The sequence below is a fragment of the Pseudomonas sp. FW300-N2A2 genome, assembly GCF_017351735.1.
Classification (GTDB): Bacteria; Pseudomonadota; Gammaproteobacteria; order Pseudomonadales; family Pseudomonadaceae; genus Aquipseudomonas; species Aquipseudomonas migulae.
This window is the reverse complement of sequence record NZ_JACNDU010000005.1, coordinates 1-230,686: the sequence shown is the minus strand read 5'-3', so window position 1 is coordinate 230,686 and position 230,686 is coordinate 1. Positions and strand designations below refer to the sequence as shown.

Here is a 230,686-nt window from a genome sequence, read left to right as displayed (position 1 = left end):
GCGCCGAGGTTGACGTTGTATTCCGGCGTCGCTGGCGCACGGTTACCGTCGAAGGTGCCGTTGGCGGTGTTGGTCAACTCGCTGTCGATGTACATGACACCGCCAAGCAGGCGGAAACCCTTGAGCGGCTCACCGAACACACTCAGTTCCACACCTTCGTTTTGGCGCTTGCCGTTCGGGCCGAAGACGCGGGTCGTGGCGTTGGTTTCATAGGCCGGCTGCTTGATCCGGAACACTGCGGCGGTGACGGCAAACGCACCTGCGTCATACTTGGCGCCAACCTCGACCTGACGGCTGATAAACGGCGGGAAGATTTCGTCCTCGTTCACTGAAGTCGATGGCGCGATCTTGCCCTGGCTCAAGCCTTCCATGTAGTTGGCGTACAGCGACAGCTTGTCGGTTGCCTTGAAGAGGATGCCGCCCGACGGCGAAACCTTTTCTTCATCGTAGGCCGTGTCGCCTTTGACATTGTCAGTCCAGTCATCAACCTTCACCCGCTGCCAGCGGGCGCCGAGGGTCAGCAACAGGCGATCATCGAAGAACCCCAGCGTGTCGGACAGCGCCAGACCGCTGAAGCGGTTCTCGGTGTAGACCTTCGAATCGAGTCGAGTGGGCCTGACAGGCGTCGGCGTTACTACCGGGTTATAGAGGTTGCTGTTGGCCGTGGCATAACGGGCGCCGCCATTTTCAAAGTCCATGTAGAAATAGCTGGCCGCCAGGTTGACCTCGTGACTCACGGGCCCGGTATGGAACCAGTTGCGCACCCCGGCGGTAGCCGTCCGGACACTTTCGTCACGGGTGAAGTCACGGGGTTGAACGCTGAAGTCACCCCGGTTGTTGGTGACCGCAACGGCATGACGGAGGAAGTCATGATTGCTTTCGCGCGCGCCCACACCGCCGTACAGCATCACGTTATCGCTGACATCGAACTCACCGTTCACCGTGCCGAACGTGTCGTTGGTACTCGCCTTGCTCCAGGGCTGCGCATAGTTGTGGCGGACATCGCTGGCATGCGGAACCTGCGCGGTGGCGCCAACTTGCACGCGCTCCTGCGGGGCGTCTGTATCGCGTTCGGTGCGCCCCAGGTCGGTCGAGAGTCGCAGACGCTCACCGCGAAAATCCAGCCCCAGTACGGCCATCTCGCGGTCGACATTCTGGTGATCCCATTCGGTGTCGCCGGACTGTTTTACGCCGTTGAAACGAATGCCGAACTTGTTGTCTTCACCAAAGCGCCTGCCGATATCCACGGCACCGCCGGTCTGGCTGTCGGACGCGTAGTTGCCGGTAAACGAAGTGATCGGCTTGTCGGTCGCGCGTTTGGGCACCACGTTGATCCCGCCACCCACGGCACCTCGCGGCGAGATGCCGTTAATGAGCTGGCTCGGGCCTTTGAGAATATCGACGCGGTCGGCCATTTCCATGTCGATCGTATAGGTCGGCAAAACGCCGTAGAGGCCGTTGTAGGCGACATCACTGTTGAACAGGCTGAACCCGCGAATGGTGAACTGCTCATAGCGCCCACCGGCCGGGTTGGTGGCGCGAACGGAAGGATCGCTGGCGATCAGCTCGCCCAGGGTGCGCGCCTGCAAGTTCTTGACCGCCTCGCTGGTGTAGGTGGTCATGCTGAACGGCGTTTCCATGAAGTCTTTCGAGCCCAGCAAACCTTGCGAGCCGCGACGCGCAACCTGACCGCCCGCATACACCTCGCCATCCGCTCCGCCGGTGGCACCGAGAATCGAGGTCGGGGCCAGTTGCAGACTGCTGCCTTCTGGCGCCGGGGTCAGGATGTACGCCTGCTCGCCCACCGCTTGCAACTGCAGACCGGAACCCTGCAACAGTCGCGCAAAGCCCTCCTCGACCGCGTATTCGCCGGACAGGCCGTTGCTGTTGCGACCGCTGACCAGCGCCGGGTCAACCGAGAGATTGACCCCGGACAACCCGGCGAAACGGGTAAGCGCATCACTCAGGCTGCCGGCAGGCACCTGATAATTGCGTCGGGCACTCTCTTCGGCCCAGCTTGTGGTTACGAACAATGGACTGGCACTCAGGCCAAGCAGCAGGCTCAGGTGCAACAACGGACGCAGACGCGGATAACAAGGTGCAGGCATTGAATTTGCTCTCTTGATTCGTTCACATGCCTTGAATGACAAGCGAGTCGAAAAAAGGGGACAGGCTTTACACACTATTTTTGCGCGGCAGCAACGTGACCCAGTAGCGGGTTCGGGAATGCACCTCCAACGGCAGACTGGCTGCAAGCAGCGCGAGGACGCGATCCGTGTCGTCGAGACGGAAACTGCCGGTGACACGCAGGCTTTCCAGTTCAGGCTCCCAGCGCAGAACGCCCGGTCGGTAAGTGCCGAGTTCGCGCAGGAAATCCCCCAGCGGCTGGTTCTTCGCCATCAGCACGCCTTCACGCCAACCCGGCGCAAGCGCATCGAATGGCGTGATCGCGCCGACACCCGCCGCTTCAAGGCTGACCTGCTGCCCCTCGCGCAATGCCAGTGCCGCCCCATGCAGGGGCTGCAACTGCACGCTACCGTTGAACACCGACACCCGACAGCCCCATGCCTCCTGGCGCACGCAGACTTCGCTTTGACTGAGGATAACGTTGCCGAACTTCGTCTGGATCGTCAGCGGCGCAATGCCCGGCACCTTCAGCGACAGCTCGCCTTCTATCAGCTTCACGCGGCGGTTCTGCACATCCACATCGACGGCACTGGCGGTGTTGAGCTGCAGGGAACTGCCATCGGCGAGCTGCACCTTTTTGCGCTCGCCAGTGGCGGTGTGCAGGTCGGCACGCCAGACGTCCAGAGGCAATTGTCGACTGATCAGCCAAGCCGTCGGCACCAACGCCACGGCGCCCAATGCGCGCCTCAGCACTGCGCGTCGGCCCGGATCAGGACGGTCCAGGCTGCTCAGCGCCAGCGCCGACGGCAGATCGGCGAAACGCTGACGCAAGGCCTGGGCCTTCTGCCAGGCCTGCTCGTGACTGGCGCAGGTGTCGCGCCAACGCTGCAAGTTCGCGCGGTCCTGCTCATTGGCGCCACCAGACTCGAGCAACGCAAGCCATTGCGCGGCAGCCCGGACGGCCTGACGGGGATCGGATGAAGACTGACTGTTCACAGTTCCACCAACAGGCAATGCTCGTAGGCTTGCGCCATGTAACGTTTGATCGTGCGCTCCGACACCCGCAGGCGCTCGGCGATTTGCTGGTAGTTCAAGCCTTCGAGCTGACTCCAGAGAAACGCCCGGCGCACCGCCCTTGGCAGTCCGTCGAGCAGCTCATCCAGTGCTTGCAGGGTTTCCAGCAGAAGCCAGCGCTGTTCGGGTGATGGCGCACAGTCTTCAGGCATCGACGCCAACGCTGCCAGATAGGCTTGCTCAAGGCTGCGACGCTGGTAGAAATTGCTCAGCAGGCGTTTGCCGACGGTCAGCAGATAGGCACGGGGCTCTTGCAAGTCAGCGATGCGCTGAGAGCTGGCGAGCACACGCAGAAACGTATCCTGGCTCAAATCCGCCGCATCACAGCCGTTGCCCATGCGCCTTCTCAACCAGCCTTCCAGCCAGCCACGGTGATCGCGGTACAGGTCGTGGAGGGTTTGCTCCTTCGGCATCGCTGCATCACTCATCTCAAGAAGCCCTGTGCCAAGGAGTTATCGTAAATGAGAGTGATTCTAATTAATGTCAGAGCTACGAAGGAAGCCCTTTATGCAGCGGACGTGCAGAAAGGTCATATGGGTAAGCGTGAAGTGGCATAAAAGCCAAATTTCAGACACAAAAAACCCCGGTCTTTCGACCAGGGTCTTTGCTATCGACTCGAAGATCACCAGAGGCTTCTTCGTAGCTCCAAGGCGTTCAGTGGGCCTTGAGGCAGATATGGCGCAGCGGACGGGACTCGAACCCGCGACCCCCGGCGTGACAGGCCGGTATTCTAACCGACTGAACTACCGCTGCGTATCGCTTTGGACTTGCGTCCTAACTCGTCTGATTGAAGCTTCGAGACTTTTCAATCTCTCTTTCAATCTCAAATCAGGGATAAACCTGACTTGGAAAATATGGCGCAGCGGACGGGACTCGAACCCGCGACCCCCGGCGTGACAGGCCGGTATTCTAACCGACTGAACTACCGCTGCGCGTCGGTGGAGGCTTTTCAGCTTCCCTCCTGCTTTCGCAAGAGTCTCAAGAAGTGGTGGGTGATGACGGGATCGAACCGCCGACATTCTGCTTGTAAGGCAGACGCTCTCCCAGCTGAGCTAATCACCCTTTGCTTCTCTGAGGCCGCGAAATTTACGCACCTAACGAAGCTAAGTCAATAGCAGGATTGAAGTTTTTCTGAAAAAGACAAAATCGTGTCATCCCCGGGGATGTGCGCGGCCGTCAGACCGCTTCGCGAGCAGGCTCGCTCCCACAGTGGGCCGCGTTTTTAATGTGGGAGCGAGCCTGCTCGCGAAGAGGCCGGCACATTCGGCATCAATGCAGAAGACCGCCCCCGCACTGCTATTCGCTGTAAATCATCTTCTTGGTCATGCCGCCATCGACCACAAACTCCTGGCCCGTGACGAAACCCGCATTCTTCGACAGCAACCAGGCAACCATCGCCGCCACGTCCTCGACCGTCCCTACCCTGCCCGCCGGATGCTGCGCATGGTCAGCTTCGGTGAGGGGTTCGGCACGCCGCACCCCAGGGTCTCGCGCATCGATCCAGCCAGGGCTGACGGCGTTGACGCGAATTTCCGGCCCAAGACTGATTGCCAAGGCGTGAGTCAAGGCCAGCAGTCCGCCCTTGCTCGCCGCATAGGCCTCCGTGTCGGGTTCTGACTGCCCGGCGCGGGTCGAGGCCAGGTTGACGATCGCACCGCTGTGAGCACGCAGGTACGGCGCACAGTGCTTGGCCAACAGCATCGGCCCGCTGAGGTTTACCGCCAGCACCCGATTCCAGTAAGCCAGATCGAGGCTTTCCAGGGTGATGTTATGCGGATCGGCCACTGCCGCGTTGCACACCAGCGCATCCAGACGCCCGAACTGCCCCAGCACTTCGGCGACACCCAACGCCACCTGCCCTTCGTTCGAGACGTCCATGGCGATGAACCAGGCGTTGTCGCCCAGCACCTTCGCCACTTTCGAACCACGCACCCGATCCAGGTCCGTCAGCACCACCTGCCAGCCTTCGCTGATCAGCCAGGCCGCAATCCCCAAACCAATGCCTCGCGCAGCACCGGTGACCAGTGCAACGCGACCATTGGAAGCGGACGATGTGGACAACTCGATCACAAGGCAGCCAACCCGCGCGCCAGATCAGCCTGCAGGTCGGCCACGTCTTCCAGACCGACCGCAATGCGGATCAGGCTGTCACGAATGCCCGCTGCTTCACGCTCTTGCGGCGCCAGACGGCCGTGGGAGGTGGTGCTCGGGTGGGTGATGGTGGTCTTGCTGTCGCCAAGGTTGGCGGTGATCGAAATCAATCGGGTTGCATCGATAAAGCGCCACGCGCCCTCTTTACCGCCCTTGACCTCGAAACTCACCACGGCGCCGAAACCTTTCTGCTGACGCTGTGCCAACGCGTGTTGCGGATGGCTTTTCAGGCCGGCGTAATGGACTTTCTCGATACCGTCCTGCTGCTCCAGCCACTCGGCCAGTTGCTGGGCATTGGCGCAGTGCGCCTTCATGCGCAGGTTCAGGGTTTCCAGGCCTTTGAGGAAGATCCATGCGTTGAACGGGCTCAAGGTTGGCCCGGCGGTGCGCAGGAAGCCGACCACTTCTTTCATCTGCTCGCTGCGACCGGCCACTACGCCGCCCATGCAACGGCCCTGGCCGTCGATGAACTTGGTCGCCGAGTGCACGACGATGTCCGCGCCCATCTTCAGCGGCTGCTGCAGCGCAGGCGTGCAGAAGCAGTTGTCGACCACCAGCATCGCGCCTTTGGCGTGAGCGATTTTCGCCAGTTCGGCGATATCCACCAGCTCGGCCAGTGGATTGGACGGCGACTCGACAAACAGCAACTTGGTGTTGGCCTTGATCGCCTCGTCCCAGCCGGACAGATCCGCCAGAGGCACGTAATCGACTTCGATGCCGAAGCGCTTGAAGTACTTCTCGAACAGGCTGATGGTCGAACCGAACACGCTGCGCGAGACCAGCACATGATCGCCGGCGCTGCACAGACTCATCACCACCGCCATGATGGCGGCCATGCCAGTGGCGGTGGCCACGGCTTGCTCGGCGCTTTCCAGAGCGGCAATGCGCTCTTCGAACGCGCGCACGGTCGGGTTGGTGTAGCGCGAGTAAACGTTGCCCGGCACTTCCCCGGCAAAACGTGCGGCCGCGTCGGCGGCGGTACGGAATACATAGCTGGAAGTGAAGAACATCGGATCACCGTGTTCGCCTTCCGGCGTGCGGTGCTGACCGGCGCGTACGGCCAGGGTATCGAACGCTACGCCTTCGAGGTCGCTGTCCAGCCGACCGGCATCCCAATCCTGACTCATGCTGTCACTCCTTGCCCTACTCGCTAATAGATACAAAAACGGCCTGTAGGAGCATGGCTTGCCCGCGAAGGGGCCTTTGGGAACACCAAAAGCTTCGCGGGCAAGCCTCGCTCCTACAGGCCGCGCGTTTACTCAGTTGTTGTACAGATCAATGATCGCGCTGACTGCCTGCGTCTTGACCTTGGAGGCATCGTTGCGTGCCTGCTCGATCTTGTTCAGGTAAGCCTCGTCGACGTCGCCGGTCACGTACTGGCCGTCGAACACCGCGCAATCGAACTTGTCGATCTTGATCTTGCCGCCACCGACCGCTTCGATCAAGTCAGGCAAGTCCTGATAGATCAGCCAGTCTGCGCCGATCAGATCCGCGACGTCCTGGGTCGAACGGTTATGGGCGATCAGCTCGTGGGCGCTCGGCATGTCGATGCCGTAGACGTTCGGGTAGCGAACGGCCGGTGCCGCGGAGCAGAAGTAGACGTTTTTTGCGCCAGCTTCGCGGGCCATCTGGATGATTTGCTTGCAAGTGGTGCCGCGAACGATCGAGTCATCCACCAGCATCACGTTCTTGCCGCGGAATTCCAGTTCGATGGCGTTGAGTTTCTGGCGTACGGATTTTTTCCGTGCCGCCTGGCCCGGCATGATGAAGGTCCGGCCGATATAACGGTTCTTCACGAAGCCTTCGCGGAACTTGACGCCCAAGTGGTTCGCCAGCTCCAGCGCAGCGGTACGGCTGGTGTCCGGAATCGGGATAACCACGTCGATGTCGTGATCCGGACGCTCGCGCAGGATCTTCTCGGCGAGCTTCTCACCCATGCGCAGACGGGCTTTATAAACCGAGACACCGTCAATGATCGAGTCCGGACGCGCCAGGTAGACGTGTTCGAAGATGCACGGAGTCAGGGACGGGTTGGTCGCGCACTGACGGGTGTGCAGCTTGCCGTCTTCAGTGATGTAGACCGCTTCGCCCGGTGCCAGGTCGCGAATCAGGGTGAAACCGAGCACGTCCAGGGACACGCTTTCGGAGGCGATCATGTACTCGACGCCTTCGTCGGTGTGACGCTGACCGAAAACGATCGGACGGATGCCGTGCGGGTCGCGGAAACCGACGATGCCGTAACCGGTCACCATCGCCACGACAGCGTAACCACCGACGCAACGGTTGTGCACGTCAGTGACGGCAGCGAACACGTCTTCTTCGGTAGGCTGCAACTTGCCACGCTGGGCCAGTTCGTGCGCGAACACGTTGAGCAGCACTTCCGAATCGGAATTGGTGTTGACGTGGCGCAGGTCAGATTCGTAAATCTCCTTGGCCAGCTGTTCAACGTTGGTCAGGTTACCGTTGTGCGCCAGGGTGATGCCGTAAGGCGAGTTGACGTAGAACGGTTGAGCTTCGGCCGAGGTCGAGCTGCCCGCGGTCGGGTAACGCACATGGCCAATGCCCATGTGACCGACCAGACGCTGCATGTGACGCTGATGGAACACGTCACGCACCAGGCCATTGTCCTTGCGCAGGAATAACCGGCCGTCATGGCTGGTCACGATACCGGCAGCGTCCTGGCCGCGGTGCTGGAGGACGGTTAGCGCGTCATACAGCGCCTGATTGACGTTCGACTTACCGACGATACCGACGATGCCACACATGCGACGCAACCCCTACTTAATGGATCTGAACTGAACACAACTCACTGAGGCGTTTTGGCCGTCGGCAAGAGGTGCTCCTTGAACGGTATTTCAGCGGGTACGCTGATACCGCTGGCAAGCCACTGACTGCTCCACCCGAGAATCAGGTTTTTGGACCAGTCTGCGACCAATAGAAATTTTGGCACGAGTTGCGACTGTTGCCACCACCCGTCCTGCTGTACCGGCCCCAGGCTCAACAGCCCGACCGCCACGACCACCAGCAACACGCCACGCGCGGCGCCGAAGGCCATGCCGAGGAATCGATCGGTCCCGGACAACCCGGTGACGCGAACCAATTCGCCGATAAGATAATTGATCATTGCGCCTACGATCAGCGTGGCGACAAACATTATTGCGCAGCCCGTGATCACACGTGCCGATGGCGTTTCGATGTATCCGGCGAGGTATTCGGACAATGCACCACCGAACATCCAGGCGACGACTCCTGCGATGATCCAGGTCACCAGCGATAATGCTTCTTTGACGAAGCCGCGGCTCAGACTGATCAATGCGGAGATGGCGACGATTGCAACGATCGCCCAGTCAACCCAGGTAAATGGCACAGTGCAGCCTACAGACGGATAAGGCGGCGCATTTTAGCAGAGCCCATGCTTATCGGTAAGCTGCGATTGTCAGTGCATTTCAAATCGGGTCGATAGTTTTCAACCGCGCTCAGGCTGGAAGCGCACCACAAAACCCTTGAGGTTCTGCTGGCGGTTCAACAAGTCACGCAGACGATCGGCTTCCGCACGCTCGATCAACGGCCCTACGAACACCCGATTCTTGCCGTCAGCCGTGCGAATGTAGGCATTGTAGCCTTGGCTACGCAGGGTTTTTTGCAGGTTTTCTGCGCTGGCACGGCTCGACAGGCTGGCCAGTTGCACCGACCAGCTGACCGACAGGCCATTGGCGTCGACGCGGCTTTGAGTAGTATCCGGCTTACCCGGTGCGGCGGTAATCGGCTGGCTCGGCGCAGTCGTCGGTTTGTTGACCGGAGCCGGTGCCGGAGGCGGCGTTACCGGTTTTGCGGCAGGCGCAGGCGCGACGGGTGCAGTCGGCGCGTTCGGCATTACGGGCTCTTCCTGCTGCGCGATGTCGTCATCACTCGGCACAGGCTCCTGCGGCAAGACTTGCGGCTCAGGCACCGCCACCGGCTCAACCTGCACCTGCGGCACCGAAGGCGCTTGCGGGGCGGCTGGCGCTTCGACCGTCACCTGACGCTGCTCATCCTGACGGGAAAACAGCATCGGCAGGAAAATCACCGCCAGCGCCACCAGCACCAGGGCGCCGACCATGCGCTGTTTGTAAGCCTTATCCAGCAATGCCATTTGCCGCTTCCTCCGTGGAGCGCCGGGCCAGCCATTCAAGGGCCTCGGCAACACAATAAAATGATCCGAACAACAGAATTTCGTCGTCGCTCGTCGCCAGCGCGCACTGCCCTTCCAGGGCGGCGGCCACGCTGTCATAGGACGCGACTGAAGCACCAAGGTTGTGCAACACCCCGTGCAAATCGGCGACCGGTCGCGCCCGCGGAGAATCCAGCGGCGCAACAGCCCAGTGCTGGACACTAGCATTCAATTCGCCGACAACACCATCCAGATCCTTGTCCGCCAGCAATCCAAACACCGCCAGACGCTTGCCGGCCGGTGGTCGGCTCGCCAAACGACGGGCCAGGTACTCGGCGGCGTGAGGGTTATGCCCCACATCCAGCAACAGGTTCAGACGCTTGCCCTGCCAGTCGAACTGGCGGCGGTCGAGGCGACCGACCACCCGCGTGGCTTTCAGCGCATCAATAATCTGCGCATCGACCCAAGGCAAACCAAGCAACAGGTACGCCTGCAACGCCAGCGCGGCGTTTTCCATCGGCAGATCGAGCAACGGCAGATCATGCAACTCGACTACACGCCCTTGAGCGTCAAGACCGCGCCATTGCCAGTTGTGATCGGTGACACCAAGGTCAAAATCGCGTCCCCGCAGGAAAAACGGGCAAGCCAGCTCGCGCGCCTTGTCCAGCAGAGGTTGAGGAGGATTCAGGTCGCCACAGAGCGCAGGCGCGCCCTGGCGGAAGATGCCGGCCTTTTCATAGGCCACTGACTCACGGGTGTCGCCCAGATAATCCGCGTGATCCACGCCGATGCTGGTCACCAGCGCCATGTCGGCATCCACCACGTTGACCGTGTCCAGCCGCCCGCCCAGACCGACTTCCAGCACCACGGCATCCAGCGCTGACCGTTGAAACAGCCAGAACGCCGCCAGGGTGCCCATTTCGAAGTAAGTCAGGGAGGTTTCGCCACGCCCTGCCTCTACCGCAGCAAAGGCCTCGCACAGCTCGGCATCCGTCGCTTCGACGCCGTTGACCTGCACCCGCTCGTTGTAACGCAGCAGGTGCGGAGAATTGTAGACACCAACCTTCAGACCCTGCGCCCGCAGCAATGAAGCCACGAATGCGCAGGTGGAACCCTTGCCGTTGGTGCCGGTGACCGTGATCACCCGAGGCGCCGGCTTGCCCAGCCCCATGCGGGACGCTACCTGTTGCGAGCGCTCAAGGCCCATGTCGATGGCCGAAGGGTGCAACTGCTCAAGGTAGGCGAGCCACTCGCCAAGGGTGCGTTGGGTCATATGTTTGCAGGCACCGGCGGAACGACGATCGGCTCGATTGGCGCGGCAACGAATTTCGGCGTCGGCTTGCCGGTCAGTTGCGCCAGCAGGTTACCCAGGCGCGGACGCAGTTCCTGACGGTGAATGATCATGTCGATCGCACCGTGCTCCAGCAGGAATTCGCTGCGCTGGAAGCCTTCCGGCAGCTTTTCGCGAACGGTTTGCTCGATCACGCGTGGACCGGCGAAGCCGATCAGGGCTTTCGGCTCACCGACGATCACGTCACCAAGCATCGCCAGGCTGGCGGAGACGCCGCCGTAGACCGGATCTGTCAGCACGGAGATGAACGGGATGCCTTCTTCACGCAGACGCGCCAGTACCGCAGAGGTCTTGGCCATTTGCATCAGGGAAATCAGCGCTTCCTGCATCCGCGCACCACCGGAAGCGGCGAAGCAGATCATCGGGCATTTGTTTTCCAGGGCGTAGTTGGCGGCGCGTACGAAGCGCTCACCGACGATCGCACCCATGGAACCGCCCATGAAGGAGAATTCGAAGGCCGAAACCACCACTGGCATGCCCAGCAGGGTGCCGCTCATGGAGATCAGTGCGTCTTTCTCGCCAGTCTGCTTTTGCGCAGCGGTCAGGCGGTCCTTGTACTTCTTGCCGTCACGGAATTTCAGACGGTCGACTGGCTCCAGGTCCGCACCCAGCTCGCTGCGGCCTTCGGCGTCGAGGAAGATGTCGATACGGGCGCGGGCGCCGATACGCATGTGGTGGTTGCACTTCGGGCAAACATCCAGGGTCTTTTCCAGCTCCGGACGATACAGCACAGCCTCGCAAGACGGGCATTTGTGCCACAGACCTTCAGGCACCGAGCTCTTCTTGACCTCGGAACGCATGATCGAAGGGATCAGTTTGTCTACTAACCAGTTGCTCATGCTTTCTTTCTCCAGTACCGGCGGCCCGAACGCTCTGGTTCGCAGCCCCGCGTATGCCCTTGAGCTAAATTCATGTGTGTGGCGATGATCGGTGGGTGGCCGGGTCAGTGAAGCGTGACCTGCGTACAACCCATCAATCCTCAGCCGTGCCTGCTTTGTGCAGCGCAGTGCATTTTGGGACGGCGGCAGTCTGCCAGCCGTCACATCAACTACTTGCTGCTGCGTACTGCGTTAATGAATGCCTGAATCTTTGCGTGATCCTTGATGCCTTTGCTCGCCTCTACTCCACCACTGACGTCCACGGCGTAAGGCCGAACCCGGGCAATCGCTTCGCCGACGTTATCCGGCGTCAAACCGCCCGCCAGGATGATCGGCTTGCTCAAGCCTTGCGGTATCAGAGACCAGTCGAACGCTTCGCCGGTTCCGCCAGGGACGCCTTCAACGTAGGCGTCCAGCAGGATACCGCTGGCACTTGGAAACGCATTGCATGCCGCCGCAATGTCGTCGCCCGCCTTGACCCGCAGCGCCTTGATGTACGGCCGATGCCAGCCTTCACAGTCGGCAGCGGTTTCGTCGCCATGGAACTGCAACAGGTCCAGCGGCACGGCGTCGAGCAACTCTCCCAACTCGCAACGGCTGGCGTTGACGAACAAACCCACGGTCGTCACGAACGGCGGCAACGCCTTGATGATGTCGCGCGCTTGCTGGAACGTCACAGCCCGCGGGCTCTTGGCGTAAAACACAAACCCGATGGCATCAGCCCCGGCCTCGACCGCCGCCAACGCATCTTCTATGCGGGTAATCCCGCAAATCTTGCTGCGAACGGCTGACATGTCGATAAAACCTCAGGGTAAATCCGAGAAAGTCCCGGATGGTAACAAATGCGTTCGAGGGCGTCAGCCGTCAAGTTCGGTGAAACCGGTCAGGAAGTGTGGGCCAATGTAACGTTCAGGCAATTCGAACTCGTCGCGGTACTCGACCTGCACCAGATACAGGCCGAATGGATGCGCCGTTACCCCGCCGGAACGGCGAATGCGACTCTCCAGCACTTCCTTCATCCACTCCACCGGACGCTCACCGGCGCCGATGGTCATCAATACACCGGCAATGTTACGCACCATGTGGTGCAGGAAGGCGCTGGCGCGGATATCCAGCACGATCATCTTGCCGTGACGCGTGACGCGCAGGTGATGCAGCTCCTTGACCGGCGATTTGGCCTGGCACTGGCCAGCGCGAAAAGCGCTGAAATCGTGGGTGCCGACCAGGTATTGCGCAGCCTCAGCCATGCGCTCGACGTCGAGCGGACGGTGATTCCAGGTAATTTCTTCGTTCAGGTGCGCCGGACGGATCTGATCGTTGTAGATCACGTAGCGATAGCGCCGGGCGATGGCCTTGAACCGCGCATGGAAATGCGCCGGCATGACCTTGGCCCAACTGACGCTGACGTCGTGGGGTAAGTTGATGTTGGCGCCCATGACCCAGGCTTTCATCGACCGCTCGACCTGTGTGTCGAAATGCACCACCTGCCCGCAGGCATGCACGCCGGCGTCCGTGCGCCCGGCGCACAGCAGCGACACGGGTGAGTCGGCAACTTTGGACAAGGCGTTTTCCAGGGTTTCCTGCACCGTGAGCACGCCGGAGGCCTGACGCTGCCAGCCGCGATAGCGAGAGCCTTTGTATTCAACGCCCAACGCGATGCGGAAAAAGCCGTCGGCCGCCATTTCGGCGGCCGGGTTATCTATATTTGCCAAGGAGTGACAGCCTGCTGATCTACGCAAAGGCGGGCATTATAAGGCCGCCGGACCGGGACGCCAGAGGCGTGTGTCGTTTGTGCCGTTGCAGTGTCCATACAGACTTCGCTATATAGATAACTACACAACGAAAAAAAACAGAACACCACCGAGACCTGATGATGAATGCACCTCTCAAAGAAGCCGTCGGCCTGGCGTACAGCCTGGAAGGCATGCTGCACGCCAAACGCAAGACGTGGGAAGCCATCGACGAAATGGCCCGACGCATCAAACCCGGCATGCGTGAGTCCGAGGCGCTGGCCATGAGCCTTGAGGTATTAAACGAACTGGGAATGGACCGCATCTGGCACCCGTCAAAGATCCGCTTTGGCGAAAACACTCTGAAAACCTTCAAGCAACGCTCCGAAGGCGATCCGGTACTGGCCGAGAACGACATTTTCTTTATCGACCTCGGCGTGGTCTGGGATCGCCATGAAGGCGACTCCGGCGCAACGTTCGTCGTCGGTGACGACTCCGAGATGAAGGCGTGCGCGACGGCCGCGAAGACCTTGTTCGATCAGGTTCACGATTACTGGCGAACCCGGCAGGTGGCCGGTCCCGAGCTGTATCGCTACGCCGACGAACAGGCGACGGCGATGGGCTGGAAGCTGAACCTGGAAATCAAGGGACACCGGGTCAGTGATTTCCCCCATGCGATTTATCGTGCCGGGGATCTGGGGAATTTCGAGGAATGTCCGAATGTGGGGTTATGGATTCTGGAAATCCAGATCGCCCACCCTACCCGGCCGTTTGGTGCGTTTTATGAGGATTTGCTGGCCTGACAGTTTTAGCCATTTGTGCTGTTTGATATGGCCCCATCGCGAGCAGGCTCGCTCCCACAGGGTCCTCTGATTTCCTTGTGGGAGTGAGCCTGCTCGCGATGGCTATGCCACTGTGACTATCAATACATTGCTGAAACAAAAACGGCAGCCTCAATGGGCTGCCGTTTTGTTTATGCCTTACCGATCACTCAAGCCAGACGCGAAAGCATTTCCTTGGCTTCGCTCTTCTGACCCGCATCACCTTCGCTGACCACCTCATTGAGGATGTCCCGCGCGCCGTCGGCGTCGCCCATGTCGATGTAGGCCTGGGCCAGATCGAGCTTGGTGGCGACTTCGTCGGTGCCGGAGAGGAAATCGAATTCCGGCTCATCAGCGGCGGAAGCCAATGCGTCTTCGGCAGTGAAGGTCGGCTCGCTAATGCTCTGCGACAGACGATCCAGCTCGGCGTTGACGTCATCCAGCTCAGCGGCAAATGCATCCGGAGCGTCCATTTCATCGGCCAGCGACAGATCGAAATCCGCCGGCAGCTCCAGATCATCCAGCGCGACCTCAGGAGCGGCGGCTGGCACTTCCACGGCAGGCAAGTCCTTGACGTCGTCATCCAGGCTCAACAGGAAATCGTCTTCATCGAGGATCCCTGGCGACGGATCGGCACCGAGGTCCATGTCCAGATCGAAGTCCGACAGGTCGTCGAGGTTTTCCTTGATTTCAGTCTGTTGCTGCAACACCGACTCAAAGCTCAGGTCGTCGTCCAGCGGGAATTCATCCAGTTCGGCCAAAGCCTCTGGTTCTGGCTCAGGCGTCGGCTCAGGCGCAGCCACCACAGGAACGACGTTTTCCAGATCATCCAGACTCAAATCAAACGCGCTGTCGAAGTCGTCATCGGCCAGTGCCGGCGCCGGCTCTTCGGACTCGTCCATCAACAGCTCTTTGACGTATTCGGCGTCCAGTTCGGCAGCGACGGCCGCAGCAGCCAGACCACCCGCCACGACGACCGCCATGGCCGGGAAGCGGCTTTTCAGCTCTTCGACACGGGCGAAGTTTTCGCCGTTGGCCACGAGCTGACGCTCCTGGGCCACGAACGCGTCGCGGTCGCCCTGCTGGCCATAGACTTCCATCAGCTTCAGACGCAGGTCACTGCGCTGAGGCTCCTGCTTGATGCCATCTTCCAGCAACGCAGCCGCCTGATTCAGGCGACCGGCGGCCATGTGCGACTGCGCCTTGGTCAGCACGTCGTCATCACGATCAGCGGCAGGCGCGACCAGTGGCGCGGCAATCGGCGGCATGACCACCACTGGCTCAATGACCGGTGCCGGTGCCGGAGCGGGAGCCGGGGTTGGCGCGGGTGCAGGAGCTGGCGCGGTCGCGAGCTTCACGCTTGGCGGCGGCACTTCCAGACCTTCGAAGCTGCTTTCAGGCAAATCCAGATCAGCGGAGAAATCCTGTTCCTCGGACAAGGCACGGGCCATCCGCAGGTGTTTCTCGGCTTCCTGCTGGGCTTTGCGGCGACGGGCCAGCAACAGCAGCAACAGCAGCAGAACCACTGCCCCACCGCCGACCAGACCCAGCAGCACCGGATTGGTCAGCAGGTCGTTGAATTTCTGATCGTCAGACGCGGCTGGCGCTGGCTCGACAGGCGCTTCAGCCGGAGCTGGCGCTGCCTCAGGAGCGGCCGCCACCGGGGCTGGCGTTACAGGCGCAGGGCTCGGCGTCAATTCGGCCGAGATCGCCGGGGCCGCCGCGACAGCAGCAGCCGGCGCACCCGCAGCACCTTCGGCCTGCATCTTGGCCAGTTGATTGTTCTTCAGCTCGATCAGGCGTTGCAGCTTGTCCAGCTGACTTTGCAGATCGGTCATGCGGCTTTTCAGTTCAGCGTTGTCACGGCGGGTCGTGTCGAGGCTTTCCTGGGCCAGGGCCAGTTTGTTGCTCAAGGCCTTCGCATCACCTGCAGCACCTTTGCCACCGGTCTTGCCGGACTCGGCAGACACCAGGCTCAGTTTGTCCTTGGCAGGCTGCACAGGAGCGCCTTCAGCGCGAGGGCGCTTGGTCGCGTCGAGTTGCTGCTGCCCTGCTCCAGGCTTCGCCACATAGCGACGCCCCTGACGCCACGCAGTGTTCTGCGCAGCGACTTCGGCAATGGCTTTGGGTTGCGGCACGCTGGCGACTTGCGTCTGATCCGGCAGGCGCAGCACCTGACCGGTTTTCAACAAGTTGATGTTGCCGTTGATGAAGGCATCCGGGTTCAGCGCCTGGATGGCCAGCATGGTTTGCTGAACCGAGCCGCCATTGCGCGCCTTCGCAGCGATTTCCCAGAGGGTATCGCGCGGCGTGGTGGTGTATTGGGTCGGCTTGGTAGCGCCGGTCACCGGTGCAGCGACAGTCTGAGTCGGCGCCGGCTGCGCAGCCGCTTCAGCGGTTTGCGGCGAGAATTTGGACGGATCGAGCAGCACGCTGTAATCGCGCAGCAGGCGACCGTTGGGCCACATCACCTGAACCAGGAATTTCACCATCGGTTCGGACAGCGGCTTGCTGGAGGTCACGCGCAAGATGCTTTTGCCACTGGCGTTGAGCACCGGGGTGAAGCTCAGGTCATTGAGAAATGCCTGACGGTCGACACCGGCCTTGGCGAAATCTTCGGGCGACGCCAGGCTCGGCACCAATTCGGCAGCCGTGAGTTCCTTGACGTCGAGCAATTCGATTTCCGCCACCAGCGGCTGGTTCAGCGACGACTTCAGGGTCAATTCCCCGAGCCCGAGCGCATGCGCCATACCGGAGGACAGCGCCGAGGCGGCCGCTATTGCTAACACCAGTTTGCGAACTTGAACCATAGCCTCATCCTTTGTTTGAACATTCCTCGGCCAGCGAGAAGGTGTTGATAGTCGCTGCCGTAAGGCATTGCGCGCGGCGGCGAAGGGTCGTCGCGCGCGATCATTTCTTTCATGCCCCGGAAAGCCTCGCAGGGTGGCTTGCCTTCAGCAATCCGGTCGAGCATGACGCCCGACCAGAATCATTCTGCAAATTGTTGCCAAGTATCTTTTACAGCAGGTCTTTTATCAACAATTCAGCCACCTGCACAGCATTGAGCGCCGCGCCTTTGCGTACGTTATCTGACGTCAGCCACACATTAAGTTCCGACGGGTCGTCGATTCCAGCGCGAACCCGACCGACGTAGACCACATCCTGCCCTACCGCATCGCCGACCGGCGTCGGGTAATCGCCGGCTTCCACCAGCTCGATACCCGGAGCGTCTTCCAGCGCCGCGTTGACTTTTACCAGGTCCACAGCGCTTGCAGACTGCAGGGTCACGTTAAAGCTATCGCCAAAAAACACCGGGGCTTGAATGCAAGTGACGGAAATCTTTAATGAAGGCAAGGCCATGACCTGACGCAGCTCACGCACCAGACGCTTTTCCAGCAGCGTATGGCCGTTTTCATCCGGCTTGCCGACTTGCGCCAGCAGGTTGAAGGCCATCTGCCGATCGAAAAAACTCGGCTCCAGCGGACGCACATTGAGCAGCTCGGCGGTTTGCCGGGCCAGCTCTGTAACGGCTTCGCGGCCCTGGGCAGAAACGGCCAGGCTGGCGGTCACATTGACGCGCTGCAGATCGAGCAGACCGAGCAAGGGTGCGAGTACCACGGCCAAGGTGGTGGCCGACGGGCTTGGGCTGCTGACCTGGAATGGCTTTTTCAGACCGGCCAGAACCTGAGCATTGGCTTCCGGCACCACGTGCGGCGCCTGATCGGCGGGCAAGGCGCCGGACAGATCGATCAGCGAGCAACCGGCCGCCGTGGCGCGCGAGGCGAAACTCAAGGTCACCGCCGGACCTGCGGCGAAGAACACCAGCTGTACTTTGCTGAAGTCGAACTCATCGACCTCCCGCACCCGCACGTTCTTGCCGCGAAACGGCACCGAATGACCGGCGGACTCGCTGCTGGCCAGCAGGTGCAGGTTACCGACCGGAAAGTCGCGTTCTTCGAGAATCTGCACGAGCGTTTCGCCGACAGTACCGGTGGCGCCGATCACGGCAATATCAAAGGACTGGCTCATGGGTGTACCTCTGGCGAAACGGGGGGAGCGGCACTTTACCGGGTGGGTGGCGTGCAGGCAATTCTGCCAAGGGTTTGTGGTGGTTGTACTGGCCTCTTCGCTGGCAAGCCTCGCTCCTACAGGTGCGGCGCGACCCCATGTAGGAGCGAGGCTTGCCCGCGAAGAGGCCCTTTCTGGCGACACACCCCCCATAAAAAAACCCGCGCCCCTTTCAAGGCACGGGTTCTTTCATTGCTTCAATCGATCAACGCTCAAGCAGAATCCGCAGCATGCGACGCAGCGGCTCGGCCGCGCCCCACAGCAACTGGTCGCCAACGGTGAACGCGCCGACGAACTGCGAACCCATGTTCAGCTTGCGCAGACGGCCAACCGGAACATTCAGGGTGCCGGTAACCTTGGTCGGGCTCAGCTCCTGCATGCTGATGTCGCGGTTGTTCGGCACCAGTTTGACCCAAGGGTTGTGCTGGCTGATCAGCCCTTCGATGTCGGCGATCGGCACGTCTTTGTTCAGCTTGATGGTCAGTGCCTGGCTGTGGCAGCGCATGGCGCCGACGCGCACGCAAATGCCATCGACCGGGATCGGGCTCTTGAAGCGACCGAGGATCTTGTTGGTCTCGGCCTGGGCCTTCCACTCTTCGCGGCTCTGACCGTTCGGCAGTTCCTTGTCGATCCAAGGGATCAGGCTGCCGGCCAGCGGTACGCCGAAGTTCTCGGTCGGGTATGCGTCGCTGCGCATGGCTTCGGCCACACGGCGATCGATGTCGAGGATGGCGCTGGCCGGGTCGGCCAGTTGATCGGCGACAGCGCCGTGGGTCACGCCCATTTGCTTGATCAGTTCACGCATGTGCTGCGCGCCGCCACCGGAGGCTGCCTGATAAGTCATGGCGCTCATCCACTCGACCAGACCGGCTTCGAACAGACCGCCCAGGCCCATCAGCATCAGGCTGACGGTGCAGTTGCCGCCGATGTAGTTCTTGGTGCCCGCGTCGAGCTGCTGGTCGATGACCTTGCGGTTGACCGGGTCCAGCACGATGACAGCGTCATCCTGCATGCGCAGGCTGGAAGCGGCGTCGATCCAGTAACCCTGCCAGCCGGCTTCGCGCAGCTTCGGGAAGACTTCGCTGGTGTAGTCGCCACCCTGGCAGGTCAGAATCACGTCGAGGGTTTTCAGCTCTTCAATGCTGTAAGCGTCCTTGAGCGGAGCAATGTCCTTGCCCACGGACGGGCCTTGGCCACCGACATTGGAAGTGGTGAAAAACACCGGCTCGATAAGATCGAAATCCTGCTCTTCCAGCATCCGCTGCATGAGCACGGAACCGACCATACCGCGCCAACCGATCAGACCTACACGTTTCATCGCAACTACACCTTCTTGAAAAGTGGGCCGCTGCTTTCGAAGTGGAAAGTGGCAGCGGGCCCGAGAGATTACAGATTCCGCAGCGCGGCGACTACTGCGTCACCCATTTCCTGCGTACCGACTTTAGTGCAACCGGTCGACCAGATGTCGCCCGTCCGCAGGCCCTGATCCAGCACCAGGCTCACGGCTTTCTCGATGGCATCCGCTGCATCCGACTGGTTGAAGCTGTAACGCAACATCATCGACACCGACAAAATGGTCGCCAGCGGGTTGGCGATGCCCTTGCCCGCGATGTCCGGCGCCGAACCGTGGCAAGGCTCGTACATGCCCTTGTTGTGGGTATCCAGCGATGCCGACGGCAGCATGCCGATGGAACCGGTGAGCATCGACGCCTGGTCAGACAGGATATCGCCGAACATGTTGTCGGTGACGATCACGTCGAACTGCTTCGGTGCGCGCACCAGTTGCATGGCGGCGTTGTCGACGTACATGTGGCTCAGTTCGACTTCCGGGTAATCCTTGGCCACTTCTTCGACGATTTCACGCCACAGCTGGCTGGAAGCCAACACGTTGGCCTTGTCCACCGAGCACAGCTTCTTGCCGCGCACCATGGCCATGTCGAAACCGACACGGGCGATGCGGCGGATTTCGCTTTCGCTGTACGGCAGCGTGTCGTAGGACTGACGCTCGCCGTTTTCCAGGGTGCGGGTGCCACGCGGCGCGCCGAAGTAGATGCCGCCGGTCAGCTCGCGAACGATCAGGATGTCCAGGCCGGAAACGATTTCGGCTTTCAGGCTGGAAGCTTCGGCCAGTTGCGGGTACAGGATCGCCGGACGCAGGTTGCCGAACAGGCCCAGTTGCGCACGAATCTTCAGCAGACCACGCTCAGGGCGGATGTCACGCTCGATGGTGTCCCATTTCGGGCCGCCCACGGCGCCCAGCAAAACAGCATCGGCGGCGCGAGCACGCTCCAGGGTTTCATCGGCCAGTGGCACGCCGTGCTTGTCGATGGCTGCGCCGCCGATCACGTCGTGGCTCAGTTCGAAGCCCAGGTTGTACTTGTCATTGGCCAGTTCCAGCACCTTGACCGCTTCGGCCATGATTTCCGGGCCAATACCGTCACCTGGGAGAATCAGAATCTGCTTGCTCATGCTTTCCTCATGTCATCAGTCGGTGTGCCCTTGGGCACGCCCGGAAAAATTCTATCGCTCGGTGCTTATGTTTCCGAGCTTATCGTTCTGCCATCAGCACCAGTACATCGGTACTGAACGAACCATCGGCCTCAATCTCAAAATATTCGCGTACTTCGTTGCCCATCGACTGCTGCAATTCGAGGATCGCAGCGCGCATCACTTGTGGTGTGCGCATGCGCTCGACCCAGCTGGTGTACTCCAGACGCAGGCGCTGACGCGTGGTGCTGCGAGTGTGCAACCCCGCCTCGCTGACCTGACGCAGCCACTCGCCGGCGGAATAATCGCGCACATGGCTGGTGTCGCGCAGCACTTCGACACTTTGCAGGTAAGTGTCGAACAACGGGCTACCCGGTGACAACACGTCGATGAACGCCGCCACGCCGCCCGGCTTCAACACCCGCCGGACTTCACGCAGGGCCAGGCCGAGATCGCTCCAATGGTGCGCCGAATAACGGCTGAAGACGAAGTCGAATTCGCCATCGGCGAATGGCAACCGCTCAGCGGCACCCAGGACCGTGGACACGTTGCCCAACCCACGATCAATGGCAGCACCAGCGACCACGTCGAGCATTTGCTGCGACAGGTCGTAAGCCACCACTTCCTTGACCAGCGACGCCACGTGAAAACTCACATGACCGGCACCGCAACCGAGGTCCAGCACGCGGGCATCGCCCTGCCCGGCCAGCTCAGCCTGTAGCAGCGCAAATTCAGTGCCTTGAGCGTGGACGGCGCTGCTCAGGTAGGCCGAGGCCTGTTCACCGAATTGCTTTTGGACTACCTGGCTGTGCTGGGCGGTGCTGGTCATGTGGACTTCCTTTTTCGGGTGAGTCTTGGGGTGTTTTTTCGGGCCTCTTCGCGGGCAAGTCGGATCGCCGCACCGCTCGCTCCTACAGGTATTGCGCTGTCCTTGTAGGAGCGCGGCTTGCCCGCGAAGGCGTCATCACGCCTTACGCAAACTTACGCGTCGCGAAACAACCAAGGCTGGCTCGCACGGTGCTTGGCTTCAAACGATGCAATCGCCTCGTGATCCTGCAAAGTCAGGCCGATGTCATCGAGGCCGTTGACCAGGCAATGCTTGCGGAACTCGTCAAGCTCGAAGCTGTAGACCTTGCCGTCCGGCCGGGTCACGGTCTGGGCTTGCAGGTCGATCTTCAACTCGTAGCCAGGATTCGCCTCGACCTGCTGGAACAGTTCATCCACTTCAGCGTCGCTCAAGATGATCGGCAGCAAGCCGTTCTTGAAGCTGTTGTTGTAGAAGATGTCGGCATAGCTCGGCGCAATGATGCTGCGGAAACCGTACTCTTCCAGCGCCCACGGCGCGTGCTCGCGGCTGGAGCCGCAACCGAAGTTCTCGCGGGCCAACAAGACGCTGGCGCCCTGGTAACGCTCGGCGTTGAGGACGAAATCCTTGTTCAGCGGACGCTTGGAGTTGTCCTGGTAGGCATAACCCACGTCCAGGTAGCGCCATTCGTCAAACAGGTTCGGGCCAAAACCGGTGCGCTTGATCGACTTCAAGAACTGCTTCGGAATGATCTGGTCGGTGTCGACGTTGGCACGATCCAAAGGCGCGACCAAACCGGTGTGTTGGGTAAAAGCTCTCATGTGCGGTTCCTCAGATCAGTTCGCGAACGTCGATGAAACGACCGTTGACGGCAGCCGCCGCGGCCATGGCCGGGCTGACCAGGTGCGTACGGCCACCGGCGCCCTGACGCCCTTCGAAGTTGCGGTTGGAGGTCGATGCGCAATGCTCGCCCGACTCCAAACGGTCCGGGTTCATCGCCAGGCACATCGAGCAACCCGGTTCACGCCACTCGAAACCGGCTTCGAGGAAAATCTTGTCCAGGCCTTCGGCTTCGGCTTGCGCCTTCACCAGGCCCGAGCCCGGCACCACGATGGCTTGCTTGATGGTCGAAGCCACTTTGCGGCCCTTGGCGATCACCGCCGCAGCGCGCAGGTCTTCGATCCGCGAGTTGGTGCAGGAGCCAATGAATACGCGGTCCAGCTGAATGTCGGTGATCGCCTGATTGGCGGTCAAACCCATGTACTTCAGGGCGCGCTCGATGGAACCGCGTTTGACCAGGTCCATTTCCTTCGCCGGGTCCGGCACGTTCTGATCGACCGCCAACACCATCTCGGGCGAAGTGCCCCAGCTGACTTGAGGCTTGATCTGAGTGGCGTCCAGCTCGACAACGGTGTCGAACACCGCATCAGCGTCGGAAACCAGGTCTTTCCAGGCTTCGACAGCGAGGTCCCATTCCGCGCCTTTCGGGGCAAACGGACGGCCTTTCACGTACGCCACGGTTTTTTCATCCGCCGCCACCAGGCCTACGCGAGCGCCGGCCTCGATGGACATGTTGCAGATGGTCATGCGGCCTTCGATAGACAAGTCGCGAATGGCGCTGCCGGCGAACTCGATGGCGTGGCCATTACCGCCGGCGGTGCCGATCTTGCCGATGACCGCGAGCACGATGTCCTTGGCGGTCACGCCGAACGGCAGTTTGCCTTCGACCGACACCAGCATATTCTTCATTTTCTTGGCAACCAGGCACTGCGTGGCGAACACGTGCTCGACCTCGGAAGTGCCGATGCCATGGGCCAGGGCGCCAAACGCGCCGTGAGTCGAGGTGTGCGAGTCGCCGCAGACCACGGTCATGCCCGGCAAGGTGGCGCCCTGCTCCGGACCGATCACGTGAACGATGCCCTGGCGCACGTCATTCATTTTGAATTCGGTGATGCCATATTCATCGCAGTAGTCATCGAGGGTCTGAACCTGCAAACGCGAGACCTGGTCGGTAATCGCTTCGATGCCGCCCTTGCGATCCGGAGTGGTCGGTACGTTGTGATCCGGCGTGGCGATGATCGAGTCGACGCGCCAAGGCTTGCGCCCGGCCAGGCGCAGGCCTTCGAAAGCTTGGGGCGAAGTCACTTCATGGATGATGTGGCGGTCGATATAGATCAGCGACGACCCATCGTCGCGCCGTTTCACTTCATGGGAATCCCAAAGCTTGTCGTAAAGCGTTTTGCCGGCCATCAGACGGTCCTCATCAGCGTGTTTCTATGCCCTGGGTCTTGAGAGATTCAATAACCCTTTGGCTTGTGAGGTCGATCCTAGGGGGTTACATTAAATAACTCAAATTCATATTTTTTATGCTTTGGATAACCAACTGGAATACAACGATGGACCTGGCCAACCTTAATGCCTTTATTGCCATTGCCGAGACAGGAAGCTTCTCCGGTGCCGGCGAACGGCTGCACCTGACGCAACCGGCTATCAGCAAACGGATCGCCGGGCTGGAGCAGCAATTGAAGGTGCGACTGTTTGATCGACTGGGCCGCGAAGTCGGCCTGACCGAAGCCGGACGCGCCCTGCTGCCACGGGCTTATCAGATTCTGAACGTGCTGGACGACACCCGCCGCGCCCTGACTAACCTGACTGGCGAAGTGACCGGCCGCCTGACGCTGGCCACCAGTCACCACATTGGCCTGCACCGTTTACCGCCCTTGTTAAGGGAATTCACCCGACGCTACCCACAAGTGGCGCTGGATATTCAGTTCCTCGATTCGGAAGTGGCCTACGAAGAAATCCTCCACGGTCGTGCCGAGCTGGCCGTCATCACCCTCGCGCCCGAGCCTCATGCCCTGGTCAAGGCCACGCCGGTGTGGGACGACCCGCTGGATTTCGTGGCCGCGCCGGAGCATTCACTGATCAGCAATGGCGCGGTCAGCCTGGCGGACATCGCCCTGCATCCGGCGGTGTTCCCCGGTGGCAACACCTTTACTCACCATATCGTGCGGCGCCTGTTCGAAGCCCAAGGCTTGACGCCGAACATCGCCATGAGCACGAATTATCTGGAAACCATCAAGATGATGGTGTCGATCGGCCTGGCCTGGAGCGTTTTGCCGCGCACAATGCTTGACGATCAGGTTGCGCGAATACCTTTGCCCGGCATACAACTGACTCGCCAGCTAGGCTATATCTTGCACACCGAACGGACGCTGTCGAACGCAGCACGGGCTTTTATGGCCTTGCTGGATGCACAACTCGATCTGCCAGGGACTCAAGGCTAATTTGTGCTACTCCTATAGAGCCTCAAATACCTGCGCCTAACGCCCCATTCAGCCCAAGGCCTGCCAATGCCGAAATCTGTTGACCGTATTCCGCCGATGCCACGTATTCAGGCGCTTGACCCGAAACGATCCGAGCAGAGCTGGGAGAGTGCGCCGCAGCTGCTGGCCGCCCTGAACGGAGCACGTTTGGGCGCCTGGTATTGGGACATCGAACGCGGGCAGATCAGTTGGTCGCGGGGTACGCAGGCGCTGTTCGGCTTCGACCCCCGGCAACCGTTGCCGGCGGATCTGGAATACCTCGACCTGTTGCCCCCGGAGGATCGAGCGAAAACCCTCCGTGCCTTCCACGCGGTAATCGCCGGCGCGCCACTGGAACAGGCGATGCATCACCGCATTCGCTGGCCCGACGGCAGCCTGCACTGGCTGGAGATCAACGGCAGCCTGCTGCCGGACAAACACGGGCGACCACGCATGATCGGGGTGATCCGCGAGATTACCCACCAGCGTCAGCGCGAACAGGCGCTGAGCAGCTCGGAAAAACGCTTCGCGACGCTGTTTCACCTGTGCCCGAACATGGTGCTACTGACTCGCCAGGAAGATGGCCTGATCACCGAAGCCAACCAGTATTTCGAAAGCCTGTTCGGCTGGCCGGTGCAAAACGCGATTGGCCGCACCACGCTCGAACTGGGCCTGTGGGTGCACCCGGAGCAACGGGAGAAACTGGTCAAGGCGACCAAGGCCAAAGGTGAGCTAGTCAGCATGGAGGTGCAGTTCCGCGCCAGTAATGGCCAGGTCCACGATGGCATTCTCAGCGCGCAAAAAGTCGAGCTCGAGGGCCAGCCCTACCTGCTTAGCACCTTTCTCGACACCACCGAACGCAAGGCTGCCGAACTCGCCTTGAAAGACAGCCAGGAGCGCCTCGATCTGGCGCTGGACTCGGCGCAACTCGGCACCTGGGACTGGCACATTCCCAGCGGCATGTTGTATGGCTCGGCCCGCGCCGCGCAGTTGCACGGACTGGACCCCATACCGTTCCATGAATCCTTCGACGAGTTTTTCGAAGGCGTGCCCGGCGAGGAGCGCGACAGCATGCGCGATGCCTATCGCAGCCTGCGCGAAGGCCCGGCCGGCAACTATCAGTTGACCTACCGCGTGCAGCTGGAGGACGGCACTTCGCGTTACCTGGAAAGCCGCGCCCGCCTCTACCGCGATGAAAACGGCGCACCGCTACGCATGGCGGGGACCTTGCTGGACATTACCGATCAGGTCGAACGCGAACAGAAGCTGGTCGCCTCCGAAGAGAAATTTGCCACCCTGTTCCAGGTCAGCCCGGACCCGATCTGCGTTACTCGCCAGGACACCGGCCAGTTCATCGAGATCAACTCCAGTTTCACCCAGACCTTTGGCTGGAGCACCGCCGAGGTGATTGGTCGCAGCGCCGACGAAATCGGTCTGTGGGACGCCTCGGCGAAAAGCCTGCGCCGGATCGAACAAGTCATCCGCGAACAAGGCCTGAACAACGTCGCCATCATCGTCCAGCACAAGGACGGCCAGTCGCTGACCTGCGTGATTTCCAGCCGCCAGATCAGTGTCGGCGACCAGCCATGCATCGTTACCACTTTGCGTGATATCACCCAGCAACAACGCTCGGAAGCGGCGCTCAAGGCCAGCGAGGAGAAGTTCGCCAAGGCCTTCCACTCCAGCCCCGACGCCATCACCATCACCGAACGCGACACCGGGCGCTATCTGGAGGTCAACGACGGTTTCTGCCGCCTGACCGGCTACCGCGCCGATGAAGTCGTCGGCCGCACGGTGTACCAGGTCGGCATCTGGGCCGAAGAAAAACAACGCTCGGCGCTGCTCGCCGAGCTGCAGATCAAGGGCCGCGTGCATCACCAGGAAATGCTTGGGCGCAACAAGCATGGCGACTTGCTGACCGTCGAAGTCTCGGTAGAACCGATCACCCTCAATGAAACCGCGTGCCTGCTGCTGACCGCGCGGGACGTCAGCCTGTTGAAAAACGCCGAAGCGCAGATCCGCCACCTGGCCTACCACGACCCGCTGACTAACTTGCCCAACCGCGCACTGCTGATGGATCGCCTGAGCCAGCAGATCGCCCTGCTCAAACGCCACAACCTGCGCGGCGCCCTGATGTTTCTGGACCTCGACCACTTCAAGCACATCAACGATTCGCTCGGCCATCCGGTGGGTGACACGGTGCTGAAGATCATCACTGCGCGACTCGAGGCCAGCGTGCGCATGGAAGACACCGTGGCACGCCTGGGCGGTGACGAATTCGTGGTGCTGCTCAGCGGCCTGGAAGGTTCGCGCAATGAAGTCAGCGAGCAGGTCCGCGAACTGGCGGACACCTTGCGCGAACTGCTGTCGGAACCGATGTTCCTCGACGGCCAGCGCCTGCAAGTGACACCGAGTATCGGTATCGCGCTGATTCCCGATCATGGTTCGACCCCGACCGACCTGCTCAAACGCGCCGACATCGCGCTGTATCGGGCCAAGGATTCGGGACGCAACACCACCCAGATGTATCACAACACCATGCAGAAGGCCGCCAGTGAACGCCTGCGCATGGAAACCGACCTGCGCCTGGCCCTTTCCCGGGGCGAATTCGACGTGCATTACCAGCCGCAGGTGGACGCGCGCGACAATCGCATCGTCGGCGCCGAAGCGCTGGTGCGCTGGAACCATCCGGAATTGGGCGCGCAATCGCCGACTGAATTCATCAAGGTCCTGGAAGACAGCGGGCTGATTCTGGAAGTCGGCACCTGGATCGTCGACGAAGCCTGCGACGCCTTTAAACAGTTGATCGCCAAGGGTCTGATCGACCCGCTCGACTTCAGCCTGTGCGTGAACATCAGCCCACGACAATTCCGCCAGAACGACTTCGTCGAGCGCATCGAGCTCAGCCTCGCCACCCACGGCCTGCCCTGCTCGCTGCTGAAACTGGAGATCACCGAAGGCATCGTCATCCAGAATCTGGAAGACACCATCAGCAAAATGCGCCGCCTGAAAAAACTCGGCATCAGCTTCGCCATGGACGACTTCGGCACCGGTTATTCCTCGCTGACTTACCTCAAGCGATTGCCGGTCGACACCCTGAAAATCGACCAGTCGTTCATTCGCGATGCGACTACCGACCCGAACGACGCCGAGATCATCCGCGCCATCGTCGCCATGGCCCGCAGCCTGGAGTTGAAAGTGATTGCCGAAGGGGTGGAGACGCCGGAACAGTTGGAGTTTTTGCAAGGGCTGGGCTGCCATTTTTATCAGGGCTATCTGCACAGCCAGCCGCTGCCGGTGGAGGCGTTCCAGAAACTCCTGAAATAACCCGCACCCTGTAGGAGCGAGCCTGCTCGCGATGGACGTCAACGATGACGTGTACTGCCTGGATAAACGCGTTGCCCAGAAGTCCATCGCGAGCAAGCTTGCTCCTACAGGAGAACAGCGGGCACAAAAAAGGGCGCCATTGGCGCCCTTTTTCATTGCCCCGCCTTAGTGCTGCAGAGCGGGTTTTTGCGTCCCGTTGATTGGGATGCGTTTGGCTTTCGCCTCTTCCGGAATGACACGCAGCAGGTCGATGCTCAACAGACCGTTGCTCAGGTCGGCGGCCTTGATCTCGATGTGATCGGCCAGTCGGAACGACAGTTTGAACGCGCGCTGGGCGATGCCTTGATGCAGGAAGGTCACGCCTTCAGTTGCGTCGCGTTTGCCGCCACTGATGGTCAGCACACCTTTCTCGACTTGCAGGTCCAGGTCTTCTTCCTGGAAACCGGCGGCCGCTACAACGATGCGGTATTGATCGTCACCGTGTTTTTCCACGTTGTAAGGTGGATAGGTGCTGCCTGGCTCGTTGCGCAGGGCGGTTTCGAACAAGTCGTTGAAACGGTCGAAGCCTACCGAGGAACGGAACAGTGGGGCCAGGGAAAATGCAGTAGTCATGGTTCAAATCTCCTGAAAACAATCAGCAAGTTTTTTGTCTCCGCGACCCGAATTCGGCATCGCGTAATCCTTAGATAGGGACCGCTGATTGCATTTCAAGAGATTATTTCGAGATTTTTTTCAGGCCGCTTCGGCTACCTGCAACCCCAGCAAATGCGAAACCTGATCCAGTTCGGTTTCACGGCGAAGCAGGGTGAACAGCTCAACCGCCTCGGGATAATTGCGGGTCAGCATCGCCAGCCACTGCTTCAGGCGACCGGGCGATTGGCGTGGCGTCATCTGGGCTTTGGCTTGCAGCCAGAAGTCCTGAATCAGCGGCAGCAGCTCGGCCCAGGTCATCTCGACCACCTCTTCACCGGCACGGGCGGCGGCGATCTGCCGGGCCAGGTCCGGACGCGACACCAGCCCGCGACCGAGCATGATGTCTTCCACGCCGCTGATTTCGCGGCAGCGGCGCCAGTCTTCGACGCTCCAGATATCACCGTTGGCGAATACCGGCACCTTGACCACTTCCTGCACGCGAGGGATCCACTCCCAATGCGCCGGCGGCTTGTAGCCGTCCATCTTGGTCCGCGCATGCACCACGATGTGCTCCGCGCCGCCTTCGGCCAGGGCCGTGGCGCAGACCAGCGAACCGTCAGGGCTGTCGAAGCCGAGACGCATTTTCGCGGTGACCGGAATGTGCGCCGGGACGGCGCGACGGACATGCTCGACGATCTGGTTCAGCAGCTCGGGCTCTTTGAGCAGTACCGCGCCGCCACGGGATTTATTGACGGTCTTGGCCGGGCAGCCGAAGTTCAGGTCGATGACTTCGGAACCCAGCTCGCAGGCCAGCGCGGCGTTTTCCGCCAGGCACACCGGGTCGGAACCCAACAGCTGCACGCGCAATGGCACGCCGGACGCGGTGCGCGCATCCGTCAGCAGTTCAGGACCGAACTTGTGGAAATAGGCAGGGGTGAGCAGTTGGTCGTTGATCCGGATGAACTCGGTCACGCACCAATCGATACCGCCCACACGGGTCAGCACGTCCCGCAGGATGTTGTCGACCAACCCCTCCATGGGTGCCAAAGCAATTTGCATGAAAAACACACTCGACGAAAAACGTGCGGCAGTTTACTGGTTTCGGCGGTTAGAAGGTATTTCGTCAGACCGGACGCTTTCGCGGGCAAGCCTCGCTCCTACAGGTTTTGTATCGTTCGCATGATGGGCGAATGACGCAAAACCCTGTAGGAGCGAGGCTTGCCCGCGAAGAGGCCCGCAAAAACACTCAAATCGCGACTTGCAACGCCTGGCCGTAACCTTCGATGAACTCCGCCGGCATGCGCTTGGGCTTGCCCGTGGACAGCTCAATGCAGACAAACGTGGTTTGCGCGCGCAGTAACGTGGTGTTGTCGCTCGGGCGCTTGAGCTGGAAGTGTCGAGTCATTTTCAGGCGCTGGTCCCAATCGACGATCCAGGTCGCCAATTGCAACTCATCGCCTTCATAGGCCGCCGCCAGGTAATCGATCTCGTGCCGCACCACCGCCATCGCCCGATCCAGCCGCCGGTACTCGACCAGATCGAGGCCGAGCCGCTGCGAGTGGCGCCAGGCGCAGCGTTCGAGCCAGGTCACGTACACCGCGTTATTCGCGTGCCCCAACCCGTCGATGTCCTCGGCGTCCACCGCAAGATCAATGATAAATGGCGTTGCCCGATCCCAGCCCATGCCCCACTCCCGGTCAAATGATGTCGACCGGGGCAGTGTAACGGATGCTCAGGCCGATTGGCGCGATTGCAGGCTGCGACCGGCCAGCAGTGATAACACGCCATCAATCACCCGCGGGTCGGCAAGCACCCGTTGATGACCGCCCTCCTCCAGCCGCAGCAAGCGACTGTCGAACCAGGCCTCGTGGATCAGTTGGGATTCCTTGACCGGGACGAAGTTGTCGTCTTCGGCATGAACGATCAGGCCAGGCATGTCGAGCTGATAGCGCGAGACATCCAATGCAGCCGCGCGCATGCCGACGTCTTTTTCGACTTGGCGAATGAACGCCGAACGGGCTTTGGGCGGTAGCCGCACGTAGCGGGCGAAACCGCGCAGAACCCCGAGAATCCGCGCCGGAGCGCCAATGGTCACCAGGGTTTCGGTGCGCAGGCCCAACTGAACGGCGAGCATGGCGCTGGCACCGCCCATCGAGTGACCGATGACCGCTTGCAGCGGCGGCAACTCGGCAGCGGCCTCAAGCATGGCCCGGGCGAACAGCACGACGTTGGCTTCGTTGCCCGGCGAGCGACCGTGAGCCGGACCGTCCAGGGCGACTACGGTATAGCCGGCGTCAACCAGCGCGGTGATCAGGCTGGCAAACTGCGTTGGCCGACCTTCCCAACCGTGCATCAGCAATACCGCCGGGCCTTGCCCCCAGCGCAACGCCGAGAGGCCGAAACGAAGTGTGATGCGCTCGGATTTCGCCAATAACGGCAATTCCCAATCACGCGGCGGCAGATCCCGCGGCGTCATGAACGCCAGTCGCATTTTGCTCGCGACCAGTTTCGGTGCAAACCAGCCCAAGGTGCCATTAACGCCACGAACCCACTTTAACGTGCTCATCGCTCTCACTCCTCAGGCCATTGCCTTCAGGTCATTGCACCGCCGACTTGGCGGCACGCAGCAATCGATCAGACAACTCTCCCGGCCCCAGCGCCCGCGCCAGAGCCAATCCACCGACCATCAAGGCCATGTCGGCCAGGGCTTTGTCGGTGTCTTCCGGGCTGGCCGCCAACTGCGCGACCATCATTTCCACGTGTTCATTCAACGCCACCCGAAATGCGTCCGGCAGGCGTCCCAGCTCGCCGACGGAGGCCGGGATCGGGCACGCGGATTCAGAGGAATCCCGGTGTTTGCGTGACAGGTAAAACGCCGCCACCAACGCGCGACGCTCTTCGCCGGTCAATTCGGCGTCCATGTCAGCGATCAAGCTACGGCGGTGACCGAGCAGTTGCTTGAACGCTTCCAGCATCATCGCGTCCTTGCTTTCGAAGTGCGCATAGAAGCCGCCAACCGTCAGGCCGGCTGCGCCCATCACTTCGCCCACGCTCGGTTCGGCCGGGCCACGCTGAATCAGCGCTGCGCTGGCGGCCTTGAGAATGCGTTCGCGGGTTTGAGCTTTTTTATCGTTCATCGTTGCCTCCGAATATTACGACTAGAATATTATTCTCATAATAATTTTCCGCAAGTCGTAGATGTGACCGCTGGTCTGAAGAACAGTTTGAGAGAAATGGGGGATTTGGCCAAACGCCAGACAAACAAAAGGGCCATTCAATAATTGAATGACCCTTATAAAATCCCGCAGAGCGGGTAATCGTGGCGTCCCCTAGGGGACTCGAACCCCTGTTACCGCCGTGAAAGGGCGGTGTCCTAGGCCACTAGACGAAGGGGACGCAAAACCTTCTATACAACTGATCAGTGCTGAGAGCTGATCGATTCAAGGCCGGTGTGGCCAGACCTTGAACTGTAAAATTGGTGGAGCTAGACGGGATCGAACCGTCGACCTCTTGCATGCCATGCAAGCGCTCTCCCAGCTGAGCTATAGCCCCGGATTTTTCGCCTCGCGGCGGAGCGGCATCTTGCGACATCGCTTCTGTAAAACTGGCGTCCCCTAGGGGACTCGAACCCCTGTTACCGCCGTGAAAGGGCGGTGTCCTAGGCCACTAGACGAAGGGGACGCAAACCCTTCTATACAACAGATCAACGCTGAGTGTTGATCGCTTCAAGGCCGGTGTGGCCAGACCTTGAAGTGTAAATTGGTGGAGCTAGACGGGATCGAACCGTCGACCTCTTGCATGCCATGCAAGCGCTCTCCCAGCTGAGCTATAGCCCCTCATCGCTGAGGACGGGGCGAATCTTAATGGCGCTTCGGAAACGTGTCAAATTTATTTTTAACAATTTCCAAAGTTTTTTGCCGACATAACAATCACTTACCGCCCTCCCCCCGTAAATCCGGGGTATACATCGATCTGTAGGAGCCAGGCTTGCCGGCGAACGGGACGCCTCGGTGTGTCTGGCACACCGCGTCATCGTTCTTCGCGAGCAAGCAACGCTCCTACAGGACCGTGGGAATCAGGCGATGTTGCCCAGGAGTTTTTCCCACTCCTTGTTTTCCTTCTTCGACACGCCACCGAGCAGGTCGATGGCCTGGCGCAGACGGAAACGCGTCAGGTCCGGGCCGAGGATTTCCATCGCATCGAGCACCGACACCGAACTCGCCTGACCAGTGATCGCTGCGAACATCAGCGGCATGGCGTCACGCAGCTTCAATTCCAGGGACTCGACCACCGCTTGAATGGTCGCGGTGATGCTGTCCTTCTCCCACTGACGCAGGCTTTCCAGCTTCCACAGAATCAACTGCATCAACTGACGAACCTGATCACCCGACAGCTTTTTCGATTCAAACAGCTTGGCATCCGGGTTCACGCCACCGGCGAAGAAGAACCCGGCCAGCGGTGCGACCTGGCTGAAGGTTTCAACGCGGCCCTGCACGTGCGGCGCGATCTTCATCATGTACTCGGGGTTCAGCGCCCAGGTCTGCAACCGGCTGGCGAACTCTTCCACCGGCAGGTCACGCAGCCACTGGCCGTTGAGCCACGACAGTTTCTCGATGTCGAAAATCGGCCCGCCGAGGGAGACGCGGCTCAGGTCGAAGTTGTCGACCATTTCCTGCAGCGAGAACTTCTCGCGCTCATCCGGCATCGACCAGCCCATGCGCCCCAGATAGTTGAGCATCGCTTCCGGCATGAAGCCCATGCGCTCGTAGAACGTCACCGAGGTCGGGTTCTTGCGCTTGGACAGCTTGCTCTTGTCCGGGTTACGCAGCAGCGGCATGTAGCACAGCTCCGGTTGTTCCCAGCCGAAGTATTCGTACAGAAGAATCAGTTTTGGCGCCGAAGGCAGCCATTCTTCGCCACGCAGCACGTGGGTGATGCCCATCAGGTGGTCATCGACCACGTTGGCCAGGAAGTACGTCGGCAGGCCGTCGGTCTTCATCAGGACTTGCATGTCCATGCGATCCCACGGGATCTCGACGTCGCCACGCAGCATGTCCGGTACCACGCACACGCCTTCGCTCGGCACTTTCATGCGGATCACGTGCGGCTCGCCAGCGGCCAGGCGACGTGCAACTTCGTCCTTGGACAGCAGCAGTGCACGACCGTCGTAGCGCGGGGTTTCGCCGCGAGCCATTTGCTCGGCGCGCATCTGGTCCAGCTCTTCAGCGGTGCAGAAGCACGGGAAGGCATGGCCCATCTCGACCAATTGCTGGCAATACTTCTGATAGATATCGCCGCGCTCGCTTTGACGGTAAGGACCGTGCGGGCCGCCGACGTCCGGGCCTTCGCTCCAGTCGATGCCCAACCAGCGCAGGGCGTCGAAAATCTGCTGTTCGGACTCACGGGTCGAACGCAATTGATCGGTGTCTTCGATCCGCAGGATGAACTCACCGCCGTGCTGCTTGGCAAAGCAGTAGTTGAACAAAGCGATGTAAGCGGTACCTACGTGGGGGTCCCCGGTAGGCGATGGCGCGATGCGCGTGCGGACGGTGGTCATGGCAAGTCTCGAAATGAAGATAAAACAAAGGGCGAATGGTAACAGGCGTTGCCCGCCCGGCTCCAGTGAGCAGGGCATTTAAGCCAAGTTTGCGTCTACAACGGGCCTGGGCCGGGATGAATGGTGGATTATCAGCCGATGGCATTTACCCACTATCGACTGTATGCCAAATTCGCCTGCTGATAACTTTCCTTACAATTTCTCGACTACAGTTTGCCCCATGCCTGCCCAACTCAAGCGTCGCCTGTCTATTTTCCTGCTGATCGTCCTGCTGATTGCCGGGGCCTTGTTTGCCCAGTGGTTCTTCAAAGGACGGTTTTATGAAAGCACCGATAACGCCTATGTCCAGGGCGAGATCACCCGTGTGTCGAGCCAGTTGGGCGCACGCATCGATCAGGTGCTGGTGCAGGACAACCAGCACGTCGAAAAGGGCCAGTTGCTGATCAAGCTCGAAGGCGATGACTTCCACCTCGCTGTCGACCGCGCCAACGCCGCCCTCGCCACCCGCCAGGCCGAACGCCTGCAAGCCCAGAGCAAACTGACGCAGCAAGCCAGCCTGATCGCCTCCAGCGAAGCGCAAGTCGCATCCAGCCAGGCCAGCCTCGGTCGCTCGCAGATCGACCTGTCCCGCGCGCAAACCCTGCGCAAACCCGGCTACGTGTCGGAAGAGCGCGTGACCACCCTTTCCGCCGATACCCACATCGCCCGCTCGCAGGTGACCAAGGCCCAGGCAGACGCACAAAGTCAGCGCCAGCAAGTCAACTCCCTCAGCGCCGAGATCAAGCGCCTCGACGCGATGATCGCCAACGCCAAGACCGATCTGGCCCAGGCTGAACTGAACCTGACCCGCAGTGAAATCCACGCGCCCATCAGCGGCATGATCGGCCAGCGCGCCGCCCGCGAAGGCCAATACGTGCAGGCCGGCGCTTATTTGCTGTCGATCGTCCCGGATCAGGACATCTGGATTCAGGCCAACTTCAAGGAAACCCAGATCGGCCACATGCAGCCTGGCCAGAAAGCCGAACTGACCTTCGACGCCTACGGCGACACGCCAATCGAAGCGCGGGTCGACAGCCTGTTCGCCGCCTCGGGCGCACAGTTCAGCCTGCTGCCGCCGGACAATGCCACGGGCAACTTCACCAAAGTCGTACAACGGATTCCGGTAAAACTGACCTTCGCCGCGGACAACCCGCTGCACGGCAAGATTCGTCCGGGCATGTCGGTCACCGCCAAAGTGAACATCAAAGACACCCCTGACGATGGCCGGTGATCAACTGATCCGCCCGGCCGGCGAACCGACCCGGCGGGACTGGATCGCCGTGATGAGCGTGATGCTCGGCGCCTTCATGGCGGTGCTCGATATCCAGATCACCAACTCGTCGCTCAAGGACATTCAGGGCGCGCTGTCGGCGACGCTGGAAGAAGGCTCATGGATTTCCACGTCGTACCTGGTCGCGGAAATCATCATGATTCCGCTCACGGCGTGGCTGGTGCAGCTGCTGTCCGCACGCCGTCTGGCGGTGTGGGTTTCGCTTGGATTTCTTGCCTCGTCCCTGCTCTGCTCGATGGCGTGGAGCCTGGAAAGCATGATCATTTTCCGCGCACTGCAAGGCTTCACCGGCGGCGCGCTGATCCCGCTGGCGTTCACCCTGACGCTGATCAAGCTTCCCGAACACCATCGCGCCAAAGGCATGGCCATGTTCGCCATGACCGCAACGTTCGCGCCCTCCATCGGCCCGACGCTCGGCGGCTGGCTGACGGAAAACTGGGGCTGGGAATACATCTTCTACATCAACATTCCGCCGGGCCTGATCATGATCGCCGGCCTGATCTATGGCCTGGAGAAAAAAGAAGCGCACTGGGAACTGCTGAAAAGCACCGACTACATGGGGATTCTTACGCTCGGTATCGGCCTCGGTTGTTTGCAGGTTTTTCTGGAGGAAGGCCATCGCAAGGACTGGCTGGAATCAAACCTGATCGTGACCCTGGGCAGCATCGCGCTGATCAGCCTGATCACCTTTGTGATCGTGCAGTTTTCCAAACCCAATCCGCTGATCAACCTCGGGATCCTGGGCAATCGCAACTTCGGCTTATCGAGTATTTCCAGCCTGGGAATGGGGGTCGGGTTGTACGGTTCGATCTTTCTGTTGCCGCTGTACCTGGCGCAGATCCAGAACTACAACGCCCTGCAGATCGGCGAAGTGATCATGTGGATGGGCGTGCCGCAGCTGTTCCTGATTCCGCTGGTGCCGAAGTTGATGAAGGTCATCTCGCCGAAATGGCTGTGCACCCTGGGCTTCGGCTTGTTCGGCCTGGCGAGTTTTTCCTCGGGGGTGCTGAACCCGGATTTCGCCGGACCGCAGTTCAACCAGATCCAGATCATCCGCGCACTCGGCCAGCCCCTGATCATGGTGACCATCTCGCTGATCGCCACCGCGTATATCCTGCCGCAGGACGCGGGCTCGGCGTCGAGCCTGTTCAACATCCTGCGCAACCTCGGCGGCGCCATTGGCATCGCCCTCCTCGCCACGTTGCTGGATGCGCGAACCAAGACCTACTTTGATTATTTGCGTGAATCGATTGTGCCGAGCAACCCGCAGGTCGCCGAGCGCATGGCGTCGCTGACGGACCGGTTAGGCAGTGAAGCGGCGGCGCTGGGCAAGCTCAGTGAGATTGCGCATCAGCAGGCGTCGATCATGGCTTACAACGATGCGTTTCATTTTGTCGGGATTGCGCTGGGGATCAGCATGATTGCGGTGTTGTTGACCAAGCAGTTGCCGGTGGGGTTGAAGGCAGGGGAAGCACATTGAGATTGAGGTGCCGCCATCGCGAGCAGGCTCGCTCCCACAGGGTTTGTGGGCGGACACAAATTATGTGAACACCCTCAAATAACTGTGGGAGCGAGACCGGCTTGCCGGCGATGAGGCCAGTAAGGGCACTGCAAAACTCAGACAGTAATCAACCGCTCCCGCAGCTTGGCAATCTCGTCGCGCATCTGCGCCGCCGCTTCGAATTCCAGGTCGCGAGCCAGCTGGTACATCTTCTCTTCCAGCGCCTTGATCCGCTTGGCGACTTCTCCCGGCGAACGCAATTCCGCTTCGTACCTGGCGTTTTCCTCGGCAGCCTTGGCCATGCCTTTGCGCTTCTTGCTGCGCGAACCCGGCACGGTGGCGCCTTCCATGATGTCGGCAACGTCCTTGAACACACCCTTCGGCGTAATGCCGTTGGCCAGGTTGAAGGCGATCTGCTTGTCGCGACGACGCTCGGTTTCACCGATCGCCCGCTCCATGGAACCGGTGATGCGATCCGCATACAGAATCGCCCGACCATTGAGGTTACGTGCCGCGCGACCGATGGTCTGGATCAGCGAGCGCTCGGAACGCAGGAAGCCTTCCTTGTCCGCATCGAGAATCGCCACCAAGGACACTTCCGGCATGTCCAGGCCTTCACGCAACAGGTTGATCCCCACCAGCACATCAAACGTGCCAAGGCGCAAATCGCGGATGATTTCCACGCGCTCCACGGTGTCGATGTCCGAGTGCAGATAACGTACGCGCACGCCATGGTCGGCCAGGTAATCGGTCAAGTCTTCGGCCATGCGCTTGGTCAGCGTCGTGACCAATACCCGCTCATCCACTGCAGCGCGCTTGGTGATTTCCGAAAGCAGATCGTCGACCTGAGTCAACGCCGGGCGGATTTCAATTTGCGGGTCCACCAGGCCGGTCGGACGCACCACCATATCAATGACACGACCGGCGTGTTCCGCCTCGTAGTTGCCCGGCGTGGCCGAGACAAAAATCGTTTGCGGGCTGATGCCTTCGAACTCGTCGAAGCGCATTGGCCGGTTGTCCAGCGCTGACGGCAGACGGAAACCGTATTCCACCAGCGTTTCCTTGCGTGAGCGGTCGCCCTTATACATGGCGCCGACTTGCGGCACGCTGACGTGGGATTCGTCGATCACCAGCAAGGCGTCGGCCGGCAAGTAATCGAACAAGGTCGGCGGCGCTTGACCTGGATCGCGCCCCGACAGGTAGCGGGAATAGTTTTCGATGCCGTTGCAGTAGCCCAGTTCGAGAATCATCTCCAGGTCGAAACGGGTACGTTGTTCGAGGCGCTGCGCCTCCACCAGTTTGTTGTTGGAGCGCAGGTATTCCAGGCGCTCCTGCAATTCGACCTTGATCCCCTCGATGGCATCGAGCAGGGTTTCTCGCGGCGTCACGTAGTGGCTTTTCGGGTAGAAGGTGAAACGCGGCAGTTTGCGGATCACCTCCCCCGTCAACGGATCGAAGGCCGACAGGCTCTCGACCTCGTCGTCGAACAGCTCGATGCGGATCGCTTCAAAATCGGATTCTGCCGGATGGATATCGATCACATCACCGCGCACGCGGAAGGTCGCACGGGCGAAATCCATGTCGTTGCGGGTGTACTGCAAATCGGCGAGACGGCGCAGCAAGGCGCGCTGATCGAGCTTGTCGCCACGATCCACGTGCAACACCATTTTCAAATAGGTTTCCGGACTGCCCAGACCGTAGATGCACGACACCGTGGTGACGATGATCGCGTCCTTGCGCTCCAGCAGAGCTTTGGTCGCCGAGAGTCGCATCTGTTCGATGTGGTCGTTGATCGAGGCGTCTTTCTCGATGAAGGTGTCCGAGGACGGCACATACGCTTCAGGTTGGTAGTAGTCGTAGTAGGAAACGAAATACTCGACAGCGTTGTTAGGGAAAAACGCCTTGAATTCGCCGTACAACTGCGCGGCCAGGGTCTTGTTTGGCGCCAGTACCAGCGTCGGGCGCTGAACCTGGGCGATGACATTGGCGATGCTGAACGTTTTGCCCGAACCGGTCACACCGAGCAACGTCTGGTGCGCCAGCCCGGCCTCGATGCCCTCGACCATCAGGCGGATGGCTTCCGGCTGGTCGCCGGCGGGCTCGAAGCGGGTGACTAGCTGGAATTCAGACATGAAATACCTCTGGGTTCACCCGTACGCGGTCAAACCGGACAGGAACGAGAAAGACCGCAAACGACCGACGTCGCCCGAGGAAAAAACTGGATTGTGCTCAATGTGGAGTCGATTGCCCTCTCTTTCAAGGCAAACGTCCTACATCCCTTGAAGCCTCTGACGCGGTCAATCGACTAACGGTCGAAAAATAATCGGAAAAACTTACGGTAAAAGCCGAATCGACTGTCGCCATCAATCGCGGATGACCTCTATACTAGCTCCCCGTTTGTGCACCGCTCTAGTGCATTCGGCTGGAGCGCGACACGTCCCTCCACACTCCATTCAGAGCCGCCGCAAAAATGAGCCTGTTCTCCGCTGTCGAAATGGCACCACGCGATCCAATCCTGGGCCTCAACGAAGCATTCAACGCCGATACCCGTACCAACAAGGTCAACCTGGGGGTCGGTGTTTACTGCAACGAGGAGGGGCGAATTCCACTCCTGCGCGCCGTTGTCGAAGCCGAGACGATTCGCGTCGCTCAACACGCTTCCCGTGGCTACTTGCCGATCGACGGCATCGCTGCCTACGACCAGGCCGTGCAAAAACTGCTGTTTGGCAATGACTCGCCGCTGATCGCTGCTGGCCGCGTCATCACCACTCAGGCCGTTGGCGGTACTGGCGCGCTGAAAATCGGTGCCGACTTCCTCAAGCAACTGCTGCCGAACGCCGTCGTGGCGATCAGCGACCCGAGCTGGGAAAACCACCGCGCGCTGTTCGAAACCGCTGGTTTCCCGGTGCAGAACTATCGTTACTACGACGCCGCGACCCACGACGTTAACCGTACCGGCCTGCTGGAAGACCTGAACGCCCTGCCGTCCGGCTCGATCGTTGTGCTGCACGCCTGCTGCCACAACCCGACCGGTGTTGACCTGAGCCCGGCGGACTGGAAAAACGTTCTGGAGGTGGTGAAAGCCAAAGGTCACGTGCCGTTCCTCGACATGGCCTACCAGGGCTTTGGCGATGGCATCGACGAAGACGCCGCAGCCGTGCGTCTGTTCGCTGAGTCGGGCCTGACTTTCTTCGTCTCCAGCTCGTTCTCCAAATCGTTCTCGCTGTACGGCGAGCGCGTTGGCGCCCTGTCGATCGTCAGCGAATCGAAAGAAGAAAGCGCGCGCGTGCTGTCGCAGGTCAAGCGCGTGATCCGCACCAACTACTCCAACCCGCCGACCCACGGTGCAAGCATCGTTGCCGCTGTATTGAACAGCCCGGAACTGCGCGCCCAGTGGGAAGAAGAACTGGCCGAAATGCGCCTGCGGATTCGCGGCATGCGCACCCAGATGGTTGACCTGCTGGCGAAACAGGCTCCTCAGCGCGATTTCAGCTTTGTCGGTCGTCAGCGCGGCATGTTCTCCTACTCCGGCCTGACGGTTGAGCAAGTGACCCGCCTGCGCAGCGAGTTCGGCATCTACGCCCTGGACACCGGCCGCATCTGCGTGGCGGCGTTGAACCAGAGCAACATCGACGTGGTGACCAAGGCCATCGTTGCGGTGATCTGAGTCGTGCGGTGATACAAAAAACGGGAAGCCCTTGGGCTTCCCGTTTTTTATTGACCGCAGATTATTCTCAACCCGACAACCAAGCCCTCTAGACTGCACACATCTACTTTGTAGGAGCCAGCTTGCTGGCGATGGCGTCCGTCCCGTCAATAAACAGGCTGGCTGACCCACCGCTATCGCCGGCAAGCCAGCTCCTACAGTGTTTGTGTACACCACCGGATTCGATGTGAGCCAATATGAAAAACGATGACCTGCGCGCTGAGCGCGATGACCTGGATGACCTGAATGACTTCATCCCCCGCACCCCGGCCAAACGCGGCAACAATCTGGTGCTGCAAGTGGCTGCGGGGGTCTTTCTTGGCGGCCTGGCGCTGTGGCTGGTTCAACTGGGCGCGACACTGCTGTACGCCAAACTGATGCTCGCCACCATTACGTTCGGCGGTTAAGCCAGTTCGGTCGCGCGTTGGCTGGCTGCATCGTCATAAGCGACGTACAGCGACTCGGCGACCTGGCTTTTGATGGCCTTGGTACTTTCCAGGCCCAGGACAAAACCTTCGGCCTTGCCGCCAGCGCGATTCAATTCGTCAGCGGTGCTGGCCTGAGTGATTGCGTCGAACAATTTTTCGGCGTGCGGACCGACGCCTTTGGGCAGGCTGATCTGAGCGATGCTCATGCGAACACCTCGTTGTGGCGAAGTGTGAGGGTTGGGTGATTCATGGCGCGTACCTTTTCGGCGAATGGCCGGCAGCGCGTGTCACCACTTCCGGGCGGCCATGGTAGACCTCTGGTGCGATTCTGGTAACCGCCAATCGCCGATAAACCGCCGTCCGTCCCGACGAATCGCTCAAATTGCCAACAGGTGCTTGACTTCTCTTTTTGAATCAGTAACATACACGCCATTCCGCGATAGCTCAGTTGGTAGAGCAAGTGACTGTTAATCACTGGGTCCCTGGTTCGAGTCCAGGTCGTGGAGCCAGACAAAACAAAGGCTTACGTCATCAGACGTAGGCCTTTTTTGTTGGGCGCGATTTTTCGTGTCTACATGAAGTCTATAAGGCCAGGCGGCCACCTGTCGGGGCGCAGATTCCGCCTATGCCGGGTCTACCACACTGACATATCGGGTCACGCTCAGGAGGTCGAAGCCGTGGACACCGTCAGATGGCAAACCATAAACACCAGCATCGCAATTCTTGAAATCAACTACGGCCAGAAGTTCGCACATATCAGGCTTGAAAATCTGGCGATACCCGACGATGCGGAGTCAGACGCGAGGACCTTTTATTTGGAGCGCTTGGCAGAGCTATTCACCGCGATCAATGCTAAGGGCACGTACTGGACAGATCGCCCTAGCGAATGAACAGCCCCCTGTGCGAAACAGGTACAGAGGGCTTTTCAAATTTCCTTCTCACGAATTCATTCGATCAGTTGTGAAAGAAACAACCTTTCGAATTGAAAAATGCTTAGTAACCGGCGGTTCCATCCAACTCAAGAGGGAAATCTGGGTCAATCCGCTCATGAAGGATCACTTTTTGGCCGTCGTTCTGACGGTAGACGCGGGTAGCGGCAGCCCATTTGTTAGGAGTCGTCCGCTTAAGCCTAAGCTCTTGAGTGAACGTCCCGTTACTTGCCGTGTAGAAGATGTTGAAACGGCGGTGCTGCCCGGTCAGAGGCTGAATCTCGCATTGACTGCACATCCCCTTGAACAAGGTGCCAATAGATAGATTGGTGTTTGCGGTCTGCATCCAATTGGGCGTATCCAGAGGAAGGTCAATGTCACACACGCGAATGCCTAAGTTCTGAAGATGGTATTCGCCCCTGTGGATGGCAATCCAGTTGACGTTATCGGCCATGACGGCCATGTAACAGAAACTGTCCCCACCAGTCATATGGTTCACCAGTTCCTGTGTCTTCACTTCAAGCTTGTCCACCAACCCGGTGACCCGCACTTCCAGCGTCTGTAGGCTGCTTTCCACACCGGCTTGCTTTCGCACCCGGAATATCTGCCCGGTCAACCAGCTTACGAGAAAGAACGAAGGGACCAATTCAGCCAGTACCGTCTCCACCGTAATGTTGCCGCCCCACAATACATAGGTCGTCCAGCCGCCAGCGATGAGCCCAGGAATCCAGAACTCTTTTAACAGCTGCTTAAACGTCCTCTTCCACATTCCCCATTCTCCCTAGCGCCCCAGCGGCAACCCAAGATGATGCAGTAGTGCAAGATGTAATTCACTCCCTATCTGTGAGTACGCCCGGTCGCCGATCCTGATTCCCTTCGGCTCAACAGCACATGCGCTACACTCTAAGGTGCGCCGATTTCCCATTTGCAGGGGCGCTCGCCAAATTCCTGCTAAGTGCGGAGTACACCGCCATGCCTTCCCTTCTGCTCGACCACGAAGCCCGTCTCGCCATCGTCAGTATCATCACCGATAGCCCTGAAACCGTCAGCGTCATCACCCTACCGTCCGGGCATCAGCTTCGGCTGTTTTGCCACTGCGGGCATGTCGCGATTGAGCTGGTCAGCAATGACCTGCTTGATGAAGCGGTCGACGTTTCCATGCAAGTGCTGGAGAACCTGCAAAGGAATCGTGATTGGAAGTGACAGAAAAGCCCGGTTAATGCCGGGCTTTTTTATTCCCGCTAGCGGGCCGGGGATTACCTCCCCGTTTCAGAGGACACACCCCCATAAACGGGCCGGACTCGACCATAAAATTGGTTACACCGGCCGGATTTATAGGCTCTTAAATTTTGGCATAGCGATTGCTCAGCGTTCACTAGAGAGAATAAAGCTGGGGCTACCGTCATGCGCTTTGAGCCCATAATTCTTACGTTGGCACTCATCCTGTTTATTTTCGCGATTGGGGGTGCTTGGAGTGTTATCAGTATGTTTAGTGGATAAGAGCAGGCGAACGCGATACGCGACGTCACCCTGCAAGTCCTGCGGGAGGTGCAGTGTTGGAAACCGTCAAAGACGTGCTGCTGCTGGCGCTCGACGCCACCATTGGCTTTCGCATGGCGAGCAGACACAACGGGGTCGCCGTCACCGCGCTGACATGGGCGGCTGAGGTCGTTTCCTTGCTGCCCGAGGATCATCCATTGTTTGAGAAGCTGGCACAGGTGGACGGTGAGCGCTGGCGCGATGTCGAGTGGCGGTTTCTTTCGCGTTGGGGCAGCGACAGCGAGGTGGTCGACTCCGGGTTAATGTTCGTCGTGGAACTGGGGGCTTTGGCGGACAGGTTCAGGGAAGAGGTATAGGAAATTGGCTCGCTTCGGCGGGCCTTTTTTATAGCTGCGGCTAAGCTTTGCGCATCACTCATCAAGGACGACCACCATGCCCTCTGACAACATCGCCACAGCGGATGCGCTCACGCTGCTCCTACACAATCAGCACGCCATTTGCGCGGCCATTGAAGAAATCACCGTGTGGCTTTCGGAGAATGGAGCAGGGGTTGTTGCCGATAACGCAGTGGCGGCCATGGAAACGCTCGACGTTAATGCACAAGCCATCACCGACGCCATTCTGCGGATACGCCAGTCTTAGGCGGGCTTTTTTATAGCAGGTCCCTGCCACGTCTACTCAGCCTTCTAGCGAGCTCACCCGCCGACAGTTTGGTCTGCACCTCGGGGGGCTGGTAGTAACCACCCTGTTCGCCGGGGCTGCCGCCGCGATAATTGCTGATGTTCACTTCTTGGGTTTCACGGACCAAGGCGGCATTGCGCCGTTCCTCGGGTGTCATGGGCAATTCTTCAGCCCAACGCTGGCGGTCGAGGTCTTCGGCGGGCTCCGGTTGTGGCGGTGAAGGTTGCCAATCGTTCAAGGCTTCCTGTGGCGTACGGGCTTGCTGTGGTTCTGAACCTGGGACACGCTCGGCGACCGGCGCCAGCTCTCGCTCCTGCGCGTAGTGGATGCCGAGATTCAAGGCAAATGCTACGCGCTGCGCTGCGGCAATCGGGTCACTGTTAAAGTTGATCTGCTGATTAAAAGTATTGCCTTCGCCGTCGTTATCCTTCTGCGGCGCTGGCATCAGTCTCGATAGAATCTGAGTGTAAAAAACTGTCTGGTTCCGTGGCTGTGACGCCCACTCGACCATCGCGGCAGTACCACCTAATTTTTGGAATACCGTGAGAATTGAGTGAGCAAGCTCGTTCGACACCAAAACTCTAGCGCCTCTGTCGATGCTGCCACGGCGGCGTCCCCCGGTCTTTCCACCGATCCGCGCTGTCATTTTGGTTCATCCAGCACAGCACGAATCGAATCTAGGGTGCCGTCAGGGCGGTAGGTGAAGTGCACTTTACCGGGCCTAGGCACCTGTTCGGATTGATCCGCCAGCCACTCGCTCAGCGCGTTAACCAGTAGAATCGCTTGCGCCTGTGAATCTTCGTTGGCGTCGAAATCGACTTTCATGGTCAGCCCCCCATCGGCGGCAGGTCGCCTTGTCGGTACATCTTCATCGCCATGATCCGGCCGTAACCGTCACGCTGAACAACCTCGCAGATGGTCAGCCGATCACTGCCTTCGGTGGCCATTTCCAGCGTTTGGATACCACCCAGTTCGTCGCGCCGTGTCACGGTCATGTTGACGGGCTTGAAGGGTTTTTGCACTGGTAGGGGCGCCGGGATCTGTCTGTAATCGGTGTAGGGATCTGGCTTATGGAACAATCGATCCAGCCGCTTGTTGGTCTGTTTTTCCGTTGCATCGGTTACACGGGAGGCCACTTCATCCGCGATCAATTGTTCAATCGCCGCGCCAATGCCACCAGATGTCTCGGGCGGTACGGGGATACGCTCTTGCCGACGTACCATTTGCCGTTCAAGTAGTTTTAACTTGGCAGACATGATTTAGCCGCCTCTATGTGATTGCCCAACGTAATCGCCTGCCCGCCGTGAAGTGCGATCACTACGGGAGGCAGCAAGTTGGATAACTTGGCGACTAAATCATCGTGCCCCCCAAGTAATAGCAGAGCGTCACGGACGGTTAGCCCTTCCAGAATCAAAGGATGGGGGTGTCGGATATCGGTCATTTTAAACCTCTACATGTAAGCTGGTGATAAACCCAGCACTAACGAGCGCGCAGCGTTTTGCGCCACACCCACGCCTGCCGTAGTGCAGGATACGAGCACTATCTTGCCTAAGCCTGCGAACAGAGCCGGATCAAGTGCGAGCACTTGCGCCGCCGAACAACTGTAGGTCAGGAAGCTACCCAAACTATCTTTCACCGGGTAGAAGTTCGTGCTGCCATCACAGTTTGACTTAAAGCCCATCGAAGCCGTGGTCCAGTTACTGCTGATCTGAATCGCAGACAGGCATAACCCGGTAAGTGACACGGGCTCACTTTCCCCGGTACTGGTAGTGCTCATTGTGATAGATGCGTACGATCTACCTGATGGTTTTGGAGCTACGACGTTTGCCATTTCAATTTACCTCTTTAGTTTGTTGGCGCTTCTGGCGCTTTTCCCATCTTTTGCGTTCCTTGGCGAGTTGAGCGTCAGCCTTTCGCATACATCACCGCCCGTCACGTCTGCGGAGAAGTTCGCGATAACGATTTTGAAGTTGTGGATCTTTGAAGTATTTGGCTCGATCAGGTCCGGCCAACATAGCTTCAAAGGCGCGGATTTCATTAGCGATATCAGCACCACTCCCTATTGAGTTGATCCCAATGGCCATGCCGTACAAACCGTCGATCCCCTCGAATGAGTTCATGAAATGAGTCCACGGCCAACTGCCAGTCCATTTATCAAAATGTTGACGCTCAATCGCGGGAAGACTCTCAAGGTATTGTTGCGCCTGTTGGACCACCTGCTGGTAGCCGTACTCGCCGTACTTGGCTGCGAGCCGTTGTAAGGTTTGTGCTTTAACCTGTTCGTTATGGGCCAAAAGCTGATTAAATTGTTGATCCGTCAAACTAGCAGTCGGATCAACATTGGAAGGTGACATCCTTGTCGACAATGCCCCCTGACCCGCGTCAGGAGTTTTTGAAACATGTTTTGCCAGCTTCGCCAGCCAAGTAATAGCCGCTGTCAGAAACTGTTGTTTTTGCCTTTTTGTTCCTGGCCGAATATTTTCAAGGCAATTGCAAAAGTCGTTTGCCATCCAATCGCTGGCCAGTTCACTTGGTAGCTCAAAGTTGTGAATGGCGCGAACTGGTCGAGGCGGCTTCAACGCACTGTCCATAAAATATTTTGCAGCGAACCCGATCAAGTTTGCGGGATATTTCAGGGCGCCCATATCGTTTAAAAAAAGCGTACTCAGCTCGTTCAAGGTGGCCTGCACATGAGCTTCTGTTACACCAGTGGCGAGCGGCGTGCCGAAAAACGTCAGGGTGCGCGGCGCGTGCTGGCGTTCATGCAAAAGGTCAACGTCGGTGTTTTGGGTCCAGCTATCCACCGGCGCCAAGGATTCGCCGGGGCTATACGGCTGTAATTCGCCACCGCTCAGAGATTCGACTAGATCGTTACTCATGACGCACCCCCGGTCCCCAGACCGTGAAGTAATCACCACGCTGGGTGATTTCAACTCCGATGGCTTTCAGCACCGCAGTCATGCCGTGGGCAAACAAGCGTGATTGCACTTCGGCGTAAGACTCACCATTAAAAGGCATTTCCGTGACTTCGATAATCTTTTCTACCAGTACGCACTCTTCCGCCACGTAAAAGCCGTGCTCTTCTTTATCGGTAATTGAAAACAGTGCGGCGGTGATTTTCTGGGTCATGTTCAACATGGTTTGGCCTTTTATGATTTGCATGATGTAGTGACGTGCTGGCATCACCGAAACAGCTTTAATCAAAACGTCCCTTAAATTATTCACAGCAGCGACTCCCGTCTCGGCGGAGCACTGTCGGCGATAAGTTTTAGTCTGGTCCAATATAAAGAGCAGCGCGGATGTACACGTTCACCCTGTATTGACCGACCGATGGGATCAACTGCGACCACCAGTTCCACCGGGGCAAAAGAGTTTTCTACCAACCCACATAAAGAGCAGGCTTCACGGGCGTTAATCAGGCGCCGGTGGGTAAGTTGAGTAGCATCCTTCGCATTGTCCGGTAGAGCTACACAGATGAGGCAGAATTGGCCCGTGATATGCCGGTAAAGTAACGTCTCATGTTCCAGTTCGAGTGTCCTCTGAGCCGCTTGCGTGCGTAGTACATGAGCAATCGCTGCTTTATCCGGGCTTGTGCCACGGTAAGCCAATTCAATGATCCGGTTCAGTGGCATTCGCACGGCCTGAACTTCCCGCGCCAGCCGTTGGATCTTAATAAAAATATCATTCATCTTAGTCAGCCTTGAAAGCCGGGTGGCTTTTCAATTCTTCGATGCACTTCTCTTTGCTGGTGGCGTTCTGCACTATAAGTACAGAGTCGCTTAAGCGTCGCGCACAATAGCCGTCAATTTGCGAATAAAAAATCTCGAAGTTAACCAGTGCGTCCGAACCATCGCCAATCACCATGCCCGGCAACTTTTTATAATTTAAAACCACGGTCGAGGTGAAGCTTTGGGAGGCCTCCAGTACCATCACATCGGCCATGGCTGAGCGGTCCTCCCATATCACCGTAAGTCGATCTAACGCATGAAGACGGTGGGCAATCGAGAGGTACACCCCGGATTCCGTCAGCAGTTGCGGATCGAAGTCTCGCGGCACAATCAAACAATGACGGACGAACCTGTAATCCTCGAATGACAGGCAGTGCGCTCCCAATGGACTCACTTTCTTCTTGGTTTCGATAGTGTCAGCGGATACGTCGGCGGTCATTTGTCTTACTCCGAAAAGGATGTAAAACATGAGTCTGCGCTTATTAGGGTGAAGGGCAATGACGGCGAGGGATCATGGATGCGACTTGAAGTCAGAAGTAATAACCATGTTTTATCAGTATGGCTTTGATTGTCTTCCTGCACGGTGCTTTCTCAATGTCGTAGCGTTTCTTGACGGTGCCGTGGTCCTCCTTGTAGTAATTCAAGTGATCTATCACCAAGGTGATGCGGAAAGCTTTGTTCGCCTGCATTACAGCGCGGCGCAAGGTGTCGTTATCCAAAGCTAACAACACCAAGGCTTCCAGATTGTTTGACCGGCATTGGCGAGCGTGGGCGCTGTCTGGTTGCTTGGCTTCCAATGCTTGAAGTCGATCAAAGTAGGCCAGTGCACGCGCAGCCTCATCAACGGGCATGTAGAGCTTTACCGCGACGTTGGTGGCGTGCGTAGAGCCAGCGGTCAGATCGAGAAAGTTGTTCATGTTCTGAATCCCTTTGGTTGATCGAGTCGAAAGCCGTTCATGCACCTGGCACCGCGTGGTCGCCATTCGTGATCGCGAGACTCGAATGGCGGGATGTCGAGCAGTGTCTGGCGGACTGGCTGAGGATGGATCGACCGATCTATCCACTTTTGATCCGTGGTCGCTGTAAGTTTCACCTGTTCAGTCCTCCAAATACTCAATCTGGCTGCGCGTGGGCTCGCTAGGGACGTGCTGGATGCTTTGCCCTCATCCTAGGCTTCCCCGACGCTTCAACGCTTCCTGACACCTGCTCAATCTGCCGATGAACTCACTGTAGGAGCCGTGCGGGTGGCCGTGATCGGTAGCCCAGTGCCGCCACTTCGCGAAGTCGAGGCCGGTCTGCGTTTCGATGAATTCCTGCATCAATGGATCTTTCATTTCCAGGCCCTCGACAGACCTAAACAGGTACGTTGTAGACACGAAAAGCTTCTTTTCACATACAAATAACCCTGAAATCCGCATTCCTGCGTATTGATCCAAGGGATTACATATCCTCTGATCAGCGCTTTTCACCTCGACGATCCGACTTTCTCAATCGGCCGGACGCCCCTCCAGTTTCTACTCTGTGCATGGGCGACATGGACGTGCATCACAGCAAACTCCGTTCAGTGGCCAAGCGCACCAATAGCGCGGCATAGCTCTCACCTGGGCGCCTGATGGCCGTTACAGCCGCCACGTCTTCCGGTGGCAACCACAAGTACAGTGAGAGCCAGCCTTCGTCCCTTCGGCGAGCACGGAGACTGCGCATCCGCTTCGCCGTCGCCGTCTTCGGTTTCGGAGCGGCCAACACCCAGCCTTGGCTAAGCAACCGTTCGATTTCCACCGGGTTGGCGATGGTCCTGGCTTGGGATGGATGCACCAACAGTTTTGGCCGCATGTTCGTTAACTCCTAAAGTGCCGTTCGCGCCCGAACACAGCATGTTCCCCCGAACACCGAAACCCGCGTACTACAAGGGCTGCAAGGGTATTTTCGGCCTGTGTTCGGGTGTTCCCCGCACAACACACAAACAGAGAGGACAAATACACCGGTAGTAATTTTCACCGGGGGTACATTTAGGGTGAGAGGTATATAGAAGGAACACATATATAAATACACCTCTAGCCCTTGTGTGCTGCGGGTTTCGGTGTTCCCCGAACACGCCCGAACACCCCGAACACACCCCCCGGTGAAAGCCCCCTAGTCATCGCCTTTCAACCCTATAACCTGCAAATCTTTGTTGCCGAATGAGCCTGCTGCGATTTCATCCCGCGCCAGCAGGTAGGCAATCGCAGCGTCAAAGTCTTTTTTACATAGATCGGACCTACGCATCAGGGCCGACCGGGGCACCCACCCCGCCTCACTGGCAGCGATTTCCCCTTTTCGATCAGGCTTCGGTTTGGTCTTCCCGTCCAGCAGCATCCCCATGAGCAAAGCGGCGCTCTTCTGTTCGCCTCCGCTGTGCATGAACTCTTCGACGAAACTCAACACGGCCGCATTGGAAGCGCGCACGAACTGCGCCGCCCATTCGATATGCTCGAGGGTAATCACCGGCTTGGCCGGGTTGTCCCACACGGCCAGGACGCCAGCAATGCGCTCTACCTTTTCCAGACTGCGCACGCACAACGCGCTTTCCCAAGGTGAATCGATAGCCCTCCCGCGCTGATCGAATTCCGCAAGTAGCACGTCGAGCATTCGTTCAGCATCGTCGGCAATGTTGATGACGATCCCACCCATGCTGTGCAAGTAAACCAATCCGTTCTCGACTTGCATGGCGGTCCGCTGGACTGAGACGGGTAGCTCTATAGGCTTGCGTACCCGCCGCGCAGGCGGGTTGTTGTTGGTAAATACGAACAAAATCCGCCCAGCCAGTCCATCCGCGAAATCGTCTGGATTAAAGGCAGTCCCCAGCTTCTCCGGTGTGGTGAAGCCGATCAAATTGAACGCCGGGTTCTGGATGATGCGTGCTTCCTTGCCGGCCAAGGCGCGGGTTTCGTATTCGTCGCCGGAGGCGCTGAACAACTCCAGCAGTTTGCGGCCGTTGGCCCGTTCGTAATTTGAAGCTCTGGCATCGTTCATCGCGGAGAAGAAGTGTGCAATTTCGTCTACTGCGCAGTAGGTCGCGATATTGCTGACCAGTGCGTCTTCCAATCCCTGACCGGAACCAGGCGCGCCGATCAGCTTTGCATTGCCGAGGCGGCCTATCTGTTTGGCGAGCCTCAGCGGCACGTCCTTCCCTGTGCCGGTTTTGGCAATCCCCAGGAAGTACAGGTTCAACCGGCTACCGTCCTGTTGCCTGTAAAAACTACCGCATGCAGCCGCCATCGACGACAGCACTGCCATGGTAGTCAGCTCTGGTTGGGGCTTGTGCGCCGCTTCCAGGCCAGCAGCAACCGCGTCCGCCATCGGGCCAGCGTAGGGTGTCGGAAAGGCGATGATTTCTTTCGGCTCGACCGGTTTCCAAGCAGGGTTGAATCCCACCAGTTTAGCTTTCATGCCGGTCTGGCTTTTGCTGTAGGCCCGGCTGATTTCTTCACGAGCAAAGATCAAAGCCTTGGCTTCGTCGTTGTTACGATGATCCATCAGGTACTGCCACAGCGCTGGCGTCTGCACCAGCGTAGCCAAGATGTCCTCTTGCGAAGCCTTGTCAGACAGGTTGATGATGAAACCCATCATGATGTTGGAGCGATCAATCTTGCCGGTGCCGTTCACCAGATGATTTTGCTCTGGTGTCAGGTGGAAGGCATTTAGATCGAGCGGTGAACCAGCGTCGAGTTTGGGTGGGATAGCCTTGGGTTGTTCGGTTTCAAATGGGTTGAGCCTCCACGACTCCAAGATCAGTAGTTCACAGGGCGTCAGCCGATTGATGGGCATGTCGTTGATCCGGTCGCCGCTCGCGGTCAGGAAGCGTGACGCCAGATAGACTTCTGCGTGGTGGCAGCCGTCGAGCTGAACATTCGTGGTGTAGCGGTATCGAGCAGCCCAGAGCGTCGGCACCCATGCCAACTGGTGAATGCCCTTGCCCGAAGGCGAGCGCTCGGCATACGACGCCACAGGCAGTTGGAAGCGGTCAAAATCAACGCCGTCATAATCCAGACCTACCAACTGATAGCCGTCATGGACAATTCCACCTTCGAAGACAATGCCGACACCGTGCAAGCCACGCCACTCGCTGACCAGGGCCAAGGCCGCGATCAAGGGCATCAGATGGCCAGCCTCGGTGTAGCACAGGTTGTATTGGCCGTTGCTGGGCACCTTATCCGTTTTGCCGTTTTCCTTGGGCACCAGCTTGTATGGTACGAAGATTGGTCGTTCGGCAACTTCATACAGATCGGCCAGCCCCTGCGTTTGCGATGACTCGGCTACAGCAGTATTCTTAGAATCGTTTGAAATGCAGTCCACAGCCCCCTTTGCCGCATCACCGGCTGGGGGCTTTTTCATGCTGGTCATAGACCATCCCCCTAGATCAGTTCGGCGCGACGAGCGTCTTTGCGCGGGATGCCTTCGACGGCCAAGCGTTGCACTTCGGCAAACGGAATCCTGCGATCCGCACCAAACTGGACCCACGGCAAAACACCGTCACGCATCCAGGCGTAGGCAGTTGAACGTGAGATACCAAGGGCCTTGGCAGCCGCGTTGGGTGCCAGTAGAAGCGGAGTGATTTCAGATGATGAGGTCATGGCTTTAACTCCAAAAAAGGAAAGTTAAAGCCCCTCGAATATTGCGGCTTGCCGATACGCTTTGAAGGGCTGCCGTTGCCGACAGTGCGCTACCCGTGATTCACACAATACGCCGCCCTATGGGGCTGTCAATAACCGTCTGTGGCGGGCTATGTGCTCAAGCGTGCAGTTGTATAACCTCCGCCAAAGGCTCCGCTTTTTCATTCAGCAGCCGCCACAGTTTTTCCAGGGCTTCCAGCATTTCTTCGTGCATCGGGTCGTGCATGTAGGACCGCGCCTGCACACCGCCCAATCCGTGAGAAAGCAGGCGAGCGAGAACATCGCTCGATACTCGGTAGGGTTTTTTCATCAGACGCGTTTCGATGGTGGCGCGAATGGTTTTTCCTGTGAAGGGTTCTCCTTGCAGCTCACCAGCTTCGGCCATCTGGCTGCACACGTCCGAGGCGATGTCGCTGATGTAGCTGACGTGCATCGGACTCAAGCCGCCGTTGCAGGAAAAAACGTACTGCCCAACGAGGGTGATGCGGTCGATGCACGCCAAAGCCTCGGGCAATAACGGCACCCAATACACCCTTGGCTTCTCGCGCTTGCCCTTGCCGTCTTGCATGCGCATCAGCATGGCGTCGCGGTCGATATCGGCCAACATCACACGGGCCAGTTGCTGCATGCGCTGGCCACCCGTCAGGACGTGCAGCATGGTCACGCTCCGGCACGGTTCCTCCAGTGCCTGGATACGCTTCCAATACGCTCGGAACTCGGCCAGGGACAGAGCACGTTCGCTGGCCTCAGATGAGCCTTTGACCTTGTTGATTTCGTTTGCCGGATTGCTGGTGATGCCCAGCTCGCGCATCACCTTGGGTGCCTTCACATTGCCACGGGCGTTGATCGCGGCGCGGTAGGCACTCTTGAGATAGGAGCGCATCTTGTCGGCCTGTCGCGGTTTTTTCTCATCGTTCAGCTTGCCGATGATTTCCACGCAATCATCAAGGGTGATGTCCACAGCCGGCTTTTTCCACAGAGCTGGGAAAGCCGTCTCGACATCCTTCTTCACCTGACTACGGACCTCTCCAGCACTGGCCTTGCCGGCGGCTTTCAGCATGTCGGCATAGGCGGTCAGCAGATCGCCAAGGGTGCCTTGCTGGGCCTTCGCTTCGGCCTCCAGGGCGAGCGCATCGAGCTGAGCCACCTCCGCCGCCAGCCGGGCTTGCGAGGTCCTCGATTCCATCGCGGCATACTGGTGCAGGTCGTGGATGCCAGAACGATATAGAAGGGATAAACGATCCGCTTCGTCGCTTGCTCGGGCCAGCGTTTCTTCATTGATACGCAGTTGGTGTTGCTTGCCGTCGTGACTGTAGCGAAAAAAGAACGCGATGCTGCCATGCGGTGAAGCGCGCACGCGCAGCCTGCCCTCGCCCCGGTTGCCCTCCTTGGTGACCCAAACATCGGAGCCTAGCAGCTTGGCTTTCCTGCTCGCCGCCTCGACGGTTTTGGTGGTGAAAATGCTCATGGCCTTTTCTCCCGTGTCTGTAAAAGTCTATAGCGAGCCCGGTCACAGGCGCACATCAGCGAACAGGTACACACAAAGGATAGAACCGGCCATTTGATTTACAAGGGTATTTACTAGACCTAATAACACTAGCGCACATAGCCGGACGGACTATTTAGGGACTGTTAATCACTGGGTCCCTGGTTCGAGTCCAGGTCGTGGAGCCAGACAGCAAGATCGAAAAGCCCCTGAATCGAAAGGTTCAGGGGCTTTTTTGTGGGCGGTGGAAAAAATGACTTAAGACCTGTAGGAGCCGGCTTGCCGGCGATGAGGGCCTTGAAGAATGCATCGTTCTCAAGGCCGCCATCGCCGGCAAGCCGGCTCCTACAGTACGGGGGTCATGTCATGTAAAAAGGCGCCCCTGGGGGCGCCTTTTTTATTCAGACATGTTCACTGCTTTTGACATGCACCGCCTTCGGCTCGCCATGCCCATGATCCGTCTCTATCACCGGAATTTCCTTCCCGTCGCAGTCATGCAACTTGCCTTCGCTGAAGTAATCCCCTTCGCGCAACGCTGCCAGATCCTGATAGCGCAGGACTCGCTCAGTACCGGCAGCAAACACCGACTGCTGATCCGAGTTGCCGGCAGTGAGGTGGTTGAAGGCCAGGTTCAGCACGATGGCCATGATTGCCGAGGAGCTGATGCCCGAGTGGAAGATCGTCGCGAACCAGCTTGGGAAGTGGTCGTAAAAGTTCGGCGCGGCAATGGGGATCATGCCGAAACCGATGGACGTGGCGACGATGATCAGATTGACGTTGTTGCGGTAGTCGACCTTGGACAGCGTACGAATTCCGCTGGCCGCCACGGTGCCGAACAGCACGATCCCGGCGCCGCCGAGCACGGAGGTCGGTACCGCGGCGATAACCCGCCCCATGAAGGGCAGCAGGCCGAGGATCACCAGAAACAAGCCGCCGGTAGCCACCACGTAACGGCTCTTGATCCCGGTCACCGCCACCAGCCCGACGTTCTGGGCGAACGCACTCTGGGTGAAAGAACCGAAGATCGGCGCGATCATGCTCGACAGCATGTCGGCGCGCAGACCGTTGCCCAGACGCTTGGAGTCGACTTTGGTGTCGATGATTTCACCGACCGCGAGGATGTCCGCCGAGGTTTCGACCAGCGTCACCATGACCACGATGCACATCGACAGGATCGCAGCGAAGTGGAAGGTCGGCATGCCGAAGTGGAATGGCGTGGGGAAGCCGAACATCGGGCCCTGGGTGACGGACGAGAAGTCCGCCATACCGAGGAATACCGCGATGAGCGTGCCGATGACCATGGCCAGCAGAATCGACAAACGGGAGATGGTCGCGCTGCCGATCTTGCTCAGCAACAACACCAGCACCAGCGTTACCGCCGCCAGGCCGATGTTCGCCATGCTGCCGAAATCCGGCGCATGGCTGTTGCCACCCATGGCCCAGCGCGCGGCCACCGGCATCAGCGTCAGGCCGATGGTGGTGATCACGATGCCCGTCACCAGCGGCGGGAAAAACTTGGTGATTCGCGAGAACACCGGCGTGATCAGCAAACCGATCAACGACGCGGCAATCACCGCCCCCAGAATCGACTGAAATCCGCCCTCCCCGCCACTGCTGACAATCGCCACCATCGTCGCGACGCCCGAGAAGGACACGCCCTGCACCAGCGGCAACTGACAACCGAAAAACGGTAAACCGAGGGTCTGCAGCAATGTTGCCAAGCCCCCCGCAAACAATGAAGCAGCAATCAACAAACCGATGTCCGCCGGCGAGAGCCCGGCCGCCTGACCGATGATCAAAGGCACCGCGACGATGCCGCCGTACATGGTCAGAACGTGTTGCAGGCCGTAAGCCATATTCGCGCCGACACCGAGGTTTTCGTCCTCAGGCCGTTGGTGTGAAACATGGGGCGTTTTCATGGTTGGGGGGTTCCCTGGTTTTTGTTATGCGCACACTGTATGCAAGACTCAGGACAAATGTCTATAGAGTTGTATACAACTCATCAGTCAGATTATGGACATGTGTCCATGCAGTCCTTTCCCTGCGCTATTTCCCCCTCCAAAAAAACATTTGAAATACATCCTTCCTGCGCCTTCTCCCCCGCCCGCTAGTCTTTGGCATTCCAAGCGACCGCCGGCACGGACGCCTCTCGCTTATACATATAAAGTATGCATAATGAAGTCATTCGAGATTCAGTTTCACAAGGCAAAGAACGCAGCTAACAAATTAAAGCACCAAGGGATCAGCCTCGCGGAGACCGAGGCCGTGTTTTATGACGAGAGAGCCCTCTCGCTGGAGGACAACCATCACGATGAACAGCGGTGGATCATCATGGGGCTGGATGCCAAAGGTCGATTGTTGGTCGTTGCGTACACCTGGCGCGAGCCGAATTTCGTTCGAATCATTTCCGCGCGCGTCGCTACCAAAAATGAGCGGCGCCGATATCTGGAGGCTTGAGCCATGAAAGACGAATACGATTTCAGTAACGCCAAACGCGGAGCGGTTGCCTCGAGCAAAGGCAAAACCCGCATCACCATCATGCTCGACGATGTCGTGTTAGACGCGGCGCGCCTCGCCGCCGAGAGCGAAGGTTTCGGTTATCAGACGGTGATCAACAACACCTTGCGCAAGGCCTTGCTCGACGATGGAAGCAAGAGCGCAGCGGCCATCCCGAACACCGCTGTTGTAAATGCCGGACATTTCAAAGAAGGGATAACGGCCGCCGAGCTAAAAAGCCTGGAGAAAAAACTATCGGAGGTGCTCAGTGAAATTCATCGCGTGATGAAGCCTTGAGCTACGCCGCCACGATCAACCGCGCAAGCACTTGTTTGAGCGTTGCGTGCTCCGGCACCCGAATCCCGAACTCGCGCCCCAGCAACCCGACCAGCTCATCCACATCCGTCACCTGCAGGCGTTCGCTCTCGCCGCCCATCCGGTGAATCGCAAAACTGCCGTTGTTGAGCGTGCGCCGCCAGCCTTCTCCCGTTCGCGCCACCATCAACTGCCTGGCAAAAGACGATTCGGGGTGGGTCGAGACGTACCAGTTGCCGACGGCGAAATCGATGTCTTCCTGCCGTTGCAGGTCGAAGATGTACATCGCCCGCCACTCACCCGCAACGTTGGCGCGCAAGGTGTAGCCATCAGCATGTTGCTCGATGCGATAGGGTTCGTGGGGCGTGCGCTGTTCGGCCGGGGTATCGAGCAGCAGCGGTGCCGTAGGCACCATGCCACCGAAGCCGACATCGGTGATGTAGCGCACGTCATCCAGGATGACCAGGCTCAAGCGGTGTGTCCTCGCCGTCCACGCACCCTCGGGTTGGCCCATGACCACTCGGCCGGAGATTCCACGGGCATTGAAGCCCAGCGCCTGAAGCAGCGCCAGAAACAGATTGTTGAGTTCGTAGCAGTAACCTCCACGATCATCGTGCAGGACTTTTTGCTCGATGGACGGCAGATCGATGAGCACAGGCTCGCCTGACAGCGTGGTGAGGTTTTCAAACGGGAATGCGCCGGTGTGACGCAGTTGCAGTTGACGCAGGGTGTCCAGGGTCGGCGCCGGTGGCGCATCGAAGCCCAGGCGTTGCAGGTACAACGCAAGATTGCTCAGGCGTGGCTCGCTCATTGCTCGGTCCTTATGCAGTGGCCGCAGATCTCTGCGCCGATGGCCGCCATGTATAAGGGATAAAACGGTACGACCGACAATTGATTTCACCAATCGCCACACGACCGAAAAATCAACCGAGAAAACCGACGCCATGGAAACACCGCTGGAAGGCAACAGAATCTGCCTGCGCCCACTGCAATACGCCGATGCCGATGCGCTGGTACACGCCGCCGAAGATGGCGAACTGTGGAACCTGACTGTCACCGTCGTGCCCTCCCCGACCACGGTGCACAGCTACCTGAAAAAAGCCCTCGACGGCCGGGATGCAGGCACTGTTCTGCCCTACGTCATCGTGCTCAAGGACACCGGCGAGGTCATCGGTTCGACGCGCTTCTGGAAAATCGACCGACTCAATCGCAAGCTCGAAATCGGCAGCAGCTGGATCTCGGCCCGCTGGCAAAAAACCTTCGTCAACACCGAAGCCAAATACCTGATGCTGCGCCACGCCTTTGACGTGCTGGACTGCGTGCGGGTGCAGTTCACCACCGACGAGAACAATCAGAAGTCGCGCAACGCAATCCTCAGGCTCGGCGCGCAACAGGAAGGTATCGTGCGTCACGAACGGATCATGCCGGACGGACGCAAGCGCAACTCGGTGCGGTTCAGCATCATCGATGATGAATGGCCGATGGTACGTCAGCGGCTCGAACAAAAACTTGCCGACTACAGCCTTCGCTAATCCGCACAGACCGCTCGCGCCTGAGTCGTCTTAACGATCCGAGCGCATCAACTCCTCGATCCCGCCGTCGATGGACAGCACCGCCGAACGGTTTCGCCCTGAATGCTTGGCCTGATACAAGGCGGCGTCCGCACGCCCGATGAACACTTCGGTGCTGTCCAGCCGCGTGGGCACAAACGAATAGCAGCCAAGGCTGACCGTGACGAAACCGTTGGGCGAACCGCTGTGGCTGATGTTTTTGGCCATGACGGCGCGACGGATATGCTCGGCAATGACCATCGCACCGTGAATATCGGTATCCGGCAGCAACACTGCGAACTCCTCACCACCGTACCGCACCGCCAGATCGGCTTTACGATGGCAGCAACTCTTCACCGCCCGTGCCACTTGCGCCAGGCAATGGTCCCCCGCCACGTGGCCATAAGCGTCGTTGTAGCGCTTGAAGTAATCGATATCGAGCATGATCAGGCTCAATGAACTCGACTGACGGATGCCACGGCCGAACTCGATGTCCAGCGCCTGCTCGAACAGTCGGCGATTGGCCAGGCCGGTCAGGCTGTCGTGGGTCGCGATGAGCTTCAGCGCCTCCTTGGCCTTGCGCAGATCCGCCTCGACCTGCTCGCCGAGGCGAACCTGGCGCACGAACACCCAGCCGAACAACCCAATGCCCAGCACGACAAGGGCAACAATGACGCTGGATCGAAACGCGGTGTCGTACCAACCCTTGAGAATCGAATCCCTGGACGATGCCGCCGACACCACCAGCGGATAGGCGTCGAGCTGTCGGTAGCCATACAACCGCACGGTGCCGTCGACCACCGAACGGAACGTTGCATTACCGGAGGGCGCGTTGGGCAGCAACGTCTGAAAGATCTCGCCATTGGCCAACGACGAGCCAATCTTCGCTTCGACAAACGGCCGGCGCGCCAGCAACGTCCCGTCGGTCAGCCCCAAAAACATCGAGCCATTGTCATCCAGGCTGAAGCTTTTGAAGAACTGGTCGAAGTAGGACATCTTGATGCCGGCCAGCAACACGCCCTGGAAATGGCCGTTTTTGTCGTTGATGCGCTTGGAGACCGGAATGATCCACTCGCCATTCTCACGACTGCGAATGGCCGGCCCGATGTGCGCCACGGACGATACGTTCTGCTGGTGATACATAAAGTATTCGCGGTCCGCCACGCCTCGACCACGCGGCAGATCCGCAAAAGAGGTCACGATCCACTGGCCCTTCTGGTCAAACAGCAAGATCCCGTGCAATTGATTCAGCGCCTGCACCCGCTGGGCGAACGTTTTCTGAAGACGTGGGCGCTGCGGCGGACCGTAGCCGTCGGCCTGAATCCAGTCAACCAGACTGGTCAACACCAGGTCGGCTTTCATGAAGGTGTCTTCGGCCTGCTGCGCCATGGCTCGCGTAAGGTTCGATGACGCCACTTCGGCCACGGCCAGATCGTGCCGGCGCGATTGCTCCAGTTGCAGGTAAAGCAAACCGCACAGGCACAGGCACACCACAGCAATGAACAGCATCGCTGCCTTGCGCAGCGGTAAACGTTTCAAAGCAACGCCAGTGGCGATGTGCGGGTCGTTTTGGAGATTAGGCAAAGCTCATCCTGCAAGGGTAAGGCATGGGCGAAGGCCCAAAACCCTTATATTTTGCGAGCTTAGTCTACGCCGTAGTGAGGGGCAATCGTCCTTTGGACAGTCTGCGCATCGCACTGTGCAAATGCGCCCGCGCGCTTTCGGCATCCCCCAGGCGCATTTGTTCGTAGGCGCGCCGGGCAATCGGCTCGGGCACAGGCTTGAGATCGCGCTGGGTCGCCATCGCCATCAGTTGCACCTGGGCGGCACGTTCGAGGTAATACAGATCGTCCCACGCCTCGGCAATGGTCGGTCCGGCGACAATCACACCGTGGTTTTTCAGAAACAGAATGTCGGCATTGCCCATGACACTGGCGATCCGGTCGCCTTCGGATTCATCGAGGGCCAGGCCGTTGTAGTCCTCGTCCACCGCCGTGCGGCCGTAAAATTTCAATGCCGTCTGCCCCAGCCACAACAGCGGTGGGCCTTGCAGCAAACATAACGCCGTGGCGTGAGGCATGTGCGTATGGAACGCCACTTTCAGCCTTGGCAGCTGTTGGTGCAGGCGGGCGTGAATGTAAAACGCGGTCGCTTCAGGCTGCCCTTCGCCGGCCACGACATTGCCGTGAAAGTCGCAAACCAGAAGATTTTCAGCGCTGACTTCTTCGAAGGCATAACCGTAGGGGTTCACAAAAAACAGATCATCCCGGCCCGGCACCATCGCGGAAAAGTGGTTGCAGATCCCCTCCTCCAGACCGTGCAGCGCCGCGAGCTGGAAGCACGCTGCCAGCTCCGTGCGCGCGGTGATGGCCGCCTGCGAATCCAGATTCAGCTCGGTGTAACGGGTGGGACGGGAACCGCCTGCAAGGGTGTGTGCCATGGCAATGACTCCGGGTTTACCAGCCAAGGGATTTGAACAACGGCACGACTTGATCCAGCGTGTTTACTGTCGCATCGGGCTGGTAGTCCGGCAGCAATTGCCGACCGGTGCCGCGATCGACCCACACGCAGCGAAAGTGCATGTCCCGCGCGGCGGTGTGGTCCAGCGTCGGGCTGGCGCAGATGTGCACCACTTGATCACGTGTCACGCCCAGTTGCTCGTGAGCGTAGTCGAACAGTCGCGGATTCGGCTTGTAAGCACCGGCCTGCTGCGCCGTGATCACCCGATCGATGTGCCCGCCCAGTTGCGCAACGTTGCCGGCGATGATGTCGTCATCGGTATTGGACACAATGCACAACTTGAAGCCCATCGCCTTGAGCCGGGCGAGCGTCTCGATCACTTCCGGAAACGGCGGCATCCGCGGGATCGCCGCGGCCAGGCGCAGACTGTCTTCGGGGGCACTCGCCAACGCCAGTTCTTCCAGGGCGAGATGCAATCCGCTAGTGCTCAACTCACGGAACGAGCGATGCGGCGGCATCTGTTCCAGCCGGTGCTCATGCCGGTCGTACACCTCGATCAGGCGATCGACATCAACGCTGTGATCCCCCTTGCCGCGCAAGATGTCCGCCACCACGGCTTTCAAGCCCTCATCCCACTGAATCAACGTGCCATAGCAATCGAAGGTCAGCCACTCGGGGCGCGGGGTGATTGTGAGTGTCATGTTCGTTTCCTCTGAAGGGTGATCTTCAGGTTAAGAGCGATCAGTGATAGTGTGAAATTAAATTAATAACGACATGTCAGTGATAAATCGAATATCAAGAGGCCGCCATGCTCGATCTCGAATTGCTCAAGACCTTCGTTTGCGTGGCGGACGAAGGCAGCTTCACCCGCGCCGCCGAACGCGTGCACCGGACCCAATCCACCGTAAGCCAACAGGTGCGCAAACTCGAAGAACTGGTCGGGCATGCGCTGCTGTTGCGTGACCGAACCGGGCAGAACATCAGCGTGACCGAGCATGGCGAGATGCTGATTCACTACGCACGGCGCTTGCTGGCCCTGTCCTCGGAGGCGGTGGAAGCCTTGGCCAGCGACCTCGACCTGGAGATCCTGCGCATCGGCGTACCGGAAGATTTCGATGCCCGACGCATGGCCGTGATCCTTGCCGGATTCAACCGGGCCAGGCCCGAAGCGCGCCTGGAAACCGTCAGCGGCATGAGCACCGATCTCAAGCAAAAACTCGCGGCGGGCACCCTCGATATTGCCCTGGTCAAACGCGAACCGGACAGCGGCCCCTGCTGGGCGGCGTGGCCGGAAACGCTGGTGTGGGTCAAGGGTGCGGGGGTTGACTCAGCCAATGGGGTATTGCCCTTGGCGCTGTTCCCACAGGGCTGCATTTATCGGCAACGGGCGATCCGTCTGCTGGATGTGGCGCAGCGGCCCTGGCGCGTTGCGTTCGGCAGTCACAGCCTGACGGGCATTCAGGCGGCGGTGGCCTCCGGGTTGGGCGTGTCGGTGCTGCCCGCTTCGGCGGTGTTGCCTGAGCATCGCGTATGCAACGATCTGCCCGAACTGCCGCCGACCGAGTTGGCGCTGATCAGCCGGGAAGGCGCGTTGACTGGATTGCAACGTGCCTTGGTGGCGTTTTTGCAGGAGGAGCTGGGCAAGGCATGAGCAAGAAGACTGCGTGCAGGTACCGAACGGTTGACACCGGTTGAAGCTCGCGCAAAAAAACGGGTGCCTCAAGAGCACCCACATTCATGAAGCACAGGTAATCCTTAGAGCATCCTGTCGACTTCATCCAACGTCACCCGGGGAATAAGTTCGCCAGGAATCCTTGAAGAGCCGGACAAGTTGTAAACCTGAAAATCATCATTCACGACGTACTTCGACAGGATTTTGAACGAGGGCAGAATTCTCGTAAAAAAATGCTGATCGAGCATGCACGGTGATGCGTCGGCATCATCTTCTTCATAAAAACGCCGCACTGATTGATTCAAGTCGACACCCACCAGAAACACCTTGTTAAAACCTGCGTGGTAGGCAATTTGCAGCGCCAGATAGGCCACCGTGCGCGCATCAAAAAAGCCGCGCTTGAGGTTCTTGCTGAAACCCAGGGTTCTGTTGCGACCGTTTCCAAGCCTGCGACTTCTGATGAGTTCCTTATCACCCCTGAAGACCAGGTCACTCCAGGAAAGCTTGGGCGCCTTGGTCAGCAGGTACAGGTCCCCTTCGGGCATCACGGCCGAACGGCGGATGTGCTCTTCCCACACGGCAACCCGCTCACTGAGGTGCATCCCCGCCGCCAGCAATTCGGGCTGCTCCCGGTAAAAGGCAATGTCGGTGCAGGCATAAAAGAACGGCTTGATATCGGTACCGATGAACTTCGAGATAGCCCCATTCATGGTGATCATCGGAATGTCTGCGTAGTTCTCCAGCGGAAAATCCTTGGCGGTTGCCCCCGAGGCAATGATGAACACCGGCCCTTTTTGAATGTTGCGGCACTCATCGAGGTCATGCACATGAGGCAAACCTGCAATGGGTACCGAGTTTTCTGGCACAACATCCATCTTCACTGTCCCTGTTCCTTTGGGTCTTTTTCATTGTGGTAGTTTTCAACCATGGCGCAAACCGCGTCGCTGCAGCCGCTGCGGACTGGCTTCGCCGAATGAACAGGAACCGCCCTCAACAACTGTGGCACCCTGCTACTCGCCAGTGCTTTTTTGCCCGGCCGCCAGCGCAGGCGGTCCTGCCTGCTGCCATTGCGGAGCAGGCAGTTCCGAACGCAGATTTAATCCCCGCAGAACCGCAGAGTCGTACCCGTAGACATCGGGCTTGAACATCACGCGACCATCATTACTCAGGTCCACCGTCCAGTAAGCCAACAGCACCGGCACCTTGACGGGAAGCCGGATGTTTTCAGTCTTGCCGTTGGCCAACTGCGCCTGGATCCCGGCGCTGTTCCAATGCACCGGATCGTTGAACAACAGCTCCACCAACTGCAGCGGGTTCTCGACCCGGATGCAGCCTGAACTGGTAGCGCGGCGAGATTGAGCAAACAACTCGCGATGCGGCGTGTCGTGCAGATAAATCGCGTATTCATTGGGAAACCGGATCACAACCTGGCCCAGCGAGTTGTCCGGTCCGGCATCCTGTCGCAGCGTAACGCCGCGCGGGTTGGACCAATCGACCGTCGATGGGTCGAGCAAGTTCCCTTCACGGTCAATGGGCTTGATTCGGTTGGCGGCAAGGTAGCCGGGATTTTTCTGAATCTTGGGCAGCATGTCCTTGACCAGAATGGTCGGGGGCACGGTCCAGGTAGGGTTGAACGTGACGTAAGTAATCTCTGACTGGAACACCGGCGTACTGCGAAACGGTTTGCCGACTTGCACCCGAGAACGCCAGATCGGCTTGCCGTCGCGGTAGAGCGCAACTTTGTAACCAGCTATGTCAACGATGACAAAAGTGCCCTGAAGTTTGTACAGCAACCAACGCGCACGCTCCATGTTCACCCGAACCTGGTCGATCCGCGCATCAACCGACACATTCAACGCCGCGAGCGTCGCCGCCCCGGCGACACCGTCCGCGCCCAGGTATTGTTCGGCTTGATACTTTTTGACCGCCGCGGTGACGACAGCGTCGTAGTCGCTACGTGGTTTCAGCTGCGGGGCCAGATAACCACCGGCCGCCAAACGGGCTCGCAGCTGCGCGACCGCAGGTTCGTCCATACCGGGCTTGAGCGACTTGTCTTCGGCAACCTTCGGCCAGCCACCCGCATCCCGAACCTTGCGCAGTTGCGCCAAACCCATGCGCAAGCTGCCATAAACCGCTTCTTGCGGTGGCGCTTGAGCGAATGCCCGGGCGACGTCATGGCTGTCGAGGGCGGCGAAGAAGGTGTTCACGTCTTCACGCGGATCGACGCCGACCGGGTCGAAATTCCAATGAATGTCCAGGCGCGAAGGGTCGACCTTGCCGCGCCGCAATTGCAGCAGCGCGGCGATGAACGTCCGGGTAGCGACGACATCGAAACTCGCCCGCTGCGCCGGGGTTTGCATCGACGCTCGTGCCTTGGCCAGTTCATCAATATGAAAATCTGCCGGCTCCAGACCATCCGCTTGCGTGTTGCCCAGGCTTTTCAGCAGTTGGGTGACATCACTGTCTTGTGTCCACGCTGCGCGATAACCGCGATGCATATAGAAATCCATGACCACACGGTTGACGTCTACCCGTTGATGCCTGGGGGATGTGAGCAGCGGTGGAAACGCCGAGGCCAACGGCGCCAGCATGCTTTGAATCGTCTGACCGACGATGTCATCCGCTGCAGCCTCACTGGCGTTGATAGGTGGAGATGACTGCTCGATCGGCGAAGTTTGCGCAATCGCTGCACCGCTGATCAGAAAGCCCATAAAAAATACACGGCTTATGACGAATAACCTTGTTAACTGCCCCATGGATAATCCTTAATCTCCCGCATTCACCGGCTAGCCGCGCTCTCGCTGCTAGACTCGAAACAATCATGATGAGACACGCATATGGCGCTAGACCGCTTCGGCTTCCTAATTACGGCCCTGCTGCTGAGTTCAACGTCAGTCACGGCAGCCTACGCCGACTCACTTGAAGCCGCTTTGGTCAAAGCCGCTCCAAACGCTAACGCCAAGGTGATTGCACTGGCCGTCCGTGCCTCTCAATGCAGCTTGGCCCAAGGTGCCGCACCTGTCCAAAGACTTGCCGTCATCGATTACTCCCTGCCCTCCACCGAACAACGCCTTTGGGTGTTTGACCTTAAACAGCGCAAATTACTGTTTCACGAATTGGTTGCCCACGGTCGCAACAGCGGCGAGAACATGGCGGTCAAGTTTTCCAATCAAAACGAAAGCTTCGCCACCAGCCTGGGCTTGTATCGCACGCAGTCAAGTTACGTCGGGCAGAACGGTTATTCGTTGCGCATGGAAGGACTCGAACCGGGCTTCAACGACAACGCCTTCGACCGGGCGATCGTCATTCATGGCGCGCCTTATGTCAGCCCGGTGCTTGCACGGGCAAACGGGCGGATTGGCCGCAGCCTCGGTTGCCCGGCGGTACGGCCGGCGATTGCGCACAAGCTGATTGACTCGATGAAAGACGGGCAACTGTTGTTTTCGTACTACCCGGATCAGCGCTGGCTGAAAAAGTCTTCGTATATCAATTGCGGTAGCAGGACGGTGGCGTCGACTGCCAAGCCTTCCACCAACCGTTGAACACCACGTTGAAACTGTCAAAACTGTAATCCCCGCTTCAGTCTGCTGAAAGGCATCGCCCGTTAGCCTCGTCGTCAAGTTGTCTCCCAACTGACGGACCGGGAATAAAAACGGCATGCACTCCAACACTTCAAGACGCACCTTCGTAAAGGGGCTGGCCGCGGGCGGATTGCTCGGCGGCCTCGGGTTATGGCGCACGCCTGTGTGGGCGCTCACCCGCCCTGGCGAACCGCAGATGCTCACGGGCAGCGATTTCGAGCTGTTCATCGGCGAAACCCCGGTCAACATCACCGGTAATCCGCGCACCGCGATGACCATCAACGGCGGCATTCCCGGCCCGCTGCTGCGCTGGCGTGAAGGCGACACGGTCACGCTGCGGGTGAAGAACCGGCTCAAGGAAACCACCTCCATTCACTGGCACGGCATTTTGCTGCCGGCCAACATGGACGGCGTGCCGGGGCTGAGTTTTCACGGCATCGAACCGGGCGGCGTGTACGTCTATCAATTTCAGGTCCGGCAGAACGGCACTTACTGGTATCACAGCCATTCGGGCCTTCAGGAGCAGTCCGGCGTTTACGGCCCGCTGGTGATCGACGCCAAGGAGCCGGAGCCCTTTGAGTACGACCGCGATCACGTGGTGATGCTGACCGACTGGACCGACGAAGATGCGGCCAGCCTGATGAACACCCTGAAAAAGCAATCCGATTACTACAACTACAACAAGCGCACCGTGGGCGATTTCATCGACGACGTCAGCAAAAACGGTTGGGCCGCCACGGTCGCCGATCGAAAGATGTGGGCCGAAATGAAGATGAATCCCACAGACCTCGCCGACGTCAGCGGCGCCACTTACACCTATTTAATGAACGGCCAGGCGCCGGACTCGAACTGGACGGGCGTGTTCCGGCCAGGTGAAAAACTGCGACTGCGGTTTATCAACGGTTCGGCCATGACCTACTTCGACGTGCGTATTCCCGGCCTGAAAATGACGGTGGTCGCGGCGGACGGGCTGCATGTCAAACCGGTGAGCGTCGACGAATTCCGTATTGCCGTGGCCGAGACGTTTGATGTGATTGTCGAGCCGACGCAGGACGCTTACACCGTGTTCGCCCAGTCGATGGATCGCACCGGTTATGCGCGCGGCACGCTGGCGATGAAGGCGGGTTTGTCCGCGCCTGTGCCTGCACTCGATCCACGACCGTTGGTGACCATGGATGACATGGGCATGGGCGGGATGGATCACGGCAGCATGGCCGGCATGGACCACAGCGCTATGGCCGGCATGCAAGCGCATCCCGCGACGGAAAACGACAACCCGCTGGTGGACATGCAAGCCATGAGCACCTCGCCGAAACTCGACGATCCCGGCCTTGGCTTGCGCAACAACGGCCGCCGCGTCCTGACCTATTCCGACCTGCGCAGCACCTTCGAAGACCCGGACGGCCGCGACCCGGGCCGCACCCTCGAACTGCACCTCACCGGCCACATGGAAAAGTTCGCGTGGTCGTTCAACGGCGTGAAATTCTCCGATGCCGAACCGCTGCGCCTCAAGTACGGCGAGCGCGTGCGCATCGTGCTGGTCAACGACACGATGATGACCCACCCCATCCACCTGCACGGCATGTGGAGCGACCTCGAAGACGAAAACGGCGAGTTCATGGTGCGCAAACACACCATCGACATGCCCCCCGGCTCCCGACGCAGTTACCGGGTGACCGCCGACGCACTCGGCCGCTGGGCCTATCACTGCCACCTCCTGTACCACATGGAAATGGGCATGTTCCGTGAAGTTCGCGTGGAAGAATGAGGCGCTACCCATGACCAGACTTACATCGATTTTTCTCGCCGTTTGCACAACGGGCCTGACGCTTTCTTCGGCGAGCGCCGCCACCGGCGACATGCAGAACATGGATCACAGCCAGATGCCGGGTATGGACCATGGCCAGATGCAGGGCATGGACCATAGCCAGATGCAAAGCATGGACGACGGCCAGATGCAGCCCGCCGCGCCCACTGAAAGCCGCACGCCGATCCCGCCGCTGACCGATGCCGACCGCGCCGCCGTGTTTGTCAGCCCCGGCGGCCATAACGTGCATGACTCTGCACTCAATCACTACTTCCTCGCCGACAAACTCGAATGGCAGGACGCCGACGACGGCAGCGCGCTGGCCTGGGATTTATCGGGATGGATCGGCGGTGATATCGATCGCCTGTGGCTGCGATCCGAAGGCGAGCGCAACAACGGCAAAACCGAAGACGCTGAAGTCCAGGCGTTATGGGGCCACGCAATCTCGCCGTGGTGGGATGTGGTGAGCGGCGTGCGCCAGGACTTCAAACCCGGCGCCCCACAAACCTGGGCCGCGTTCGGCGTGCAAGGCATGGCGCTGTACAACTTCGAAGCCGAAGCCACGGCGTTCATCGGCGAAGGCGGCCAGAGCGCGGTGCGGCTGGAAGGTGACTACGACATCCTGCTGACCAACCGGCTCATTGTGCAGCCGACCGCCGAGCTGAATGTCTACGGCAAAAACGATCCGCAGCGGGGCATTGGTTCCGGGCTCTCCAACACCGAAGCCGGGCTGCGGTTGCGCTATGAAATTCGCAGGGAAATCGCCCCCTACATCGGCGTGACCTGGAACCGCACCTACGGCAAAACCGCCGATTTCGCCAAAGACGATGGCGAGGATCGCAGTGAAACACGCGTCGTTCTCGGCGTTCGGCTGTGGTTCTGATCGCACTCACATCACCATCAAAAAAAACCGCTTCGAGCGGTAAAGAGGCCTTGCATGCGCACAATGAAAACCACCGCTGTTGTCATCGGCTTGCTCATGAGCACACTGGCTCAGGCGCACCCGAAACTGCTCTCCTCCACCCCGGCCGAAGGTGCGGATGGCGCGGCACCGAGCACGATCGAACTGCACTTTTCCGAAAGCCTCATGACCCAGTTTTCCGGCGCGAAACTGGTCATGACCGAAATGCCCGGCATGGCCCACTCCCCGATGCCGATGAAAGCCAAAGTCACCGGCGGCAGCGACCCGAAAACCATGCTCATCACCCCGCTCTCGCCGTTGCCCGCCGGCAGCTACAAAGTCGAATGGCGCGCGGTGTCTTCGGACACTCACCCGATCACCGGCAACGTTACGTTCAAAGTGAAGTGATTGATGAGCGACTGGGTCAGCATTGCACTGCGGTTTGGGTTGTATGTGGATTTGATGGTGCTGTTTGGGCTGGGTTTGTTCGGGCTCTACAGCCTTACGGGCCGGGAGCGGGTGTCCGGGGCGGTGCTGCCGTTTCGGCCGATCCTTCAGGTGACGGCCGCGTTCGGCGTGCTGTTGTCCGTGGCGGGCATGCTGACGATGGTGAGTGCGATGAGCGGAGAGTCGGACTTCACCGAGCTGCGTCCGCATGTCCAGATGATGGTGTTCGAGACGGATTTCGGGTTGGCCTGGGCAGCGCGCATCACCGTGCTGGTTATCGCCGGTTTGGCGGTTACGCTCAATGACCGTGCGCCGGGATTCAGCCTGCTGATTGCGTCTTTTGCCGGCGCTATCGCCTTGGCCAGCCTGGCCTGGAGCGGTCATGGGGCGATGGACGAAGGCAGCCGTCGTTATTGGCATTTTGCGATGGATATTCTGCATCTGCTGGCGGCAGGCGCGTGGCTGGGTGCGCTGGTAGCGTTTGTGCTGATGGCGAAAATCAACGCGCTGAAAACCGCAGAGCGCATCAGGTTACTGGCTCGGGCCGTCGCTCGATTTGAATCGGTGGGCGCGGTGATCGTGGTCGTCATCACGGTCACAGGCGTGGTGAATTACCTGTTCATCGTCGGGCCGAAGCTTGATGACTTGTTGCTAAGTACCTATGGGATTTTGCTGTTTATCAAAGTGGGGGTGTTTGCCGGGATGCTGGTGCTCGCCGCGTTGAACCGCTTTCACCTTGGGCCGTTCCTGGAGCGGTCGTTGCGGGAGGGGAAATACATAGTCGCCGCCAAGACGTTGCGGCGTAGTGTTGTGGTGGAGTGGGTGGCCGCTGTGGTCATTATCGGGCTTGTGGCTTGGCTAGGAACGCTGAGCCCGGAAATGGGCGCCCTGTAGGGAATGAAAGCATCCGATGACCGGCCAAGGCAGTCAGTGGACAGGGTGAGCGTCCTTTACTAGCGTGTAACCACCAGATTTCAAGCCATAGGGTTCAACACCCAAGCGCCAAGGTGAAAAAGCGGCGCAATTATCGAAAGGAGATCGAAAATGGCTGACGTATTGAAAGTAGAGGATGTCCAGTTAACGTTACTTAAATCATTCCCACCGCAGTTACACATCCAGGCATTTGGCTTGGTGGGTTCTGCTGGCTGGACAAACCCAAAACTGTTGCCGCGTTTTTATATTCAGTTCCCGCCAGACGGCATTCAAGACTTCGACTTTGTCGCTGATCCGCCCCAAGGGATTGTTATACAGCCCATCCGTCCCATCAACGCATCAGAGACGTGGGAAAACCCGCCACTCGATAAACTCAAGGGCGTAAGAATCCACTCTGCTACCAACTCGATTGAAGCGTATGTCGAGAGTTCGAGGTCCTTGGCTGTTGGATAAACAACTAGTGTGGAGGGATACGTGTCGGGCCTTGCCTGGCACGTATCACGCACTGGAATGAACGGGATATTGGGCCATGGATGACAGTCGAGAAGCGCTTTCACTACACTGATTCCCGCTTGCTCCCCTCCATCACAAAAGCCCGATAACAATGAAAACCATAAAAAGCACCATGATGCTCTGTGGCCTGCTGGCGCTATCCTCCGGCGCTCAAGCACAGGAACCCCCTTCGCACCTGGACACCGTCCTGCAACAGGGCCAACTGCGCGTTTGCACGACGGGCGATTACAAGCCCTACACGTTCAAAGCCGAGAACGGCGAATACTCGGGCATCGACATCGCCATGGCCCGCTCGCTGGCCAACAGCCTTGGCGTCAAGGTCGAGTGGGTACCGACCACCTGGAAAACCCTGATGCCCGACATGCTGGCGGGCAAATGCGACATCGGCATGGGCGGGATCTCCGTCACCCTCGAACGGCAGAAAAAAGCCTTCTTCAGCACCACGCTGGACGTCGACGGCAAAATCCCGTTGGTGCGCTGCGAAGATCAGGCGAAGTATCAGACCGTCGAGCAAATCAACCAGCCTTCGGTTCGCTTGGTCGAACCGGCCGGCGGCACCAACGAAGCGTTCGTTCACGCCTTCCTGCCCAAGGCGCAATTGAGCCTTCACGACAACGTGACCATCTTCCAGGAGCTGCTGGACAAGAAGGCGGACGTGATGATCACCGATGCGTCGGAGGCGTTGTATCAGCAAAAACTCAAACCCGGTTTGTGCGCGGTGAATCCAGGCCAGTACATGCAGTACGGTGAGAAAGCTTATTTATTGCCGCGAGACGACATGACGTGGAAGTTGTACGTCGATCAATGGCTGCACCTGGCCAAAGTGACGGGCAACTACCAGAAAGTTTTAGGCCAGTGGATCGCCACGCCCGAGACTAAATAGGCTTATTTCAGGTAAAAGCTGGGCGAACAGGCAACGGCAGGATTACCGCGCCGTTGCCGGTCAGTCGTCGTGCAACAGTCCCGAACCGTATTCACCGAAGCTGCTGCCCAATGCACTGCCATGGAAGTTCAGCTGACTGTGGCTATTGGTCGGGCCAGGACCGAAGCCGGCGGACGGCTCGAGGTCTTCTGAATAGTCGTTATGGGTGCTGACGCCCGAACAGGCGCTCAACAGCAGCGCACCACCGATCAGCAAGACTTTGAAGAAGTTCGAGATCATTTTTCAGGTTCCCTGTGGCCGGAGGTGGGGTGATGCAATCTTCAGTGTCCATCCTAGGCTGCGAACCCGGCAGCATCGTGAAACTTCACGCAGCGACAGCATTTGTTCAGGTATTCCGATTTCCCGAGCCCTCCAAAAAGGCTGTGGACGGTGGTGTTCGCAAGTTCGACAGGCTGCTGCAGCTGCTAAGCTCTGCGTTCAGTGCCCGCACAAAAAACAACATCCGCCGCGAGAGAAAGGAAGCATTGAATGAGTGGAATCACCGTTGATGACAAACATCGTCTTGCCCTGGTTGACGCATTGCGCTGTTTTGCATGCTTCTGGGTGGTTCTGTTTCATTTATCCGAAGGAAATCACATCCCAACCCTGCTGGCAGCCATTCCAGGCTGGTTGAAATACATGGTCTTTGACGCAGGCCATTTGGGAGTGCCTATATTTTTCGTACTAAGCGGCATTGTCATGGCGACCACGACATCCCGGGTGCCAATGAATAACGTGAACGCCACAAACTTTGTGGCACGTCGCCTGGTACGCCTCGCCCCTCCCTACTACGCCGCCATTGCACTGGGCGTGGCCGTGATCGCCGTAAAACACATGCTTGGGCAACCCGGAATCGAAATCCCCGGCGTGACGGCCATACTCGCCCACGTGCTGTTTCTCCAAGATTTCCTTGGCATCAGAAACATCATCACGGTGTTCTGGACCCTGTGTATCGAGGTGCAGTTCTACATCTTTTTTGCGGTGCTGCTGTGGTTAGCCGATCGTGCTGGAGAGGGTGTAACACCCAAGCGTCGCAACCTCTGGATTTGGGGCAGCGCATTGCTGGCGCTGCTGTGGCCCGCCGGGATAATTCATGCGATAGGCTGGAAAGGCGGATTTATTGCGTTCTGGTTCAGCTTCATGGCCGGGGTGCTGTGCGCTCAAACCCTGAGCGGCACTAAACAAAGCCATTACATCGCCATTGGTTACTGTGCATTGGCGCTTGTTATCGGTCTTGCAACTAAAAACTCATTCACCATTGCTGCCGGGTTGACGGGCTTACTGTTCTGCTTCCTGGTTAATCGCTCCACCACGCTGGGTTTTATATCCAGCTACCCCGTGCAGAAAATTGCCCTGATTTCCTACAGCCTGTACTTGTTCCATTCTCCTGTGACCGGTTTCTTCATGCGCGTTTACCGGGCTTTCATGCCAACCGGCCTTTTCTCGGATGCACTGGCCGCCGTCCTGATCATTGCAACGTGCATCGCATTCTCGGCCATGGCCTATCTATTGTTCGAACGTCCCGCCATCGCGTGGAGCAGACGCATCAAGTTCAAGCGGCCTGATGCCGTCGTTCTGAATCGTACGTAAAGTCAGGCCAACCTGAGTCGCCCGCTCGCGGTCACAGACAGGGCTTGTCGGTGGTAGTGAACTCCAGAAATGAAAAAACCTCGCTTTGGCGAGGTTTTTTACATAACAAGGATCGACGTCAGAAAGCCTCGACAGGCTTCTTGGCCTGCTGAGCCATTTTGTGCTCATCGAGTTTCGGGAAAGAAAATTTGATGATGATCATGGACTCATCGCCCTCACCAGAAACAATCAAATCAGCCCCTCGAATGTTGTCAGGCGCTGATGCCACCACGCTATGAGCGCTAGAAGCACCACTGGCCGAGGTAATTCCTTCAAAAAAGGTGTAGGTCAAATCGTTGGCGGCCAAAGCAACACTCTCGTAATTTGAGAGCTTGGCGGCGTATTCATCTTTGTTTTTTACTTTGCCTGCGAGATCAACAAGGTCCAACACCGATTTCCCATCAGTCAGTGCAAGCAGACCAAACGTCTTGGAAAGAGCGCCAATTGACCGTGCGAACACATCGCGATCGTAGGGCGTAAACAGCGAAACAATAACCAGTTTGTCACCACTGAAAACTAGACTCGCTGTGAATTTATGATCGATAAAACCCACATCGTCGAGACACCTTGCAGTAGCTCCCACATCTGCTGAGCAGTCATAGAAGCCCGCGGCCTCGGTGTAATTCGCGAGAGGACTGTCATAGGCGTAACTTTTAAACAGGTTGTCACTGGCAAGAGCACTCTGCATTCCAGTGATAGCTCCCATAGCGCCTAGCGCTATGGCAAAAATTCTTTTTGGCATGGACTCCCTTCCTAAACGCACATCGAAATTGATAGCCAGATGCTATCAGGTGCGTATCAGATCTGTCTTCCTCAATCCCGGAGCGTCACGCCTCCAGCCTGCTTGCGGTCGAAAGTCTGGCTTTCCTGATAAACTGTGCGCCCGTCCCTATTGATCCGTATCTGCGCCGTGTAGGCCGTCGAGTTGTCCTTGCGCTTGCGTGATGTGATCGTGCCCATTTCCAGTTGCTACCTGCGGAATTCGCTTGCTACTTCATGGCAATCGACGTTCAACAACAAGGAAAATGGGTAAAAACCGCCGTATAAAAGATCAGTACCAATGACCGTCGAAAAACCTGAAGCACCCGTAACGACTAGCCTTTCGCGCTCTGAGCCTTCCCGCCGCTTCAGTGTGGCGCCGATGATGGACTGGACTGACAGGCATTGCCGGTTTTTCCTGCGCCTGCTCTCCAAGAACGCCCTGCTCTACACCGAAATGGTCACCACCGGCGCGCTGCTCAACGGTGATCACGAGCGTTTTCTGCGTCACAACGAAGCCGAGCACCCTCTCGCCCTGCAACTCGGTGGCAGCGTTCCGCTGGACCTGGCCGCCTGCGCGCGCATGGCGCAGGAGCACGGTTACGACGAGGTGAACCTGAACGTCGGCTGCCCGAGTGATCGGGTGCAGAACAACATGATCGGCGCGGTGCTGATGGGGCATCCGCAGTTGGTGGCTGATTGTGTGAAGGCGATGCGTGATGCGGTGTCGATTCCGGTGACGGTGAAGCACCGGATCGGGATTAACGGGCGGGACAGTTACGAAGAGTTGTGTGATTTCGTCGGCACGGTGCGCGACGCCGGGTGCACGAGTTTTACGGTGCATGCGCGGATTGCGATTCTGGAGGGCTTGTCGCCGAAGGAGAACCGCGATATTCCGCCCCTGCGTTATGACGTGGCGGCGCAGTTGAAGAAGGATTTTCCGGAGCTGGAGATTATTCTCAACGGCGGGATCAAGACGCTGGAGGCCTGTCACGAGCATTTGCAGACCTTCGACGGTGTGATGCTCGGTCGTGAGGCATATCACAATCCTTATGTGATGGCTGAGGTGGATCAGCAACTATTCGGCAGCACGGCGCCGGTGATCACTCGGGCGCAAGCGCTGGCGCAGTTGCGGCCTTATATCGCGGCGCATATTGATGCAGGCGGTTCGATGCACCACATCACCCGTCATGTGCTGGGGCTGGGCACCGGGTTTCCGGGGGCGCGCAAGTTTCGGCAGTTGTTGTCGGTGGATATTCATAAGGCCAAGGAGCCTCTGGCGTTGCTGGATCAGGCGGCGGAGCTGCTTGAAGGGCGTTAGGTGGCTAGTAACAAGGCTTCTAGCGCCCTCACCGTTCTGGCGTCGACAACCAGTGGCTCCTGTTCGAGCCATTGCTTACTCTCTATAAGTTCCACCAGCAAGGCTGGAGCGCCATCAAGCGAAAGTTCATCAGGCCAAGGCTCACCAAGGGATCGAGGTTGTGCGCATTCGCCCCAAAATGGCGGGACGAACCAAAGTAAATCGGGCCGTTTGTCCCGCAGATGTAGATAAATTCGAACTCCATTCGGATCCAAGTCACCGAAGTGAATCACAGGCACACTTTGATCAATGCCGTTCAGCAGGAGGAGCGCCGTTGCTGTATCCCAACCGGGGATATGGACCAGCAACCAGCCGTCCATTTCTGGAAAATCCCTCCAAGCGCCCAGGTTCTCCACTAGCAATACAGCACGTATGGCGCCTTGAATTACTAGGCCGTCCAGTAGCGCTCGCTCAGGTATAGGTACTTCACCCAAGACGCCTGCCAGAACCTCAAGATCCAGATTTCCCTTGGGACTTACTGCCACCAGTCCCTTAGCAGGTCGGATTCTGGCCAATCCATCGTGAGTGGCTTCAGTAACGCCTAGAGCTGCGTGCCTGCTCGCAGTAAGTATCGCTTTGGAATGCGGCGCAACCAACGACGCCGCGGTGCGCCGGTTAAGGCGTAATGGAAGTAAAGGCAAGTTGTTGGCGCGCTGGATGTCTTGCAGTTTTGCCCAGCCTGCGGGTGTAGGTGGCAGATCGTAAGCTGTCAACTGCGCCAGCGCTTCATGCCACTGTGGCCAGACACGTTCAATCAGCTCAACGAGTTCCGCACGATGCTCTGCCACGAGACCAATTTCGTCTCGGCGGCCAGTTGCGCGAGTCCAGGGAAGCTCTATCAAAATATCAAAAACGGTGTTTTGCAAACTACGCCGCTTCAGTGTCGAGCGCACCAGCAACTCAAGCAGTGCCAGGCATTGTTGCGGTGTCTGCCACATCACGAATCGCTCCGTGTACGTCGCCCGGCAACTCGCACCTCCTCTCGCCCATCAGGGGTGATGTCACGGACCAAGCGATAGGTCGTATTACCTTCGACGCGAGCAACCTCAGGGGCGGCGATCAGCAGTTGCAGATCCAGTGTCTGGCATAAATCAAACAGCACACCAAGATTATCCGGATCAAGACGATTGGCTTCATCCAGAAATAAAAACCGTAACGATCCGTGAGATCTTCTGCCCCGTAGCAAGTTGGCATCACGCTCCCATTCGCTGAGGATAACAATCATCAATGCCGCCCCCACGCCAATGGCCTCACCAGTCGATAACCGCGTCGGATTAGCAACTTCCCAGCCAGCCCCCGCCATACGATGGATTTCCACTTGTAGATGCACGTACTCTCGGTAATCAAGCAAGCGCTGTCCGCCACTTTTGCTTCCACCGTAGCGCTGAAAAATTTCGACCAGCGCTTCTTCAATCGGCATGTTTTCCTGGAACAACAATTGCTGAGCAGCACCATCGCGCAGTGCACGCAATACATTTTCCATCCGCTCAACGGGACTCTGGCGCACCCGGATACGTTGGATGCTGCCGAAACTGACCCCCACCAAGCGCTCATTGAGACGATTGACCTGACCACGAGCTTTGCGTACCTGCACATCAATGCCACGGGCAACGTCTTCGCTCGCCCCGCGAAGATCGTTTTCCTGGCGCATCAATCGCTCTTCCAAACCCGACAGTTGGTCTCGAAGACGACGGAGGGATTCTCGAGGGTCATCAACTTCAGCAATTTGTGCAGGCAAGCGGTGACGCAACCAATCCCTGACCGTGAGCCAAAGGTCCAGATAAACATCATCAGTGGTAGCGTCCGCGTTTTCCTGCTGTACAAATTGATTCACCAGCACATCACCGCCCTGCGCACGGCCCAGGCGCTCCAGTAACAATGTGCGCGACGTCTGAGCACGCTGACGCAAATTGGGCGATCCCCGCGCCTCGCTAAATTGCTCTCGTGATGACTGGATACCTGCCATCAAGCCGTTGGCAACGACAATGTCTTGCAGATGCTTCCATCGCGCGATTGCGGGATCAGCTTCGCGTCGTTCACTGGTTAGCTTTTCGCTCGTTGAAATTAACTCTTGCTGAGTGTTTTCGACGATATTTCTCCGCTTTCCAATCAACTCTACCAATTGGTCACGTCGTTCGTTCTGCCCCTTCAACGCCCCGTGGATGAGTTCAACTTCTTGCTCGGCGTTCCGCAATGCCGCTTCGCTGGGAGAAGGAATTGCCAAGGCATCAAAACGGCTGATAGCAGTAACGTGGTCCCGCGTAGCAGCCTGTCGATCAGTATTAGCTGATTGCCAGTACTCGATTGCAGTCTGCTGTTTCCGTTGGGCCTCTTCTTCATCCAACTCAGCCTTTTCCTGAGCCGACCTTGCCTCATCAAGTTGTGCCTGGAGTGCCGGTAACAGTGCTTGTTGAACCTGCAATCGTTGCTGCGCCTCAGACCAGTCGAGTGCCTGACTATTAGCCACCAGGTACTCAAGCGACTCGAGGACTGAAACAAGACGATCTCGTCGAGACTGGAGATCGGTAACACGCAGACGTAGGCGTTCGACTTCATCAGCCTCTAGCGGCGGCTGACGCAATACGGACATGTCCCTCTCGATGATGTCCACGAAAGGCTTATTTCGTGCCCGCTCCTGCATAGCATTCAAGGCCGCACGCTGCTCATTTTCCAGCTGAGCCAAGCGTTCGGCGGGATTTGGCACCTCCAACACAAAGGCTTCAGACAACAGCGTACGCAAGCCATCGATACGGGGATGAAGTACCTGCGCCGCTTGGTCATTGCTAGAGATCTCCTCACGCAAGGACTCGCTCAAAACTTGCGTTGCAACAATCCGTTCCTGCAAAGCAACTCGGGCTAACGCGGGGCTCTCAGAAAGCCAAAGTCCATGATCGGCCAGCAAATCATTTCCATCAGCAACCAATTTTTCCTGCAAACTTCGTCTGCTGTGCAAAGCGTCCAGTTCCAACGCAAGGAGTTCGGCCTCGGCGCGTAACTCTTCGGCCCGAACTTCCCGAGCTCGCCTGCCAAGTCGAGGGCGCTCCGGAATTCGCGAAACGCGTAAAGCCCTCCCCTCCGATACGATCACATCATTGTTGTCTACGCCCAACTCAGGCGTGAGGAGCCATGGCTCCAAGTTGGCATCTCGGGAAATTAACAATACATCTGGCAACGAATCAGCACGTTGATGCACATGCTTGGCGACTTCCTCGGGGTTATCGACGATCAGAGCCTGAGTCAACGGGCCAAGTCGCGCCTCTAAAATTGCCGCCTCATGAAGTCCCACATCATCGAAACTGGCTGCGAGCAAATCAGCACCCACCTGATCACGTAAACGCAGAAGGCCATCAGGAAATGGCCCGCCAGAAGTGAGCAGCGCTCGGGACTCGCTAAGCAAACGTTCATGAAATGCTCTGGTAAACACTTCACTATCGCGTATCTCGGAAAACTTCTTTTCCAGCATGCCGCGCGCCAAGTCCAAATCGGCCCGACTAAGGAGCTGAACACCTAAATGCTCGCTGATCCTTTGCGCTCTCGTTGAGAGCTCGCGCCAAGATGGCTCCAGCACAGCGAGCTCATTGCAACGAAAATCCATGTCTTGTACATCGGATTGAGCAAACGCAAATCTTTGCCCTGCGTCGCGACTCTTTTGCTCATGAACCTCCCGCTCAGATTCTGCAATGCCCAGAAGCGTTTTAATCGTTTCGACTGCTGACTCCATTGACCAGGAGACAGCTAATCGATCAGCCTGCGCGCGAACTTTCGCATAACGCTCGACGAGAAGATGCTGCGATTCGACAGCCTGCTTGATTGATGGCAAGCGATCTGCCAGGGCCACCTCATCACGGTAATGGCGCAAAGCATCACCAGCGACCCGGTACGCTTCACTCGCCGGCGTCGGTACATCTCCAACCACGGCAATAAGAGCCGCAATTGTTACTTCATGGCGTTTCCGATGTTCTTCTGCATCGGCCAATTGGGTCATCAGCTTTCGGCGCTCATGATCAACCGATTCGAGCTCTTCGCGGGAATGAACTTGCCACCCGTCGAACTCGGTAACGACGAGCGTCGGAACCTCCAACAGATCCTGTACCGCTTTAAGATGCTTCGTTGCCTGTCTATAGGCGCCCGCATGAAGGTAAAGTTGCTCAATGCCGACCTCTAGATCAAGCTGCCCCTGTACGGCTTTTTCATAGTCATTCTGCATTCGACGGCGTTCTGTGCGCCGACGTTCAAACATAGCCTCGGCGAGTTGACGCTGCTCAAGCGCCCGTTCAGCCTCAAGCTCCGCTTCTTTCAAAACCTCTTGGCAGTGAATCAATGTTTGTAACGCATCAACTGCACCACACATGCGCTCCAGCCAATCCTTCGCCTGCGTGAGCGAACGATTGCTGTCGCTAAGCTGTACTTCGATTACCTCCAGTTCCATTTCAGTGCTGACTAAAGTTTCTCTGGCATTGGCGTCGGCTTGCATTGCTTCAGTGTAGAGTTTTTCAGCATCGTCCACGCGACGTTCAAGCTCGGTAGCCCGCTCGCCAACGGCCAGAAAAGCGGCTGTGAACATCGCCTGACCGGAATGAAATACGTCGCCGATTTCCTGTTCAAGGCGTCGCGACTCTTGGACTTCTGTACGGGTACGTCGGCACGCATCCAAGTTGGCTTTCATGCGCTGAAGGGTGTCAGCCAGACCGGTTTCCTCTTTGAGCAGAAAACCGCGCAGCTCTGATGTCAGCGCACGGGAAATGCCGCCCGTCATACTGGTACGTAGCATTTCATTGAATTTATTGCGCTCTTCGTCGACACCCATCCGCATCGGCAAAACGCCTTGTTCAAACAATGTTGCGAAATACTCTTTAGCAGAAGGAAACACCTGCAGTCGCCCGCCCAACCGGGCGCTAGTCTCGCGCAACTCCTGCAATTCAGGCACCACCTCGTTGTCACCTTGGGCTAATAGCAACAAGTCCTGCAAGCGAACGCTGTCTTCCAAGCCTGAAATAATAAATGGCGTGAGGTCTACAGAAGGTTCGCTCTTGCGCTCCAGTTGTATGCCGGCAATCAGCCGACGCTGCCCTTCCAACGCGAATTCAAGAACGACGTATGAGGGCCGCCCAAGTTCGCCCAGACGCCCCCAGATCCCTTTGTCGCCACCTGTGGCGCCAGTTTCACCGAGGTTGGTGAAACGCAGCCGGGACATGTCAGGCAACAACACGACGTAGGCCGCAATCATCACCGTGGTCTTGCCAGAACCGTTGGCGCCTTCCAACGCCGTCACATGCCGATCGAGTAGGTATCGTTCGTAGAAAACGCCCTTCCAATTCACTAGCGCCAGAGCAACCGCGCGCATTCGGCTCATAATTCGCTACCTTCTTCACCTTTTGCGTTTTCCTCACCGTCATTTCCGTCATTTCCGTCATTTCCAACCGCCAACTCGCCACGATCGATAAGTTGCTCAAGCGCTAACTGGGGATCCTGAAGGCCACGTATCGGGTCCGCAAAACGCATCAAGGCCGGGCGCAATCGAATACGGCTTTCCTCGAACAGGTCGATAAAGCCCAACTCAGCCAAGCGACGCAGTACCTCCGAAAATTGAGAACGTATGGCTTCTCCCGCTGTGTGTTCGATATATTTTTGCTTACGCGGATGTAGCGCGAAGAACAGTCGTTCGGCGCCAAGGAGCCCGGAAAGGCGCTGCAATACGTCTTCGCGACTCACCACGCCAGCATGCTGAAGGGTCGAGGGATCCAGATAAAGTAAAGCGAGTGTTTGCCCGACCAACATCTCACCTGCGGAAAGCTGCCGGCGACCTAGCCGATCCCCTATGGGCAGTAGGTAAAAAAAGCCGTCGCTACGTTGAACGAGTTCACAACTAAACCTATGGTAAAAAAACTCGAGCAACGGCTGGGCATCTACTAAAAACTCGTAAAGCAAACCATCATCGCGGCCAATATGACGACCACGTCGTAACATGAGGTCCACCTCAGGAAAGCTTTCATCACCGATAACCTCTTCGAGTGTTTGAAATCCAGACTCCATCAAAACTTCTCCTTGTTCGTGCCTATGTCCCATTCCTCAACTTCCAGTTCACCAAGGACTTTTTCCCACAAGCGTTCTCTCGCACTGGAAACGTGGGTAATTTTGACCAGAAAGCTCACGACTCTCCCAACAGCCAGGTAATGCTCGGACACAGGGAGCCCAGCAAGCACCTGTCTAAGCACTGCAGAAAGAGTTCGAGTGCCGCCTTCAACAGCTGCTTTGGTCAGGGCCTCCAAGTCTGCAATCCTGTCCTCGGGCTCGACCCATTGCGGATTCGCCTCCCGATCAATGCGAACACGAGCCACCAATGGCCGCTCGACTTTCAGCTCCACTGAACGCAGAAGGCGAATCGACGGCACTTGCGTCACCAACATGTAAAAAGGCCTTGATGGCCAGGCAGTCAATTGATCAAGCAAGCGTTGACTCAATGCTCGATCAGGATCCAGTCGAACCACATCACGCAGATAACGGTGTACCCGCCGGTAGTATTCAGACCAAGCGCGTTGTCGAGCACCTCCCCAATCCGCTATACGGTCCACGTGCTCAATCACGCGTTGAGCAACCTCTTCAGCTTCGAAATATTGGGCGATGTTGGCAAGCGACTGGATGTACTGCAGAGATTCGACCAAGTGATGAGTGTCGCGGAGCAAGACCTCATTCAACTCACGCAGCGTGACTGTCGTGGTGTCTAGCAGCTCCTGGCAGCGATTCACCGCGTGAAACCAATCCTCCACCAACAGCTGAGCGATCTCGGATTGCACCTCTTCTTGTTGGGCATCGAGGCCCCGTTGCCGACGTTCAATACCTGCGACAAGATCGCCCACCGTCACGCGAAGCGGCCCTATAACTCCCTCGCGCCATGCGCGCGCATCCGTCGCCTTTTTTGCTATATCCAATATTGCAACCAACTGTGCGCGAAGAGTTCCAGTCAGCAACGTCAGGCTCTCTCGAGTAAGCGCCTCATCCGCTAAAAAATACTCAACTACCGCAGCGGCCAGTCGAGTCAGGGCGTACTCGCCGGCATGAATCACACCCGCCCCATCTACGCGAGCAAGCATGCGTTGTTCTCGGAGCCTTTGAATGGCATGGGTGGCGCGTTTACGGGGATTTTCTGCGGTCGGTTCAACGATATCGCAGACCTGTCCGAAGAGATCCACGAGTACTTCCTCTTCGAACGAAGCCAGAGCCGCCTTGTCTGCACGCAGATAGAGCCCGGCCAGAAAACAAAGATCAATAGTTTTCAATTCTAGGCTGATCGCGTCGCGAGACAGCGATGCTATGACACGACTCGGGTCCACCGGAGAGAATATGCCATTAGCTCCCTTAGGCGGTTCATTGAGCTCTTCCATTCGACTCAGCCCTCTACAATTAGTACAAGTTGCAGCACGGCGGACATAAAAGCGGTGCATATAGTCGACGCCTTCAAGACCCGAAATACGTTCGACCAAGAACAAAACGCACAACCTTGTCACGATGTTAGTCACGTTTTGCTTCCGTGTAAGTCAGATCGCATAGATAGGCGTCGTGGGAATCAGCCTACGCCTGCCCGCTCGTTCCGACAGCATCGATATTTGGTGCCTCCCCTGTCCTAGAGCCTTTGCTGAAGGGTGTTTGAAGTGATCCGACAGGAGGGTCTGCCGTTAATGCGCGCTTGCCTTCCCTGCTCGAAGATAAGAAGCCAATGCTGAGATTTAAAATTGGCAGGTACCCGTCACCTCCGTTGAACCTGCGCCCGGATTTGGCATCGTATTTACGGACACCGCGCCCCGCCTTTCAAACATCCGTTTTCCAGATGTTGCCGCCGGGGCCTTCGATACGTACATGTGCCCTTGAGTGGCTGTCAGCGCTCGGGTAATGTCATTAGACCCATAGGACAGAGCACGCCCATGACTTCCAAGCTGGAACAACTCAAACAGATGACCACCGTGGTTGCCGACACCGGCGACTTCGAAGCGATCGCTCGCGTTAAACCGGTGGACGCTACCACCAACCCTTCCCTGTTGCTCAAAGCCGCGGCCATTCCAGGCTATGCCGAGTTGTTGAACGCTTGCGTCAGCGACTGCAAGGGCGATGTGGGCCTGGCCAGCGACCGTTTTGGCGTCGCGGTAGGGCAAGAGATCCTGAAAGTGATTCCGGGCCGTATTTCCACTGAAGTGGACGCGCGCCTCTCGTTCGACACTGACGCCGTATTGAAGCGTGCGCACCGTCTGATCGAGCTGTATGAAAAGGCCGGCATCGGCCGCGACCGCGTGCTGATCAAGATCGCTTCCACCTGGGAAGGTATCCGCGCTGCCGAAATCCTGGAAAAAGAAGGCATCCAGACCAACCTGACATTGCTGTTCTCGTTCGCCCAGGCGGCGGCGTGTGCCGATGCGGGTGTGTTCCTGATTTCGCCGTTCGTGGGCCGTATCTATGACTGGTACAAGAAGGCCAACGGCAACGACTACACCGGCGCGGATGATCCGGGCGTGCAGTCGGTGACGCGTATCTACAACTACTACAAGGCCAATGACTACAAGACCGTGGTCATGGGCGCGAGCTTCCGTAACCTGAATCAGATCGAGCAACTGGCCGGTTGCGACCGCCTGACCATCAGCCCGGACTTGATCGATAAACTGGCGGCGGACACTGGCAAGCTGGAGCGTAAATTGGCGCCGGGTCATACCGGTGAAGCGCGCTTGAGCCTGAATGAAGCGCAGTTCCGTTGGTTGTCCAACGAAGATGCGATGGCGACCGAGAAACTGGCGGAAGGGATTCGTCAGTTTGCCCGGGACCAGGAGAAGCTTGAGGCGCTGTTGCAGGCCAAGCTGTGATCTAGTTCAGCGCAATGCAAAAAGGGCGAACCTTGATGGGTTCGCCCTTTTTTGTGTGCGTTTGTTTGGTGCGGGTTTCGTGCTTGGGAATTTGGGGGATTTCAGGCCGCCATCGCCAGCAAGCTGGCTCCTACACGTGATCATTCAACTGTAGGAGCCGGCTTGCCGGCGATGGGGTTCAAAGGATCAATGACGCTCCAACGCATTCACCAGATCATGAAACGCTTCACGATTCGAATCATTCAGCCCCATGAGGATCTTGTGCGCTTCCAGCACTTTGATCCGCACCACTTCTTCCGATTGGTCCTGGTCAGGCAAGTCAGTCAGGCATTCAGGACAAGGGATCGGGCGGTCAACGATGTTGAACACCTGCTCGAAGCCCATGGACTGCAACAGACGTGTGATGTCTTCGTGGGTGGTGACGACGGTCGGCAGCAGGCCGACTTTCTGCCGCGACAGGATCGACAGTTTGGCCAACAGGCCAAGGGTGGTGCTGTCGATGCTGCGGGTTTCGGTCAGGTCGATCACGATCGCGTTGAAGTTCAACGCCGTGAAGATCCGCTCAATAGTCGCATCCAACGCCGAACACAGGGTCAGGCGAACTTCACCGACGAACTTCAAGACGAAGGTGCCGTCCTGCTCGGCGAACTGGATTCTACCGGTACTCATTAAAGATTCCTGCTCAACACCAACAGGGCGATATCATCCGGCATCTCCCCTAGCGTGGCCAATCCAAAAACCTGCCGCAGCCCATCCAGGGTGCCGCCCGCTGCTTTGACCCGCTGGGGCAAAGCCGCTTCTTTTTCTTTGAGTGTAGGTTCTGGCAAAAGGTCCAGAATGCCATCGGACATCAGCGTCAGGCTGAACGTCGGCGGCAGCTCCAGCACGTGATCTTCATAGGTGGCTTCATTGAAGAGGCCCACCGGCAGACCACGCCCTTCCAGATATCGAACACTGTCTGGCGTGTACAACACAGGCAACGGCAAATGACCACCGATGCTATAGGTCAACAAACCTGTCTCCTCGTCGATGACTCCACCGACCATTGTGACGTGTTTACCCAGCTTACAACTGATCAGGCCCCGGTTGATATGACCAAGGACCTCTGAAGGCTTGAATTCCGGCAATGTGCCGTTGCGCTTGGATTCGAACAGCAAGCGCGTGGTCATGAATTTCAGCAGCACCGTAACGAAGGCTGAAGAAGCGCCATGACCGGAAACGTCCGCCAGGTAGAACGCTACCCGACGCTCGTCGACCCGAAAGTAGTCGACGAAATCACCCGACAGGTACAGCGACGGGATGATCTGGTGTGCAAACTTGAATTCGTCAATGGTCCAGGGGCTGACCGGCAGCATGTTCATCTGCACCTGGCGACCGGCATTCTGGTCTTCCTGGAGCAGGTTCAGGCTGGCTTCGAGCTCGCGATTGGCCTTTTCCAGCTTCTCACGGTAGCGCTGGTTTTCCAGCAGCAGACGCGCGCGATCCAGGGCCCGGCGCACAGAGTGCTCGAGCACGGCCAGATCTTCGAGAGGCTTGATCAGGTAATCCGCCGCGCCCAGGCGCAAGGCCTCGACCGCGTCGTTCATCACGCCGGCACCCGAAACCACAATCACTGGGGTTTGCGGTGACCGCTCGGTGACCTGGCGAATGAGTTCGAGTCCGCCCATCTGCGGCATGCGCAGATCGCAGATGACCAAGCCGGGCTTGTCTTGCTCGAATACCTGAAGACCCTGCTGGCCATTGCTGGCCTGCAAGACGCTGAAACCACTGTCTTCCAAATAGGCGGCGAGGCTCGCGCGCACTACTTCGTCATCATCGATTATCAGCAGCGTGGCACTGGTTTTTGGCATGTGGGCAAACGGCGCCAGAATTAGGTTGGCGTAGCAGGCTGGGCAATTGACCCCGCACACACTACTGGATTCGCTTTCTAGCCTCTCTGTTGCACCGCTTTCGGGCATCGACCCTACTGACAGGCACACCAGAGGTGCCCTTCTAAGGCGCAGACGGTACTCCCATCCGCGGGGCGTTTCAAGCTCACGCCGATGGTCGCTTGACGTCTTTACTTGTCAAATCACCGAGAGTTATAAGAACTGATAAAACCGTAACCCAATGGAAGGATGAAGCCCATGAGCCAAACCGAACGGGACTACAGCGAAAAGCGTGATTTCATCCGCATGCGAGTCGATGCCGATGTCGCGCTGATTCATGAAGGGGACGAAGTTGCAGCCGTCTGCATCGACCTTTCCAGCAGTGGCATGCAGGTTGAGGCACCGCGTCGGTTCAAGGTCGGTGACCGGCTCAGCGTGCGGATCGACTCCGATCATGCGGCACTCAAAGGGCTCGAAGCCGACACTGAAGTGGTCCGGGTTAAAGAACAGGACGGCGCCAGCCAGAAACTCGGCCTTACAATCTTGAAAATGAAATAACCCGGATCCAAAACCAAAAAAGGCGGCCATCAGGCCGCCTTCTTCGTTTTTTACCGGTCGAGATCAAAAATCGTCTTCGACCTGACCGTCTTTGACTTTGAACTCGCGGTTCTGCAAGTACGCATTGCGGATGAAGGTGTACTTGTCGCCGCTGATCAGTTTCTCGGCCGACAGCAGGCTGGCGCGGGTGTCGACAACGTTCAGGGCGAAGATCGAGTTACGCACCGGTACGTCGTGGATGTACGGGTATGGGCCGGTGTAGCCGTCGACAAACTTGGCGGGCGCATCACGCAGAGTGCTTGGGCCCAGCAACGGCAGCATCACGTACGGGCCGCTTCCTACACCCCAATAGCCCAACGTCTGACCGAAGTCTTCGTCGCTGCGATTGAGGCCCATCTTGGTGCCCACATCGAAGAAGCCCAGCAGGCCGAAGGTGGTGTTGAAGATCAGGCGTGCGGTGTCGACGCCGGCAGAAGCCGGTTTGGCCTGCAAGATGTTGTTGGCAAGGTTGGTGACATCACCGACGTTGCGGAACATGTTGTGGATGCCGTCTTCGAGAAATTGCGGGGTCACGAACTGGTAGCCCTGCGCCAGAGGCTTCAGCGCATAGGTGTCGAGCACATCGTTGAACTTGTAGATCGGACGGTTGATGCTTTCCCAAGGGTCCTCTTCCGTGGCTGCCTGGGCAGCGAACGGAGCCAGCAACACACTGGCGCACACACAAAACTGAGCTAGATGATTGCTCCAGCGCATAGAAAAACTCCTTGGATTGTACTGGCGCGGGCGTCTTGGCCCGAACATTAAGCTGGTGAGTATAAGACGGAAAAGCCGCTTTAGGCAGCATCGTGCGTGACGGCCTACGGATGATTCGCCATGACTGTGAGCGATTCACATCCATGTCACTCAACTGTCACCGGCGGCGCATAGCCTTGACGCTATTTCAGGGATGTTGACATGCCGCACGCCGAAACCTTGCCCCTCGCCGCCCCCAGCCTGACCGCCGTCCTGTTTGGCCTCAGCGGTTGCCTGGTGGACTTCGGCGCCCGCACGCGCCAGCACGGCGACCATTGCGCCGAACATGCCGAAGTCACACCTGGCGCTCTGGACAGCCTGCACAGTTTGCAGCGCCAGCAGATTCCCTGTGCCTGGCTCGACGAACTTCCCCCCGCATTGAGCCTTTCGCTGGCCGCCGCCCTGCCCGACTGGGTCAAGCCGTCGCAACACCCCGCAACAATCAATCCGTGGCCCGCGCCGAATGCATGCTGGCAAGCCTTGATGGCGTTGAATGTCGGGCAACTGGATGGTTGCGTACTGGTCAGCGGCGAACCGCGATTGCTGCAATCGGGCCTGAATGCCGGGTTGTGGACCATCGGCCTGGCCTCCTGCGGCTCGCTCTGCGGGCTGGCGCCCAGCGAATGGCAGGCCTTGAGCCAAAAGGAACGCGAACACCTGCGCGGCAAGGCCACCGTGCAATTGTTCGGCCTGGGCGTGCATTCGGTGATCGATCACCTCGGCGAACTCGACACCTGCCTGGCCGACATCAGCCTGCGTCGGCTCAAGGGTGAAAAGCCCTGATCGAGATCATGCAGGTTGCGCGCGAGTGGATTAATCTAAAGGTCAGCCATAGACCTTTGGCGCGCTGCCACGGTCTATGCCAGTGCCTATCGATAAAAGGAAGAACGCCATGCCTGCCCGCGAACTGCAACAACAGCTCAATGCCCTGCGCGAGCAATTGGAACAGAATCCTCCGCTGACCGAAGCAGAGCGCGCCGACCTGCATGCGCTGATGCAACAGATCGAACTTGAGCTTGAGCTCGAAACCAAAACCCAGGACTCCAGCCTCGCCGATGGCGTAAACCTGGCCGTCGAACGCTTTGAACTTGAACACCCCGCCATTGCCGGCACCTTGCGCAACATTGTGCAATCTCTGGTCAGCATGGGGATCTGAACCCGCCAGATACAAAAAAGCCCCGCTAGTGATAGCGGGGCTTTTTATTGCGTAGTCACTCGCTGTGCTTTTGTAGGAGCCCGGCTTGCCGGCGATAGCGGTCTCAAAAACGCCATCGCCAGCAAGCCGGGCTCCTACAGATGTTACTGGCGGACCAGGCGATGGTTCGGCAGTTGCACGTCTTCAGTGCTGCGATACGGGTTGATGTCCAACCCGCCGCGACGCACATACCGCGCGTACACCGTCAATTTCTCCGGTTTCAGCAAGCGTTGCAGGTCGAGGAAAATCCGCTCCACACACTGCTCATGGAAGTCCGAGTGCTGACGGAAGCTCACGATGTACTCCAGCAGACTCGCGTGATCCAGCGCCGCGCCACGGTATTCCACCACCACGCTGCCCCAGTCCGGCTGACTGGTCACCGGGCAGTTGGATTTGAGCAAATGACTGTGCACGCTCTCCTCGACGATGCGCGAATCATCACAACGCAGCAGCTCCGGACGCGGATGCTCATAGTTGCTGACGCTGATATCCAGGTCATCGATGCACACACCCGGCAGCGCCACGACGCCTTCGGCTTCAACGTCTTTCAGGCGGCGAACCCGCACGCCGACCGGCTTGCCTGCCGCAGCGGACAGGTCGTTCACCAGCGTCGCTTCAAGGCTTGCGATATCGGCAAACGGAGTCTGATTCAACGAGTTCAGATACAGCTTGAACGACTTGGATTCGATGATGTTCGGCGAATCCGCCGGGATGCAGAATTCGCCGATCGCCACCACGGGTTTACCGGACGGCAACAGCCACGACAGCTCGAAGCAGTTCCAGAAATCCACGCCTTTATACGGCAGGGTTTCAGCCGTCAGCCCCAACTCGGCCCATTTCGCGGTGCGCGGGATCGGAAACAGCAAGGACGGCGTGTAAGTGGCGATGTATTCGCTGGATTTACCCAGCGGCGAGTGTTCGGCTGCGGGATGCATGGCGGAAACCTGACTGAAGAATCAGCGGATTCTACCAGCCTTTGCTCGCGCCTTAGAGTGCTTACTGACTGACTGTCAGTTTACCGACCATGCCAGCCTGATAGTGACCTGGAATATTGCAGGCAAATTCCAGGTTGGTGGCCTTGGTGAAGGTCCAGGTCAGTTCGGCGGTTTTACCCGGCTCGACCAGCACGCTATTGGGGTCATCGTGTTTCATACCATGATCCATTCCCGCCATCGCGCCGTGGTCCATTTCCTTCATCCCTGTAGGCGTAAGCATGCCGCTCTGCTGCATCTTCATCATTTCCTGCTGATGTTTTGCATGCATCGCCGCGTCACCGAGGTTGAATTCGTGCAGCAACTGGCCTTTATTCACCAGCACAAAGCGAACTGTCTCACCGGCCTTGATATCGATGGCCTTGGGGGTGAACGACATGTCGCCCATCACCACTTCAACGCTGCGGGTCGCCTTGGCAGCCGGGGCCGGTTGCCCGAAGTTGTAGGTGTGCGCCGGCGATGCCCACACCGGCGAACTCAGCACCAGCAGGCACCCAGCCAGCACCAGGGGTTTGCGCAAAAACATAGTCATACTCCAACAAGATAAAGTTCAGCCTGTGGAAAACACTAAACTGCGGCCACTGCCCGTAACCTGACAGCCAGATTACAACTTTGTCAGGTTGACCTGCACAACCGCTGCCCACGGTATAAAGCGTTCGTTCCATTTGCCTCGAGTCGCCCATGAAACTGCTGATCGTCGAAGACCAACCGAAAACCGGCCATTACCTGCGTCAGGGCCTGACCGAAGCCGGGTTCAACACCGAACTGGTGGCCGACGGCGACACTGGCCAGCAATTGGCATTGAGCGGTGACTACGCGCTGTTGATCCTCGATGTGATGTTGCCCGGTCGCGACGGCTGGCAAATCCTCCAGGCAGTGCGCAGCGCAGGCCTCGACACGCCAGTCCTGTTTCTGACCGCGCGAGACGCAGTGGAAGACCGGGTTCACGGCCTCGAACTGGGCGCCGACGATTATCTGGTCAAGCCGTTCGCCTTCTCCGAACTGCTGGCCCGGGTTCGCAGCCTGTTGCGTCGCGGCAGCACCACGCCGCAGGAAACCAGCCTGCAACTGGCCGATTTGCGCCTGGACCTGATCCGCCGTCGCGTCGAACGCAGTGGCCAACGCATCGACCTGACCGCCAAGGAGTTCGCCCTGCTGGAAATGCTCCTGCGCCGTCAGGGCGAAGTGCTGCCCAAATCGCTGATCGCTTCCCAGGTCTGGGACATGAATTTCGACAGCGACACCAATGTCATCGAAGTCGCCATCCGCCGCTTGCGCCTGAAAATCGACGACGAGTTTCCGAACAAATTGATCCATACCGTGCGCGGCATGGGCTATGTCCTCGAAGAGCGCCCGGCCTGATGCGCCGACTTTCATTGAGCAGCCGTCTGGCGCTGCTGTTTGCAGCTTGCACCGCCGTGGTTTCGTTGTTCGCGGGCGTGTTGTTCAGTCGAGCCAGCGAGGCGCATTTCGTTGAACTGGACCAGCAATTGCTGGACGGCAAGCTCATTGGTTTGCGTCGAGCGCTTCACGATCTCCAGTCCAGTGAAAGCGAAGTCAGACTGGCGGATGAATTGAACCGCCAGGCTGATTTGTCCCTGCGCATTTCCGGCAGCGACGGCAAGCGCTGGTACGACAGCACCCCGAGCCTGCCCGATAAACTTCCGCAGAGGCCGGGTTTGTCGACCATGAACGACGACGGCACCGACTACCGCGTCCTCAATGCGCCGTTGTTTGTCGACAAGCCTGACTCACCGCAATTGACCCTGCTGTTGGACATCACCCACCACCAGCACTTTCTGCAGCGCATGCAGCACTTGATCTGGCTGACCGTCGGTTTGTCGGCCCTGGCGACTGCGCTGCTCGGTGCCTGGGCGGCGCGTAGCGGGCTGCGTCCGTTACGGCGCATGAGTGCAATCGCCAGTGGCGTTTCCGCGCAGTCGCTGAACGCCCGACTGCCCGAAGAGAACATGCCGCCCGAACTTGCGGAAATGGCCCACAACTTCAACGCCATGCTCGGACGCCTCGACGACTCATTTCAGCGACTCTCGGCGTTTTCTGCCGACATTGCCCATGAACTGCGCACCCCCCTGTCAAATTTGCTGACCCACACCCAGGTCACCCTCACCCGCCCACGCCCCCTTGAGGATTACCGCGAAGCACTGCACAGCAACCTCGAAGAACTGCAATGGATGGCGCAACTGGTCAACGACATGTTGTACCTGGCCAAGGCTGATCACGGGTTGCTGATGCCCAAACGTGAACCCCTGGAATTGGCGGAAGAAGCAGATGTGTTGCTGGAGTTTTTTGCGCCATTGGCCGAAGACGCCCAGGTGACGTTGAGCCGTGAAGGCAACGCGCGCCTGGAGGGAGACCGGAGCATGTTGCGTCGGGCACTTTCGAATTTGCTGGATAACGCGCTGCGATTCACGCCGGCCGAAGGTGAGGTTCGGGTACAGATTGTCGAGCGGCCTGAAGGTTTGAGTCTGACAGTCGAGAACAGCGGCGACGGCATTGACGGGGCATTACTGCCGCGTTTGTTTGATCGCTTCTACCGCGCAGATCCGGCGCGTCAGGAAGGCAGCAGTGAACATGCGGGGTTGGGGTTGGCGATTACCCAGTCGATCATTCGGGCCCATGGCGGGCAGATTCGTTGCGAATCGGAGAATGGGTGGACGCGGTTTGTGATTGAGTTGCCGAAGGGGGATTGAGGCCAGCAGGTCCGGCCCCTTCGCGGGCAAGTCGGGTCGCCGCACCGCTCGCTCCTACAGGTTTTGTATCGACGCAATAAAACCTGTAGGAGCGAGGCTTGCCCGCGAAAGCGATATTACGCCTTACGAATACCGCAACGCATGAGCCGGCTCGATCTTCGCCGCCCGCCACGCCGGGTAAACCGTCGCAAGGAAGCTCAACACAAACCCGGCCGAGCAAATCAACAGCACATCCCCACCCTGCAATTCCGAAGGCAGGTTGCTGACGAAATACACGTCAGAACTGAAGATGTGCTGCCCACTGACCCGCTCCACCCAGCCCACCAGCTCACTGACGTTCAGCGCGGCAATCACGCCGAGCACGCCACCGATCAAGGTGCCGACCACGCCAATCACCGTGCCCTGAACCATGAAGATCGCCATGATCTGCCGTGGCGTGGCACCGATGGTACGCAGGATCGCGATGTCCGCGCCCTTGTCGTTCACCACCATGATCAAGGTCGCGATGATGTTGAACGCTGCCACCGCAACGATCATCAGCAACAGCAGGCCGATCATGGTTTTTTCCATCTTCATCGCGCTGAACAGGCTGCCCTGGGTGTGAGTCCAGTCGTCAGCCTTGTACGCCGTGCCCAAGCCGCCAGCGATATCACTGGAGACCTTCGGCGCCGCGTACAAATCCTTCACCGCCAGACGCACGCTCTGCACCTGATTCGGTTCCCAATGCTGCATCTGCGCGGCATCTGCAACGTGGATCAGCGCCATGGAGCCGTCCAGCTCTGCGCCGACCTTGAACACGCCCACCACGTTAAGCCGCTGCATCCGCGGGGTGATCCCGCCCGGTGCGGTGCTGACTTCCGGCACGATCAGGGTGATCTTGTCGCCGACATTCAAGCGGAAACGTCGTGCGGTGATCTCACCGATCACCACACCGAACTCGCCCGGTTTCAAGGCATCGAGACGCCCCTGGACGATGTGCTGGGCAACGATCGAGACCTTGCCTTCCAGCGCCGGATCGACACCACTGACCTGAATCGGCTGCATCGTGCCTTTATAGGAAAGCATGCCTTCCATCTCGGTGAACGGCACGGCGGCGGTCACTTCCGGGTTTTTCATCGCGGCGTCGGCCACCGGCTGCCAATCGTCGATCGGGTTCACGCCGACGATGGTCGCGTGAGGCACCATGCCGAGGATGCGCGAGCTCATTTCGCGCTGGAAGCCGTTCATGACCGACAACACCACGATCATCGCCAGCACACCGAGGGCGAGGCCGATCATCGAGGTCATCGAGATGAACGAAACAAAGCGATTGCGGCGCTTGGCGCGGGTATAGCGCGTGCCGATAAAGATCGATAACGGTCTGAACATTCGCTGGGGCACCGTATAAAAACAAAAAGACCCGACGTCTTTTCAGACATCGGGTTTCGGCCAATCAGATAGGCGTCAGGCAACCTTCCTGCAAATGCAGGACGCGATCCATCTGGCGAGCCAGGTTCATGTCGTGAGTCACCACCAGGAACGCCGTGCGCATCGAAGTGCTGAGTTCCAGCATCAAATCCTGAATACCCTGGGCGGTGTGGGAGTCGAGGTTACCGGTCGGCTCGTCGAGCATCACCAGCCCTGGCTTGTTCACCAGCGCGCGGGCGATGGCCACGCGTTGACGTTCGCCACCGGACAATTCCGCCGGTTTGTGCTCCAGGCGATGGCCCAGCCCTACCCGCTCCAGCAACGCCGTCGCACGCTGACGCGCTTCCGGGATCGCGGTCTTGCCGATCAGCAGCGGCATGCAGACGTTTTCCAGCGCGGTGAATTCCGGCAGCAAATGGTGGAACTGGTAAACGAAACCCAGCGACCGATTGCGCAACAGGCCGCGATTCTTCTCGCTGAGTGCCGACAGCTCTTCGCCGTCGAGCCAGACGCTGCCCTTGGTCGGCGTATCGAGACCGCCCAGCAGGTTGAGCAAAGTACTTTTGCCCGAACCCGAGGTGCCGACAATCGCCACGCGCTCACCCGGATGCAGCTCCAGTTGCAGACCGGCCAACACTTCTACCGATTCCGGGCCTTCCTCGTAGGATTTGCCCAGGTTGCGGCAGCTCAAGATTGCTTTATCACTCATGCCCGACTCACTCATAACGTAGCGCCTCCGCAGGCTGGGTGCGCGCGGCACGCCAGGCTGGATACAGGGTGGCGAGGAAACTCAGGACCAACGCGGCGGCGCAGACCATCAACACATCCTGGCTCTGCACTTGCGACGGCAGGTAATCGATGAAGTACACGTCGGCGTTGAGGAACTTGTGTCCGATCAGGCCTTCGAGCACCGAGATCGCGGCGCTGACGTTCAGCGCGGCGAAGATCCCGACCACGGCGCCGATCAGCGTACCGACCACACCGATGACCGTGCCCTGCACCATGAAGATCGCCATGATCGAACCCGGCGTGGCGCCGAGGGTACGCAGAATGGCGATGTCGCCCTTCTTGTCGTTCACCACCATCACCAGCGTGGAAATGATGTTGAACGCGGCCACGGCAACGATCAGCAGCAACAGCAGACCGATCATGGCTTTTTCCATGCGGATCGCCTGATACAGATTGCCGTGGGTGCGGGTCCAGTCGCGGGCGTAGAAATGGTCTTCACCGAACTGCTGGGCGATGTTCCACGCGGTGCGTGGCGCCTGGAACAGGTCGTCGAACTTCAGGCGGATGCCCTGCACCTGATCCGGTTTCCAGCGGTGCAGCTTCGCCAGATCCTGCAGATTGGTGACGCCCAGGTAACCGTCGATTTCACCGGCGCCAACATGGAAGATGCCGACCACGGTAAAGCGTTTCATGCGCGGGAACATGCCGGCCGGGGTCACGGTGACTTCCGGCGCCACAAAGGTCAGCTTGTCGCCGATGGCCGCGCCAAGCTTGGCGGCCGCCTTGTCGCCGATGACGATGCCGAAACTGCCGGGTGCAAGGTCATCGAGTTTGCCCTGCAGCATGAACTTGTCAATGATCGACACCTGGCGTTCCAGCGCCGGGTCGATGGCATTGAGCAGCACCTTGGAGACCTTGCCGTTATTGGTCAGCAATCCCTGCATCTGGGTAAACGGCGCCACGGCCGTCACTTGCGGGTTCTGTTTGACCTTGGCGGCGAGGCCTTGCCAGTCGCTGATCGGCTCACCGGACTCGATGGTCGCGTGGGGCACCATGCCCAACACGCGCGTGCGCATCTCATGATCGAAGCCGTTCATGACCGACAGTACGACGATCATCACGATCACGCCGAGGGCAAGACCGATGATCGAAGTCAGGGAAATGAACGACACAAAATGATTGCGACGCTTTGCACGGGTATAACGCGTGCCAATAAATACGAAGAGAGGTCTGAACATGTCGGGGCTTGTTCGGAGGGAAAAGGAACGTCCTTGTGGCGGGGGTCGATAACCAGCTTTACACTCAGACCACCGCCGCTACCATGGGTTCGCCATGTCGACATTAGATGAAGAAGATCGCCGCGAATACTACCGTATCGAGGACACGATCGCACTGGAAATTCGGCCCCTGTCCGCTCTCGAAGCCGCAGGCCAGGAAGTGTTGCAGGATGCTTCCCCACTCTTCAACCTGCTCAGCGAATTGCACCTGAGCGAATTCGAGTCGCAACACCTGCTGCGCCAGATCAGTGAACGCGACCGCACCCTCGCGGCGTTCCTGAAATCCCAGAACAAACGCATCGATCTGCTCAGCCAGGTGATCGCCATCACCGTGCTTGGGCAGATCGGCGAGCCGCAGCCAGTGATCATCTCGGAAGGCGGTATCGATTTCCAGAATCCGACCGCTATCGCTGAAGGCACTCACTTGTCGGTGAAACTGGTGTTGATGCCACAAGCCCTCGGCCTGTTGCTTCGGGCGCGCGTCACCCATTGCGACCGCAAGGGCGACGGCTTTGACATCGGCACCGAGTTCGAACGCCCGACCGATGCCCAGCGCCAACTGCTGGCCCGCTACATTCTGCAAAAGCAGGCCCAGGAACGACGCCTGGCCCGCGAAAACGAATCAGGCAATTAATTTAAGGAAGAACCGTGACCCTCATCTACGGCCATCGCGGCGCCAAGGGCGAAGCACCGGAAAACACGCTGAACAGCTTTCAGCAATGCCTCAAGCACGGCGTGCGCCGTTGCGAACTGGACCTGCACCTGTCCATGGACGGCGAGCTGATGGTCATCCACGACCCGACGCTCAAGCGCACTACCGACCGACGCGGCAAGGTGGTCGAGCACACGGCCGCCGAGCTGGTGACCTACGACGCGCGCAAGGGTGGACCGGGCTGGATCAAGCCGTGCCCTATTCCTACGCTGGAAGAGCTGTTCGAGAAATGCGATTTCGAACACTGGCAGCTGGAAGTCAAAAGCGCTTCACGCACCCGCGCCGCGACCACCGTCCTGGCGATTCGTGAAATGGCTGTACGTCATGGCCTGCTCGACAAGGTGACCATCACCTCAAGCTCGCGCGAAGTACTGAAAGCCGCGCTGGACCTGGTGCCGGACGTGTCCCGCGGATTGGTGGCCGAGTACGCCTGGCTCGACCCGTTGAAGGTCGCGGCAAGCTATGGCTGTGAGATTCTGGCGCTGAACTGGACCCTGTGCACGCCGGAGCGCCTGGAGAAGGCACAGCGACAGGGGTTGCATGTGTCGGTGTGGACAGTCAACGAGCCCGCGCTGATGCGCAGACTCGCCGACTTCGGCGTTGACAGCCTGATTACAGACTTTCCCGGTTTGGCCACCGCCACGCTCGAGAATTGCTGAAATCGGTCTCCCCGGCCGGCTCAGGCCACCGGCCGGAGCCGCTCAAAAAAGCCGGTTGAGGCCATCGTACGCCGCTACCCGATAGGCTTCGGCCATGGTCGGGTAGTTGAACGTGGTGTTGACGAAGTACTTCAGCGTATTCAGCTCGCCCGGCTGGTTCATGATCGCCTGACCGATGTGCACGATCTCCGACGCCTGATAACCGAAGCAGTGCACGCCCAGCACTTCCAGCGTTTCGCGGTGGAACAGGATCTTCAGCATGCCCTGAGGCTCGCCGGCGATCTGCGCACGCGCCATGCCCTTGAAGAACGCCTTGCCCACTTCGTACGGCACTTTGGCCTGAGTCAGCTCCTGCTCGTTCTTGCCGATCGAGCTGATCTCCGGAATGGTGTAGATGCCGGTCGGTACGTCGTTGACGAAGCGCCAGCTGCCGTTGTCGACGATGCTGCCAGCGGCCGAACGGCCCTGGTCGTGCGCGGCACTGGCCAGGCTCGGCCAGCCGATCACGTCACCGGCGCCGTAAATGTTCGGCACGCAGGTGCGGTAGGCTTCGTCGACTTCGATCTGGCCACGGCTGTTGACCTTGACGCCGATGTTTTCCAGACCCAGCTGATCGGTGTTGCCGGTACGACCGTTGCACCAGAGCAAGGCGTCGGCCTTGATCTTCTTGCCGGACTTGAGGTGCAGGATCACGCCGTTGTCCACGCCTTCGACGCGGTCGTAGTCTTCGTTGTGGCGAACCGTGATGTTGTTGTTGCTGAAGTGGTAGCTCAACGCCTGGGAGATTTCCGAGTCGAGGAAGCTCAACAACTGACCGCGGTTGTCTACCAGCTCAACCAGTACGCCCAGACCACTGAAGATCGACGCGTATTCGCAACCGATCACGCCGGCGCCGTAAACGATGAGTTTGCGCGGGGTGTGGCCGAGGCTGAGGATGGTGTCGCTATCGTAGATACGCGGGTGATGGAAATCGATGTCCGCCGGGCGATAAGGACGCGAGCCGGTGGCGATGATGATGTGCTTGGCCACCAGTTTTTCAACTACACCGTTGGCGCAGACCACTTCGATGGTTTGCTCGTCGGCGAAGCTGCCGGTGCCGAAGAACACGTCGACGCGGTTACGGGCGTAGTAGCCGGTGCGCGAAGCGACTTGTTTGGAAATAACTTTCTCGGCGCTTTTCAGCACGTCCGGGAACGAGAACCAGCGCGGCTCACCAATGGCCCGGAACATCGGGTTGGTGTTGAACTGCATGATCTGCCGGACGGAGTGACGCAGTGCCTTGGACGGGATGGTGCCCAGGTGGGTGCAGTTGCCGCCAACCTGGCGACGACTATCGACCATCGCCACCTTGCGCCCTGCTTTGGCGGCGTTCATTGCCGCGCCTTCTCCCGCCGGGCCGGAACCCAGCACCACCACGTCGTAGTTGTAGACAGCCATGCATACTCCTCAGAACAGGCCGCGGCGCTCTCGGCACCTGCGGCTAAATCACGCCGATCTGCGGCGTGAAGGAACAATTTGGGGCCAGTGCAGAACCCGGACACAGTCTATAGAAGCGTCAACGCCGCGCACATTAACCCTTGGTCGCGTCGTAGGCTACTTTTGCCTGCACTACAACGCCAGTTTTCAATGCGTGCATTACCGTAATCATTCGGTTTTACCGCCACTGAGACGCTCAAAAGCCTGATTGGTACGTATGACGAAACCTGTATCGGCACGAATCACAAAGAATGCACCTATGTTGTGGGTTTCGGCATAGTCCCACCCCCGTTCAGGACCGAGAATCAGCAACAGCGTCGATAGTCCATCGGCCATCAACGCTGAAGGATGAATGACCGTGACTGACGCCAGCGTGTGTGAGACCGGCGTACCGGTGTGAGCATCGAAGGTGTGGGAATAACGCCGACCGTCCTGCAGAAAATAGTTGCGATAGTCGCCGGAAGTGGACACGCCGTAGCCGTCGACCGCGATGATGCGTTCTGCAACTTGCTGATCGTCTCGGGGTTGTTCAAGCGCGATGCGCCACGGCGAGCCATCAAGTTTCTTGCCGGCAGCCTTGAGCTCTCCGGTGGCTTCGGCGAGGTAGTTGTGAATGCCCATCGCGTCGAGTTTTGCGGCAATCGTATCGACCGCGTAGCCGGCGGCGATGCTATTGAAGTCGACTTCGACGGCGGCGTCCTTGCACAACTGTTCGCCTTCGATGCGCAGATGCTGATAACCGACTCGCTGCCGCACCTCGGCAAGCGCTTGGGCATTGGGCACTTTTTCTTCACGCGCCCGGGGGCCGAATCCCCAGAGATTGAGCAGTGGCTCCACGGTCAGGTCGTAGGATCCTTCGCTTTGCTCTGACAGTTGCTCACCAACGCGGATCAATTTGAGGATGGACGCGGGCATTTTCTGACAGCGATTGGCGGGCAGATCGTTGAAGCGTTCGATGTCCGAATCGCTGCGATAGGTAGACATTTGCTTGTCGACCTCGGCGAGGATCTTCTCCACCTCGCTGCGCACCTGTGCGGGCGCGGGGAGATTGGCGTGGCGCACGTATTTGATTGAATAAGTGCTTCCCATAGTCGGGCCGCCGACGCTTTCCATGGAATCGCCATTGCCGCAGCCAGCCAAAACACCAGCCAGCATCACAACCACCTTCCAACGTCCAGTTAACAAATCTTCATCTCCCAGTAAAAGCACGCCAGCCATTATGGGACACACGCGAAACGCTTTCTTACAAGATTTAAAAAGTGAGTATCCAGACATGTCCTCCACGACCGGCAAAGGCAAAGCGATTTTTCGCGTTGTCAGCGGCAACTTTCTCGAGATGTTCGATTTCATGGTCTACGGCTTTTACGCCACAGCCATCGCCAAAACCTTCTTCCCCGCCGACAGCGCTTTCGCTTCCCTGATGCTGTCGCTGGCCACCTTCGGTGCCGGCTTCCTGATGCGACCGTTGGGGGCGATTTTCCTCGGTGCCTACATCGACCGTCATGGCCGCCGCAAAGGCTTGATCATCACCCTCGCGATGATGGCGGCCGGCACGGTGCTGATTGCCTGCGTGCCGGGTTACGCCACGCTGGGCGTGGCCGCGCCGCTGATCGTGCTGTTCGGCCGACTGCTGCAAGGCTTCTCTGCCGGCGTGGAACTGGGCGGTGTGTCGGTCTATCTCGCGGAGATTTCCACACCGGGGCGCAAAGGGTTCTTCGTCAGTTGGCAGTCTGCCAGTCAGCAAGCGGCGGTGGTGTTTGCCGGCCTGCTGGGGGTGGGTTTGAACCACTGGCTCAGCCCGGAAGAAATGGGTGAATGGGGGTGGCGCGTGCCGTTCCTGATCGGCTGCATGATCGTGCCGGTGATCTTCGTGATTCGCCGTTCGCTGGAAGAAACGCCTGAGTTCCAGGCACGAAAACACCGCCCTACCCTGCGGGAAATCGTCCACTCGATCGGTCAGAACTTTGGCATTGTCATCGCCGGCATGGCGTTGGTGGTGATGACCACGGTGTCGTTCTACCTGATCACCGCCTACACCCCGACCTTCGGCAAGGCCGAACTGCACCTGTCGGATCTGGATGCGTTGCTGGTGACGGTCTGTATCGGCCTGTCGAACTTTTTCTGGCTGCCGGTGATGGGTGCTGTGTCCGACAGGATCGGGCGAAAACCCCTGCTTCTCGCGGCGACCATTCTGGCGATTCTCACCGCCTACCCTGCCCTGTCGTGGCTGGTGGCGAACCCGAGCTTCAGCCATTTGCTGATCGTCGAGTTGTGGTTGTCGTTCCTGTATGGCTCGTACAACGGCGCCATGGTCGTGGCGCTGACCGAGATCATGCCAGTGGAAGTTCGTACGACCGGCTTCTCGTTGGCCTACAGCCTGGCGACGGCAACCTTCGGCGGGTTTACGCCGGCAGCCTGTACGTACCTGATTCATGTGCTGGATAACAAGGCTGCGCCGGGGATCTGGCTCAGCGGCGCGGCAGTGCTGGGGTTGATTGCGACGCTGGTGTTGTTCAAAGGCAATCGGCATGAACTGCGGACCGCACAGGCTGCCGTGGTCGGTGGCGCCTGATCGATCGCCTTCGCGGGCAAGCCTCGCTCCTACATTGGATCTGTGTCGTTCACAAGTCCCCTGTGGGAGCTAGCCTGCTAGCGATGAGGCCCGACCTGGCGACACGGCTCAAAAGCCTGCACAAACAAAAACGCCCCGACCAAAGTCGGGGCGTTTTCATGTGCAGCTAAGGCTTAGCGCGGGAATGCTGGCGGGTTTACACCGGCCATGTCTTCCATCACGCGAACCACCTGGCAGCTGTAACCGAATTCGTTGTCGTACCAAACGTACAGAACAACGCGGTTGTCTTGGGTGATGGTTGCTTCAGCGTCCACAACGCCAGCGTGGCGCGAGCCAACGAAGTCGGTGGAGACCACTTCCTGCGAATTGACGAAGTCGATTTGCTTGTGCAGATCGGAGTGCAGCGCCATGTAGCGCAGGTACTCGTTCATCTCTTCGCGGGTAGCGGCTTTCTCAAGGTTCAGGTTGAGAATGGCCATCGACACGTTTGGCGTCGGAACACGGATCGCGTTACCGGTCAGCTTGCCGGCCAGCTCAGGCAAAGCCTTGGCAGCAGCGGTGGCAGCACCGGTCTCGGTGATCACCATGTTCAACGCGGCGCTACGGCCACGGCGATCGCCCTTGTGGAAGTTGTCGATCAGGTTCTGGTCGTTGGTGTACGAGTGAACCGTTTCAACGTGACCGTTGACGATGCCGAACTTGTCGTTGACAGCCTTCAGCACCGGCACGATGGCGTTGGTGGTGCAGGAAGCAGCCGAAACGATCTTGTCGTCAGCGGTGATTTCGCCGTGGTTGATGCCGTGAACGATGTTCTTCAGCTTGCCTTTGCCAGGCGCGGTCAGAACAACGCGGTCGATACCCGGGCACGCCAGGTGCTGGCCCAGGCCATCGGCGTCACGCCATACACCGGTGTTGTCCACCAGCAGCGCGTCTTTGATGCCGTACTGGGTGTAATCCACTTCAGTCGGGTTCTTCGCGTAGATAACCTGGATCAGGTTGCCGTTGGCGGTGATGGTGTTGTTTTCTTCATCGATGGTGATGGTGCCGTTGAACGAACCATGTACCGAATCGCGGCGCAGCAGGCTGGCGCGCTTGGTCAGGTCGTTCTCGGCGCCCTTGCGCACCACGATGGCGCGAAGACGCAGGCCGTCGCCGCCACCGGTTTTTTCGATCAGGATGCGCGCCAGCAGACGGCCGATACGACCGAAGCCGTACAGCACAACGTCGGTGCCTTTGCGAGCGGAGGCGTTTTGCTGGCCAACCACTTCAGCCATTTCTTCACGGACGAACTGCTCGGCAGTACGGCCATTGCCTTCGACGCGGAATTTGTACGCCAACTTGCCCAAATCTACCGAAGCCGCGCCGAGCTTGAGCTCGCTCATGGCTTTCAGCAGAGGGAATGTTTCGTGGACGGAGAGTTCGCTATCGTCGGAAGAACGATGGCGAGCAAAGCGGTGAGCTTTGAGAATCGCGATGACAGACTGGTTGATCAGGCTGCGGCCATAGATCGAGCTCACCACGTTGTTATTGCGGTAGAGCTGACCGATAAGCGGAATCATCGCTTCTGCGAGTGCTTCACGGTCGATCCATTCACCAAGACACTGGTCGGGCTTCTGAGTCACGGGAACCTTCCACATGTAGGGGCAGAAAAAAGGGGCTACATTATGCCGCCGAGTGTCTCTCGTAGCAATGCGCGCCTGTCGTGCGATCCGTAACAATTTCTTCTTCAAAAAAATTACGCACCGCCGAAGCCCAGTAAAACCGCGGCTTTCAGCGAAGTCAATTTTTTGGAGACATCGCCGTCTTATCCGTAACCCTCCGTAACACTCAGTCGTTTTGCCACTACATAATCAGTAATTTTCAGCAAAAAACCGGCGTTTTTTGTCTTTACCACTACATTTCGCCAAACCTGCGTAATAGACACAGTCAGCAACTGACAGGCGGCACCCGGGGCCGCTACAATTACCGACTTTGTCGCAACGCTTGGAGCTCAACCTTCCGTGCCCGTTCTGCGTCTACCGCTTCTCCCTGCCGCGGCAGGTAAACAGCACTGGGGCAACCTGCCCGGTGCCGCCCTGAGCCTGGCCATTGCCGAGGCTGCCAGCGCTGCCAAGCGCTTTACCCTGCTACTGACCGCCGACAGCCAAAGTGCCGAGCGGCTGGAGCAGGAGCTGGGTTTCTTCGCCCCGGATTTGCCGGTGCTGCATTTCCCGGACTGGGAAACCCTGCCCTACGATCTGTTTTCGCCACACCAGGACATCATTTCCCAGCGCATCGCTGCTCTATATAGATTGCCGGAGTTGAGTCATGGCGTGCTGGTGGTGCCGATCACCACGGCCCTGCACCGCCTGGCACCGACCAAATTCCTGCTCGGCAGCAGCCTGGTGCTGGACGTTGGCCAGAAGCTCGACGTCGAACAAATGCGCACCCGGCTTGAAGCCAGCGGTTATCGCTACGTCGACACGGTGTACGAGCACGGCGAATTCACCGTCCGCGGCTCGCTGATCGATCTGTTCCCGATGGGCAGCAAACTGCCCTTCCGGATTGACCTGTTCGATGACGAAATCGAGACGCTGCGTACCTTCGATCCGGAAAACCAGCGCTCCATCGATAAAGTCGACACCGTCCGCTTGTTGCCTGCACGGGAATTCCCGCTGCAGAAAGATGCGGTCACCCGTTTCAAGGCACGCTTCCGTGAGCGCTTCGATGTCGATTTCCGCCGTTGCCCGATCTTTCAGGACTTAAGCAGCGGGATTACACCGGCGGGTATCGAGTACTACTTGCCGCTGTTCTTCGACGAAACCTCGACCCTGTTCGATTACCTGCCCCAGGACACCCAGGTGTTTTCCCTGCCGGGCATCGAGCAGGCGGCGGAAAATTTCTGGAACGACGTGCGTAATCGTTATGAAGAGCGCCGTGTCGATCCGTCCCGTCCTTTATTACCGCCAGCCGAATTGTTCCTGCCGGTGGAGGACTGCTTTGCACGCCTGAAGAACTGGCCGCGCGTCGTCGCCAGTCAACAGGACGTTGAAACCGGTGTCGGCCGCGAGCGCTTCCCGGCGCGTGAACTGCCGAACCTGGCCATCGAAGCCAAAGCCACTCAACCGCTGGCCGCGCTGGCCGGCTTCCTCGACGAGTTCCCTGGTCGCGTGCTGTTCACCGCCGAATCTGCGGGCCGTCGTGAAGTGCTGCTGGAACTGCTGGAACGCCTGAAGCTGCGACCGAAAACCGTCGACAGCTGGCCCGACTTTGTCGCGAGCAAGGAGCGCCTGGCGATCACCATCGCACCGCTCGATGAAGGCCTGGTGCTCGACGATCCGGCCCTGGCGCTGGTCGCCGAAAGTCCGTTGTTCGGTCAGCGTGTTATGCAGCGTCGTCGCCGTGAAAAACGCGCCGACGCCAACAACGACGCCGTGATCAAAAACCTCACCGAACTGCGCGAAGGCGCCCCGGTGGTGCACATCGATCACGGCGTTGGCCGCTATCTGGGCCTGGCGACGCTGGAAATCGACGATCAAGCCGCCGAGTTCCTGACCCTGCAATACGCAGAAGGCGCCAAACTGTACGTGCCGGTGGCCAACCTGCACCTGATCGCCCGCTACACCGGCAGCGACGATGCCCTGGCCCCATTGCACCGTCTCGGCTCGGAAACCTGGCAGAAAGCCAAACGCAAAGCCGCCGAACAGGTGCGCGATGTGGCGGCGGAATTGCTCGACATCTATGCCCGCCGCGCTGCTCGCGAAGGTTATGCCTTCGAAGATCCGAAAGCCGATTACGCCACTTTCAGCGCCGGGTTCCCGTTCGAAGAAACCCCGGACCAGCAAACCACCATCGAAGCCGTGCGCGCCGACATGCTCGCACCGAAGCCGATGGACCGGCTGGTCTGCGGCGATGTCGGTTTCGGCAAGACTGAAGTGGCGATGCGCGCTGCGTTCATTGCGGTGCACGGCGGCCGCCAGGTGGCGATCCTGGTGCCGACCACCCTGCTCGCCCAACAGCACTACAACAGCTTCCGCGACCGCTTTGCCGACTGGCCGGTGACTGTGGAAGTGATGAGCCGCTTCAAGTCGACCAAGGAAGTGAATGCCGCCGTCGCCGACCTGGCCGAAGGCAAGATCGACATCGTCATCGGCACACACAAGCTGCTGCAAGACGACGTAAAAATCAAAAACCTCGGGCTGGTGATCATCGACGAAGAACACCGTTTCGGTGTGCGTCAGAAGGAACAGCTCAAGGCCCTGCGCAGTGAAGTCGACATCCTCACGCTGACCGCCACGCCGATTCCGCGCACGCTGAACATGGCAGTGTCCGGTATGCGTGACCTGTCGATCATCGCGACACCTCCGGCCCGTCGCCTGTCGGTGCGGACGTTCGTCATGGAGCAGAACAAGAGCACGGTCAAAGAGGCGCTGCTGCGGGAGCTGCTGCGTGGCGGCCAGGTCTACTACCTGCACAACGACGTGAAGACCATCGAGAAATGCGCCGCCGACCTCGCCGAACTGGTGCCGGAAGCGCGGATCGGCATCGGTCACGGGCAGATGCGCGAGCGCGAACTCGAACAGGTGATGAGCGACTTCTACCACAAGCGCTTCAACGTGCTGATCGCCTCGACCATCATCGAGACAGGCATCGACGTGCCGAGCGCCAACACCATCATCATCGAGCGCGCCGACAAATTCGGCCTGGCGCAGTTGCACCAGTTGCGTGGCCGCGTCGGTCGCAGTCACCACCAGGCCTATGCTTATCTGCTGACACCGCCGCGCCAGCAAATCACCCCGGACGCAGAAAAGCGTCTGGAAGCGATCGCCAATACCCAGGACCTCGGTGCGGGCTTCGTGCTCGCCACCAACGACCTGGAAATCCGTGGCGCCGGTGAACTGCTGGGCGACGGCCAGAGCGGGCAGATCCAGGCGGTCGGCTTCACCCTGTACATGGAGATGCTCGAGCGTGCGGTGAAGTCGATCCGCAAGGGCGAACAACCGAATCTCGATCAGCCTTTGGGCGGTGGCCCGGAAGTCAATTTGCGTGTTCCGGCGCTGATTCCCGAAGACTATCTGCCGGATGTCCACGCGCGGCTGATTCTCTACAAACGCATTGCCTCGGCCACCGACGAGGATGGTCTCAAGGACCTGCAAGTGGAGATGATCGACCGTTTCGGCCTGCTGCCGGAGCCGACCAAGAACCTGATGCGCATCACGGGGCTGAAGTTGCAAGCCGAAGTGCTGGGCATCAAGAAAGTCGACGGCGGCCCGCAAGGCGGCCGGATCGAGTTCGCGGCGCAGACACCGGTCGATCCGCTGACCCTGATCAAACTGATTCAGGGCCAGCCTAAACGCTACAAATTCGAAGGGGCCACGATGTTTAAATTCATGGTCCCGATGGAGCGCCCGGAAGAGCGCTTTAATACTGTAGAGGCATTGCTTGAATGCCTCATTCCGAAAACTGCTTGAAGGACGCCGCATGCGCCTGTTTCGTTTACTGACTTTGCTGACCACCCTGGTCGCCCCAACGGCGTTTGCCGATGACCTGTATCAGATCGAAATGATTCTGGTCCGGCAAAACGCCGTGCCCGCCATCGTCAGCCGCGCCGCGCCGGAAGACTGGGCCGCCGGCGCCCAGCAAATCCGCCCCGAGAGCCTGCGCACGCCGAGCCTGAATGGCGAAGTGGAAAAACTCACCGCCAGCAATGAATACACGGTGTTGCTGCACAAGGCCTGGCAGCAAAACCTCGGCGAAGAAGCCAGCAAAGTTGCGGTCAGCGACGGCAAGGAACAGTTCGGCCAATTCCCGATCGAGGGCACGCTGAACCTGAAACTGGGGCGTTTCACTGACGTGGACGCCGACTTCTGGGTCAACCAGATCGACGCCAACGGCATGGTGACCGCCAGCGAACGCCTCAAACAAGAAAGCCACACCAAGAACGGCCAGTTGAACTTCCTCGACAACGGTCACCTCGGCCTGCTGATCAAGATCACCTCGCTCACCGCCCCTGCGCCTCGGCCAGTCCCCGAACAAATTCCGGACTGATTGAAGTCCCTATGCCCGCGACCCTGAGCAAACCCCTGGCACCTTCATGGGTCAGTCGATTCAAGGAACAAAGCCTGGAGCGCGGCCGCCGCTATGCGCTGGAGAACCGCGTCAGGATCGTGGAAGTCGGCGACGCAACCATTACGGCCGCGTGCGAAGGTTCTGGCGGTAACGTTTACCGTCAGACCATTCGCCTGCGCGAGTCAGCCAAAAGCACGCTGCTGATGGTCGATGCCACGTGTACATGCCCGGTCCGCAGCAACTGCAAACATTGCGCAGCCGTGCTGTTGAAGGTGCAGGAAACCCTCGCCTACCCCGCCGCCGCTCAAGACGCCGAACTGCTGGAAAAGCTCCAGGCTGTACTGGAAAACCGCAGCCCGAAAGCACCGCCGCAAGTGCTGGTGGACAACGTGCAACCGGTGCCGCGCCTGTGGCTGGCAAGCATTGAGTTCAGCGCCTTCGAGCCGCGCAACGGCAAGATGCAGCGTTACATCCAGCATCGCGCTGCGTTGTCCTTCAGCTATCTGGATGAATACGTTTGCGGGCAGAAAAACGCCGACATCCTGATACGTCAGGAGGCGCAGACATTACGGATAAAACGCCACCCGGAAGTCGAACAGGCCTACAGGGAACAGTTACGAATCCTTGGTTTCAAGATCGCCACCCGGCAAAGTAAAGCGCTGCCGGAAAGTGCCGGTGAACTCTATGAAATGGTCAATGACAGTGCCTGGCTGACCTTCACGCTCAATGAGTTGCCGAAGCTGCGCACCCAAGGCTGGGAGTTGCAGATCGACGAGGATTTCGGTTTCGACCTGACCGCCGTGGACGACTGGTACGCCACCGTCGAACAGGCGCCGGAGCGCGACTGGTTTGATCTGGAACTGGGGATCATCGTCAATGGTGAGCGGCTGAGTCTGCTGCCCATCCTGTTGAACCTGATGCGCTCCCACACCGAGATCCTCAACCCGGAACGCCTCGCACGACGTCGCGACGATGAATTGATTTTGGTGAACATCCCTCATCGCCCGAACTCCGAGCATGGACCGTTGCAAGTCGCCCTGCCCTTTGGCCGATTGAAACCAGTGCTGGCGACCCTCGGCGAGTTCTATCTGCAAGAGCCCGGCGAAACCACGCTGCGCCTGAGCAAGGCCGACGCGACGCGCCTGAATCCGCTGGAAGACCTGCCGCTGCTCTGGGAAGGTGGCGAACAGATGCGCAGCTTTGCCCAGCGTCTGCGGGACATCAAGGACTACACCGCGACAGCACCGGAAGGCTTGAACGCAACCTTGCGCCCCTATCAGCTGGAAGGCTTGAGCTGGATGCAGTCGCTGCGGCAACTGGAAGTTGGTGGGATTCTCGCGGATGACATGGGCCTGGGCAAAACCCTACAAACCCTGGCGCATGTTCTCAGTGAGAAAAACGCCGGGCGCCTCGATCGTCCGTGCATGGTGGTGATGCCCACCAGCCTGATTCCCAACTGGCTCGACGAAGCGGCGCATTTCACGCCGCAACTGAAAGTGCTGGCACTGTACGGCGCCAGTCGTAAAAAGCATTTTGACAGTCTGGCCGATTACGACCTGATCCTGACCACCTATGCGCTGCTGCCCAAGGACGTCGAACGCCTGGCCGCACAGCCACTGCACGTGTTGGTGCTGGACGAAGCGCAATACATCAAGAACCCCAACAGCAAAGCCGCCCACGCCGCACGCGAGCTGAATGCACGCCAGCGTTTGTGTCTGAGCGGTACGCCTCTGGAAAACCACCTGGGTGAGCTGTGGTCGCTGTTTCACTTCCTGCTGCCCGGCTGGCTCGGCGACGTGAAAAGTTTCAACCGTGATTACCGCGTGCCGATTGAAAAGCGCGCCAGCGAAGTACGACTTCAACACCTCAACGGCAGGATCAAACCGTTCCTGCTGCGCAGGACAAAAGAGCAGGTAGCGACGGAGTTGCCTCCGAAAACTGAAATCATCCATTGGGTCGAGCTCAACGAAGCCCAACGTGATGTGTACGAAACCATGCGTTTGGCGATGGACAAAAAAGTCCGCGACGAAATCACCCGCAAAGGTGTGGCACGCAGCCAGATCATCATCCTTGAGGCGTTGCTGAAGCTGCGTCAGGTCTGCTGCGACTTGCGCCTGGTCAACGACGCAGCCCTGCCGACGCGCGGAAGCACCTCGGGCAAGCTCGACAGCCTGATGGAAATGCTTGAGGAGTTGTTCGAGGAAGGCCGACGGATTCTGCTGTTTTCGCAGTTCACTTCGATGCTGGCGTTAATCGAGGTCGAACTGAAGATGCGCGGCGTGGAGTATGCGTTGCTGACCGGGCAGACTCGCGACCGACGCTCCCCGGTGAAAGACTTCCAGAGCGGCAAGCGTCAGATCTTTCTGATCAGCTTGAAGGCAGGCGGTGTCGGCTTGAACCTGACGGAAGCGGATACGGTGATTCACTACGACCCGTGGTGGAACCCGGCGACGGAAAACCAGGCAACCGACCGCGCGTATCGCATCGGCCAGGAGAAACCGGTGTTCGTTTACAAGATGATTGCCCGGGGCACGGTGGAAGAGAAAATTCAGCACCTGCAGAAGGAAAAATCCGATTTGGCAGCAGGCGTGCTGGATGGGCGCAAGGCTGGGGACTGGAAGCTGCAGAGTGATGATATTGAGGCGTTGTTTGCGCCGCTGCCGGAGAAGATCGATAAGTAGCGGTGGCAGTTAGATTGCCATCGCGAGCAGGCTCGCTCCCACAAGGGTTCTGGCCTACCCAAATCCCCCTGTGGGAGCGAGCCTGCTCGCGATAGCGTCGACTCGGTCTATCGACAGACTAACCTTTAAGCACCCGCGCCAACGTCGACTTCACCTTACCCATTCCGTCATGCAACGCCTGCTCGATCTCGGCCATGGTAATCACAGCCGTCGACTTGCCCGCCGCCGGGTTCACCACCAACGCCAGGCACGCGTAATCCAGCTCCAGCTCACGCGCCAATGCCGCTTCCGGCATGCCGGTCATGCCGACGATGTCGCAACCGTCACGCTCCAGTCGCGCAATTTCCGCCACCGTTTCCAGGCGCGGCCCCTGCGTGCAGGCATACACGCCATGACTGCTGTAGCCAACGCCTTCAGCCGCCAATGCCGCGATCAATTGCTCGCGCAGCGGTTCGCTGTAGGGATAGCTGAAGTCGATGTGGGTGACCTGTTCCAGGTCATCGGCAAAATAGGTGTGTTCGCGACCGCTGGTGTAATCGATCAGTTGATGCGGCACGCAGAAATGCCCGGTGCCCATCGCGGCATGAATCCCACCGACTGCGTTGACCGCAAGAATCGCTTCGGCGCCGGCCTGCTTAAGTGCCCAGAGGTTGGCGCGGTAGTTCACCTGATGCGGCGGGAAACGGTGCGGGTGACCGTGACGCGCGAGGAACAGCACTTCCTTGCCGGCGTACTCACCGATCTGCACCTCGGCCGAAGGCGTGCCGTAAGGGGTGTCCACCGCCAGTGACTGACGAATGCTCAGGCCTTCCAGTTGAGTCAGGCCGGTACCACCGATAATCGCGTAAACCGTCATAACGTAAAGCCCTTATTCAATCAGTTGAGCGTCTTTGAGCGCACCAATGGCCGTCAGCCAGCGCGGGTCTTGACGGTATTCAGTGCTGGCGTACGACTGGCCGCGCATCCGCGCAATGCGCTCGGACGGCTTGACCTTCAGACGCTGGGCGGCACTCAGCGCGAGCTCCGCAGCGGCGCGGTCATTGCACACCAGGCCCATGTCGCAACCAGCGCTCAGCGCGGCTTCGATACGGCTGGCAGCATCGCCGACCACGTGAGCGCCGGCCATCGACAGGTCATCGCTGAAGATCACGCCGTCGAACTGCAACTCGCCGCGCAGGATGTCCTGCAACCAGCGGCGGGAGAAGCCGGCCGGCTGGGAATCGACTTGTGGATAAATGACATGGGCCGGCATCACGGCGGCCAGTTGCTTGCTCAATTTGGCAAACGGCACCAGGTCGTTGGTGCGGATTTCATCGAGGCTGCGCTCGTCATTCGGGATCGCGACGTGGGAATCGGCCTCCGCCCAGCCGTGGCCGGGGAAGTGTTTACCGGTGGCGGCCATGCCGGCGCTGTTCATGCCACGGATAAATGCACCTGCCAGCAGCGCGGCGCGTTCCGGGTCACCTTCGAACGAACGGGTACCGACCACGGCGCTGCGCTGGTAATCCAGGTCCAGAACCGGGGCAAAGCTCAGGTCGAGGCCGACGGCCAACACTTCGGTCGCCATGATCCAGCCGCACTGCTCGGCCAGGTATTCGGCGTTCGGGTTGTCGGCAATGGCGCGCATGGCCGGCAGTCGCACGAAGCCCTGGCGCAGGCGCTGCACCCGCCCGCCCTCCTGATCCACTGCCAGCAGCAGATCAGGTCGAACGGCGCGGATGGCGGCGCTCAGTTCACGCACCTGGCGCGGGTGTTCGATGTTGCGGGCAAAAATGATCAGGCCGCCCACTTCCGGTTGGCGTAACAATTGGCGATCTTCAGCCGTCAGCCAGGTACCGGCGACGTCCACCATCAACGAGCCTTGCAGGCCAGCAGTCATAGAGATTCCTTGATAACGATAAACCCGGCTCGCACGCGCTCACCGCCGCGGGCTTTGCCCGGCAGGTCGGCGACATCAATGGGGAGCGGGTTCAGAACGAGAGTCGGCATGGGCGGCTAGCTTAGCGGATGTCAGCTGCCGCGCCCACCCGTGCGCGGTTAAACCTTGGCGGCAACCTGTGTCGATTTGCTGCGCGGACGCAATTGCGCAGTGGCCATGGCCGAGTCGGTCACGCCGGTTTCGGCGCGCATGCCTGCAGCCAGGAACGGCACCATCAGGCGCATCACTTGCTCAATGGAGGTGTTGACGCCGAAATCGGTCTCGGCAATCGCACGCAAGGCCTTGATACCGGACATGCTGAATGCTGCCGCACCCAACATGAAGTGCACACGCCAGAACAGCTCGATCGGCGGAATGCGTGGCGCGGCTTCGTTGACCAGCATCATGTAGCGACGGAATACCTTGCCGTACATGTCTTCCAGATAACGACGCAGGTGACCCTGGCTCTGACTGAACGCCAGCCCCAGCAAACGCATGAAAATAGAGAGATCGTTGCCGCTGCGTGGCTGTACCACCAGGGCTTGCTCGACGAGAATTTCCAGCAGCTCTTCAAGTGTCGGCTTGTTCTCGGGCTTGGCCTGACGCCGCTCCAGCTCTTTATCAAGGCTTAGACAGAAAGGCCCGAGAAAGCGCGAGAAGACGGCTTGAATCAGCGCCTTCTTCGACCCGAAGTGATAGTTCACCGCCGCCAGATTGACACCGGCCTTGCTGGTGATCAGACGCAACGAGGTTTCTGCGAAACCTTTTTCCGCGAACAACTGCTCGGCAGCATCAAGAATGCGTTCAACGGTTTCCGACTGGGCCATGGCTACTCCGCCTGACAAACACTTGTTTGAAACATACGTTTCAGTCCAGGCCTTGTCAAGTCTGGCGGTTCGTTTTGGGAATGGCCGGTCAGCTATTTAACCATACAACGACGACGCTTTAATCAGCCGGCTGATCGACCGTCTGGCGGCCGGTAAAAAAAGGGGCATTGCCAAGTCGCTTTCACTGTATATAATCCCAGTCACTGTATAAAAAGACAGAGCGATCAATATGCTAAAGCTGACGCCACGCCAAGCCGAGATTCTGGCCTTCATCAAACGCTGCCTGGAAGACAACGGCTACCCGCCGACCCGCGCGGAAATCGCTCAGGAACTGGGTTTCAAGTCGCCCAACGCAGCGGAAGAACACCTCAAGGCGCTGGCTCGCAAGGGTGCGATCGAGATGACGCCGGGCGCATCCCGCGGCATTCGCATCCCTGGTTTCGAAGCCAAGGCCGACGAATCCACCCTGCCCATCATTGGCCGAGTGGCTGCCGGTGCACCGATCCTTGCCCAGCAGCACATCGAAGAATCCTGCAACATCAACCCTGCCTTTTTCCATCCTCGCGCTGACTATTTACTGCGCGTTCACGGCATGAGCATGAAGGACGTGGGCATTTTCGACGGCGACCTTCTCGCTGTCCATACCACCCGTGAGGCCCGCAACGGCCAGATCGTGGTGGCGCGGATCGGCGACGAAGTAACGGTCAAACGCTTCAAGCGTGACGGCAGCAAAGTCTGGTTGATTGCAGAAAACCCTGAATTCGCCCCTATCGAAGTGAACCTGAAAGATCAGGAACTGGTGATCGAAGGCTTGAGTGTCGGCGTCATTCGCCGCTAAAGGAGGCTTTATGCAGTTCCCACACACATCACAGCAAGCCCAACTGCCGTTGTTCGAGGCGTTCATGGTGCAGCCGATGGCACCGATTCTGAAGGATGTGGTCGAGTCGCCCTGGAGCGCCGAACCTGAAGTTTTCAGTGAGCTGTCATTGCGTGGTGCGGCCGGGAACTGCCTGAGCCTTCTGGCACCGATCCTCAGGGAACTGAGCGAGGATCAGGACGCGCGCTGGCTGACATTGATCGCCCCGCCGGCCAGCCTGACACAAACCTGGCTTCGAGACGCCGGCTTGAATCGTGAACGCATTCTGTTGCTGCAACCGCGCGGCACCCAGAGTGCACAACAGCTGACCTGCGAAGCGTTGCGTCTGGGTCGCAGCCACACGGTCGTCAGCTGGCTCAATCCACTGAGCACCACTTCACGGCAACAGTTGATCAGCGCCGCCCGGACCGGGGACGCACAAAGCCTGAACATTCGACTGGGTTAAACGAAGCACGCACTGAACTGCGCGGGGCTTCTCCAAGGATAGAGAAGCCGGTCTGTAGCGGTATCAGGAAAAAGCGACGAGCGGGATCAATGAAGGACCCGTGAGCTCTCATCCGTATTGAAATCACCTTCAACCAAGCGGCCAGCCATCTGAACGCCGACGCTCAACATCGCCTTGGCGACTTCCACGTGTTGGCCCTGCAGGAACGCTTTGGCATCCTCAGAGAAATCCAAAGTAACCAGAGAACCCTCGTCCTCGGCCCTGCGCAGCTCGATTCGGCCGTCTGGTAACTCGACAATTTCTAGAAAGGACGTTGGCATAAAGGTCTGTTCTCCACGAAAGGCGGCGATTATATAGGCATCGGACAGGCTTCGCTCGGGATCTTGACCAGATGCCATTACGAAGAGACATTTCTCACAGCACTCATCCCTGAAACGGACAGCCCGTCGGACCCTCCGTTAAACACTCAATCCTTCAGCACTCGTTCAACCCTTCGCGAAAACGAATCGCCAGGCCTTTCAGGTTCTGACGCCAGCTCTCCAACTCCTCCCGGCTCAGCTCCTCCGGCGAATCTTCTTCATCCAGATTAACGGCCAGGATCAGCGGCTGTGTCACGTCGCCCTTGGGTTTGTGCGGTGCACGCGGCGGCTGGAACAACGCAGCATGAGCCGACAGCAGCTTGGCCAGCCAGGTTTCCGGGTTTTGCGCCAACTCGACCATCTCGGCCATTTCGGGAATGGCAATGGCTTCCAGCACTTCCCGAGTCAGCAACATCTCCGCCCGAGGCGCATTGGCCTGAGGCAAGCGATAGAAACCGGCAATTTCATGGCACAGCCCCAGCAACGCACCGTACAAGTGAAACAACGCCGATTCGCGCCCGGCCTGAATCAGCGCCAGGGAGTTCATCGCCCGCCCCTCTTCAGCCTTGGCAAGCGCTTCCAGCGACAGGCCGGCGAAATAAATCTTCTGATTGGTACGGGTATAGAGTTCGTGGGCCATGACGGCAGCCTCCACAACGAAATAATTGCTTCACGCAGGTCAGACAGTGTCGTGGATCACCCAAGCACACCGCAAGCCCCAAACAAAAAGGCCGCATGAAAACCCGAGGGTTGTCATGCGGCCTTTCAAGTACAGCGCTGTTTAAGCTTTGGCTGCTGGACGCTTGTCTTCAACCGTCCACTTGCCGCCGTCGTAATACGCTTTCCAGCCAGTCGGCTTACCGTCGACTTCCGTCTGCACGTACTGCTCTTTGGTCTTGCGGCTGTAACGGATCACGGCAGGGAGACCGTCCGGGTCCTTTTTCGGCGCTTCACAGAGGAAGTGGTACTTCGGATCGATCTCATCCTTGTGCGGGATGATTTCCATGACCAGCGGCGCACGGGTCTCGCGGTTTTTCGGGAACTGGCTGGCGGCCAGGAACAGGCCGGAAGCCCCGTCGCGCAGGATATAAGTGTCGTTGACCTTTTCGCATTTCAGCTCAGGCATCTTCACCGGATCCATCTTCGGCGGTGCAGCATCGCCGCTTTTCAGCAGTTTGCGGGTGTTCTTGCACGTTGCGTTGGTGCAACCGAAGAACTTGCCGAAACGGCCCGTCTTGAGCTGCATCTCGCTGCCACACTTGTCGCATTCCAGGCTCGGACCTTCGTAGCCCTTGATGCGATATGTGCCCTCTTCGATTTCGTAGCCGTCGCAATCCGGGTTGTTGCCGCAGATGTGCAGCTTGCGCTTCTCGTCGAGCAGGTAAGCGTCCATCGCCGTGCTGCAGATCGGGCAACGATGCTTGCCACGCAGCACCAGCGATTCCGACTCACCCTCGTCGTCCGCGGCGATTTCATCACCCGGCACCAGGTTGACGGTGGCCTTGCAGCGCTCTTTCGGCGGCAGGCTGTAACCCGAGCAACCGAGGAACACGCCGGTCGATGCGGTACGGATCTGCATCGGACGGCCACAGGTCAGGCACGGAATGTCGGTCATTACCGGCTGGTTGGCACGCATGCCGCTTTCCGGGCTTTCGGCCACTTCAAGCTTCTTCTTGAAGTCGCCGTAGAACTCGTCCAGCACGTTTTTCCAGTCGCGCTCGCCCTGGGCCACGTCATCGAGATTCTCTTCCATGCCGGCGGTGAAGCCGTAATCCATGAGATTGGAGAAGCTCTCGGACAGACGCTCGGTGACGATGTCACCCATCTTTTCCGAGTAGAAACGACGGTTGTGCAGCGCTACATAACCACGGTCCTGGATGGTCGAAATGATCGCCGCGTAGGTCGAAGGACGACCGATACCGCGTTTTTCCATTTCTTTCACCAGGCTCGCTTCCGAGTAACGCGCCGGCGGCTTGGTGAAGTGCTGGGTCGGATCAAGCTTGATCAGCTTCATCGCGTCGCCCTGGGCCATGTCCGGCAGCACGTCGTCATCGCCAGGCTTGGCGATTTGCGGCATGACGCGGGTGTAACCGTCGAACTTGAGGATACGGCCCTTGGCGCGCAGCTCGAAATCGCCGGCACCGACAGTGACCGTGGTCGACAGGTATTGCGCCGGCAGCATCTGGCAGGCGAGGAACTGGCGCCAGATCAGCTCGTAAAGCCGCTCTGCATCACGCTCCATGCCCGACAGCTTGCTTGGCTCGGTGTTGGCGTCAGACGGACGAATCGCTTCGTGAGCCTCTTGTGCGCCTTCCTTGCTGCTGTAGACGTTCGGGGTTTCCGGCAGGTACTTCTTGCCGAATTCACCTTCAATATACGTACGCGCCATCGTCACGGCATCGGCCGAGAGGTTGGTGGAGTCGGTACGCATATAAGTGATGTAGCCGGCTTCGTACAAGCGCTGGGCCATCATCATGGTTTTCTTCACGCCGAAGCCCAGGCGGTTGCTCGCGGCCTGCTGCAGGGTGGACGTGATGAACGGTGCCGACGGCTTGCTGCTGGTCGGTTTGTCTTCGCGCTTGACGATGCTGTAGCTGGAAGCCTTGAGCTTTTCCAGCGCGGCCATGGCCTGGGCTTCGTTCAGCGGCTTGAACGCTTCGCCCTTCTCGCGAGCGACGTCGAAACGCACGGTAGCGCCCTTGGCGGTGCCGAGGTCAGCGTGGACTTCCCAGTACTCTTCCGGGATGAACGCGCGGATTTCACGCTCACGCTCGACCACCAGCTTCACGGCAACCGATTGCACGCGACCGGCGGACAGGCCACGGGCGATCTTGGCCCACAGCAGCGGCGAAACCATGTAACCCACCACGCGGTCGAGGAAACGACGCGCCTGCTGGGCGTTGACACGGTCGATGTCCAGCTCGCCTGGTTTGGAGAAGGCTTCCTGAATCGCTTTCTTGGTGATTTCGTTGAACACCACGCGCTTGTAGCGGCTGTCGTCACCACCGATGGCTTCGCGCAGGTGCCAGGCAATGGCTTCCCCCTCGCGATCCAAGTCGGTTGCGAGATAGATGGTGTCAGCATCCTTGGCGAGCCGGCGCAGCTCTTCGATAACCTTTTCCTTGCCCGGGAGGATCTCGTACTTGGCTTTCCAGCCATGATCGGGATCGACACCCATGCGCGAGACCAGCTGCTTGCGCGCTTTCTCTTTAGGCGAGAGCACCGGACCTTCACCCGCAGCGGCTTTGCCGCGCTTGGCGGCTGGCTCTTTGCTGGCGCTAGCCGAACCGCTGGTGGGCAGGTCTCGGATATGGCCGATACTCGACTTCACCACGTATTGGTTACCCAGATACTTGTTGATGGTCTTGGCCTTAGCCGGGGATTCCACAATGACCAGCGATTTGCCCATGGATCAGAAAATTCCTGAATTCTAGAAGTGAAAGGCGGTTGGCGCCTGACGCGGCACCGCTATATATAGTGGCTACAAGGTGAGGTCAAGCGCAGGGTTCTGCGCGCTCTCAGCTTATGGCTTGGTAAAAAGGCTCGGTTCGGCTTGCACCAAAGCAAAGCGTGGCACCTGTTCACCGTCAACCTCGACCGACTCCAGGAACATGCTCAAGGGGCGCACCCAAAAGCCGTAATCGCCATACAGGGCTTGGTAGAAGACCACTTCTTCTTCCGTTTCCGAATGCCGCGCAATACTGAATACGCGGTACTGCGGACCTTTGTAATGTTGGTAGAGCCCAGGTTGTATCGGCATGGTTTGGCCCTCACTCAAATTTTTTCAAAATAAAAACAAAATAAATCCGGAAAAACAAAAACCGGGGCACTTGGCCCCGGCTTCCGTCAACGGAACGCTTAAACGCGTTCGAAGACGGTGGAGATGCCTTGGCCGAGACCAATGCACATGGTGGCTACCCCGAAGGTGCCGCCATTTTGCTTCATCACGTTCAGCAAAGTGCCGGAGATACGCGCACCGGAGCAACCGAACGGGTGACCCAGGGCGATCGCGCCGCCGTGCAGGTTAACCTTCTCGTTCATCTTGTCGAGCACTTTCAGATCTTTCAGCACTGGCAGGGCCTGTGCGGCGAAAGCTTCGTTGAGCTCGAAGAAGTCGATATCGTTGATGCCAAGGCCCGCGCGCTTCAGTGCTTTCTGTGTTGCCGGTACTGGACCATAGCCCATGATTGCCGGATCCACACCTGCCACTGCCATCGAACGAATCACCGCCAGAGGCTGGATACCCAGGTCCTGTGCACGCTGCGCCGACATCACGATCATGCACGAAGCACCATCGGTGATTTGCGACGAAGTACCGGCTGTCACGGTGCCACCCTTCGGGTTAAACGCTGGCTTCAACGCCGCCAGGCTTTCCAGGGTAGTTTCCGGACGAATGGTTTCGTCGTAGTCGAACAGTTTCAGGAAACCGTTCTCGTCGTAGCCCTGCATCGGGATGATTTCGTCTTTGAACTTGCCTTCCACAGTCGCCTTGTGGGCGAGCTGGTGGGAGCGCACGCCAAAAGCGTCCTGCTGTTCGCGAGTGATGCCGTGCATTTTGCCGAGCATTTCAGCGGTCAGGCCCATCATGCCCGAGGCTTTCGCCGCGTACAGCGACATGTGCGGGTTCGGATCGACACCGTGCATCATGCTCACGTGGCCCATATGCTCGACGCCGCCGACGACGAATACGTCACCGTTGCCGGTCATGATCGCTTGCGCAGCAGTGTGCAGAGCGCTCATCGACGAGCCGCACAGGCGGCTGACGGTCTGGCCGGCAGCGGTGTGCGGGATCTGAGTCATCAGCGACGCCATGCGAGCGATGTTCCAGCCCTGCTCCAGGGTCTGGTTCACACAGCCCCAGATCACGTCTTCGACTTCGTTCGGGTCGACCTTGACGTTGCGTTCCAGCAATTTGCTGATCAGGTGTGCCGACATATCTTCAGCACGGGTGTTGCGGTGCATGCCGCCCTTGGAGCGGCCCATCGGAGTACGACCGAAGTCGACAATCACGACGTCTCTTGGATTCAAGCTCATAAAATTTCACTCTCGCTCAAAAGTTGGGACGCTTAACCGAAGAACCGTTGGCCGGTTTTGGCCATTTCACGCAGTTTTGCGGTCGGGTGGTACAGCGCGCCCAAATCAGCGTACTGGTCAGCCAGGGCAACGAACTCGGCAACACCGATCGAATCGATGTAGCGCAGCGCACCGCCACGGAATGGAGGGAAACCAATACCGTAGACCAGACCCATGTCGGCTTCGGCAGCGGTTTCGACGATGCCGTCTTCCAGGCAGCGCACGGTTTCCAGGCACAGCGGGATCATCATCCAGTTGATGATGTCTTCGTCAGTCACTTCGCGCTGTTCAAAGACGATTGGCTTGAGCACTTCCAGTACCGACGGGTCGGCAACTTTCTTCTGCTTGCCCTTCTTGTCGGTCTCGTAGGCGTAGAAGCCCTTGCCATTCTTCTGGCCCAGGCGCTTGGCTTCGTAGAGCACGTCGACAGCCGAACGGCGGTCGTCTTTCATGCGGTCCGGGAAGCCTTCAGCCATAACGTCGCGACCGTGGTGGCCGGTGTCGATGCCGACCACGTCCATCAGGTACGCCGGGCCCATCGGCCAGCCGAATTTTTCCATGACCTTGTCGATACGGACGAAGTCCACACCGGCGCTGACCAGTTTGGCGAAGCCGCCGAAGTACGGGAACAGGACGCGGTTGACCAGGAAGCCCGGGCAGTCGTTGACGACGATCGGGTTCTTGCCCATTTTCTTGGCGTAGGCAACGGTAGTGGCAACGGCCAGCTCGCTGGACTTCTCGCCACGAATCACTTCAACCAGCGGCATCATGTGCACCGGGTTGAAGAAGTGCATGCCGACGAAGTTTTCCGGACGCTTGAGGGCTTTGGCCAGCAAAGTGATGGAAATGGTCGAGGTATTGGACGCGAGGATGGTGTCCTCTTTGACCTTGTCTTCCACTTCAGCCAGCACAGCCTGCTTGACCTTAGGGTTCTCGACGACCGCTTCAACCACCAGATCCACGTGACCGAAGTCGCCGTAGGACAGGGTCGGACGAATGCCGTTGAGCACTTCGGCCATTTTCGCCGCGGTCATGCGACCTTTATCAACGCGACCGACCAGCAGCTTGGCGGCTTCAGCCAGGCCTTGCTCGATGCCGTGCTCGTTGATGTCTTTCATCAGGATCGGCGTGCCTTTGGAGGCCGACTGATAAGCGATACCGCCACCCATGATGCCGGCGCCCAATACGGCAGCCTGCTTCACGTCTTTGGCGATTTCGTCGTAGGCCTTGGCCTTTTTCTTCAGTTCCTGGTCGTTCAGGAACAGACCGATCAAGCTCTGCGCGGCAGAGGTCTTGGCCAGTTTGACGAAACCGGCGGCTTCGACTTCCAGCGCTTTGTCGCGACCGAAGTTCGCAGCTTTCTGGATGGTCTTGATCGCTTCGACCGGTGCCGGGTAGTTCGGGCCTGCCTGGCCTGCCACGAAACCTTTGGCGGTTTCGAAAGCCATCATTTGTTCGATGGCGTTCAGTTTCAGCTTTTCCAGCTTCGGCTGACGCTTGGCTTTGTAGTCGAACTCGCCGGAAATGGCGCGCTTGATCAGTTCCAGAGCGGCTTCCTGCAACTTCTCAGGGGCAACCACTGCATCGACTGCGCCGACTTTCAGCGCGTCTTCAGCACGATTTTCCTTACCGGCGGCAATCCACTCGATGGCGTTGTCGGCACCGATCAGGCGCGGCAGGCGTACAGTGCCGCCAAAACCCGGGTAGATGCCCAGCTTGACTTCCGGCAGACCGATCTTGGCCGTGACGGACATGACGCGGTAGTCCGCCGCCAGGCACATTTCCAGACCGCCACCCAGGGCGATGCCGTTGATCGCGGCGACAGTCGGGACGTTGAGGTCTTCGAAATCGCTGAAAATCTTGTTGGCTTCGAGGTTGCCAGCGACAAGCTCTGCATCCGGCAGCTTGAAGTTCTCGACAAATTCGGTGATGTCGGCGCCGACGATGAACACGTCCTTGCCGCTGCTGACGATCACACCCTTGATCGAAGCATCTGCCTTGATGGTGTCTACGGCCTGACGCAGTTCGTTCAGGGTTAGACGGTTGAACTTGTTGACGGACTCACCCTTGAGGTCGAATTTCAATTCGACGATGCCACTTTCAAGAGCCTTAACCGTGATGGCTTTACCTTCGTAAATCATCAACTGATCTCCACGATATGGAAGCTGAACAGTACACGTCGGAAGCAGGCGAATGGCTTGGCAGTGACGTTTATCGTCGATGCTACGCCAATCCACCCGGCACACCCGCCAACGCGATAGTCGGGATTCTGTAGGAGCGATCTGAAATACAAACGCTCAATTCATACGCCCGTTTGATTTGGGTACGTCACCTTCACGGAATTTCCGACAATTGTCAATCGCCCAAAACACGGGTTGAAACGCGACTTTCCGGTCATTTCCGTAACACGAAGACCTGCAACACCCGGCTGCATGTGAGGCCATTCATAGAATCAATAGTTAGAAAAGTCGCCCTAATTCACGGCAGCCTTTGTTTAACGGGCTACGCTGGGCGGGAGGTTGAGGAAAAAATATGAACGCGTCGGCGAATGCCCGGCGTAAGATCAGCGCACAGCGAATTACCGGCCTGCCTGGCCAACTCCAGCCCGATGTTGAATGTCGGGCTTTTTATTGCCTGGACAATCGTAGGAGCGAGGCTTGCCCGCGAAAGCGGTGTGTCAGGTTGGACGCCTTCGCGGGCAAGTCGGATCGCCGCACCGCTCGCTCCTACAGGGGATCGGGGGTCAGGCGAGAGCCTTGAGGGTCGCATCGATTTGTTGCAAAACTGTCGCTTCGCCCTTCTCGCCCCAGTACAACGTGATCATCTGCTTGTCCGCTTCGACCTTGTAGACGTTGGCCGGCAACTTTTCGAAATGAATCAGCAATGCCGGATCCTCGCAGACCTCCTGCCACTGATTCACCCAAACACCCGGCGACTTTTGCCAGTAACTCCAGCACGCAGGCTGATTGCCGCGACGCGGTCGATGGTACTGCGCGCAAGGGCTCGGCGGTTCCTGGCTCAGCCAGTGCGGCCACTCCTGAGGCGCCAGCTGCATGGCCAGCCCGATGCGTCGCGCCTCCATGCGCAGGGCCATGCGGCCGCTCTGCCCACGGGACGGACGCAACCACGCCAGCGGACTGAGAACCACCAACAGGATTGACACCACTATCCAGACCGTCATATCTGTACTCCCGATTCTTGATGAGCGCTTTGAGTCACTTTGAAAACACTGCGCTTGAAACCAGCCATACTTACCAATATTGCAATCCTCAGGAGGAGCACCTCATGCCCTACAACCACATTCTGGTCGCTGTAGACCTGACCGAAGAGTGCGACCCTGTCATCCACCGAGCTCGCGAACTGTCGGTGAGCAACGGCGCGAAACTGTCCCTGGTGCACATTGTCGAGCCGATGGCCATGGCCTTTGGCGGCGACGTGCCGATGGACCTTTCCCAGTTGCAGCAGCAACAGTTCGATCAGGCCAAGGAACGTCTTGACCGGCTGATCGTGAAGTACCCGGAACTCTCCAAAGAGTACAGCCACCTGACCTACGGCCAGCCACGCCAGGAGATTCATCACCTGGCCAAAGAGCAGACCTGCGACCTGATCGTGGTGGGCAGCCATGGCCGGCATGGCCTGGCATTGCTGCTGGGCTCCACCGCCAATGACGTACTGCACGGCGCACCTTGCGACGTACTTGCCGTGCGCCTGCAAAACAAAAGCTGATAACACCTTCCCAATGTGGGAGTGAGCCTGCTCGCGATTACGGTGCAACAGTCGACGATTCGTTGAATGTCCAACTGCAATCGCGAGCAGGCTCGCTCCCACAGGGGCCTTGCGATAACTCCAGATTGTGTTGCATACGAAAAGCCCGGCGTTCATCACTGAGCGCCGGGCTTTTTTATTGCAGGATCAATCAGGCATCCAGCTCGGCCCAACGCTCGACCATCACGTCGAGCTCAGCCTGCAACTGCTCCAACTGAGCGATCACAGCGGCCGTCTCGGCAGCAGGACGCTGATAGAAGCCAGCATCGGCCATCTGGGCCTCAACGACGGCGATCTGCTGCTCCATGGCTTCGATCTGGCTCGGCAACATTTCCAGCTCACGCTGCAACTTGTAGCTGAGTTTCTTCTTCGCCACCGGCGCTTCGACCGCCGCCGCAATCGGTGCAGGCTCAGCCGTCACGACCGCCGACGTCAGGTCGGCCTTGCCAGACTTGCTCTCGGTCACGCCCAGCAGGCGCGGCGAACCGCCCTGACGCAGCCAGTCCTGATAACCACCGACGTATTCGCGAACCTTGCCTTCACCTTCGAAGACCAGCGTGCTGGTGACCACGTTGTCGAGGAATGCCCGGTCGTGACTGACCATCAGCACGGTGCCGTTGAAGGTCAGCAGAACCTCTTCCAGCAGTTCAAGCGTTTCCACGTCGAGGTCGTTGGTCGGTTCGTCGAGGACCAGCAGGTTGGCCGGTTTGCTGAACAGTTTCGCCAGCAACAGACGCGCACGCTCACCACCTGACAGCGCCTTGACCGGCGTGCGGGCACGCTGCGGGCTGAACAGGAAGTCGCCGAGGTAACTCAGCACGTGACGGCTCTGACCATCGATGTCGATGAAGTCGCGACCTTCGGCCACGTTGTCGATCACGGTCTTTTCCAGGTCCAGCTGATGGCGCAACTGGTCGAAGTACGCCACGTCGATGCGCGTGCCCTCTTCCACTTTGCCGCTGGTCGGTTGCAGACCGCTGAGCATCAGCTTCAGCAGCGTGGTCTTGCCGGTACCGTTGGCGCCAAGCAGACCGATACGGTCGCCGCGCGTCAGGACCATCGAGAAATCCTTGATCAGGAACGGACCGCCCGGGTGAGCGAAACTCACGTTCTCGAGGACCATCACCTGCTTGCCGGACTTGTCAGCGGTATCCAGCTGAATGTTGGCCTTGCCGGTGCGCTCACGACGCTCGCTACGTTCGACGCGCAATGCTTTCAGTGCACGGACGCGGCCTTCGTTACGGGTGCGACGGGCCTTGATGCCCTGGCGGATCCAGACTTCTTCCTGGGCCAGTTTCTTGTCGAACAACGCGTTGGCGGTGGCCTCGGCGGCCAGTTCGGCTTCTTTGTGCACCAGGAAACTGGCGTAGTCGCCATTCCAGTCGATCAGGCCACCGCGATCCAGTTCAAGAATGCGGGTCGCGAGGTTTTGCAGGAAGGAACGGTCGTGCGTGATGAACAGCACGGCACCCTGAAAATCCTTCAGCGCTTCTTCGAGCCAGGCAATCGCACCGATGTCCAGGTGGTTGGTTGGTTCGTCGAGCAGCAGCAGATCGGGCTCGGACACCAGCGCCTGCGCCAACAGGACGCGACGACGCCAGCCGCCGGACAATTCGGCGAGGGTCTTGTCGGCCGGCAGTTGCAGGCGGCTGAGGGTGCTGTCGACCAGGGTTTGCAAACGCCAGCCGTCGCGGGCTTCGAGGTCGTGCTGGACGTGCATCAGCTTGTCCAGGTCGGCGTCGGTGACGATGTTCTGGCTCAGGTGGTGATATTCGGCAAGCAGCGCACCGACACCGTCCAGGCCTTCAGCCACTACGTCGAACACGGTCCGCTCGTCGGCTACCGGCAATTCTTGCGGCAATTCGCCAATCTTGAGGCCGGGTGCGCGCCACACGGAGCCGTCGTCAGGCTTCTGGTCGCCCTTGACGAGCTTCATCATGCTGGACTTGCCAGTGCCATTGCGGCCGATGATGCACACCCGCTCACCACGGGCGATCTGCCAGGACACCTTGTCCAACAACGGCATAGCGCCGAAAGCAAGGGACACATCGCTGAATTTGAGCAGGGTCATGAGCTTCTCCAAAAACCGGGCGCGCATTCTACCTGACTTGAGGCTTCAGAAGGCCGGCAATTTCACCTTCGGGGCACTCTGCATGACAAATGTTGCGAACTGATGCTGACAGGCCCGCAAAGCTTTCGCCGGTTGCTGGCAAAAGGCTAAGCTACAGATTATTCAGTGCGGGCATGCCTCGCACTTGTCATGATTTCTCTGCCCGGACGTCTCATGCGCAGTCGCCTTTTCAGTCTTTTATCCTGCTTTCTTCTCTCTGCCGCTGCCGTTCAAACTGCCCAGGCGGTGGACCTGTCCACCCAACGCCAGTATTACGATGAAGCCAAGCGCGCCCTGGCCAAGGGGGATACCGGCCCGTACTTCCGTTATAGCAAGGCGCTCAGCGACTACCCGTTGGAGCCGTACCTGGCCTATGACGAACTGACCGCACGCCTGAAAACGGCGAGCAACGCCGAGATCGAAAAATTCCTCGCCGAACACGGTGACTTGCCGCAAGCCAACTGGATGAAATTGCGCTGGTTGCGCTGGCTGGCCGATCGCGGCGAATGGGCGACTTTCGTCAAGTACTACGATCCCAAGCTGAATTTCACCGAGCTGGACTGCCTGAACGCGCAGTACCAGATCGGGCACAACCTGAAATCCGAAGGCTACGCCAACGCCAATAAGCTCTGGCTGACTGGCAAATCCCTGCCTGCGGCGTGCGACGGCTTGTTCGGGGTCTGGGCTGCCGAAGGCCAACTGACCGAACAGAAACGTTGGGAACGCACCAAGCTTGCCGCCCAGGCGCGCAACTATCCGCTGGCCAACAGCCTGGTCAACGGCCTGACCACCCTCGCCCCTCGCGGCCGTTTACTGGTGGACGTGGCGCAGAAACCCGAATTGCTCAACCAGCCGTCGCGTTTCACACCGGCCGACGAACCGATGTCCGACATTGTCAGCCTCGGCCTGCGCCGCCTGGCCAAGCAAGACCCGGACAAGGCCATGGCGTTGCTCGACGGTTACGCCAGCAGCATGCATTTCTCCCGTGACGAAAAAGTCGCGATCGCCCGGGAAATCGGCCTGACCCTCGCTCGCCGTTTCGACAGTCGCGCGCTGGACGTGATGACCAAGTACGACCCGGAATTGCGTGACAACACCGTGTCCGAGTGGCGCTTGCGCCTGCTGCTGCGCCTGGCCCGCTGGGACGATGCCTATCAGTTGACCCGTCGTTTGCCCCAGGACCTGGCGACCACCAACCGCTGGCGTTACTGGCAGGCCCGTAGCCTGGAACTGGCGCAACCGCAGAACCCGGAGGCGCAGACACTTTATAAAGGCCTCGCTCGTGAACGTGACTTCTACGGTTTCCTCGCTGCCGACCGTTCGCAGTTGCCTTACTCGCTGAACAACAAGCCGCTGGTATTGAGCCAGGCGCTGATCAACAAGGTTCGCAACACGCCGGGCGTGCGTCGCGCCCTGGAATTCCATGCGCGCGGGCAGATCGTCGATGGGCGTCGCGAGTGGTATCACGTCAGCCGCCACTTCAACCGTGACGAAATGGTCGCCCAGGCCAAACTGGCCTACGACCTGAAATGGTATTTCCCGGCGATCCGCACCATCAGTCAGGCGCAGTATTGGGACGATCTGGACATCCGCTTCCCGATGGCCCACCGCGAAACCCTCGTGCGCGAAGCCAAGGTTCGCGGCCTGCATTCGAGCTGGGTATTCGCCATTACTCGCCAGGAAAGCGCGTTCATGGCCGACGCCCGCTCAGGCGTAGGCGCCAGCGGCCTGATGCAACTGATGCCGGGCACCGCCAAGGAAACCGCACGCAAGTTCAGCATCCCATTGGCCTCGCCACAGCAGGTGTTCGATCCGGACAAGAACATCCAGCTCGGCGCCGCGTACCTCAGCCAGGTGCACAGCCAGTTCAACGGCAACCGCGTCCTCGCCTCCGCCGCCTACAACGCCGGCCCGGGGCGCGTGCGTCAGTGGCTGCGCGGTGCGGATCACCTGAGCTTCGACGTCTGGGTGGAAAGCATTCCGTTCGACGAAACCCGCCAGTACGTGCAAAACGTGCTGTCGTACTCGGTGATCTACGGCCAGAAGCTCAACTCGCCACAGCCGTTGGTGGATTGGCATGAGCGGTATTTTGATGATCAATAAGCCTGTCTGAGGCGAAAACGAAAATGCCCGCATTGAGAAATGCGGGCATTTTTTATGGCGCATCTACCTGGATCTGCACCGTGCTGCAACAAGCTCGCCCTGCGCGGTCAAGCGGTAGCGTTGCACCGGGCTACGGGGGGAATCAGGATCAGTCATCTCAATCAAGCCTTCTACCAATGCAGGCTTGAGGTAGTTGGCCCGAAATGTCGCCTTGTGAGCCAATCCGAGCTCGGCCATCAGATCGTTAACCTTCACAGGAGCGCTTCCGCAAAGAGCACGAAGCAGTTTCGCTACTTGGTCGGTTACTTGGTCGGCTACTTGGTCGGTTACCGGCTCGGTTCTAACCGCCTCATCAAGCGCAAGGCTCAACGCTTGCAGCATGAACTCGACAAAAGGCGTCGACTCGGCCATTTGGTCGGCTGCCGATAACGCCGCGTAATAAGCATCCTGCTGCTCTCGAATCACGGCTTCGACCGGCAAATAAGCCAACACCGGGCGCCACCGACTGAGAATCAATGTCTGCCAAAGACCCCCCATACGTCCATTGCCGTCGGCGAAGGGATGGATGAACTCGAATTCATAGTGGAAGACACAACTGATAATCAACGGATGCCAATCAGAATCGCCGAGCCACGCCAGCAAATCATCCATCAAATGCGTAATGCGGCTCGGTGGCGGTGCCATATGAACCAATTTCTCGCCACGGTAAATGCCCACACCGGCTCGGCGAAACTGCCCACAGTCGTCAATCAAGCCGCCCATCAGTAACTCATGCGCCCGAAGCAGATCAACACGACTACTCGGCTGCCAATCCGGCATGGCTTCGTAAGCCGTGAAGGCATTACGCACCTCCTGGATTTCCCGAGGCAATCCCAGCACTCGCTGCCCTGCCAAAACAGCAGTCACCTGCTCGATGCTCAGGGTATTGTTCTCGATCGCCAATGAAGCCTGAATCGTGCGAATCCGATTACCCCGCCGCAGTTGAGGCGTCTGCCGTCGATCATCCACAGCCGAAAGTTGACCGATCCGCTCACTGATTTCGGCAATCAACGTGAGCATCTTGGTGGTCAGGGTCAACGGTGGTTGATAACGGCTCATATCCTCATCCATGCTCGCACTGAGCTCGACATAATGCCCGAACCCGGCAGTATTCAGCAGCGTTCATTCATGCCGCTTCATGCCCGTCGTTGAACTGCAACGCCGCCAACCGCGCGTACAGCGCATTGCTCGCAATCAGCTCCTGATGCGTGCCCACCGCCACCAGTTTCCCTTGATCCATCACTGCAATCCGGTCGGCGTTTTTAACCGTGGCCAGACGATGAGCGATGACCAGGGTGGTGCGATTTTTCATCAGGCTGGGCAGGGCTTGCTGGATCAGGTGTTCGCTCTGGGCGTCGAGGGCGCTGGTGGCTTCGTCGAGCAGCAGGATGGGCGCATCCACCAGCAGCGCTCGGGCGATGGCCAGGCGTTGGCGCTGACCGCCGGACAAACCGAGGCCTGCGTCGCCCAAATGAGTCTGATAACCGTGGGGCATGGCCTCGATAAAGTCATGGGCGTAGGCGATTTTCGCCGCTTCCTGAACCTGTTCCAGCGTCGCTGTCGGGTTACCGTAGCGGATGTTCTCTTCGATGCTGCCGAAGAACAGCGCCGGGGATTGGGAAACCAGCGCGAAACAACGGCGCAAGTCCAATGGATCGAGTTGGGTCAGTGGCACGCCGTCGAGCAGGATGCGCCCTTCGGCAGGATCGTAAAAACGCAACAGCAGGTCGTACACCGTCGATTTGCCAGCACCGGACGGCCCGACCAGCGCGAGGGTTTCGCCCGCCTTGATGGTCAGATTCAAGCCATCGACGGCGTAGCTTTCCGGGCGCGACGGGTAGGAAAAACGCACGTCCTGCAGAACGAGATTGCCCGTCACCCGCTCGGGCAACGTCACCAGGCCGGCCGCCGGTGGCTGGATGATGTTTTCCGAGCGCAGCAATTCGGCAATCCGCTCGGCAGCGCCGGCGGCGCGCTGCAACTCACCAATGACTTCACTCAACGTGCCGAATGCGCTGCCGACAATCAGGCTGTAAAAGACGAACGCCGCCAGTTCCCCCGCCGAAATTCGCCCGGCCATCACGTCCATGCCGCCCACCCAGAGCATCACGCCGACTGCCCCCAGCACCAGCACGATCACCAGGGTGATCAGCCAGGCCCGCTGGAAAATCCGTTTGCATGCCGTGTTGAACGCCTCTTCCACGGTCACGGCAAAACGTTGTTCGTCCTGGGTCTGGTGGTTGTAGGCCTGCACGGTTTTGATCTGGCCCAGGGTTTCGGAAACATAACTGCCGATATCGGCAATCCGGTCCTGACTCAGGCGTGACAGGCTGCGTACCCGGCGACCGAAAATCAGGATCGGCGCAATCACCAGCGGCAAAGCCACAACGACGATGCTGGTGAGTTTCGGATTGGTGATAAACAGCAACACAATCCCGCCGATCACCATCAGCAGATTGCGCAGGAACAGGGACAGCGATGAGCCGATCACTGATTGCAGCAGCGTGGTATCGGCGGTCAACCGCGACTGGATTTCGGAGCTGCGGTTGTCTTCATAAAACCCGGGATGCAGATAAACCAGATGATTGAACACCTGACGGCGGATGTCGGCGACCACACGCTCACCGATCCACGACACCAGGTAGAAACGCGCGAAGGTGCCAATCGCCAGGCCTATCACCAGCAACATGAACAAGCCGATCGTCTGGTTGAGCAGGTGCGGGGACTGGGTCATGAACCCCTGGTCCACCAGCAGGCGAATCCCCTGCCCCATGGACAAGGTAATGCCGGCCGTGACGACCAGCGCGAGCAAGGCGCCGAAGGCCTGCCAACGATAGGGCGCGAGAAAAAGGCTGGTCAGGCGAATCGCGCGGCGGTGACGGGCAGAGAGCATCGGGTTCATCCAGTTACACAATTGATAGGGCCAGCCTGACGGTTCAATGGGGTTGAACGCTGTAAATCACAATGAGTCAGGTTAATTATGACCGCGATGACTAGGTCCTAGACGCTATTGGTCTAAAGTCCGGGTGGCAACGTCTGGGTATTTCTGGTGGACTGGTGCTGCCGCTCTGGAAAGATCGCAGGGAGTTGTCATAGCCCGGTCACCTGACGGTTCTACAGTAAGCACACACCTGAAGAGGAGACAGGCCATGTCCTTGCAAAATAGCAGCGATGACAAGATTCAAGTGATCCGCACACAGCCAGATCAGTCTCTGGGTTGCTCAATCATTGACGAAAAAGGCCGCGAAGTACCGATCACTGAGGGCATGATCCAGGACGCTTGCCGCGAACTGGAAAAGCGATTGGTCAAGCCTGCCAAACAAGATTGATATAGCCCCGTCTTCTTGACCCGGCCCTGATGGCCGGGTTTTTTGTGGGTGTTGATCCGGAATTGTGGTGTGACCATTCGCGGGCAAGTCGGGATGCCGCACCACTCGCTCCTACAGCGATCGGCGCCATTTTCAACATTACGCCTAACCTGTAGGAGCGAGGCTTGCCCGCGAAGGCGGCCAACTCGGTTTTCAGACCGCCGATGCCCCCAAAGCCGCCACAATCTTCAGCAACTCAGGCGAATCCCCCTCAATCCGCACCTGCAACCCGTCAATCTCGCGCCGCGATGGATAATTCTTGCGCAGCGCATCAAACGCCGCGCGCTGCTCACTCACACTGCCCACAAGACTACGGCGGAAATCCGCGTCGTCGCGGCGCGGGTCGTACACGCCACGACACAACATCGCCAGCGCCCAGGCAGGATCGCTCTCAGCGTTCAAGGTCACCTGCGACAACCACGGTGCCGGCAGCAAATCGCTCAAGCGGACCTGCGCCGGTTGCCCGAGAAAATCGCAGTACGCCTGGTAGATCTGCGCCGTCCCGCGTTGCTTGCCGTCGAGGCTGTAACCGGCAATGTGCGGCGTGGCCAGCACGCAGAGCTCGGCCAGTGCCACATCGACCTCAGGCTCGCCCTCCCAGACATCCAGCACCGCTTGCAGGTCTTCGCGTTGCAGCAGCACCTCGCACAGGGCGGCGTTGTCCACCACCGGGCCACGGCTGGCATTGATCAGCCAGGCACCGGGCTTGAGCTGGTTCAAACGGTTTTGGTCGAACAAATGCCAGGTCGATCCGGCACCGTGTTTTTTCAGCGGTGTGTGCAGGCTGATGACATCGCACTGTTCGATGATCTGCTCAAGGCTGACGAAATCGCCCCCTTCAGCAGCTTGCCGTGGCGGATCGCAGACCAGCACGTTCCAGCCCAGCCCTTGCAGCACCTTGACCAACCGCCCGCCCACTTCGCCGGCACCGACCACGCCGTACGTGCGCCGGGTGAGATCGGCGCCTTCGATTTCGGCGAGGGTCAGCAAACTGCCCAGCACGTAGTCGACCACGCCACGGGCATTGCAGCCGGGAGCGCTGGACCAGGTGATGCCGGCCTGTTGAAAGTAATCGAGGTCGAGGTGATCGGTGCCGATGGTGCAGGTGCCGACGAAGCGCACCTTGCTGCCTTCGAGCAACCCACGATTGACGTTGGTCACCGAGCGCACCAGTAGCACATCGGCCTGCTCGACGGTGGCGCGGTCGATTGAACGTCCCGGCACCCGGCGGATTTCGCCGAAACCTTCGAAGAAGGCATCGAGCAGCGGAATATTTTCGTCGGCAACAATCAGCATGGCAGGCTCCTTTGGCGGATCGGCAGTGTAGGCGCAGATGACACTTCACGCCTAGCACACACAATTTGTAGGAGCGGGCCTGCTCGCGAAAAACGCACGAGCACTGCGGTGATTCAGGCAGCCCTCGTCATCGTTGACGTCCATCGCGAGCAGGCTCGCTCCTACAGGTTTTTGTGTGATTACAAATGGGTAACACAGGACTTTTCCTGACCGTTGCGTCAACGCGTAGAATGCGCCGCCTCGCGCATCAAAACCTTTTGGACGTTTTGCCTTTGAATTCCGTGACTGACCGCCCCGCCGCCATTTCCCTCAATCGCCCCGCCCGGGTTCGCCTCGAGCTGAAGAACCTGCTCGGCCTGGCGTTGCCGATCATGATCGCGCAACTGGCCACCACGGCGATGGGCTTCGTCGATGCGGTAATGGCCGGTCGCGTCGGGCCACGGGATCTGGCGGCGGTGGCGTTGGGCAACTCGATCTGGGTCCCGGTGTTTCTGTTGATGACCGGTACGCTGCTGGCCACCACGCCGAAAGTCGCCCAGCGCTTTGGTGCCGGCACCCACAGCGAGATCGGCCCGATCGTGCGCCAGGCGTTGTGGCTGGCGCTGGTGGTGGGCGTGATGGCGACTGGCATGCTGTTCAGCGCCGAACCGATTTTGCACCTGATGAAGGTCGATCCCGAGCTGATCGGCCCGTGCATGCAATACCTGCACGGTATCGCCAGCGGACTGCCCGCCGTCGCGCTCTACCATGTGTTGCGCTGTTTCAGTGACGGCCTGGGACGCACGCGCCCGGCGATGGTCCTGGGGTTGTGCGGGCTCGCGCTGAACATTCCGCTGAACTATGTCTTCATTTATGGCCACTTCGGTGTGCCGGCCATGGGCGGCGTCGGTTGTGGCTGGGCCACGGCGATTGTGATGTGGGTGATGGCGCTGGGCATGGCCGGCTGGGAACGCTGGGCGCCGGCGTATCAGTCGAGCCAGTTGTTCAGCCGTTTCGACTGGCCACAATGGGCGGTGATCAAACGCCTGCTGAGCATCGGCTTGCCGATCGGCATCGCGGTGTTTGCCGAATCGAGCATCTTCGCGGTGATTGCCCTGCTGATCGGCAGCCTCGGCGCCACGGTGGTGGCCGGGCATCAGATTGCCCTGAATGTCAGCTCGCTGGTGTTCATGATCCCTTACTCCCTGGGCATGGCTGTGACCGTACGCGTCGGTCAGGCACTGGGACGTGAAGAGCCGCGCGAAGCGCGTTTTGCGGCGGGTGTCGGCATGGGCACCGCGCTGGCCTACGCCTGCCTGTCGGCAAGCATGATGTTGCTGATGCGCGAGCACATCGCAGCGATCTACACCGCAGACCCGACGGTGATCCATATCGCGGCGATGCTGATTGTGTACTCGGCGCTGTTCCAGTTTTCCGACGCCATCCAGGTGACTGCGGCCGGCGCCCTGCGCGGGTTCCAGGACACTCGGGTGACGATGATCCTCACCCTGTTCGCCTATTGGGGCATCGGCTTGCCGGTGGGTTACGCCCTCGGCCTGACCGACTGGTTCGGCGAACCCCGTGGCCCGAGCGGGCTGTGGCAGGGTTTGATCGTCGGCCTGAGCTGCGCCGCCCTGATGCTGTCGATTCGCCTGACGCGCAGTGCACGCAAGCGGATCCGCATGAGCCATTCGATGGGTTGACCGCACAAAAAAGGCCTGCAAATGCAGGCCTTTTTTTCGAATCGATTAATCCGATTTCTTGCGAATCCAGTACAGGTAAGTGCCGGCCTCTTCGTGCTGCGCGATCAGCTCGTGGTCGAGGAACACGCAGAACTTGGGAATGTCCCGACGGGTCGACGGGTCGGTGGCGATCACCTTGAGCAGGCCGCCGGGCGCCAGGTCACGGATGTGCTGGTGCAGCATCATCACCGGTTCCGGGCAGTTGAGGCCGGTGGCGTCGAGGGTGCCGTCTACCGGCGTATCAAGCATTTCACTCATGATTCACTCCTGAAACTGGCCGGCATTGTCGCGCATTGCCGGGTGTTCGGTCATCTGTGGCATGACGCCATCCCTGTAGGAGCCGGCTTGCTGGCGATCGCCGTTACCCGGTGTTTCTGAATCACCGCGGCGCCTGTATCGCCAGCAAGCTGGCTCCTACAAGGTTGCGTGGTGTCAGCGGGATTTTGGTTTTTTCACGTCCAGGCGGCGCAGGTGGCACGTCACTTCTTCGCGGTCGTGATACAGCTGCTTGCAGCCGATCTCGACGCGAATCCCGCGCTCCTTGAAACCGTCGGCAATGCGCTCCAGCAAGCGTTTCACCTCGGCGTAACGCTGCTTCATCGGCAGCTTGAGGTTGACCACCGCTTCGCGGCAATGCCCTTCGCCAATCCACTCTTCCAGCATCGCCGCGTTGCGTGCCGGTTTCTCGACGATGTCGCAGACCATCCAGTCCACCGGTTGCCGTGGCTTGAAGGTGAAACCGTCGGCCATCAAATGCTGCACCAGACCAGTGTCCATCAGGCTTTCAGCCATCGGGCCATTATCGATGGCGGTCACCAGCATGCCACGATTGACCAGTTGCCAGGTCCAGCCACCCGGCGCCGCACCGAGGTCAACGCCGGTCATGTCGCTGTGCAGACGCTCGTCCCACTGATCGCGCGGGATGAAATGGTGCCACGCCTCTTCCAGCTTCAACGTCGAACGGCTCGGCGCCTCGCGCGGAAACTTCAGGCGTGGAATGCCCATCGGCCACATGGCCGAGTTGTTCGACTCGGCCAGGCCCATGAACACTTCGCGACCACTCTTGAACGTCAGCAGCAAACGCGGCTTGTTCGCGTCTTCCACCAGTTTGCCGGCCGCCATCAGCGCCTTGCGCAGGTGCACTTCGAATTTCTTGCAGAAGTTCGACAGCTCTTTGCCGTCGTTGGTGTCGACCATTTCCAGCCACAGGCTGCCGCACAGCGGGAAGTCGGCCATGTGCGCGAGGATCACGCTGATACGGTCGGTTTCCGGCAGGTCGATGAAAATCCCCCGCGCCCATTGGCGCGGGAAGATCAGATCGGCGAAACGCTGACCGCGCATCAGGCGCTCGGCGCCGTCTTCTTCGGTGCAGATGAATTCGGCGCAGGCGCTGGCGGTTTTTGCCTTGGCATAACCGGCCACGTTCAGCCGTGCGGCGTGTTCGGAAATCTCGGAACAGACTTCGCCTTCGAAGCCCGGCCGGCAATGCATAAAGAGGGTGTTCATTCTTACTCCTGGGCAGTTGGCGAAGAATTCAGCCACTGCGCGATGCCCAGACTTGCGTTGAAGCAAAGCCTGTCACGAAAACCGGCGCATGATAGCCGAGTTCGGAACCTCGGACTTGCCCATAGAGTCCGGTTATTAGCTTTAACGTTCAAACGGGGCTAGGTTGAAAGCTCTGTCCGTCCCCTCAGTCCGTAGCCGTGCGGACTTTAAGGAGTGATCGTAATGCCGTCCCTCGATAGCCTGAAAACCCTTAAAACCCTGCAAGTCGACGACAAGACCTACCATTACTTCAGTCTGCCCGATGCCGCGAAGAGCCTCGGTGATCTCGACAAGCTACCGATGTCGTTGAAAGTGCTGCTGGAAAACCTGCTGCGCTGGGAAGACGAAAAAACCGTCACCGGCGCCGACCTGCGAGCGATTGCCGCCTGGCTCAAGGAGCGTCGCTCCGACCGCGAGATCCAGTACCGCCCCGCCCGCGTCTTGATGCAAGACTTTACCGGCGTTCCCGCCGTGGTTGACCTGGCCGCCATGCGCGCCGCCATGGCCAAGGCCGGCGGCGACCCGCAGCGGATCAATCCACTGTCGCCGGTGGACCTGGTGATCGACCACTCGGTGATGGTCGACAAGTTCGGCAGCGCCAGCGCCTTCGAACAGAACGTCGACATTGAGATGCAGCGCAACGGCGAGCGTTACGCCTTTCTGCGCTGGGGCCAGAGCGCTTTCGACAACTTCAGCGTGGTGCCGCCGGGCACCGGGATTTGCCATCAGGTGAACCTCGAATACCTCGGCCGCACGGTCTGGACCAAGGATGAAGACGGCCGCACCTATGCGTTCCCCGACACGCTGGTCGGCACCGATTCCCACACCACCATGATCAACGGCCTCGGCGTACTTGGCTGGGGCGTCGGCGGGATCGAGGCGGAAGCGGCGATGCTCGGCCAACCGGTGTCGATGCTGATTCCGGAAGTGATCGGCTTCAAACTCACCGGCAAATTGAAGGAAGGCATCACGGCCACCGACCTGGTGCTGACCGTCACCCAGATGCTGCGCAAGAAAGGCGTGGTCGGCAAATTCGTCGAGTTCTACGGCGACGGCCTTGCCGACCTGCCGCTGGCCGACCGCGCGACCATCGCCAACATGGCCCCGGAATATGGCGCTACGTGCGGCTTTTTCCCGGTGGATGACATCACTCTGGATTATCTGCGCCTGTCCGGTCGTCCACTTGAAACGGTGAAACTGGTCGAGGCCTACAGCAAGGCGCAAGGCCTGTGGCGCCAGTCGGGCAAGGAACCGGTGTTCACCGACAGCCTGGCGCTGGACATGCGCAGTGTCGAAGCCAGCCTCGCCGGGCCGAAACGCCCACAGGACAGGGTGTCGTTGCCGAATGTTGCGCAAGCATTCAGTGACTTCACCGACCTGCAATTCAAACCTGCCAGCAAGGAAGAAGGTCGCCTCGAAAGTGAAGGCGGCGGTGGCGTTGCGGTGGGCAATGCCGACTTGGCCGGTGAAGCCGACTACGATTTTGAAGGTCAAACCTATCGCTTGAAAAACGGCGCGGTGGTCATCGCCGCAATCACCTCCTGCACCAACACCTCCAATCCGAGCGTGATGATGGCCGCCGGCCTGGTGGCGAAGAAAGCCGTGGAAAAAGGCCTCAAACGCAAACCGTGGGTGAAAAGCTCGCTCGCTCCCGGTTCCAAAGTGGTGACCGACTACTACAAGGCGGCCGGGCTGACGCAATACCTGGATCAACTCGGTTTTGATCTGGTCGGTTATGGCTGCACCACCTGCATCGGCAACTCCGGGCCGTTGCCGGAGCCGATCGAAAAAGCCATCCAGAAAGCCGACCTGACCGTCGCCTCGGTGCTGTCGGGCAACCGCAACTTCGAAGGCCGCGTGCATCCGCTGGTGAAAACCAACTGGCTGGCCTCACCGCCGCTGGTCGTCGCGTTTGCGCTGGCCGGCACGGTGCGCATTGATATCAGCAGTGAGCCATTGGGTGACGACAAGGACGGCAACCCGGTTTACTTGCGGGACATCTGGCCAAGCACCCAAGAAATCGCCGACGCGGTGAATCAGGTCAACACCGCAATGTTCCACAAGGAATACGCCGAAGTGTTTGCCGGCGACGAGCAATGGCAGGCGATTGAAGTGCCTCAAGCGGCGACCTACGTCTGGCAGGACGATTCGACTTACATCCAGCACCCACCGTTTTTCGACGACATCGGCGGACCGCCGCCCGTGGTCAAGGACGTCGCGGGCGCCCGGGTCCTTGCGCTGCTCGGCGACTCGGTGACCACCGACCACATCTCCCCCGCCGGCAACATCAAGACCGAGAGCCCCGCCGGCCATTACCTGCGCGATAAAGGTGTGGAGCCACGGGACTTCAACTCCTACGGCTCCCGTCGCGGCAACCATGAAGTGATGATGCGCGGCACCTTTGCCAACATCCGCATTCGCAACGAGATGCTCGGCGGCGAGGAAGGCGGCAATACGATTTACATTCCTACCGGGGAAAAACTGGCGATCTACGACGCGGCCATGCGTTACCAAGCCTCGGGCACGCCGCTGGTGGTGATTGCCGGGCAAGAATACGGCACCGGTTCGAGCCGCGACTGGGCGGCCAAGGGCACCAATCTGTTGGGCGTGAAAGCGGTCATCGCCGAAAGCTTCGAGCGGATTCACCGCTCCAATCTGGTCGGCATGGGCGTGTTGCCCTTGCAGTTCAAGCTGGATCAGAACCGCAAGAGCCTCAATCTGACTGGCAAGGAGACCCTGGACATTCAGGGCCTGAGCGGCGTCGAGCTGACGCCGCGAATGAACCTGACGCTGATCATCACTCGCGAAAACGGCAGCCGCGAGAAGATCGAGGTGTTGTGCCGGATCGATACGCTGAATGAAGTCGAGTACTTCAAGTCAGGGGGGATTTTGCATTACGTGTTGCGGCAGTTGATTGCGTCGTAGGTGTTTGCAGAAAAAGACACCGCCTTCGGGCGGTGTTTTTGTTTGCGGACACACCTCTATAATCGCCGCGCTTTTATAGCCCCACACAAGACCACTGTGGGAGCGAGCCTGCTCGCGATGGGGCCGTAACATCCAATATCAGTGCCGCCTGATACTCCGCCATCGCGAGCAAGCTTGCTCCTACAGTGGACCGAGGCGACCCGCAGAATTTCGAACACAAGGACTTCAGATGTTTGCTTTGCCATGGACCTTCCTGGCCCTGCTCTCCCTCGGTTATGCCATGGCGCTGTCCTACGGCCATCTCGGCTGGCTGGCGCTTATCTCGGTCGCATTGCTACTGATCGCCGGTCTCGCCGTGCGCCAGCAACAGGTCCGGGTCGGTCATTACCTCGGTCACGGCCTGTTCATTTTCATGGCGCTGGCATTGGCGATGCACTGGCTCCCCGGCTTCTACAACGGTCGCGGTATCAATCCGCATCGTATTACCGACGATGCCGTACCGTTTGCGCTGTACCTGAATCTGGACAAACCGCTGATTGGTTTCTGGCTGTTGCTGGTCTGCCCGTGGATTGTCGGCCGGCATTCGCTGCGGCTTTCCATTCCCGCCGCGCTGCTGGGGCTGACACTGAGCAGCGTGCTGGCATTGGGTGGCGCGCTGTTGTTGGGTGTGATCAGTTGGGCCCCCAAATGGCCTGATCAGGCCTGGCTGTGGCTGTTCAATAACCTGTTGCTGGTGACGCTGGTGGAAGAAGCGCTGTTTCGCGGCTACCTTCAGGGCGGCCTCAGCCGGTACTTTAAACACCTGCCTTATGGTGAAAACCTGGCGCTGCTGCTCGCCTCGCTGTTGTTTGGCCTGGTGCATGCGGGCGCTGGCTGGCAATGGGTGTTGCTGGCGAGTCTGGCAGGTGTCGGCTATGGTCTGGCCTACCGTTTCGGCGGGTTAGGTGCGGCCATTGCCACGCATTTCGGTTTGAACCTGCTGCATTTCAGCCTGTTCACCTATCCGATGCTGGCGGGCTGACGCAACGGTCGTTTTGCGACGCGCCGCTGATTATTGAAAAATATTCTTCAATAAATCCCTGACGGTGCCGACAACCTCTCAAAGCCTTGCGGATTGAAAAAAGCCATGCGTAACAACCAGCCCATTACACAACGCGAACGGACCTTCCCGGCTCAGCAACGGTTGATCTCCACCACCGATGCCAAGGGCGTGATCACCTACTGCAACGACGCTTTCGTCGAAATCAGTGGGTATTCCCGCGAGGAACTGATCCGTGCACCGCATAACCTGGTTCGTCACCCCGACGTACCGGCCGCGGTGTTCGCGCACATGTGGGGCACATTGAAACAAGGCTTGCCATGGATGGGCATTGTCAAGAATCGCTGCAAGACCGGTGACCACTACTGGGTTAACGCCTACGTCACACCGGTGTTCGATGGCAACCAGGTGATCGGTTACGAGTCGGTGCGGGTCAAACCCACCGCCGAGCAGATCCAGCGTGCCGAAGCGCTCTACCAACGCATCAACCAGGGCAAGTCAGCGATTCCTTCCACCGATAAATGGCTGCCGGTCCTGCAGGACTGGTTGCCGTTCATTCTGGTCAGCCAGCTGAGCTTCATGATCGGTGCCACGCTCAACTCCCAATGGGGTTTCGCCTTGGCCGCCGGTCTTTCGGTGCCATTGGGCCTGCTGGGGTTGAGCTGGCAACAGCGCGGCCTCAAGCGCTTGCTGCGCCTGGCCGAGCAGACCACCTCCGACCCGCTGATCGCGCAGATGTACACCGACAGCCGTGGTGCCCAGGCGCGTCTGGAGATGTCGATCCTCAGCCAGGAAGCCCGCCTGAAAACCTGCCTGACCCGTCTGCAGGACACCGCCGAGCACCTGAGCGACCAGGCGAAACAGTCCGACACACTGGCTCACAGCAGCTCCACCGGCCTGGAACGTCAGCGCGTCGAAACCGAGCAGGTGGCCACCGCCGTCAATCAGATGGCCGCCACCACCCAGGAAGTCGCCAGCCACGTGCAACGCACGGCGGACGCGACTCAAGAAGCCAATCGCCTGACCGGGCGCGGCCGTGACATCGCCGGGGAAACCCGCGAAGCCATTCAGCGCCTGTCGGAGGTGGTCGGCGAAACCGGCCTGACCGTGACGCAACTGGCCAAGGACAGCGATGAAATCGGCGGCGTGGTCGACGTAATCAAAGGCATCGCCGACCAGACCAACCTGCTGGCGTTGAACGCCGCCATCGAAGCGGCGCGTGCCGGCGAGATGGGTCGCGGCTTTGCGGTGGTTGCCGACGAAGTTCGCCAATTGGCGCAACGCACCAGCGAATCCACCGGGCAGATTCACGCCCTGATCGCCAAGCTCCAGCAAACCGCCAGCACCGCCGTGCAAACCATGGAATCCGGGCATCGCCAGGCGGAAGAAGGTGTGGCGCGGGTACTCGAAGCGGATCAGGCACTGGTCGGGATCAGCGAAGCGGTGGCACACATCACCGACATGACCACCCAGATCGCGGCCGCGACCGAAGAGCAAAGCTCGGTGGCCGAAGAAATCAGCCGCAACATCAGCAACATCTCGCAACTGGCCGACCAGACGTCGGAACAGGCGCAGCACTCGGCGTTGTTGAGTGAAGAGCTGACCAAGACCGCGAATACCCAGTATTCGTTGGTGGAGCGGTTTAACCGCTGATTGATGCTGGAAAAACAAAACCCGGACGGTGAAAGCCTCCGGGTTTTTTATTGCCTGATGAAAGTCAAAAATCGACAGCGCGCATTTGGCCGCCACTGCGCGAAACTCAGCTGAAAGTACGCACCCAACTGTCAGTTATGACAGTAGACACGCCAGTACGGTGGGGTAGCATTTAAATGCCGTTACACCCGGCATTTACTTCCTTCGACTTTAAACAGAAAAGGATTTTTTCGATGAGTGCTTTTCCTATTTTTTTCCCGGACGACCATAAAAGTCAGGCAGCTGGTAACGATTTTCACTGGAGATTCACAGGGGAACCGATCTACGCTGAATCTACTTTATTTACGGCGTTTCGTGGCGGACCTGGTATCGACAATTGGGTTTTCCAAGGTTCTACCGGCAAGACTGAAGACGGTACGTTCTTCGCGCTTCAATTCTCAGTGCCTTATGAGGGTGAAGACCTGCTAGAGAAAACCTACAAGATTGGGGATGGGCAGTGGTTTTACGTATTCCATATCCATTCAGTTCCCCCCGCACCTAACTTCACATCCACCCTGGCAGACAAGGCGGAACTTACTATCAGGCTCGATCCAGCCAAGGGGACAGTGCATGGCGATTTCAATGCAATTTTTTATAGCGGGGGCTATCGAATGAATCCGATAGGCACATTCGATTTGAAAAGAGCCGACCAATAACACATGAAGCAGGAAGGCAAAAGTGCCGATCCAAGAACGATGGCTCTCATGACCTCTTCGTGATCAGGCTCCTCGCACGTTTTTGTTGAGCGCACATGTGTGTGCGTGGCAAAACTTCAGAGCACCTGCTCGCGATGAGGTCATTTCTGTAAGGAATGACCTCGCTGAAGAAACTCAGCCACCCTCCCCACCGCAGCCGCCAAATGCTGCTCATGCGTAAACCCCGAAACCTTCAACGGCTTCAAATCATGATCCCCCGCCGGCAGCCACATCACCTCGATAGCCGGCGATAACACATATCCCTCGATAGCTTCCCGATTGCCCAGCGTATCTCGCTCGCCCTGCACGATCAGCGACGACGATAGTTGCGGCGGCACCCGACTCCAGCTTGATGGCTGGCGCTGCGATACTGCCTACATTAAGCCGATTGTCTGTGGATACTCAAAGCCGCAGCATCCTGCGCCTGTAACGAACCGCCGACGAGTGCCAGGCTCCGACCACTAAGTTGCGCACCCACCGCACTGGCGCCGCAGGTTTGAACATGAGAGTTATTGAATTCGACCTGACCACCGCGCTCGACCAAGACACCATGCGAACCTTCGCCGAAGGTTTCAACCAAGCACTAATGTCGGTCTATTTGAAGAATAGTCGAACTCAAAATGCTCTGGACGCGGAGTACAGCGAGGAGCTAGACGTTGGTGTGGAAGCAATGGCTTGCCAAGCTCATGAATACGGAATACCTGTCCTGATCGAATGTGCCAAACGGCTAAAAACTACTAGCACAAATAAAAGCCACCGCATAGCTGACAACTATGACAGTAGCTAAAAAAATACTATTCATTAAACTCTGGATCGCGTTATCACGATTGGCACCATGAACAAAAATCTTAATCACTAAAGAGGCTACTCATGAACAATCCTGACATACTCATGCTGAGTAACGATCATAATTCCATGCCAGATGACGAATTCAAATGGAAAGATCGGAACATAGAAACAAAAGCCCAAGCAGCAAAATTTTATCAAACCGAGCTCAATAGTGGCCTTGTCTGGGTTTTTAAGGGGGCTACAGGAAGTCCCGACAACGAGGACTACTTTGATTACGACATGTGGATTCCTCATTTCGATAAGGAACCACTGAAGCGCACTTATAATTTGAACGATGGGTTAATTATCAGACACACACATTCATTACCTGGGACTCCAGACCACATTAAATACAAATCTGTACACGCAGACGAAGGCACTTTGGAAATCGAAATCGATGTGGAAAAAGGACACGTCGTAGGATGTTTTAGCGCTAAATTCAAGACCAACTATGACCTGGAACCAAAAGGCAGTTTCGAAATGACTGAATGGCGTCCTGTGAAAGAATGATCTGTTTCACGATTAACGGATTTAGCCCTCTATCAAGATCAGTACGGCACAGAGCCCAGTTGAATACATCATGGGCTTTGTGCAATACGTCCCGACCTACTGAAACCAAAACTTCAACGGATAAGCTCGGATGCCTTTTGCGCCGCAGCCGCCAAATGCTGCTCATGCGTAAACCCCGAAGCCTTCAACGGCTTCAAATCATGATCCCCCGCCACCAGCCAGAACACCTCGATACTCGGCGCCAACGCATAGGCCTCTACCGCTTCACGATTCCCCAACGCATCGCGCTCGCCCTGGACAATCAGCGTCCGGGTCTTCAGCGCAGCCAGATGCTCGACCCGTGGCTTCTCCGGTTTGCCCACGGCATAAAACGGATAGCCGAGGCACACCAACGCATCGGCTTTGAGCTCATCGGCCAATAGACTGGCCATCCGCCCGCCCATGGACTTGCCGCCAATGGCCAGGCGGCCAGTGACATGGCGTCGCACCACGGCGTACACCTCACGCCAGCATTCCAGCAGTTTCGGCGCAGGGTTCGGGGGACGCTTGCCGCCATCGACACGCCGTTGCGCCATGTAGGGGAACTCGAAGCGCAGCACGTTGACGCCCTGCACAGCAAGGCGCGCGGCCATGTCGTTCATCCAGGCGCTGTCCATCGGCGCCCCGGCGCCATGCGCAAGAATCAGCGTCACAGGTTCACCCGAAACCGTTGAAGCGGCCTCATTCCACAGCCATCCATGCTCCCGCACACACTGCGCCCATTGATCCCCGTCAATACTGGCCTTGTGCTCTTTGTCCATGCTTGCCTCGCTTTTAGTCTGCCTATAACTCCAGGCGAAGGGAGCGTCTGCCTTGCGCGAACGCCCTTTCGGCTGAACCGTGGATGGGGAACCATGAACACTTCTATCAGTACCGCCTACAACTACAAGGTGGTCCGCCAATTCGCCATTATGACGGTGGTGTGGGGCATCGTCGGCATGGGGCTCGGGGTTTTTCTCGCGGCTCAATTGGTCTGGCCCGAACTCAACTTCAATTTGCCGTGGACCAGTTTCGGCCGCTTGCGCCCGCTGCACACCAACGCGGTGATCTTCGCGTTCGGCGGTTGCGCCCTGTTCGCCAGTTCGTTCTATTCGGTGCAACGCACCTGCCAGACGCAACTGTTTGCGCCGAAAATCGCCGCGTTCTGCTTCTGGGGCTGGCAACTGGTGATTCTGCTGGCGGCGATCAGCCTGCCGCTGGGTTACACCAGTTCCAAGGAATACGCCGAGCTGGAATGGCCGATCGACATCCTGATCACCATCGTCTGGGTCGCCTACGCCATCGTGTTTTTCGGCACGCTGGCCAAGCGCAAGACCAAGCACATCTATGTGGGCAACTGGTTCTTCGGTGGTTTCATCATCACCGTGGCGATTTTGCACATCGTCAACAACCTTGAGCTGCCGGTGAGTTTCACCAAGTCCTACTCGCTGTACGCCGGTGCGACCGATGCCATGGTGCAGTGGTGGTACGGCCACAACGCCGTAGGCTTTTTCCTCACCGCCGGTTTCCTCGGGATGATGTATTACTTCGTGCCGAAACAGGCCGAGCGTCCGGTGTATTCCTATCGCCTGTCGATCGTGCACTTCTGGGCGCTGATCACCCTGTATATCTGGGCCGGTCCGCACCACCTGCACTACACCGCGCTGCCGGACTGGGCGCAGTCGCTGGGCATGGTGATGTCGCTGATCCTGCTGGCGCCAAGCTGGGGCGGCATGATCAACGGCATGATGACGCTCTCCGGTGCCTGGCATAAGTTGCGCAGCGACCCGATCCTGCGCTTCCTCGTGGTCTCCCTGGCGTTCTACGGCATGTCGACCTTCGAAGGGCCGATGATGGCGATCAAGACCGTGAACGCCCTCTCCCACTACACCGACTGGACCATCGGCCACGTACACGCCGGCGCACTCGGCTGGGTGGCGATGATTTCCATCGGCGCGCTGTACCACATGATCCCGAAAATCTTCGGTCGCCCGCAGATGCACAGCATCGGCCTGATCAACGCGCACTTCTGGCTGGCCACTATCGGCACCGTGCTGTACATCGCCTCGATGTGGGTCAACGGCATCGCCCAGGGCCTGATGTGGCGCGCAGTCAACGAAGACGGCACGCTGACCTACTCCTTCGTCGAAACCCTGGTGGCCAGCCACCCAGGCTTCATCGTGCGACTGGTGGGCGGTGCGATCTTCCTCAGCGGCATGTTCCTGATGGCTTACAACACCTGGCGCACCGTGCGGGCCTCGCAGCCTGCCGAAGTCGCCGCTGCCGCGCAGATGGCCTGAGGAGTCCGAGATGAAACACGAAACAATCGAAAAAAACGTCGGCCTGCTGATGCTGCTGATGGTCCTGGCCGTGAGCATCGGCGGTCTGACGCAGATCGTCCCGCTGTTCTTCCAGGACGTGACCAATAAACCGGTGGAAGGCATGAAGCCCTACACCGCGCTGCAACTGGAAGGTCGCGACATTTACATCCGCGAAGGCTGCGTCGGTTGCCACTCGCAGATGATCCGGCCGTTCCGTGCCGAGACCGAGCGCTACGGTCACTACTCGGTGGCCGGGGAAAGCGTCTGGGATCACCCGTTCCTGTGGGGTTCCAAGCGTACCGGTCCGGACCTGGCCCGTGTCGGCGGCCGCTACTCCGAAGACTGGCACCGCGCGCACTTGTACAACCCGCGCAACGTGGTGCCGGAATCGAAGATGCCTGCCTATCCATGGCTGGTGGCCAATCAGCTCGACAGCAGCCACACCGAAACCAAGATCAAGGCGATGCGCACCCTCGGCGTGCCGTACACCGATGCCGACATCGCAGGCTCGGTCGAATCGCTCAAGGGCAAGACCGAAATGGACGCGCTGGTCGCCTACCTGCAAGTGCTCGGCACTGCCATCAAGAGCAAGAGGTGAGCCATGCCCTTTGAAATAATGAGCGTAATGAGCAGTGGATTGATTCGCGGCCTGGGCACGGTCGTGGTGTTCGTGGCCTTCGTCGGCCTGACGTTGTGGGTGTTCAACAGCAAGCGCAATCCGGAGTTCGCCGAAGCACGTTTGCTGCCGTTCGCCGATGAGCCACAAGCCGATAGCACCCAAGAACCTGAAGCAAGGAGTACCCGGTCATGACCACTTTCTGGAGTACGTGGATCTGCGTACTGACCATCGGCAGCCTGATCGGCCTGACCTGGCTGCTGATCGGCACCCGCAAGGGCGAAACCAAGGGCAGCGTCGACCAGACCATGGGCCACAGCTTCGACGGCATCGAGGAGTACGACAATCCGCTGCCGCAGTGGTGGTTCATGCTGTTCGCCGGCACGCTGGTGTTCGCCGTGGGCTACCTGATTCTTTACCCGGGCCTGGGCAACTGGAAAGGCATCCTGCCGGGTTACGAGAACGGCTGGACCGGCGTTCACGAATGGGAAAAGGAGATGAACAAGGCCGACGCGAAGTTCGGACCGATCTTCGCCAAATTCGCCGCCATGCCGGTGGAAGAAGTGGCCAAGGACCCGCAAGCGCTGAAAATGGGCGGTCGCCTGTTCGCCTCGAACTGCTCGGTGTGTCACGGCTCGGATGCCAAGGGCGCTTTCGGCTTCCCGAACCTGGCCGACAGCAACTGGCGCTGGGGCGGTGACGCCGAGATGATCAAGACCACGATCATGGGTGGACGCATGGCGGCGATGCCGGCCTGGGGTGAAATCCTCGGTGAAGCCGGCGTGAAAAACGTTGCCGCGTATGTGCGTCATGAACTGGCCGGCCTGCCATTGCCGGCTGGCGACACCGCCGACCTGCAAGCCGGACAGCAAGCATTCAGCACCACCTGCGTAGCCTGTCATGGGGCAAACGGCAAGGGCACTGAAGCCATGGGTGCGCCGAACCTGACGCAACCGGCCGGTTTTATCTACGGTACAAGCCTGGCGCAACTGCAACAAACGATCCGCCATGGCCGCCAGGGCCATATGCCGGCGCAGAACGAACTGCTCGGCAACGACAAAGTGCAACTGCTGGCCGCTTATGTGTACAGCCTGTCCCACGGTCTGAATACAGAGCGTTTGCAGGCCGAAGGCAAAAGCGAATAATTCTTGACCGCTCTGCTGCCGCATTCTTCTCGGATGCGGCAGTTCCCTGCCCCTTTGCGACCCATTGTCGCACCCCTCCGTTAGTCCGCCTTTCGGTTCACCAGATTCGGGTCTAAGCTTGCCCCGATGCGGACTGGCTTGAGCCGGTTCCAGGTCGACCCGACCCGATGTGTTCGACGAATCAGCTCGATGACAAGCCGCAAAGGCTGGTAGATACCGGCTGTCGTGCCAATTGCCATCGGTCACCCGATCGTTGCGTTTGAACACACCCCGTTACAACTGACCTGACCCTCTCATCATTTTCGTTCGCTGCGACATTTTGTCCGAGGGCGATTTTGTCCTTACGCGGCGCATGGAAAGGCCGCAGAATCAGCTTTTGAAAGCATTGACCCAGGTCATGGCGCGTTGCAATGACCCCCTGCTTTCTCCATACTTGCGGCCGATTTTTACTCCTAATAAAACACCCAAACCGTGGAACCTTAGAATGAGCACAGCAATCAGTCCGACTGCTTATAACTATAAGGTAGTCCGCCAGTTCGCCATCATGACGGTGGTCTGGGGGATCCTTGGCATGGGGCTCGGTGTCTTCATCGCCTCGCAACTGGTCTGGCCGGAGTTGAACTTCGGTCTGCCGTGGACGAGCTTTGGACGCCTGCGCCCGTTGCACACTAACCTGGTGATTTTCGCCTTTGGTGGTTGTGCACTGTTTGCCACTTCTTATTACGTCGTGCAGCGAACCTGCCAAACGCGACTGATTTCCGACAGCCTCGCGGCCTTCACCTTCTGGGGTTGGCAAGCGGTGATCGTCGGCGCCATCGTTACCTTGCCGTTGGGTTACACCACCACCAAGGAATACGCTGAGCTGGAATGGCCCCTGGCTATTCTGCTGGCCATCGTCTGGGTCACCTACGGTCTGGTGTTCTTCGGCACCATCACCAAGCGCAAGACCAAGCACATCTATGTGGGCAACTGGTTCTACGGTGCCTTCATCGTCGTGACGGCGATGCTGCACATCGTCAACCACGCCTCGCTGCCGGTCAGTTTCTTCAAGTCCTACTCGGCCTACGCCGGTGCGACGGATGCGATGATCCAGTGGTGGTACGGCCACAACGCCGTAGGTTTCTTCCTGACCACCGGCTTCCTCGGGATGATGTACTACTTCGTTCCGAAGCAGGCCGAGCGTCCGATCTACTCCTATCGCCTGTCCATCGTGCACTTCTGGGCGCTGATCACCCTGTACATCTGGGCCGGTCCGCACCACCTGCACTACACCGCGCTGCCGGACTGGGCGCAGTCGCTGGGCATGGCCATGTCGATCATCCTGCTGGCACCAAGCTGGGGCGGCATGATCAACGGCATGATGACCCTGTCGGGCGCCTGGCATAAGCTGCGCACCGACCCGATCCTGCGCTTCCTCGTGGTATCGCTGGCGTTCTACGGCATGTCGACCTTCGAAGGTCCGATGATGGCGATCAAGACCGTCAACTCGCTGTCGCACTACACCGACTGGACCATCGGCCACGTACACGCCGGCGCTCTTGGCTGGGTAGCGATGATCTCGATCGGCGCGATCTACCACATGATCCCGAAACTGTTCGGTCGCGCGCAGATGCACAGCATCGGCCTGATCAACGCACACTTCTGGCTCGCGACCATCGGTACCGTGCTGTACATCGCTTCGATGTGGGTCAACGGCATCACCCAGGGTCTGATGTGGCGTGCAATCAACGACGACGGCACCCTCACCTACTCGTTCGTCGAAGCGCTGCAAGCCAGCCACCCGGGCTTCATCGTTCGCGCATTGGGCGGCGCATTCTTCGCCACCGGCATGCTGCTCATGGCCTACAACGTATGGCGTACCGTACGTGCCTCGAACCCGGCCGAAGCTGAAGCCGCCGAACAGATTGCTGTAGTTGGAGCTCACTGATGAAGCATGAAGCAGTCGAGAAGAATATTGGCCTGCTGGCCTTCTTCATGGTCATCGCCGTCAGCATCGGCGGCCTGACCCAGATCGTTCCGCTGTTTTTCCAGGACGTCACCAACAAGCCGGTCGAAGGCATGAAGCCTCGTACCGCCCTTGAACTGGAAGGCCGCGACATCTACATCGCCAACGGTTGTGTCAGCTGCCACTCGCAGATGATCCGCCCGTTCCGTGCTGAAACCGAACGCTACGGCCACTACTCGGTAGCCGGTGAAAGCGTCTGGGACCACCCGTTCCTGTGGGGTTCCAAGCGTACCGGTCCAGACCTGGCCCGTGTCGGCGGTCGTTACTCCGATGACTGGCAGCGTGCGCATTTGTACAACCCGCGCAACGTAGTGCCCGAGTCGAAAATGCCGGCCTACCCGTTCCTCGTGGAAAACAAGCTCGACGGCAAAGACACCGCCAAGAAAATGGAAGTCTTGCGCACGCTCGGCGTCCCTTACACCGACGAAGACATCGCCGGTGCCAAGGATGCTGTGAAGGGCAAAACCGAAATGGACGCGCTGGTGGCCTATCTGCAAGGCCTGGGCACCATCATCAAAAGCAAACGGTGATTTAGATGGATATCGGGATGATTCGTGGCCTGGGCACCGTTGTTGTGATGGTGGCCTTCATCGGTCTGGCGTTGTGGGTGTTCAGCCCCAAGCGCAAGTCGGAGTTTGAAGACGCGACCTTGCTGCCTTTCGCGGATGATCCCGAAGCCATCAAGCACGTCGAGCAAGCTTCTAGGAGTAACAAAGAATGACTACGTTCTGGAGTCTGTACGTCACAGTCCTCAGTCTCGGCACCATCTTCGCCCTGACCTGGCTGTTGCTGTCCACCCGCAAGGGCCAGCGCAGCGAAGCCACCGAAGAAACGGTTGGCCACTCCTTCGACGGGATCGAGGAGTACGACAACCCGCTGCCAAAATGGTGGTTCATGCTGTTCGTGGGCACCATCATTTTCGCCCTGGGTTACCTGGTGCTGTACCCGGGCCTGGGCAACTGGAAAGGCCTGCTGCCGGGTTACAACTACCTGGATAACGAAAAGCAGACCGCGTTCGCCAACGGCCAGAGCGGCTGGACCGGCGTTCACGAGTGGGAAAAGGAAATGGCCAAGTCGGACGCCAAGTTCGGCCCGATCTTCGCCAAATTCGCTTCCATGCCGATCGAAGAAGTCGCCAAGGACCCGCAAGCCCTGAAGATGGGTGGCCGTTTGTTCGCCTCCAACTGCTCGGTTTGCCACGGCTCCGACGCCAAAGGCGCTTATGGCTTTCCGAATCTGACCGACGCCGACTGGCGCTGGGGTGGCGAAGCACAAACCATCAAGGCCACCATCATGGGCGGCCGCCACGCGGTCATGCCGGCGTGGGCTGAAGTGATCGGCGAGCAAGGTGTTGCGGACGTTGCTGCGTTCGTCCTGACCAGCCTCGATGGCCGCAAGCTGCCGGAAGGCACCAAGGCTGACCCGGCTGCCGGGCAGAAACTGTTCGCCGCCAACTGCGTGGCGTGCCACGGTCCGGCCGGCAAAGGGACGCCAGCGATGGGCGCACCTGACCTGACCCACCCGGGTGCGTTCATCTACGGTTCGAGCTTCGCTCAACTGCAGCAGACCATCCGTTACGGCCGTCAGGGCCAGATGCCTGCGCAAGAACAGCTGCAAGGCAACGACAAGGTTCACCTGCTGGCCGCTTACGTCTACAGCTTGTCTCACGGCGAGAAAGCTCCGGCGGCGGATGCCCAGTAAGGCAAACGCTTGATGCAAAAAAAGGCCCCGCCAGTGATCTGGCGGGGCCTTTTTTATGGGCTATTGGCCAGAATTCATGACACCGGCACTGTCGCTATCAGCTCACGTTTTTGCCACTGGTTGTTATCGACCGCATAGACGTGCAGGTTTTTGCGATCCTCGGAAAAACTGGCGATCAGATAGGTCTGCTGGGATGCACTGCCGCTGATGAAACCGGGCACACCGTTCGTGTACCAGATGGTGCCGCCATGCCCATGAAGATGACCGGCGAATATTGCAGTCACTTCATACTTTTCGATCATATCCCTGAACCGTTTTTCCTGACTCCAGTCACCCATAAAATCATTGGGTTTATGCATGTTCAGTAGAATGATTTTCCCCTGCGCGCGTGCCTGCCGAAGGTCACGCTCAAGCCAATCGAGTGCAGGGGTAATTTCAAAAACCGTCGGACTGAAAAAAGTCCCCGAAGAGAAGGTCACCGAGTAAGTTGGCTCGTTATGTAACTGCACCAAGTGCACATCGCCATAATCCCTGGAGTACGCGAGACTGCCGTAATAAGTGGTGCTCGGCCATGAAGCCCGCGCCGCCAGATCCATACTGCCGACTTTCCCCCAATAGCGCTCCTTCAAATTTTCAATGCTTCCAGCGGCGCAATTATTCAGAAAACAATCATCCACGTTATTTTGATAGTCATGATTACCCAACCCGTAGTCATAATCCCCTTGAAGTTTCGCATCCAGCGTCTGCTGGACATAGGAACGCTCATCCGCATGACCGAAGGCAGTCATATCGCCATTGATCATCACGGGAACCGCCGCGCTCCCACCCTGTTGCCGCCTGAAGTCGGCAATACTGTCGTACTGCGTTTCGATCAGCCAACGGGAGCGCTCCCGCTTCTGAGAATCGGACTCCGGCAACCGGGCGTCAGTGTTATCGGTCCAGGGAAACTGCGGGTCCGAAGCGAACACGATATGCCGTGGCGTTTGCGCCGACGACACAACAGGAACTACCCACACACCTACCAGCAACACCAACAACGGCCATCCTTTGCTTAATTCCATCTTGTCCTTTTCCCTAATATTTAATAGTGAGCGCACTCACACAAAATCCATTTAAAACACATCTGCGAAGAGCAAACTACAACAACACTCACCAGAACAACAATAAACAACATATATATAATTGTGAACACCAACTATAAAACCAACTCGACCAACTTACCCACATACTCCGCCAAACTTTCAATGCAATCGCCACATCAATAAAAACTGATATCTATCAATATCTACGCATTACCAGCCACATTGAGAACAAAGTGAGTGACCTCGGCACTGGCAGCCAACCTTCGTCACTGAAACGACGAACGGTACGACCTTCTCCATGGATTCAGGTTGCCGAAGCAGAGGATCAAGTAGTAACGTTTCTACATTACCGCTTTCAGGAGGCCAACCATGATGGCCATCACCACTATCTCGAGCCGCGAATTCAATCAGGACACAAGTAGTGCCAAAAAAGCCACGCGCCAGGGACCGGTTATCATCACCGACCGTGGCAAGCCGGCCCATGTACTGCTAAGCATTGAGGACTACCAAAATCTCACCGGCAGCAACGCCAGCATTGTCGATCTATTGGTGATGCCGGAAGCGGCAGACATCGAGTTCGAAACCGAGCGCGCCGTGATCATTCATCGACCCGTGGACCTGTCCTGATGTTTCTGCTCGACACCAATGTAATTTCTGAATTGCGCAAACCCCGGGCGGATGCAAACGTCGTCGCCTGGGCCAAAAGCGTCATCGCCCCACGAATGTTTATTTCGGCCATTACCCTAAAGGAGCTGGAGACCGGGGTTCTGCGAATGGAGCGTCGTGACCCCGCGCAGGGGAAGGTATTGCGTACCTGGCTTAAGCGACATGTCATGCCAGCCTTTGATGCCAGAATCTTGCCCGTCGACGCCGCCGTGGCCCTACGCTGTGCCGGCTTGCATGTTCCAGACAGCACTAACGAAAGCGACGCGCTGATTGCAGCGACTGCCCTGGTGCATGGTCTGACGGTGGTCACTCGCAATATCGGCGACTTTCAATCCAGCGGCGTTGCACTGATCAATCCATGGGCCGATTGAACGTCGGCACCCGCAAAACCGTCCATAATTTCACCAGTCAATTGATTCAAGTCATTACACCGTCAGTTGGTTTCCACCAACGTGACCAAAGGTCGCACCCTTGATCTAGAGCTACAGGCGTATCATTGCGCCACTGCAACACCCCTTTTTGACCGCGGTCGGCATGTACTGACCGAGGCATTTTTCCACTGCCGTGGGATGCAACTGATGAGCAACCAGATTCCGGTACACGACGTTACCCCGCCTGCCAAGAACGCGAACAACAGCGTCGACCTCTACGCCTCTCGAGAAAAGATCTACACCCGCGCCTTCACCGGCCTGTTCCGTAACCTGCGGATGATGGGCGGCGCGTTTTTGTTTCTGTTGTATTTCGGCACGGTCTGGCTGAACTGGGGCGGTCATCAAGCCGTCTGGTGGAACCTGCCGGAGCGTAAGTTCTTTATTTTTGGCGCAACGTTCTGGCCGCAGGATTTCATCCTGCTCTCGGGCATTCTGATTGTCAGCGCGTTCGGCCTGTTCTTCATTACCGTGTACGCCGGTCGTGTCTGGTGCGGTTATACCTGCCCGCAGAGCGTCTGGACGTGGATTTTCATGTGGTGCGAGAAGGTCACCGAAGGCGATCGCAATCAGCGCATCAAGCTCGACAAGGCGCCGATGAGTGCCAACAAGTTCCTGCGTAAATTCAGCAAGCACTCGATGTGGCTGCTGATCGGCTTCGCAACCGGCATGACCTTCGTCGGTTACTTCTCGCCGATCCGCGAGCTGACCATCGAATTCTTCACTGGCGAAGCGGATGGCTGGTCGTATTTCTGGGTCGGTTTCTTCACCCTCGCCACTTACGGCAACGCCGGCTGGCTGCGCGAGCAGGTGTGCATTTACATGTGTCCGTATGCACGCTTCCAGAGCGTGATGTTCGACAAGGACACGCTGATCGTTTCCTACGATCCGCGTCGCGGTGAAAGCCGCGGCCCGCGCAAGAAAGGCATCGACTACAAGGCCCAGGGCCTGGGCGATTGCATCGACTGCACCATGTGTGTTCAGGTCTGCCCGACCGGCATCGACATCCGTGACGGCCTGCAAATCGAATGCATCGGTTGCGCTGCGTGCATCGATGCCTGCGACAGCATCATGGACAAGATGGATTACCCCCGCGGCCTGATCAGCTACACGACCGAGCACAACCTGTCCGGGCAAAAAACCCATAAACTGCGCCCGCGCCTGATCGGCTACGCCGCTGTATTGCTGGCGATGATGGCGTTGCTGGCGACGGCGTTCTTCATGCGTTCGCTGGTCGGTTTCGACGTCAGCAAAGACCGCGTGCTGTACCGCGAGAACGCCGAAGGCCGGATTGAAAACGTCTACAGCCTGAAGATCATGAACAAGGATCAGCGCGACCACACCTACGTGCTGGAAGCCGCCGGCCTGCCGGATCTCAAGCTGCAAGGCAAACGCGAGATCAAGGTCGCCGCCGGCGAAATTTTCAGCCAGCCGGTGGAACTGTCCATCGCGCCGGAAAAACTGCCATCGAGCACCAACGAGGTGAAATTCATCCTCAAGGATGCCGATGACGAGAGCATCCACGTTGAAGCCAAGAGCCGGTTCATCGGCCCACAAATTCGTTAAGAGAAGTGATCATGCCCGCAGCAAACGCCGCAAGTCCCTGGTACAAGCATCTTTGGCCGTGGATCATCATTGCCATCCTCGCCTGTTCGGTGACCTTGACCTTGTCCATGGTGACCATCGCGGTGAACAACCCGGACAACCTGGTCAACGACAACTACTACGAGGCCGGCAAAGGCATCAACCGCTCCCTCGACCGTGAACTGCTGGCGCAAACCCTGCTCCTGCGCGCCAGCGTGCACCTGGATGACGTGACCGGCGAAGTCGACCTGCGCCTGAGCGGCAACAGCCAACCGAAAACCCTCGAACTGAACCTGATCTCGCCGACCCAGCCGGAGAAGGATCGCAAGATCACCCTCGCCCAAAGCGAAACCGAACAGGGCCGCTACATCGGCCAGTTGAGCGACAAGGTGGAAGGTCGTCGTTTTGTCGAATTGCTGGGTACTCAGGACGACCACATCTGGCGTATGTTCGAAGAAGAGCTGGTCAGCCATGACAAGGATCTGCTGCTGGGTGACGAACCGCTGCAGGGCGCCGAAGACCTGAAAAAGTAACAACCAGCGCTTCGCGCATCGCGAGCAGGCTCGCTCCCACATTAGATTTGTGGCGTTCACAAAACCCTGTGGGAGCTGGCTTGCCAGCGATGAGGCCCTTTCAGACGACATAGATCCAACATCATGACCACCCCAACCCCCTGCTACCACTGCGCCCTGCCCGTCCCGGCCGGCAGCCGCTTCACCGCGGCCGTCCTCGGTGAAACCCGCGAGTTCTGCTGCCCGGGTTGTCAGGCGGTGGCCGAAGCGATTGTCGCCGGTGGGCTGGAAAGCTATTACCAGCACCGCAGCGAAGCCTCGGCCAACCCCGAAGCGTTGCCGGTGCAGTTGGTGGATGAACTGGCGCTGTACGATCGCGCCGACGTGCAAAAACCCTTCGTGCGCCACGAAGGCGAACTCGCCGAGACCACGCTGCTGATGGAAGGCATCAGTTGCGCGGCCTGTGGCTGGCTGATCGAGAAACACCTGCGCGGCTTGCCGGCGGTGGCCGAAGCGCGCCTCAACCTGTCCAACCATCGCCTGCACGTACGCTGGGCCGATGCGCAATTGCCGCTGAGCCAGGTGCTCAGCGAGTTACGCCACATCGGTTACGCCGCCCATCCCTATCAAGCCGACCGCGCCAGCGAACAACTGGCCAGCGAAAACCGCCTGGCCCTGCGCCAACTCGGGGTTGCCGGGCTGCTGTGGTTCCAGGCGATGATGGCGACCATGGCCACCTGGCCGGAATTCAACATCGACCTCAGCCCCGAGCTGCACACCATCCTGCGCTGGGTCGCGCTGTTCCTCACCACGCCGATCGTGTTCTACAGCTGCGCGCCGTTCTTCAAAGGGGCGATGCGCGATTTGCGTACCCGCCACCTGACCATGGACGTCTCGGTGTCGCTGGCGATTGGCAGTGCCTACATCGCCGGGATCTGGACTTCGATCACCGGGGTCGGCGAATTGTATTTCGATGCCGTCGGCATGTTTGCGCTGTTCCTGCTGGCCGGGCGTTATCTGGAACGTCGCGCCCGCGAACGCACCGCCGCCGCCACCGCACAGCTGGTTAACCTGCTGCCCGCCTCGTGTTTGCGCCTGAGCGCCGATGGTCAGAGCGAGCGGATCCTGCTCAGCGAACTGCGTGTCGGCGATCAGGTTCTGGTGCATCCCGGCGCGATCCTGCCGGCCGACGGCAAGATCCTCGACGGTCAGTCGAGCATCGACGAATCCCTGCTGACTGGCGAATACCTGCCACAGCCGCGCACGCTTGGTGACGCCGTCACCGCCGGCACCCTGAACGTCGAGGGCGCGCTGACCGTGGAAGTCCTCGCCCTCGGCCAGGACACCCGACTGTCTGCCATCGTCCGCCTGCTCGACCGCGCCCAGGCCGAGAAGCCACGACTGGCGGAGATCGCCGACCGCGCCGCGCAATGGTTCCTGCTGCTGACGCTGATCGCATCCGCTTGCATTGGTCTGCTGTGGTGGGAGCTGGACTCATCGCGCGCCTTCTGGATTGTCCTGGCGATGCTCGTCGCGACCTGCCCGTGCGCCCTGTCCCTCGCCACACCGACCGCGCTCACTGCCGCCACCGGCACGCTGCACAAACTGGGTTTGTTGTTGACCCGCGGCCATGTGCTGGAAGGCCTGAACCAGATCGACACGGTGATTTTCGACAAGACCGGCACCCTCACCGAAGGGCGCCTGGCGCTGCGCTCGATCCGCCCGCTCGGCGCGCTCGACAGCGATCAATGCCTGGGCCTCGCCGCCGCCCTCGAAAACCGTTCCGAACACCCCATCGCCCGTGCGTTTGGCCGCGCGCCACTGGCCGCCGAAGAAGTCCACAGCACGCCGGGGCTGGGCCTGGAAGGCGTGGTCGGTAAGCAACGCCTGCGCATCGGCCAACCGGGTTTTGTCTGCGAACTCAGTGGCGCTGCCATCCCGTTGATGCCGGATGAAGCCGGCCAATGGCTGCTGCTCGGCGACAATGCCGGACCGCTGGCATGGTTCGTCCTCGACGACCGTTTGCGCGCCGATGCACCCGCGTTGCTGGAAGCCTGCCGGGCGCGCGGCTGGCGCACGTTGCTGCTGTCGGGTGACAGCTCGCCGATGGTCGCCAGCGTCGCCGCCGAGCTGGGCATCGACGAGGCCCGTGGCGGTTTGCGTCCGGACGACAAATTGCAGGTCCTGCAACAGCTGCACAAGGAAGGACGCAAGGTGTTGATGCTCGGTGACGGCGTGAATGACGTGCCGGTGCTGGCCGCCGCCGACATCAGCGTCGCCATGGGTTCGGCCACCGATCTGGCGAAAACCAGTGCGGATGCGGTGTTGTTGTCCAACCGCCTGGACGCGTTGGTGCAAGCCTTCAGCCTCGCTCGGCGCACCCGTCGGGTCATCATCGAGAACCTGCTGTGGGCCGGGCTGTACAATGGCCTCATGTTGCCGTTCGCCGCCCTCGGCTGGATTACGCCGGTGTGGGCGGCGGTCGGCATGTCCATCAGTTCGTTGACCGTGGTGCTGAACGCCCTGCGCCTGACTCGCCTGCCGAGCACGCCGGCCGCCAGCGCCACGCCAGAAACCCGCCCGCTGCCGGCCTGAGCCGCGCGGGCATGGAGCCTCACCATGCCAGCTCTCTACGTGATGATCCCGGCCGCACTGCTGATCGTCGCCATCGCGGTCTACATCTTCTTCTGGGCGGTCGACAGCGGTCAGTACGACGACCTCGACGGCCCGGCCCACAGCATCCTGTTCGACGACCAGGACCCGAACCACACCGCAGCGGTCGACGAGGCCAGCGGCCATCCGGCCAAACCGGACGACAAGGCGCCCCCGCATGTTTGAGCTGGCGCCCCTGCTGGTGTCGGCGGTCATCCTGGGCCTGCTCGGCGGCGGGCATTGCCTGGGCATGTGCGGCGGTTTGATGGGCGCGCTGACCCTGGCAATTCCCAAGGAACAGCGCAGCCGCCGGTTTCGATTGCTGCTGGCCTACAACCTCGGGCGGATTCTCAGTTACGCAGCGGCCGGCTTGCTGATCGGCCTGGCGGGTTGGGCGGTGGCGAACAGCCCGGCGGCGATGTTCATGCGTATCCTCGCCGGATTGCTGCTGATCGCCATGGGGCTTTATCTCGCTGGCTGGTGGAGCGGCCTGACCCGCATCGAAAGCCTCGGTCGCGGTCTGTGGCGGCATATTCAGCCCGTCGCGAACAAGCTGTTGCCAGTGTCGAGCCTGCCGCGAGCCTTGTTGCTCGGCGCGCTCTGGGGCTGGCTGCCGTGCGGGCTGGTTTACAGCACGTTGCTGTGGTCGGCGAGCCAGGGCAATGCGCTGGACAGTGCATTGCTGATGCTCGCGTTCGGGCTGGGCACCTGGCCGGTGTTGCTTGCCACGGGGCTGGCGGCCGAGCGGGTCACGGCGCTGTTGCGCAAACGGTACGTACGCATGACGGGCGGCTTGCTGGTGATGCTGTTTGGCATCTGGACCTTGCCGGGGCCGCATCAGCATTGGCTTATGGGGCATTGATCGGCGGCGCGGCCTTCGCGGGCAAGCCTCGCTCCTACAGTTGTGCGCGATCCACTGTAGGAGCGAGGCTTGCCCGCGAAGAGGCCCGCACCGAAAACACAAATCCTGACCGTTGATGCAAATCAAGATGCCCCAACGCCGCACCCCATAGACTTGCCGACACTGCCAGCCTATCCGGGGGAATGCCCGCATGATGCTCGACGCCATTCGTTGGGATACCGATCTGATCCGCCGTTATGACCTGGCGGGACCGCGTTACACCTCCTACCCGACCGCCGTGCAGTTCGATGGTCATGTCGGCACCTTCGACCTGTTCCATGCGCTGCGCGAAAGCCGCAAGGCCCTGCGGCCTTTGTCGCTGTATGTGCACGTGCCGTTCTGCGCGAACATCTGCTACTACTGCGCCTGCAACAAAGTCATCACCAAGGATCGCGGCCGCGCCCTGCCCTACTTGCAGCGCCTGGAGCAGGAAATCCAGCTGATCGCCTGCCATCTCGACCCGGCGCAGAAGGTCGAGCAATTGCATTTCGGTGGCGGCACACCGACCTTTCTCAGCCATGACGAACTGCGTCAACTGATGGCCCAGTTGCGTAAAAGCTTCAATTTGCTGGAGGACGATTCCGGCGACTACGGCATCGAGATCGACCCTCGCGAAGCCGATTGGTCGACCATGGGCCTGCTGCGCGAGCTGGGTTTCAACCGGGTCAGCATCGGCCTGCAAGACCTCGACCCGGCCGTGCAACGCGCGGTGAATCGCCTGCAAAGTCTGGAAGAAACCCGGGCGGTGATCGACGCCGCACGGACGCTGCAATTTCGCTCGATCAACATCGACCTGATCTACGGTTTGCCAAGGCAGACACCGGAGAACTTCGCCCGCACGGTCGACGAAGTGATCAACCTGCAACCGGACCGCCTGTCGGTGTTCAACTACGCGCACTTGCCGGAACGCTTCATGCCGCAACGGCGAATCAACAGCGACGAATTGCCGACACCGGCACAGAAGCTGGAAATGCTCCAGCGCACCATCGAACAACTGACCGCCGCCGGCTACCGTTACATCGGCATGGATCACTTCGCCCTGCCCGACGATGAGCTGGCAATTGCTCAAGAAGAATCAACCCTGCAACGCAACTTCCAGGGCTACACCACTCACGGCCATTGCGACCTGATCGGCCTCGGCGTCTCGGCCATCAGCCAGATTGGCGACTTGTACTGCCAGAACAGCAGCGACCTGAATCAGTACCAGAACGCCTTGGCCTCAGCACAACTGGCCACCAATCGCGGCCTGCTGTGCAATGCCGATGACCGCCTGCGGCGGGCGGTGATTCAACAATTGATTTGCAGTTTCAACCTGGAGTTCGCTGAGATCGAGAAGGCTTTCAACATCGATTTTCGCGGTTACTTCGGCGAATTGTGGCCGCAACTGCAACGCATGGCCGAAGACGGACTGATCGAACTGAACAATGAACGGATCACCGTATTGCCGGCCGGACGGTTGCTGGTGCGTTCGGTGTGCATGGTGTTCGACGCGTACCTGGAGCAACAGAATCGCCAGCGGTTTTCGCGGGTCATCTAACGCTCCAACAGCAGGGAAGTCGTCTTCAGCACTTGCTCAGGGGTCAGGCTCGCCTGCGAGATGGCTTTGGACAGCACCATATTGGCCGTGATCAGCCCGCCATTGAGGGTGGTGATGGTCGCTTGCAGCGCGCCGAGCTTGGCCCTGCGTTCTTCAGCTGAAAGTCGCTTGTCTGCCATTACCGCTTGCATGCTCGCGACTTTCTCGGCGATCTGCTTCTGTATTCGGCGAATCATTTTCAGGATCTGTTGAATGTTTTCCGGCAACCCGCTTTCTTCAATGTCCTTGTTGTCATCGTGGGAACTGGCAGCCTTGGTCAAACCGGCGCCAGACAACGTGACTTTGATGCCTTCAGCCATGGGCGAAGTGGCCGGGCCAATGGCGATTGCCGAGTCTTCGCCGGCCAGGCCGTTTGCGGGCTCATGCAGTGTTTGCACACCACTGTTGCCGGGGTTGAGCACGCCGATGGTGGCCATGAAACGAGTACCTGCGCATAGGTTGATGCCAGTTTATCGGCCACCGACAGCGGCGCTTTACCATGGCGTGACAAATCGGCACAGCGCTGGCCTGAACGTCTTCCGGTGAGGTACCCTTACGTCTTATGTGTGCTTTCCCACAAGGATTTAAGAAATGTCCGAGCCAGTAAAACTGCGCGCTCATAACCAGGCCCATTGCAAGGACTGCAGCCTGGCTCCCCTCTGCTTGCCACTTTCTCTGAATCTGGAAGACATGGATGCGCTGGACGAAATCGTTAAACGTGGCCGCCCACTGAAGAAGGGCGAGTTCCTGTTCCGTCAGGGCGACGTTTTCGACTCCGTTTATGCAGTACGTTCTGGCGCCCTGAAAACCTTCAGTCTCAGCGATGGCGGTGAAGAACAACTCACCGGTTTCCATCTGCCGAGCGAGCTGGTTGGCCTGTCGGGCATGGACACCGAAAAGCATCCGGTCTCGGCGCAGGCGCTGGAAACCACCTCGGTTTGCGAAATTCCGTTCGAACGCCTCGACGAACTGGCGCTGCAACTGCCACAACTGCGCCGTCAGTTGATGCGCGTGATGAGCCGTGAAATCCGCGACGATCAACAGATGATGTTGCTGCTGTCGAAAAAAACCGCTGACGAGCGCATCGCCACCTTCCTGGTCAACCTGTCGGCACGCTTCCGCGCTCGCGGCTTCTCGGCCAATCAGTTTCGCCTGAGCATGTCGCGCAATGAAATCGGCAACTACCTGGGCCTGGCGGTGGAAACCGTGTCGCGGGTGTTTACGCGCTTCCAGCAGAACGAGCTGATCGCCGCCGAAGGCAAGGAAATCCACATCCTCGACCCGATCCAGCTCTGCGCCCTCGCCGGCGGTTCGATCGAAGGCTGATTACGACCACGGCGGCTGAGCGAAACGGTTCAGCCGCCGTTATACTGCGACGTTTGCAGCCTGCCAGGACACCTAGACAATGGTCTTCGACTCCTTCGACATCAAATCCCTGATCCGCCCGGTGATCGACTTCCCGAAACCGGGCGTCATTTTTCGCGACATCACCCCGCTGTTCCAGTCGCCCACGGCTCTGCGCCTGGTGATGGACAGCTTTGCCCACCGTTATGTCGAGGCTGATTTCACCCACATCGGCGCCATGGATGCCCGTGGTTTCCTGATCGGTTCGGTGCTGGCCTATCAGTTGAACAAGCCGCTGGTGCTGTTCCGCAAGCAAGGCAAACTGCCGGCGGATGTGCTGGCCGAAGGTTATGCGACCGAGTACGGCGAAGCCTTCCTCGAAGTCCACGCCGACAGCTTGTGTGAAGGCGACTCGGTGGTGATGTTCGATGATTTGATCGCCACCGGCGGCACGCTGATTGCGGCGGCGAACCTGATTCGACGCATGGGCGCGCGGGTGCATGAAGCGGCGGCGATTATTGATCTGCCGGAGTTGGGTGGGTCACAACGCCTGGAAGACATGGGGATTCCGACGTTTTGCCTGACGCAGTTTGCCCTGAGCGATAAATAAGCGGCGCCTGTACCGGCCTATTCGCGGGCAAGCCTCGCTCCTACAGGATAATGCGACCCCTTGTAGGAGCGAGGCTTGCCCGCGAAGGCGTCAGCAGCAACACCACAACACTCAAAGCCCCATCTGCTTACTGATGATCTCGTTCATCACTTCCCGTGTCCCGCCACCAATCGACAAGATGCGATTGTCCCGGTACAGCCGCTCCACCAGGCTTTCACGCATATAACCCAAGCCCCCCAGAATCTGCACCGCATCCGTGGTAATCCGATCCGCCGTGTCCGTTGCGAAATTCTTCGCCATGGAAATCTCCTTGATCACACTCTGTCCCGCCGCCATTTTCGCCGCCTGGCGATAGGTGAACTCCCGTGACACTTCCAGCGCCGTGGCCATTTCGGCGAGGCGATGCTTGAGCACCTGAAACTTGCCGATGGGCTTGCCGAACGCTTCGCGCTGACGGGCCCATTTCAAGCTTTCCTCCAGCGCCAGTTGCGCGGTCATGTTGGCCATCAGCGCCAACGCCAGGCGTTCGCTCTGGAAGTTGCCCATGATGCAAGCGAAGCCCATGTTCTCCGCGCCGATCAGATGACCTACAGGTACGCGGCAATCGTCGAAGAACAACTCGGCGGTGTCCGACGCCCACCAGCCCATTTTCTTCAACTGACGGCCTACGGTGAACCCTGGCGTGCCCTTCTCGATCAGCAACAGGCTGATGCCACCGAAACCGGGCGCACCGGTGCGCACCGCGACGGTGTAGTAATCCGCACGCACGCCACTGGTGATAAAGGTTTTGCTGCCGCTGACCCGGTAGACGTCGCCGTCACGCACGGCGCGGGTTTGCAGGTTGGCCACGTCGGAGCCACCGCTAGGCTCGGTGACGGCCAGGGCGCTGATCTTCTCGCCAGCCAGTACGGCCGGCACGACGCGATCGCGAACGTCCGGCCTGGCCCATTTGAGAATGGGCGGCAGGCCGATGTCCAGCGAACCCAACCCGGCGACCAGACCGCCAGAACCGCAGCGCATCAACTCTTCGCTGGCGGCGATCTTGGCGAACAGATCACCTTCATGGCTGCCGCCCAGGGCTTCGGGGTAACCGATGCCCAGGATCCCCGCTGCACCGGCCTTGAGGTAGAGTTCGCGGGGAAAGCTTTCGGCTTCTTCCCACTGGTCGATGTCCGGAAGAATCTCGCGCTCGACGAAACGTCTGACGCTGTCGCGGACCAATTGGTGGCTGGGGTCGAAGTATTCCTGGAAGGCAGGCATCGGCGAACTCCATGGAAGGGTTCAGCGACGTTAACCGAGCGCTTGCTTGGTTTTCAACAGGATTGTGTGAATCAGATGGACCGAGGAGCCTGGATCGCCGGCAAGCCGGCTCCTACAGAGATATCACGCACCCTTGTAGGAGCCAGCTTGCTGGCGATAGCGTCGGTAAAACACTACAAAGCAATCGGCTTACGCCCCGCAAACGAATGCGCCAACGTCCCGCCATCCACCAGCTCCAGCTCGCCACCCAACGGCACGCCGTGGGCAATGCGCGAGGCGATCAGGCCTTTGTTGCTGAGCAACTGGGCGATGTAGTGCGCCGTGGCTTCACCCTCGACCGTCGGGTTGGTCGCAAGGATGACTTCGGTAAAAGTACCCGCCTCTTCGATCCGCGCCATCAATTGCGGAATCCCGATAGCTTCCGGCCCCAGCCCGTCGAGCGGCGACAGGTGGCCCTTGAGCACGAAGTATCGACCGCGGAAACCGGTCTGCTCCACCGCGTAGACGTCCATCGGCCCTTCCACCACGCACAGCAAGGTGTCGTCGCGGCGGTTATCGGCGCATTGCGGGCACAGGTCGTCTTCGGTCAGCGTGCGGCACAACCGGCAATGCCCCACCCCTTCCATCGCCTGGCTGAGTGCCAGGGCCAGTCGCGAGCCACCGCTGCGATCACGCTCGAGCAGCTGCAACGCCATGCGTTGGGCAGTTTTCTGACCCACACCTGGCAAAATTCGCAGGGCATCGATCAGTTGGCGAATCAAAGGGCTGAAGCTCATGGGGAAACGTCCGACAAAACAACGAGACGCGGTTTATACCCGCGCCTCTCTTTAGCGTCAAATACTCAGTCCTGCGCGACGCGCACCACCAGTTTGCCGAAGTTGCGTCCCTCCAGCAGACCGATGAACGCCTCGGGCGCATTCTCAAGACCCTCGACCACATCTTCGCGGAATTTCACCTTGCCGTCGCGCACCCACGGCGCCATGGCGCTGACGAATTCCGGCTGACGATCACCGTAGTCGTCGAACACGATGAAGCCCTGAATCCGCACACGCTTGGTCAGCAAGGTGCGCTGCAACTGCGGCAGGCGATCCGGACCGGTCGGCGCCTCGCTGGCGTTGTAGGAAGCGATCAGGCCGCACAGTGGAATCCGCGCCTTGGGGTTGAGCAACGGCACCACCGCGTCGAATACCTTGCCACCGACGTTCTCGTAATAAATGTCGATGCCCTGGGGACACGCCTGAGCCAGCTCATCGGCGAAGTCGGGACTCTTGTGGTCGATGCAGGCATCGAAACCCAACTCGTCCACCACATAGCGGCACTTGTCCGCGCCACCGGCCACACCGACCACACGCAGGCCTTTGATCTTCGCCACTTGCCCGACCACTGAGCCCACCGCGCCGGACGCCGCCGCGACCACAAGGGTTTCTCCAGAGGCTGGCTGGCCGATGTCCATCAAGCCCATGTAGGCGGTCATGCCCGGCATGCCGAGCACACCCAGCGCCATCGACGGGCTCGGCAGCCCGGACGGCACCGGAATGATATTGCGACCGTCGCTGATGCTGTGGCTCTGCCACCCGGTAGCGCCGACGACCAGGTCACCTTGCTGAAACTTCGGATTCAGCGAGCGCTCGACACGGCTGACGGCGCCACCGGTCATCACTTCGTCGATTGCCACCGGCGCCGCGTAGGACGGTGCGTCACTCATGCGGCCGCGCATGTAGGGATCCAGCGACAGGTACAGGGTTTTGAGCAATATCTGGCCATCCGCCAGGTCCGGCAGCGCTTCCCGTTCCAGGCGAAAATTCTCCGGCGTCGGTGCGCCCACCGGGCGAGACGCCAGGACGATACGTTGGTTGAGGGTCAATGCTTGTGGCATGTGAGCGTCTCCTTTGATCGATGAATTTGGCGGTATAGGGAAGCAGACCTTTGTGGCGGTCGGGTGTTCGATGTTTCTGTCGGGGACCGCGTCGCTTTCTTCGCGGGCAAGCCTCGCTCCTACAGGTATTGCATAGCACTTGTAGGAGCGAGGCTTGCCCGCGAAGGCGTCCCCACAGACACTACATCTCCAACAGACAGAAACAAAAATGCCAGGCGCAATGCCTGGCATTTTTTTGTAGCTCATCCGACGCGCTTTGGCGAATCAGAACGGCAGCTTCATCCCCGGTGGCAGTTGCATGCCAGCGGTCATGCCGGACATTTTGTCCTGGCTGTTGGCTTCGATCTTGCGCACGGCGTCGTTGACGGCGGCGGCGAATACGGCCTCCAGCATCTCTTTGTCGTCTTCACTCAGGCCTTCGACCAGGCTTGGATCGATGGTCACGCGCTTGACGTCGTGACGACCGGTCATCACCACGGTGACCATATCGCCACCGGCCTTGCCGGTGACTTCGGCGTTGGCCAGCTCTTCCTGCATCTTGGCCATTTTTTCCTGCATCTGCTGCGCCTGCTTCATCAGGCCGGCCATGCCACCTTTCATCATGGGAATCACCTCAAAGTACTTGGATAAAAACAGCGCCCGGCCCTTTCGGCCAAACGCCTTCAGTTATTAGCCCTGACTGACCAGGGCTTCGACAGGTTCAATAGTATCGTTACGGACCACCGCACCGAACTGCTGCATCATTTGCTGGATGAACGGATCACCGTGGATCGACTCTTCCGCCTCGCGCTGACGGTTGGCACGACGCCGGGATGCAGCCTGGGCCGGGGTCTCCTGCTCGGGCTTGATCAGCTCCATGCTCAGGGTCAGCGTGCGCCCGTGAAACTGGTTCAGCGCATCGTTGAGACGACGTTGCTGGGTCGCGTTGAACAAGGCGCTATGGGCCGGGTCCAGGTGCATCAGCCAATGGTCACCTTCCACGGAGATCAGCGTGCAGTTGGCGGCGATGCTGCCGGTCATGCCGGAAATCGGCAGTTTCGGGAACAGTTCCAGCCATTGCAGGGCCAGACCGGTGGCGGGCATCGCGGCCGGCTCAGGTTCAGGTTCCGGCGCGGGTTCGGCGGCGTGCTCACTGGCCAGTTCGTCGAGGTAGCTGTACGCCGAATCCATGTCCGGTTCGATGTAGTCCTCGTCCAGCGGCGGCTCGTCGTCGGAGTCGATGCCCCGTGTCGCGGCGTCGACGTCGGCCACGGAAGGTTCCGGGATCGGCGCAGCGGCCCATTCCGGCGCGTCTGGCACAACGCTGTCAGGCGTCGGCAACGGCATCGGGGGCAATTCGGGTTGTTCAGCGGCGGTTTCCAGCACCGGCTCGACGGCTGGCTGCTGGACGACTTCGGGTTCGACCGGATCATTCCACGGCAGGTCGACGACGGCTTCGACCGCTACCGGCGCAACAACGGGCTCCGGCACGATGACCGGTTCCGGCACGACAACGGCTGCAACCGGCTCAGGCTCGGGAGCAACCACCGGCGCGATCGGCGCGGCAACAACCGGTGCAACTGCCGCAGCGACTACCGGCGCAACAACCGGCGCGGCAGCCACTGAGTTTGCGGAATCAACTGTGGCCTGGCTGATCCCCACTGGCTTTAGCGGTTGCCTCGGCGCATCCGCGGTGTCTGCCGGGCGGAACGCGAGCATCCGCAGCAAGACCATTTCGAAGCCGCCGCGCGGGTCCGGCGCCAGCGGTAAATCGCGGCGGCCGATCAGGCCCATCTGGTAATAAAACTGCACGTCTTCGGCCGGCAAGGCCTGGGCCAGCGCCAGCACCCGATCACGGTCGCCGTGACCGTTGTCGACGCCTTCAGGCAAGGCCTGGGCGATGGCGACACGGTGCAGCACGTTGAGAATTTCCGAGAGCACGCCGTTCCAGTCCGGGCCCTGTTCCGCCAAATGGCGGACGGCCTCGAGCAACGCCTTGGCGTCGCCCTCGATCAGCGAGTGCAGAACGTCGTAAACCTGACCGTGATCGAGCGTGCCGAGCATCGCCCGCACATCGGCGGCCATGACCCGACCTTCACCGAAAGCAATCGCCTGGTCGGTCAGGCTCATGGCATCGCGCATCGAACCATCGGCGGCGCGGCCCAGCAGCCACAGCGCGTCGTCTTCGAACGGTACGTTTTCGACGCCCAGCACGTGGGTCAAATGCTCGACCACCCGTTCAGGGGTCATGTTCTTCAGCGAGAACTGCAGGCACCGCGAAAGAATCGTTGCAGGAAGTTTCTGCGGGTCGGTGGTCGCCAGGATGAACTTGACGTAGGGCGGCGGCTCTTCGAGGGTTTTCAACAGCGCATTAAAGGAATGGCTGGAGAGCATGTGCACTTCGTCGATCAGGTAGACCTTGAAGCGCCCGCGGCTCGGGGCGTACTGCACGTTGTCGAGCAGCTCGCGGGTGTCCTCGACCTTGGTCCGGCTCGCGGCGTCGATCTCGATCAGGTCGACGAAACGGCCTTCATCGATCTCGCGGCACACCGAACACTCGCCACACGGCGTCGAAGTGATACCCGTTTCACAGTTCAGGCATTTGGCGATGATCCGCGCGATGGTGGTCTTGCCGACCCCGCGCGTGCCCGTAAAGAGGTAAGCGTGGTGCAGCCGCTGGCTGTCCAAGGCATTGATCAGAGCCTTGAGCACATGGGTCTGGCCGACCATTTCGCGGAACGAGCGCGGACGCCATTTACGTGCAAGAACCTGATAACTCATCGAAAACCATCGCCACTGGGAAGCAGAAGCGGCTAATGCTAGCGGAGCAAGGCCAAAATTGCATCCGGCGCGCTCGTCTAATCTGGCTAAGCTGCACTTGCGGTGATTTTTATCGGCTCGATTTTCATCGATAGCGGAGCGTTTATGCGGCTGGCCTTGGGGGCACTGCTGTTGATGAGTCTGAACGTCATGGCTGCCAGCGCGCCGCTGCGCTTCGTGGTGCCCGACAGTTGGGCGATGCCGATGGTGCAGCTTTATCAAGGCCAGCCGACCCAGGGCATCCTGCATGACGTGATGGTCAGCCTCGCGACCCAGGTTGGCGTTCCGGCCGAGTTTCACGTACTGCCGCGGGCCCGAGTGCAAAATGCCATGGAGCACGGCGAGATCGATGTCCGCTGCTACGCCGCGCAAACGTGGTCGCCAAACCAGTCCGGGGACTACATCTGGAGCATTCCGCTCTGGACCCAGCCGGACGTGCTGATCAGCCGGCACGAGTTGCAGACCTCAATCGATCCAGCGAATTTGCCGCAACAATCCATCGGCACAGTGCTCGGCTACAGTTACCCCACCCTGCAACCGCTGTTCGACGCCGGGCGCCTGCTTCGCGAGGACGCGCGCAATCAGGAACAGGTCCTGGAAAAACTCATGGCCGGACGCTATCGCTACGCCGTGAGCAATCAATGGACACTGGACTGGTTCAATCAGCGTCTGCTACCTGAGCAGCAACTGCAAGGCGTTGCGGTGCTGCAAGTGCAGAGTGTCGGTTGTTACGTGCGCAATGACCCGAAAGTGCCCGTGCAACGCATCCTGCGCACGTTGCTGAGGATGAAAATGTCCGGGGAAATCGATGACATTATCCGCCTCTATGTCGGCAAACCCTGAACCTGTGGGAGTGAGCCTGCTCGCGATTGCGTACTTTCAGCCAGCACTTGCGTGATAGACACACCGTCATCGCGAGCAGGCTCGCTCCCACATTTGATCTTCATAGGTCTGATAGCCTCAGGCTGTTTGATCGAGCGCTCGCCACTGCGCCGGCGCGACAAAACCTTCGACCCAACCCGGCACATCAACCGCCGGCATCGGCCGGGCAATGAAATAGCCCTGGGCAACGTCGCACCCCAACTGCATCAACAGCTCGCCATGCTCGATACTTTCCAGCCCTTCGGCGATCACTTGTCGGCCAAACGCGCGGGCCAGGCCAATCACTGCGGTGGTGAGGGCCAAGTCGTCGCGGTCATGCAGAATGTCGCGGATAAACGACTTGTCGATCTTGATGGTCTGGGTGCGCAAGCGCTTGAGGTAGTTCAAGGACGAATAACCGGTGCCGAAGTCGCCCAGTGAAAACTGCACGCCGAGCGCCTGACAGGCCTGCAGACAGGCGCTGACATGCTGGATGTTTTCTATCGCCACCGACTCGACGATTTCCAGATCGAGCATCTGCGGCGCGACCCGGGCATGCCGGGCGAGCACCTGCCTGAGCCGGTCGACGAAATCCGCTCGCTGAAAATGCCGGGCGGCGATGTTGACGCTGATCGGCCAGCCCTGCCCCGCTTGCTGCCAACGGTCCAACTGCATCAACACCTGATCCATCACCCATTCACCGATATCGATGATCAGGTCCGTCTCCTCCACCATCGGCAAAAACTCTCGGGCCGGCACCATGCCATTTTGCGGATGCTCCCAACGCAAGAGCGCCTCGAAGCCGACGACGATACCGCGACGCATGTTCACTTTTGGCTGGAAATGCACACGCAGCTCGCCGGCGGCCAACGCCTGCCGAACCCGTTCGACGGTCTGGTGAGTGGCCTTGACCTCTCGATCCCGGAACACGTCGAATAAATGAAAGCGATTGCGCCCGCTCTGCTTGGCCACGTACATCGCCTGATCGGCGTGACGCAGCAAAGTTTCGGCATCTTGATTGTCATCGGGGAACAGGGTGACGCCGATGCTGGCAAATACATTCAGGGTCTTGCCCCGCAGCTGGTACGGCGCCGAAATCGCACCCAGCACACGGTTCAGTGCCGCGCGCAGCTCCGGCACATCACGCACGTAGCGCAACACCAGCACGAACTCGTCACCGGCCAGCCGCGCCACCACATCCTCGCCGCGAACAATGTCGCGCAAACGCTTGGCCACCTCCACCAGCAACAGATCGCCACTGGCATGCCCGTAGCCGTCGTTGACCGCCTTGAAGCCGTCGAGGTCGAGCATGCACACCGCCAGCGGGATGTTTTCCTCACGCGAGAACGCCAGCGCCTGATCCAGCAGGTCCGAGAGAAACGCGCGATTGGGCAGCCCGGTCAGCACGTCATGGCCGACCCGCCATTGCAGGGAATGCAGCAGTTGGCGTTTTTCGCTGATGTCGAAACGGATCGCCAGGTAACGATGAATCCGCCCGGTGGCGTCATCCAGCAGCGGCACCAACGTACTTTCGACCCAATACAGGCTGCCATTCTTGGCGCGATTGCAGATCTCGCCCTTCCAGACATTGCCCAGCGCAATGGTGCGCCACATGCCGGCGAAGAAATCAGCGGAGTGCAGGCCGGAATTGAGCAGGCGATGGTTCTGCCCGAGCAGTTCTTCGCGGCTGTAACCGGAGACGGCGCAGAACTGATCGTTGACGTAGGTAATCCGGCCGGTCAGATCGGTCTCGGAAAAAATTGCGGCGGCGTCCACGGCCCTGCGGTATTTCTCATCCATGAGTCAGGCTCACTGTCGCTAGCGGTGGTACCGCTCGACCAGCGCAAAATGCCCGGAAGAGATGTTTTGATTCGTACTGCGCAGAGCCACGTGATCACTCCAGGAACAGCGATTGATGGCCCTTTGGCCGCCGAAGATCAACTAGGCTCAAAGACCCGGACAAAGGGCAGCAACAACGATTTCGATAACATTTTGCAAGGCTTCAGGGAGGCTTCGGCACTCCACATATTGTTCAAGGGAGCACCGTACTGGCTCTTTCGCATCAGCCAAACTTACGCAAACAGGTCACAAAATACCCTTTGGAGGAGGCAATTCTACGAAATGCATCACATTTTGCAAAGCAAGGTGATGGATCATGCAGTTGTCTAATGCAAAAATCTATCGTTAAGTTCTTGATTCTAAATGGGAATTGAGCGATGCAAATTTCAAGTTTGGGTTCAGCCATTCGGCGTTACCGCAAGGTCGCGGGGCTTACTCAGGCTGAACTCGGCGAAAAAACCGGTTTTGACCCGAAAACCATCAGCCGTTTTGAAACCGGCACCTACACCCCCAGCGTGGAAGCCCTGTTCCTGCTTGCCGGCGTGCTGGGGGTGAAACTGAAAGCCTTCTTCGCAGATTTGGGCGATGAGGATGAACAGCGGGCGTACCTGTTCGGAGTCATCCACAAAGCCACCCCGAAGGATCTGGGAAAGCTGATTGCAGCGGTTGACCAGGCCATGTCCAAGCCTTAGTGGCAGAAATGAAAAAAGGAGGCCGACTTGTCGTGATTCGACAGGTCGGCCTCCTTTTTTGCGCCTGTTTTCAAAACGGAAACGACGAAAAATCCGCCCTGGACGAAATCCATGGCAGAGCAACAAGACGGTATTTTTTGATGAAAAACGCGAGAGAAGGCTCGCGGTGCGTTATGGAGGCAACCCCACCAGCCACACCCCGGCACACAATGTTCCCGCTGTGGCTGCTTCCTTCCGGATCTGACCAGGTTCACGGGTAATCGTTGCGGGGGGACCGATGGGGTCACCATAACGACGCTCACCTGACGGCGAGCCGCGCCATTGTACCTATCTGAGGCGAAGTTACAACCGTTCGGACGGATTAAAAAATATGAGCGGCTTCAAGGACATGCGCAGTCCTGAAAAGAGCGCAGGCGCCTACAGGTCCTGCACCACTTCATCCGCCCTGCCGCCCTCCTGCTGGATCACCAGATGAATGAAGTGCAACTTGGCAATCACCGCCGGCGGCAATACGAACGGGTAGAAATCCGGCTGGCCCATGCTGCGCGACAGTTCGTTGAGCATGCCGGCGAGTTCGATCCACGCATTGACGAATGACAGGAACGCCGCGCCGCCGGGATGCTGCGGATCATAGAGGGTGCTGGACGGGAATGGCTGGTAGTCGAAATCCATTTCCCGCGCACTCATGCCGAAGCCGAGGGCGGTGTCCACCGCGTCCATCATGTGCAGGTAATGCGCCCAGGTTTCGGCCCAGTCTTCCCAGGGATGCATCGTGGCGTAGGCGCTGACGAAATGTTGCTGCCAGTCGAGCGGCGCGCCTTGCTGGTAACGCCGGTCGAGCGCCTCGGCGTAACTCGCGCGCTCGTCGCCGAACACGTCGCGAAACGGTTCCAGCCACTGGCTGTTGGCGATCAGCCGGTCCCAATAATAATGCCCGACCTCATGACGGAAGTGGCCGAGCAACGTGCGATACGGTTCGTGCATCTGCACCCGCACCTGCTCGCGGTGCGCGTCGTCGGCTTCTTTGATATCGAGGGTGATCAGGCCGTTGGCATGGCCCGTGGTCGGTGGCTTGCCTTCGAGGTCGACGCCGATGAAATCGAAGGCCAGCCCGCTCTCTTCGTCCACGGTTTTGGGGATGACCTGCAAACCCAGGCTGACCAGTTGCGCAACCAACCGACGCTTGGCGATTTCGACCTTGCGCCAGCGATCGTGATTCTCGGGAAGCGATAAATCAGGAATGGTGTGATTCAGGCTACAGGCGATGCACAAGGTTTCGTGATCGTTGGCCGGCAACAGCCAGTTGCAGGCGGCCGGGGTGTCGAGATTGGCGCAGCGCCGGAAGATACCCGCGCCGGGTTCGGCATCGAGAATCCAGGTATCGGCCTGCGAAGCGGGCTGTAACGACGATAAGCGACTCTGTTCAGGCTGATAACCCAAGGCCGCCGAACAGGCCAGGCACTGGCTGTTGCGAAAGAACAGCGACTGCCCGCAGCGACAATGCCAGACCTTGCTGTTGCGCGAGCTTTCGCCAATGAAAGGCGCGGCGATGCGTGAACTGAGCTGTTCGAAGAAGCGGTGCATGGCGATCTCTCCCTGGGCTTGCCAAGACTAGATCATGATTGGTTACCGATCGTTCCCGGATTTTGCGTGATGGCGAATATCGCCTTCGCGAGCAGGCTCGCTCCTACAGGTAACCGCGTTCTTCCAGTAGGAATGCGGTCAAATGTGGGAGCGAGCCTGCTCGCGATTGGCATCACACAGAAATACCGTGCTTGCTCAAAAACCCGACAAACGCCTCTTCATCCAGCACCTTCAACCCCAGCTCATTGGCCTTGGCCAACTTCGAACCGGCGCCCGGCCCGGCCACCACGCAATGGGTCTTGGCCGACACCGAACCGGCCACTTTGGCGCCGAGGCTTTCGAGCTTGTCCTTGGCAACATCGCGGCTCATCAATTCCAGCGAGCCGGTCAGCACCCAGGTCTGCCCTGCCAGCGGCAAGCCTTCGACGACCTTCTTCTCGCTCTGCCAATGCATGCCGAAATCGCGCAGCTGCTTTTCAGCGGCCTCAGCGATCTGACGATTTTCGGCGACGGCAAAGAACTCGCGAACCGAATTGGCCTGTTTCTCTGGCAAGGCCTGGCGCATGTCCAGCCAATCAGCGCCGAACACACCTTCCAGCGAACCGAATTTTTCCGCCAGCTTCTGCGCCCCGCCCGGCCCGACCGAAGGAATGTGCAGCTTGTCGAGGAAACCGCCCAGCGTGGTGCTCGCCGCAAACTCGGCGCCCAACTCGCCCTGATCCTGAATCTGCAGGCCATGCTTGAGCAGATCGGCGATCACCTGCTGGTTATGCGCATCCTCGAAGAAGCTGTGAATCTCGTGAGCCACTTCCAGGCCGACATCCGGCAAGTACGTGAGCACTTGCGGCAATGCCTGCTGAACCCGCTCCAGCGAGCCGAGGGAGCGTGCCAGCACCTTGGCGGTCTCTTCGCCGACATCGGGAATGCCGAGGGCGTAGATGAAGCGCGCCAGGCCCGGCTTTTTGCTGTCTTCGATGGCGCTTAGCAGGTTCTTGCTCGACAGCTCGGCAAAGCCTTCGAGATCGACGACTTGCTCGAACGTCAGGGCGTACAGATCGGCCGGCGAACTCACCAGACCTTCGTCCACCAACTGCTCGACGCTCTTCTCGCCCAAACCTTCGATGTCCATGGCTCGACGGGAAACGAAGTGAATGATCGCCTGCTTGAGTTGCGCACCGCAGGCCAGGCGACCGACACAGCGATACACCGCGCCCTCGCTGATGGTCTCGCGACCCTTGCTGCGCTTGACCAATTGTGTGCGTTCGACATGCGAACCGCAGACCGGGCACTGTTCAGGGATCTGCACTGGCCGTGCGTTTTCCGGGCGGCGCTCCATGACCACTTGCACCACCTGCGGAATCACGTCACCCGCGCGGCGGATGATCACGGTGTCGCCGATCATCAGCCCCAGACGCGCCACTTCGTCCATGTTGTGCAGCGTCGCGTTGGCCACGGTGACGCCCGCCACCTTGACCGGTTTCAAGCGCGCCACCGGCGTTACGGCACCGGTTCGCCCGACCTGGAATTCCACGTCGAGCAATTCGGTGAGTTCTTCCATCGCCGGGAATTTATGGGCAATCGCCCAGCGCGGTTCGCGGGCGCGGAAGCCCAATTCACGTTGGGAGGCGATGCTGTTGACCTTGAACACCACGCCGTCGATTTCATAGGCCAGACTGTTGCGACGCTCACCGATGTCGCGGTAGTAATCCAGGCATTCATCGATGCCGTGCGCCAGTTTCAGCTCGCGACTGATCGGCATGCCCCATGCCTGAAGCTGCTTCAGATTGCCGATGTGAGTGTCGGCAATCTCCGCCGAAACCTGGCCGATGCCGTAGCAGCAGAATTCCAGCGGACGGTTGGCAGTGATCTTCGAATCCAGCTGCCGCAAGCTGCCAGCCGCCGCGTTGCGCGGGTTGGCGAAGGTCTTGCCGCCGACTTCCAGTTGCGTGGCGTTGAGCCGCTCGAAACCGGCCTTGGACATGAACACTTCGCCGCGCACTTCCAGGGTCGCCGGCCAGCCGGTGCCTTGCAGTTTGAGCGGAATATTACGCACGGTGCGCACGTTGACACTGATGTCTTCACCGGTGGTGCCGTCACCACGCGTTGCACCGCGCACCAACACACCGTCCTGATAAAGCAGGCTGACCGCCAGGCCATCGAGCTTCGGTTCGCAGCTGTACTCCACCGCCGCCCCGCCGCCAAACAAGTCGCCGGCTGGCAGGTCGAGGCCTTCAGTCACCCGACGATCGAACTCGCGCATGTCGGTTTCTTCGAAGGCGTTGCCGAGGCTGAGCATCGGCACTTCGTGACGCACCTGGGTGAACGCCGACAGCGCCGCGCTGCCGACGCGCTGGGTTGGCGAGTCGCTGGTGATAAGGTCAGGGTTGGCCGCTTCGAGGGCCTTGAGCTCATGGAACAACCGGTCGTACTCGGCGTCCGGAATGCTCGGCTCGTCCATCACGTGGTAGCGATAGTTGTGCTGATCCAGCTCAGCGCGCAGCTCTAGAATGCGGGTTTTGGCGGCGGTCATGGGTGTTCTCTCATAAAGCAAAAGAGCAGCCGAGGCTGCTCAATCTGTAAATACGGCGGTGATTTAGTTGTAGGAGCCAGGCTTGCCGGCGAAGGCGTATTTGAAATCGCCTTCGCCGGCAAGCCTGGCTCCTACAAAGTGCGGGAGTCGCGTCATAAACGTCCGCACATTGCCAATATCAGCGCTTCTGGGTCAGGGCGCGGCGTTCGAATTCGACGATGCGCTGACGGTAATGCTCGATCGTCTGGGCGGTCAGTACGCTGCGCTGGTCGTCTTTCAGTTCGCCGTTCAGCTCCTGGGACAGTTTGCGCGCCGCAGCCACCATCACGTCGAAGGCCTGCTTCGGATGACGCGGGCCTGGCAGGCCGAGGAAGAAGCTCACGGCCGGTGTGCTGAAGTGGTCGATGTCGTCCAGGTCGAAAACGCCCGGCTTGACCGCATTGGCCATCGAGAACAGGACTTCGCCGTTGCCAGCCATGCTTTCGTGGCGGTGGAAAATGTCCATCTCGCCGAAGCGCAAGCCGCTTTCCAGAATGTTCTGCAACAGCGCCGGGCCTTTGAAGCCAGCGGCGTCGCGGCAGATCACGCTGATCACCAGCACTTCTTCGGCTTGCGGTTGTTCTTTGTCGCTGACCGAAGGCGAAGACTTGGCGTCAACCGGGAAATCGTCGTCACGGCTGCTGAAGCTCGGGCCGCCGTCCAGGTCCAGGCTGAGGTTCATGTCGCCTTGCGACGGCTCGCCATGGCCACGCTTGCCGCGCTTGGAACCCGACTCACGGGGCTCACGGGCAGGCATGCTCACCGACGGCAGATCGTGCTCGTCCAGTTGCGGTTCTTTGTGGGTATCCAGAACGCGCGGCGGGCCCAACAGCTCGGCGCTGGTGTCCTCGTCCGGCAAATTGGACAGACTTCGATCAAGACGGAACTTCAGTTTTCCCTTGCCGCCGCGCATACGGCGCCAGCCATCGAAAAGAATACCGGCAATGACAATAATGCCGATGACGATCAGCCACTCGCGCAGACCGATTTCCATGTAATCCCGTGCCTCTATAAAAAATGCTGAAAAATAAGGGGTTTACAACTCGTAAACCGCTTTAAAACGTGGCGCCAACTCTATGTTCTGACAGGCGTTTTGCCCACGTATACGAAAAATTGACATTAAACTAGCACGACCAAAGGCAACTTTACACCGTCTGTCACAATGGCTTGCGCGAATATGTCGATTGGCCAGCAAGTCAAGGAAGGTAAATAAGTCCTACGGACAAAAAATACTCAACCTACAGACGCCGACTCAGGCATCCACCATCGCCATCGCCTCCTCGACATCCACTGCCACCAGACGCGAGCAACCCGGTTCGTGCATCGTCACCCCCATCAATTGATCGGCCATTTCCATGGCGATCTTGTTGTGGGTGATATAGATGAACTGCACCGTCTGCGACATCTCTTTCACCAGCCGGGCGTAGCGTCCAACGTTAGCGTCATCCAGCGGCGCGTCAACTTCATCGAGCATGCAGAACGGCGCCGGATTCAACTTGAAGATCGCAAAAACCAGAGCCAGTGCGGTCAGGGCTTTTTCGCCACCGGAGAGCAAATGGATGGTGCTGTTCTTCTTTCCGGGCGGCTGCGCCATGATCGTCACCCCTGTATCGAGTAGATCTTCGCCCGTCAGTTCCAAATACGCGCGTCCTCCACCGAAAACTTTTGGGAAAAGCGCCTGTAAACCGCCATTGATCTGATCAAAGGTATCCTTGAAGCGGTTGCGTGTTTCCTTGTCGATCTTGCGGATCACGTTCTCGAGGGTGTCCAGCGCTTCGACCAGATCGTCGTTCTGCGCATCCAGATAACGTTTACGCTCGGATTGTTGCTGATATTCGTCGATGGCCGCGAGATTGATCGCGCCGAGGCGCTGAATGCGTGCGGCAATGCGTTCGAGTTCCTCTTCGGCGTCCTTCTCGCTGGCTTCGGTCGTCAGCGTGGCGAGTACGCCGTGCAGGTCGTAACCGTCTTCCAGCAACTGATCTTCCAGGGTCTTGCGGCGCACGGTCAGGGCTTGCCATTCCATGCGCTGGGTTTCCATCTGGCCACGAATCAACTGCGATTGCTGCTCGGCCTGGTGGCGGCGTTTTTCGGCGTCACGCAATTCGCGGTCGGCGTCTTCGAGGGCAATCTGTGCGGTCTTGAGTTCTTCGTCGACGGTCATGCGCTTGTCGAGCAACTCTTCAAGCTTCAGACGCAGCTCTTCCAGCGGCGCCTCGCCCTCCTCCAGATTGAGGCTGAGCTGTTCGCGTTTTTCGGTAAGGCGCTCGGACTGCATTTCCAGCCGCTCCAGCGCCTGACGCGTCGAGTCGTGTTGCGCCTTGAGCGAACCCAGGCGCACCGCCAATTGATGCGCGTGATCCTTGTGCTGCCGGGCTTCCTGACGCACGCGATCAAGGCGCTCGCGCAAGCTGTCGCGCTGGGCCAGCAGCAGCTCACGCTGCTCGGTGTCCAGCGCCATAGCGTCGAGGGCTTCCTGCAATTGCAGGCGCGCTTCGCCGATGTTTTCGTGTTCCAGCGCGCGCTGCTCGGCCAGTTCGGTGAGCTCTTCATCGAGCCGCGTACGGCGCAAGGTCAGTTGCTCGACCTTGGCTTTGCCGGCGGACAACTGGGCTTTCAATTCACCTTGCTGACGCGCTTCGTCCTGCAGCAAACGGCGCAAATGTTCGCGACCGTTTTCCTGCTGACGCTGCTGCGCCCGCAGATTCTGAAGTTGGGTTTCGAGGGTTTCGACCGTGGCCTCGCGCTCTTCGCGCTCGCTGCTCAGACGCTGGATTTCCTGACCGCGAGCCAGCACGCCACTTTCCGCCTCGCTGGCGCGGCGCACCCGTAAAAAGTGCCGGCCGACCCAGTAACCATCACGGCTGATCAGGCTCTGACCGGCGCTCAACTGACTGCGCATTGCCAAGGCCTGTTCGAGGTTTTCAACCGGCTTGACTTGCCCCAGCCACGGCGACAGATCGATCTGCGCCTCGACCTTGTCGAGCAAGCTGCCGGGCACGCGCACGCCATCGCTGGCGGGGCTGAGCAATCGCAAATCACCCTGGGCAAAACCGGCCAGGTCGAAACCGCCGAAATCGTCCACCAGCACCGCTTGCAGATCGGCACCGAGCACGGTTTCCACCGCCAGCTCCCAACCGGCTTCAACCTTGAGGCCTTCGGCCAGGCGTGGACGGTCCGCCAAGTGTTGCTCGCGCAACCATTCAGCGGTGCCGGTGCCCGGATCGAGCGCGGCTTGCTGCAAGGCTTCAAGCGAGGCGAGACGCCCGTTGAGACGCTGCAAATCACCCTGCGCCTGTTGCTGCGCCGACAACGCTTGCTGCAATTCCTGACGCAGTTGCTCGAGTCGCTCGACCTGCGCTTCTTCGCTGGCCTGCAAGTCTTCGAGCGTGGCCTCGGAAGCGGCCAACTGCTCGCTGAGCTCCATGATCGCCGCGTCTTCCGGGTCCGCCGAAAGCAAGGCGCGTTCTTCGCCGAGACGCTTCTGGCGATCAGCCAAACGCTCCATGCTGGTTTCCAGCTGCTGGATGCGCGACTGCTGGACTTCGGACTGGCGACGCGGTTCGGCGGCGGTCAGGTTGAACGTGTCCCACTGCTCCTGCCAGCCGTGCATGGTGGTTTCGGATTCTTCCAGCGCGGCGGCAGCTTCTTCGGCGGCGGCGCTGGTGACTTCCTGCTCCGGCGTGAGCATGTCCAGCTCTTCGCCGAGGGTCAGCAGCAACGTGCGGTCGTGACCCAGGTGAGATTCGGTTTCCAAGCGTGCGCGCTCGGCTTCTTTCAGATCGTCCTGCAGCTGACGCAAGCGCTGCTGCCCGTGCTGGATGCTCTGCTCGACCCGGGCGATGTCGCCACCGACCGAATAGAAACGCCCCTGCACCAGATTGAAGCGCTCCGACAGGTCATGGTGCCCGTCGCGAAAGCGTTCGATGCTTGCGTCGGCGTTGCGCTGCTCGGCCACCAACGCTTCGAACGTGACTTCCTGGGTGCCAATGATCGCTTCGCGCTGACCGACCTGTTCGTTCAAGGCCTGCCAGCGCAGGGCCGACAGTTGCGCCTTGAGTTGACGCTCCTCGCCCTTGTATTCCTGATACTTCTTGGCCGCTTCCGCCTGGCGGTGCAGGCGTTCAAGCTGACGCGTCAGCTCTTCGCGCAGGTCCGTCAGGCGCTCCAGGTTTTCGTGGGTGCGACGAATGCGGTTTTCGGTCTCGCGCCGGCGCTCCTTGTACTTGGAGATGCCCGCCGCTTCTTCAATGAAGTTGCGCAAGTCTTCGGGCTTGGACTCGATCAGCTTGGAGATCATCCCCTGCTCGATGATCGAGTAGCTGCGCGGGCCCAGGCCGGTACCGAGGAAGATGTCGGTGATATCGCGGCGACGGCACTTGGTGCCGTTGAGGTAATAGGTGGTCTGGCTGTCGCGGGTCACTTTGCGGCGAATGGAAATTTCCGCATAGGCGGCGTATTCGCCGAGCAGGGTGCCGTCGGTGTTGTCGAACACCAGCTCGATGCTGGCCTGGCTCACCGGTTTGCGGCTGGTCGAACCGTTGAAGATGACGTCGGTCATCGACTCGCCGCGCAAGTTCTTGGCCGAGCTCTCGCCCATCACCCAGCGCACGGCGTCGATGATGTTCGATTTGCCGCAGCCATTGGGCCCGACCACCGCCGCCATGTTACTGGGGAAGTTCACCGTGGTCGGATCGACGAAGGATTTGAACCCCGCCAGCTTGATGCACTTGAGCCGCACGCTTAAGCGTCCGTCAGGGCAGAAATCACCAGATCGCAACTGCGCTGGCAATACGCGGTCAGCACGGTGCGAATCAGCGCATGGTCACGGGCGATCACGGCCGCGAGCAAGCGTTCGAACAGCTCCAGATACTCGCTCATCGAGGCCTTGCGCTGCTCCAGGGCAAGGAAATACGCACGGCTCATGGCCGGTTGCAGATTCTCGACGGTTTCCTGCAAGTACGGGTTGTTGGCAAACCCGTACGTGGCGCGCATCACATTGAAACTGTCGTCGACGAAGGCGTGGATGTCCTGGCGCTCGTAGCTCGCGGTCAGGCGCTGCTGGATCTGCACGAACGGCGCCAGGTCGGCCTGGACTTGCCAGCCAGTGGCCACGGCATTGGCGAGCAGGATGTACATCTCGCCCATCAGCGTGCACAGGCTCTGCACCTTGTGCACGGTGAGTTCGGTCACATGGGCGCCGCGTCGCGGCAGGATCGCGATCAGGTGGCGACGCTCAAGGATCAGCAAGGCTTCGCGGACCGAGCCGCGGCTGACATTGAGGGCCAGCGTGACCTTCTGTTCCTGGATGCGCTCCCCGGGCTTCATTTCGCCACGAATGATGCGTTCGGCGAGGTGGTGAGCAATTTGCTCGGCGAGGCTGTCCGGCGCCTTGAACGTCATGGGTTTCCTTCAAATTCTTCGATCTGTACAAGCGGCGCAGTGTAGCGCACATGAGGGGTCATGGCGGAGTGCCCACTCGGCGGTTTTTGGCACGAATCCCGCAAAAAGCAGGCTAACCCGCAAGGGTCAATAATGAAGGAACGAGTCGTTGATCGACAAAATGCTATTTCCTGACCTTTAAGTCAGAAAATCATTGACCGCAAAGTCAGACCTGATAAATTCGGTCCAAGTCGGTTAACAACAATAATGAGTCTGCGAGGCCTTCCGTGATCCAGTTTTTACTTAACCAGGAACTCCGTAGCGAGCACGCCCTGGACCCAAACCTGACCGTGCTCAATTATCTGCGCGACCATGTGGGCAAACCCGGCACCAAAGAAGGCTGCGCCAGCGGTGACTGCGGCGCCTGCACCGTGGTGGTCGGCGAGTTGCAAACGGATGACGATGGCCGCGAACACATTCGCTATCGCAGCCTCAACTCGTGCCTGACGTTCGTTTCGTCGCTGCATGGCAAACAACTGATCAGCGTCGAAGACCTCAAGCACCAAGGCGAACTGCACAGCGTGCAGAAAGCCATGGTCGAGTGCCACGGCTCGCAATGCGGCTTCTGCACCCCCGGTTTCGTGATGTCGCTGTTCGCGCTGCAAAAGAACAGCGAACAACCGGACTCGCATAAAGCGCACGAAGCACTGGCCGGCAACCTCTGCCGCTGCACCGGCTATCGGCCGATTCTGCAAGCTGCCGAGCAATCCTGCTGCGGCAAGCAACCCGATCAATTCGACGCTCGCGAAGCCGAGACCATTGCACGTCTGAAGGCCATCGCGCCGACCGATATCGGCGAACTCAACAGCGGCGACAAGCGCTGCCTGGTGCCGCTGACCGTCGCCGACCTGGCCGACCTCTACGACGCTTATCCACAGGCCCGGCTGCTGGCTGGCGGTACGGACCTGGCGCTGGAAGTCACGCAGTTCCACCGCACGCTGCCGGTGATGATTTACGTCGGCAACGTCGCCGAGATGAAGCGCATCGAACGCTTTGACGATCGCCTGGAAATCGGCGCCGCCACTGCCCTCTCCGATTGCTATGAAGCCTTGAACGCCGAGTACCCGGACTTCGGCGAATTGCTGCATCGCTTCGCTTCGTTGCAGATCCGCAACCAGGGCACCCTCGGCGGCAACATTGGCAACGCCTCGCCGATCGGTGACTCGCCACCGCTGCTGATCGCCTTGGGCGCGCAAATTGTGCTGTGCAAGGGCGAAACCCGCCGCACCCTGGCCCTGGAAGATTACTTCATCGATTACCGCGTCACCGCGCGTCAGGAAAGCGAGTTCATCGAGAAGATCATCGTGCCCCGTGCCAGCGCCGAACAACTGTTCCGTGCGTACAAGGTTTCCAAGCGTCTGGACGATGACATTTCCGCCGTTTGCGCCGCCTTCAACATCCGCCTGGAAAACGGTGTGATCGCCGACGCACGCGTTGCCTTCGGCGGTATGGCTGCCATCCCGAAACGCGCCGCCAACTGCGAAGCCGTGTTACTCGGTTCACCGTTCAACAACGCCACCGTCGAACGCGCCTGCGCCGCACTGGCCGAAGATTTCACGCCGCTCTCGGACTTCCGCGCCAGCAAGGAATACCGCCTGCTCAGTGCACAAAACCTGCTGCGCAAATACTTCATTGAACTGCAAACGCCGCACATCGAGACTCGGGTGACCGCTTATGTCTAATCATCACGCTGTAGAGAAGACCCAAGCCGAATTGGCTGAACTGTTCGCCAAGGACCTGACCACCGGCGTCGGCCGCAGCGTCAAGCACGACAGCGCCGCCAAGCATGTGTCCGGTGAGGCGCAGTACATCGACGACCGTCTGGAATTTCCGAACCAGCTGCACGTTTACGCACGGCTGTCGGACCGCGCCCACGCGAAAATCATCAGCATCGACACCAAGCCTTGCTACGCCTTCGAAGGCGTGCGCATCGCCATCACCCACGAAGACGTGCCGGGGCTGAAAGACATCGGCCCGCTGATGCCCGGTGACCCGTTGCTGGCCATCGACACCGTGCAGTTCGTCGGTCAGGTGGTACTGGCCGTTGCCGCTCGTGACCTGGAGACCGCACGCAAAGCCGCCATGGCCGCAGTGATCGAATACGAAGACCTGGAACCGGTGCTGGACGTGGTCGAGGCCTTTCGCAAGAAGCATTTCGTGCTGGACAGTCACACCCATGAACGTGGTGATTCAGCGGGCGCGTTGACGACAGCGAAAAATCGTATCCAGGGCACGCTGCACATTGGCGGCCAGGAGCACTTCTACCTCGAAACGCAGATCTCGTCGGTGATGCCCACTGAAGACGGCGGGATGATCGTCTACTGCTCCACGCAAAACCCCACCGAAGTACAGAAACTGGTGGCGGAAGTGCTGGACGTGTCGATGAACAAAATCGTCGTCGACATGCGCCGCATGGGCGGTGGTTTCGGCGGCAAGGAAACCCAGGCGGCGAGCCCGGCATGTTTGTGCGCCGTCATCGCGCACCTCACCGGCCAGCCAACCAAAATGCGCCTGCCGCGCGTTGAAGACATGCTGATGACCGGCAAGCGTCACCCGTTCTATGTCGAGTACGACGTGGGCTTTGACGACAGCGGGCGCCTGCACGGCATCCAGCTGGAACTGGCGGGTAACTGCGGCTGCTCGCCGGACCTGTCGAACTCGATTGTCGACCGTGCGATGTTCCACGCCGACAACTCGTACTACCTCGGCGATGCAACCATCAACGGTCACCGCTGCAAGACCAACACCGCATCGAACACCGCTTACCGTGGCTTCGGCGGCCCGCAAGGCATGGTCGCCATCGAAGAAGTGATGGACGCGATTGCCCGGCATCTGGCCCTCGACCCGCTGGCGGTGCGCAAGGCCAACTACTACGGCAAGACCGAGCGCAACGTCACCCATTACTACCAGACCGTCGAGCACAACATGCTCGAGGAAATGACCGCCGAACTGGAAGAAAGCAGCCAGTACGCCGAGCGCCGCGAAGCGATCCGCCGCTACAACGCCAACAGCCCGATCCTGAAAAAAGGCCTGGCGCTGACCCCGGTGAAATTCGGTATTTCCTTCACCGCCAGTTTCCTCAACCAGGCCGGTGCGCTGGTGCACGTCTACACCGACGGCAGCATCCACCTGAACCATGGCGGCACGGAAATGGGCCAGGGCTTGAACACCAAAGTCGCGCAGGTCGTGGCCGAAGTGTTCCAGGTGGAAATGGACCGCGTGCAGATCACCGCGACCAACACCGACAAGGTGCCGAACACCTCGCCGACCGCCGCCTCCAGCGGTGCTGACTTGAACGGCAAAGCTGCGCAAAACGCGGCGGAAATCATCAAGAAACGCTTGGTGGAATTCGCCGCACGGCAATACAAGGTCAGCGAAGAAGACGTGGAATTCCACAACGGTCACGTACGGGTTCGCGATCACATCCTGACGTTCGAAGCGCTGATTCAGCAGGCGTATTTCGCTCAGGTGTCGCTGTCGAGCACCGGTTTCTACAAGACCCCGAAAATCTTCTACGACCGCAGCCAGGCACGTGGTCGGCCGTTCTACTACTACGCGTTCGGCGCGGCGTGCTGCGAAGTGATCGTCGATACGCTGACCGGCGAGTACAAAATGCTGCGCACCGACATCCTCCACGACGTCGGCGCCTCGCTGAACCCGGCCATCGACATCGGTCAGGTCGAGGGCGGTTTCATCCAGGGCATGGGCTGGCTGACCATGGAAGAACTGGTCTGGAATGCCAAGGGCAAACTGATGACCAACGGCCCGGCGAGCTACAAGATTCCGGCGGTGGCCGACATGCCGCTGGACCTGCGGGTGAAGCTGGTGGAAAACCGCAAGAACCCGGAAGACACGGTGTTCCATTCCAAGGCTGTGGGCGAGCCGCCGTTCATGCTCGGCATCGCGTCGTGGTGTGCGATCAAGGACGCCGTGGCGAGTCTGGGTGATTACAAACATCAACCGAAAATCGATGCGCCGGCGACGCCGGAGCGGGTGTTGTGGGGCTGTGAGCAGATGCGGCAGTTGAAGGCGGCGAAGGCCGTTGAAACCGAAACCGAGTTGGCTTCGCTCTAAGACCGAGGCGCGGCCAATCGCTAGCAGGCTAGCTCCCACAGGGGAATGCGATCAACTGTGGGAGCTAGCCTGCTAGCGATTAGGCCCGGATAGACAACAGAAATGTTGAGGTGAATATGTACAACTGGATCGACGCCCTCGCCGACCTGCAAAACCGCGGTGAACCCTGCGTGTTGGTGACCATCATCGAAGAGCTCGGCTCGACGCCGCGCAATGCCGGTTCGAAAATGGTCATCAGCGCCAGCCAGACCTTCGACACCATCGGTGGCGGGCATCTGGAATACAAGGCCATGCAGATCGGCCGCGAAATGCTCGCCAGCGGCAAACAGGACACGCACCTGGAGCGCTTCAGCCTCGGCGCCAGCCTCGGCCAGTGCTGCGGCGGCGTGACCGTATTGCTGTTCGAACCGATGGGCCAGGTCCAGGCGCAGATCGCCGTGTTCGGCGCCGGCCATGTCGGTCGCGCACTGGTGCCGCTGCTCGCCAGCCTGCCCTGCCGGGTGCGCTGGATCGACTCGCGGGAAGATGAATTCCCTGAACAGATCCCCCACGGCGTGCGCAAAATCGTCGCCGAAGAGCCGGTGGATGAAATCGACGACCTGCCCGCCGGCAGCTACTGCATCGTCATGACCCACAATCATCAGCTCGACCTTGAACTCACCGCTGCGATCCTCAAGCGCAACGACTTCGCCTACTTCGGCCTGATCGGTTCGAAAACCAAACGGGTGAAGTTCGAACACCGCCTGCGCGACCGTGGTTTTGACAGCAGCGTGCTGCAACGCATGCGCTGCCCGATGGGCATCGGCGAAGTCAAAGGCAAATTGCCTGTGGAAATCGCCATCTCCATCGCCGGCGAAATCATCGCCACCTATAACGCGAATTTCGGCCAGCACACCGCCAGCGCCGGATCGTCGATTGCCAAATTGCTGCCTGCTTCACGCCGCAGCCAAGCCTCTAATTGAGAACGCCCATGCCTCTGACTCGCAAAGCCTACCGCGCCGCCATCCTGCACAGCATCGCCGACCCCGCTGAAGTGGGGATCGAAGCCTCGTACGAGTATTTCGAAGACGGTTTGCTGGTGGTCGATAACGGCCAGATCAGCGCGCTCGGTCACGCCAGCGAATTGCTGCCAACCCTGCCCGCCGATATCGAGATCACTCATTATCAGGACGCGCTGATCACCCCCGGTTTCATCGACACCCACATCCACTTGCCGCAAACCGGCATGGTCGGTGCCTACGGCGAGCAATTGCTGGACTGGCTCAACACTTACACCTTCCCGTGTGAAAGCCAGTTCGCCGACAAGACTCACGCCGACGAAGTCGCAGACATTTTCATCAAGGAACTGCTGCGCAACGGCACCACCACTGCGCTGGTGTTCGGCAGCGTGCACCCGCAATCGGTGAACTCGTTCTTCGAAGCGGCTGAACAGCTGGACCTGCGGATGATCGCCGGCAAGGTGATGATGGACCGCAACGCGCCGGACTACCTGACCGACACCGCCGAATCCAGTTTCGTCGAAAGCAAGGCGCTGATCGAGCGCTGGCACGGCAAGGGTCGCTTGCACTACGCCGTCACGCCGCGTTTCGCCCCGACCAGCACCCCGGAACAACTGACCCTCGCCGGCCAGTTGCTGAGTGAATATCCGGACCTGTACATGCAGACCCACATCAGCGAAAACCTCAAGGAAATCGAGTGGGTCAAGGAACTGTTCCCGGAGCGCAAAGGCTACCTGGACGTCTACGATCACTACCAGTTGCTCGGCGAGCGCTCGGTCTTCGCCCACGGCGTGCACCTGTGCGATGACGAATGCGCGCGATTGGCAGAAACCGGCTCGGCCATCTCGTTCTGCCCGACCTCGAACTTCTTCCTCGGCAGTGGCCTGTTCAACCTGCCGATGGCCGAGAAGCACAAACTCAATGTCGGCATCGGCACCGATGTGGGTGGCGGCACCAGTTTCTCGCTGCTGCAAACGTTGAACGAGGCGTACAAGGTCATGCAACTGCAAGGGGCGCGACTGAGCCCGTTCAAATCGTTGTACCTGGCGACGCTGGGCGGCGCACGGGCACTGAGGCTTGAGGACAAGATCGGCACACTGCAACCGGGCACCGACGCCGACTTCCTGGTGCTGGATTACAACGCCACGCCGTTGCTGAGCTACCGCTTGAAGCAGGCGAACAACATTGCCGAGACGTTGTTTGTGTTGATGACGCTGGGGGATGACCGGACGGTGTTGCAGACGTATGCGGCGGGGAATCAGGTGCATCAGCGCTAAGGATTTTCGGGCATAAAAAAATCCCCCATCGCCGTAGAGCCTGGGGGATTTTTATTGCCTGTCAGATTGCTATCGCGAGCAGGCTCGCTCCCACAGGGAAATGCATTCCAATGTGGGAGCGAGCCTGCTCGCGATGGGCGCGACGCGGTCTATCAGATTTTCGCCGGCGAACGCCCTGGCTTCTTGGTCTGCAACAAATGCGAGAACACCGCGTGCAAATCATCCGACGCGCTTTCTTCGTCGAGGTTGAGCTTGCTGTCGATGTGGTCCATGTGATGCATCATCAGGTTCACCGCCAGCTCACCGTTGCGCGCTTCGATCGCGTCGATCAGTTGGGTGTGTTCGTCATAGGAACAGTGCGAACGGTTGCCGCTTTCGTATTGCGCGATGATCAACGAAGTCTGGGACACCAGGCTGCGCTGGAAGCTGATCAGCGGTGCATTCTTCGCTGCTTCGGCCAGTTTCAGGTGGAATTCGCCCGACAGACGAATGCCGGCACCGCGATCGCCACGGGAAAAGCTGTCACGCTCGTCGTTGACCATCTGCCGCAATTCGGCGATCTGCTCGGCGGTGGCGTGCTGCACGGCCAGTTCAGTGATCGCACGCTCGACCAGACGGCGGGCGAGGAACACCTGGCGCGCTTCTTCGACACTCGGGCTGGCAACCACGGCGCCGCGATTCGGCCGCAACAGCACGACGCCTTCATGGGCCAGGCGCGACAGCGCGCGGCGAATGATGGTGCGACTGACCCCGAAAATTTCCCCCAGCGCTTCTTCGCTCAACTTGGTGCCGGGCGCCAGGCGCTGTTCGAGGATGGCCTCGAAGATATGCGCGTAGACAATATCGTCCTGGGTACCGCTGCGGCCGGCTTTGCCTGCTCGCGGTTGTTTCTTGAGGGGTTGCAACTGTTCGTTCATGGGCACTCGAGTCGGGAGAACTGCGGCGAATTGACCGTGACTGTAATACGGCACAGTGGGTCGCTGGCAAGTATCGCGTAAAAAACACCGCGATTGTACACAATGGATGGTGGCAACACGACTGTACGGCTGTTTGTCGCCTTTGCTGTATCGCAACGATTGCTTACGTTTGAGTTTAGGCTTATCCGCAGAATCCGCAGCGAATACGATCCCCTTGTAGGAGCGAGGCTTGCCCGCGAAGGCGTCGTGTCAGTTGACATCAATGTTGAATGATATGACGCCTTCGCGGGCAAGTCGGAACGCCGCACCGCTCGCTCCTACAAGGGGTTTGTGTTGCTTTGGGTATTTTCGTACGTATTAAGGAACACCGTTGTCATGAACGACGCCACGCACACGCAGCTCCGCCCATTGGCGGACACGTCCCCTTCCGCCATCGTCGCCGGGTTCATCGCGATGATGACCGGCTACACCAGCTCCCTGGTGCTGATGTTCCAGGCCGGGCAAGCGGCAGGCCTGACCAGCGGGCAGATTTCGTCGTGGATCTGGGCGATTTCCATTGGCATGGCGGTGTGTTCGATTGGCCTGTCACTGCGTTATCGCACGCCGATCACCATCGCGTGGTCGACACCCGGCGCGGCGTTGCTGATCACCAGCCTGGGCGGTGTGAGTTACGGCGAAGCCATTGGCGCCTACATGACCTGTGCGGTGCTGGTCACCGTGTGTGGCTTGACCGGCAGCTTCGAACGCCTGGTGAAGAAGATTCCTGCCTCATTGGCTGCCGCGTTGCTGGCCGGGATTCTGTTCAAGATCGGCAGCGAAATCTTCGTCGCCGCCCAACATCGCACCGCGCTGGTGCTGGGGATGTTTTTCACCTACCTGGTGGTCAAGCGCCTGACGCCGCGCTACGCGGTACTCGCTGCGCTGCTGATCGGTACGGCGCTGTCAGGGTTCATGGGGCTGCTGGATTTCAGCGCGTTTCACCTGGAAGTGGCGACGCCGGTCTGGACCACGCCGCACTTCTCCCTGGCCGCGACCATCAGCATCGGCATTCCATTGTTCGTGGTGGCGATGACCTCGCAGAACATGCCAGGCATTGCGGTGCTGCGCGCCGACGGCTACACCGTGCCGGCCTCGCCGCTGATTACTACGACGGGCATCGCCTCGCTGCTGCTGGCGCCGTTCGGTTCCCACGGGATCAACCTGGCCGCCATCAGCGCGGCGATCTGCACCGGGCCGCATGCCCACGAAGACCGCAACAAGCGTTACACGGCCGCCGTGTGGTGCGGGGTTTTCTACGGGATTGCCGGGGTATTCGGCGCAACGCTGGCGGCGCTGTTTGCCGCGCTGCCCAAAGAACTGGTGCTGTCGATTGCGGCACTGGCGTTGTTCGGCTCGATCATCAATGGCTTGAGCATTTCGATGGCCGAAGTGAAGGAACGCGAAGCGGCGCTGATCACCTTTATGGTCACGGCGTCGGGGTTGACGCTGTTTTCCGTGGGTTCGGCGTTCTGGGGGATTGTGGCGGGGGTGTTGACGCTGGTGATCCTGAATTGGCGCAAGGCTGCTTGATACACACCGTCCCCTGTAGGAGCGAGCCTGCTCGCGATGGACGTTAACGATTACGCGGGGAATCTGATACCCCGCGGTGCTCTGAAGTCCATCGCGAGCAGGCTCGCTCCCACAGGGGAGCGGGCGGTGGTTTCTGACAGGCATAAAAAAACGGCGACCCTTGGGTCGCCGTTTTTTATGACATCAAGCTACCGGATTGATCGGCTTTTCCGGGTACCAGACGTCGATCAGCGGGCTGACGGTGACTTCAGTCAGTTCGCTGCGGCCTTTGAGCCAGGCTTCAACAGCTGCACGCTGCTCTTCGGACACCGAGCCACGTTTCTGCAGGCAAACCAGACCGAAGTCGTCGCCGCCAACATAGCCCAGACCGTTGGCTTCCATGGCTTCTTTCAGGAACGCGTCGAGGAAAGCATCAATGGCTTCATCAGCCAAATCTTCTTTGAAATCCAGGTTCAGTTCGAAACCCAGCTCTTGAAATTCATCGACGCACAGTTTTTTGCGCAGACGCTGGGAACGGTTAGTCGCCATTGGAACAATCCTCATAAGTAATAACGGGCGGCACTTTAGCAGTTTAAGCCGCCAATTGCCCGACTCTCTGGGCGCAACGCGTTACCGCCGGTAAAAAAATAGCGGATTAGAAGGCGCGGGCACGGCACAAGCCGCTACACCTTGGGGCATAATGCCGACACTTTCATGACCACTGAGGGAAATTATCTTCATGCCCTCGTCTTTTTTCCCCTCGGCTGTAGGGTTTTATTTCAGATGATCAAATCTTTGCGTCCACTGCTGCTGGCCAGTCTTCTTCTCCCGCTGGCCCTCCCCGTTTCCGCCGCCACCATCAACACCGCGCTGTCGCCCAACGTCGAAAAAGCCCTCAAGGCCAGCAAGCTGCAGGACAACGCCCTGTCGCTGGTGATGATCCCGCTCAACGGTCCTGGCACCCCGACCATTTTCAACGCTGACGTCTCGGTCAACCCGGCGTCCACCATGAAACTGGTGACCACCTATGCAGCGCTGGAAATGCTCGGCCCGAACCACCAATGGAAAACCGAGTTCTACACCGACGGCACCCTCAGCGGCGGCATTCTCAACGGCAACCTCTACCTCAAGGGTGGCGGCGATCCGAAGCTGAACATGGAAAAACTCTGGCTGCTGATGCGCGATCTGCGGGCCAACGGCGTGACGCAAGTCACCGGCGACCTGGTGCTGGATCGTGGCTTCTTCGTGCAACCGCAACTGCCGGAGTTCAACGATGACGGCAATGACGAGAACAAACCGTTCCTGGTCAAACCCGATTCGCTGCTGGTCAACCTCAAGGCCCTGCGCTTCGTCGCGCGCAACGACAACGGCCGAGTGCTGATCTCGGTAGAGCCGCCGATTGCCAGCATCCGCATCGAAAACCAGGTCAAGGCCGTCAACGGCAAGCAATGCACCGGTGGCGTGCGTTACAACCCGGTGACCCAGGCCGACGGCAGCGTCACCGTGACCGTTGGCGGGCAGTTGGGCGAAGGCTGCAGCTCGCAGACTTACCTGTCGCTGCTCGACCACGCGACGTACACCGCCGGTGCCGTCCGGGCGATCTGGAAGGAACTGGGCGGCAGCATTCAGGGCAGGGACGTTCTGGCGCCTACGCCGAAAGACGCCAAGGTCCTGGCTCGCGCCTTCTCGCCGGACCTGGCGGAAGTCATCCGCGACATCAATAAATACAGTAACAACACCATGGCGCAGCAGCTGTTCCTGAGCCTGGGCCAGAAATTCCGCACCGACGCCGACGCCGATGACGCCAAAGCGGCCCAGCGCGTGGTGCGTCAGTGGCTGGCGAAGAAAGGCATTACCGCGCCGCACCTGGTGATGGAAAACGGTTCCGGCCTGTCCCGCGCAGAACGCGTGAGCGCCCGTGAAATGGCGGCGATGCTGCAAGCCGCGTGGCATAGCCCGTACGCTGCCGAGTTCATCAGTTCGATGCCGATTGCCGGCACCGACGGCACCATGCGCAAACGCCTGAAGACCACCGCGATGCGCGGCGAAGCCCACGTCAAGACCGGCACCCTGAACACCGTGCGCGCGATCTCCGGCTTCAGCCGCGACGTCAATGGCAACACCTGGGCGGTGGTGGCGATCCTCAACGACAAGGCCCCGTTTGGAGCATCGTCGGTGCTGGATCAGGTGCTGCTGGACCTGTATCGCCAGCCGAAACTGCCGGATACCGCTTCAGTGTTGTAAGCACACCTCAAATCCAATGTGGGAGCTAGCCTGCTAGCGATAGCGGTGTGTCAGTCGGCACATGTATTGACTGACACACCGCTATCGCTAGCAGGCTAGCTCCCACAGGGGGTTGTGTGTAGCCCCGACTTAACCCAACTCGCCCTGAACCCGATCCCGCCCCGCCTGTTTCGCCGCATACACCCCCGAGTCCGCCCGCAGCAGCAGCGCATCCGCGCCCTCGTCGACACGCCAACTGGCAATGCCGAAACTCGCTGTGACGACCCCGACATCGTCGATCGGTGAACTGCGCAAGCCCTGCCACAACTCCAGCGCCAGCCCATAGGCTTGTTCGCCATCGATGTCCGGGCAGAGCACCATGAACTCTTCACCGCCCAGGCGACAGAACACATCGGTGCGACGCAGGCGATTGCCGATGCGCTCGCACACCGCCTGCAACACCCGATCACCCACGGCGTGGCCATGCTGGTCATTGATGCGTTTGAAATGGTCGATGTCGAGCATGATCACCGACAACTCGCCGCCACCGCGCTCCACACGAACCATCTCGGTGGTCAGGCGCTCCTGGAAGTAGCGACGGTTGTGGATCCCGGTCAGCGAGTCGGTGATCGACAGCGCCCGCAGCTCTTCTTCGACGCGCTTGAGGTCGGAGATGTCCGAGATATAGCCATGCCAGAGCACGCCGCCGCCGGGCAGTTCCTCCGGGGTCGCTTCGCCACGGACCCAGCGCACCCCCCGCACCGGCAACTGCACGCGGTACTCTTCGCGCCACGGGCTGAGCGTGTCCGCCGACGCCCGGATCGAAGCGCGGACCCGGGTGGTGTCCTGGGGGTGAATCCGGGTGAAAATCGCTTCGGCGTTGAGCAACAAGACATCCGGCTCAAGCTCGTAGATATCGCGGATGCCGTCGCTGGCGTAGATCACACTGAAGCGCCCGTCGAATTCCATCTTGAACTGGTAAATCCCGCCGGGCACATGGGCGCTGAGTTTCTTCAAGAGCAAATCCCGTGCGGCGAGCGCTTCGTACACCCGTTTGCGCTCGGTGACGTCGATGCAGATCGCCAGGTGCCCGACCCACAAACCTTGCTCGTCGAGCACCGGGGTCGCCAGCATGTTCACCGTCAAATGGCTGCCATCGCCACGCACCAGCGTCCACTCCCGCGCCTCGTGACCGCCCTCCTCGCCGCCCTCGACCAACATCGCCTGGCAGGTCGGAATCGGTTTGCCATAACGTGCACTCAACTCGGCCGAACGCGCGGCAAGCTCCCGGGGCAGGTGCAGGTTTTCCAGGGTCATGTGCCCCACCACTTCCACGCTTGAATAGCCGAGCATCTGCTCCGCCCCGGCGTTGAACGTGCTGATGACGCCGCGCAGGTCGGTGGCGATGATCGCCACCTGGGTCGCGGCATTCAATACGCCACGCAGTTGACCATGGGTACCGCGCAGCTCCTGCTCTCGGGCGCGCAACTCCTGGGTCCGCTGCTCGACCATTTTCAGCGCACGTTGCCGCTGACTGACCAACACATAAAGCAGTGAGCTGAGCAACAGACTGAGCAACCCACCCAGCACCACCAGGCTGCTGACCGAAGAGTGGTTGGCTTGCAGGAAAGCCTCGCTGGGCTGGATGTCGACCTGATAGTCATGGTCGGCCAGCCGCAGCAGCCGGGTCGCGGACAACTCACTGACGGCAGGGCCGTTGGGCGATTCGTAAAGCACTTCGTGCTGATCGTCGATGGACAGGTCGAGGATTCGCACTGACAGATAATCACGGCCCGCTTCCGGCAAGCCATCGGCCAGCAACTGCCGCATGCTGATCACCGCCATCACATAACCGTAAGGTTTCGTGTCTGGACTTTTGCGTGGCATGACCGGCGCCACCAGCAACACGCCCCGTGCATAAGCCGGCTCGATAGCGACAAGATGCATCGGCTGCGACACCGCCATCTGGCCATGCTGGTCCGCCCGGTCCAGGGTGGCACGGCGCAGGGGCTGCGCGGCCAGATCGTAGCCCAACGGTGAGCCGAGCTTGCTCTGGGTCTGGCTGTACAGCACCGCGACATACTCATCGCGCTCCGCCGCCAATTGCAGCTGACCGTCGGCATTGAGCTCACGAATGTTGAAATCGGGTACCCCCTCTTTCCGCACCCGACGCTCAAACTCCGCCCGCTCGGCACGGCTGACCCGCAGGGCGAACGAATAGGCCTGAGTCCGGTGCAGCAAAGGTTGGGTGTAACCGTCGAATTCCTCGCGGGCAACCGAATCGGAATTGACAAAGAACCGGCGCAGGCCATCGAGGCGCTGCTCCTGATCTTCGAAGCGTTCTTCGATACGGCTGTAACGTTCACTGGCCAGCAGTTGGAAACGTTGCCGTAATTGTTGGTGAAACAGATTCAGGGTCGACCAGGCGAGCAACCCGGTGAGTACCCCGCCGACGACCAATACAAACAGCGCGACCAGCCAGGCCGAGACGTCTTCACTGATAAAACCCAGGATCTTTGGGCGCACGGCGTGCAACGACATAGAGGCAACTCAAAACGCCAGGTGCCGGAAAAGCCCATTGGCCATGCGATGAGTTATAGCTATTAGCCATCAATTTGACCAGCACTGAAAGAAGCCAAGAGCCTTTAAAAATCAAGGCTCTGTGGATCCAATGCAAAAAACTGTCAACGCGCAGTGATTTTCCAGGCCCGGTGGATCTTGCCGTTGCGGGCGAAGTCCGGATCGATGGTCTGGGTCGTGATCTCCTCGACCGCGTAACGCTCGGTGAGGTTTTCCTCGAGCGCGAACTTGCGGAAGTTGTTGGAGAAGTACAACACGCCACCCGGCGCCAGTCGCGCCATGGCCAGGTCGATCAACTGCACCTGATCGCGCTGCACGTCGAAGATCCCTTCCATGCGCTTGGAGTTGGAGAAGGTCGGCGGGTCGATGAAGATCAGGTCGAACTCGTCACGGCAGGCATCCAGCCAGACCATCACGTCGCTCTGCTCCAGACGGTTCTTGTCGGAGAAACCGTTCAGCGACAGGTTGCGACGCGCCCAGTCGAGGTAGGTTTTCGACAAGTCGACGCTGGTCGTACTACGCGCGCCGCCCTTGGCTGCGTGGACGCTGGCCGTCGCGGTGTAGCAATACAGATTGAGGAAGCGCTTGCCGGCCGCCTCTTTCTGGATGCGCATGCGCATTGGCCGGTGGTCGAGGAACAGCCCGGTGTCGAGGTAGTCGGTGAGGTTGACCAGCAGCTTCACGCCACCTTCGTTGACCTCGACGAATTTGCCTTGCGCCGCCTGGCGCTCGTACTGCTTGGTGCCGCTCTGACGCTCGCGACGCTTGACCACTACGCGGTTCTTGTCGATGTTCAATGCCTGCGGAATGGCTGCCAGTGCATCGAACATGCGCGCCGAGGCTTTTTCCGGGTCGATGGATTTCGGCGCGGCGTATTCCTGGACGTGGACCCAATCCTGATACAGGTCGATGGCCATCGAGTATTCCGGCATGTCGGCATCGTAGACGCGATAGCAGTCGATGCCTTCACGCTTGACCCACTTGCCCAGCGCCTTGAGGTTCTTTTGCAGGCGGTTGGCAAACATTTGCCCGCCTTCGCTCAAACGCGGTTGCTCGATCACCGGAGCGGGTGCCGCGGCCGGTTTGATCGGGTTACCGTTTTTGTTGTACTGGCGTTCCTGCGGCTCGTTCGGCGCCTGATCGTATTCCGCCTGTTCGCGCTCGACTTGACGCTGTTCCGGGGTGCGACGCTCGCCGGTGACGAACTGATCCGGTGTGACCTTGATCAGCAGCAGCTTGCACGGCAACGCGCCGTTCCAGAACGAATACTGTTTGTGGCTGCGGATGCCCATGCGCTTGCCCAGGTCCGGCGCGCCGGTGAACACCGCCGCTTCCCAGTTCAGGCAGGCCTGACGCAGACGCTCGCCGAGGTTCTGGTAGAGGTAGAGCAAGCTCGCCTCGTCGCCCAGACGCTCGCCGTACGGTGGGTTGCAGATCACCAGGCCTTTCTGGTTCTGGTCCGGACGCGGCTCGAAGGTGCCGACTTCGCCCTGGTAGATCTTGATCCACTCGCTCAGGCCGGCACGCTCGACGTTGTTGCGGCCCGGTTGAATCAGGCGCGGGTCGGCTTCGTAGCCACGAATCCACAGCGGTGGCTTGGCCAGACCGGCCGCAGCGCGCTCGGTGGCTTCTTCGTGAAGCTTTTTCCACAGCGCCGGCACGTGGCCAAGCCACGCGGTGAAACCCCACTGCTCGCGACGCAGGTTCGGTGCCATATCGGTGGCGATCATCGCCGCTTCGACGAGGAACGTACCAACACCGCACATCGGGTCAGCCAGCGCGCCGCCGTCGGCAGCAATGCGCGGCCAGCCGGAACGGATCAGGATGGCGGCCGCGAGGTTTTCCTTCAGCGGCGCCGCGCCTTGCTGCAGGCGATAGCCACGCTGGTGCAGGCTGTGGCCGGAGAGGTCGAGGGACAGGATCGCTTCGCCACGGTCCAGGCGCAGGTGAATGCGCAGGTCCGGGTTGAGTTTGTCGATGGACGGACGGTCGCCCTGCGGAGTGCGCAGTTTGTCGACGATGGCGTCTTTGACTTTCAGGGCGCCGAAGTGCGTGTTATCGATGCCCGAACCGTGACCGCTGAACTCGACGGCCAGGGTGCCGTCGTTGAGCATGTGGTCTTGCCACTCTATATCGAGCACGCCGTGATACAGGTCTTCGGCGTCCTTCATCGGGAAACGCTTGAGCACCAGCAGCACCCGGTTCGCCAGACGCGACCACAGGCACAGGCGATAAGCGGTTTCCATGGTCGCCATGCCGCGCACGGCAGAGGTGTGCTCACGCGCTTCTTCAAGGCCAAGCCCGACGGCTTCCTCGATGAGCAGGCCTTCGAGGCCTTTGGGGCAAGTGAGGAAGATTTCGAATTGATCGGACATTGGAATTTCAGAGCCTTTGGCTAAGTGAACCGACAACGCATTGCCGGCCCGGTTTTCAATCAGGCGCTTTTCTAAAAGAGCGCCCGCGTGGCACGAAGGTGTGCCGTCCCACCCGTGCTGCTCAGGTTAGAAGAGCTTAGATGCACGGGCAGATAAAAAAGTTGATGCAACAAAATGTCATAACTCGACCCTTCGTCGAATAATGCCCGAGACCAACGCGAGGCATTCTCACTAAAGGATTAACCCCATCATCCTGCGGGGGGCCGATCATACAGGGCTTTGGCTAATAAACACGGGACAAACATCGTGTTACTTATGGCCATAGCATCTTTATGGTTACGTCCTTATGACAAAACGATCATTCCCTCGATGTGACGCATTGGTTAGAACTCAATACAGGTTGGCGCCACAACGGACGTCAACACCTTGGCTCGCCACGCCGGCAGCGAGCCCCCCAACGGCAGACATTTCTGCCAGACCTCGATTGAGGTCAACGCGATACATACAGTCAACAAGTGAGGGCAACACCCTATGAGAAGACTTAAGCGTGATCCGTTGGAAAGAGCATTTTTGCGCGGATATCAATATGGCGTTGGTGGCAAATCCCGTGAGCTTTGCCCATTTACTCTACCGTCAGTACGCCAAGCCTGGATTAACGGCTGGCGAGAAGGACGCGGCGACAACTGGGACGGTATGACCGGCACTGCGGGAATCCATAGACTCAACGAACTTCACGCCGTCGGCTAACACAGGGCACACACTCCGACACGACAACCTGATTACGTAACGACTTACCACGCACGCCCCATCCGGGCGGCGGGCTTCGGCCCAGGGGCTCCTTCAAGGGGCCCTTTTTTATGCCTGCTCTTCGGCCAGACACAACCCCTGTAGGAGCCGGCTTGCCGGCGATGGCGTCCTATCAGGCGATACATGTGTCGCTGACCCACCGCCATCGCCGGCAAGCCGGCTCCTACAAGGGTTATGCAATGCTGCGAAAGCGATCTCGAGGACGCCAAAGTCACTGTAGGAGCCGGCTTGCCGGCGATGGCGATCTTGAGGACGCTATCGCCGGCAAACGGAACGCCGCCCGGCCGCTCCTACAGATACGGGGTTTAGCGCAGGGCGGCGATGGCGTCCACGGACTCGCGAATCAGCGCCGGGCCTTTGTAGATGAAGCCGGAATAGAGCTGCACAAGGCTCGCACCCGCCGCGATTTTCTCGGCGGCATGCTTGCCTTCGGTGATGCCGCCCACGGCGATGATCGGCAAACGACCCGCCAACTCGGCCGCCAGCACCTTCACGGTGTGGGTGCTCTTGTCACGAACCGGCGCCCCGGACAGACCGCCCGCCTCGTCACCGTATTCCATGCCTTCGACGCCAACGCGGCTCAGGGTGGTGTTGGTGGCGATCACCGCGTCCATCCCGGTTTCGATCAGCGCTTGAGCGACTTGTGCGGTTTCTTCGTCGGTCATGTCCGGTGCGATCTTGATCGCCAACGGAACATGTTTACCGTGACGCAACGCCAGCTCGGCACGACGAGTCGCCAGGTCAGCCAGCAATTGCTTGAGCGAATCACCGAACTGCAGGCTGCGCAGGCCCGGGGTGTTCGGCGAGCTGACGTTGACCGTCACATAGCTGGCGTGGGCGTAGACCTTGTCCAGGCAGATCAGGTAATCGTCGACCGCACGCTCGACCGGGGTATCGAAGTTCTTGCCGATGTTGATGCCCAGCACGCCCTTGTACTTGGCCGCAGCCACGCGGGCCAGCAGGTGATCGACGCCGAGGTTGTTGAAGCCCATGCGGTTGATGATCGCTTCAGCTTCCGGCAAACGGAAAATCCGTGGTTTCGGATTGCCCGGCTGTGGACGCGGCGTGATGGTGCCGATTTCGACAAAACCAAAACCCAACTGGGCAAAACCGTCGATGGCCGCGCCGTTCTTGTCCAGACCGGCGGCCAGACCCACGGGGTTCGGGAAGTCCAGGCCCATGACGCTTACCGGCATTTTTGCCGGCGCCTTGCACAGCAAGCCGTTGAGGCCCAAACGCCCGCCCGCGCCGATCAGGTCCAGGGACAGATCGTGGGAGGTTTCCGGGGAAAGTTTGAACAACAGCTGACGGGCCAGGGTGTACATGGGCGGCGTTGACTCGAATGGCGGCGAAATGAGGCGGCGATTATAGCCGGGCATCGGGGTCGCAAGCGAGGCGCGCGACAAAATCAGCAAGCGATGGCATATGCCTTGCACCAACACAGGCATCAGCACTCATGCCAACGACGGGATGAGTGGAAGGACAATGGCGTCGTCACCCGGCTTTGCTTGCGCGAAGGCCTGGGACGACGTTTTTTTTGGAAGGTGTTTTGCGATGAATGAAACCACAGCGGGCCCTCTGGCCTGGGTCAACGGCAGCGATGCCCCGGAAAAGACCGACATCAACCTCGGTTTCATGGCCTTGAGCGATTGCGCCTCGGTGGTGGTCGCCGCCACTCAGGGCTTCGCCCAGCCCTACGGCCTGACCTTGAATCTCAAGCGCCAGTCTTCCTGGGCCAACCTGCGGGACAAACTGGTCAGCGGCGAACTCGATGCCGCCCACAGCCTGTACGGTTTGATCTACGCCGTGCACCTGGGCATCGGCGGCGTGGCGCCGACCGAGATGGCGGTGCTCATGGGCCTGAACCAGAACGGCCAGAGCATCAACCTTTCCCACGGCTTGCAGGCGTTGGGCGTGACCGGTCCTGAAGCACTGGACCGCCACGTGCACCAAACTCGCCCAAAACTCACCTTCGCCCAGACTTTTCCGACCGGCACCCACGCCATGTGGCTGTATTACTGGCTGGCGAGCCAGGGCATTCATCCGTTGCACGACGTCGACAGTGTGGTGGTGCCGCCGCCGCAAATGGTCGCGCACCTGCAAGCCGGGCGAATCGACGGTTTCTGCGTCGGTGAACCCTGGTCCGCCAGCGCCGTGAAACACAATCTCGGCTTCACCATGGCAACGACCCAGACCATCTGGCCCGATCATCCGGAAAAAGTCCTCGGCTGCACCCGCGCCTTCGTCGAGCAATACCCCAACACCGCCCGGGCGCTGGTGAAGGCGATTCTGGAGGCCAGCCGCTTCATTGAAGAAAGCGTCGAGAATCGCCGCAGCACCGCGCAGTTGCTGAGCGCCCCCCAATACCTGGACGCGCCGCTCGACTGCATCGAACCGCGCCTGCTCGGCGACTACGCCGACGGCCTCGGCAACCGCTGGCAAGACCTGCACGCGCTGCGCTTCCATGGCGCTGGCGAGGTCAATCAGCCTTACCTGTCCGACGGCATGTGGTTCATGACCCAGTTCCGTCGCTGGGGTTTGCTGCGCGACGACCCGGACTACCTCGCCGTGGCCCGTCAGGTCCAGCAACTAGACTTGTATCGAGAGGCAGCCAGCGCGGTCGATGTCGATTCTTCGGCCAGGGAAATGCGCAGCAGCCAGTTGATCGACGGCAAAATCTGGGACGGCTCGGACCCGGCCGGATATGCCCGCAGCTTCAAACTGCACGCCATGAGCGACAGCTCGCCCCTACTCGCCAGCCGCTGACAGGAGACTACGAACATGCTGCGTATCCTGCTGATCAACGACACCGCGAAGAAAGTCGGCCGCTTGAAGGCCGCCCTGACCGAAGCCGGATTCGAGGTCATCGACGAGTCCGGCCTGACCATCGACCTGCCCGCGCGCGTCGAAACGGTGCGTCCGGATGTGATTTTGATCGATACCGAGTCACCGAGCCGCGATGTGATGGAGCAAGTGGTGCTGGTGAGTCGAGACCAGCCACGGCCGATTGTGATGTTTACCGACGAACATGACCCCGACGTGATGCGTCAGGCGATCAAGTCCGGGGTCAGCGCCTACATCGTCGAAGGCATCCACGCACAACGCTTGCAGCCGATTCTCGACGTAGCCATGGCACGCTTCGAAAGCGACCAGGCCCTGCGTGCGCAACTGCACGCCCGCGACCAGCAACTGGCCGAGCGCAAGCGCATCGAGCTGGCCAAGGGGCTGCTGATGAAGATGAAGGACTGCAACGAAGAAGAGGCCTACACGCTGATGCGCCGCCAGGCCATGAGCCGGCAGCAGAAGCTGATTCAGGTGGCGGAGCAGATCATTGCGATGAGTGAGCTGCTCGGCTGAAGGCCCCTTCGCGGGCAAGCCTCGCTCCTACAGAGGAATTGCGTTCGAACTGTAGGAGCGAGGCTTGCCCGCGAAAGGGTCGACCCGGTCTCGGACTGTTGGCACAAATCTCGCTAAGCAATCACTACAGGTAACCAACGGCGGTTGCCCCACCTACGACAAAGACGTCGCTCACCTCATTTGCCCATGGCGAATCGGGTGGCGGCGTTTTTTTGTTTTGGCCCCACAGACCGGGGCCGGTGGTGCGGCCGTTGCGGCCCCCCACCTGCAAGCTCATGACTCCTTCTCGAGACGACTCACAGCTGAGGTGCGCGATGAATTCAAGCTTCTGGAAATCCGGCCATACCCCGACCCTGTTCGCGGCCTTCCTCTATTTCGACCTGAGTTTCATGGTCTGGTACCTGCTCGGCCCTCTGGCGGTGCAGATCGCCGCCGACCTGCACCTGACCACCCAACAACGCGGGCTGGTGGTGGCCACGCCGATTCTGGCCGGGGCCGTACTGCGCTTTATCATGGGCATGCTGGCGGATCGCCTGTCGCCAAAAACCGCCGGGCTGATCGGCCAGGTGATCGTCATCTGCGCCCTGTTCGTCGCCTGGAAGCACGGCATCCAAAGTTACGAACAAGCGCTGCTGCTGGGCCTGTTCCTCGGCATGGCGGGCGCGTCGTTCGCCGTGGCCCTGCCGCTGGCGTCGCAGTGGTATCCGCCGCAGCATCAAGGCAAGGCCATGGGCATCGCCGGGGCCGGTAACTCGGGCACCGTGCTGGCCGCGCTGATCGCTCCGGTGCTGGCCGCCGCGTTCGGCTGGAGCAACGTGTTCGGCTTCGCGCTGATCCCGCTGATCCTGACCATCATCGTCTTCGCCTGGCTGGCCAAAAACGCGCCTGAACGGCCGAAAGCCAAGTCGGTGTCCGACTATTTCAAAGCCCTGGGCGACCGCGACAGCTGGTGGTTCATGTTTTTCTACAGCGTGACCTTTGGCGGCTTCATCGGCCTGGCCAGCGCCCTGCCCGGCTACTTCAACGACCAATACGGCCTGAGCCCGGTGACTGCCGGTTACTACACGGCGGCCTGCGTGTTTGGCGGCAGTTTGATGCGGCCTCTGGGCGGTGCACTGGCCGACCGCTTCGGCGGGATCCGCACATTGCTGGCGATGTACACGGTGGCGGCGATCTGCATTGCGGCGGTGGGTTTCAACTTGCCGAGTTCCTACGCGGCGCTGGCACTTTTCGTCTGCACGATGCTCGGCCTGGGTGCCGGTAACGGCGCGGTTTTCCAATTGGTCCCGCAACGTTTTCGTCGCGAGATCGGTGTGATGACCGGCTTGATCGGCATGGCCGGTGGCATCGGCGGCTTCGCCCTCGCGGCAGGCATGGGCGCGATCAAGCAAAGCACCGGCAGTTATCAACTGGCGCTGTGGTTGTTCGCCAGCCTCGGCGTCCTCGCCTGGTTCGGTCTGCACGGTGTGAAGCGTCGCTGGAGAACCACTTGGGGTTCCGCGGCCGTCACTGCTGCGCGGGTGTGAGGGCTGAATGAGCCTGCAACTGAGTTTTGCCGAAGCCAGCGCCATCGGTCCGCGCGAGGAGAACCAGGACGCCCTGCGCCTGGTGACGCCGGCCCCGGCACTGGCGGCGAGCAAGGGTTACCTGTTCGCCATCGCCGACGGCGTCAGCCAGTGCGCCGATGGCGGCCTCGCGGCACGTTCGACCTTGCAGGCGCTGGCGCTGGACTACTACGCCACCCCGGAAACCTGGGGTGTCGCCCAGGCACTGGATCGTTTGCTGCTGGCACAAAATCGCTGGTTGCAGGCCAATGGCGGTGGGCAACCGCTGCTGACCACGGTCAGTGCCCTGGTCGTGCGCGGCAGGCGTTTTACCTTGGCGCATGTCGGTGACTGCAGGGTTTATCGCTGGCACGCCGATCAATTGCAGCGGGTCACGGAGGACCACGTCTGGGATCAACCGGGCATGCAGCATGTGCTCAAACGGGCGCTCGGCCTCGATCAGCATCTGGTGCTGGATTTTCTCGATGGCGAACTGCGGCTGAATGAGCATTTCGTGCTGCTCAGCGACGGCATCTGGGCTGTGCTGGGCGACACCGCGATTGCGGCGATTCTGCGCGATCAACCGGATCTGCACAGCGCCGCGCAAACCCTGGTGAATGCGGCGCATCTGGCGGGCAGTCAGGACAACGCCAGCGCGTTATTGGTGCGGGTCGATGCCCTCGGTGAAACGAGCATCGGCGATGCGTTGATTCATGTGCAGCAATGGCCACTGCCGCCAGCGCTGAAACCGGGCCAGACGTTTGAGGGCTGGCACGTCGAAGGAATACTCGGCCAAAGCCAGCAGTCGCTGCTCTATCGGGTGCGCGACGCTCAGCAACAACCCTGGCTGCTGAAAACCCTGCCCGGCGCGTTGCGCGACGATCACCTGGCCGGGCAAGCCTTGCTGTCGGAGGAATGGTTTCTCAAGCGCGTGGCCGGTCGGCATTTCCCTGAAGTCCATGCCGCCAGTCAGCGTCAGCATTTGTACTACGTGATGCGTGAATATTCCGGCTCGACGTTGGCGCAACTGGCCGAGCGAACCACAACGCTGCCGCTGGCCCAATGGCAGGATCTGGCGGAACGTTTGCTGCGTGCGGTCGGTATGTTGCATCGACGGCAGATTCTGCATCGCGACATCAAACCGGAGAATCTGCTGCTGGGGGATGACGGCGAGCTGCGGTTGCTGGATTTCGGCCTGGCCTACTGCCCTGGCCTGTCTGAAGATCAGGCATCGACCCTGCCCGGAACACCCAGCTACATTGCGCCGGAAGCTTTTCGCGGTGACGCGCCGAGCCCGCAACAGGATCTGTATGCGACCGGCGTGACCTTGTATTTCCTGCTCACCGGGCATTATCCCTACGGCGAAATCGAAGCGTTCCAGCGTCCACGGTTTGGTGTACCGGTCAGCGCCAGTCGCTACCGCCCGGACCTGCCCGAGTGGATCGCACAAAGCCTGGAGCGCGCGGTGGCAGCGGACCCGGCGGAGCGATTCGAAACCGCGGAAGAATGGTTATTGGTGCTGGAACAGGGTGAACGACGCAGCTTGAGCGTACGGCCCCGGCCACTGCTGGAGCGCGAGCCGGTGAAGGTCTGGCGGACGTTGGCGTTGGTGGCGCTGCTGGTGAATATGGTGCTGCTGGTTTTGCTGTTTCGCGGCTAGACCGAGTCGCGCCTTTCGCGAGCAAGCTTCGCTCCTACAGGTTGCGGGTTGATCGACCTGTAGGAGCTGAGCTTGCTCGCGAAGGCGGACTGACAGCCAACACAAATCCATCAGCAACCCGCTCCATTAGCGGGCACCACGCTTCGATTCGGTGCAGAAGCCCCCTTTGATTAAGCACTCCGAGCCAACAAAACCGGGTGTAGGTCAACTTGGCACAACCACTGCATTACCTCTCTCAACAGACATAAAGCCCAGCCTTCAACGACGAAGGATGCGCTTCCCGAGAGAACGGGACCAGGACAAAGGCGTCCTCGCTAGGCAACTAGCGGGACGCCTTTTTTTGTTTGCGCAAAATTTGTCGAGCACGACCTGAACGCCCTGTCGAGGCGGGGCCGAGCTCCCCGGAGAACCTGATGAAAAAACTAAAACTGGTGATGATCGGCAACGGCATGGCCGGGGTTCGTACCCTGGAAGAGCTGCTCAAGCTGAGCAACGAGCTGTACGACATCACGGTCTTCGGTGCCGAACCCCATACCAACTACAACCGCATCCTGCTGTCGCCGGTACTGGCCGGCGAGCAAACCTTCGAAGAGATCGCGCTCAACGACCTGGACTGGTACCTGGACAACAACATCAAGTTGCTGCTCAACCGCAGAGTCGTAGAAATCGACCGGATCAAACGTCGGGTCATCGCCGACGACGGCACCGAGGCCGAATACGACCGCCTGCTGATCGCCACCGGCTCGACCCCGTTCATCCTGCCGATCCCGGGCAACACGTTGCACGGCGTGATCGGCTACCGCGACATCGCCGACACCCAAGCCATGATCAACACCGCCAAAACCCACAAGCACGCGGTGGTCATCGGTGGCGGCCTGCTCGGCCTGGAAGCGGCCAATGGCCTGATGCTGCGCGGCATGCACGTCACCGTGGTGCACAACGGTGAATGGTTGCTGGAACGGCAACTGGACAGCGTCAGCGGCCGCCTGCTGCAAACCGCGCTTGAGGACCGTGGCCTGCACTTTCGCCTGCGCGAGCAAACCCAAGCCCTGCACGATGCCGGCAATGGCCGGGTCGGCTCGGTCGAGTTCAAGAACGGCGACCGCATCCCCGCCGACCTGGTGGTGATGGCCGCCGGCATCCGCCCCGCGACCGAACTCGCGGAACGCTCCGGGCTCCCGTGCAACCGCGGGATTCTGGTCAACGACACCCTGCAAACCTACGACCCACGGGTTTACGCCATCGGCGAATGCGCCAGCCATCGCGGCATCGCCTATGGTCTGGTGGCGCCGCTGTTCGAACAGGCCAAGGTCTGCGCCAACCATCTCGCACAGCTTGGCTTCGCCAGCTACAAAGGCTCGGTGACCTCGACCAAATTGAAAGTCACCGGCATTGACCTGTTCTCCGCCGGCGATTTCATGGGCGGCGAAGGCACCGAAACCATCACCCTTTCCGACCCGATCGGCGGGATCTACAAAAAACTGGTGATCAAGGACGACGTGCTGGTCGGGGCCTGCCTGTACGGCGACACGGCCGATGGCGGTTGGTATTTCCGGCAGATTCGCGAGAACCGGAATATCGACGAAATCCGCAATCACCTGATGTTTGGTGAAACCATGCGGGAAGCCAGCTGATGAACCGCCAGATCACCGCCTCCACCTGTTGCTATTGCGGGGTCGGCTGCGGCGTGCTGATCGAGCATGACGGCGAGCGCATCCTCGGCGTCAGCGGCGATCCGGCCCACCCGGCCAACTTCGGCAAGCTGTGCAGCAAGGGCTCGACCCTGCACTTGACCGGCGACCTCGCAGCCCGAGCGCTGTACCCGGAACTGCGCCTGGGCAAAGGCCTGGCCCGCAGCCGCACCGACTGGGACACCGCCCTCGATCACGCCGCCAGCGTGTTCGCCGAAACCATCGCCGAACATGGTCCGGACAGCGTGGCGTTTTACATCTCCGGGCAGTTGCTGACCGAGGATTACTACAGCTTCAACAAACTGGCGCGAGCGTTGGTCGGCACCAACAACATCGACAGCAATTCGCGCCTGTGCATGTCATCGGCGGTGGTCGGCTACAAGCGCAGCCTCGGTGCCGACGCACCGCCATGCAGTTACGAAGACCTTGAGACAAGCGACTGCGTGATGATCGTCGGCAGTAACATGGCCTACGCCCACCCGGTCCTGTTTCGCCGCCTGGAAGAGGCCAAATCCCGCCGACCACAGATGAAAGTCATCGTCATCGACCCGCGTCGTACGGATACCTGCGACTTGGCTGACCTGCATCTGGCAATTCTTCCGGGCACCGATGTCGCCTTGTTCCATGGGATTTTGTACCTGCTGCTGTGGGAAGGCTGGATCGACCGCGACTTCATCGAGGCCCACACCGAAGGCCTGGCTGAACTGAAAAACCTGGTGCGCGATTACACGCCGCCAATGGTCTCGCAGCTGTGCGGGATCAGCGTTGAGCAACTGCAGCAATGCGCCGAGTGGGTCGGCACCTCGCCAAGCTTTCTGTCGCTGTGGTGCATGGGACTGAACCAGTCCACCGCCGGCAGTGCGAAAAACAGTGCGCTGATCAACCTGCACCTGGCCACCGGGCAGATCGGCCGTCCCGGCGCAGGACCTTTCTCCCTGACCGGTCAGCCGAATGCCATGGGTGGCCGCGAAACCGGCAGCCTGTCGAACCTGCTGCCAGGCCATCGCGAAGCGGCCAATGCCGAGCATCGCGCAGAAGTCGCAGCCTACTGGGGCGTGGATCAACTGCCGGCAAACACCGGGCTCACTGCGATCGAATTGTTTGAGCAGGTTCGTAACGGAACCATCAAAGCCCTGTGGATCGCCTGCACCAACCCCGCGCAATCGATGCCGGACCAGAGCGCCGTGCGCGAGGCGCTGCAAGCCTGCCCGTTCGTGGTGTTGCAGGAAGCCTTTCGCACCACTGAAACCGCCGCGTTCGCCGACTTGCTGCTGCCTGCCGCCAGTTGGGGCGAAAAAGACGGCACGGTGACCAACTCCGAACGGCGGATTTCCCACGTTCGCCGGGCGATTGTCGCTCCCGGAGAAACGCGTTCCGACTGGGCAATTACAGTGGATTTCGCACAGCGCCTGGAAAAATACCTGCGTCCCGGACAACCCAGTCTGTTTGCATTCGACACCCCGGCGCAGGTCTTCGATGAGTACAAACTCCTGACGCGCGACCGGGATCTGGATTTGTCCGGTATCAGTCATGAGCTGATTGATCGTCTCGGTCCACAGCAATGGCCGTTTCCCGCCGGCGCCCGTGAAGGTACGGCCCGACTGTATCGGGACGGAATTTTCCCGACCGCCAACGGGCGTGCCCGGTTCGTGGCCGATCCGTACCTTGCCGCCAAGGAACAACGCGATGGGCAATTCCCGCTGACCCTGATCACCGGCCGCCTGCGCGATCAATGGCACGGCATGAGCCGCACCGGCACTGCCGCGCAGTTGTTCGGTCATGTCAGCGAGGCCGTGCTGAGCCTGCACCCGGATGAATTGCATCGCCATGGGCTGCAACCGGGAGAACTGGTCAGTTTGAAAAGCCGTCGCGGCGCGGTGATTGTCGCCGTCGGCAGCGATGACAGCGTGCGTCCGGGCCAGGCGTTTCTGCCGATGCACTGGGGCGACCGGTTCCTGAAGGGCGGGGTCAATGCGCTCACCCAACCGGCATTCGATCCGTTGTCGAAACAACCGGAACTCAAACACAGCGGCGTACGAATCGACCCCGTGCATTTGCCCTGGAACCTTTTCGTACTGATTGAGGGCGATGTTCAACAGCATTTTGAGACGCTACGACCACTCTGTGAGGCGTTTTCCTACGTCAGCCTCAGCCTCACTGGTCGTGAGCGCCCTGCGCTGCTCATACGCGCTGCCAGCGCCACAGCGCCAGATCCGCAATTGTTATGCGAAATCGACCGCTGCCTTGGGCTCAATGAAGGGCCGGTCCTGGCGTACGACGACCCACGGCGCGCCATCGGCAAACGGGTGCGGATCGAGCATGGCCGGATCACCGCGATTCGCCTGGCCGGTGAAACCCTCGCACAGCACTGGCTGCAGGACCTTTGGCAAGAAGGTCGCGCCGATGAACAACTGCGGCGCTGGCTGCTTGCACCGCTGAGCGCACCACCAGGCAACTCCGCCACATCGGTTGCCGGCACTAAAACCTTGTGCAACTGCAAAAACGTCAGCCAAGGCGCGGTCTGTGCCGGTATCCGTCGAGGCCTGGATTTGCAGGGGTTGAAACAGGAATTGGGCTGCGGCACGCAATGCGGCTCGTGCGTCCCGGAAATCAAGCGTTTGCTGGCCGCCACGGCGCAGCCGATCGCCGTCATCTCGTGAGGAAAACACTATGAACGCAAAAGTCTGGCTGGTGGGTGCGGGTCCTGGTGATCCGGAATTGCTGACCCTCAAAGCCGTCAGGGCGCTGAGCGAAGCGGATGTGGTGCTGATCGACGACCTGGTGAATGGCGCCGTGCTGGAACATTGCCCGCAGGCGCGGATCATTCCGGTGGGCAAGCGCGGAGGTTGTCGCTCGACGCCTCAGGCGTTCATTCATCGATTGATGCTGCGTTATGCCCGCCACGGTAAATGCGTGGTGCGGCTCAAGGGTGGCGATCCGTGCATTTTTGGGCGGGGCGGTGAAGAAGCGCAGTGGCTGCGCGAACGCGGGGTCGATGTGGAGCTGGTCAATGGCATCACCGCCGGGCTGGCCGGTGCGACGCAATGCGATATTCCATTGACCCTGCGGGGCGTTGCGCGTGGCGTGACACTGGTCACCGCCCACACTCAGGATGGCAGCAGCCTGAATTGGCAAGCCCTGGCGCAAAGTGGCACAACGCTGGTGGTGTACATGGGCGTGGCGAAGCTCAGTGAAATTCGCGAGCAACTGCTGGCCGGAGGGATGGCGGCGGATACGCCAGTGGCGATGATTGAAAACGCTTCCCTGCCGCATCAACGGGAATGTCGGAGCGATCTGACAGCGATGGAGGAAGATGCCTGCGCCTTTGAGTTGAAAAGCCCGGCGATTCTGGTGATCGGTGTTGTAGCGGCACACCCCGAAACCTGTAGGAGCCAGCTCGCTGGCGAAGAATTTGAGATCACCGCAGCGTGTCAGGCTTAAAGCGTCATCGTTGACGACCATCGCCGGCAAGCCGGCTCCTACAGGGGGCCGGTGATTCGAAAACCCAAATCGCAGACAAAGAAAAGCCCGGCCTAAGCCGGGCTTTTCTCAGAGCTGCGGGCTAATTACTTAGCTTGAGCTTCAACCTGCGCTTCTACGCGACGGTTTACAGCGCGGCCAGCGTCAGTTTTGTTGTCAGCAACTGGGCGGGATTCGCCGTAGCCAACAGACTGAACGCGGGACGATTCAACACCGTACTGGTTGGTCAGAACTTGCTTAACGGCGTTTGCACGACGCTCAGACAGTTTCTGGTTGTAAGCGTCAGGACCGACGTTGTCAGTGTGACCTTCAACAGTTGTGGTGGTGGATGGGTACTGCTTCATGAAGTCAGCCAGGTTCTTGATGTCGCCGTAGCTGTTGGTTTTAACAACAGATTTGTCGAAATCGAACTTAACGTCCAGCTCAACACGAACGACTTCGGCAACTGCTGGGCAGCCATCAGCGTCAACAGTTACGTTGGCTGGGGTGTCCGGGCACTTGTCAACGTTGTCGCAAACGCCATCGTTGTCGCTGTCGGAGCAGACTTCAGCTGGTGCTGGAACTGGAGCAGCTGCAGGCTTGGAGCCGCCACCGAAGTTCACACCGATACCGACGCTTGGAGCCCACTCGGTGTCACCTTGGTCGATGTTGTACTGAGCTTCAACGCCGGCACGGGCGTAGAAATTGTCAGTGAAGTACAGCTTGGCACCGCCGCCAACGTTGGCGAAGGTGGAACCGTTACGACCACCGCGATCGTTCTGACCGATGCTCTGATCGGAGAAGCCGGCCGAAACGTACGGACGCAGCATGTCGCCTGGGTTGTTGAAGTGGTACAGAGCGTCCAGGGCAGTGTTGGAGCCCTTGATGTTCTTGCCCGACTCGCTACGAACGTTGTGCACTTCGTCGTAGCCCAGACGCAGTTCAACGTCGTCGGTCAGGAAGTAACCAACCGAACCACCGAACAGGTTGCCGTCGTTTTTGAAATCGCGCTGGCTATCGTAATACTCTTTCTTTGCAAAGCCTTCGATTTCAACTGCGCCTTGGCCTTGTGCCAATGCGCCGAACGAAGTGGCCGCAATAAGAGAACCAATGGCCAAGCCCAAGGTGTTTTTCAGTTTCATCCGTTAAATCCCCATCTGGTGATTGTGAAGCAGTCCCGCAAACCGGGGGACAACTCGGCGGCAAGTCTATCAGAACTTGCCTACACGTAAGAGATATTTGCGCCGAACTAAGTTTCAGCAATGCCTGCAAATTTCTCACGCAATTTGTCTAGAGCGCGTTTGTAACGCATTTTTGTCGCACTCAAACCCATGTGCATGATGTCTGCGATCTCCTGAAACTCTAGCTCTGCGACAAATCGTAGCACCAGAATTTCACGGTCAATCGGGTTCACATACACTAGCCAGCGATCAAGCCCGCCCTTCTCCTCGGGTTTCGGCGCCTTTTCTTCAGACGCTTCCTCGAGGGGGTCCAGACTCAATGCGTCCATCAAGCGACGCTTTCGCCGTTCTTTCCGATACTGTGTGATGCACTCGTTGTACGTGATGCTATATAGCCATGTCTTGAACTTCGATTTACCTTCGAAGTTCTTCAAGCCATACAACACCTTCAACATCACTTCCTGACAGACATCGTCTGCATCGCGATCGTTCCCAAGATATCGTGCACAAACGTTAAATAATGTTCGTTGGTAACGGCGCATCAATTCTTCATAGGCGCGCGTTACGTGAAACAGCTCGGTATGCGAGCGCGCGACCAACTCCTCATCAGAGAGCTCGCGGGGGTCGTAGCGCGTGGAGAGCGATTGAGCTTTATTCAAAACAAGTCTGGCCGACAGTCAGGTCAATGTCCGCCGCAGCCCTTCAGGGCATTTTGCGGCGGCATACATTAGCAGGGTTTGCCGGGTTAGCGGCTACTCACATGCTGCTCCAGGAGAATCCGATTAGAGAGAGAGACTAGCTCACCCTCATCGGTCAGCAATGTGGTCTTAACCGTGCCGATCTCTTCGATCTGACCTTCGACCTCGCCAACACGCACTTGTTGCCCAACCTGATACAACTCACGCACATAGATTCCCGCAAGAATCTGACCGGCAATTTCCCGGCTTCCCAACCCCATGGCCAGCGCTACCGCCAGACCAACGGTAATCAAAACAATCACAATCACATGGTTGAGCAGGTCAGTCTTGACCTCCAACTGGCTGATTGCGACCGAAATACTGATGATAATCACCAGGCCCTGGGCAATTCGCCCCAGCCCGGCGGCGTAATCCAGCCCTACGCCCTCTGCCGCACCTCGCACCAGCCCATTGGCCAGTTGTGCCAGCAAAACACCTACCAGCAGCACCAGCGCGGCGCCAAACACTTTCGGCAAATACAGCGCAAGCATGTCCAGCGTAGCCGAAACTCGTTCAAGTCCAAGCGATTCTGCTGCAGAAACCAGAAAAATCAGCAAAACGAACCAATAGACAATTTTGCCTATCAGCGTCGAAATCGGCACTTGAAGGCCGGCCCGGGACAGCAATTTTGTCAGACCGGTGCCGCCCATCAAGCGGTCGAGACCGAGCTTGGCGAGCAACTTGGACAGCAAAGTATCCAAAAGTTTCGCCACGACGAAACCCAACAGCAGCACGACCAGTGCGCCGAACAGGTTCGGAATGAAATTCGCAACCTTGGTCCATAACGCAGTCATTGCAGTGACGAGGCTCTGAGTCCAGAGATCAAGTTCCATATTCAATCAGCCTTATCAGCAGTGCGAACGGTAGGTTTACGGTGACGGGAAACCGGCGAGACGTGAGCCGATCCGTTGTTCAAGGCAATCATCAGCGCGGGCAACCAGCGGCCCAGCAGGCTGAACAGATCGCCCGCGCCGACCTGGCGGTTGGCGGTTTTCAGGACGCGCCCAAGACACGCATCGTCGTCGCGGGTAGACGGCGAAGCGTTCAGCATGTCACGCAAAGACTGTTCAAACGGATCGTGCATACGCACCTCTCGTGATGTCTGTGAAAGACGCGGTCAAATTTACCCGGGTCACATGGCGCATCGTCATACCCAGCGCAAACGTCGGAATAACCACCACTGCCCCAGTGCCACCGAGATCATCATCAGGCAGGCAATCAGGAAGCCATACGGGCTGGCAGAGAACGGAATACCGCCGACGTTGATACCCAAAAGACCGGTCAGAAAACTCATCGGCAAAAAGATTCCGGTGATGATCCCGAAGCGGTACATCGTGCGATTCATACGCACGCTCAAACGTCTGTCCTCGGCCTCGAGGACCAGCCCCACCCGCTCCCGGGTCAATTCCAGCTCTTCGAGATAGCGGGTCAGGCTGTTGTTCAATTCGTTCCAGTAGTCGCCGTCATCTTCGACAAACCAGGGTAGTTTTATCCGGGTCAGTTGTCCGAAAATATCCCGCTGCGGTGCCAGGAAACGTTTCAGCGCAGCAGCCCTGCGACGGATCTGCAAAATGGAGTCATGCTCGGGTGAATACCGTTCGTCGGCATCCAGTTTTTCTTCTTCCTCATCGACCACTTCCGAGAGGCAACTGACCAGATCCTGCACTTTGTTGGTGAGGTACTGGGCCATATAAAGAATCAGTTCGGAGGCAGTCTTCGGCCCCTTGCCTTCCGCGAGCTGCACCAGCAACTCGTCGGTGGCGCGCAATGGACGCAGGCGCAGGGAAATAACCCGCTGTGCCGAGGCGAAGATCCGCACCGAGACCATGTCTTCCGGCTCGGCCCCGGGGTTGAGGTTGACCCCACGCAAAAATAGCAGCAGTTCGCTGTCGGAAAGCTGTAGAAGACGCGGACGGGTGTTCTCTTCAAGCAGCAGATCACAGCTGAATTCGCTCAGACCGCTGGATTTGCGCAGCCAGGTCTGGGTTTGCGGGTGACTGCGATCCCAGTGCAGCCACAGGCTTTCATGGGCCTGAAGCTGCAAGTCATCGAGTTCAGTCCGGGCTATCGAACGCGCGCCGCCTTTACCATCCAGCACCAGGGCATGCACCAGCCCCCACTGCGCGTTTTCTTCCTCGAACATCCTCACCCCTTCGGTTGGCGCAACGCTTATTCAGGCATCTTCAGCGGGCTTGGCGAGATGATCACGCCATTATTGTCCGCATAAATGTATTCGCCTGGACGGAACGTCACACCGGCAAACGTCACCACAACGTTGAGATCGCCAATGCCACGCTTGTCGGTTTTCATCGGGTGACTGGCCAGGGCCTGAACGCCCAGATCAGTCTGCGCGATGACATCGACGTCGCGGATGCACCCGTAGATCACCATCCCTTCCCAACCGTTTTTAGCGGCTTTCTCGGCGATCATGTCGCCCAGCAGCGCGCGACGCAGGGAACCGCCACCATCGACCACCAACACCTTGCCATTACCCTTGAGTTCGGCTTGCTCCTTGACCAGCGAGTTGTCTTCGAAGCACTTGATGGTCACGATTTCGCCGCCGAAGGAATCACGGCCGCCGAAATTGCTGAACATCGGTTCCAGCACCTGTACCAGTTCCGGATAGGCGTCGCACAGGTCAGGCGTGAGGTAATGGTTCATCGAGAAACTCCTGTAAAGAGGAAGACAATCGAGGATGTCGCAAAGTGACCAGAAAAGCTCAATGCGTCATATCTTAGCCGCAAGCCGATCAGAGCGGAATGCCCTTGATAGAGCATCGGGCTCAGACTGCCGAGGCCAAATCCGCTTTTTCACCGAGCAAAGGCGTGTGCTGGTCCGACAGCCAACGCGCCACCAACGGCCAGACTTCGGCTTGAGCGGCTTTGCTGACCAACATTTCCACGTGACCGAAATTGTCGCCAAAGCCCTGCTCACGGCCAAGGTTGATGAATTGCTTGTGCTCTGAACCGATCTGATCAAACAACTTGCGGCACGCCCACGCTGGATCCTGATGATCGCTGACGGCACTCACGGCCAACACAGGGCTCTGAACGTCAGCCAGCCCGGCCCACCAATCCTTGTCGGCATCACCAAAACGCCCGAACAGGCCATACCAACGCATGCTTTCCAGGGCCAGGCCAATCGGCTCGTCCTCCGGGCCGCGCTTGAGCCGTGAACCGGACAGCTGCGCAAAACGCTTGAGAATGAAGCGCCCGCTCCACTCCACCGGCGGAATTTTCAACGGCCAATAGGTGCGGCTGACTTGCGTACCGAAGAATGCCGCAGACGCGACGACCGGTTCACCGATGTACCCGCCACCCAAGGCTGCCGCCAGGGTAATGCCACCCAGCGAGTGACCGATCCAGTGCGGAACCTGGCCGCTCTGCTCGCGCACGAACGCGCCAATGGCCGGCAGATCGTAACGAGCGTAGTCGGCGACGCGGTTCTTGCGATAGTTCTGATTGCGCTGGGACAGGCCATGACCGCGCATTTCCGCGATCCACACATCAAATCCCAGACGCGCCAGATAGGCGCCCAGCCCCAGACCTTTAGGGGAGAACCAGAAGCGCCGATTGGAAAAACTGCCGTGCAACAGAATCACCGGCACACCACCGTGCGCGGGCGCGTCCGCCATGCCCAGACGGGTCACGGCCAGTTCCACGGTGCCGTCAGGGCTGTTGCCGGGTTTCAAACGATAGACGTCTTCGCTCAGATCGCCGCGCCGCTCGGCGCTGATCAGGGCGACAGGAAATAGGTTGCTGCTGCTTTGCATAGTCTCTTGCACAAAAAAGGGCGGCATCCAGAGGAGCCCGCCCTACTTCAATCTCTTAAAACGGCCACCCCCTGTAGGAGCACAGCTTGCTGGCGATAGCGATTTTGAAGACGCCATCGCGGGCAAGCCTTGCTCCTACAGTGAGCGAGCCGTTCCCACACCATCAAGCCGAAGCTTGACCTTCAGCCAGGAAGAACCAGGTTTCCAGTACGGAGTCGGGGTTCAACGAAACGCTTTCGATGCCCTGCTCCATCAGCCACTTGGCCAGATCAGGGTGGTCCGAAGGACCCTGACCGCAGATACCGATGTACTTGCCCGCCTTGTTGCACGCGGCAATGGCGTTCGCCAGCAGCTTCTTGACCGCAGGGTTACGCTCGTCGAACAGGTGAGCGATGATCCCGGAGTCACGGTCCAGGCCCAGCGTCAGCTGAGTCAGGTCGTTGGAGCCGATGGAGAAACCGTCGAAGAACTCAAGGAATTCTTCCGCCAGAATCGCGTTGGACGGCAGTTCGCACATCATGATCACGCGCAGACCGTTGTCGCCACGGGCCAGACCGTTTTCGGCCAGCAGGTCGACGACCTGGCTCGCTTCGCCCAGGGTACGGACGAACGGCACCATGATTTCAACGTTGGTCAGGCCCATCTCGTTGCGCACACGCTTGAGGGCGCGGCACTCGAGTTCGAAGCAGTCACGGAACGATTCGCTGATGTAACGCGAGGCGCCACGGAAGCCCAGCATCGGGTTTTCTTCTTCCGGCTCGTAAAGCTTGCCGCCGATCAGGTTCGCGTATTCGTTGGACTTGAAGTCCGACAGACGCACGATGACCTTTTTCGGATAAAACGCAGCCGCCAGCGTGCTGATGCCTTCGACCAGTTTCTCGACGTAGAAGCCGACTGGATCGTTGTAACCGGCGATGCGCTTGTCGACGCTGTCCTTGATTTCCTGCGGCAGGCCGTCGTAGTTCAACAGCGCTTTAGGGTGCACACCGATCATGCGGTTGATGATGAATTCCAGACGGGCCAGGCCCACACCGGCGTTCGGCAGTTGCGCGAAATCGAAGGCGCGGTCCGGGTTGCCGACGTTCATCATGATCTTGAACGGCAGATCCGGCATGGCATCCACGGAGTTTTTCTTGATGTCGAAGCCCAGCTCACCTTCGAAGATGTAACCGGTGTCGCCTTCCGCGCAGGAAACGGTCACGCCCTGGCCGTCTTTCAGCAGTTGGGTGGCGTTGCCGCAACCGACTACGGCCGGAATGCCCAGTTCGCGAGCGATGATCGCCGCGTGGCAGGTACGACCGCCACGGTTGGTGACGATGGCGCTGGCGCGCTTCATGACCGGTTCCCAGTCCGGGTCAGTCATGTCGGAAACCAGCACGTCGCCCGGCTGGACTTTGTCCATCTCGGACACGTCCTTGATGATACGGACTTTGCCGGCGCCGATGCGCTGGCCGATGGCGCGACCTTCAACCAGCACGGTGCCGGTTTCTTTCAACAGGTAACGTTCCATGACGTTGGCCTGGGTGCGGCTCTTCACGGTTTCAGGACGGGCCTGAACGATGTAGAGCTTGCCGTCGTCGCCGTCTTTGGCCCATTCGATGTCCATCGGGCACTGGTAGTGCTTCTCGATGATCATCGCTTGTTTGGCCAGTTCGCTGACTTCGGCGTCGCTCAGGCAGAAACGTGCGCGATCGGCCTTGTCGACGTCGATGGTCTTGACCGACTTGCCGGCCGTGGCGACTTCGCCGTAGATCATCTTGATGGCTTTGCTGCCCAGGTTGCGACGCAGGATCGCCGGACGACCGGCGGCCAGCGTGCCTTTGTGGACGTAGAACTCATCCGGGTTCACCGCGCCTTGTACGACGGTTTCACCCAGGCCGTAGGCGCCGGTGATGAACACCACGTCACGGAAGCCCGATTCGGTATCGAGGGTGAACATCACGCCGGCGGTGCCGGTTTCAGAGCGGACCATGCGCTGCACGCCAGCCGACAGGGCGACCAGCTTGTGGTCGAAGCCCTGGTGCACGCGGTAGGAAATCGCACGGTCGTTGAACAGCGAAGCGAACACCTCTTTGGCGGCGCGAATGACGTTTTCGACACCACGGATGTTCAGGAAGGTTTCCTGCTGACCGGCGAAGGAAGCGTCCGGCAGGTCTTCGGCAGTAGCGGAAGAGCGCACGGCCACGGCCATGTCAGGGTTACCGGCCGACAGCGTGGCGAACGCGGTGCGGATCTCGGTGTTGAGCTTCTCGGGGAACTCGGCTTCCATGATCCATTGACGGATCTGGGCGCCGGTCTTGGCCAGGGCGTTGACATCATCGACGTCCAGGGCGTCGAGGGCGGCGTGGATCTGATCGTTCAGGCCGCTCAGTTCCAGAAAATCACGATAAGCCTGAGCTGTCGTGGCGAAGCCACCGGGCACCGATACACCGGCACCTGCAAGGTTACTGATCATCTCGCCCAGGGATGCGTTCTTGCCCCCCACATGCTCAACATCGTGTTTGCCGAGCTTATCGAGGGAAACTACGTACTCTACCAAGGTGATCTCTCCACTAACTGTGTTGGAAAAGCTCAGAAGCCGGCGCTCGAAAGGAGCATTTGCCGGCTATATGGCCTGGACCTGGAAAATAAGTGAGAATGCGGGCCACTCGAGGCCGGCAAACCGCGCCTATCATATCCAAGATTCGTCACTAGCTTAAGGCCCAAGGTGCAAATGAAACGATCTGCTTTCTTTATCTCCGATGGCACCGGCATTACCGCCGAAACCCTGGGTCAAAGCCTCCTGGCGCAGTTCGAAAACATTACCTTCAGCAAATTCACGCGGCCGTACATCGACAACGTGGATAAAGCGCGGGCCATGGTACAACAAATCAACAAGGCCGCCGAAACCGACGGCTTCCGGCCGATCATATTCGACACCATCGTCAACCAGGACATTCGTGAGATCCTCGCGACGTCCAATGGTTTCATGATCGACATTTTCTCGACTTTCCTGGCACCGCTTGAACAGGAACTGACCGAGCATTCTTCCTACACTGTCGGCAAGTCTCACTCTATCGGTGGCAACTCCAATTACATGGAACGCATCGAGGCGGTGAACTTTGCCCTCGACAACGACGACGGTGCGCGCACGCATTATTACGACAAGGCCGACCTGATCCTAGTGGGGGTGTCGCGTTGTGGTAAGACGCCGACGTGCCTGTACATGGCGATGCAATTCGGCATCCGCGCGGCCAACTATCCGTTGACCGAAGACGACATGGAGCGCCTGACGCTGCCAAACGCCCTGCGCGCCCACCAGCACAAGTTGTTCGGACTGACCATCGACCCGGACCGCCTGACCGCGATCCGCAACGAGCGCAAGCCCAACAGCCGCTATTCGAGCTACGCGCAGTGCGAGTTTGAAGTGCGCGAGGTGGAGAACCTGTTCCGCCGCGAGAATATTGCGCACATCAACTCCACGCATTTTTCGGTGGAAGAGATTTCGGCGAAGATTCTGGTGGAGAAAGGTGTGGAGCGGCGGTTCAAGTAGTTATTCAGCGTCTGCCAGGCCGCCATCGCGAGCAGGCTCGCTCCCACAGGGGTTTTGTGAACGCCGCAAATCCACTGTGGGAGCGAGCCTGCTCGCGATGAACGATTACACGGTCTCTGTTAATGCTCCGACCAACACTTCAAACCCTCGAATCAACAACCGATCATCCCCCGCCGAATTACACACACTCGCCCGAATGAACTGCGGCACCGCCCCATGCCCGACCGCAAACGCCTCGGCGGTGGCGACCAGGTAATTGTTTTCCTTGAGTTCTGCCGCAATCTGCGACGCCCGCCACGGCTCGGGCACTTCGATCCAGAAGTGCGGGCTGTCGGGATGGGTTTTGTACACCACGCCCTCCAACACCCCACTGACCAACGCCTTGCGCCGACCGATCTCGATAATCTGTTGAGCCAGCAACTGCGCCGCACTACCGTTTCCGATCCAAAGGCTCGCCACCTCCAGCGCCAACGGACTGGCCATCCAGCACGTTCCGCGTACCGCCGCGCTCAAGCGTCCGATCAACGGTTGCGGCGCATGCAGATAACCGACGCGCAACCCCGCCGAAACCGCTTTGCTCAGGCTGCCGATCAACACCGAGCGCTCCGGGGCGAAATAACTCAAGGGCAACGGTCGCTGCCGAGCCAACACCGCGTGGGCTTCATCCTCAAAGATCAGCAGATTGTGCTGCCGACAGACCTCGGCAATCGCCTCACGCCGTGAGACAGACATCACCGCCGCCGTAGGATTCTGGATCGTCGGCGTGCAGTACAGCGCCGACACACGATGGTTGCGGCAAACGTCTTCCAGCGCATCGGGCATCAGCCCTTCGTCATCCATCGCGACGCCGATCAGTTTGATCCCAAGCATGCGTGCAACGCTGATCAACCCCGGGTAAGTCAGGTGTTCCGTGACCACGGTATCGCCCGCCTTGAGCAACCCCATCAAGGCACATAACAGACCGTGCTGGCCGCCGTTCACGCATACGACCTGCTCGGCATCCGGCACAAATTGCAGGTGCCGCAACCAGTGCGCACCCGCTGCACGATGGCGTAGCGATCCGGCATCGGCGGTGTAGCCGCTGATGCTCTGCAAGGCATCGGGATCGAGTGCCAACGCCTGCAAGCTCTGGCTTAAAAACAGTGCTTCCTGCCCCGGAATCGGTTGATTACGGCTCATGTCGAAACATGCCTGCGGCTCGTCGCTGACGTTGCGAAAACCAGCATCGCGCTGACGTTCCATCCCGTGCTGACGCACGTAAGTGCCATCTCCTACGCGAGCGACCACCCGTCCTACGCGTTCGAGTTCGCCGTAAGCACGGCTGACGGTGCCAATGGTCACGCCGAGGCTGTCGGCCAACAGCCGATGCGGCGGCAGTTTGCAGCCGGGCTCGATCACGCCTTCAACGATCGCTTTTTCCACGGCGTCCGCCAGGCGCTTGTACTTCACGCCCAGTCCGTTGACGAGCCCGTCGCGCAGGATTGACACCATGGCAATACTTACTTTGACACCCATTTAAGTCCCGAATAGCGTGCTTTGAGCAGGTTCAATCAGGGATAGACCTTTTGCAGATGCAGGTCAATTCCGACAACAAAAAAGGAACTCGATCATGTCCATCGCTCTCAGCGCGAATTCAAGCACTGGAAAACCCTGGTTAGCCGCGCTGATCACCAGCGTCCTGTTTCTGATCGTGTGCCTGAGCTGGGGAACGACATGGCTCGGGATCAAGATTGCGGTTGAAACGGTGCCACCGCTGACGGCCGCCGGGCTGCGGTTCCTGATCGCCTTTCCGTTGTTCCTTGTTTTCGCCCTCATCCGTCGTGAACCGTTGGTGTTCCCCAGGGAAAGCCGCTGGTTTTTCCTGTTCGTGACGCTGTCGTATTTCAGCCTGCCGTATTACTTGCTCAATTACGGCGAGATGCATGTTTCGTCCGGGCTCACGGCCCTGTTGTTCAGTTGCATGCCGGTGTTCATCCTGGTGTTTTCCGCGCTGTTTCTGCGAGAAAAAATCTACCCGTCACAAGTGCTCGGCATTGCCATCGGCTTCGGCAGTCTGTTCATGATTATTCGCAGCCAGGGATTGCATCTGGACCACGCTGAACTGTTCGGCGTGCTGGCGATTCTCTGTGCGGCGGTGATGCATGCGTTGTGTTACGTGGTGACCAAGAAACACGGCTCGGCGATCAGCGTCATTACCTACAACACGCTGCCGATCGGCATTGCGGGCTTGATGCTGTTTGTCGCGGGGCTGAATGTCGAAGCGCCGGTGTTCGATGGGATCAGCCTGCGTTCCTGGGGCGCCCTGCTCTATCTTGGGCTGGTGGCGTCGGTGGGTGGGTTTATCGTTTATTTTTTGCTGCTCAAGCGCTTGAGCCCGATCATTTTGTCGTTTGTGTTCATCATTTTTCCGGTGTTCGCGGTGGTGATCGGCGCTTGGTATGAGGGGCAAAGCCTTTCGCGAGAGTTGATGATCTATTCGGCGATTTTGTTGACCGGGTTTGCGATCACCAAACTGCCGCTGGAAAAATGGCTAACACGGAACCTGTAGGAGCCAGGCTTGCCGGCGAAGGCGTATTCAAGGACGCCTTCGCCGGCAAGCCTGGCTCCTACAGGTCTGTGCATGCAATCAGATGACGAACAGGTCCATGAAGCGGTTCACCGGTGTGGCTTCAAGCGCTGCCTGGTCCTTGCACAAGGCAAAAATCTCGGCACTGCGCTGGCCGGTGAAGCGTGTCGCCAGGTTGGCTTTGAACTTGTCTTCCAGCAACGGAATGCCGTCGGTGCGGCGCCGGCGATGGCCGATCGGGTATTCCACCACCACGTTCTCGGTGCTGGAGCCGTCCTTGAAAAACACCTGAATCGCGTTGGCGATCGAGCGTTTGTCAGCCTCCAGGTATTCGCGGGTGAAGCGCGGGTCTTCGACGATGACCATTTTCTCGCGCAGCACATCGATGATCGGGTGCGCCGCGTGGAATTCGTCTTCGTATTGCTCGGCCACCAGATTGCCGAACGCCAGCGGCACCGCGGCCATGTATTGCAGACAATGATCGCGGTCCGCCGCATTGGCCAGCGGGCCGACCTTGGAAATGATGCGGATCGCCGACTCATGGGTGGTGATGACGATTTTGTCGATTTCGTGCAGGCGATTCCGGACTTTCGGATGCAAGGTGACGGCGGCTTCGCAGGCGGTTTGTGCGTGGAATTCGGCCGGGAAGCTGATCTTGAACAGCACATTTTCCATCACGTAACTGCCGTACGGGCGGGAGAAACTGAACACACGTTTGCCTTCAGGCTTGAGCGCCAGGTCGTTGTTGCTGTGGCTGAACAATACGTCGTAGAAGCCCCACTGTTTGGCGGTCAATACGCCGGGGATGCCCATCTCGCCACGCATCGCGATGTCGGCCAGACGCACGCCCCGGCTGGTGGCATCGCCCGCCGCCCAGGATTTGCGCGACCCGGCATTCGGTGCATGCCGATACGTGCGCAACGCCTGACCATCAGCGAAAGCATGGGACAACGCCGACAGCATCTGCTCGCGATTGGCGCCCATGAGTTTGGCGGTGACGGCGGTCGAGGCGACTTTCACCAGGATGACGTGATCGAGGCCAACACGGTTGAAGGAGTTTTCCAGCGCAATCACGCCTTGAATCTCATGAGCCATGATCATCGCTTCGAGTACGGCGCGAACGGTCAGCGGCGCATCGCCATTGGCCAGGCGCTTCTGCGACAGGTGATCGGCCACCGCAAGAATGCCCCCGAGGTTATCGGAGGGATGTCCCCATTCGGCGGCGAGCCAGGTGTCGTTGTAGTCGAGCCAGCGCACGATGCAGCCGATGTCCCAGGCTGCCTTGACCGGATCGAGACGGTAGTTGGTGCCCGGCACGCGAGCGCCGAACGGGACGACGGTGCCTTCGACAATCGGGCCAAGGTGCTTGGTGCACTCGGGGAAGCGCAGGGCCAGGAGGCCGCAGCCCAAAGTATCCATCAGACAATTGCGGGCAGTGTCGAGGGCTTCTCTGGATTCGATTTTGAAGTTGAGGACGTAGTCGGCAATGTCCTGCAGGACCGTGTCGTAGTCGGGGCGGTTGTTCAGGTCGACGTTGGTGCTCATGTTCGATTCACTCGTAAAGTGGTTCGTTGATGGGACCTCGGTTCAGGTAAATCACATTCTTATAATTGAAATGCGGTCCCCTGTAGGAGCCGGCTTGCCGGCGATAGCGGTGGGTCAGCGATACATGTATCGCCTGAAAGGACGCCATCGCCGGCAAGCCGGCTCCTACAGGGGTTGTGTCGGGTTAGAAGGCGTCGCCAGGTATGCGCACGAAGCCTTCCATCAGCACCCGCGCACTGCGGCTCATGATGGCTTTGTTGACTGTCCACTCGCCGTTCACCTGGCTGGCTTCAGCGCCTACGCGCAACGTGCCGGACGGATGACCGAAGCGCACGGCGTTGCGTTCGATACCGCCCGCTGCGAGGTTTACCAACGTGCCGGAAATGGCGGCAGCAGTGCCGATAGCCACCGCAGCAGTCCCCATCATCGCGTGGTGCAACTTGCCCATCGACAACGCACGCACCAGCAAGTCGACGTCACCCGCAGCAATCGCTTTACCGCTGGAGGCAACGTAATCCGCCGGTTTGGCCACGAAGGCAACCTTGGGCGTGTGCTGACGCTTGACCGCTTCGTCCAGCGACTTGATCAGCCCCATGCGCAACGCGCCATACGCACGAATGGTCTCGAACATCGCCAGCGCTTTCGGATCACCGTTGATGGCGCCCTGCAACTCGGTGCCGGTGTAACCGATGTCTTCGGCATTGACGAAGATGGTCGGAATGCCCGCATTGATCATGGTCGCCTTGAAGGTCCCGACGCCGGGCACTTCGAGGTCATCCACCAGGTTGCCGGTCGGAAACATCGAACCACCGCCGCCCTCTTCTTCTGCCGCCGGGTCCATGAATTCGACTTGTACTTCGGCCGCCGGAAAGGTCACGCCGTCGAGTTCGAAATCACCGGTTTCCTGCACTTCACCGTTGGTGATCGGCACGTGGGCGATGATGGTCTTGCCGATATTGGCCTGCCACACGCGCACCACCGCCACACCGTTGTGCGGAATGCGGCTGGCATCGACCAGACCGTTGCTGATGGCGAACGAACCGACCGCTGCGGACAGGTTGCCGCAGTTGCCGCTCCAGTCGACGAAAGGTTTGTCGATGGAGACTTGGCCGAACAGGTAATCGACATCGTGATCAGCCTTGATGCTTTTCGACAGGATCACGGTTTTGCTGGTGCTGGAGGTCGCGCCGCCCATGCCGTCGATTTGCTTGTCGTACGGGTCGGGACTGCCGATCACCCGCAACAACAAGGCATCGCGTGCCGGGCCTGGAACCTGTGCGGCTTCGGGCAAGTCTTTCAGGCTGAAAAACACGCCTTTGCTGGTGCCGCCACGCATGTAGGTGGCGGGGATTTTGATTTGAGGTGCGTGAGCCATTGGTGCTCCTTCAAAGCGGACACGGAATTTGAAACTCCGTGCCCGCACAGCATGTTTTAGACGGCGACGGCCGATTCTTCGAGGAAGTCCTGGGCGAAGCGTTGCAGCACGCCACCGGCCTCGTAGATCGACACCTCTTCGGCGGTGTCGAGACGGCAGGTGACCGGCACCTCGACGCGTTCACCGTTCTTGCGATGGATCACCAGCGTCAGCTCGGCACGCGGCGTACGCTCACCGATCACGTCGTAGGTTTCGCTGCCGTCGATGGCCAGGGTGTGACGGTTGGTGCCCGGTTTGAACTCCAGCGGCAACACGCCCATGCCCACCAGGTTGGTGCGGTGGATGCGCTCGAAACCTTCGGCGGCAATCGCTTCCACACCGGCCAGACGCACGCCTTTGGCCGCCCAGTCGCGGGACGAACCCTGACCGTAGTCGGCGCCGGCAATGATGATCAGCGGCTGCTTGCGCTCCATGTAGGTTTCGATGGCTTCCCACATGCGCATGACCTTGCCTTCCGGCTCGACGCGGGCCAGCGAACCCTGCTTGACCTTGCCGTTTTCCTGGACCATTTCATTGAACAGTTTCGGGTTGGCAAAGGTGGCGCGTTGCGCGGTCAGGTGGTCACCGCGGTGCGTGGCGTAGGAGTTGAAGTCCTCTTCCGGCAGGCCCATTTTCGCCAGGTATTCGCCGGCGGCGCTGTCGAGCATGATCGCGTTCGACGGCGACAGGTGATCGGTGGTGATGTTGTCCGGCAGCACCGCCAGCGGGCGCATGCCCTTGAGCGGACGCGCGCCGGCCAGCGCACCTTCCCAGTACGGCGGACGGCGGATGTAGGTGCTCATCTCGCGCCAGTCGTACAGCGGCGCGACTTTCGGGCCGGTGTCTTCGTGGATGGCGAACATCGGAATGTAGACCTGACGGAACTGCTCCGGCTTCACCGAGGCTTTCACCACCGCATCGATTTCTTCATCGCTCGGCCAGATGTCTTTCAGGCGGATTTCCTTGCCGTTCGCATCCAGGCCCAACACATCTTTTTCGATGTCGAAACGGATGGTGCCGGCGATGGCGTACGCGACCACCAACGGCGGCGACGCGAGGAACGCTTGCTTGGCGTACGGGTGAATCCGGCCATCGAAGTTACGGTTGCCGGAGAGTACGGCCGTGGCGTACAGGTCGCGGTCGATGATCTCTTGCTGGATCACCGGATCGAGCGCGCCGGACATGCCGTTGCAGGTGGTGCAAGCGAAAGCCACGACGCCGAAACCGAGCTGTTCCAGTTCGTCAGTCAGGCCCGCTTCATCGAGGTACAAGGCCACGGTTTTCGAGCCCGGTGCCAGGGACGATTTGACCCATGGCTTGCGGGTCAACCCGAGCTTGTTGGCGTTGCGCGCCAACAGGCCGGCAGCGATCACGTTGCGCGGGTTGCTGGTGTTGGTGCAGCTGGTGATGGCGGCGATGATCACCGCGCCGTCCGGCATCTGGCCGGGCACGTCGTCCCACTGGCCGGAAATGCCTTTGGCCGCCAGATCCGACACCGCTACACGGGCGTGCGGGTTGCTCGGGCCGGCCATGTTGCGCACCACCGAGGACAGGTTGAAGGTCAAGCCGCGCTCATATTGCGCGCCCTTCAGGCTGTCGGCCCACAGGCCCGTGGTCTTGGCGTAGTTCTCGACCAACTGCACCTGCTCGTCTTCGCGGCCGGTGAGTTTCAGGTAGTCGATGGTCTGCTGGTCGATGTAGAACATCGCCGCCGTGGCGCCGTATTCCGGGGCCATGTTGGAGATGGTTGCGCGGTCGCCGAGGGTCAGCGCGGAAGCGCCTTCGCCGAAGAATTCCAGCCATGCGCCGACGACTTTTTGCTTGCGCAGGAACTCGGTCAGCGCCAGCACCATGTCGGTGGCGGTGATGCCCGGTTGCAGCTTGCCGGTCAGTTCAACGCCGACGCTTTCCGGCAGGCGCATCCACGATGCGCGGCCGAGCATTACGCTTTCCGCTTCGAGGCCACCGACGCCGATGGCGATCACGCCCAGCGCATCGACGTGCGGGGTGTGGCTGTCGGTGCCGACGCAGGTGTCGGGGAACGCCACGCCGTCGCGCACCTGAATCACCGGCGACATTTTCTCCAGGTTGATCTGGTGCATGATCCCGTTGCCCGGCGGGATCACGTCAACGTTCTTGAAGGCTTTTTTGGTCCAGTTGATGAAGTGGAAACGGTCTTCGTTGCGACGGTCCTCGATGGCGCGGTTCTTCTCGAACGCCTGTGGATCGAAGCCACCGCGCTCAACGGCCAGCGAGTGATCGACGATCAATTGCGTCGGCACCACCGGGTTCACTTGCGCCGGGTCGCCACCTTGCAAAGCGATGGCGTCACGCAGGCCGGCGAGGTCGACCAATGCGGTCTGGCCAAGGATGTCGTGGCACACCACACGGGCCGGGAACCATGGGAAATCGAGGTCGCGTTTGCGCTCGATGAATTGCTTCAGGGATTCGGTGAGCGTGGCCGGGTCGCAGCGACGCACCAGGTTTTCCGCCAGCACGCGGGAGGTGTACGGCAGAGTGTCGTAGGCGCCGGGCTGGATGGCTTCGACTGCCGCACGGACGTCGAAATAATCCAGATGGCTGCCGGGCAGCGGTTTACGGAATTCAGTGTTCATCGTCAGGACTCGGTCACGGTAATAACAAAAGGCGGGGCGGCACCAGAATTTGATTGGAAAACCGCCCCCCTGTAGGAGCGAAGCTTGCTCGCGAAAGCGGTGTACCAGTCGACATTGATTTGGAATGTCAGACCGCCTTCGCGAGCAAGCTTCGCTCCTACAAGGTTCACGGCTCGGTGCCCGCCCCCACCATTCAGCGTTGTTCGATTGGCACGAACTTGCGCTGTTCGACGCCGGTGTATTCGGCGCTCGGGCGGATGATGCGGTTGTTGGCACGTTGTTCGAACACATGCGCCGCCCAGCCGGTCAGGCGCGAGCAGACGAAAATCGGTGTGAACAACTTGGTCGGGATACCCATGAAGTGGTACGTCGACGCATGGTAGAAGTCGGCGTTGGGGAACAGTTTTTTCTGCTCCCACATGGTCTTGTCGATGGCTTCGGAAACCGGGAACAAGACAGTGTCACCCACCTCTTCAGCGAGCTTTTTCGACCAACCCTTGATCACCTCGTTGCGCGGATCGTTGTCCTTATAGATCGCGTGGCCGAAGCCCATGATCTTGTCCTTGCGCTCAAGCATGCCGAGGGTGCCTTTGATCGCCTCTTCCGGCGATTTGAAGCGCTCGATCATTTCCATCGCCGCTTCGTTGGCGCCGCCGTGCAGCGGACCGCGCAGGGAACCGATGGCGGCGGTGATGCAGGAGAACAGGTCGGACAAAGTCGATGCACACACCCGTGCGGTGAAGGTCGAGGCGTTGAATTCGTGTTCCGCGTAGAGGATCAGCGAAACGTTCATCACTTTGACGTGCAGCTCGCTCGGTTTCTTGTCGTGCAGCAGGTGCAGGAAGTGGCCGCCGATGGAGGGCTCGTCGCTCACGCAGCTGATGCGTTTGCCGTCGTGGCTGAAGCGATACCAGTAGCACATGATCGCCGGAAACGCGGCCAGCAGGCGGTCGGTTTTGTCATGCTGCTCGGAGAAATCCTTCTCCGGCTCGATGTTGCCCAGGAACGAGCAACCGGTGCGCATCACGTCCATCGGGTGGGCGTCGGCGGGGATGCGTTCCAGCACTTCTTTCAGCGCTTGCGGCAGGTCGCGCAGCTTGCCGAGTTTGCTCACGTAAGCGGCGAGTTGCGCCAGGGTCGGCAGTTCGCCGTACAGCAGCAGGTAAGCCACTTCTTCAAATTGGGCGTCAGCCGCCAGTTCGCGAACGTCGTAGCCGCGATAGGTCAGGCCTGCGCCCGACTGGCCCACGGTGGACAGTGCGGTTTGCCCGGCAACCTGGCCACGGAGCCCGGCGCCACTGAGTACTTTTGCTTCGGCCATTGCTGTCTCCAGTTTTTGAATTTGTTAGGGAAACTTGTGGGAGCGAAGCTTGCTCGCGAAAGCGGTGTCTCAGACGACATTGATTTTGAATGTCAGTCCGTCTTCGCGAGCAAGCTTCGCTCCTACAGGGCTTTCATTACTTTTTAGCAGCGAACAACGCATCGAGCTTCTGCTCGAACGTGTGGTAGTCGATGCGATCGTAAAGCTCCATGCGCGTCTGCATGGTGTCGATCACGTTCTGTTGCGTACCGTCGCGGCGGATCGCGGTGTAGACGTTTTCTGCGGCCTTGTTCATGGCGCGGAACGCGGACAATGGGTATAGCACCAGCGACACATCGGCACCGGCCAACTGCTCGGTGGTGTACAGCGGCGTCGCGCCGAATTCGGTGATGTTGGCCAGGATCGGCGCTTTCACACGGCTGGCGAACAGCTTGTACATCTCCAGTTCGGTGATGGCTTCCGGGAAGATCATGTCGGCGCCGGCCTCGATGCACGCCGCAGCGCGATCCAGTGCGGATTCCAGGCCTTCAACAGCCAGGGCGTCGGTGCGAGCCATGATCACGAAGCTGTCATCGGTGCGCGCATCAACAGCGGCCTTGATGCGGTCGACCATTTCCTGCTGCGAGACGATTTCTTTATTAGGGCGGTGACCGCAGCGCTTGGCGCCAACCTGGTCTTCGATGTGAATCGCTGCCGCGCCGAACTTGATCATCGACTTCACGGTACGGGCGACATTGAACGCCGAGGAACCGAAACCGGTGTCCACGTCCACCAGCAACGGCAGGTCGCAGACGTCGGTGATGCGACGTACGTCGGTCAGCACGTCGTCCAGGCCGGTGATGCCCAGGTCCGGCACGCCGAGGGAGCCGGCAGCAACGCCGCCGCCCGACAGGTAAATAGCCTTGAAACCGGCGCGCTTGGCCAGCAACGCGTGGTTGGCGTTGATCGCGCCGACCACTTGCAGCGGATGTTCGCTGGCGACCGCATCGCGGAAACGCTGGCCTGGAGTGCTCTTGTTGGAACTCATGACTCACCTCGTTCAGTGGCTGTCGGGTTAGCGCCGTCCTGGTAGTGACGGGCGATATTGCGTTTGGAGGCGCCGATGTGACGGCGCATCAACAACTCGGCCAGTTCACCGTCACGGTCGGCGATGGCATCGAGAATCCGGTGGTGCTCGGCAAAGGCCTGGCGCGGGCGATTGGGCGTGGTGGAAAACTGGATGCGGTACATGCGCACCAGTTGATAAAGCTCGCCGCAAAGCATCTGCGTCAGGGTGCGGTTGCCGCTGCCCTGGATGATTCGGTAGTGGAAGTCGAAATCGCCTTCCTGCTGGTAGTAGCCGACACCGGCTTGAAACGCGGCATCACGCTCGTGGGTTTCGAGGACCCGGCGCAGTTCGTCGATTTCTTCGACCGTCATGCGTTCGGCGGCCAGGCGACAGGCCATGCCTTCGAGGGATTCGCGGATTTCGTAGAGTTCCAGCAGCTCGGCATGGCTCAGGGAAACCACTCGTGCGCCGACGTGCGGCACGCGAACCAGCAGGCGCTGGCCCTCCAGACGGTGGATCGCTTCGCGCAGCGGGCCGCGGCTGATGCCGTAGGTGCGCGCCAGTTCCGGTTCGGAGATTTTGCTGCCCGGGGCGATCTCGCCTTTGACGATGGCCGCCTGAATGCGCCGGAAGACGTTCTCGGAAAGTGTTTCCGAATCGTCCTGGGCAATGACTGGGGGATCGAGTTGATCCAGCATATTGTCGACACCTTGAAAGCTAATGCGGCAAAAACTAGCGAATAGCGGGGTAATAGTCAAAGGATAAATAGGTATTGTCGACAATCGTCTAATAACCTATCTGCTTTTTGTAGGAGCGAAGCTTGCTCGCGAAGGCTTTGTGTCAGGCGGTCGGTTTTTTGAGGGTGTACATATCCGTTACTGCGGTCACGGCTGCTTATGGTTTCGCTTTTACAGCGAGTCACTTTCGAAAAGCGCGAAAGTAACCAAAGCGCTT

198 protein-coding genes, 8 tRNA genes, 1 other RNA gene and 3 pseudogenes (1 of these 210 cut by a window edge) are annotated in these 230,686 nt (G+C 59.4%); 86 read left to right on the top strand and 124 right to left on the bottom strand.

What is annotated here, in order from left to right; translation table 11 throughout:
- The 15 genes from J4E42_RS10230 to truA all read right to left on the bottom strand — a co-directional run.
- Positions 1–2,108 carry the 5' portion of a TonB-dependent receptor gene (locus tag J4E42_RS10230; protein WP_207285158.1) on the bottom strand. 295 nt of this gene lie to the left of the window's left edge, so 2,108 of the gene's 2,403 nt are visible here — the first part of the coding sequence; the start codon lies at positions 2,106–2,108; its stop codon lies beyond the left edge, outside the window.
- Between the two features lie 67 nt (positions 2,109–2,175).
- Complete coding sequence (locus J4E42_RS10225; RefSeq protein ID WP_207285157.1) at positions 2,176–3,123, bottom strand: FecR domain-containing protein; 948 nt, start codon at positions 3,121–3,123, stop codon at positions 2,176–2,178.
- On the bottom strand, positions 3,120–3,629 hold the full coding sequence (locus tag J4E42_RS10220) for a sigma-70 family RNA polymerase sigma factor (RefSeq protein ID WP_008037616.1): 510 nt from the start codon (positions 3,627–3,629) through the stop codon (positions 3,120–3,122). The genes J4E42_RS10225 and J4E42_RS10220 overlap by 4 nt, the downstream gene beginning before the upstream one ends.
- Positions 3,630–3,877: 248 nt before the next feature.
- Positions 3,878–3,954 (bottom strand) — tRNA-Asp (locus J4E42_RS10215).
- Positions 3,955–4,056: 102 nt separating this feature from the next.
- Positions 4,057–4,133: transfer RNA gene (locus J4E42_RS10210), tRNA-Asp, on the bottom strand.
- Positions 4,134–4,187: 54 nt separating this feature from the next.
- Positions 4,188–4,263 (bottom strand) — tRNA-Val (locus J4E42_RS10205).
- A 234-nt stretch (positions 4,264–4,497) separates the two neighbouring features.
- Positions 4,498–5,271 (bottom strand): SDR family oxidoreductase, encoded by a 774-nt coding sequence (locus J4E42_RS10200; protein ID WP_008028269.1) that lies wholly within the window; start codon positions 5,269–5,271, stop codon positions 4,498–4,500.
- Positions 5,268–6,479: an O-succinylhomoserine sulfhydrylase gene (locus J4E42_RS10195; protein ID WP_192416852.1), complete on the bottom strand. Its 1,212-nt coding sequence runs from the start codon at positions 6,477–6,479 to the stop codon at positions 5,268–5,270. Before J4E42_RS10195 ends, J4E42_RS10200 begins: the two co-directional genes overlap by 4 nt.
- A 132-nt stretch (positions 6,480–6,611) precedes the next feature.
- Positions 6,612–8,117 (bottom strand): amidophosphoribosyltransferase, encoded by a 1,506-nt coding sequence (purF, locus tag J4E42_RS10190; RefSeq protein WP_007935163.1) that lies wholly within the window; start codon positions 8,115–8,117, stop codon positions 6,612–6,614.
- Between the two features lie 41 nt (positions 8,118–8,158).
- The gene (locus J4E42_RS10185) at positions 8,159–8,719 is read right to left on the bottom strand and encodes a CvpA family protein (protein ID WP_008028275.1); all 561 of its coding nucleotides are present in this window, start codon (positions 8,717–8,719) and stop codon (positions 8,159–8,161) included.
- Between the two features lie 99 nt (positions 8,720–8,818).
- A complete protein-coding gene (locus tag J4E42_RS10180) occupies positions 8,819–9,484 on the bottom strand; it encodes an SPOR domain-containing protein (protein ID WP_207285156.1) in 666 nt (221 codons plus the stop codon).
- Positions 9,468–10,775 (bottom strand): bifunctional tetrahydrofolate synthase/dihydrofolate synthase, encoded by a 1,308-nt coding sequence (folC, locus tag J4E42_RS10175; RefSeq protein ID WP_008037626.1) that lies wholly within the window; start codon positions 10,773–10,775, stop codon positions 9,468–9,470. Before folC ends, J4E42_RS10180 begins: the two co-directional genes overlap by 17 nt.
- Entirely contained in the window at positions 10,772–11,692 is a 921-nt protein-coding gene (gene accD, locus J4E42_RS10170) for an acetyl-CoA carboxylase, carboxyltransferase subunit beta (RefSeq protein ID WP_008028281.1), read from the bottom strand. The genes folC and accD overlap by 4 nt, the downstream gene beginning before the upstream one ends.
- 209 nt (positions 11,693–11,901) lie before the next feature.
- Positions 11,902–12,525 (bottom strand): phosphoribosylanthranilate isomerase, encoded by a 624-nt coding sequence (locus J4E42_RS10165; protein ID WP_008037628.1) that lies wholly within the window; start codon positions 12,523–12,525, stop codon positions 11,902–11,904.
- Positions 12,526–12,588: 63 nt separating this feature from the next.
- Positions 12,589–13,413, bottom strand: a complete 825-nt coding sequence (truA, locus tag J4E42_RS10160; protein ID WP_032828713.1) for a tRNA pseudouridine(38-40) synthase TruA — start codon at positions 13,411–13,413, stop codon at positions 12,589–12,591.
- A gap of 191 nt (positions 13,414–13,604) precedes the next feature.
- Between truA and J4E42_RS10155 the strand changes: the two genes are divergently transcribed.
- Positions 13,605–14,264, top strand: a complete 660-nt coding sequence (locus tag J4E42_RS10155) for a M24 family metallopeptidase (protein WP_207285155.1) — start codon at positions 13,605–13,607, stop codon at positions 14,262–14,264.
- A gap of 188 nt (positions 14,265–14,452) precedes the next feature.
- On the opposite strand, the gene J4E42_RS10150 is transcribed toward J4E42_RS10155, so the two are convergent.
- From J4E42_RS10150 to leuC, 7 genes are all read right to left on the bottom strand, one after another.
- A complete protein-coding gene (locus J4E42_RS10150; RefSeq protein WP_207285154.1) occupies positions 14,453–17,092 on the bottom strand; it encodes a FimV/HubP family polar landmark protein in 2,640 nt (879 codons plus the stop codon).
- 208 nt (positions 17,093–17,300) lie between these two features.
- Entirely contained in the window at positions 17,301–18,311 is a 1,011-nt protein-coding gene (locus tag J4E42_RS10145; protein WP_207285153.1) for an aspartate-semialdehyde dehydrogenase, read from the bottom strand.
- Positions 18,312–18,555: 244 nt separating this feature from the next.
- On the bottom strand, positions 18,556–19,668 hold the full coding sequence (gene asd, locus J4E42_RS10140; RefSeq protein WP_008037636.1) for an aspartate-semialdehyde dehydrogenase: 1,113 nt from the start codon (positions 19,666–19,668) through the stop codon (positions 18,556–18,558).
- 68 nt (positions 19,669–19,736) lie between these two features.
- Positions 19,737–20,819: a 3-isopropylmalate dehydrogenase gene (gene leuB / locus J4E42_RS10135; RefSeq protein ID WP_008037639.1), complete on the bottom strand. Its 1,083-nt coding sequence runs from the start codon at positions 20,817–20,819 to the stop codon at positions 19,737–19,739.
- Between the two features lie 79 nt (positions 20,820–20,898).
- The gene (locus J4E42_RS10130; RefSeq protein ID WP_207285152.1) at positions 20,899–21,666 is read right to left on the bottom strand and encodes a class I SAM-dependent methyltransferase; all 768 of its coding nucleotides are present in this window, start codon (positions 21,664–21,666) and stop codon (positions 20,899–20,901) included.
- A gap of 152 nt (positions 21,667–21,818) precedes the next feature.
- Complete coding sequence (leuD, locus tag J4E42_RS10125) at positions 21,819–22,463, bottom strand: 3-isopropylmalate dehydratase small subunit (RefSeq protein ID WP_008028298.1); 645 nt, start codon at positions 22,461–22,463, stop codon at positions 21,819–21,821.
- A 10-nt stretch (positions 22,464–22,473) separates the two neighbouring features.
- Positions 22,474–23,892 (bottom strand): 3-isopropylmalate dehydratase large subunit, encoded by a 1,419-nt coding sequence (gene leuC / locus J4E42_RS10120; RefSeq protein WP_008028300.1) that lies wholly within the window; start codon positions 23,890–23,892, stop codon positions 22,474–22,476.
- A gap of 146 nt (positions 23,893–24,038) precedes the next feature.
- Here leuC and J4E42_RS10115 point away from each other — a divergent pair, with 146 nt between their 5' ends.
- Complete coding sequence (locus tag J4E42_RS10115; protein WP_008028303.1) at positions 24,039–24,929, top strand: LysR family transcriptional regulator; 891 nt, start codon at positions 24,039–24,041, stop codon at positions 24,927–24,929.
- A 66-nt stretch (positions 24,930–24,995) separates the two neighbouring features.
- On the top strand, positions 24,996–28,274 hold the full coding sequence (locus J4E42_RS10110) for a PAS domain S-box protein (protein ID WP_008028304.1): 3,279 nt from the start codon (positions 24,996–24,998) through the stop codon (positions 28,272–28,274).
- A gap of 165 nt (positions 28,275–28,439) precedes the next feature.
- On the opposite strand, the gene J4E42_RS10105 is transcribed toward J4E42_RS10110, so the two are convergent.
- The 10 genes from J4E42_RS10105 to gltX form a co-directional block, all read right to left on the bottom strand.
- Positions 28,440–28,886 (bottom strand): Hsp20 family protein, encoded by a 447-nt coding sequence (locus tag J4E42_RS10105; RefSeq protein WP_008028306.1) that lies wholly within the window; start codon positions 28,884–28,886, stop codon positions 28,440–28,442.
- Positions 28,887–29,006: 120 nt separating this feature from the next.
- Positions 29,007–29,966 carry a tRNA-dihydrouridine synthase gene (locus J4E42_RS10100; protein ID WP_207285151.1) on the bottom strand — a complete coding sequence of 320 codons (960 nt, stop codon included), beginning with the start codon at positions 29,964–29,966 and terminating at the stop codon, positions 29,007–29,009.
- 187 nt (positions 29,967–30,153) lie between these two features.
- Positions 30,154–30,591, bottom strand: a complete 438-nt coding sequence (locus tag J4E42_RS10095; protein WP_207285150.1) for a thioesterase family protein — start codon at positions 30,589–30,591, stop codon at positions 30,154–30,156.
- 48 nt (positions 30,592–30,639) lie between these two features.
- On the bottom strand, positions 30,640–31,473 hold the full coding sequence (locus J4E42_RS10090; protein WP_008037646.1) for an alpha/beta fold hydrolase: 834 nt from the start codon (positions 31,471–31,473) through the stop codon (positions 30,640–30,642).
- A 31-nt stretch (positions 31,474–31,504) separates the two neighbouring features.
- A complete protein-coding gene (locus J4E42_RS10085) occupies positions 31,505–32,044 on the bottom strand; it encodes a TetR/AcrR family transcriptional regulator (protein ID WP_008037648.1) in 540 nt (179 codons plus the stop codon).
- Positions 32,045–32,227: 183 nt separating this feature from the next.
- Positions 32,228–32,303 (bottom strand) — tRNA-Glu (locus J4E42_RS10080).
- 80 nt (positions 32,304–32,383) lie between these two features.
- Positions 32,384–32,459 (bottom strand) — tRNA-Ala (locus J4E42_RS10075).
- Positions 32,460–32,512: 53 nt separating this feature from the next.
- Positions 32,513–32,588: transfer RNA gene (locus J4E42_RS10070), tRNA-Glu, on the bottom strand.
- 79 nt (positions 32,589–32,667) lie between these two features.
- Positions 32,668–32,743, bottom strand: a tRNA-Ala gene (locus J4E42_RS10065).
- A gap of 239 nt (positions 32,744–32,982) precedes the next feature.
- Positions 32,983–34,464 (bottom strand): glutamate--tRNA ligase, encoded by a 1,482-nt coding sequence (gene gltX, locus J4E42_RS10060; RefSeq protein WP_207285149.1) that lies wholly within the window; start codon positions 34,462–34,464, stop codon positions 32,983–32,985.
- Positions 34,465–34,684: 220 nt separating this feature from the next.
- Here gltX and J4E42_RS10055 point away from each other — a divergent pair, with 220 nt between their 5' ends.
- The gene (locus J4E42_RS10055; protein WP_008028317.1) at positions 34,685–35,734 is read left to right on the top strand and encodes an HlyD family secretion protein; all 1,050 of its coding nucleotides are present in this window, start codon (positions 34,685–34,687) and stop codon (positions 35,732–35,734) included.
- Between the two features lie 49 nt (positions 35,735–35,783).
- A complete protein-coding gene (locus tag J4E42_RS10050; RefSeq protein ID WP_207285233.1) occupies positions 35,784–37,274 on the top strand; it encodes an MDR family MFS transporter in 1,491 nt (496 codons plus the stop codon).
- A gap of 137 nt (positions 37,275–37,411) precedes the next feature.
- Here the strand turns inward: J4E42_RS10050 and uvrB are convergent, their stop codons facing one another.
- Entirely contained in the window at positions 37,412–39,427 is a 2,016-nt protein-coding gene (uvrB, locus tag J4E42_RS10045; protein WP_207285148.1) for an excinuclease ABC subunit UvrB, read from the bottom strand.
- Positions 39,428–39,765: 338 nt separating this feature from the next.
- Between uvrB and J4E42_RS10040 the strand changes: the two genes are divergently transcribed.
- On the top strand, positions 39,766–40,962 hold the full coding sequence (locus J4E42_RS10040; RefSeq protein WP_008028323.1) for an amino acid aminotransferase: 1,197 nt from the start codon (positions 39,766–39,768) through the stop codon (positions 40,960–40,962).
- Positions 40,963–41,198: 236 nt separating this feature from the next.
- Entirely contained in the window at positions 41,199–41,408 is a 210-nt protein-coding gene (locus J4E42_RS10035; RefSeq protein ID WP_008028325.1) for a hypothetical protein, read from the top strand.
- On the opposite strand, the gene J4E42_RS10030 is transcribed toward J4E42_RS10035, so the two are convergent.
- A complete protein-coding gene (locus J4E42_RS10030; RefSeq protein WP_008007186.1) occupies positions 41,405–41,635 on the bottom strand; it encodes a hypothetical protein in 231 nt (76 codons plus the stop codon). The genes J4E42_RS10035 and J4E42_RS10030 overlap by 4 nt on opposite strands.
- A 227-nt stretch (positions 41,636–41,862) precedes the next feature.
- Here J4E42_RS10030 and J4E42_RS10025 point away from each other — a divergent pair.
- Both J4E42_RS10025 and J4E42_RS10020 read left to right on the top strand, forming a co-directional pair.
- Positions 41,863–41,938: transfer RNA gene (locus J4E42_RS10025), tRNA-Asn, on the top strand.
- Positions 41,939–42,106: 168 nt separating this feature from the next.
- A complete protein-coding gene (locus J4E42_RS10020) occupies positions 42,107–42,319 on the top strand; it encodes a hypothetical protein (RefSeq protein ID WP_207285147.1) in 213 nt (70 codons plus the stop codon).
- A gap of 103 nt (positions 42,320–42,422) precedes the next feature.
- Here the strand turns inward: J4E42_RS10020 and J4E42_RS10015 are convergent, their stop codons facing one another.
- Complete coding sequence (locus J4E42_RS10015) at positions 42,423–43,127, bottom strand: hypothetical protein (RefSeq protein WP_207285146.1); 705 nt, start codon at positions 43,125–43,127, stop codon at positions 42,423–42,425.
- Between the two features lie 203 nt (positions 43,128–43,330).
- On the opposite strand from J4E42_RS10015, the gene J4E42_RS10010 reads away from it, so the two are divergent.
- The 3 genes from J4E42_RS10010 (at position 43,331) to J4E42_RS10000 (ending at position 44,500) form a co-directional block, all read left to right on the top strand.
- The gene (locus J4E42_RS10010; RefSeq protein ID WP_207285145.1) at positions 43,331–43,561 is read left to right on the top strand and encodes a hypothetical protein; all 231 of its coding nucleotides are present in this window, start codon (positions 43,331–43,333) and stop codon (positions 43,559–43,561) included.
- A 353-nt stretch (positions 43,562–43,914) separates the two neighbouring features.
- Positions 43,915–44,214 carry a hypothetical protein gene (locus J4E42_RS10005; RefSeq protein WP_207285144.1) on the top strand — a complete coding sequence of 100 codons (300 nt, stop codon included), beginning with the start codon at positions 43,915–43,917 and terminating at the stop codon, positions 44,212–44,214.
- Between the two features lie 76 nt (positions 44,215–44,290).
- Positions 44,291–44,500, top strand: a complete 210-nt coding sequence (locus J4E42_RS10000) for a hypothetical protein (RefSeq protein ID WP_207285143.1) — start codon at positions 44,291–44,293, stop codon at positions 44,498–44,500.
- A 10-nt stretch (positions 44,501–44,510) separates the two neighbouring features.
- Here the strand turns inward: J4E42_RS10000 and J4E42_RS09995 are convergent, their stop codons facing one another.
- From J4E42_RS09995 to J4E42_RS09940, 12 genes are all read right to left on the bottom strand, one after another.
- On the bottom strand, positions 44,511–45,185 hold the full coding sequence (locus tag J4E42_RS09995) for a hypothetical protein (RefSeq protein ID WP_207285142.1): 675 nt from the start codon (positions 45,183–45,185) through the stop codon (positions 44,511–44,513).
- Positions 45,182–45,364 carry a hypothetical protein gene (locus tag J4E42_RS09990; protein ID WP_207285140.1) on the bottom strand — a complete coding sequence of 61 codons (183 nt, stop codon included), beginning with the start codon at positions 45,362–45,364 and terminating at the stop codon, positions 45,182–45,184. The genes J4E42_RS09995 and J4E42_RS09990 overlap by 4 nt, the downstream gene beginning before the upstream one ends.
- Before the next feature lie 2 nt (positions 45,365–45,366).
- On the bottom strand, positions 45,367–45,795 hold the full coding sequence (locus tag J4E42_RS09985) for a hypothetical protein (protein WP_207285138.1): 429 nt from the start codon (positions 45,793–45,795) through the stop codon (positions 45,367–45,369).
- A 666-nt stretch (positions 45,796–46,461) separates the two neighbouring features.
- On the bottom strand, positions 46,462–47,418 hold the full coding sequence (locus J4E42_RS09980) for a hypothetical protein (RefSeq protein WP_207285136.1): 957 nt from the start codon (positions 47,416–47,418) through the stop codon (positions 46,462–46,464).
- Positions 47,411–47,764 carry a hypothetical protein gene (locus tag J4E42_RS09975; protein WP_207285134.1) on the bottom strand — a complete coding sequence of 118 codons (354 nt, stop codon included), beginning with the start codon at positions 47,762–47,764 and terminating at the stop codon, positions 47,411–47,413. The genes J4E42_RS09980 and J4E42_RS09975 overlap by 8 nt, the downstream gene beginning before the upstream one ends.
- Positions 47,761–48,228 carry a hypothetical protein gene (locus J4E42_RS09970; protein WP_207285132.1) on the bottom strand — a complete coding sequence of 156 codons (468 nt, stop codon included), beginning with the start codon at positions 48,226–48,228 and terminating at the stop codon, positions 47,761–47,763. The genes J4E42_RS09975 and J4E42_RS09970 overlap by 4 nt, the downstream gene beginning before the upstream one ends.
- A 1-nt stretch (position 48,229) precedes the next feature.
- Entirely contained in the window at positions 48,230–48,706 is a 477-nt protein-coding gene (locus J4E42_RS09965; RefSeq protein ID WP_207285131.1) for a hypothetical protein, read from the bottom strand.
- Between the two features lie 91 nt (positions 48,707–48,797).
- Complete coding sequence (locus J4E42_RS09960) at positions 48,798–49,184, bottom strand: hypothetical protein (RefSeq protein ID WP_207285129.1); 387 nt, start codon at positions 49,182–49,184, stop codon at positions 48,798–48,800.
- 1,216 nt (positions 49,185–50,400) lie between these two features.
- Entirely contained in the window at positions 50,401–52,650 is a 2,250-nt protein-coding gene (locus tag J4E42_RS09955; RefSeq protein WP_207285127.1) for a DUF3987 domain-containing protein, read from the bottom strand.
- 11 nt (positions 52,651–52,661) lie between these two features.
- Complete coding sequence (locus tag J4E42_RS09950) at positions 52,662–52,880, bottom strand: helix-turn-helix domain-containing protein (protein WP_207285125.1); 219 nt, start codon at positions 52,878–52,880, stop codon at positions 52,662–52,664.
- A 157-nt stretch (positions 52,881–53,037) separates the two neighbouring features.
- Positions 53,038–54,387 (bottom strand): integrase family protein, encoded by a 1,350-nt coding sequence (locus J4E42_RS09945; RefSeq protein WP_207285123.1) that lies wholly within the window; start codon positions 54,385–54,387, stop codon positions 53,038–53,040.
- A 419-nt stretch (positions 54,388–54,806) separates the two neighbouring features.
- The gene (locus J4E42_RS09940; RefSeq protein ID WP_008028327.1) at positions 54,807–56,324 is read right to left on the bottom strand and encodes a nucleobase:cation symporter-2 family protein; all 1,518 of its coding nucleotides are present in this window, start codon (positions 56,322–56,324) and stop codon (positions 54,807–54,809) included.
- 256 nt (positions 56,325–56,580) lie between these two features.
- Here J4E42_RS09940 and J4E42_RS09935 point away from each other — a divergent pair, with 256 nt between their 5' ends.
- A complete protein-coding gene (locus tag J4E42_RS09935) occupies positions 56,581–56,862 on the top strand; it encodes a BrnT family toxin (RefSeq protein ID WP_008037659.1) in 282 nt (93 codons plus the stop codon).
- 3 nt (positions 56,863–56,865) lie between these two features.
- The gene (locus J4E42_RS09930) at positions 56,866–57,198 is read left to right on the top strand and encodes a BrnA antitoxin family protein (RefSeq protein WP_192416865.1); all 333 of its coding nucleotides are present in this window, start codon (positions 56,866–56,868) and stop codon (positions 57,196–57,198) included.
- 1 nt (position 57,199) lies between these two features.
- Here the strand turns inward: J4E42_RS09930 and J4E42_RS09925 are convergent, their stop codons facing one another.
- Entirely contained in the window at positions 57,200–58,027 is an 828-nt protein-coding gene (locus J4E42_RS09925; RefSeq protein ID WP_207285121.1) for an arylamine N-acetyltransferase, read from the bottom strand.
- Positions 58,028–58,160: 133 nt separating this feature from the next.
- Here J4E42_RS09925 and J4E42_RS09920 point away from each other — a divergent pair, with 133 nt between their 5' ends.
- Positions 58,161–58,748, top strand: coding sequence for a GNAT family N-acetyltransferase (locus J4E42_RS09920; protein ID WP_192416868.1), 588 nt, complete (start codon positions 58,161–58,163; stop codon positions 58,746–58,748).
- Between the two features lie 30 nt (positions 58,749–58,778).
- On the opposite strand, the gene J4E42_RS09915 is transcribed toward J4E42_RS09920, so the two are convergent.
- From J4E42_RS09915 to J4E42_RS09905, 3 genes are all read right to left on the bottom strand, one after another.
- Positions 58,779–60,350 carry a GGDEF domain-containing protein gene (locus J4E42_RS09915; RefSeq protein ID WP_207285119.1) on the bottom strand — a complete coding sequence of 524 codons (1,572 nt, stop codon included), beginning with the start codon at positions 60,348–60,350 and terminating at the stop codon, positions 58,779–58,781.
- A 64-nt stretch (positions 60,351–60,414) separates the two neighbouring features.
- Positions 60,415–61,206, bottom strand: coding sequence for an aldolase (locus tag J4E42_RS09910; protein ID WP_207285117.1), 792 nt, complete (start codon positions 61,204–61,206; stop codon positions 60,415–60,417).
- Positions 61,207–61,222: 16 nt separating this feature from the next.
- The gene (locus tag J4E42_RS09905) at positions 61,223–61,927 is read right to left on the bottom strand and encodes a haloacid dehalogenase type II (RefSeq protein WP_207285115.1); all 705 of its coding nucleotides are present in this window, start codon (positions 61,925–61,927) and stop codon (positions 61,223–61,225) included.
- Between the two features lie 107 nt (positions 61,928–62,034).
- Between J4E42_RS09905 and J4E42_RS09900 the strand changes: the two genes are divergently transcribed.
- On the top strand, positions 62,035–62,877 hold the full coding sequence (locus J4E42_RS09900; protein WP_008037666.1) for a LysR substrate-binding domain-containing protein: 843 nt from the start codon (positions 62,035–62,037) through the stop codon (positions 62,875–62,877).
- 104 nt (positions 62,878–62,981) lie between these two features.
- On the opposite strand, the gene J4E42_RS09895 is transcribed toward J4E42_RS09900, so the two are convergent.
- Positions 62,982–63,773, bottom strand: coding sequence for a lipopolysaccharide biosynthesis protein (locus J4E42_RS09895; protein ID WP_207285232.1), 792 nt, complete (start codon positions 63,771–63,773; stop codon positions 62,982–62,984).
- Positions 63,774–63,908: 135 nt separating this feature from the next.
- A complete protein-coding gene (locus J4E42_RS09890; RefSeq protein ID WP_207285114.1) occupies positions 63,909–65,654 on the bottom strand; it encodes a murein L,D-transpeptidase in 1,746 nt (581 codons plus the stop codon).
- Positions 65,655–65,735: 81 nt separating this feature from the next.
- Here J4E42_RS09890 and J4E42_RS09885 point away from each other — a divergent pair, with 81 nt between their 5' ends.
- From J4E42_RS09885 to J4E42_RS09855, 7 genes are all read left to right on the top strand, one after another.
- On the top strand, positions 65,736–66,440 hold the full coding sequence (locus J4E42_RS09885) for a murein L,D-transpeptidase catalytic domain family protein (protein WP_008037670.1): 705 nt from the start codon (positions 65,736–65,738) through the stop codon (positions 66,438–66,440).
- Between the two features lie 115 nt (positions 66,441–66,555).
- Positions 66,556–68,247: a copper resistance system multicopper oxidase gene (locus tag J4E42_RS09880; RefSeq protein ID WP_207285112.1), complete on the top strand. Its 1,692-nt coding sequence runs from the start codon at positions 66,556–66,558 to the stop codon at positions 68,245–68,247.
- 10 nt (positions 68,248–68,257) lie between these two features.
- Positions 68,258–69,169: a copper resistance protein B gene (locus tag J4E42_RS09875; RefSeq protein ID WP_207285110.1), complete on the top strand. Its 912-nt coding sequence runs from the start codon at positions 68,258–68,260 to the stop codon at positions 69,167–69,169.
- Positions 69,170–69,223: 54 nt separating this feature from the next.
- Positions 69,224–69,595 carry a copper homeostasis periplasmic binding protein CopC gene (gene copC, locus J4E42_RS09870; RefSeq protein ID WP_008037673.1) on the top strand — a complete coding sequence of 124 codons (372 nt, stop codon included), beginning with the start codon at positions 69,224–69,226 and terminating at the stop codon, positions 69,593–69,595.
- Between the two features lie 3 nt (positions 69,596–69,598).
- On the top strand, positions 69,599–70,528 hold the full coding sequence (copD, locus tag J4E42_RS09865) for a copper homeostasis membrane protein CopD (RefSeq protein WP_207285108.1): 930 nt from the start codon (positions 69,599–69,601) through the stop codon (positions 70,526–70,528).
- A 150-nt stretch (positions 70,529–70,678) separates the two neighbouring features.
- Positions 70,679–71,020, top strand: coding sequence for a hypothetical protein (locus J4E42_RS09860; protein ID WP_207285106.1), 342 nt, complete (start codon positions 70,679–70,681; stop codon positions 71,018–71,020).
- Positions 71,021–71,171: 151 nt separating this feature from the next.
- Positions 71,172–71,963: a transporter substrate-binding domain-containing protein gene (locus J4E42_RS09855; RefSeq protein ID WP_207285105.1), complete on the top strand. Its 792-nt coding sequence runs from the start codon at positions 71,172–71,174 to the stop codon at positions 71,961–71,963.
- 60 nt (positions 71,964–72,023) lie between these two features.
- Here the strand turns inward: J4E42_RS09855 and J4E42_RS09850 are convergent, their stop codons facing one another.
- Entirely contained in the window at positions 72,024–72,242 is a 219-nt protein-coding gene (locus J4E42_RS09850) for a hypothetical protein (protein ID WP_008037677.1), read from the bottom strand.
- Between the two features lie 32 nt (positions 72,243–72,274).
- On the opposite strand from J4E42_RS09850, the gene J4E42_RS09845 reads away from it, so the two are divergent.
- Positions 72,275–72,511 carry a hypothetical protein gene (locus J4E42_RS09845; protein WP_008037679.1) on the top strand — a complete coding sequence of 79 codons (237 nt, stop codon included), beginning with the start codon at positions 72,275–72,277 and terminating at the stop codon, positions 72,509–72,511.
- Positions 72,492–73,592, top strand: coding sequence for an acyltransferase (locus J4E42_RS09840; RefSeq protein ID WP_008037681.1), 1,101 nt, complete (start codon positions 72,492–72,494; stop codon positions 73,590–73,592). The genes J4E42_RS09845 and J4E42_RS09840 overlap by 20 nt, the downstream gene beginning before the upstream one ends.
- Before the next feature lie 118 nt (positions 73,593–73,710).
- Here the strand turns inward: J4E42_RS09840 and J4E42_RS09835 are convergent, their stop codons facing one another.
- Together J4E42_RS09835 and J4E42_RS09830 are read right to left on the bottom strand one after the other, a co-directional pair.
- Entirely contained in the window at positions 73,711–74,373 is a 663-nt protein-coding gene (locus J4E42_RS09835) for a hypothetical protein (RefSeq protein WP_008037682.1), read from the bottom strand.
- Positions 74,374–74,471: 98 nt separating this feature from the next.
- A pseudogene (locus J4E42_RS09830) lies at positions 74,472–74,591 on the bottom strand (site-specific integrase); the annotation flags it as partial.
- A 100-nt stretch (positions 74,592–74,691) separates the two neighbouring features.
- Between J4E42_RS09830 and dusA the strand changes: the two are divergent.
- Positions 74,692–75,711, top strand: coding sequence for a tRNA dihydrouridine(20/20a) synthase DusA (gene dusA, locus J4E42_RS09825; RefSeq protein ID WP_207285103.1), 1,020 nt, complete (start codon positions 74,692–74,694; stop codon positions 75,709–75,711).
- On the opposite strand, the gene J4E42_RS09820 is transcribed toward dusA, so the two are convergent.
- From J4E42_RS09820 to J4E42_RS09805, 4 genes are read right to left on the bottom strand one after another with little or no spacing between them, the layout of a single operon-like run.
- Positions 75,708–76,688 (bottom strand): Wadjet anti-phage system protein JetD domain-containing protein, encoded by a 981-nt coding sequence (locus J4E42_RS09820; RefSeq protein WP_207285101.1) that lies wholly within the window; start codon positions 76,686–76,688, stop codon positions 75,708–75,710. The two genes, dusA and J4E42_RS09820, sit on opposite strands and share 4 nt — an antisense overlap.
- Entirely contained in the window at positions 76,688–81,103 is a 4,416-nt protein-coding gene (gene mukB, locus J4E42_RS09815; RefSeq protein WP_207285099.1) for a chromosome partition protein MukB, read from the bottom strand. The genes J4E42_RS09820 and mukB overlap by 1 nt, the downstream gene beginning before the upstream one ends.
- The gene (locus J4E42_RS09810; protein WP_259331673.1) at positions 81,100–81,783 is read right to left on the bottom strand and encodes a chromosome partition protein MukE; all 684 of its coding nucleotides are present in this window, start codon (positions 81,781–81,783) and stop codon (positions 81,100–81,102) included. The genes mukB and J4E42_RS09810 overlap by 4 nt, the downstream gene beginning before the upstream one ends.
- Entirely contained in the window at positions 81,783–83,267 is a 1,485-nt protein-coding gene (locus J4E42_RS09805) for a condensin subunit MukF (RefSeq protein ID WP_310650441.1), read from the bottom strand. The genes J4E42_RS09810 and J4E42_RS09805 overlap by 1 nt, the downstream gene beginning before the upstream one ends.
- Positions 83,268–83,669: 402 nt before the next feature.
- Here J4E42_RS09805 and tal point away from each other — a divergent pair, with 402 nt between their 5' ends.
- Complete coding sequence (tal, locus tag J4E42_RS09800; protein WP_008028427.1) at positions 83,670–84,596, top strand: transaldolase; 927 nt, start codon at positions 83,670–83,672, stop codon at positions 84,594–84,596.
- Positions 84,597–84,782: 186 nt separating this feature from the next.
- Here the strand turns inward: tal and rssC are convergent, their stop codons facing one another.
- Both rssC and rssB read right to left on the bottom strand, forming a co-directional pair.
- Positions 84,783–85,265, bottom strand: a complete 483-nt coding sequence (gene rssC / locus J4E42_RS09795; RefSeq protein ID WP_007935262.1) for an anti-sigma factor antagonist RssC — start codon at positions 85,263–85,265, stop codon at positions 84,783–84,785.
- Entirely contained in the window at positions 85,265–86,446 is a 1,182-nt protein-coding gene (gene rssB, locus J4E42_RS09790; protein ID WP_032832382.1) for a two-component system response regulator RssB, read from the bottom strand. The genes rssC and rssB overlap by 1 nt, the downstream gene beginning before the upstream one ends.
- A 276-nt stretch (positions 86,447–86,722) precedes the next feature.
- Here rssB and J4E42_RS09785 point away from each other — a divergent pair, with 276 nt between their 5' ends.
- The gene (locus tag J4E42_RS09785; RefSeq protein WP_008037695.1) at positions 86,723–87,022 is read left to right on the top strand and encodes a PilZ domain-containing protein; all 300 of its coding nucleotides are present in this window, start codon (positions 86,723–86,725) and stop codon (positions 87,020–87,022) included.
- A gap of 63 nt (positions 87,023–87,085) precedes the next feature.
- On the opposite strand, the gene J4E42_RS09780 is transcribed toward J4E42_RS09785, so the two are convergent.
- On the bottom strand, positions 87,086–87,775 hold the full coding sequence (locus J4E42_RS09780; protein WP_207285096.1) for a VacJ family lipoprotein: 690 nt from the start codon (positions 87,773–87,775) through the stop codon (positions 87,086–87,088).
- A gap of 201 nt (positions 87,776–87,976) precedes the next feature.
- Between J4E42_RS09780 and J4E42_RS09775 the strand changes: the two genes are divergently transcribed.
- Together J4E42_RS09775 and J4E42_RS09770 are read left to right on the top strand one after the other, a co-directional pair.
- Positions 87,977–88,597 carry a hypothetical protein gene (locus J4E42_RS09775; protein ID WP_008037697.1) on the top strand — a complete coding sequence of 207 codons (621 nt, stop codon included), beginning with the start codon at positions 87,977–87,979 and terminating at the stop codon, positions 88,595–88,597.
- A 109-nt stretch (positions 88,598–88,706) separates the two neighbouring features.
- Complete coding sequence (locus J4E42_RS09770) at positions 88,707–88,970, top strand: DUF4404 family protein (RefSeq protein WP_008028435.1); 264 nt, start codon at positions 88,707–88,709, stop codon at positions 88,968–88,970.
- A 143-nt stretch (positions 88,971–89,113) separates the two neighbouring features.
- Here J4E42_RS09770 and queF read toward each other — a convergent pair whose 3' ends face one another.
- Both queF and J4E42_RS09760 read right to left on the bottom strand, forming a co-directional pair.
- Positions 89,114–89,944: an NADPH-dependent 7-cyano-7-deazaguanine reductase QueF gene (gene queF / locus J4E42_RS09765; protein ID WP_008028439.1), complete on the bottom strand. Its 831-nt coding sequence runs from the start codon at positions 89,942–89,944 to the stop codon at positions 89,114–89,116.
- A gap of 61 nt (positions 89,945–90,005) precedes the next feature.
- Positions 90,006–90,527 carry a plastocyanin/azurin family copper-binding protein gene (locus J4E42_RS09760; protein WP_207285094.1) on the bottom strand — a complete coding sequence of 174 codons (522 nt, stop codon included), beginning with the start codon at positions 90,525–90,527 and terminating at the stop codon, positions 90,006–90,008.
- 155 nt (positions 90,528–90,682) lie between these two features.
- Here J4E42_RS09760 and J4E42_RS09755 point away from each other — a divergent pair, with 155 nt between their 5' ends.
- Both J4E42_RS09755 and J4E42_RS09750 read left to right on the top strand, forming a co-directional pair.
- Complete coding sequence (locus J4E42_RS09755) at positions 90,683–91,363, top strand: heavy metal response regulator transcription factor (protein WP_008028443.1); 681 nt, start codon at positions 90,683–90,685, stop codon at positions 91,361–91,363.
- Entirely contained in the window at positions 91,363–92,712 is a 1,350-nt protein-coding gene (locus tag J4E42_RS09750; RefSeq protein WP_207285093.1) for a heavy metal sensor histidine kinase, read from the top strand. Before J4E42_RS09755 ends, J4E42_RS09750 begins: the two co-directional genes overlap by 1 nt.
- Positions 92,713–92,835: 123 nt before the next feature.
- Here J4E42_RS09750 and J4E42_RS09745 read toward each other — a convergent pair whose 3' ends face one another.
- The 3 genes from J4E42_RS09745 to J4E42_RS09735 form a co-directional block, all read right to left on the bottom strand.
- The gene (locus J4E42_RS09745; RefSeq protein WP_008037700.1) at positions 92,836–94,080 is read right to left on the bottom strand and encodes a lipoprotein-releasing ABC transporter permease subunit; all 1,245 of its coding nucleotides are present in this window, start codon (positions 94,078–94,080) and stop codon (positions 92,836–92,838) included.
- A gap of 64 nt (positions 94,081–94,144) precedes the next feature.
- Complete coding sequence (lolD, locus tag J4E42_RS09740) at positions 94,145–94,828, bottom strand: lipoprotein-releasing ABC transporter ATP-binding protein LolD (protein WP_167362922.1); 684 nt, start codon at positions 94,826–94,828, stop codon at positions 94,145–94,147.
- Positions 94,829–94,835: 7 nt separating this feature from the next.
- Positions 94,836–96,086 carry a lipoprotein-releasing ABC transporter permease subunit gene (locus J4E42_RS09735; protein WP_207285091.1) on the bottom strand — a complete coding sequence of 417 codons (1,251 nt, stop codon included), beginning with the start codon at positions 96,084–96,086 and terminating at the stop codon, positions 94,836–94,838.
- A 94-nt stretch (positions 96,087–96,180) separates the two neighbouring features.
- Here J4E42_RS09735 and J4E42_RS09730 point away from each other — a divergent pair, with 94 nt between their 5' ends.
- Both J4E42_RS09730 and J4E42_RS09725 read left to right on the top strand, forming a co-directional pair.
- Positions 96,181–96,759: a PilZ domain-containing protein gene (locus tag J4E42_RS09730; RefSeq protein ID WP_207285089.1), complete on the top strand. Its 579-nt coding sequence runs from the start codon at positions 96,181–96,183 to the stop codon at positions 96,757–96,759.
- Between the two features lie 14 nt (positions 96,760–96,773).
- Positions 96,774–97,496 carry a glycerophosphodiester phosphodiesterase family protein gene (locus J4E42_RS09725; RefSeq protein WP_008028453.1) on the top strand — a complete coding sequence of 241 codons (723 nt, stop codon included), beginning with the start codon at positions 96,774–96,776 and terminating at the stop codon, positions 97,494–97,496.
- A gap of 42 nt (positions 97,497–97,538) precedes the next feature.
- Here the strand turns inward: J4E42_RS09725 and sthA are convergent, their stop codons facing one another.
- Positions 97,539–98,933 (bottom strand): Si-specific NAD(P)(+) transhydrogenase, encoded by a 1,395-nt coding sequence (gene sthA, locus J4E42_RS09720; RefSeq protein WP_008028455.1) that lies wholly within the window; start codon positions 98,931–98,933, stop codon positions 97,539–97,541.
- 207 nt (positions 98,934–99,140) lie between these two features.
- Positions 99,141–100,127, bottom strand: a complete 987-nt coding sequence (locus tag J4E42_RS09715) for an FAD:protein FMN transferase (protein ID WP_008037702.1) — start codon at positions 100,125–100,127, stop codon at positions 99,141–99,143.
- Between the two features lie 118 nt (positions 100,128–100,245).
- Between J4E42_RS09715 and J4E42_RS09710 the strand changes: the two genes are divergently transcribed.
- A complete protein-coding gene (locus J4E42_RS09710) occupies positions 100,246–101,544 on the top strand; it encodes an MFS transporter (RefSeq protein ID WP_207285087.1) in 1,299 nt (432 codons plus the stop codon).
- Positions 101,545–101,717: 173 nt separating this feature from the next.
- Here J4E42_RS09710 and J4E42_RS09705 read toward each other — a convergent pair whose 3' ends face one another.
- On the bottom strand, positions 101,718–103,181 hold the full coding sequence (locus tag J4E42_RS09705; RefSeq protein WP_008028461.1) for a glyceraldehyde-3-phosphate dehydrogenase: 1,464 nt from the start codon (positions 103,179–103,181) through the stop codon (positions 101,718–101,720).
- A gap of 363 nt (positions 103,182–103,544) precedes the next feature.
- On the opposite strand from J4E42_RS09705, the gene mfd reads away from it, so the two are divergent.
- From mfd to J4E42_RS09690, 3 genes are read left to right on the top strand one after another with little or no spacing between them, the layout of a single operon-like run.
- The gene (mfd, locus tag J4E42_RS09700) at positions 103,545–106,994 is read left to right on the top strand and encodes a transcription-repair coupling factor (protein ID WP_192226295.1); all 3,450 of its coding nucleotides are present in this window, start codon (positions 103,545–103,547) and stop codon (positions 106,992–106,994) included.
- 10 nt (positions 106,995–107,004) lie between these two features.
- Positions 107,005–107,571, top strand: a complete 567-nt coding sequence (locus tag J4E42_RS09695) for a CsiV family protein (RefSeq protein ID WP_008028464.1) — start codon at positions 107,005–107,007, stop codon at positions 107,569–107,571.
- A gap of 11 nt (positions 107,572–107,582) precedes the next feature.
- A complete protein-coding gene (locus J4E42_RS09690) occupies positions 107,583–110,273 on the top strand; it encodes a DEAD/DEAH box helicase (protein ID WP_207285085.1) in 2,691 nt (896 codons plus the stop codon).
- Between the two features lie 118 nt (positions 110,274–110,391).
- Here the strand turns inward: J4E42_RS09690 and J4E42_RS09685 are convergent, their stop codons facing one another.
- The 3 genes from J4E42_RS09685 to J4E42_RS09675 all read right to left on the bottom strand — a co-directional run bounded on the left by J4E42_RS09685 (position 110,392) and on the right by J4E42_RS09675 (position 113,018).
- Entirely contained in the window at positions 110,392–111,129 is a 738-nt protein-coding gene (locus tag J4E42_RS09685; RefSeq protein ID WP_008028469.1) for an S-methyl-5'-thioinosine phosphorylase, read from the bottom strand.
- Between the two features lie 12 nt (positions 111,130–111,141).
- Positions 111,142–112,152 carry a beta-N-acetylhexosaminidase gene (nagZ, locus tag J4E42_RS09680; protein ID WP_008037708.1) on the bottom strand — a complete coding sequence of 337 codons (1,011 nt, stop codon included), beginning with the start codon at positions 112,150–112,152 and terminating at the stop codon, positions 111,142–111,144.
- 158 nt (positions 112,153–112,310) lie between these two features.
- Entirely contained in the window at positions 112,311–113,018 is a 708-nt protein-coding gene (locus J4E42_RS09675) for a TetR/AcrR family transcriptional regulator (RefSeq protein ID WP_008037709.1), read from the bottom strand.
- 229 nt (positions 113,019–113,247) lie between these two features.
- Between J4E42_RS09675 and lexA the strand changes: the two genes are divergently transcribed.
- Both lexA and sulA read left to right on the top strand, forming a co-directional pair.
- Positions 113,248–113,856: a transcriptional repressor LexA gene (gene lexA / locus J4E42_RS09670; RefSeq protein ID WP_007944149.1), complete on the top strand. Its 609-nt coding sequence runs from the start codon at positions 113,248–113,250 to the stop codon at positions 113,854–113,856.
- A gap of 10 nt (positions 113,857–113,866) precedes the next feature.
- Entirely contained in the window at positions 113,867–114,340 is a 474-nt protein-coding gene (gene sulA, locus J4E42_RS09665) for an SOS-induced cell division inhibitor SulA (RefSeq protein ID WP_008028477.1), read from the top strand.
- An 86-nt stretch (positions 114,341–114,426) separates the two neighbouring features.
- Here sulA and J4E42_RS09660 read toward each other — a convergent pair whose 3' ends face one another.
- From J4E42_RS09660 to J4E42_RS09630, 7 genes are all read right to left on the bottom strand, one after another.
- Positions 114,427–114,660, bottom strand: coding sequence for a hypothetical protein (locus J4E42_RS09660; RefSeq protein WP_008028479.1), 234 nt, complete (start codon positions 114,658–114,660; stop codon positions 114,427–114,429).
- A gap of 154 nt (positions 114,661–114,814) precedes the next feature.
- A complete protein-coding gene (locus J4E42_RS09655; protein ID WP_008028481.1) occupies positions 114,815–115,339 on the bottom strand; it encodes a DUF6586 family protein in 525 nt (174 codons plus the stop codon).
- Positions 115,340–115,480: 141 nt separating this feature from the next.
- Positions 115,481–118,108: a type I DNA topoisomerase gene (gene topA / locus J4E42_RS09650; protein ID WP_008037710.1), complete on the bottom strand. Its 2,628-nt coding sequence runs from the start codon at positions 118,106–118,108 to the stop codon at positions 115,481–115,483.
- Positions 118,109–118,222: 114 nt separating this feature from the next.
- Positions 118,223–118,459 (bottom strand): DUF1653 domain-containing protein, encoded by a 237-nt coding sequence (locus J4E42_RS09645; protein WP_008028485.1) that lies wholly within the window; start codon positions 118,457–118,459, stop codon positions 118,223–118,225.
- Between the two features lie 98 nt (positions 118,460–118,557).
- Positions 118,558–119,733 (bottom strand): acetyl-CoA C-acyltransferase FadA, encoded by a 1,176-nt coding sequence (gene fadA / locus J4E42_RS09640; protein ID WP_008028488.1) that lies wholly within the window; start codon positions 119,731–119,733, stop codon positions 118,558–118,560.
- Positions 119,734–119,765: 32 nt separating this feature from the next.
- Positions 119,766–121,913 (bottom strand): fatty acid oxidation complex subunit alpha FadB, encoded by a 2,148-nt coding sequence (gene fadB, locus J4E42_RS09635; protein WP_207285084.1) that lies wholly within the window; start codon positions 121,911–121,913, stop codon positions 119,766–119,768.
- Positions 121,914–122,515: 602 nt separating this feature from the next.
- Positions 122,516–122,953, bottom strand: a complete 438-nt coding sequence (locus J4E42_RS09630) for a hypothetical protein (protein ID WP_008028493.1) — start codon at positions 122,951–122,953, stop codon at positions 122,516–122,518.
- Between the two features lie 104 nt (positions 122,954–123,057).
- On the opposite strand from J4E42_RS09630, the gene J4E42_RS09625 reads away from it, so the two are divergent.
- Positions 123,058–123,498 (top strand): universal stress protein, encoded by a 441-nt coding sequence (locus J4E42_RS09625; RefSeq protein ID WP_008028495.1) that lies wholly within the window; start codon positions 123,058–123,060, stop codon positions 123,496–123,498.
- 190 nt (positions 123,499–123,688) lie between these two features.
- Here the strand turns inward: J4E42_RS09625 and J4E42_RS09620 are convergent, their stop codons facing one another.
- Positions 123,689–125,608 (bottom strand): ATP-binding cassette domain-containing protein, encoded by a 1,920-nt coding sequence (locus tag J4E42_RS09620; protein WP_207285083.1) that lies wholly within the window; start codon positions 125,606–125,608, stop codon positions 123,689–123,691.
- 213 nt (positions 125,609–125,821) lie between these two features.
- Between J4E42_RS09620 and J4E42_RS09615 the strand changes: the two genes are divergently transcribed.
- Positions 125,822–127,750: a transglycosylase SLT domain-containing protein gene (locus tag J4E42_RS09615; RefSeq protein WP_008037718.1), complete on the top strand. Its 1,929-nt coding sequence runs from the start codon at positions 125,822–125,824 to the stop codon at positions 127,748–127,750.
- 63 nt (positions 127,751–127,813) lie between these two features.
- On the opposite strand, the gene J4E42_RS09610 is transcribed toward J4E42_RS09615, so the two are convergent.
- The gene (locus tag J4E42_RS09610) at positions 127,814–128,848 is read right to left on the bottom strand and encodes a Fic family protein (RefSeq protein ID WP_207285081.1); all 1,035 of its coding nucleotides are present in this window, start codon (positions 128,846–128,848) and stop codon (positions 127,814–127,816) included.
- Between the two features lie 67 nt (positions 128,849–128,915).
- Positions 128,916–130,682: an ABC transporter transmembrane domain-containing protein gene (locus J4E42_RS09605; protein WP_207285079.1), complete on the bottom strand. Its 1,767-nt coding sequence runs from the start codon at positions 130,680–130,682 to the stop codon at positions 128,916–128,918.
- A gap of 256 nt (positions 130,683–130,938) precedes the next feature.
- On the opposite strand from J4E42_RS09605, the gene J4E42_RS09600 reads away from it, so the two are divergent.
- A complete protein-coding gene (locus tag J4E42_RS09600; RefSeq protein ID WP_008037721.1) occupies positions 130,939–131,118 on the top strand; it encodes a PA1571 family protein in 180 nt (59 codons plus the stop codon).
- A gap of 192 nt (positions 131,119–131,310) precedes the next feature.
- On the opposite strand, the gene pdxB is transcribed toward J4E42_RS09600, so the two are convergent.
- Positions 131,311–132,453, bottom strand: a complete 1,143-nt coding sequence (pdxB, locus tag J4E42_RS09595; protein WP_207285077.1) for a 4-phosphoerythronate dehydrogenase PdxB — start codon at positions 132,451–132,453, stop codon at positions 131,311–131,313.
- Positions 132,454–132,725: 272 nt separating this feature from the next.
- Here pdxB and J4E42_RS09590 point away from each other — a divergent pair, with 272 nt between their 5' ends.
- Complete coding sequence (locus tag J4E42_RS09590) at positions 132,726–134,135, top strand: MATE family efflux transporter (RefSeq protein WP_008037723.1); 1,410 nt, start codon at positions 132,726–132,728, stop codon at positions 134,133–134,135.
- 45 nt (positions 134,136–134,180) lie between these two features.
- Here the strand turns inward: J4E42_RS09590 and tusA are convergent, their stop codons facing one another.
- Together tusA and rlmM are read right to left on the bottom strand one after the other, a co-directional pair.
- Positions 134,181–134,432: a sulfurtransferase TusA gene (gene tusA / locus J4E42_RS09585; RefSeq protein WP_008037724.1), complete on the bottom strand. Its 252-nt coding sequence runs from the start codon at positions 134,430–134,432 to the stop codon at positions 134,181–134,183.
- Between the two features lie 174 nt (positions 134,433–134,606).
- Positions 134,607–135,680 carry a 23S rRNA (cytidine(2498)-2'-O)-methyltransferase RlmM gene (gene rlmM, locus J4E42_RS09580; RefSeq protein ID WP_008028511.1) on the bottom strand — a complete coding sequence of 358 codons (1,074 nt, stop codon included), beginning with the start codon at positions 135,678–135,680 and terminating at the stop codon, positions 134,607–134,609.
- Between the two features lie 222 nt (positions 135,681–135,902).
- Between rlmM and acnA the strand changes: the two genes are divergently transcribed.
- From acnA to J4E42_RS09560, 4 genes are all read left to right on the top strand, one after another.
- The gene (gene acnA / locus J4E42_RS09575; RefSeq protein WP_207285075.1) at positions 135,903–138,644 is read left to right on the top strand and encodes an aconitate hydratase AcnA; all 2,742 of its coding nucleotides are present in this window, start codon (positions 135,903–135,905) and stop codon (positions 138,642–138,644) included.
- 229 nt (positions 138,645–138,873) lie between these two features.
- On the top strand, positions 138,874–139,665 hold the full coding sequence (locus J4E42_RS09570; protein ID WP_207285073.1) for a CPBP family intramembrane glutamic endopeptidase: 792 nt from the start codon (positions 138,874–138,876) through the stop codon (positions 139,663–139,665).
- Positions 139,666–139,770: 105 nt separating this feature from the next.
- Complete coding sequence (locus J4E42_RS09565) at positions 139,771–141,336, top strand: PAS domain-containing methyl-accepting chemotaxis protein (protein ID WP_008028517.1); 1,566 nt, start codon at positions 139,771–139,773, stop codon at positions 141,334–141,336.
- 233 nt (positions 141,337–141,569) lie between these two features.
- Entirely contained in the window at positions 141,570–142,031 is a 462-nt protein-coding gene (locus tag J4E42_RS09560) for a hypothetical protein (protein WP_207285072.1), read from the top strand.
- A gap of 140 nt (positions 142,032–142,171) precedes the next feature.
- Here J4E42_RS09560 and J4E42_RS09555 read toward each other — a convergent pair.
- Positions 142,172–142,387 (bottom strand): annotated as a pseudogene (locus J4E42_RS09555) (alpha/beta family hydrolase); the annotation flags it as partial.
- Between the two features lie 185 nt (positions 142,388–142,572).
- On the opposite strand from J4E42_RS09555, the gene J4E42_RS09550 reads away from it, so the two are divergent.
- Entirely contained in the window at positions 142,573–142,857 is a 285-nt protein-coding gene (locus J4E42_RS09550) for a hypothetical protein (RefSeq protein WP_207285070.1), read from the top strand.
- Between the two features lie 83 nt (positions 142,858–142,940).
- Entirely contained in the window at positions 142,941–143,408 is a 468-nt protein-coding gene (locus tag J4E42_RS09545; protein ID WP_207285068.1) for a hypothetical protein, read from the top strand.
- Positions 143,409–143,521: 113 nt separating this feature from the next.
- Here the strand turns inward: J4E42_RS09545 and J4E42_RS09540 are convergent, their stop codons facing one another.
- Complete coding sequence (locus tag J4E42_RS09540) at positions 143,522–144,208, bottom strand: alpha/beta family hydrolase (protein ID WP_207285067.1); 687 nt, start codon at positions 144,206–144,208, stop codon at positions 143,522–143,524.
- 93 nt (positions 144,209–144,301) lie between these two features.
- Between J4E42_RS09540 and ccoN (J4E42_RS09535) the strand changes: the two genes are divergently transcribed.
- The 8 genes from ccoN (J4E42_RS09535) (at position 144,302) to ccoP (J4E42_RS09500) (ending at position 151,214) form a co-directional block, all read left to right on the top strand.
- Positions 144,302–145,726: a cytochrome-c oxidase, cbb3-type subunit I gene (ccoN, locus tag J4E42_RS09535; RefSeq protein ID WP_008028521.1), complete on the top strand. Its 1,425-nt coding sequence runs from the start codon at positions 144,302–144,304 to the stop codon at positions 145,724–145,726.
- 10 nt (positions 145,727–145,736) lie between these two features.
- Positions 145,737–146,345: a cytochrome-c oxidase, cbb3-type subunit II gene (gene ccoO / locus J4E42_RS09530; RefSeq protein ID WP_008028522.1), complete on the top strand. Its 609-nt coding sequence runs from the start codon at positions 145,737–145,739 to the stop codon at positions 146,343–146,345.
- 3 nt (positions 146,346–146,348) lie between these two features.
- The gene (locus J4E42_RS09525) at positions 146,349–146,558 is read left to right on the top strand and encodes a cbb3-type cytochrome c oxidase subunit 3 (RefSeq protein WP_008028524.1); all 210 of its coding nucleotides are present in this window, start codon (positions 146,349–146,351) and stop codon (positions 146,556–146,558) included.
- Positions 146,555–147,508 carry a cytochrome-c oxidase, cbb3-type subunit III gene (gene ccoP / locus J4E42_RS09520; RefSeq protein ID WP_207285065.1) on the top strand — a complete coding sequence of 318 codons (954 nt, stop codon included), beginning with the start codon at positions 146,555–146,557 and terminating at the stop codon, positions 147,506–147,508. The genes J4E42_RS09525 and ccoP (J4E42_RS09520) overlap by 4 nt, the downstream gene beginning before the upstream one ends.
- 484 nt (positions 147,509–147,992) lie before the next feature.
- Positions 147,993–149,435 (top strand): cytochrome-c oxidase, cbb3-type subunit I, encoded by a 1,443-nt coding sequence (gene ccoN, locus J4E42_RS09515; RefSeq protein ID WP_008028528.1) that lies wholly within the window; start codon positions 147,993–147,995, stop codon positions 149,433–149,435.
- Positions 149,435–150,043 carry a cytochrome-c oxidase, cbb3-type subunit II gene (gene ccoO / locus J4E42_RS09510; RefSeq protein ID WP_008028530.1) on the top strand — a complete coding sequence of 203 codons (609 nt, stop codon included), beginning with the start codon at positions 149,435–149,437 and terminating at the stop codon, positions 150,041–150,043. The genes ccoN (J4E42_RS09515) and ccoO (J4E42_RS09510) overlap by 1 nt, the downstream gene beginning before the upstream one ends.
- 5 nt (positions 150,044–150,048) lie before the next feature.
- Positions 150,049–150,234 (top strand): CcoQ/FixQ family Cbb3-type cytochrome c oxidase assembly chaperone, encoded by a 186-nt coding sequence (locus J4E42_RS09505; RefSeq protein ID WP_003175465.1) that lies wholly within the window; start codon positions 150,049–150,051, stop codon positions 150,232–150,234.
- Positions 150,231–151,214, top strand: a complete 984-nt coding sequence (ccoP, locus tag J4E42_RS09500; protein WP_008037742.1) for a cytochrome-c oxidase, cbb3-type subunit III — start codon at positions 150,231–150,233, stop codon at positions 151,212–151,214. Before J4E42_RS09505 ends, ccoP (J4E42_RS09500) begins: the two co-directional genes overlap by 4 nt.
- A 74-nt stretch (positions 151,215–151,288) precedes the next feature.
- On the opposite strand, the gene J4E42_RS09495 is transcribed toward ccoP (J4E42_RS09500), so the two are convergent.
- Complete coding sequence (locus J4E42_RS09495) at positions 151,289–152,275, bottom strand: metallophosphoesterase (protein ID WP_207285063.1); 987 nt, start codon at positions 152,273–152,275, stop codon at positions 151,289–151,291.
- 393 nt (positions 152,276–152,668) lie between these two features.
- Between J4E42_RS09495 and J4E42_RS09490 the strand changes: the two genes are divergently transcribed.
- The 8 genes from J4E42_RS09490 (at position 152,669) to hemN (ending at position 160,576) form a co-directional block, all read left to right on the top strand.
- Positions 152,669–152,923 (top strand): type II toxin-antitoxin system Phd/YefM family antitoxin, encoded by a 255-nt coding sequence (locus tag J4E42_RS09490; RefSeq protein WP_192226576.1) that lies wholly within the window; start codon positions 152,669–152,671, stop codon positions 152,921–152,923.
- A complete protein-coding gene (locus tag J4E42_RS09485) occupies positions 152,923–153,333 on the top strand; it encodes a type II toxin-antitoxin system VapC family toxin (protein WP_192226265.1) in 411 nt (136 codons plus the stop codon). Before J4E42_RS09490 ends, J4E42_RS09485 begins: the two co-directional genes overlap by 1 nt.
- 207 nt (positions 153,334–153,540) lie before the next feature.
- Positions 153,541–154,956 (top strand): cytochrome c oxidase accessory protein CcoG, encoded by a 1,416-nt coding sequence (gene ccoG, locus J4E42_RS09480; protein WP_207285061.1) that lies wholly within the window; start codon positions 153,541–153,543, stop codon positions 154,954–154,956.
- A gap of 11 nt (positions 154,957–154,967) precedes the next feature.
- Complete coding sequence (locus J4E42_RS09475; RefSeq protein ID WP_008028539.1) at positions 154,968–155,507, top strand: FixH family protein; 540 nt, start codon at positions 154,968–154,970, stop codon at positions 155,505–155,507.
- Positions 155,508–155,630: 123 nt separating this feature from the next.
- Positions 155,631–158,081: a heavy metal translocating P-type ATPase gene (locus J4E42_RS09470; RefSeq protein WP_207285059.1), complete on the top strand. Its 2,451-nt coding sequence runs from the start codon at positions 155,631–155,633 to the stop codon at positions 158,079–158,081.
- 24 nt (positions 158,082–158,105) lie between these two features.
- Positions 158,106–158,324 (top strand): cbb3-type cytochrome oxidase assembly protein CcoS, encoded by a 219-nt coding sequence (gene ccoS / locus J4E42_RS09465; protein ID WP_008028543.1) that lies wholly within the window; start codon positions 158,106–158,108, stop codon positions 158,322–158,324.
- Positions 158,317–159,000, top strand: a complete 684-nt coding sequence (locus J4E42_RS09460; protein WP_008028545.1) for a sulfite exporter TauE/SafE family protein — start codon at positions 158,317–158,319, stop codon at positions 158,998–159,000. The genes ccoS and J4E42_RS09460 overlap by 8 nt, the downstream gene beginning before the upstream one ends.
- Positions 159,001–159,193: 193 nt before the next feature.
- The gene (hemN, locus tag J4E42_RS09455) at positions 159,194–160,576 is read left to right on the top strand and encodes an oxygen-independent coproporphyrinogen III oxidase (RefSeq protein WP_192226574.1); all 1,383 of its coding nucleotides are present in this window, start codon (positions 159,194–159,196) and stop codon (positions 160,574–160,576) included.
- On the opposite strand, the gene J4E42_RS09450 is transcribed toward hemN, so the two are convergent.
- Entirely contained in the window at positions 160,573–161,052 is a 480-nt protein-coding gene (locus J4E42_RS09450; RefSeq protein WP_207285057.1) for a hypothetical protein, read from the bottom strand. The two genes, hemN and J4E42_RS09450, sit on opposite strands and share 4 nt — an antisense overlap.
- Before the next feature lie 154 nt (positions 161,053–161,206).
- Between J4E42_RS09450 and fnr the strand changes: the two genes are divergently transcribed.
- Both fnr and J4E42_RS09440 read left to right on the top strand, forming a co-directional pair.
- Positions 161,207–161,941: a fumarate/nitrate reduction transcriptional regulator Fnr gene (fnr, locus tag J4E42_RS09445; RefSeq protein WP_008028550.1), complete on the top strand. Its 735-nt coding sequence runs from the start codon at positions 161,207–161,209 to the stop codon at positions 161,939–161,941.
- 79 nt (positions 161,942–162,020) lie between these two features.
- Positions 162,021–162,569 (top strand): adenine phosphoribosyltransferase, encoded by a 549-nt coding sequence (locus J4E42_RS09440; protein ID WP_008057870.1) that lies wholly within the window; start codon positions 162,021–162,023, stop codon positions 162,567–162,569.
- A 111-nt stretch (positions 162,570–162,680) separates the two neighbouring features.
- Here J4E42_RS09440 and J4E42_RS09435 read toward each other — a convergent pair whose 3' ends face one another.
- The 5 genes from J4E42_RS09435 to dnaX form a co-directional block, all read right to left on the bottom strand.
- Entirely contained in the window at positions 162,681–163,829 is a 1,149-nt protein-coding gene (locus J4E42_RS09435) for an acyl-CoA dehydrogenase family protein (protein ID WP_008037749.1), read from the bottom strand.
- A 173-nt stretch (positions 163,830–164,002) separates the two neighbouring features.
- On the bottom strand, positions 164,003–164,605 hold the full coding sequence (gene recR / locus J4E42_RS09430) for a recombination mediator RecR (RefSeq protein WP_008028557.1): 603 nt from the start codon (positions 164,603–164,605) through the stop codon (positions 164,003–164,005).
- A 65-nt stretch (positions 164,606–164,670) separates the two neighbouring features.
- The gene (locus J4E42_RS09425) at positions 164,671–165,705 is read right to left on the bottom strand and encodes an NADP-dependent oxidoreductase (protein ID WP_008028559.1); all 1,035 of its coding nucleotides are present in this window, start codon (positions 165,703–165,705) and stop codon (positions 164,671–164,673) included.
- 264 nt (positions 165,706–165,969) lie between these two features.
- Positions 165,970–166,308: a YbaB/EbfC family nucleoid-associated protein gene (locus J4E42_RS09420; protein ID WP_008028561.1), complete on the bottom strand. Its 339-nt coding sequence runs from the start codon at positions 166,306–166,308 to the stop codon at positions 165,970–165,972.
- A gap of 66 nt (positions 166,309–166,374) precedes the next feature.
- A complete protein-coding gene (gene dnaX / locus J4E42_RS09415; RefSeq protein WP_207285056.1) occupies positions 166,375–168,465 on the bottom strand; it encodes a DNA polymerase III subunit gamma/tau in 2,091 nt (696 codons plus the stop codon).
- Between the two features lie 144 nt (positions 168,466–168,609).
- On the opposite strand from dnaX, the gene J4E42_RS09410 reads away from it, so the two are divergent.
- Positions 168,610–169,347: an ABC transporter substrate-binding protein gene (locus tag J4E42_RS09410; RefSeq protein ID WP_192226253.1), complete on the top strand. Its 738-nt coding sequence runs from the start codon at positions 168,610–168,612 to the stop codon at positions 169,345–169,347.
- A gap of 117 nt (positions 169,348–169,464) precedes the next feature.
- On the opposite strand, the gene J4E42_RS09405 is transcribed toward J4E42_RS09410, so the two are convergent.
- Positions 169,465–171,165: a bifunctional diguanylate cyclase/phosphodiesterase gene (locus tag J4E42_RS09405; RefSeq protein ID WP_008037751.1), complete on the bottom strand. Its 1,701-nt coding sequence runs from the start codon at positions 171,163–171,165 to the stop codon at positions 169,465–169,467.
- Positions 171,166–171,581: 416 nt separating this feature from the next.
- Between J4E42_RS09405 and J4E42_RS09400 the strand changes: the two genes are divergently transcribed.
- Entirely contained in the window at positions 171,582–171,896 is a 315-nt protein-coding gene (locus J4E42_RS09400; protein WP_008028568.1) for a helix-turn-helix domain-containing protein, read from the top strand.
- A gap of 183 nt (positions 171,897–172,079) precedes the next feature.
- On the opposite strand, the gene ffs is transcribed toward J4E42_RS09400, so the two are convergent.
- The 6 genes from ffs to J4E42_RS09370 all read right to left on the bottom strand — a co-directional run bounded on the left by ffs (position 172,080) and on the right by J4E42_RS09370 (position 181,452).
- An RNA gene (gene ffs / locus J4E42_RS09395) (signal recognition particle sRNA small type) lies at positions 172,080–172,176 on the bottom strand.
- Between the two features lie 137 nt (positions 172,177–172,313).
- Complete coding sequence (locus tag J4E42_RS09390; protein ID WP_207285054.1) at positions 172,314–173,480, bottom strand: putative zinc-binding metallopeptidase; 1,167 nt, start codon at positions 173,478–173,480, stop codon at positions 172,314–172,316.
- 172 nt (positions 173,481–173,652) lie between these two features.
- Positions 173,653–176,010 carry an NAD-dependent DNA ligase LigA gene (gene ligA, locus J4E42_RS09385; RefSeq protein ID WP_207285052.1) on the bottom strand — a complete coding sequence of 786 codons (2,358 nt, stop codon included), beginning with the start codon at positions 176,008–176,010 and terminating at the stop codon, positions 173,653–173,655.
- Positions 176,011–176,188: 178 nt separating this feature from the next.
- The gene (gene zipA / locus J4E42_RS09380; protein ID WP_008027358.1) at positions 176,189–177,043 is read right to left on the bottom strand and encodes a cell division protein ZipA; all 855 of its coding nucleotides are present in this window, start codon (positions 177,041–177,043) and stop codon (positions 176,189–176,191) included.
- A gap of 258 nt (positions 177,044–177,301) precedes the next feature.
- Entirely contained in the window at positions 177,302–180,790 is a 3,489-nt protein-coding gene (gene smc / locus J4E42_RS09375) for a chromosome segregation protein SMC (protein WP_192416911.1), read from the bottom strand.
- Positions 180,791–180,792: 2 nt separating this feature from the next.
- The gene (locus J4E42_RS09370) at positions 180,793–181,452 is read right to left on the bottom strand and encodes a GntR family transcriptional regulator (RefSeq protein WP_192226244.1); all 660 of its coding nucleotides are present in this window, start codon (positions 181,450–181,452) and stop codon (positions 180,793–180,795) included.
- A 266-nt stretch (positions 181,453–181,718) separates the two neighbouring features.
- Here J4E42_RS09370 and xdhA point away from each other — a divergent pair, with 266 nt between their 5' ends.
- From xdhA to guaD, 4 genes are all read left to right on the top strand, one after another.
- On the top strand, positions 181,719–183,173 hold the full coding sequence (xdhA, locus tag J4E42_RS09365) for a xanthine dehydrogenase small subunit (protein WP_008037760.1): 1,455 nt from the start codon (positions 181,719–181,721) through the stop codon (positions 183,171–183,173).
- The gene (xdhB, locus tag J4E42_RS09360) at positions 183,166–185,565 is read left to right on the top strand and encodes a xanthine dehydrogenase molybdopterin binding subunit (protein WP_192416913.1); all 2,400 of its coding nucleotides are present in this window, start codon (positions 183,166–183,168) and stop codon (positions 185,563–185,565) included. Before xdhA ends, xdhB begins: the two co-directional genes overlap by 8 nt.
- A 116-nt stretch (positions 185,566–185,681) precedes the next feature.
- Positions 185,682–186,527, top strand: a complete 846-nt coding sequence (xdhC, locus tag J4E42_RS09355) for a xanthine dehydrogenase accessory protein XdhC (RefSeq protein ID WP_008027370.1) — start codon at positions 185,682–185,684, stop codon at positions 186,525–186,527.
- Between the two features lie 8 nt (positions 186,528–186,535).
- The gene (gene guaD, locus J4E42_RS09350; RefSeq protein WP_207285051.1) at positions 186,536–187,840 is read left to right on the top strand and encodes a guanine deaminase; all 1,305 of its coding nucleotides are present in this window, start codon (positions 186,536–186,538) and stop codon (positions 187,838–187,840) included.
- Positions 187,841–187,992: 152 nt separating this feature from the next.
- On the opposite strand, the gene J4E42_RS09345 is transcribed toward guaD, so the two are convergent.
- Positions 187,993–188,757 (bottom strand): GntR family transcriptional regulator, encoded by a 765-nt coding sequence (locus J4E42_RS09345; RefSeq protein ID WP_008027375.1) that lies wholly within the window; start codon positions 188,755–188,757, stop codon positions 187,993–187,995.
- Positions 188,758–189,132: 375 nt separating this feature from the next.
- Here J4E42_RS09345 and J4E42_RS09340 point away from each other — a divergent pair, with 375 nt between their 5' ends.
- On the top strand, positions 189,133–190,326 hold the full coding sequence (locus J4E42_RS09340; protein WP_207285049.1) for a benzoate/H(+) symporter BenE family transporter: 1,194 nt from the start codon (positions 189,133–189,135) through the stop codon (positions 190,324–190,326).
- 183 nt (positions 190,327–190,509) lie between these two features.
- On the opposite strand, the gene J4E42_RS09335 is transcribed toward J4E42_RS09340, so the two are convergent.
- Positions 190,510–190,854, bottom strand: a complete 345-nt coding sequence (locus J4E42_RS09335; RefSeq protein ID WP_008027379.1) for a YggL family protein — start codon at positions 190,852–190,854, stop codon at positions 190,510–190,512.
- 234 nt (positions 190,855–191,088) lie between these two features.
- Here J4E42_RS09335 and dacB point away from each other — a divergent pair, with 234 nt between their 5' ends.
- Positions 191,089–192,549 (top strand): D-alanyl-D-alanine carboxypeptidase/D-alanyl-D-alanine-endopeptidase, encoded by a 1,461-nt coding sequence (gene dacB / locus J4E42_RS09330; RefSeq protein WP_207285048.1) that lies wholly within the window; start codon positions 191,089–191,091, stop codon positions 192,547–192,549.
- Positions 192,550–192,678: 129 nt separating this feature from the next.
- Here dacB and J4E42_RS09325 read toward each other — a convergent pair whose 3' ends face one another.
- Positions 192,679–195,069: a GGDEF domain-containing protein gene (locus J4E42_RS09325; RefSeq protein WP_207285047.1), complete on the bottom strand. Its 2,391-nt coding sequence runs from the start codon at positions 195,067–195,069 to the stop codon at positions 192,679–192,681.
- A 143-nt stretch (positions 195,070–195,212) separates the two neighbouring features.
- Entirely contained in the window at positions 195,213–197,483 is a 2,271-nt protein-coding gene (gene rlmKL, locus J4E42_RS09320; protein ID WP_207285046.1) for a bifunctional 23S rRNA (guanine(2069)-N(7))-methyltransferase RlmK/23S rRNA (guanine(2445)-N(2))-methyltransferase RlmL, read from the bottom strand.
- Positions 197,484–198,014: 531 nt separating this feature from the next.
- Between rlmKL and rmf the strand changes: the two genes are divergently transcribed.
- The gene (rmf, locus tag J4E42_RS09315) at positions 198,015–198,230 is read left to right on the top strand and encodes a ribosome modulation factor (protein WP_003223300.1); all 216 of its coding nucleotides are present in this window, start codon (positions 198,015–198,017) and stop codon (positions 198,228–198,230) included.
- A 365-nt stretch (positions 198,231–198,595) separates the two neighbouring features.
- On the opposite strand, the gene J4E42_RS09310 is transcribed toward rmf, so the two are convergent.
- Positions 198,596–199,615: a quinone-dependent dihydroorotate dehydrogenase gene (locus J4E42_RS09310; protein ID WP_032832392.1), complete on the bottom strand. Its 1,020-nt coding sequence runs from the start codon at positions 199,613–199,615 to the stop codon at positions 198,596–198,598.
- Between the two features lie 229 nt (positions 199,616–199,844).
- On the opposite strand from J4E42_RS09310, the gene J4E42_RS09305 reads away from it, so the two are divergent.
- The 7 genes and pseudogenes from J4E42_RS09305 to cobA all read left to right on the top strand — a co-directional run bounded on the left by J4E42_RS09305 (position 199,845) and on the right by cobA (position 209,983).
- Complete coding sequence (locus J4E42_RS09305) at positions 199,845–201,056, top strand: CmpA/NrtA family ABC transporter substrate-binding protein (RefSeq protein ID WP_008027389.1); 1,212 nt, start codon at positions 199,845–199,847, stop codon at positions 201,054–201,056.
- Positions 201,057–201,071: 15 nt separating this feature from the next.
- Positions 201,072–201,647 (top strand): ANTAR domain-containing response regulator, encoded by a 576-nt coding sequence (locus tag J4E42_RS09300; RefSeq protein WP_008027390.1) that lies wholly within the window; start codon positions 201,072–201,074, stop codon positions 201,645–201,647.
- A 314-nt stretch (positions 201,648–201,961) separates the two neighbouring features.
- Complete coding sequence (locus J4E42_RS09295; RefSeq protein ID WP_008027395.1) at positions 201,962–203,173, top strand: NarK/NasA family nitrate transporter; 1,212 nt, start codon at positions 201,962–201,964, stop codon at positions 203,171–203,173.
- Positions 203,174–203,180: 7 nt separating this feature from the next.
- Positions 203,181–204,851 (top strand): bifunctional protein-serine/threonine kinase/phosphatase, encoded by a 1,671-nt coding sequence (locus J4E42_RS09290; protein WP_207285045.1) that lies wholly within the window; start codon positions 203,181–203,183, stop codon positions 204,849–204,851.
- A gap of 413 nt (positions 204,852–205,264) precedes the next feature.
- Positions 205,265–206,464: pseudogene (locus J4E42_RS09285) on the top strand (NAD(P)/FAD-dependent oxidoreductase); the annotation flags it as partial.
- Between the two features lie 20 nt (positions 206,465–206,484).
- Positions 206,485–209,202, top strand: a complete 2,718-nt coding sequence (locus J4E42_RS09280) for a nitrate reductase (RefSeq protein WP_207285043.1) — start codon at positions 206,485–206,487, stop codon at positions 209,200–209,202.
- A 10-nt stretch (positions 209,203–209,212) separates the two neighbouring features.
- Complete coding sequence (gene cobA / locus J4E42_RS09275; RefSeq protein WP_207285042.1) at positions 209,213–209,983, top strand: uroporphyrinogen-III C-methyltransferase; 771 nt, start codon at positions 209,213–209,215, stop codon at positions 209,981–209,983.
- Positions 209,984–210,108: 125 nt separating this feature from the next.
- Here the strand turns inward: cobA and J4E42_RS09270 are convergent, their stop codons facing one another.
- The 8 genes from J4E42_RS09270 to ppsA form a co-directional block, all read right to left on the bottom strand.
- Positions 210,109–211,143 (bottom strand): OmpA family protein, encoded by a 1,035-nt coding sequence (locus J4E42_RS09270; protein ID WP_008027405.1) that lies wholly within the window; start codon positions 211,141–211,143, stop codon positions 210,109–210,111.
- Positions 211,144–211,250: 107 nt separating this feature from the next.
- The gene (sigX, locus tag J4E42_RS09265; protein WP_017337463.1) at positions 211,251–211,841 is read right to left on the bottom strand and encodes an RNA polymerase sigma factor SigX; all 591 of its coding nucleotides are present in this window, start codon (positions 211,839–211,841) and stop codon (positions 211,251–211,253) included.
- Between the two features lie 86 nt (positions 211,842–211,927).
- A complete protein-coding gene (locus tag J4E42_RS09260) occupies positions 211,928–212,752 on the bottom strand; it encodes a mechanosensitive ion channel family protein (protein ID WP_008027407.1) in 825 nt (274 codons plus the stop codon).
- A 2-nt stretch (positions 212,753–212,754) separates the two neighbouring features.
- Entirely contained in the window at positions 212,755–213,003 is a 249-nt protein-coding gene (locus J4E42_RS09255) for a hypothetical protein (RefSeq protein ID WP_007944521.1), read from the bottom strand.
- 63 nt (positions 213,004–213,066) lie between these two features.
- Positions 213,067–214,062, bottom strand: a complete 996-nt coding sequence (locus J4E42_RS09250; RefSeq protein ID WP_008027409.1) for a zinc transporter ZntB — start codon at positions 214,060–214,062, stop codon at positions 213,067–213,069.
- A gap of 26 nt (positions 214,063–214,088) precedes the next feature.
- Positions 214,089–214,580 carry a ribonuclease E activity regulator RraA gene (gene rraA / locus J4E42_RS09245; protein ID WP_008037775.1) on the bottom strand — a complete coding sequence of 164 codons (492 nt, stop codon included), beginning with the start codon at positions 214,578–214,580 and terminating at the stop codon, positions 214,089–214,091.
- A 121-nt stretch (positions 214,581–214,701) separates the two neighbouring features.
- Positions 214,702–215,691 (bottom strand): alpha/beta fold hydrolase, encoded by a 990-nt coding sequence (locus J4E42_RS09240; RefSeq protein WP_032832384.1) that lies wholly within the window; start codon positions 215,689–215,691, stop codon positions 214,702–214,704.
- 163 nt (positions 215,692–215,854) lie between these two features.
- Complete coding sequence (ppsA, locus tag J4E42_RS09235; protein WP_008027416.1) at positions 215,855–218,230, bottom strand: phosphoenolpyruvate synthase; 2,376 nt, start codon at positions 218,228–218,230, stop codon at positions 215,855–215,857.
- A 174-nt stretch (positions 218,231–218,404) separates the two neighbouring features.
- On the opposite strand from ppsA, the gene J4E42_RS09230 reads away from it, so the two are divergent.
- Entirely contained in the window at positions 218,405–219,223 is an 819-nt protein-coding gene (locus tag J4E42_RS09230; protein WP_008027418.1) for a pyruvate, water dikinase regulatory protein, read from the top strand.
- 105 nt (positions 219,224–219,328) lie between these two features.
- Here J4E42_RS09230 and J4E42_RS09225 read toward each other — a convergent pair whose 3' ends face one another.
- Positions 219,329–220,738 carry a PLP-dependent aminotransferase family protein gene (locus tag J4E42_RS09225; protein WP_207285041.1) on the bottom strand — a complete coding sequence of 470 codons (1,410 nt, stop codon included), beginning with the start codon at positions 220,736–220,738 and terminating at the stop codon, positions 219,329–219,331.
- A gap of 94 nt (positions 220,739–220,832) precedes the next feature.
- On the opposite strand from J4E42_RS09225, the gene J4E42_RS09220 reads away from it, so the two are divergent.
- A complete protein-coding gene (locus J4E42_RS09220) occupies positions 220,833–221,771 on the top strand; it encodes a DMT family transporter (RefSeq protein WP_207285040.1) in 939 nt (312 codons plus the stop codon).
- Positions 221,772–221,849: 78 nt separating this feature from the next.
- On the opposite strand, the gene prpD is transcribed toward J4E42_RS09220, so the two are convergent.
- From prpD to J4E42_RS09185, 7 genes are all read right to left on the bottom strand, one after another.
- Positions 221,850–223,334 (bottom strand): 2-methylcitrate dehydratase, encoded by a 1,485-nt coding sequence (gene prpD, locus J4E42_RS09215; RefSeq protein ID WP_207285039.1) that lies wholly within the window; start codon positions 223,332–223,334, stop codon positions 221,850–221,852.
- A gap of 184 nt (positions 223,335–223,518) precedes the next feature.
- The gene (gene prpF / locus J4E42_RS09210; protein ID WP_207285038.1) at positions 223,519–224,709 is read right to left on the bottom strand and encodes a 2-methylaconitate cis-trans isomerase PrpF; all 1,191 of its coding nucleotides are present in this window, start codon (positions 224,707–224,709) and stop codon (positions 223,519–223,521) included.
- 56 nt (positions 224,710–224,765) lie between these two features.
- Complete coding sequence (acnD, locus tag J4E42_RS09205; protein ID WP_207285037.1) at positions 224,766–227,363, bottom strand: Fe/S-dependent 2-methylisocitrate dehydratase AcnD; 2,598 nt, start codon at positions 227,361–227,363, stop codon at positions 224,766–224,768.
- A 193-nt stretch (positions 227,364–227,556) separates the two neighbouring features.
- Entirely contained in the window at positions 227,557–228,684 is a 1,128-nt protein-coding gene (prpC, locus tag J4E42_RS09200; RefSeq protein ID WP_207285036.1) for a 2-methylcitrate synthase, read from the bottom strand.
- A gap of 136 nt (positions 228,685–228,820) precedes the next feature.
- Complete coding sequence (gene prpB / locus J4E42_RS09195; RefSeq protein WP_008027432.1) at positions 228,821–229,711, bottom strand: methylisocitrate lyase; 891 nt, start codon at positions 229,709–229,711, stop codon at positions 228,821–228,823.
- Positions 229,708–230,427, bottom strand: a complete 720-nt coding sequence (locus J4E42_RS09190) for a GntR family transcriptional regulator (protein WP_177318157.1) — start codon at positions 230,425–230,427, stop codon at positions 229,708–229,710. Before J4E42_RS09190 ends, prpB begins: the two co-directional genes overlap by 4 nt.
- Positions 230,428–230,486: 59 nt before the next feature.
- Positions 230,487–230,686: hypothetical protein (locus J4E42_RS09185; RefSeq protein WP_207285035.1), on the bottom strand; the 200-nt coding region annotated here is incomplete at its 5' end.

Bases quoted from the DNA above. Each gene is read 5' to 3' on its own strand.
- J4E42_RS09230 (WP_008027418.1), top strand. From the start codon at position 218,405: ATGAAACGATCTGCTTTCTTTATCTCCGATGGCACCGGCATTACCGCC.
- J4E42_RS09675 (WP_008037709.1), bottom strand. From the start codon at position 113,018: ATGGCCCAGTCGGAAACCGTTGAACGCATTCTTGATGCTGCCGAGCAG.
- acnD (WP_207285037.1), bottom strand. From the start codon at position 227,363: ATGAACACTGAATTCCGTAAACCGCTGCCCGGCAGCCATCTGGATTAT.
- rlmM (WP_008028511.1), bottom strand. From the start codon at position 135,680: ATGAACACCCTCTTTATGCATTGCCGGCCGGGCTTCGAAGGCGAAGTC.
- ccoN (WP_008028528.1), top strand. From the start codon at position 147,993: ATGAGCACAGCAATCAGTCCGACTGCTTATAACTATAAGGTAGTCCGC.
- J4E42_RS10095 (WP_207285150.1), bottom strand. From the start codon at position 30,591: ATGGGCTGGGATCGGGCAACGCCATTTATCATTGATCTTGCGGTGGAC.
- J4E42_RS09995 (WP_207285142.1), bottom strand. From the start codon at position 45,185: ATGACAGCGCGGATCGGTGGAAAGACCGGGGGACGCCGCCGTGGCAGC.
- J4E42_RS09750 (WP_207285093.1), top strand. From the start codon at position 91,363: ATGCGCCGACTTTCATTGAGCAGCCGTCTGGCGCTGCTGTTTGCAGCT.
- J4E42_RS10000 (WP_207285143.1), top strand. From the start codon at position 44,291: ATGCCCTCTGACAACATCGCCACAGCGGATGCGCTCACGCTGCTCCTA.
- recR (WP_008028557.1), bottom strand. From the start codon at position 164,605: ATGAGCTTCAGCCCTTTGATTCGCCAACTGATCGATGCCCTGCGAATT.
- rssC (WP_007935262.1), bottom strand. From the start codon at position 85,265: ATGAGTACCGGTAGAATCCAGTTCGCCGAGCAGGACGGCACCTTCGTC.
- zipA (WP_008027358.1), bottom strand. From the start codon at position 177,043: ATGGAAATCGGTCTGCGCGAGTGGCTGATCGTCATCGGCATTATTGTC.
- J4E42_RS09660 (WP_008028479.1), bottom strand. From the start codon at position 114,660: ATGCCAACGTCCTTTCTAGAAATTGTCGAGTTACCAGACGGCCGAATC.
- J4E42_RS09935 (WP_008037659.1), top strand. From the start codon at position 56,581: ATGAAGTCATTCGAGATTCAGTTTCACAAGGCAAAGAACGCAGCTAAC.
- J4E42_RS09695 (WP_008028464.1), top strand. From the start codon at position 107,005: ATGCGCCTGTTTCGTTTACTGACTTTGCTGACCACCCTGGTCGCCCCA.
- J4E42_RS09755 (WP_008028443.1), top strand. From the start codon at position 90,683: ATGAAACTGCTGATCGTCGAAGACCAACCGAAAACCGGCCATTACCTG.
- J4E42_RS09630 (WP_008028493.1), bottom strand. From the start codon at position 122,953: ATGACGGTCTGGATAGTGGTGTCAATCCTGTTGGTGGTTCTCAGTCCG.
- ccoP (WP_008037742.1), top strand. From the start codon at position 150,231: ATGACTACGTTCTGGAGTCTGTACGTCACAGTCCTCAGTCTCGGCACC.
- J4E42_RS09980 (WP_207285136.1), bottom strand. From the start codon at position 47,418: ATGAGTAACGATCTAGTCGAATCTCTGAGCGGTGGCGAATTACAGCCG.
- mukB (WP_207285099.1), bottom strand. From the start codon at position 81,103: ATGAGCCGAATGCGCGCGGTTGCTCTGGCGCTAGTGAATTGGAAGGGC.
- accD (WP_008028281.1), bottom strand. From the start codon at position 11,692: ATGAGCAACTGGTTAGTAGACAAACTGATCCCTTCGATCATGCGTTCC.
- J4E42_RS09305 (WP_008027389.1), top strand. From the start codon at position 199,845: ATGAATGAAACCACAGCGGGCCCTCTGGCCTGGGTCAACGGCAGCGAT.
- J4E42_RS10040 (WP_008028323.1), top strand. From the start codon at position 39,766: ATGAGCCTGTTCTCCGCTGTCGAAATGGCACCACGCGATCCAATCCTG.
- acnA (WP_207285075.1), top strand. From the start codon at position 135,903: ATGCCGTCCCTCGATAGCCTGAAAACCCTTAAAACCCTGCAAGTCGAC.
- J4E42_RS09885 (WP_008037670.1), top strand. From the start codon at position 65,736: ATGGCGCTAGACCGCTTCGGCTTCCTAATTACGGCCCTGCTGCTGAGT.
- lexA (WP_007944149.1), top strand. From the start codon at position 113,248: ATGCTAAAGCTGACGCCACGCCAAGCCGAGATTCTGGCCTTCATCAAA.
- J4E42_RS10155 (WP_207285155.1), top strand. From the start codon at position 13,605: ATGAATGCACCTCTCAAAGAAGCCGTCGGCCTGGCGTACAGCCTGGAA.
- J4E42_RS09860 (WP_207285106.1), top strand. From the start codon at position 70,679: ATGGCTGACGTATTGAAAGTAGAGGATGTCCAGTTAACGTTACTTAAA.
- J4E42_RS09390 (WP_207285054.1), bottom strand. From the start codon at position 173,480: ATGCACCGCTTCTTCGAACAGCTCAGTTCACGCATCGCCGCGCCTTTC.
- truA (WP_032828713.1), bottom strand. From the start codon at position 13,413: ATGGCGGCCGACGGCTTTTTCCGCATCGCGTTGGGCGTTGAATACAAA.
- J4E42_RS09410 (WP_192226253.1), top strand. From the start codon at position 168,610: ATGCGGCTGGCCTTGGGGGCACTGCTGTTGATGAGTCTGAACGTCATG.
- folC (WP_008037626.1), bottom strand. From the start codon at position 10,775: ATGACCCAACGCACCCTTGGCGAGTGGCTCGCCTACCTTGAGCAGTTG.
- J4E42_RS09295 (WP_008027395.1), top strand. From the start codon at position 201,962: ATGAATTCAAGCTTCTGGAAATCCGGCCATACCCCGACCCTGTTCGCG.
- J4E42_RS09945 (WP_207285123.1), bottom strand. From the start codon at position 54,387: ATGAGCATTTTCACCACCAAAACCGTCGAGGCGGCGAGCAGGAAAGCC.
- J4E42_RS09335 (WP_008027379.1), bottom strand. From the start codon at position 190,854: ATGGCGACTAACCGTTCCCAGCGTCTGCGCAAAAAACTGTGCGTCGAT.
- J4E42_RS09850 (WP_008037677.1), bottom strand. From the start codon at position 72,242: ATGATCTCGAACTTCTTCAAAGTCTTGCTGATCGGTGGTGCGCTGCTG.
- J4E42_RS09255 (WP_007944521.1), bottom strand. From the start codon at position 213,003: ATGCACGATCCGTTTGAACAGTCTTTGCGTGACATGCTGAACGCTTCG.
- J4E42_RS09690 (WP_207285085.1), top strand. From the start codon at position 107,583: ATGCCCGCGACCCTGAGCAAACCCCTGGCACCTTCATGGGTCAGTCGA.
- J4E42_RS09925 (WP_207285121.1), bottom strand. From the start codon at position 58,027: ATGAGCGAGCCACGCCTGAGCAATCTTGCGTTGTACCTGCAACGCCTG.
- J4E42_RS09225 (WP_207285041.1), bottom strand. From the start codon at position 220,738: ATGGGTGTCAAAGTAAGTATTGCCATGGTGTCAATCCTGCGCGACGGG.
- purF (WP_007935163.1), bottom strand. From the start codon at position 8,117: ATGTGTGGCATCGTCGGTATCGTCGGTAAGTCGAACGTCAATCAGGCG.
- J4E42_RS09785 (WP_008037695.1), top strand. From the start codon at position 86,723: ATGAGCCAAACCGAACGGGACTACAGCGAAAAGCGTGATTTCATCCGC.
- prpF (WP_207285038.1), bottom strand. From the start codon at position 224,709: ATGGCTCACGCACCTCAAATCAAAATCCCCGCCACCTACATGCGTGGC.
- prpB (WP_008027432.1), bottom strand. From the start codon at position 229,711: ATGAGTTCCAACAAGAGCACTCCAGGCCAGCGTTTCCGCGATGCGGTC.
- J4E42_RS09775 (WP_008037697.1), top strand. From the start codon at position 87,977: ATGCCGCACGCCGAAACCTTGCCCCTCGCCGCCCCCAGCCTGACCGCC.
- ccoG (WP_207285061.1), top strand. From the start codon at position 153,541: ATGAGCAACCAGATTCCGGTACACGACGTTACCCCGCCTGCCAAGAAC.
- J4E42_RS09435 (WP_008037749.1), bottom strand. From the start codon at position 163,829: ATGCCTGCCTTCCAGGAATACTTCGACCCCAGCCACCAATTGGTCCGC.
- J4E42_RS10015 (WP_207285146.1), bottom strand. From the start codon at position 43,127: ATGTGGAAGAGGACGTTTAAGCAGCTGTTAAAAGAGTTCTGGATTCCT.
- J4E42_RS10085 (WP_008037648.1), bottom strand. From the start codon at position 32,044: ATGAACGATAAAAAAGCTCAAACCCGCGAACGCATTCTCAAGGCCGCC.
- topA (WP_008037710.1), bottom strand. From the start codon at position 118,108: ATGGGCAAATCGCTGGTCATTGTGGAATCCCCGGCTAAGGCCAAGACC.
- rraA (WP_008037775.1), bottom strand. From the start codon at position 214,580: ATGAACCATTACCTCACGCCTGACCTGTGCGACGCCTATCCGGAACTG.
- J4E42_RS10055 (WP_008028317.1), top strand. From the start codon at position 34,685: ATGCCTGCCCAACTCAAGCGTCGCCTGTCTATTTTCCTGCTGATCGTC.
- copC (WP_008037673.1), top strand. From the start codon at position 69,224: ATGCGCACAATGAAAACCACCGCTGTTGTCATCGGCTTGCTCATGAGC.
- prpC (WP_207285036.1), bottom strand. From the start codon at position 228,684: ATGGCCGAAGCAAAAGTACTCAGTGGCGCCGGGCTCCGTGGCCAGGTT.
- dusA (WP_207285103.1), top strand. From the start codon at position 74,692: ATGACCGTCGAAAAACCTGAAGCACCCGTAACGACTAGCCTTTCGCGC.
- J4E42_RS09875 (WP_207285110.1), top strand. From the start codon at position 68,258: ATGACCAGACTTACATCGATTTTTCTCGCCGTTTGCACAACGGGCCTG.
- prpD (WP_207285039.1), bottom strand. From the start codon at position 223,334: ATGAGCACCAACGTCGACCTGAACAACCGCCCCGACTACGACACGGTC.
- J4E42_RS09400 (WP_008028568.1), top strand. From the start codon at position 171,582: ATGCAAATTTCAAGTTTGGGTTCAGCCATTCGGCGTTACCGCAAGGTC.
- J4E42_RS09710 (WP_207285087.1), top strand. From the start codon at position 100,246: ATGTCCTCCACGACCGGCAAAGGCAAAGCGATTTTTCGCGTTGTCAGC.
- J4E42_RS10145 (WP_207285153.1), bottom strand. From the start codon at position 18,311: ATGAGCCAGTCCTTTGATATTGCCGTGATCGGCGCCACCGGTACTGTC.
- ccoO (WP_008028522.1), top strand. From the start codon at position 145,737: ATGAAACACGAAACAATCGAAAAAAACGTCGGCCTGCTGATGCTGCTG.
- J4E42_RS09460 (WP_008028545.1), top strand. From the start codon at position 158,317: ATGTTTGAGCTGGCGCCCCTGCTGGTGTCGGCGGTCATCCTGGGCCTG.
- J4E42_RS09440 (WP_008057870.1), top strand. From the start codon at position 162,021: ATGGTCTTCGACTCCTTCGACATCAAATCCCTGATCCGCCCGGTGATC.
- rmf (WP_003223300.1), top strand. From the start codon at position 198,015: ATGAGAAGACTTAAGCGTGATCCGTTGGAAAGAGCATTTTTGCGCGGA.
- J4E42_RS09505 (WP_003175465.1), top strand. From the start codon at position 150,049: ATGGATATCGGGATGATTCGTGGCCTGGGCACCGTTGTTGTGATGGTG.
- J4E42_RS09920 (WP_192416868.1), top strand. From the start codon at position 58,161: ATGGAAACACCGCTGGAAGGCAACAGAATCTGCCTGCGCCCACTGCAA.
- asd (WP_008037636.1), bottom strand. From the start codon at position 19,668: ATGAAACGTGTAGGTCTGATCGGTTGGCGCGGTATGGTCGGTTCCGTG.
- leuD (WP_008028298.1), bottom strand. From the start codon at position 22,463: ATGAGAGCTTTTACCCAACACACCGGTTTGGTCGCGCCTTTGGATCGT.
- J4E42_RS09900 (WP_008037666.1), top strand. From the start codon at position 62,035: ATGCTCGATCTCGAATTGCTCAAGACCTTCGTTTGCGTGGCGGACGAA.
- J4E42_RS10100 (WP_207285151.1), bottom strand. From the start codon at position 29,966: ATGCAAATTGCTTTGGCACCCATGGAGGGGTTGGTCGACAACATCCTG.
- rssB (WP_032832382.1), bottom strand. From the start codon at position 86,446: ATGCCAAAAACCAGTGCCACGCTGCTGATAATCGATGATGACGAAGTA.
- J4E42_RS09340 (WP_207285049.1), top strand. From the start codon at position 189,133: ATGAACGACGCCACGCACACGCAGCTCCGCCCATTGGCGGACACGTCC.
- J4E42_RS10105 (WP_008028306.1), bottom strand. From the start codon at position 28,886: ATGACTACTGCATTTTCCCTGGCCCCACTGTTCCGTTCCTCGGTAGGC.
- J4E42_RS09610 (WP_207285081.1), bottom strand. From the start codon at position 128,848: ATGAGCCGTTATCAACCACCGTTGACCCTGACCACCAAGATGCTCACG.
- J4E42_RS09420 (WP_008028561.1), bottom strand. From the start codon at position 166,308: ATGATGAAAGGTGGCATGGCCGGCCTGATGAAGCAGGCGCAGCAGATG.
- J4E42_RS09730 (WP_207285089.1), top strand. From the start codon at position 96,181: ATGTCGACATTAGATGAAGAAGATCGCCGCGAATACTACCGTATCGAG.
- J4E42_RS09490 (WP_192226576.1), top strand. From the start codon at position 152,669: ATGGCCATCACCACTATCTCGAGCCGCGAATTCAATCAGGACACAAGT.
- gltX (WP_207285149.1), bottom strand. From the start codon at position 34,464: ATGACCACCGTCCGCACGCGCATCGCGCCATCGCCTACCGGGGACCCC.
- pdxB (WP_207285077.1), bottom strand. From the start codon at position 132,453: ATGCTGATTGTTGCCGACGAAAATATTCCGCTGCTCGATGCCTTCTTC.
- J4E42_RS09685 (WP_008028469.1), bottom strand. From the start codon at position 111,129: ATGACGGTTTACGCGATTATCGGTGGTACCGGCCTGACTCAACTGGAA.
- J4E42_RS09960 (WP_207285129.1), bottom strand. From the start codon at position 49,184: ATGAACAACTTTCTCGATCTGACCGCTGGCTCTACGCACGCCACCAAC.
- J4E42_RS09930 (WP_192416865.1), top strand. From the start codon at position 56,866: ATGAAAGACGAATACGATTTCAGTAACGCCAAACGCGGAGCGGTTGCC.
- J4E42_RS09820 (WP_207285101.1), bottom strand. From the start codon at position 76,688: ATGTGGCAGACACCGCAACAATGCCTGGCACTGCTTGAGTTGCTGGTG.
- J4E42_RS09615 (WP_008037718.1), top strand. From the start codon at position 125,822: ATGCGCAGTCGCCTTTTCAGTCTTTTATCCTGCTTTCTTCTCTCTGCC.
- J4E42_RS09600 (WP_008037721.1), top strand. From the start codon at position 130,939: ATGTCCTTGCAAAATAGCAGCGATGACAAGATTCAAGTGATCCGCACA.
- J4E42_RS09570 (WP_207285073.1), top strand. From the start codon at position 138,874: ATGTTTGCTTTGCCATGGACCTTCCTGGCCCTGCTCTCCCTCGGTTAT.
- J4E42_RS10010 (WP_207285145.1), top strand. From the start codon at position 43,331: ATGCCTTCCCTTCTGCTCGACCACGAAGCCCGTCTCGCCATCGTCAGT.
- J4E42_RS09780 (WP_207285096.1), bottom strand. From the start codon at position 87,775: ATGCGCTGGAGCAATCATCTAGCTCAGTTTTGTGTGTGCGCCAGTGTG.
- J4E42_RS09905 (WP_207285115.1), bottom strand. From the start codon at position 61,927: ATGACACTCACAATCACCCCGCGCCCCGAGTGGCTGACCTTCGATTGC.
- J4E42_RS09910 (WP_207285117.1), bottom strand. From the start codon at position 61,206: ATGGCACACACCCTTGCAGGCGGTTCCCGTCCCACCCGTTACACCGAG.
- dnaX (WP_207285056.1), bottom strand. From the start codon at position 168,465: ATGAGTTATCAGGTTCTTGCACGTAAATGGCGTCCGCGCTCGTTCCGC.
- J4E42_RS09545 (WP_207285068.1), top strand. From the start codon at position 142,941: ATGAACAATCCTGACATACTCATGCTGAGTAACGATCATAATTCCATG.
- J4E42_RS09625 (WP_008028495.1), top strand. From the start codon at position 123,058: ATGCCCTACAACCACATTCTGGTCGCTGTAGACCTGACCGAAGAGTGC.
- J4E42_RS10090 (WP_008037646.1), bottom strand. From the start codon at position 31,473: ATGAGCACGTTAAAGTGGGTTCGTGGCGTTAATGGCACCTTGGGCTGG.
- ccoP (WP_207285065.1), top strand. From the start codon at position 146,555: ATGACCACTTTCTGGAGTACGTGGATCTGCGTACTGACCATCGGCAGC.
- J4E42_RS09345 (WP_008027375.1), bottom strand. From the start codon at position 188,757: ATGAACGAACAGTTGCAACCCCTCAAGAAACAACCGCGAGCAGGCAAA.
- J4E42_RS09835 (WP_008037682.1), bottom strand. From the start codon at position 74,373: ATGCCAAAAAGAATTTTTGCCATAGCGCTAGGCGCTATGGGAGCTATC.
- J4E42_RS09560 (WP_207285072.1), top strand. From the start codon at position 141,570: ATGAGTGCTTTTCCTATTTTTTTCCCGGACGACCATAAAAGTCAGGCA.
- ccoN (WP_008028521.1), top strand. From the start codon at position 144,302: ATGAACACTTCTATCAGTACCGCCTACAACTACAAGGTGGTCCGCCAA.
- uvrB (WP_207285148.1), bottom strand. From the start codon at position 39,427: ATGTCTGAATTCCAGCTAGTCACCCGCTTCGAGCCCGCCGGCGACCAG.
- J4E42_RS09300 (WP_008027390.1), top strand. From the start codon at position 201,072: ATGCTGCGTATCCTGCTGATCAACGACACCGCGAAGAAAGTCGGCCGC.
- fadA (WP_008028488.1), bottom strand. From the start codon at position 119,733: ATGAGCTTGAATCCAAGAGACGTCGTGATTGTCGACTTCGGTCGTACT.
- cobA (WP_207285042.1), top strand. From the start codon at position 209,213: ATGAACGCAAAAGTCTGGCTGGTGGGTGCGGGTCCTGGTGATCCGGAA.
- J4E42_RS09990 (WP_207285140.1), bottom strand. From the start codon at position 45,364: ATGAAAGTCGATTTCGACGCCAACGAAGATTCACAGGCGCAAGCGATT.
- J4E42_RS09760 (WP_207285094.1), bottom strand. From the start codon at position 90,527: ATGTTTTTGCGCAAACCCCTGGTGCTGGCTGGGTGCCTGCTGGTGCTG.
- J4E42_RS09735 (WP_207285091.1), bottom strand. From the start codon at position 96,086: ATGTTCAGACCTCTCTTCGTATTTATTGGCACGCGTTATACCCGTGCA.
- J4E42_RS09845 (WP_008037679.1), top strand. From the start codon at position 72,275: ATGCAATCTTCAGTGTCCATCCTAGGCTGCGAACCCGGCAGCATCGTG.
- J4E42_RS09890 (WP_207285114.1), bottom strand. From the start codon at position 65,654: ATGGGGCAGTTAACAAGGTTATTCGTCATAAGCCGTGTATTTTTTATG.
- J4E42_RS10180 (WP_207285156.1), bottom strand. From the start codon at position 9,484: ATGGCATTGCTGGATAAGGCTTACAAACAGCGCATGGTCGGCGCCCTG.
- J4E42_RS09280 (WP_207285043.1), top strand. From the start codon at position 206,485: ATGAACCGCCAGATCACCGCCTCCACCTGTTGCTATTGCGGGGTCGGC.
- J4E42_RS09485 (WP_192226265.1), top strand. From the start codon at position 152,923: ATGTTTCTGCTCGACACCAATGTAATTTCTGAATTGCGCAAACCCCGG.
- guaD (WP_207285051.1), top strand. From the start codon at position 186,536: ATGCCTCTGACTCGCAAAGCCTACCGCGCCGCCATCCTGCACAGCATC.
- J4E42_RS09525 (WP_008028524.1), top strand. From the start codon at position 146,349: ATGCCCTTTGAAATAATGAGCGTAATGAGCAGTGGATTGATTCGCGGC.
- J4E42_RS09985 (WP_207285138.1), bottom strand. From the start codon at position 45,795: ATGTCTGCCAAGTTAAAACTACTTGAACGGCAAATGGTACGTCGGCAA.
- sulA (WP_008028477.1), top strand. From the start codon at position 113,867: ATGCAGTTCCCACACACATCACAGCAAGCCCAACTGCCGTTGTTCGAG.
- J4E42_RS09705 (WP_008028461.1), bottom strand. From the start codon at position 103,181: ATGTGGAAGGTTCCCGTGACTCAGAAGCCCGACCAGTGTCTTGGTGAA.
- J4E42_RS09880 (WP_207285112.1), top strand. From the start codon at position 66,556: ATGCACTCCAACACTTCAAGACGCACCTTCGTAAAGGGGCTGGCCGCG.
- J4E42_RS09840 (WP_008037681.1), top strand. From the start codon at position 72,492: ATGAGTGGAATCACCGTTGATGACAAACATCGTCTTGCCCTGGTTGAC.
- J4E42_RS09715 (WP_008037702.1), bottom strand. From the start codon at position 100,127: ATGCTGGCTGGTGTTTTGGCTGGCTGCGGCAATGGCGATTCCATGGAA.
- queF (WP_008028439.1), bottom strand. From the start codon at position 89,944: ATGCATCCCGCAGCCGAACACTCGCCGCTGGGTAAATCCAGCGAATAC.
- J4E42_RS09605 (WP_207285079.1), bottom strand. From the start codon at position 130,682: ATGCTCTCTGCCCGTCACCGCCGCGCGATTCGCCTGACCAGCCTTTTT.
- J4E42_RS10035 (WP_008028325.1), top strand. From the start codon at position 41,199: ATGAAAAACGATGACCTGCGCGCTGAGCGCGATGACCTGGATGACCTG.
- ccoS (WP_008028543.1), top strand. From the start codon at position 158,106: ATGCCAGCTCTCTACGTGATGATCCCGGCCGCACTGCTGATCGTCGCC.
- J4E42_RS09540 (WP_207285067.1), bottom strand. From the start codon at position 144,208: ATGGACAAAGAGCACAAGGCCAGTATTGACGGGGATCAATGGGCGCAG.
- J4E42_RS09475 (WP_008028539.1), top strand. From the start codon at position 154,968: ATGCCCGCAGCAAACGCCGCAAGTCCCTGGTACAAGCATCTTTGGCCG.
- J4E42_RS09325 (WP_207285047.1), bottom strand. From the start codon at position 195,069: ATGTCGTTGCACGCCGTGCGCCCAAAGATCCTGGGTTTTATCAGTGAA.
- J4E42_RS09565 (WP_008028517.1), top strand. From the start codon at position 139,771: ATGCGTAACAACCAGCCCATTACACAACGCGAACGGACCTTCCCGGCT.
- J4E42_RS09620 (WP_207285083.1), bottom strand. From the start codon at position 125,608: ATGACCCTGCTCAAATTCAGCGATGTGTCCCTTGCTTTCGGCGCTATG.
- J4E42_RS10130 (WP_207285152.1), bottom strand. From the start codon at position 21,666: ATGACCAGCACCGCCCAGCACAGCCAGGTAGTCCAAAAGCAATTCGGT.
- fadB (WP_207285084.1), bottom strand. From the start codon at position 121,913: ATGATTTACGAAGGTAAAGCCATCACGGTTAAGGCTCTTGAAAGTGGC.
- J4E42_RS09855 (WP_207285105.1), top strand. From the start codon at position 71,172: ATGAAAACCATAAAAAGCACCATGATGCTCTGTGGCCTGCTGGCGCTA.
- tal (WP_008028427.1), top strand. From the start codon at position 83,670: ATGACTTCCAAGCTGGAACAACTCAAACAGATGACCACCGTGGTTGCC.
- J4E42_RS10220 (WP_008037616.1), bottom strand. From the start codon at position 3,629: ATGAGTGATGCAGCGATGCCGAAGGAGCAAACCCTCCACGACCTGTAC.
- xdhB (WP_192416913.1), top strand. From the start codon at position 183,166: ATGTCTAATCATCACGCTGTAGAGAAGACCCAAGCCGAATTGGCTGAA.
- lolD (WP_167362922.1), bottom strand. From the start codon at position 94,828: ATGAGTGATAAAGCAATCTTGAGCTGCCGCAACCTGGGCAAATCCTAC.
- J4E42_RS09450 (WP_207285057.1), bottom strand. From the start codon at position 161,052: ATGGCCACCATCGGCGTGCTCAACCCCGGCAACAGTGGTGTGCAAACA.
- J4E42_RS09240 (WP_032832384.1), bottom strand. From the start codon at position 215,691: ATGCAAAGCAGCAGCAACCTATTTCCTGTCGCCCTGATCAGCGCCGAG.
- J4E42_RS09970 (WP_207285132.1), bottom strand. From the start codon at position 48,228: ATGAATGATATTTTTATTAAGATCCAACGGCTGGCGCGGGAAGTTCAG.
- J4E42_RS09895 (WP_207285232.1), bottom strand. From the start codon at position 63,773: ATGGATGTTGTGCCAGAAAACTCGGTACCCATTGCAGGTTTGCCTCAT.
- J4E42_RS09370 (WP_192226244.1), bottom strand. From the start codon at position 181,452: ATGACGTTCAAGGCGCCGGACAGCCTCGCCGAGCAAATTGCTCACCAC.
- J4E42_RS09220 (WP_207285040.1), top strand. From the start codon at position 220,833: ATGTCCATCGCTCTCAGCGCGAATTCAAGCACTGGAAAACCCTGGTTA.
- J4E42_RS09645 (WP_008028485.1), bottom strand. From the start codon at position 118,459: ATGCCGATACAACCTGGGCTCTACCAACATTACAAAGGTCCGCAGTAC.
- J4E42_RS09495 (WP_207285063.1), bottom strand. From the start codon at position 152,275: ATGGAATTAAGCAAAGGATGGCCGTTGTTGGTGTTGCTGGTAGGTGTG.
- J4E42_RS09810 (WP_259331673.1), bottom strand. From the start codon at position 81,783: ATGGAGTCTGGATTTCAAACACTCGAAGAGGTTATCGGTGATGAAAGC.
- xdhC (WP_008027370.1), top strand. From the start codon at position 185,682: ATGTACAACTGGATCGACGCCCTCGCCGACCTGCAAAACCGCGGTGAA.
- J4E42_RS09270 (WP_008027405.1), bottom strand. From the start codon at position 211,143: ATGAAACTGAAAAACACCTTGGGCTTGGCCATTGGTTCTCTTATTGCG.
- J4E42_RS09955 (WP_207285127.1), bottom strand. From the start codon at position 52,650: ATGACCAGCATGAAAAAGCCCCCAGCCGGTGATGCGGCAAAGGGGGCT.
- J4E42_RS09405 (WP_008037751.1), bottom strand. From the start codon at position 171,165: ATGGATGAGAAATACCGCAGGGCCGTGGACGCCGCCGCAATTTTTTCC.
- J4E42_RS09940 (WP_008028327.1), bottom strand. From the start codon at position 56,324: ATGAAAACGCCCCATGTTTCACACCAACGGCCTGAGGACGAAAACCTC.
- nagZ (WP_008037708.1), bottom strand. From the start codon at position 112,152: ATGACTGCTGGCCTGCAAGGCTCGTTGATGGTGGACGTCGCCGGTACC.
- J4E42_RS09770 (WP_008028435.1), top strand. From the start codon at position 88,707: ATGCCTGCCCGCGAACTGCAACAACAGCTCAATGCCCTGCGCGAGCAA.
- J4E42_RS09250 (WP_008027409.1), bottom strand. From the start codon at position 214,062: ATGTTCGAGGAAGAAAACGCGCAGTGGGGGCTGGTGCATGCCCTGGTG.
- sthA (WP_008028455.1), bottom strand. From the start codon at position 98,933: ATGGCTGTCTACAACTACGACGTGGTGGTGCTGGGTTCCGGCCCGGCG.
- J4E42_RS10150 (WP_207285154.1), bottom strand. From the start codon at position 17,092: ATGGTTCAAGTTCGCAAACTGGTGTTAGCAATAGCGGCCGCCTCGGCG.
- J4E42_RS10165 (WP_008037628.1), bottom strand. From the start codon at position 12,525: ATGTCAGCCGTTCGCAGCAAGATTTGCGGGATTACCCGCATAGAAGAT.
- ccoO (WP_008028530.1), top strand. From the start codon at position 149,435: ATGAAGCATGAAGCAGTCGAGAAGAATATTGGCCTGCTGGCCTTCTTC.
- J4E42_RS10030 (WP_008007186.1), bottom strand. From the start codon at position 41,635: ATGAGCATCGCTCAGATCAGCCTGCCCAAAGGCGTCGGTCCGCACGCC.
- J4E42_RS09425 (WP_008028559.1), bottom strand. From the start codon at position 165,705: ATGCCACAAGCATTGACCCTCAACCAACGTATCGTCCTGGCGTCTCGC.
- copD (WP_207285108.1), top strand. From the start codon at position 69,599: ATGAGCGACTGGGTCAGCATTGCACTGCGGTTTGGGTTGTATGTGGAT.
- J4E42_RS09965 (WP_207285131.1), bottom strand. From the start codon at position 48,706: ATGACCGCCGACGTATCCGCTGACACTATCGAAACCAAGAAGAAAGTG.
- J4E42_RS09655 (WP_008028481.1), bottom strand. From the start codon at position 115,339: ATGGCCCACGAACTCTATACCCGTACCAATCAGAAGATTTATTTCGCC.
- rlmKL (WP_207285046.1), bottom strand. From the start codon at position 197,483: ATGTCCGATCAATTCGAAATCTTCCTCACTTGCCCCAAAGGCCTCGAA.
- leuB (WP_008037639.1), bottom strand. From the start codon at position 20,819: ATGAGCAAGCAGATTCTGATTCTCCCAGGTGACGGTATTGGCCCGGAA.
- fnr (WP_008028550.1), top strand. From the start codon at position 161,207: ATGTCCGAGCCAGTAAAACTGCGCGCTCATAACCAGGCCCATTGCAAG.
- J4E42_RS09745 (WP_008037700.1), bottom strand. From the start codon at position 94,080: ATGTTCAGACCGTTATCGATCTTTATCGGCACGCGCTATACCCGCGCC.
- ligA (WP_207285052.1), bottom strand. From the start codon at position 176,010: ATGACCGCCGCCAAAACCCGCATTCTAGAGCTGCGCGCTGAGCTGGAT.
- J4E42_RS10115 (WP_008028303.1), top strand. From the start codon at position 24,039: ATGGACCTGGCCAACCTTAATGCCTTTATTGCCATTGCCGAGACAGGA.
- dacB (WP_207285048.1), top strand. From the start codon at position 191,089: ATGATCAAATCTTTGCGTCCACTGCTGCTGGCCAGTCTTCTTCTCCCG.
- J4E42_RS10195 (WP_192416852.1), bottom strand. From the start codon at position 6,479: ATGAGTCAGGATTGGGATGCCGGTCGGCTGGACAGCGACCTCGAAGGC.
- tusA (WP_008037724.1), bottom strand. From the start codon at position 134,432: ATGAGTGAAATGCTTGATACGCCGGTAGACGGCACCCTCGACGCCACC.
- J4E42_RS09950 (WP_207285125.1), bottom strand. From the start codon at position 52,880: ATGACCTCATCATCTGAAATCACTCCGCTTCTACTGGCACCCAACGCG.
- J4E42_RS09550 (WP_207285070.1), top strand. From the start codon at position 142,573: ATGAGAGTTATTGAATTCGACCTGACCACCGCGCTCGACCAAGACACC.
- J4E42_RS09310 (WP_032832392.1), bottom strand. From the start codon at position 199,615: ATGTACACCCTGGCCCGTCAGCTGTTGTTCAAACTTTCCCCGGAAACC.
- leuC (WP_008028300.1), bottom strand. From the start codon at position 23,892: ATGGCCGGCAAAACGCTTTACGACAAGCTTTGGGATTCCCATGAAGTG.
- J4E42_RS09470 (WP_207285059.1), top strand. From the start codon at position 155,631: ATGACCACCCCAACCCCCTGCTACCACTGCGCCCTGCCCGTCCCGGCC.
- J4E42_RS10110 (WP_008028304.1), top strand. From the start codon at position 24,996: ATGCCGAAATCTGTTGACCGTATTCCGCCGATGCCACGTATTCAGGCG.
- hemN (WP_192226574.1), top strand. From the start codon at position 159,194: ATGCTCGACGCCATTCGTTGGGATACCGATCTGATCCGCCGTTATGAC.
- J4E42_RS09260 (WP_008027407.1), bottom strand. From the start codon at position 212,752: ATGGAACTTGATCTCTGGACTCAGAGCCTCGTCACTGCAATGACTGCG.
- J4E42_RS09290 (WP_207285045.1), top strand. From the start codon at position 203,181: ATGAGCCTGCAACTGAGTTTTGCCGAAGCCAGCGCCATCGGTCCGCGC.